At 68.5% G+C, this 221,813-nt stretch carries 233 protein-coding genes, 3 tRNA genes and 2 riboswitches (2 of these 238 only partly in view); of the genes, 145 read left to right on the forward strand and 91 right to left on the reverse strand.

Going from position 1 to position 221,813, the window contains the following annotated elements; translation table 11 throughout:
- The 3 genes from Q0833_RS00875 to pheT all read left to right on the forward strand — a co-directional run.
- On the forward strand, positions 1-30 hold the 3' end of the coding sequence (locus Q0833_RS00875; protein WP_298429226.1) for an MOSC domain-containing protein. It extends 435 nt beyond the left edge of the window; only the last 30 of its 465 coding nucleotides appear in the window; the start codon falls outside the window, past its left edge; it ends in the stop codon at positions 28-30.
- On the forward strand, positions 24-509 hold the full coding sequence (locus Q0833_RS00880; protein WP_298429229.1) for a GNAT family N-acetyltransferase: 486 nt from the start codon (positions 24-26) through the stop codon (positions 507-509). Before Q0833_RS00875 ends, Q0833_RS00880 begins: the two co-directional genes overlap by 7 nt.
- A 122-nt stretch (positions 510-631) precedes the next feature.
- Entirely contained in the window at positions 632-3,025 is a 2,394-nt protein-coding gene (gene pheT, locus Q0833_RS00885; protein WP_298429233.1) for a phenylalanine--tRNA ligase subunit beta, read from the forward strand.
- 135 nt (positions 3,026-3,160) lie between these two features.
- Here the strand turns inward: pheT and Q0833_RS17865 are convergent, their stop codons facing one another.
- Positions 3,161-3,739, reverse strand: coding sequence for a Crp/Fnr family transcriptional regulator (locus Q0833_RS17865; RefSeq protein WP_367274930.1), 579 nt, complete (start codon positions 3,737-3,739; stop codon positions 3,161-3,163).
- A gap of 78 nt (positions 3,740-3,817) precedes the next feature.
- Here Q0833_RS17865 and Q0833_RS00890 point away from each other — a divergent pair, with 78 nt between their 5' ends.
- On the forward strand, positions 3,818-4,366 hold the full coding sequence (locus Q0833_RS00890; protein ID WP_298429236.1) for a hypothetical protein: 549 nt from the start codon (positions 3,818-3,820) through the stop codon (positions 4,364-4,366).
- 36 nt (positions 4,367-4,402) lie between these two features.
- On the opposite strand, the gene Q0833_RS00895 is transcribed toward Q0833_RS00890, so the two are convergent.
- The 8 genes from Q0833_RS00895 to Q0833_RS00930 form a co-directional block, all read right to left on the reverse strand.
- Entirely contained in the window at positions 4,403-5,593 is a 1,191-nt protein-coding gene (locus Q0833_RS00895) for a phenylacetate--CoA ligase family protein (protein WP_298429239.1), read from the reverse strand.
- Positions 5,590-6,570, reverse strand: a complete 981-nt coding sequence (locus tag Q0833_RS00900; RefSeq protein ID WP_298429242.1) for a phosphatase domain-containing protein — start codon at positions 6,568-6,570, stop codon at positions 5,590-5,592. The genes Q0833_RS00895 and Q0833_RS00900 overlap by 4 nt, the downstream gene beginning before the upstream one ends.
- A gap of 55 nt (positions 6,571-6,625) precedes the next feature.
- Positions 6,626-6,907: a hypothetical protein gene (locus tag Q0833_RS00905; RefSeq protein WP_298429245.1), complete on the reverse strand. Its 282-nt coding sequence runs from the start codon at positions 6,905-6,907 to the stop codon at positions 6,626-6,628.
- A complete protein-coding gene (gene thpR, locus Q0833_RS00910) occupies positions 6,904-7,449 on the reverse strand; it encodes an RNA 2',3'-cyclic phosphodiesterase (protein WP_298429248.1) in 546 nt (181 codons plus the stop codon). The genes Q0833_RS00905 and thpR overlap by 4 nt, the downstream gene beginning before the upstream one ends.
- Complete coding sequence (locus Q0833_RS00915; protein WP_298429251.1) at positions 7,449-7,907, reverse strand: VOC family protein; 459 nt, start codon at positions 7,905-7,907, stop codon at positions 7,449-7,451. The genes thpR and Q0833_RS00915 overlap by 1 nt, the downstream gene beginning before the upstream one ends.
- Complete coding sequence (locus tag Q0833_RS00920; protein ID WP_298429254.1) at positions 7,904-8,749, reverse strand: ABC transporter ATP-binding protein; 846 nt, start codon at positions 8,747-8,749, stop codon at positions 7,904-7,906. The genes Q0833_RS00915 and Q0833_RS00920 overlap by 4 nt, the downstream gene beginning before the upstream one ends.
- 114 nt (positions 8,750-8,863) lie before the next feature.
- Positions 8,864-10,153, reverse strand: a complete 1,290-nt coding sequence (locus Q0833_RS00925) for an ABC transporter substrate-binding protein (RefSeq protein WP_298434898.1) — start codon at positions 10,151-10,153, stop codon at positions 8,864-8,866.
- Positions 10,154-10,220: 67 nt separating this feature from the next.
- Positions 10,221-11,297, reverse strand: coding sequence for a branched-chain amino acid ABC transporter permease (locus Q0833_RS00930; protein ID WP_298429257.1), 1,077 nt, complete (start codon positions 11,295-11,297; stop codon positions 10,221-10,223).
- A 77-nt stretch (positions 11,298-11,374) separates the two neighbouring features.
- On the opposite strand from Q0833_RS00930, the gene Q0833_RS00935 reads away from it, so the two are divergent.
- Complete coding sequence (locus Q0833_RS00935) at positions 11,375-11,695, forward strand: SHOCT domain-containing protein (RefSeq protein WP_298429260.1); 321 nt, start codon at positions 11,375-11,377, stop codon at positions 11,693-11,695.
- A 7-nt stretch (positions 11,696-11,702) separates the two neighbouring features.
- Here the strand turns inward: Q0833_RS00935 and Q0833_RS00940 are convergent, their stop codons facing one another.
- The 7 genes from Q0833_RS00940 to Q0833_RS00970 are packed head-to-tail and all read right to left on the reverse strand — an operon-like array spanning position 11,703 to position 17,195.
- The gene (locus tag Q0833_RS00940; RefSeq protein WP_298429263.1) at positions 11,703-12,062 is read right to left on the reverse strand and encodes a GFA family protein; all 360 of its coding nucleotides are present in this window, start codon (positions 12,060-12,062) and stop codon (positions 11,703-11,705) included.
- A gap of 4 nt (positions 12,063-12,066) precedes the next feature.
- Positions 12,067-13,056: a branched-chain amino acid ABC transporter permease gene (locus tag Q0833_RS00945; RefSeq protein WP_298429266.1), complete on the reverse strand. Its 990-nt coding sequence runs from the start codon at positions 13,054-13,056 to the stop codon at positions 12,067-12,069.
- 24 nt (positions 13,057-13,080) lie between these two features.
- Positions 13,081-13,485, reverse strand: a complete 405-nt coding sequence (locus tag Q0833_RS00950; RefSeq protein WP_298429269.1) for a hypothetical protein — start codon at positions 13,483-13,485, stop codon at positions 13,081-13,083.
- The gene (locus Q0833_RS00955) at positions 13,478-14,293 is read right to left on the reverse strand and encodes an ABC transporter ATP-binding protein (RefSeq protein WP_298429272.1); all 816 of its coding nucleotides are present in this window, start codon (positions 14,291-14,293) and stop codon (positions 13,478-13,480) included. Before Q0833_RS00955 ends, Q0833_RS00950 begins: the two co-directional genes overlap by 8 nt.
- A 39-nt stretch (positions 14,294-14,332) precedes the next feature.
- A complete protein-coding gene (locus tag Q0833_RS00960; RefSeq protein WP_298429274.1) occupies positions 14,333-15,019 on the reverse strand; it encodes a hypothetical protein in 687 nt (228 codons plus the stop codon).
- Positions 15,016-15,249: a hypothetical protein gene (locus tag Q0833_RS00965; protein ID WP_298429277.1), complete on the reverse strand. Its 234-nt coding sequence runs from the start codon at positions 15,247-15,249 to the stop codon at positions 15,016-15,018. The genes Q0833_RS00960 and Q0833_RS00965 overlap by 4 nt, the downstream gene beginning before the upstream one ends.
- A complete protein-coding gene (locus tag Q0833_RS00970; protein ID WP_298429280.1) occupies positions 15,246-17,195 on the reverse strand; it encodes an AMP-binding protein in 1,950 nt (649 codons plus the stop codon). The genes Q0833_RS00965 and Q0833_RS00970 overlap by 4 nt, the downstream gene beginning before the upstream one ends.
- A gap of 171 nt (positions 17,196-17,366) precedes the next feature.
- Between Q0833_RS00970 and Q0833_RS00975 the strand changes: the two genes are divergently transcribed.
- Together Q0833_RS00975 and Q0833_RS00980 are read left to right on the forward strand one after the other, a co-directional pair.
- Entirely contained in the window at positions 17,367-19,271 is a 1,905-nt protein-coding gene (locus tag Q0833_RS00975; protein ID WP_298429283.1) for a PAS-domain containing protein, read from the forward strand.
- Positions 19,268-19,960, forward strand: coding sequence for a response regulator transcription factor (locus tag Q0833_RS00980; RefSeq protein ID WP_298429286.1), 693 nt, complete (start codon positions 19,268-19,270; stop codon positions 19,958-19,960). Before Q0833_RS00975 ends, Q0833_RS00980 begins: the two co-directional genes overlap by 4 nt.
- Positions 19,961-19,963: 3 nt before the next feature.
- Here the strand turns inward: Q0833_RS00980 and Q0833_RS00985 are convergent, their stop codons facing one another.
- Positions 19,964-20,182: a DUF6356 family protein gene (locus Q0833_RS00985; protein WP_298429289.1), complete on the reverse strand. Its 219-nt coding sequence runs from the start codon at positions 20,180-20,182 to the stop codon at positions 19,964-19,966.
- Positions 20,183-20,279: 97 nt separating this feature from the next.
- Here Q0833_RS00985 and Q0833_RS00990 point away from each other — a divergent pair, with 97 nt between their 5' ends.
- Complete coding sequence (locus Q0833_RS00990) at positions 20,280-20,741, forward strand: Lrp/AsnC family transcriptional regulator (RefSeq protein WP_298429292.1); 462 nt, start codon at positions 20,280-20,282, stop codon at positions 20,739-20,741.
- Here Q0833_RS00990 and Q0833_RS00995 read toward each other — a convergent pair.
- The 4 genes from Q0833_RS00995 to Q0833_RS01010 form a co-directional block, all read right to left on the reverse strand.
- Positions 20,738-21,904, reverse strand: coding sequence for a hydantoinase/carbamoylase family amidase (locus Q0833_RS00995; RefSeq protein ID WP_298429295.1), 1,167 nt, complete (start codon positions 21,902-21,904; stop codon positions 20,738-20,740). The genes Q0833_RS00990 and Q0833_RS00995 overlap by 4 nt on opposite strands.
- 50 nt (positions 21,905-21,954) lie before the next feature.
- Positions 21,955-23,889: a M43 family zinc metalloprotease gene (locus tag Q0833_RS01000; protein ID WP_298429298.1), complete on the reverse strand. Its 1,935-nt coding sequence runs from the start codon at positions 23,887-23,889 to the stop codon at positions 21,955-21,957.
- Between the two features lie 123 nt (positions 23,890-24,012).
- Positions 24,013-27,534, reverse strand: coding sequence for a DNA polymerase III subunit alpha (gene dnaE / locus Q0833_RS01005; RefSeq protein WP_298429301.1), 3,522 nt, complete (start codon positions 27,532-27,534; stop codon positions 24,013-24,015).
- A gap of 77 nt (positions 27,535-27,611) precedes the next feature.
- Positions 27,612-28,022 (reverse strand): hypothetical protein, encoded by a 411-nt coding sequence (locus tag Q0833_RS01010; protein ID WP_298429304.1) that lies wholly within the window; start codon positions 28,020-28,022, stop codon positions 27,612-27,614.
- Positions 28,023-28,204: 182 nt separating this feature from the next.
- On the opposite strand from Q0833_RS01010, the gene xdhA reads away from it, so the two are divergent.
- The 8 genes from xdhA to Q0833_RS01050 are packed head-to-tail and all read left to right on the forward strand — an operon-like array spanning position 28,205 to position 37,763.
- On the forward strand, positions 28,205-29,632 hold the full coding sequence (gene xdhA, locus Q0833_RS01015) for a xanthine dehydrogenase small subunit (protein WP_298429307.1): 1,428 nt from the start codon (positions 28,205-28,207) through the stop codon (positions 29,630-29,632).
- Positions 29,629-31,959, forward strand: coding sequence for a xanthine dehydrogenase molybdopterin binding subunit (gene xdhB, locus Q0833_RS01020; protein ID WP_298429310.1), 2,331 nt, complete (start codon positions 29,629-29,631; stop codon positions 31,957-31,959). The genes xdhA and xdhB overlap by 4 nt, the downstream gene beginning before the upstream one ends.
- On the forward strand, positions 31,956-32,828 hold the full coding sequence (gene xdhC, locus Q0833_RS01025) for a xanthine dehydrogenase accessory protein XdhC (RefSeq protein WP_298429313.1): 873 nt from the start codon (positions 31,956-31,958) through the stop codon (positions 32,826-32,828). Before xdhB ends, xdhC begins: the two co-directional genes overlap by 4 nt.
- The gene (locus Q0833_RS01030) at positions 32,825-34,339 is read left to right on the forward strand and encodes an ABC transporter ATP-binding protein (RefSeq protein ID WP_298429316.1); all 1,515 of its coding nucleotides are present in this window, start codon (positions 32,825-32,827) and stop codon (positions 34,337-34,339) included. Before xdhC ends, Q0833_RS01030 begins: the two co-directional genes overlap by 4 nt.
- 12 nt (positions 34,340-34,351) lie before the next feature.
- Complete coding sequence (locus Q0833_RS01035) at positions 34,352-35,434, forward strand: ABC transporter permease (protein WP_298429319.1); 1,083 nt, start codon at positions 34,352-34,354, stop codon at positions 35,432-35,434.
- Positions 35,431-35,715: a hypothetical protein gene (locus Q0833_RS01040; protein WP_298429322.1), complete on the forward strand. Its 285-nt coding sequence runs from the start codon at positions 35,431-35,433 to the stop codon at positions 35,713-35,715. The genes Q0833_RS01035 and Q0833_RS01040 overlap by 4 nt, the downstream gene beginning before the upstream one ends.
- Positions 35,715-36,644 (forward strand): ABC transporter permease, encoded by a 930-nt coding sequence (locus tag Q0833_RS01045; protein WP_298434901.1) that lies wholly within the window; start codon positions 35,715-35,717, stop codon positions 36,642-36,644. The genes Q0833_RS01040 and Q0833_RS01045 overlap by 1 nt, the downstream gene beginning before the upstream one ends.
- Before the next feature lie 30 nt (positions 36,645-36,674).
- Positions 36,675-37,763 carry a BMP family ABC transporter substrate-binding protein gene (locus Q0833_RS01050; RefSeq protein WP_298429325.1) on the forward strand — a complete coding sequence of 363 codons (1,089 nt, stop codon included), beginning with the start codon at positions 36,675-36,677 and terminating at the stop codon, positions 37,761-37,763.
- Between the two features lie 66 nt (positions 37,764-37,829).
- Here the strand turns inward: Q0833_RS01050 and Q0833_RS01055 are convergent, their stop codons facing one another.
- Positions 37,830-38,264 (reverse strand): RidA family protein, encoded by a 435-nt coding sequence (locus Q0833_RS01055; protein ID WP_298429327.1) that lies wholly within the window; start codon positions 38,262-38,264, stop codon positions 37,830-37,832.
- 190 nt (positions 38,265-38,454) lie between these two features.
- Here Q0833_RS01055 and Q0833_RS01060 point away from each other — a divergent pair, with 190 nt between their 5' ends.
- The 3 genes from Q0833_RS01060 to Q0833_RS01070 all read left to right on the forward strand — a co-directional run bounded on the left by Q0833_RS01060 (position 38,455) and on the right by Q0833_RS01070 (position 41,183).
- Positions 38,455-39,387 (forward strand): aldo/keto reductase, encoded by a 933-nt coding sequence (locus Q0833_RS01060; RefSeq protein ID WP_298429330.1) that lies wholly within the window; start codon positions 38,455-38,457, stop codon positions 39,385-39,387.
- A 69-nt stretch (positions 39,388-39,456) separates the two neighbouring features.
- A complete protein-coding gene (locus Q0833_RS01065) occupies positions 39,457-40,533 on the forward strand; it encodes an FAD-binding oxidoreductase (RefSeq protein WP_298429332.1) in 1,077 nt (358 codons plus the stop codon).
- Entirely contained in the window at positions 40,530-41,183 is a 654-nt protein-coding gene (locus Q0833_RS01070) for a DUF938 domain-containing protein (protein ID WP_298429335.1), read from the forward strand. Before Q0833_RS01065 ends, Q0833_RS01070 begins: the two co-directional genes overlap by 4 nt.
- Positions 41,184-41,192: 9 nt before the next feature.
- Here the strand turns inward: Q0833_RS01070 and hisG are convergent, their stop codons facing one another.
- From hisG to hisS, 3 genes are read right to left on the reverse strand one after another with little or no spacing between them, the layout of a single operon-like run.
- Positions 41,193-41,882, reverse strand: coding sequence for an ATP phosphoribosyltransferase (hisG, locus tag Q0833_RS01075; protein ID WP_298429338.1), 690 nt, complete (start codon positions 41,880-41,882; stop codon positions 41,193-41,195).
- The gene (locus tag Q0833_RS01080; RefSeq protein ID WP_298429340.1) at positions 41,879-42,958 is read right to left on the reverse strand and encodes an ATP phosphoribosyltransferase regulatory subunit; all 1,080 of its coding nucleotides are present in this window, start codon (positions 42,956-42,958) and stop codon (positions 41,879-41,881) included. The genes hisG and Q0833_RS01080 overlap by 4 nt, the downstream gene beginning before the upstream one ends.
- Complete coding sequence (gene hisS, locus Q0833_RS01085) at positions 42,955-44,616, reverse strand: histidine--tRNA ligase (RefSeq protein WP_298429343.1); 1,662 nt, start codon at positions 44,614-44,616, stop codon at positions 42,955-42,957. The genes Q0833_RS01080 and hisS overlap by 4 nt, the downstream gene beginning before the upstream one ends.
- Before the next feature lie 73 nt (positions 44,617-44,689).
- On the opposite strand from hisS, the gene Q0833_RS01090 reads away from it, so the two are divergent.
- Both Q0833_RS01090 and Q0833_RS01095 read left to right on the forward strand, forming a co-directional pair.
- On the forward strand, positions 44,690-44,878 hold the full coding sequence (locus tag Q0833_RS01090; protein ID WP_298429346.1) for a SlyX family protein: 189 nt from the start codon (positions 44,690-44,692) through the stop codon (positions 44,876-44,878).
- 30 nt (positions 44,879-44,908) lie between these two features.
- Complete coding sequence (locus Q0833_RS01095) at positions 44,909-46,051, forward strand: cytochrome P450 (protein WP_298429349.1); 1,143 nt, start codon at positions 44,909-44,911, stop codon at positions 46,049-46,051.
- Between the two features lie 284 nt (positions 46,052-46,335).
- On the opposite strand, the gene denD is transcribed toward Q0833_RS01095, so the two are convergent.
- From denD to nth (Q0833_RS01110), 3 genes are all read right to left on the reverse strand, one after another.
- A complete protein-coding gene (denD, locus tag Q0833_RS01100; RefSeq protein WP_298429352.1) occupies positions 46,336-47,319 on the reverse strand; it encodes a D-erythronate dehydrogenase in 984 nt (327 codons plus the stop codon).
- Positions 47,320-47,534: 215 nt separating this feature from the next.
- Positions 47,535-48,515, reverse strand: a complete 981-nt coding sequence (locus Q0833_RS01105) for an adenosine kinase (protein ID WP_298429355.1) — start codon at positions 48,513-48,515, stop codon at positions 47,535-47,537.
- A gap of 137 nt (positions 48,516-48,652) precedes the next feature.
- Positions 48,653-49,321 carry an endonuclease III gene (gene nth / locus Q0833_RS01110; protein ID WP_298429358.1) on the reverse strand — a complete coding sequence of 223 codons (669 nt, stop codon included), beginning with the start codon at positions 49,319-49,321 and terminating at the stop codon, positions 48,653-48,655.
- A 146-nt stretch (positions 49,322-49,467) separates the two neighbouring features.
- On the opposite strand from nth (Q0833_RS01110), the gene Q0833_RS01115 reads away from it, so the two are divergent.
- From Q0833_RS01115 to Q0833_RS01125, 3 genes are all read left to right on the forward strand, one after another.
- Positions 49,468-50,319, forward strand: a complete 852-nt coding sequence (locus Q0833_RS01115) for a bifunctional helix-turn-helix domain-containing protein/methylated-DNA--[protein]-cysteine S-methyltransferase (RefSeq protein WP_298429361.1) — start codon at positions 49,468-49,470, stop codon at positions 50,317-50,319.
- Positions 50,320-50,482: 163 nt separating this feature from the next.
- The gene (locus Q0833_RS01120) at positions 50,483-51,133 is read left to right on the forward strand and encodes an OmpA family protein (RefSeq protein ID WP_298429364.1); all 651 of its coding nucleotides are present in this window, start codon (positions 50,483-50,485) and stop codon (positions 51,131-51,133) included.
- Positions 51,134-51,255: 122 nt separating this feature from the next.
- Positions 51,256-52,023, forward strand: coding sequence for a FadR/GntR family transcriptional regulator (locus Q0833_RS01125; RefSeq protein ID WP_298429367.1), 768 nt, complete (start codon positions 51,256-51,258; stop codon positions 52,021-52,023).
- A gap of 9 nt (positions 52,024-52,032) precedes the next feature.
- Here the strand turns inward: Q0833_RS01125 and Q0833_RS01130 are convergent, their stop codons facing one another.
- From Q0833_RS01130 to glmU, 6 genes are all read right to left on the reverse strand, one after another.
- Positions 52,033-53,097: a PAS domain-containing protein gene (locus Q0833_RS01130; RefSeq protein WP_298429370.1), complete on the reverse strand. Its 1,065-nt coding sequence runs from the start codon at positions 53,095-53,097 to the stop codon at positions 52,033-52,035.
- Positions 53,098-53,176: 79 nt separating this feature from the next.
- Positions 53,177-55,408 (reverse strand): phosphoenolpyruvate--protein phosphotransferase, encoded by a 2,232-nt coding sequence (gene ptsP, locus Q0833_RS01135; protein WP_298429373.1) that lies wholly within the window; start codon positions 55,406-55,408, stop codon positions 53,177-53,179.
- A 194-nt stretch (positions 55,409-55,602) separates the two neighbouring features.
- The gene (locus Q0833_RS01140) at positions 55,603-56,838 is read right to left on the reverse strand and encodes an aspartate kinase (protein ID WP_298429376.1); all 1,236 of its coding nucleotides are present in this window, start codon (positions 56,836-56,838) and stop codon (positions 55,603-55,605) included.
- 72 nt (positions 56,839-56,910) lie between these two features.
- Positions 56,911-57,558 carry a DNA alkylation repair protein gene (locus Q0833_RS01145; protein ID WP_298429379.1) on the reverse strand — a complete coding sequence of 216 codons (648 nt, stop codon included), beginning with the start codon at positions 57,556-57,558 and terminating at the stop codon, positions 56,911-56,913.
- Positions 57,555-59,360 carry a glutamine--fructose-6-phosphate transaminase (isomerizing) gene (gene glmS, locus Q0833_RS01150; protein ID WP_298429382.1) on the reverse strand — a complete coding sequence of 602 codons (1,806 nt, stop codon included), beginning with the start codon at positions 59,358-59,360 and terminating at the stop codon, positions 57,555-57,557. The genes Q0833_RS01145 and glmS overlap by 4 nt, the downstream gene beginning before the upstream one ends.
- Complete coding sequence (glmU, locus tag Q0833_RS01155; RefSeq protein ID WP_298429385.1) at positions 59,360-60,703, reverse strand: bifunctional UDP-N-acetylglucosamine diphosphorylase/glucosamine-1-phosphate N-acetyltransferase GlmU; 1,344 nt, start codon at positions 60,701-60,703, stop codon at positions 59,360-59,362. The genes glmS and glmU overlap by 1 nt, the downstream gene beginning before the upstream one ends.
- A gap of 84 nt (positions 60,704-60,787) precedes the next feature.
- Between glmU and Q0833_RS01160 the strand changes: the two genes are divergently transcribed.
- Positions 60,788-61,459, forward strand: coding sequence for an HAD-IA family hydrolase (locus Q0833_RS01160; RefSeq protein ID WP_298429388.1), 672 nt, complete (start codon positions 60,788-60,790; stop codon positions 61,457-61,459).
- Here the strand turns inward: Q0833_RS01160 and Q0833_RS01165 are convergent.
- Positions 61,456-62,721, reverse strand: coding sequence for an MmgE/PrpD family protein (locus Q0833_RS01165; protein WP_298429391.1), 1,266 nt, complete (start codon positions 62,719-62,721; stop codon positions 61,456-61,458). The genes Q0833_RS01160 and Q0833_RS01165 overlap by 4 nt on opposite strands.
- Positions 62,722-62,810: 89 nt before the next feature.
- On the opposite strand from Q0833_RS01165, the gene Q0833_RS01170 reads away from it, so the two are divergent.
- The gene (locus Q0833_RS01170; RefSeq protein WP_298429394.1) at positions 62,811-63,986 is read left to right on the forward strand and encodes a DegT/DnrJ/EryC1/StrS aminotransferase family protein; all 1,176 of its coding nucleotides are present in this window, start codon (positions 62,811-62,813) and stop codon (positions 63,984-63,986) included.
- 21 nt (positions 63,987-64,007) lie between these two features.
- Here the strand turns inward: Q0833_RS01170 and Q0833_RS01175 are convergent, their stop codons facing one another.
- The gene (locus Q0833_RS01175; protein ID WP_298429397.1) at positions 64,008-64,532 is read right to left on the reverse strand and encodes a hypothetical protein; all 525 of its coding nucleotides are present in this window, start codon (positions 64,530-64,532) and stop codon (positions 64,008-64,010) included.
- A 142-nt stretch (positions 64,533-64,674) separates the two neighbouring features.
- Here Q0833_RS01175 and Q0833_RS01180 point away from each other — a divergent pair, with 142 nt between their 5' ends.
- From Q0833_RS01180 to Q0833_RS01395, 44 genes are all read left to right on the forward strand, one after another.
- Positions 64,675-65,838 (forward strand): isovaleryl-CoA dehydrogenase, encoded by a 1,164-nt coding sequence (locus tag Q0833_RS01180; protein WP_298429399.1) that lies wholly within the window; start codon positions 64,675-64,677, stop codon positions 65,836-65,838.
- A complete protein-coding gene (locus Q0833_RS01185) occupies positions 65,835-66,326 on the forward strand; it encodes a lysozyme inhibitor LprI family protein (protein ID WP_298429402.1) in 492 nt (163 codons plus the stop codon). Before Q0833_RS01180 ends, Q0833_RS01185 begins: the two co-directional genes overlap by 4 nt.
- A complete protein-coding gene (locus Q0833_RS01190; protein ID WP_298429405.1) occupies positions 66,323-67,921 on the forward strand; it encodes a carboxyl transferase domain-containing protein in 1,599 nt (532 codons plus the stop codon). The genes Q0833_RS01185 and Q0833_RS01190 overlap by 4 nt, the downstream gene beginning before the upstream one ends.
- Positions 67,922-67,972: 51 nt before the next feature.
- Positions 67,973-68,299 (forward strand): hypothetical protein, encoded by a 327-nt coding sequence (locus Q0833_RS01195; protein ID WP_298429407.1) that lies wholly within the window; start codon positions 67,973-67,975, stop codon positions 68,297-68,299.
- Between the two features lie 19 nt (positions 68,300-68,318).
- A complete protein-coding gene (locus Q0833_RS01200) occupies positions 68,319-68,741 on the forward strand; it encodes an ASCH domain-containing protein (RefSeq protein ID WP_298429410.1) in 423 nt (140 codons plus the stop codon).
- On the forward strand, positions 68,738-69,379 hold the full coding sequence (locus Q0833_RS01205) for a hypothetical protein (RefSeq protein WP_298429413.1): 642 nt from the start codon (positions 68,738-68,740) through the stop codon (positions 69,377-69,379). The genes Q0833_RS01200 and Q0833_RS01205 overlap by 4 nt, the downstream gene beginning before the upstream one ends.
- Positions 69,361-71,298, forward strand: a complete 1,938-nt coding sequence (locus Q0833_RS01210) for an acetyl/propionyl/methylcrotonyl-CoA carboxylase subunit alpha (protein WP_298429416.1) — start codon at positions 69,361-69,363, stop codon at positions 71,296-71,298. The genes Q0833_RS01205 and Q0833_RS01210 overlap by 19 nt, the downstream gene beginning before the upstream one ends.
- Before the next feature lie 79 nt (positions 71,299-71,377).
- Positions 71,378-72,046 (forward strand): glutathione S-transferase family protein, encoded by a 669-nt coding sequence (locus Q0833_RS01215; protein WP_298429419.1) that lies wholly within the window; start codon positions 71,378-71,380, stop codon positions 72,044-72,046.
- Complete coding sequence (locus Q0833_RS01220; protein ID WP_298429422.1) at positions 72,043-72,897, forward strand: hydroxymethylglutaryl-CoA lyase; 855 nt, start codon at positions 72,043-72,045, stop codon at positions 72,895-72,897. The genes Q0833_RS01215 and Q0833_RS01220 overlap by 4 nt, the downstream gene beginning before the upstream one ends.
- Positions 72,897-73,403 carry a DUF6653 family protein gene (locus tag Q0833_RS01225; protein ID WP_298429424.1) on the forward strand — a complete coding sequence of 169 codons (507 nt, stop codon included), beginning with the start codon at positions 72,897-72,899 and terminating at the stop codon, positions 73,401-73,403. Before Q0833_RS01220 ends, Q0833_RS01225 begins: the two co-directional genes overlap by 1 nt.
- The gene (locus Q0833_RS01230; RefSeq protein WP_298429427.1) at positions 73,400-74,182 is read left to right on the forward strand and encodes a crotonase/enoyl-CoA hydratase family protein; all 783 of its coding nucleotides are present in this window, start codon (positions 73,400-73,402) and stop codon (positions 74,180-74,182) included. Before Q0833_RS01225 ends, Q0833_RS01230 begins: the two co-directional genes overlap by 4 nt.
- Positions 74,183-74,269: 87 nt before the next feature.
- Complete coding sequence (locus tag Q0833_RS01235; RefSeq protein ID WP_298429430.1) at positions 74,270-75,397, forward strand: lytic murein transglycosylase; 1,128 nt, start codon at positions 74,270-74,272, stop codon at positions 75,395-75,397.
- An 87-nt stretch (positions 75,398-75,484) separates the two neighbouring features.
- Positions 75,485-76,111, forward strand: coding sequence for an SH3 domain-containing protein (locus tag Q0833_RS01240; protein ID WP_298429433.1), 627 nt, complete (start codon positions 75,485-75,487; stop codon positions 76,109-76,111).
- 63 nt (positions 76,112-76,174) lie between these two features.
- Positions 76,175-76,540, forward strand: a complete 366-nt coding sequence (locus tag Q0833_RS01245; protein ID WP_298429436.1) for an NADH-quinone oxidoreductase subunit A — start codon at positions 76,175-76,177, stop codon at positions 76,538-76,540.
- Between the two features lie 134 nt (positions 76,541-76,674).
- Positions 76,675-77,079, forward strand: coding sequence for a CopG family transcriptional regulator (locus Q0833_RS01250; protein ID WP_298429439.1), 405 nt, complete (start codon positions 76,675-76,677; stop codon positions 77,077-77,079).
- Between the two features lie 20 nt (positions 77,080-77,099).
- The gene (locus Q0833_RS01255; protein WP_298429442.1) at positions 77,100-78,218 is read left to right on the forward strand and encodes a PHB depolymerase family esterase; all 1,119 of its coding nucleotides are present in this window, start codon (positions 77,100-77,102) and stop codon (positions 78,216-78,218) included.
- A gap of 168 nt (positions 78,219-78,386) precedes the next feature.
- On the forward strand, positions 78,387-78,920 hold the full coding sequence (locus tag Q0833_RS01260) for an NADH-quinone oxidoreductase subunit B family protein (RefSeq protein ID WP_055084349.1): 534 nt from the start codon (positions 78,387-78,389) through the stop codon (positions 78,918-78,920).
- Positions 78,917-79,522: an NADH-quinone oxidoreductase subunit C gene (locus tag Q0833_RS01265; protein WP_298429451.1), complete on the forward strand. Its 606-nt coding sequence runs from the start codon at positions 78,917-78,919 to the stop codon at positions 79,520-79,522. The genes Q0833_RS01260 and Q0833_RS01265 overlap by 4 nt, the downstream gene beginning before the upstream one ends.
- Complete coding sequence (locus Q0833_RS01270; protein ID WP_298429454.1) at positions 79,519-79,899, forward strand: nuclear transport factor 2 family protein; 381 nt, start codon at positions 79,519-79,521, stop codon at positions 79,897-79,899. Before Q0833_RS01265 ends, Q0833_RS01270 begins: the two co-directional genes overlap by 4 nt.
- Positions 79,900-79,903: 4 nt before the next feature.
- Entirely contained in the window at positions 79,904-80,335 is a 432-nt protein-coding gene (locus tag Q0833_RS01275) for a GFA family protein (protein WP_298429457.1), read from the forward strand.
- Positions 80,335-81,567 carry an NADH-quinone oxidoreductase subunit D gene (locus Q0833_RS01280; protein ID WP_298429460.1) on the forward strand — a complete coding sequence of 411 codons (1,233 nt, stop codon included), beginning with the start codon at positions 80,335-80,337 and terminating at the stop codon, positions 81,565-81,567. The genes Q0833_RS01275 and Q0833_RS01280 overlap by 1 nt, the downstream gene beginning before the upstream one ends.
- A gap of 71 nt (positions 81,568-81,638) precedes the next feature.
- Positions 81,639-82,955: an NADH-quinone oxidoreductase subunit E gene (locus tag Q0833_RS01285; RefSeq protein WP_298429463.1), complete on the forward strand. Its 1,317-nt coding sequence runs from the start codon at positions 81,639-81,641 to the stop codon at positions 82,953-82,955.
- Between the two features lie 48 nt (positions 82,956-83,003).
- Complete coding sequence (locus Q0833_RS01290) at positions 83,004-83,963, forward strand: hypothetical protein (protein ID WP_298429466.1); 960 nt, start codon at positions 83,004-83,006, stop codon at positions 83,961-83,963.
- Positions 83,964-84,022: 59 nt separating this feature from the next.
- Positions 84,023-84,250, forward strand: coding sequence for a DUF5337 family protein (locus Q0833_RS01295; protein WP_298429469.1), 228 nt, complete (start codon positions 84,023-84,025; stop codon positions 84,248-84,250).
- 3 nt (positions 84,251-84,253) lie between these two features.
- On the forward strand, positions 84,254-85,549 hold the full coding sequence (nuoF, locus tag Q0833_RS01300; RefSeq protein WP_298429473.1) for an NADH-quinone oxidoreductase subunit NuoF: 1,296 nt from the start codon (positions 84,254-84,256) through the stop codon (positions 85,547-85,549).
- A complete protein-coding gene (locus Q0833_RS01305; protein WP_298429476.1) occupies positions 85,546-86,061 on the forward strand; it encodes an MAPEG family protein in 516 nt (171 codons plus the stop codon). The genes nuoF and Q0833_RS01305 overlap by 4 nt, the downstream gene beginning before the upstream one ends.
- Positions 86,062-86,066: 5 nt before the next feature.
- On the forward strand, positions 86,067-86,453 hold the full coding sequence (locus Q0833_RS01310; protein WP_298429479.1) for a DUF5333 family protein: 387 nt from the start codon (positions 86,067-86,069) through the stop codon (positions 86,451-86,453).
- On the forward strand, positions 86,450-86,830 hold the full coding sequence (locus Q0833_RS01315) for a hypothetical protein (RefSeq protein ID WP_298429481.1): 381 nt from the start codon (positions 86,450-86,452) through the stop codon (positions 86,828-86,830). Before Q0833_RS01310 ends, Q0833_RS01315 begins: the two co-directional genes overlap by 4 nt.
- Positions 86,831-86,927: 97 nt before the next feature.
- A complete protein-coding gene (locus Q0833_RS01320; protein ID WP_298429484.1) occupies positions 86,928-87,329 on the forward strand; it encodes a DUF5333 domain-containing protein in 402 nt (133 codons plus the stop codon).
- A 71-nt stretch (positions 87,330-87,400) separates the two neighbouring features.
- Positions 87,401-89,419 (forward strand): NADH-quinone oxidoreductase subunit NuoG, encoded by a 2,019-nt coding sequence (nuoG, locus tag Q0833_RS01325; RefSeq protein ID WP_298429487.1) that lies wholly within the window; start codon positions 87,401-87,403, stop codon positions 89,417-89,419.
- 3 nt (positions 89,420-89,422) lie between these two features.
- The gene (locus tag Q0833_RS01330; protein WP_298429489.1) at positions 89,423-90,040 is read left to right on the forward strand and encodes a hypothetical protein; all 618 of its coding nucleotides are present in this window, start codon (positions 89,423-89,425) and stop codon (positions 90,038-90,040) included.
- Positions 90,040-90,420 (forward strand): hypothetical protein, encoded by a 381-nt coding sequence (locus Q0833_RS01335; protein WP_298429492.1) that lies wholly within the window; start codon positions 90,040-90,042, stop codon positions 90,418-90,420. Before Q0833_RS01330 ends, Q0833_RS01335 begins: the two co-directional genes overlap by 1 nt.
- Positions 90,421-90,431: 11 nt before the next feature.
- Positions 90,432-91,481, forward strand: a complete 1,050-nt coding sequence (nuoH, locus tag Q0833_RS01340) for an NADH-quinone oxidoreductase subunit NuoH (RefSeq protein ID WP_298429494.1) — start codon at positions 90,432-90,434, stop codon at positions 91,479-91,481.
- A gap of 31 nt (positions 91,482-91,512) precedes the next feature.
- Complete coding sequence (gene nuoI, locus Q0833_RS01345; RefSeq protein ID WP_298429496.1) at positions 91,513-92,007, forward strand: NADH-quinone oxidoreductase subunit NuoI; 495 nt, start codon at positions 91,513-91,515, stop codon at positions 92,005-92,007.
- A complete protein-coding gene (locus Q0833_RS01350) occupies positions 92,004-92,399 on the forward strand; it encodes a carboxymuconolactone decarboxylase family protein (protein WP_298429499.1) in 396 nt (131 codons plus the stop codon). Before nuoI ends, Q0833_RS01350 begins: the two co-directional genes overlap by 4 nt.
- The gene (locus Q0833_RS01355) at positions 92,396-93,010 is read left to right on the forward strand and encodes an NADH-quinone oxidoreductase subunit J (RefSeq protein ID WP_298429501.1); all 615 of its coding nucleotides are present in this window, start codon (positions 92,396-92,398) and stop codon (positions 93,008-93,010) included. The genes Q0833_RS01350 and Q0833_RS01355 overlap by 4 nt, the downstream gene beginning before the upstream one ends.
- 139 nt (positions 93,011-93,149) lie before the next feature.
- Entirely contained in the window at positions 93,150-93,455 is a 306-nt protein-coding gene (gene nuoK, locus Q0833_RS01360) for an NADH-quinone oxidoreductase subunit NuoK (RefSeq protein WP_092780793.1), read from the forward strand.
- 126 nt (positions 93,456-93,581) lie between these two features.
- Positions 93,582-95,669, forward strand: coding sequence for an NADH-quinone oxidoreductase subunit L (gene nuoL, locus Q0833_RS01365; protein WP_298429514.1), 2,088 nt, complete (start codon positions 93,582-93,584; stop codon positions 95,667-95,669).
- Positions 95,670-95,673: 4 nt separating this feature from the next.
- Positions 95,674-97,221 carry an NADH-quinone oxidoreductase subunit M gene (locus Q0833_RS01370; RefSeq protein WP_298434904.1) on the forward strand — a complete coding sequence of 516 codons (1,548 nt, stop codon included), beginning with the start codon at positions 95,674-95,676 and terminating at the stop codon, positions 97,219-97,221.
- A gap of 12 nt (positions 97,222-97,233) precedes the next feature.
- Positions 97,234-98,667: an NADH-quinone oxidoreductase subunit NuoN gene (gene nuoN / locus Q0833_RS01375; RefSeq protein ID WP_298429517.1), complete on the forward strand. Its 1,434-nt coding sequence runs from the start codon at positions 97,234-97,236 to the stop codon at positions 98,665-98,667.
- Positions 98,668-99,423 carry a biotin--[acetyl-CoA-carboxylase] ligase gene (locus Q0833_RS01380; RefSeq protein WP_298429520.1) on the forward strand — a complete coding sequence of 252 codons (756 nt, stop codon included), beginning with the start codon at positions 98,668-98,670 and terminating at the stop codon, positions 99,421-99,423. It abuts the gene before it with no gap.
- Positions 99,414-100,184, forward strand: a complete 771-nt coding sequence (locus Q0833_RS01385; protein WP_298429523.1) for a type III pantothenate kinase — start codon at positions 99,414-99,416, stop codon at positions 100,182-100,184. The genes Q0833_RS01380 and Q0833_RS01385 overlap by 10 nt, the downstream gene beginning before the upstream one ends.
- Positions 100,185-101,858 (forward strand): ribonuclease J, encoded by a 1,674-nt coding sequence (locus Q0833_RS01390; RefSeq protein ID WP_298429526.1) that lies wholly within the window; start codon positions 100,185-100,187, stop codon positions 101,856-101,858.
- Between the two features lie 90 nt (positions 101,859-101,948).
- Positions 101,949-102,443, forward strand: coding sequence for a hypothetical protein (locus tag Q0833_RS01395; protein WP_298429528.1), 495 nt, complete (start codon positions 101,949-101,951; stop codon positions 102,441-102,443).
- Between the two features lie 3 nt (positions 102,444-102,446).
- Here Q0833_RS01395 and fdhF read toward each other — a convergent pair whose 3' ends face one another.
- The 6 genes from fdhF to Q0833_RS01425 all read right to left on the reverse strand — a co-directional run bounded on the left by fdhF (position 102,447) and on the right by Q0833_RS01425 (position 109,991).
- Positions 102,447-105,206, reverse strand: coding sequence for a formate dehydrogenase subunit alpha (gene fdhF, locus Q0833_RS01400; protein ID WP_298429531.1), 2,760 nt, complete (start codon positions 105,204-105,206; stop codon positions 102,447-102,449).
- Between the two features lie 206 nt (positions 105,207-105,412).
- On the reverse strand, positions 105,413-106,153 hold the full coding sequence (locus Q0833_RS01405; RefSeq protein ID WP_298429534.1) for an SDR family oxidoreductase: 741 nt from the start codon (positions 106,151-106,153) through the stop codon (positions 105,413-105,415).
- On the reverse strand, positions 106,146-106,718 hold the full coding sequence (locus Q0833_RS01410) for a DUF3833 family protein (RefSeq protein WP_298429537.1): 573 nt from the start codon (positions 106,716-106,718) through the stop codon (positions 106,146-106,148). The genes Q0833_RS01405 and Q0833_RS01410 overlap by 8 nt, the downstream gene beginning before the upstream one ends.
- Entirely contained in the window at positions 106,715-107,938 is a 1,224-nt protein-coding gene (locus Q0833_RS01415) for an MFS transporter (protein ID WP_298429540.1), read from the reverse strand. Before Q0833_RS01415 ends, Q0833_RS01410 begins: the two co-directional genes overlap by 4 nt.
- Positions 107,935-108,699 (reverse strand): DUF1365 domain-containing protein, encoded by a 765-nt coding sequence (locus Q0833_RS01420; RefSeq protein ID WP_298429543.1) that lies wholly within the window; start codon positions 108,697-108,699, stop codon positions 107,935-107,937. Before Q0833_RS01420 ends, Q0833_RS01415 begins: the two co-directional genes overlap by 4 nt.
- Positions 108,696-109,991 carry an FAD-dependent oxidoreductase gene (locus tag Q0833_RS01425; RefSeq protein WP_298429546.1) on the reverse strand — a complete coding sequence of 432 codons (1,296 nt, stop codon included), beginning with the start codon at positions 109,989-109,991 and terminating at the stop codon, positions 108,696-108,698. Before Q0833_RS01425 ends, Q0833_RS01420 begins: the two co-directional genes overlap by 4 nt.
- A gap of 183 nt (positions 109,992-110,174) precedes the next feature.
- On the opposite strand from Q0833_RS01425, the gene Q0833_RS01430 reads away from it, so the two are divergent.
- Positions 110,175-110,777 (forward strand): LysE family transporter, encoded by a 603-nt coding sequence (locus Q0833_RS01430; RefSeq protein ID WP_298429549.1) that lies wholly within the window; start codon positions 110,175-110,177, stop codon positions 110,775-110,777.
- A gap of 7 nt (positions 110,778-110,784) precedes the next feature.
- Here the strand turns inward: Q0833_RS01430 and Q0833_RS01435 are convergent, their stop codons facing one another.
- Positions 110,785-111,246, reverse strand: coding sequence for a CreA family protein (locus Q0833_RS01435; RefSeq protein WP_298429552.1), 462 nt, complete (start codon positions 111,244-111,246; stop codon positions 110,785-110,787).
- Between the two features lie 93 nt (positions 111,247-111,339).
- Between Q0833_RS01435 and yghX the strand changes: the two genes are divergently transcribed.
- The 6 genes from yghX to Q0833_RS01465 all read left to right on the forward strand — a co-directional run bounded on the left by yghX (position 111,340) and on the right by Q0833_RS01465 (position 114,800).
- Entirely contained in the window at positions 111,340-112,233 is an 894-nt protein-coding gene (gene yghX / locus Q0833_RS01440) for a YghX family hydrolase (RefSeq protein ID WP_298429554.1), read from the forward strand.
- Positions 112,234-112,261: 28 nt separating this feature from the next.
- A complete protein-coding gene (locus Q0833_RS01445) occupies positions 112,262-112,456 on the forward strand; it encodes a hypothetical protein (protein WP_298429557.1) in 195 nt (64 codons plus the stop codon).
- Positions 112,453-112,653, forward strand: a complete 201-nt coding sequence (locus tag Q0833_RS01450) for a hypothetical protein (protein ID WP_298429559.1) — start codon at positions 112,453-112,455, stop codon at positions 112,651-112,653. The genes Q0833_RS01445 and Q0833_RS01450 overlap by 4 nt, the downstream gene beginning before the upstream one ends.
- An 11-nt stretch (positions 112,654-112,664) precedes the next feature.
- Positions 112,665-113,327 (forward strand): RluA family pseudouridine synthase, encoded by a 663-nt coding sequence (locus Q0833_RS01455; RefSeq protein ID WP_298429561.1) that lies wholly within the window; start codon positions 112,665-112,667, stop codon positions 113,325-113,327.
- A 136-nt stretch (positions 113,328-113,463) separates the two neighbouring features.
- Entirely contained in the window at positions 113,464-114,120 is a 657-nt protein-coding gene (locus tag Q0833_RS01460; protein WP_298429562.1) for a peroxiredoxin, read from the forward strand.
- A gap of 86 nt (positions 114,121-114,206) precedes the next feature.
- Positions 114,207-114,800, forward strand: a complete 594-nt coding sequence (locus Q0833_RS01465; RefSeq protein WP_298429563.1) for a class I SAM-dependent methyltransferase — start codon at positions 114,207-114,209, stop codon at positions 114,798-114,800.
- 56 nt (positions 114,801-114,856) lie between these two features.
- Here the strand turns inward: Q0833_RS01465 and ykgO are convergent, their stop codons facing one another.
- The gene (ykgO, locus tag Q0833_RS01470) at positions 114,857-114,982 is read right to left on the reverse strand and encodes a type B 50S ribosomal protein L36 (RefSeq protein ID WP_005850168.1); all 126 of its coding nucleotides are present in this window, start codon (positions 114,980-114,982) and stop codon (positions 114,857-114,859) included.
- Between the two features lie 101 nt (positions 114,983-115,083).
- A tRNA-Val gene (locus tag Q0833_RS01475) sits at positions 115,084-115,158 on the reverse strand.
- 143 nt (positions 115,159-115,301) lie between these two features.
- Here Q0833_RS01475 and Q0833_RS01480 point away from each other — a divergent pair.
- Positions 115,302-116,162, forward strand: coding sequence for an N-formylglutamate amidohydrolase (locus tag Q0833_RS01480; RefSeq protein ID WP_298429565.1), 861 nt, complete (start codon positions 115,302-115,304; stop codon positions 116,160-116,162).
- A gap of 3 nt (positions 116,163-116,165) precedes the next feature.
- Here Q0833_RS01480 and Q0833_RS01485 read toward each other — a convergent pair whose 3' ends face one another.
- The gene (locus Q0833_RS01485) at positions 116,166-117,419 is read right to left on the reverse strand and encodes a DNA polymerase IV (RefSeq protein ID WP_298429567.1); all 1,254 of its coding nucleotides are present in this window, start codon (positions 117,417-117,419) and stop codon (positions 116,166-116,168) included.
- 94 nt (positions 117,420-117,513) lie between these two features.
- Here Q0833_RS01485 and Q0833_RS01490 point away from each other — a divergent pair, with 94 nt between their 5' ends.
- The 6 genes from Q0833_RS01490 (at position 117,514) to Q0833_RS01515 (ending at position 119,954) form a co-directional block, all read left to right on the forward strand.
- Positions 117,514-117,714 (forward strand): hypothetical protein, encoded by a 201-nt coding sequence (locus Q0833_RS01490; protein WP_298429569.1) that lies wholly within the window; start codon positions 117,514-117,516, stop codon positions 117,712-117,714.
- Positions 117,711-117,953 carry a hypothetical protein gene (locus Q0833_RS01495; RefSeq protein ID WP_298429571.1) on the forward strand — a complete coding sequence of 81 codons (243 nt, stop codon included), beginning with the start codon at positions 117,711-117,713 and terminating at the stop codon, positions 117,951-117,953. Before Q0833_RS01490 ends, Q0833_RS01495 begins: the two co-directional genes overlap by 4 nt.
- Before the next feature lie 61 nt (positions 117,954-118,014).
- On the forward strand, positions 118,015-118,230 hold the full coding sequence (locus Q0833_RS01500; RefSeq protein WP_298429573.1) for a hypothetical protein: 216 nt from the start codon (positions 118,015-118,017) through the stop codon (positions 118,228-118,230).
- Between the two features lie 73 nt (positions 118,231-118,303).
- The gene (locus Q0833_RS01505) at positions 118,304-119,197 is read left to right on the forward strand and encodes an SPFH domain-containing protein (protein WP_298429575.1); all 894 of its coding nucleotides are present in this window, start codon (positions 118,304-118,306) and stop codon (positions 119,195-119,197) included.
- Complete coding sequence (locus tag Q0833_RS01510) at positions 119,197-119,487, forward strand: hypothetical protein (RefSeq protein ID WP_298429577.1); 291 nt, start codon at positions 119,197-119,199, stop codon at positions 119,485-119,487. The genes Q0833_RS01505 and Q0833_RS01510 overlap by 1 nt, the downstream gene beginning before the upstream one ends.
- A 71-nt stretch (positions 119,488-119,558) precedes the next feature.
- Positions 119,559-119,954 (forward strand): hypothetical protein, encoded by a 396-nt coding sequence (locus Q0833_RS01515; protein ID WP_298429579.1) that lies wholly within the window; start codon positions 119,559-119,561, stop codon positions 119,952-119,954.
- 2 nt (positions 119,955-119,956) lie between these two features.
- Here Q0833_RS01515 and pyrF read toward each other — a convergent pair whose 3' ends face one another.
- The 6 genes from pyrF to tsaD all read right to left on the reverse strand — a co-directional run bounded on the left by pyrF (position 119,957) and on the right by tsaD (position 123,718).
- Positions 119,957-120,640, reverse strand: coding sequence for an orotidine-5'-phosphate decarboxylase (gene pyrF / locus Q0833_RS01520; RefSeq protein ID WP_298429581.1), 684 nt, complete (start codon positions 120,638-120,640; stop codon positions 119,957-119,959).
- Between the two features lie 64 nt (positions 120,641-120,704).
- A complete protein-coding gene (locus tag Q0833_RS01525) occupies positions 120,705-120,896 on the reverse strand; it encodes a hypothetical protein (RefSeq protein WP_298429583.1) in 192 nt (63 codons plus the stop codon).
- 92 nt (positions 120,897-120,988) lie between these two features.
- The gene (locus tag Q0833_RS01530; protein WP_298429585.1) at positions 120,989-121,408 is read right to left on the reverse strand and encodes an EVE domain-containing protein; all 420 of its coding nucleotides are present in this window, start codon (positions 121,406-121,408) and stop codon (positions 120,989-120,991) included.
- Entirely contained in the window at positions 121,405-121,680 is a 276-nt protein-coding gene (locus Q0833_RS01535; protein WP_298434907.1) for a YciI family protein, read from the reverse strand. Before Q0833_RS01535 ends, Q0833_RS01530 begins: the two co-directional genes overlap by 4 nt.
- Positions 121,680-122,639 carry an NAD(P)H-dependent glycerol-3-phosphate dehydrogenase gene (locus Q0833_RS01540; RefSeq protein ID WP_298429587.1) on the reverse strand — a complete coding sequence of 320 codons (960 nt, stop codon included), beginning with the start codon at positions 122,637-122,639 and terminating at the stop codon, positions 121,680-121,682. Before Q0833_RS01540 ends, Q0833_RS01535 begins: the two co-directional genes overlap by 1 nt.
- A complete protein-coding gene (gene tsaD, locus Q0833_RS01545; RefSeq protein ID WP_298429589.1) occupies positions 122,636-123,718 on the reverse strand; it encodes a tRNA (adenosine(37)-N6)-threonylcarbamoyltransferase complex transferase subunit TsaD in 1,083 nt (360 codons plus the stop codon). Before tsaD ends, Q0833_RS01540 begins: the two co-directional genes overlap by 4 nt.
- 69 nt (positions 123,719-123,787) lie before the next feature.
- Between tsaD and Q0833_RS01550 the strand changes: the two genes are divergently transcribed.
- The 8 genes from Q0833_RS01550 (at position 123,788) to Q0833_RS01585 (ending at position 130,992) form a co-directional block, all read left to right on the forward strand.
- Entirely contained in the window at positions 123,788-124,471 is a 684-nt protein-coding gene (locus tag Q0833_RS01550; RefSeq protein WP_298429591.1) for a uroporphyrinogen-III synthase, read from the forward strand.
- Positions 124,472-124,539: 68 nt separating this feature from the next.
- The gene (locus tag Q0833_RS01555) at positions 124,540-125,940 is read left to right on the forward strand and encodes a hypothetical protein (RefSeq protein WP_298429594.1); all 1,401 of its coding nucleotides are present in this window, start codon (positions 124,540-124,542) and stop codon (positions 125,938-125,940) included.
- 11 nt (positions 125,941-125,951) lie between these two features.
- Positions 125,952-127,532 (forward strand): heme biosynthesis HemY N-terminal domain-containing protein, encoded by a 1,581-nt coding sequence (locus Q0833_RS01560; protein WP_298429596.1) that lies wholly within the window; start codon positions 125,952-125,954, stop codon positions 127,530-127,532.
- A 54-nt stretch (positions 127,533-127,586) separates the two neighbouring features.
- A tRNA-Thr gene (locus Q0833_RS01565) sits at positions 127,587-127,662 on the forward strand.
- 155 nt (positions 127,663-127,817) lie between these two features.
- Complete coding sequence (locus Q0833_RS01570) at positions 127,818-128,987, forward strand: integrase arm-type DNA-binding domain-containing protein (RefSeq protein ID WP_298429598.1); 1,170 nt, start codon at positions 127,818-127,820, stop codon at positions 128,985-128,987.
- 88 nt (positions 128,988-129,075) lie between these two features.
- On the forward strand, positions 129,076-129,273 hold the full coding sequence (locus tag Q0833_RS01575) for a hypothetical protein (RefSeq protein ID WP_298429600.1): 198 nt from the start codon (positions 129,076-129,078) through the stop codon (positions 129,271-129,273).
- The gene (locus Q0833_RS01580) at positions 129,270-129,815 is read left to right on the forward strand and encodes a hypothetical protein (protein ID WP_298429602.1); all 546 of its coding nucleotides are present in this window, start codon (positions 129,270-129,272) and stop codon (positions 129,813-129,815) included. Before Q0833_RS01575 ends, Q0833_RS01580 begins: the two co-directional genes overlap by 4 nt.
- Positions 129,808-130,992, forward strand: a complete 1,185-nt coding sequence (locus tag Q0833_RS01585; protein WP_298429604.1) for a DUF5131 family protein — start codon at positions 129,808-129,810, stop codon at positions 130,990-130,992. Before Q0833_RS01580 ends, Q0833_RS01585 begins: the two co-directional genes overlap by 8 nt.
- Before the next feature lie 157 nt (positions 130,993-131,149).
- Here the strand turns inward: Q0833_RS01585 and Q0833_RS01590 are convergent, their stop codons facing one another.
- From Q0833_RS01590 to Q0833_RS01610, 5 genes are all read right to left on the reverse strand, one after another.
- Positions 131,150-132,061: a hypothetical protein gene (locus Q0833_RS01590; protein ID WP_298429606.1), complete on the reverse strand. Its 912-nt coding sequence runs from the start codon at positions 132,059-132,061 to the stop codon at positions 131,150-131,152.
- A gap of 232 nt (positions 132,062-132,293) precedes the next feature.
- The gene (locus Q0833_RS01595; protein ID WP_298429608.1) at positions 132,294-132,521 is read right to left on the reverse strand and encodes a hypothetical protein; all 228 of its coding nucleotides are present in this window, start codon (positions 132,519-132,521) and stop codon (positions 132,294-132,296) included.
- Between the two features lie 394 nt (positions 132,522-132,915).
- Positions 132,916-133,482, reverse strand: coding sequence for a hypothetical protein (locus tag Q0833_RS01600; RefSeq protein ID WP_298429610.1), 567 nt, complete (start codon positions 133,480-133,482; stop codon positions 132,916-132,918).
- A gap of 34 nt (positions 133,483-133,516) precedes the next feature.
- Positions 133,517-133,852 carry an STAS-like domain-containing protein gene (locus Q0833_RS01605; RefSeq protein WP_298429611.1) on the reverse strand — a complete coding sequence of 112 codons (336 nt, stop codon included), beginning with the start codon at positions 133,850-133,852 and terminating at the stop codon, positions 133,517-133,519.
- Position 133,853: 1 nt separating this feature from the next.
- Complete coding sequence (locus Q0833_RS01610) at positions 133,854-134,846, reverse strand: hypothetical protein (RefSeq protein WP_298429614.1); 993 nt, start codon at positions 134,844-134,846, stop codon at positions 133,854-133,856.
- A 233-nt stretch (positions 134,847-135,079) separates the two neighbouring features.
- Here Q0833_RS01610 and Q0833_RS01615 point away from each other — a divergent pair, with 233 nt between their 5' ends.
- The 4 genes from Q0833_RS01615 to Q0833_RS01630 are packed head-to-tail and all read left to right on the forward strand — an operon-like array spanning position 135,080 to position 137,738.
- Positions 135,080-136,102 carry a PD-(D/E)XK nuclease-like domain-containing protein gene (locus Q0833_RS01615; protein ID WP_298434910.1) on the forward strand — a complete coding sequence of 341 codons (1,023 nt, stop codon included), beginning with the start codon at positions 135,080-135,082 and terminating at the stop codon, positions 136,100-136,102.
- Entirely contained in the window at positions 136,099-137,238 is a 1,140-nt protein-coding gene (locus tag Q0833_RS01620) for an AAA family ATPase (protein WP_298429615.1), read from the forward strand. The genes Q0833_RS01615 and Q0833_RS01620 overlap by 4 nt, the downstream gene beginning before the upstream one ends.
- On the forward strand, positions 137,231-137,527 hold the full coding sequence (locus Q0833_RS01625) for a hypothetical protein (protein WP_298429617.1): 297 nt from the start codon (positions 137,231-137,233) through the stop codon (positions 137,525-137,527). The genes Q0833_RS01620 and Q0833_RS01625 overlap by 8 nt, the downstream gene beginning before the upstream one ends.
- A 1-nt stretch (position 137,528) precedes the next feature.
- Positions 137,529-137,738, forward strand: coding sequence for a DNA-binding protein (locus Q0833_RS01630; RefSeq protein WP_298429619.1), 210 nt, complete (start codon positions 137,529-137,531; stop codon positions 137,736-137,738).
- A 76-nt stretch (positions 137,739-137,814) separates the two neighbouring features.
- On the opposite strand, the gene glpD is transcribed toward Q0833_RS01630, so the two are convergent.
- Positions 137,815-139,398, reverse strand: coding sequence for a glycerol-3-phosphate dehydrogenase (gene glpD / locus Q0833_RS01635; protein WP_298429621.1), 1,584 nt, complete (start codon positions 139,396-139,398; stop codon positions 137,815-137,817).
- A 253-nt stretch (positions 139,399-139,651) separates the two neighbouring features.
- Here glpD and Q0833_RS01640 point away from each other — a divergent pair, with 253 nt between their 5' ends.
- Positions 139,652-140,437: a DeoR/GlpR family DNA-binding transcription regulator gene (locus Q0833_RS01640; protein ID WP_298429623.1), complete on the forward strand. Its 786-nt coding sequence runs from the start codon at positions 139,652-139,654 to the stop codon at positions 140,435-140,437.
- Positions 140,438-140,443: 6 nt separating this feature from the next.
- On the opposite strand, the gene Q0833_RS01645 is transcribed toward Q0833_RS01640, so the two are convergent.
- The 8 genes from Q0833_RS01645 to Q0833_RS01680 form a co-directional block, all read right to left on the reverse strand.
- On the reverse strand, positions 140,444-141,229 hold the full coding sequence (locus Q0833_RS01645) for a hypothetical protein (RefSeq protein ID WP_298429625.1): 786 nt from the start codon (positions 141,227-141,229) through the stop codon (positions 140,444-140,446).
- Between the two features lie 65 nt (positions 141,230-141,294).
- On the reverse strand, positions 141,295-141,831 hold the full coding sequence (locus tag Q0833_RS01650) for a membrane integrity-associated transporter subunit PqiC (protein ID WP_298429627.1): 537 nt from the start codon (positions 141,829-141,831) through the stop codon (positions 141,295-141,297).
- A 5-nt stretch (positions 141,832-141,836) separates the two neighbouring features.
- Positions 141,837-144,275 carry an MlaD family protein gene (locus Q0833_RS01655; protein ID WP_298429628.1) on the reverse strand — a complete coding sequence of 813 codons (2,439 nt, stop codon included), beginning with the start codon at positions 144,273-144,275 and terminating at the stop codon, positions 141,837-141,839.
- Positions 144,268-144,885: a paraquat-inducible protein A gene (locus tag Q0833_RS01660; RefSeq protein WP_298429630.1), complete on the reverse strand. Its 618-nt coding sequence runs from the start codon at positions 144,883-144,885 to the stop codon at positions 144,268-144,270. Before Q0833_RS01660 ends, Q0833_RS01655 begins: the two co-directional genes overlap by 8 nt.
- Complete coding sequence (locus tag Q0833_RS01665; RefSeq protein ID WP_298429632.1) at positions 144,882-145,508, reverse strand: paraquat-inducible protein A; 627 nt, start codon at positions 145,506-145,508, stop codon at positions 144,882-144,884. Before Q0833_RS01665 ends, Q0833_RS01660 begins: the two co-directional genes overlap by 4 nt.
- Before the next feature lies 1 nt (position 145,509).
- The gene (locus Q0833_RS01670) at positions 145,510-150,057 is read right to left on the reverse strand and encodes a translocation/assembly module TamB domain-containing protein (protein ID WP_298429634.1); all 4,548 of its coding nucleotides are present in this window, start codon (positions 150,055-150,057) and stop codon (positions 145,510-145,512) included.
- A complete protein-coding gene (locus Q0833_RS01675; RefSeq protein ID WP_298429637.1) occupies positions 150,057-151,853 on the reverse strand; it encodes an autotransporter assembly complex family protein in 1,797 nt (598 codons plus the stop codon). Before Q0833_RS01675 ends, Q0833_RS01670 begins: the two co-directional genes overlap by 1 nt.
- 107 nt (positions 151,854-151,960) lie before the next feature.
- Positions 151,961-153,175 (reverse strand): DUF2254 domain-containing protein, encoded by a 1,215-nt coding sequence (locus tag Q0833_RS01680; RefSeq protein WP_298429638.1) that lies wholly within the window; start codon positions 153,173-153,175, stop codon positions 151,961-151,963.
- Between the two features lie 83 nt (positions 153,176-153,258).
- Here Q0833_RS01680 and Q0833_RS01685 point away from each other — a divergent pair, with 83 nt between their 5' ends.
- Both Q0833_RS01685 and Q0833_RS01690 read left to right on the forward strand, forming a co-directional pair.
- Positions 153,259-154,128: a formate/nitrite transporter family protein gene (locus tag Q0833_RS01685; protein ID WP_298429640.1), complete on the forward strand. Its 870-nt coding sequence runs from the start codon at positions 153,259-153,261 to the stop codon at positions 154,126-154,128.
- A gap of 63 nt (positions 154,129-154,191) precedes the next feature.
- A complete protein-coding gene (locus Q0833_RS01690) occupies positions 154,192-154,407 on the forward strand; it encodes a DUF2945 domain-containing protein (protein ID WP_298429642.1) in 216 nt (71 codons plus the stop codon).
- 15 nt (positions 154,408-154,422) lie between these two features.
- Here Q0833_RS01690 and Q0833_RS01695 read toward each other — a convergent pair whose 3' ends face one another.
- On the reverse strand, positions 154,423-155,097 hold the full coding sequence (locus tag Q0833_RS01695; protein ID WP_298429644.1) for a Crp/Fnr family transcriptional regulator: 675 nt from the start codon (positions 155,095-155,097) through the stop codon (positions 154,423-154,425).
- 71 nt (positions 155,098-155,168) lie between these two features.
- Here Q0833_RS01695 and Q0833_RS01700 point away from each other — a divergent pair, with 71 nt between their 5' ends.
- Positions 155,169-155,579 (forward strand): hypothetical protein, encoded by a 411-nt coding sequence (locus Q0833_RS01700; RefSeq protein ID WP_298429647.1) that lies wholly within the window; start codon positions 155,169-155,171, stop codon positions 155,577-155,579.
- 30 nt (positions 155,580-155,609) lie between these two features.
- On the opposite strand, the gene Q0833_RS01705 is transcribed toward Q0833_RS01700, so the two are convergent.
- The gene (locus tag Q0833_RS01705; protein WP_298429649.1) at positions 155,610-156,401 is read right to left on the reverse strand and encodes a response regulator; all 792 of its coding nucleotides are present in this window, start codon (positions 156,399-156,401) and stop codon (positions 155,610-155,612) included.
- 118 nt (positions 156,402-156,519) lie between these two features.
- Here Q0833_RS01705 and Q0833_RS01710 point away from each other — a divergent pair, with 118 nt between their 5' ends.
- From Q0833_RS01710 to Q0833_RS01725, 4 genes are read left to right on the forward strand one after another with little or no spacing between them, the layout of a single operon-like run.
- A complete protein-coding gene (locus Q0833_RS01710; RefSeq protein ID WP_298429651.1) occupies positions 156,520-156,693 on the forward strand; it encodes a NepR family anti-sigma factor in 174 nt (57 codons plus the stop codon).
- Positions 156,690-157,247, forward strand: coding sequence for an RNA polymerase sigma factor (locus Q0833_RS01715; RefSeq protein WP_298429653.1), 558 nt, complete (start codon positions 156,690-156,692; stop codon positions 157,245-157,247). Before Q0833_RS01710 ends, Q0833_RS01715 begins: the two co-directional genes overlap by 4 nt.
- Positions 157,247-158,971 carry a sensor histidine kinase gene (locus tag Q0833_RS01720; RefSeq protein WP_298429655.1) on the forward strand — a complete coding sequence of 575 codons (1,725 nt, stop codon included), beginning with the start codon at positions 157,247-157,249 and terminating at the stop codon, positions 158,969-158,971. Before Q0833_RS01715 ends, Q0833_RS01720 begins: the two co-directional genes overlap by 1 nt.
- 1 nt (position 158,972) lies before the next feature.
- Positions 158,973-160,553 (forward strand): phospholipase D family protein, encoded by a 1,581-nt coding sequence (locus Q0833_RS01725; RefSeq protein WP_298429657.1) that lies wholly within the window; start codon positions 158,973-158,975, stop codon positions 160,551-160,553.
- A gap of 78 nt (positions 160,554-160,631) precedes the next feature.
- On the opposite strand, the gene Q0833_RS01730 is transcribed toward Q0833_RS01725, so the two are convergent.
- Entirely contained in the window at positions 160,632-161,987 is a 1,356-nt protein-coding gene (locus Q0833_RS01730; protein ID WP_298429659.1) for a nitrate- and nitrite sensing domain-containing protein, read from the reverse strand.
- 120 nt (positions 161,988-162,107) lie between these two features.
- Between Q0833_RS01730 and Q0833_RS01735 the strand changes: the two genes are divergently transcribed.
- The 22 genes from Q0833_RS01735 (at position 162,108) to Q0833_RS01840 (ending at position 183,788) form a co-directional block, all read left to right on the forward strand.
- Complete coding sequence (locus Q0833_RS01735; RefSeq protein WP_298429661.1) at positions 162,108-163,535, forward strand: circularly permuted type 2 ATP-grasp protein; 1,428 nt, start codon at positions 162,108-162,110, stop codon at positions 163,533-163,535.
- Positions 163,535-164,476 carry an alpha-E domain-containing protein gene (locus Q0833_RS01740; RefSeq protein WP_298434913.1) on the forward strand — a complete coding sequence of 314 codons (942 nt, stop codon included), beginning with the start codon at positions 163,535-163,537 and terminating at the stop codon, positions 164,474-164,476. The genes Q0833_RS01735 and Q0833_RS01740 overlap by 1 nt, the downstream gene beginning before the upstream one ends.
- Complete coding sequence (locus Q0833_RS01745; RefSeq protein WP_298429663.1) at positions 164,473-165,303, forward strand: transglutaminase family protein; 831 nt, start codon at positions 164,473-164,475, stop codon at positions 165,301-165,303. Before Q0833_RS01740 ends, Q0833_RS01745 begins: the two co-directional genes overlap by 4 nt.
- Before the next feature lie 132 nt (positions 165,304-165,435).
- A complete protein-coding gene (locus Q0833_RS01750) occupies positions 165,436-166,164 on the forward strand; it encodes a proteasome-type protease (RefSeq protein ID WP_298429665.1) in 729 nt (242 codons plus the stop codon).
- 67 nt (positions 166,165-166,231) lie between these two features.
- Positions 166,232-166,885 (forward strand): ABC transporter ATP-binding protein, encoded by a 654-nt coding sequence (locus tag Q0833_RS01755; RefSeq protein ID WP_298429668.1) that lies wholly within the window; start codon positions 166,232-166,234, stop codon positions 166,883-166,885.
- Positions 166,882-169,260 carry an ABC transporter permease gene (locus Q0833_RS01760; protein WP_298429669.1) on the forward strand — a complete coding sequence of 793 codons (2,379 nt, stop codon included), beginning with the start codon at positions 166,882-166,884 and terminating at the stop codon, positions 169,258-169,260. Before Q0833_RS01755 ends, Q0833_RS01760 begins: the two co-directional genes overlap by 4 nt.
- The gene (locus Q0833_RS01765) at positions 169,250-170,266 is read left to right on the forward strand and encodes a lipocalin-like domain-containing protein (RefSeq protein ID WP_298429671.1); all 1,017 of its coding nucleotides are present in this window, start codon (positions 169,250-169,252) and stop codon (positions 170,264-170,266) included. Before Q0833_RS01760 ends, Q0833_RS01765 begins: the two co-directional genes overlap by 11 nt.
- Complete coding sequence (locus Q0833_RS01770) at positions 170,259-170,807, forward strand: pyridoxamine 5'-phosphate oxidase family protein (RefSeq protein WP_298429673.1); 549 nt, start codon at positions 170,259-170,261, stop codon at positions 170,805-170,807. Before Q0833_RS01765 ends, Q0833_RS01770 begins: the two co-directional genes overlap by 8 nt.
- Before the next feature lie 48 nt (positions 170,808-170,855).
- A complete protein-coding gene (locus tag Q0833_RS01775; protein ID WP_298429675.1) occupies positions 170,856-171,665 on the forward strand; it encodes a flagellar motor protein MotB in 810 nt (269 codons plus the stop codon).
- 104 nt (positions 171,666-171,769) lie between these two features.
- A complete protein-coding gene (locus tag Q0833_RS01780; RefSeq protein ID WP_298429677.1) occupies positions 171,770-173,068 on the forward strand; it encodes a flagellar hook protein FlgE in 1,299 nt (432 codons plus the stop codon).
- A 22-nt stretch (positions 173,069-173,090) separates the two neighbouring features.
- Positions 173,091-174,515: a flagellar hook-associated protein FlgK gene (gene flgK / locus Q0833_RS01785; RefSeq protein WP_298429678.1), complete on the forward strand. Its 1,425-nt coding sequence runs from the start codon at positions 173,091-173,093 to the stop codon at positions 174,513-174,515.
- 1 nt (position 174,516) lies between these two features.
- Entirely contained in the window at positions 174,517-175,515 is a 999-nt protein-coding gene (locus Q0833_RS01790; RefSeq protein ID WP_298429679.1) for a flagellin, read from the forward strand.
- On the forward strand, positions 175,512-176,624 hold the full coding sequence (locus Q0833_RS01795; RefSeq protein WP_298429680.1) for a flagellar basal body P-ring protein FlgI: 1,113 nt from the start codon (positions 175,512-175,514) through the stop codon (positions 176,622-176,624). Before Q0833_RS01790 ends, Q0833_RS01795 begins: the two co-directional genes overlap by 4 nt.
- Before the next feature lie 162 nt (positions 176,625-176,786).
- On the forward strand, positions 176,787-177,587 hold the full coding sequence (locus tag Q0833_RS01800; RefSeq protein ID WP_367274959.1) for a S49 family peptidase: 801 nt from the start codon (positions 176,787-176,789) through the stop codon (positions 177,585-177,587).
- A complete protein-coding gene (locus Q0833_RS01805; protein WP_298429682.1) occupies positions 177,588-177,749 on the forward strand; it encodes a hypothetical protein in 162 nt (53 codons plus the stop codon).
- 4 nt (positions 177,750-177,753) lie between these two features.
- Positions 177,754-178,680 carry a calcium/sodium antiporter gene (locus Q0833_RS01810; protein ID WP_298429683.1) on the forward strand — a complete coding sequence of 309 codons (927 nt, stop codon included), beginning with the start codon at positions 177,754-177,756 and terminating at the stop codon, positions 178,678-178,680.
- Positions 178,677-179,447 carry an SDR family oxidoreductase gene (locus Q0833_RS01815; RefSeq protein ID WP_298429684.1) on the forward strand — a complete coding sequence of 257 codons (771 nt, stop codon included), beginning with the start codon at positions 178,677-178,679 and terminating at the stop codon, positions 179,445-179,447. The genes Q0833_RS01810 and Q0833_RS01815 overlap by 4 nt, the downstream gene beginning before the upstream one ends.
- 321 nt (positions 179,448-179,768) lie before the next feature.
- Entirely contained in the window at positions 179,769-181,634 is a 1,866-nt protein-coding gene (gene uvrC, locus Q0833_RS01820) for an excinuclease ABC subunit UvrC (RefSeq protein ID WP_298429685.1), read from the forward strand.
- Positions 181,635-181,793: 159 nt separating this feature from the next.
- Positions 181,794-182,309, forward strand: coding sequence for a dihydrofolate reductase family protein (locus tag Q0833_RS01825; protein WP_298429686.1), 516 nt, complete (start codon positions 181,794-181,796; stop codon positions 182,307-182,309).
- Between the two features lie 77 nt (positions 182,310-182,386).
- Positions 182,387-183,055: a CDP-diacylglycerol--glycerol-3-phosphate 3-phosphatidyltransferase gene (pgsA, locus tag Q0833_RS01830; RefSeq protein WP_298429687.1), complete on the forward strand. Its 669-nt coding sequence runs from the start codon at positions 182,387-182,389 to the stop codon at positions 183,053-183,055.
- A 2-nt stretch (positions 183,056-183,057) separates the two neighbouring features.
- Positions 183,058-183,303: a molybdopterin converting factor subunit 1 gene (moaD, locus tag Q0833_RS01835; RefSeq protein WP_298434915.1), complete on the forward strand. Its 246-nt coding sequence runs from the start codon at positions 183,058-183,060 to the stop codon at positions 183,301-183,303.
- Positions 183,304-183,341: 38 nt separating this feature from the next.
- Entirely contained in the window at positions 183,342-183,788 is a 447-nt protein-coding gene (locus tag Q0833_RS01840) for a molybdenum cofactor biosynthesis protein MoaE (protein WP_298429688.1), read from the forward strand.
- Here the strand turns inward: Q0833_RS01840 and Q0833_RS01845 are convergent.
- Positions 183,785-184,783, reverse strand: coding sequence for a Hint domain-containing protein (locus Q0833_RS01845; RefSeq protein ID WP_298429689.1), 999 nt, complete (start codon positions 184,781-184,783; stop codon positions 183,785-183,787). The genes Q0833_RS01840 and Q0833_RS01845 overlap by 4 nt on opposite strands.
- Before the next feature lie 150 nt (positions 184,784-184,933).
- Between Q0833_RS01845 and Q0833_RS01850 the strand changes: the two genes are divergently transcribed.
- Complete coding sequence (locus tag Q0833_RS01850; RefSeq protein ID WP_298429690.1) at positions 184,934-185,713, forward strand: SDR family oxidoreductase; 780 nt, start codon at positions 184,934-184,936, stop codon at positions 185,711-185,713.
- 24 nt (positions 185,714-185,737) lie between these two features.
- On the opposite strand, the gene Q0833_RS01855 is transcribed toward Q0833_RS01850, so the two are convergent.
- The gene (locus tag Q0833_RS01855; RefSeq protein ID WP_298429691.1) at positions 185,738-186,442 is read right to left on the reverse strand and encodes a tryptophan-rich sensory protein; all 705 of its coding nucleotides are present in this window, start codon (positions 186,440-186,442) and stop codon (positions 185,738-185,740) included.
- 102 nt (positions 186,443-186,544) lie between these two features.
- On the opposite strand from Q0833_RS01855, the gene Q0833_RS01860 reads away from it, so the two are divergent.
- Positions 186,545-186,937: a VOC family protein gene (locus tag Q0833_RS01860; RefSeq protein ID WP_298429692.1), complete on the forward strand. Its 393-nt coding sequence runs from the start codon at positions 186,545-186,547 to the stop codon at positions 186,935-186,937.
- A 28-nt stretch (positions 186,938-186,965) separates the two neighbouring features.
- On the opposite strand, the gene Q0833_RS01865 is transcribed toward Q0833_RS01860, so the two are convergent.
- The 4 genes from Q0833_RS01865 to Q0833_RS01880 form a co-directional block, all read right to left on the reverse strand.
- Positions 186,966-188,423: an ABC transporter substrate-binding protein gene (locus Q0833_RS01865; RefSeq protein ID WP_298429693.1), complete on the reverse strand. Its 1,458-nt coding sequence runs from the start codon at positions 188,421-188,423 to the stop codon at positions 186,966-186,968.
- 82 nt (positions 188,424-188,505) lie between these two features.
- Positions 188,506-189,150: an endonuclease III gene (gene nth / locus Q0833_RS01870; protein WP_298429694.1), complete on the reverse strand. Its 645-nt coding sequence runs from the start codon at positions 189,148-189,150 to the stop codon at positions 188,506-188,508.
- A gap of 55 nt (positions 189,151-189,205) precedes the next feature.
- Positions 189,206-189,565 (reverse strand): YigZ family protein, encoded by a 360-nt coding sequence (locus tag Q0833_RS01875; protein ID WP_298429695.1) that lies wholly within the window; start codon positions 189,563-189,565, stop codon positions 189,206-189,208.
- Positions 189,562-190,830, reverse strand: a complete 1,269-nt coding sequence (locus Q0833_RS01880) for an acetylornithine deacetylase/succinyl-diaminopimelate desuccinylase family protein (protein ID WP_298429696.1) — start codon at positions 190,828-190,830, stop codon at positions 189,562-189,564. The genes Q0833_RS01875 and Q0833_RS01880 overlap by 4 nt, the downstream gene beginning before the upstream one ends.
- A gap of 187 nt (positions 190,831-191,017) precedes the next feature.
- Between Q0833_RS01880 and Q0833_RS01885 the strand changes: the two genes are divergently transcribed.
- From Q0833_RS01885 to Q0833_RS01895, 3 genes are all read left to right on the forward strand, one after another.
- Positions 191,018-191,323, forward strand: coding sequence for a hypothetical protein (locus tag Q0833_RS01885; RefSeq protein WP_298429697.1), 306 nt, complete (start codon positions 191,018-191,020; stop codon positions 191,321-191,323).
- 103 nt (positions 191,324-191,426) lie between these two features.
- On the forward strand, positions 191,427-191,693 hold the full coding sequence (locus Q0833_RS01890) for a hypothetical protein (protein ID WP_298429698.1): 267 nt from the start codon (positions 191,427-191,429) through the stop codon (positions 191,691-191,693).
- Positions 191,694-191,703: 10 nt separating this feature from the next.
- A complete protein-coding gene (locus tag Q0833_RS01895) occupies positions 191,704-192,351 on the forward strand; it encodes a DUF1523 family protein (protein WP_298429699.1) in 648 nt (215 codons plus the stop codon).
- On the opposite strand, the gene mnhG is transcribed toward Q0833_RS01895, so the two are convergent.
- From mnhG to Q0833_RS01930, 7 genes are read right to left on the reverse strand one after another with little or no spacing between them, the layout of a single operon-like run.
- Positions 192,348-192,695 carry a monovalent cation/H(+) antiporter subunit G gene (gene mnhG / locus Q0833_RS01900; protein WP_298429700.1) on the reverse strand — a complete coding sequence of 116 codons (348 nt, stop codon included), beginning with the start codon at positions 192,693-192,695 and terminating at the stop codon, positions 192,348-192,350. The genes Q0833_RS01895 and mnhG overlap by 4 nt on opposite strands.
- Complete coding sequence (locus Q0833_RS01905) at positions 192,692-193,030, reverse strand: cation:proton antiporter (RefSeq protein WP_298429701.1); 339 nt, start codon at positions 193,028-193,030, stop codon at positions 192,692-192,694. The genes mnhG and Q0833_RS01905 overlap by 4 nt, the downstream gene beginning before the upstream one ends.
- Positions 193,031-193,046: 16 nt before the next feature.
- On the reverse strand, positions 193,047-193,526 hold the full coding sequence (locus Q0833_RS01910; protein ID WP_298429703.1) for a Na+/H+ antiporter subunit E: 480 nt from the start codon (positions 193,524-193,526) through the stop codon (positions 193,047-193,049).
- Positions 193,523-195,025 (reverse strand): Na+/H+ antiporter subunit D, encoded by a 1,503-nt coding sequence (locus Q0833_RS01915; RefSeq protein ID WP_298429705.1) that lies wholly within the window; start codon positions 195,023-195,025, stop codon positions 193,523-193,525. Before Q0833_RS01915 ends, Q0833_RS01910 begins: the two co-directional genes overlap by 4 nt.
- On the reverse strand, positions 195,022-195,375 hold the full coding sequence (locus Q0833_RS01920; RefSeq protein WP_298429707.1) for a Na+/H+ antiporter subunit C: 354 nt from the start codon (positions 195,373-195,375) through the stop codon (positions 195,022-195,024). The genes Q0833_RS01915 and Q0833_RS01920 overlap by 4 nt, the downstream gene beginning before the upstream one ends.
- Entirely contained in the window at positions 195,375-195,797 is a 423-nt protein-coding gene (locus tag Q0833_RS01925; protein ID WP_298429709.1) for a Na+/H+ antiporter subunit B, read from the reverse strand. Before Q0833_RS01925 ends, Q0833_RS01920 begins: the two co-directional genes overlap by 1 nt.
- Complete coding sequence (locus Q0833_RS01930; protein WP_298429711.1) at positions 195,794-198,001, reverse strand: putative monovalent cation/H+ antiporter subunit A; 2,208 nt, start codon at positions 197,999-198,001, stop codon at positions 195,794-195,796. Before Q0833_RS01930 ends, Q0833_RS01925 begins: the two co-directional genes overlap by 4 nt.
- Positions 198,002-198,128: 127 nt before the next feature.
- Here Q0833_RS01930 and Q0833_RS01935 point away from each other — a divergent pair, with 127 nt between their 5' ends.
- Positions 198,129-199,049 carry a hydrogen peroxide-inducible genes activator gene (locus Q0833_RS01935; RefSeq protein ID WP_298429713.1) on the forward strand — a complete coding sequence of 307 codons (921 nt, stop codon included), beginning with the start codon at positions 198,129-198,131 and terminating at the stop codon, positions 199,047-199,049.
- A gap of 110 nt (positions 199,050-199,159) precedes the next feature.
- Positions 199,160-199,318: a hypothetical protein gene (locus tag Q0833_RS01940; protein ID WP_298429715.1), complete on the forward strand. Its 159-nt coding sequence runs from the start codon at positions 199,160-199,162 to the stop codon at positions 199,316-199,318.
- A gap of 7 nt (positions 199,319-199,325) precedes the next feature.
- Here the strand turns inward: Q0833_RS01940 and Q0833_RS01945 are convergent, their stop codons facing one another.
- Positions 199,326-201,635, reverse strand: coding sequence for an aldehyde dehydrogenase family protein (locus Q0833_RS01945; protein ID WP_298429717.1), 2,310 nt, complete (start codon positions 201,633-201,635; stop codon positions 199,326-199,328).
- A 60-nt stretch (positions 201,636-201,695) separates the two neighbouring features.
- Positions 201,696-202,646, reverse strand: a complete 951-nt coding sequence (gene deoC, locus Q0833_RS01950) for a deoxyribose-phosphate aldolase (RefSeq protein WP_298429720.1) — start codon at positions 202,644-202,646, stop codon at positions 201,696-201,698.
- 152 nt (positions 202,647-202,798) lie between these two features.
- Here deoC and Q0833_RS01955 point away from each other — a divergent pair, with 152 nt between their 5' ends.
- Positions 202,799-203,851 (forward strand): hypothetical protein, encoded by a 1,053-nt coding sequence (locus Q0833_RS01955; RefSeq protein WP_298429722.1) that lies wholly within the window; start codon positions 202,799-202,801, stop codon positions 203,849-203,851.
- A 25-nt stretch (positions 203,852-203,876) separates the two neighbouring features.
- Here Q0833_RS01955 and Q0833_RS01960 read toward each other — a convergent pair whose 3' ends face one another.
- Positions 203,877-204,671, reverse strand: a complete 795-nt coding sequence (locus Q0833_RS01960; protein WP_298429724.1) for an inositol monophosphatase family protein — start codon at positions 204,669-204,671, stop codon at positions 203,877-203,879.
- 393 nt (positions 204,672-205,064) lie between these two features.
- Here Q0833_RS01960 and radC point away from each other — a divergent pair, with 393 nt between their 5' ends.
- Positions 205,065-205,781 carry a DNA repair protein RadC gene (gene radC / locus Q0833_RS01965; RefSeq protein ID WP_298434918.1) on the forward strand — a complete coding sequence of 239 codons (717 nt, stop codon included), beginning with the start codon at positions 205,065-205,067 and terminating at the stop codon, positions 205,779-205,781.
- Positions 205,782-205,822: 41 nt separating this feature from the next.
- Here the strand turns inward: radC and Q0833_RS01970 are convergent, their stop codons facing one another.
- Complete coding sequence (locus tag Q0833_RS01970) at positions 205,823-206,740, reverse strand: LysR family transcriptional regulator (protein WP_298434921.1); 918 nt, start codon at positions 206,738-206,740, stop codon at positions 205,823-205,825.
- Positions 206,741-206,837: 97 nt separating this feature from the next.
- On the opposite strand from Q0833_RS01970, the gene Q0833_RS01975 reads away from it, so the two are divergent.
- From Q0833_RS01975 to Q0833_RS01985, 3 genes are read left to right on the forward strand one after another with little or no spacing between them, the layout of a single operon-like run.
- On the forward strand, positions 206,838-207,701 hold the full coding sequence (locus Q0833_RS01975; RefSeq protein WP_298429726.1) for a methylenetetrahydrofolate reductase: 864 nt from the start codon (positions 206,838-206,840) through the stop codon (positions 207,699-207,701).
- A gap of 55 nt (positions 207,702-207,756) precedes the next feature.
- Positions 207,757-208,233, forward strand: a complete 477-nt coding sequence (locus Q0833_RS01980) for a PaaI family thioesterase (protein ID WP_298429728.1) — start codon at positions 207,757-207,759, stop codon at positions 208,231-208,233.
- Positions 208,230-208,637 (forward strand): PaaI family thioesterase, encoded by a 408-nt coding sequence (locus Q0833_RS01985; RefSeq protein ID WP_298429730.1) that lies wholly within the window; start codon positions 208,230-208,232, stop codon positions 208,635-208,637. Before Q0833_RS01980 ends, Q0833_RS01985 begins: the two co-directional genes overlap by 4 nt.
- A gap of 18 nt (positions 208,638-208,655) precedes the next feature.
- On the opposite strand, the gene Q0833_RS01990 is transcribed toward Q0833_RS01985, so the two are convergent.
- A complete protein-coding gene (locus Q0833_RS01990) occupies positions 208,656-209,384 on the reverse strand; it encodes a DsbA family protein (RefSeq protein WP_298429732.1) in 729 nt (242 codons plus the stop codon).
- Positions 209,385-209,533: 149 nt separating this feature from the next.
- Between Q0833_RS01990 and Q0833_RS01995 the strand changes: the two genes are divergently transcribed.
- Positions 209,534-211,531, forward strand: a complete 1,998-nt coding sequence (locus Q0833_RS01995) for a protein-disulfide reductase DsbD (RefSeq protein WP_298429734.1) — start codon at positions 209,534-209,536, stop codon at positions 211,529-211,531.
- A gap of 22 nt (positions 211,532-211,553) precedes the next feature.
- Here Q0833_RS01995 and Q0833_RS02000 read toward each other — a convergent pair whose 3' ends face one another.
- Positions 211,554-212,102, reverse strand: coding sequence for a gamma-glutamylcyclotransferase (locus Q0833_RS02000; RefSeq protein ID WP_298429736.1), 549 nt, complete (start codon positions 212,100-212,102; stop codon positions 211,554-211,556).
- 74 nt (positions 212,103-212,176) lie between these two features.
- Positions 212,177-212,270, forward strand: a riboswitch (glycine riboswitch).
- Positions 212,271-212,273: 3 nt separating this feature from the next.
- Positions 212,274-212,336, forward strand: a riboswitch (glycine riboswitch).
- Between the two features lie 34 nt (positions 212,337-212,370).
- On the opposite strand from Q0833_RS02000, the gene gcvT reads away from it, so the two are divergent.
- The 3 genes from gcvT to gcvP all read left to right on the forward strand — a co-directional run bounded on the left by gcvT (position 212,371) and on the right by gcvP (position 216,855).
- Positions 212,371-213,492: a glycine cleavage system aminomethyltransferase GcvT gene (gene gcvT / locus Q0833_RS02005; RefSeq protein ID WP_298429738.1), complete on the forward strand. Its 1,122-nt coding sequence runs from the start codon at positions 212,371-212,373 to the stop codon at positions 213,490-213,492.
- A gap of 17 nt (positions 213,493-213,509) precedes the next feature.
- Complete coding sequence (gene gcvH / locus Q0833_RS02010; RefSeq protein ID WP_298429740.1) at positions 213,510-213,866, forward strand: glycine cleavage system protein GcvH; 357 nt, start codon at positions 213,510-213,512, stop codon at positions 213,864-213,866.
- A 163-nt stretch (positions 213,867-214,029) separates the two neighbouring features.
- Positions 214,030-216,855: an aminomethyl-transferring glycine dehydrogenase gene (gcvP, locus tag Q0833_RS02015; protein WP_298429741.1), complete on the forward strand. Its 2,826-nt coding sequence runs from the start codon at positions 214,030-214,032 to the stop codon at positions 216,853-216,855.
- A gap of 61 nt (positions 216,856-216,916) precedes the next feature.
- Here the strand turns inward: gcvP and Q0833_RS02020 are convergent, their stop codons facing one another.
- Entirely contained in the window at positions 216,917-217,123 is a 207-nt protein-coding gene (locus Q0833_RS02020; RefSeq protein ID WP_298429743.1) for a hypothetical protein, read from the reverse strand.
- 242 nt (positions 217,124-217,365) lie between these two features.
- On the opposite strand from Q0833_RS02020, the gene Q0833_RS02025 reads away from it, so the two are divergent.
- Positions 217,366-217,441: transfer RNA gene (locus Q0833_RS02025), tRNA-Ala, on the forward strand.
- Between the two features lie 107 nt (positions 217,442-217,548).
- Complete coding sequence (locus Q0833_RS02030) at positions 217,549-218,499, forward strand: L,D-transpeptidase (RefSeq protein WP_298429744.1); 951 nt, start codon at positions 217,549-217,551, stop codon at positions 218,497-218,499.
- A 6-nt stretch (positions 218,500-218,505) separates the two neighbouring features.
- Here the strand turns inward: Q0833_RS02030 and Q0833_RS02035 are convergent, their stop codons facing one another.
- Positions 218,506-219,144, reverse strand: coding sequence for an extensin family protein (locus tag Q0833_RS02035; protein WP_298429746.1), 639 nt, complete (start codon positions 219,142-219,144; stop codon positions 218,506-218,508).
- Between the two features lie 100 nt (positions 219,145-219,244).
- Between Q0833_RS02035 and parA the strand changes: the two genes are divergently transcribed.
- Positions 219,245-219,880 (forward strand): ParA family partition ATPase, encoded by a 636-nt coding sequence (gene parA / locus Q0833_RS02040; RefSeq protein ID WP_298429748.1) that lies wholly within the window; start codon positions 219,245-219,247, stop codon positions 219,878-219,880.
- Between the two features lie 8 nt (positions 219,881-219,888).
- Here the strand turns inward: parA and Q0833_RS02045 are convergent, their stop codons facing one another.
- A protein-coding gene (locus tag Q0833_RS02045) for a capsular polysaccharide biosynthesis protein (RefSeq protein ID WP_298429750.1) crosses the window boundary here: on the reverse strand, positions 219,889-221,813 show its 3' portion. It continues 34 nt past the right edge of the window; the window shows 1,925 of its 1,959 coding nt (coding positions 35-1,959); its start codon lies off the right edge, out of view; the stop codon is at positions 219,889-219,891.

Genomic DNA, 221,813 nt, shown 5'->3' on the forward strand with positions numbered 1-221,813 from the left:
GCGCGGGGCGACGCGGTGACCCCGTGCTGATCCGTGCGGCGACCGAAGCGGATCGCGACGCCATCGTCGCGCTGCATCTGGCCTCGTGGCAGAGCAGCTACGGCATCGTCCTGCCCGCGCGCGTCCTCAGCGACGTGCTGCCCGATTACCTTGCGGTTAAATGGGCGCCGCGCGGCTTCGGTCCCGATCAGCCAACGCTGGTCGCCGAAGCCGGGGGCGAGGTGCTGGGCTTCGTCTGTGCGCTGCGCGACGTCGCGCCGCCGCTGGTCGACAACCTCCATGTCCACCCGACGGCGCGCGGGCGCGGGACAGGCGCGCAGCTTCTGGCGGCGATCAACAAGGCGCTGGCCGCGACAGGTGCCGCGGCTTCGACGCTTACGGTCCTCGAGGCGAACACGCGCGCCATCGCCTTCTACCGCGCACAGGGCGGCCGGGATGCCGGACCCGAAGATGACATGCTGGTGGGCCACCCGGTGAAGGTGCGGCGCTTCCTCTTCGATCTCGCCTGAGGCCGGATACGGACGGGCCGCGCCTACCAGAGCCGGCCCACCCTCCGGGTCAGGCAGGCGGGCTTCAAACCGCGTGGCGATGCGGTTATGGAGCGGCGACACATTCCCGAGGCCCGCATTCCATGAAATTCACGCTCTCCTGGCTCAAGCGCCATCTCGACACCTCGGCCACCGTGCCCGAGATCGCCGACGCGCTCACCGATCTGGGTCTCGAGGTCGAGGGCATCGAGGATCGCGGTGCGGTGCTGCGCCCGTTCACCATCGGGCACGTCACCTCGGCGGAGAAGCATCCCGACGCCGACCGCCTGAGGGTCTGTCAGGTGGAGACGGACGAGGGGACGAAGCAGATCATCTGCGGCGCGCCCAATGCCCGTGCCGGCATCACCGTCGTCGTTGCCAAGCCCGGCGTCTACGTGCCCGGCATCGACACGACCATCGGCGTGGGCAAGATCCGCGGTATCGAGAGCTTCGGGATGATGGCCTCCGAGCGCGAGCTGGAACTCAGCGAGGAGCATGACGGCATCATCGAACTGCCCTCGGGCGAGGTCGGCCAGAGCTTCGCTGATTGGCTGGCCGAGCACGATCCCGCCAAGGTGGACCCCGTGATCGAGATCGCCATCACGCCCAACCGCCCCGACGCGCTGGGCGTGCGCGGCATCGCCCGCGATCTGGCGGCGCGCGGCCTCGGGACGCTGAAGCCGCTCGACCGGCCCGACGTCACCGGTACCTTCGACAGCCCCGTCGGCGTGACGATCGCCGACGACACGACCGACGGCTGCCCCGTCTTCGCGCTGCGGATGATCCGGGGTGTGACGAACGGACCCTCGCCCGACTGGCTGCAGGACCGGCTTCGCGCCATCGGGCTCAGGCCGATCAGCTTCCTCGTGGATGTGACCAACTGGTTCACCTACGACCTGAACCGGCCGCTACATGTGTTCGATGCCGATATCGTCCAGGGTGACCTGCGGGTTCACCGCGCGGCCGGCGGCGAGACGATCGAGGCGCTGGACGAAAAGACCTACACGCTGCCGCAGGGGGCGATGGTCATCTCGGATGATGCGGGCATCGAAAGCATCGCGGGCATCATGGGCGGGGCGGCTTCGGGCGTGACGGAGTCCACGACCAACGTGCTGGTCGAAAGTGCGTTCTGGGACCACGTCCAGATCGCGCTGGCGGGTCGGGCGATGAAGATCAACTCGGATGCCCGCTTCCGCTTCGAACGCGGTGTCGATCCGGCCTTCACGCCCGAGGGGTTGGACCACGCCACGGCCATGATCCTGGAGCATGCGGGCGGCGAGGCATCGCACATGGTCGTGGCGGGGGCCGTGCCGGACACCGCGCGCAGCTACCGGCTCGACACCGACCGGGTCGAGAGCCTCGTGGGCATGTCGATCCCCGCCGACACCCAGCGCGCCACGCTCACGGCGCTGGGCTTCCGGCTGGAGGGCGACCAGGCCCATGTCCCGAGCTGGCGGCCCGACGTGCAGGGCAGCGCCGATCTCGTCGAGGAGGTCGCGCGCATCGCTTCGCTGACGAAGCTGGAAGGGCGGCCCATGGCGCGCCCCGCGCAGGTGCTGCGCCCCGTGCTGACCCCCACTCAACAGCGCGAGCGGACCGCGCGGCGGACCGCCGCGGCGCTCGGCTACGACGAATGCGTAACCTACAGCTTCATCGATCGCGCATCGGCCGAGCTCTTCGGCGGCGGCACGGATGCGACGAAGCTCGAGAACCCGATCAGCCAGGACATGTCGCACATGCGCCCCGCGCTCCTGCCCGGACTGCTCCAGGCGGCGGCCCGCAACCAGGCGCGCGGCGTCGCGGACCTCGCGCTCTTCGAGGCGGGGCATGTCTTCGATGGCGGAATGCCGGGCCAGCAGCAGTTCTGCGTCTCCGGTCTCCTCGTCGGACATACTGCGCCCAAGGGCATCCACGGCGAGCGTCGCCCCGTCGACGTCTTCGATATCCGTGCCGATGCCGAAGCGATCCTCGCCGCCATCGGCGCGCCCGCGAAGATGCAGACGATGCGTGGCGTGGACGACTGGTGGCATCCGGGGCGGTCAGCGAAGCTCTGCCTCGGGCCGAAGAAGGTCATGGCGGTGTTCGGCGAGATCCATCCGAAGATCCTCAGGACGATGAACGTGAAGGGGCCCGCGGTGGGCTTCTCGATCTGGCCGGCCGAAGTGCCGTTTCCGAAATCGGCCACCGCCTCGCGAGGGGCGCTGACGCTTTCGGACCTGCAGGCGGTCGAGCGCGACTTCGCCTTCGTGCTGGATGCCGAGGTCGAGGCGCAGGCGGTCGTCAACGCCGCCCTCGGGGCGGACAAGGCGCTTATCACCGGCGCGCGCGTCTTCGACGAGTTCCGGGGCGGCAGCCTCGGCGAGGGCCGCAAATCGCTGGCCGTGACGGTGCGGTTGCAGCCGACCGAGGCCACGCTCACCGACAAGGAGATCGAGGCGGTCGCGGCAAAGGTCGTCGAGAAGGTGGTCAAGGCAACCGGCGGCGAGCTGCGCGGCTGAGGCGTCCGGGACCGTCGGGGACGACAGATCGGCACGGAATCGGCGGCTTCGAGGCTCGGATCAAGGGCTTGGGGAGGAACGGACGCCCGGTTCGCGCCTAGGGTGACCCATGCTGCAAGGCGTATGGATGTCCGCTTACGATCCGCGACTTTCACGAGCACGCAGACGGCTCAACGTAACCGGTGTGACCCCCAAGAAGGATGCAATGGACGCATGAGTAAAGATGGCCTCATAACCCGGGAATGTTTGGCGAAACCAGTTGAGCCGTTCAGCCCCTCCAAGAGCTGCTAGGCACCACTCTCTTTCCCCTTTCTCCCTCAACGAGTCGCGTAGAACCGCGTTCGCCCAATCTCGGATAGGCTGGGAAGTGATCATCAGTCCTGAAAGCTTTTTACTGTCGATTCTGGCTAGTGAAGCATCGGTCGTTGCCACAATGGATACGAGCGACACGCCATTACGCGTTCGCGCGATGTTCGGCGTAACAACGCAGGGACCGACGTAGAACCCAACGCACACTTCTTTACCCTTTTCATCGCAAATGCTGCTCACCAGGCGTCCGGCCAAAACTACATATTCATCTGTTTCGGATTGTCCTTGGTGGGAAATTTGCTCTCCCTTATTGAGGCGCGCTCGCTTCCACCGAGCCGCGAAATCCTCGGTGCAAGTCACATCTGACAGGTCAGATGATTGCGAGAGAAAGGTTATTAGATCCATCTTGGTAGGCCTTATCAAATGATAATGCGGGTGGCGTCGTCCGATGGCATGCGTTGCTCAGGCCAAGGAGGATACAGAATGGCGAACGGAAACCTGTTGAGGCATATCGGCATGATCGCGATTGTCGCCGCAATTCTTGCGGCTTCAGTCTATCTGGCAATGGTCAGCGTCACCCTCGCGCATCTGGAAATTGTCTCTGAGCTGGCGCCGTTCGATATGCGTCCCTTGGGTTACAGTCCCATAGAGGCAGCATCGCTTATTGATGGGTTGGGAATAGCTGGGCGCAAATACTATCTTACACGCCAGATACCTCTGGACATGCTCTATCCGGCCTTGCTCGCGCTGACTTTGAGCAGTACGATCATTTGGTTCGGGAAACATATGCCAAATAGAAGAATTATTCACTTCGGCGTTGCCCTCTCGGTCGGCATTGCGCTGTTCGACTATATCGAAAACTTCGGGATCGTGGCGATGATCTTGAGCTGGCCAGATGTGTCGGGCCCCTTGGTCTATGCCACAAGTACAGCGACAATTGCCAAATCCACCATTACTACCGCTGCTGTGATACTAGTGCTTCTCACAGGACTTATATGGTGCCGCCTGCCAAGAGCGGACGCTCGCGCCTAGATAGGCAATGGTCAGCTTCGTACGCCCACCAGCCCCTCACCCATACTCCCGCCGGTCTTCGATGACCTTCCCGTCGTTCGGCAACGCGTCCACCCGCGTCACCCGGCCCTTCAGTTTCAGCACCTGCGCGGCGCTCTCGGCCCAGGCGGCCTCGTCGCCGCCGGTCGCCTGCACCTGCACCTCCATAGCGTCCATTTCGCCTTCGCGGGTCACGACCACGCGTGCGGCCCGCACCTCGTCGTGGCGGGCGACGAACTCGGCTACCTGCTCGGGGCGCACGAACATGCCCTTGATCTTGGCGGTCTGGTCGGCGCGGCCCATCCAGCCCTTGATGCGCACGTTTGTCCGCCCGCAGGGGGACATGCCCTCCATCATCGCCGAGAGATCGCCCGTGGCGAAGCGGATCAGCGGGTAGTCGGGGTTGAGCGAAGTGACGACGACTTCGCCGACCTCGCCCTCGGGAACGGGATCGCCGGTGCCGGGGCGCACGATCTCGACGATGACGCCCTCGTCGACGATCATGCCCTCCATCGCGTCGCTCTCATAGGCGATGTTGCCGAGATCGGCGGTGGCATAGCATTGCAGGCACGCGATGCCGCGATCCGCATATTCCGCCCGGAGCGACGGGAACAGCGCGCCGCCCCCCACGGCGGCCCGCACGATCCCGAGGTGTTCGCCGGTCTCGTCCGCGCGGTCGAGGATCACCTTCAGATAATCCGGTGTCCCGGCATAGGCCGTCGCCCCCAGATCGGCCGCCGCCCGCACCTGCAGGTCGGTCTGGCCCGTGCCCGCGGGGATGACGACGGCGCCCACGGCCCGCGCCCCGCTCTCGAACATGTGGCCCGCAGGGGTCAGGTGGTAGCCGAAGCAGTTCTGCACGACATCCGTGGTCCCGATCCCGGCGGCATGGAGGAACCGGCCCATCCGCCACCAGTCGGACCGCGCCACGCTGCCCGGCTCGTAGATGGGGCCGGGGCTCTGGAACATATGCGTCACGTTGGAGGCGCGGAGGCCGCCGAAGGGCCGCTGCGCCGCCTGCCATTCCACCAGCTGCGACTTTCGCAGGACCGGGAGCCTGGCCAGATCGTCCAGCCCGTCGATCTCCTCGACCGGAAGGCCGGTTCCGTCCTGCCCGTGAACCTGTGCCAGTTGCGCCTTCAATGCGTCCAGTTGGTCCGCCGCGCGGGCGTCGGCGCTCCGCGTCTCGAGGTCGTCGTAATGGCTCATTCCAGTCCCCAATGTCGTCGGGCGCCCGTGAAGTCCGGGCCGTGGTAGCAGGGCACGCCGTCCGCCTCGATCTCGGCGATGGCATTGGCATCGTCGTCGCCCACGCCGGGTGCGGGTTCGCGCAGGGCCACGCCCCGGATGCGCCCGGGATGACGCCGGACCGCGTCGCGGTAGACGATGGCGTCCTTCTGTCCGCTATCGCCCATCAGGTAGGCGTCGAGATCGGGATTGGCCGCCAGGATCGCGTCGATGGCGCGCCCCTTGTGGGTGCCGTGGCTTGCGCCGACGCCTTCTTCGGTGATGCCCAGGTCGCGCAGGAACATCGGGCCGCGCGGCACGCCCTCGTGCCGGAACAGGTCCTCGAGGAAGTCGTGCAGGTTCCAGGGCGACGAAGAGACGTAGAAGATCGGATGCCGCGTGCCGTCGGTCATCGACTCGACCAGCGCGATGGCGTCGTCATGCGCCTGCCGCGTCAGCGCCGAGCCGGTGAAGGTCGTCCAGAGGTTGCGCGCCAGCGAATGGGCGCCGGTCTCGATCATCGTGTCGTCGATATCCGAGATCAGCATGTATTCGGCATCGGGTGCCGGGACGCGCGCGTGAAAGGCGACGGGGTCCTGTCCGGGGATGGCGCATTGCACGGTGGCCCAGCCGGGGTCGAAATCGCCGGCGACGGTCAAGCGGACATAGCCTTCGGCATCCGACAGACCGCTGGCCCCGCCGCCCTCGACCGTGACACCCTGCACCTCGTCGGTGATGAAGAGGTTCGCCATCTGGCGCAGGTTCATCCATTTCGACTGCTCGGCATCCGGCTCGGCGCGGCGCAGATGGGTCAGGACGCGACCGCGCAGCACCAGCCCCTCGGGCGTGGCATAGCCGAGATAGGGGTCGAGGACGGGGTCGTCGTCGGAGCGGTCGCCGATCCGCTCGAGACCGGATTCCACGAGACGGGCGGCGCGCAGGGCGAGAGGCTTCAGCATGGGGATCTCCGTTTGTGTCGGAGGGTCAACGGGCCGGGGCGGGATGGGTTTCTCGTCATGCGCGCTTCAATCGCAGCTGGCGGCCGGGCAGGCGCGCGATTTCACCGCGCACCTCCATTTCCAGTCGCACGGTTGTGACGTGCCATCCGATCTTGCCGAGCGCGTCCAGCTGCTCGTCCGTCAGCCGTTCTCCGACACGGGTCGCGACTTCGGCGGCCGGGACCGGGCCGTCGGCGAGGATGTCGAGGATGGCGGTCCGGCAGGCGTCGAACTTCCAGGTCGGCACGTTCGTGGCGCTGGTGCCGGTCGGCGTTCGGCAGGGCGTGCGATCGGTCATGCCGCCACCAGCGGGTAGGTTGCGAGCGGCTCGTAGATCGGCCCCTCGGGCGTCAGGGTCGAGGACCAGAGCGAGGCCGCCCCGGCCAATTCGGGCGGCACCACCGGCACGCCCAGCGCCGCGACCGCGCCCGACAGACGGGCCGGGTCGCCCGGTGCGGAGGCGGGGAACCGGACCAGCGTCACATGCGGGCGAAAGCGCTCGCGGGGCAGGTCGATGCCCGCGCGGCGGCAGGCCGTCCGCACCGCGTCCCGGAGCCCGGTCAGCTCCGGCGTCGCCGCGACGTCCAGTGCCATCAGACGGGCCCGTCCCGCGCCGAAGACCGCGTAGGCCAAGGGTCGGAGCGCCACGGCAGAGGCGGGACGCGCCTCTAGCAACTCGTGCAGCGCCTCGAGACGGTCCTCGGGCTGGTCATCCAGAAAGGCCAGCGTCAGGTGCAGGTCCTCCGCATCGACCTTCCGCCCGCCGAGAATGCGCGATTGCGCCCGGCAGAGCGGTCCGATCCACGCCTCGGGCACGGGGAGGCCGACGAAGGCCCGCATCAGCGATCCTCGAACGCGGCGCGCACGGCGCCGATGTCGATCTTCGTCATGGTCATCATGGCGGCGAAGGCTCGCCCGGCCGCCGCGCGGTCCGGGTCGCAGGTCATGTCCCACAGCCCCTCGGGCGCGATCTGCCACCGCACCCCGAACCGGTCGATCAACCAGCCGCATTCCAGCACTTCCCCCCCGTCGGACAGCGCATCCCAGAGGCGGTCGGTCTCGGCCTGGTCGTCGGTCGCCACGACGATCGACGTCTCTTCGCCGAGGCGATTCCGGGGGCCGCCGTTCAGGGCTTGATAGGGCGTGCCCATCAGCTCGAACGCCACGGCGAGTGGCGCGTCGCCCTCGCCGGGCATTGTCTGCACGATCCGGCTGTCCGGCAGCAGGTCGCACCAGAACGCCGCGGCCTCGTGCCCGTTGTTGTCCGCAAACCAGAGGCAGGTGCTGACCCGGCTCAAGACAGCCACCGCTTGCGGCGCCGATAGCTGCGCACGTCGCGGAAAGACTTCCGGCCCTCGTCCGACATCCCGAGGTAGAATTCCTTAACATCCGGGTTCTCGCGCAGCTCGGCGGCCGGGCCGTCCATCACGATGCGGCCCGACTCGAGGATGTAGCCGTAATGCGCGAAGCGGAGCGCGACGTTGGTGTTCTGCTCGGCCAGAAGGAAGGACACGCCCTCGTCCTCGTTGAGCGATTTCACGATGCCGAAGATCTCCTCGACGAGCTGCGGGGCGAGGCCCATCGACGGCTCGTCCAGAAGGATCATCTCGGGGCGGGCCATCATGGCGCGTCCGATGGCGCACATCTGCTGCTCGCCGCCGGAGGTGTAACCGGCCTGGCTGCCGCGGCGCTCGCGCAGGCGCGGGAAGTAGTCATAGACCATCTCGAGGTCGCGCTTGATCGCGGCGCTGCCGTCCTTGCGGGTATAGGATCCGGTCAGCAGGTTCTCCTCGACGGTGAGGTGCTCGAAGCAATGCCGCCCCTCCATCACCTGCACCACGCCGCGCTCCACGAGATCGGCGGGCGTCAGGTCCTGGATGCGGTCGCCTTTGTAGACGATCGAGCCCTTGGTCACGTCGCCCCGCTCGGAGCGGAGCAGGTTCGAGATCGACTTGAGCGTGGTCGACTTGCCCGCGCCGTTGCCGCCCAGAAGCGCGGTGATGCCGCCCTTCGGCACCGTCAGGCTGACGCCCTTCAGCACGAGGATCACGTGGTTGTAGATCACCTCGATATTGTTGACCTCAAGCAGGGCTTCGGCGGTGCCCTGCGCGGCCTGGGCGTCCGGGGTCGTGTCCAGCATGGGGATCTCCGTCGTCTCGGGGTGGCTCGTCTCGCCGCTGGCGCCCGGCACGGGGCGGCAGAGGGAAGGCGAGGGGCCCCCGGCCGCGCGTGGTGCGGCCGGGGGCGATGTCGATCAGCTCTCGGCGCAGCCCGGCGTGATGCCGGCCTCGGCGGCATAGGCAGCCGAATCTTCCTCGATCAGCGGGTCGATCACGTCGCGGTCGCTGTCGATCCAGTCCGTGATGATCTCCCACTCGCCTGCGGCGGCATCCCACTGCTGGACCTTGGCCTGGCCGGAGCCGCCATGGTTTTCGCAGGACACGCTGAAGGCGGGGCCGAAATTCGGCATCCCGAGGCTTTCCATCAGCGCCTCGTCGACGACCAGCGCCTCCATGCCGTCGCGCATCATCGCGGGCGTGATGTCCATCTCGCCGTGGATCTCCTGCGCTTTCTTGGCGGCCTCGGCGGCCAGCATCGCGGCGTAGAGGCCCCGGTTATAGAGCACCGTGCCCACCTGGTCGCCGTTGCCCGCCGCCATGCCGGCGTCGATCACGTGCTCCTGAAGGTCGGCGAAAATCGGGAAATCGGCGCCCACATTGTGCATCGCCAGCGACTTGTAGCCGTTGGCCGCCTCGCCCACGGGCAGCACGTCGTTCTCGGACCCGGCCCACCAGTTGCCGATGAAGTTCTCCATCGGGAAACGGATGTTGGCGGCCTCCTGGATGGCGACCTGGTTCATCACGCCCCAGCCCCACATCACGACATAGTCGGGCTGCTCGCGACGGATCTGGAGCCATTGCGACTTCTGCTCCTGGCCCGGGTGATCGACCGGCAGCAGGCTCAGCTCGAAGCCGTGCTTGGCGGCCAGCTCCTCCAGCGTGCGGATCGGCTCCTTGCCATAGGCGGAGTTGTGGTAGACGAGCGCGATCTTCTTGCCCTCGAGCGAGCCGTCATTGACCTCCAGCAGATGGTTCACCGCGATCGACGCGCCGTCCCAGTAGTTCGCCGGGTAGTTGAAGACGTTGTTGAAGACTTCGCCATTGGCGGCTGAGGTCCGGCCATAGCCCATCGTGTGAAGCGGGATGCCGTCGGCGGCGGTCTTGGGGATCAGCTGGTAGGTGATGCCCGTCGACAGCGGCTGATAGACCAGCGCGCCTTCGCCCTTGGTGCTCTCGTAGCACTCGACGCCCTTCTCGGTGTTGTAGCCCGTCTCGCATTCGAGGACGCGGGCGGGGATGCCGCCGATGCCGCCGTCGCGCTCGTTCAGGAGCGTGAAGTAGTCGGCATAGCCGTCCGCGAACGGAATGCCGCCCGCCGCATAGGGTCCGGTGCGGTAGCTCAGCGACGGGAACACGAGGTCCGCCATCGCCGGGGCTGCGGCGCAGATGGCCGCGATCGTAAGGGTTCCAAGTTTCATCGGTATGTCCTCCCTGGGGTATCCGATTGTCGTAGGGCGGGTTTGGTCCCGCCGCCTCCCGTGGCCGCCCGCATCAATGCGGGAAGGGCCACAATCTCAGTTTTTCCTTCGTCAGGCGCCAGAGCTGCGCCAGCCCGTGCGGCTCGACCACGAGGAAGAAGATGATCAGCGCGCCCACCACCACGAGGTTGAGATGCGCCACGATGTCCGTCGGCCAGCCCAAGAGGTCGACGCCGACCAGCTTCAGCATCACGGGCAGCAGCACGAGGAACGCGGCGCCCGCGAAACTGCCGAAGATCGACCCGAGGCCGCCGATAATAATCATGAAGAGCACGAGGAACGACTTCTGGATGCCGTAGACCTCGCCCACCTCGACCGCGCCGAGATAGACCGTGAAGAACAGCGACCCCGAGATGCCGACGAAGAAGGACGACACCGCGAAGGCCGTCAGCTTGGCCCGGAGCGGGTTCACCCCGATGATCTCGGCGGCGATGTCCATGTCCCGGATCGCCATCCACTGCCGCCCGACCGTGCCGCGCGTCAGGTTGCGCGCCACCCAGGCCAGCACCACGACGAAGAGCAGGCAGAACAGGTACTGCGCCCAGGCCTCGGTATTCGGGCCGGTGACCTCGATCCCGAAGAGCGTGCGCTCGGGGGCGTTGATCTGTCCGGAGGCCGAGTAGTTGTAGAACCAGCCGACGCGATTGAACATCCAGACGAGGAAGAACTGCGCCGCCAGCGTCGCGACCGCCAGGTAGAAGCCCTTGATCCTGAGCGACGGCAGGCCGAACGCGGCCCCCACCGCCGCCGTGATCAGCCCCGAAAGCAGCGTCACCGTGATCATGTCCATCCACGGAAAGGCCGTCATCAGCTTGTAGGACGCGTAGGCCCCGACCGCCATGAACCCGCCCGTGCCCAGCGACACCTGTCCGCAATATCCCGTCAGGATGTTCAGCCCGAGCGCCGCGATCGCGTAGATCAGGAAGGGCACGAGGAAGGCGTTGGCCCAGTAGTCGGTGACGAGAAACGGCAGGATGACGGCCGCCACGAGCAGGATCGCCCAGTACCCCCAGCGATCGAACTTGATCGGGAAGGTCTGGTTGTCCTTGGCGTAGGTCGTCTTGAAGTCGCCCGCCTCACGATAGAGCATGTGTCACTCCCCCTGCGGCCATTTTGCCGCCAAGATGTTCTGTCAGACCCGTCTCGAAGAGATGCGAGGCCCGATCGATGTCCCAACCCGCCACCGAACTGACGAAGCTTCTGTCGCTGCGCGATGCGGGCGAGCTGACCGAGGCGGAATTCGCCCGCGCGAAGGAGCGCGTGCTGAACCCTCTCCCCGAGCCGGGCAACCGGCCCCGGCGCGGCCCGCTCTCGTGGATACTGGGCGATGTCGCCGCCTCGCTGATCGCCGTGATCGTCGCCGTCGCGCTCCTGATCGGAAGCGTCGTCGCGCTGGCACTCACAGAGATCGGCTTTCTCGCCCTGACCGCAATCGTTGTCGTCGGCCTTCTGGTGCTCTGCGCGGTGCAGTTCCTGAGCTCGTGGTAGCGGCCAGTCATCGCACCGCCTCCGGCCAGTAATTTACGCCGTCGAGCCACGGCATCGGCTCCAGGTCGCGCGGGTTCACGCCCTCCAGCCCGCCCACGTTGACGCCGAACTCGGACGTCGCCGAGGACCGGCGGTGATGGGTGTAGCAGCCGCAGACCGCGCAGAAGTAATGTTCCGCCTGCATCGTGCCGAACCGGTAGAGCGTCAGCGTCTCGCCCTTCACGACCTCCAGGTCTCCGTCCTTCACGGTCACGTTCGCCGCCTGCCGCCGCCGGCAGAACGAGCAGTCGCAACGCCGCGCGTCCGAAAGGCCCGCGGCCAGCGTCACCCGCAGCTCGGCCGCGCCGCAATGGCACGTGAGGCGCATGGGGTCAGACCCGCTCAATGATCTTCTCGCCGAAGAGGCCCTGCGGGCGGAACACCAGGAAGATCAGCGCCAGCACGTAGGCGAACCAGTTTTCGGTCGCGCCGCCGAGATAGGGCGCACCGATCAGGAATTCGAAGAGCTTCTCGCCCACGCCGATGATCAGCCCGCCGATGATCGCGCCGGGGATCGAGGTGAACCCGCCCAGCATCAGGACCGGAAGCGCCTTGAGCGCGATGAGGCTCAGCGAGAACTGCACGCCCGATTTGGCGCCCCACATGATGCCCGCGACCAGCGCCACGAAGCCCGCGATCGACCAGACCAGCACCCAGATGAAATTGAGCGAGATGCCCACCGACAGCGCCGCCTGATGGTCGTCGGCCACGGCCCTGAGGGCGCGGCCCTGCTTGGTATACTGGCTGAACGCGACCAGTCCTGCGACCAGAAGGGCGGCGATGATCGTCGCCACGATGTCGAGATTGTCGATGAAGAAGCCGTATCCGAAGATCTCGAAGGTCGTCGTGTCGATCCAGTCGTTGATGCCCTGCGGCAGGCCGACATCCAGCGTCTTGATCTCGGCGCCCCACATCAGGTCGGCCACGCCCTCGAGGAAATAGGCCAGCCCGATCGTCGCCATGAAGAGGATGATCGGCTCCTGGTTGACGAGGTGGCGGAAGATGTAGCGGTTCACCAGCCATGCGAAGCCCGCCATCACGACCACCGTCAGCAGGATCGCCAGAAGCGCCGGCACCTGCCAGCCGAAATGGTGGATGTTCGTGCCGAAGGTCGCGTTGATCAGATGCGCGAAGGGTACCTGACCGTTCTGGATGCCCACAAGCGTCATCGCCGCGAACAGCGCCATGACCCCCTGCGCGTAGTTGAAGATGCCCGACGCCTTGAAGATCAGCACGAAGCCCAGCGCTACGAGCGCGTACATCACGCCCGCCATCAGGCCGTTCAGCGCGACCTCCATGCCGAAGAGAAGTTGGTTGGACATCAGGGCCTCCATCCGTTCGGTGTCTCAGCTTTCAAGGTCGGTCTCCCGCACGGTGTAGCCGGTCGCGTCGCGCAGGACCTCGATCCGCGGCTCGCGCCAGCGGTCGGACTGCCAGACGCCCGGCGCGACCTCCTCGTAGCGCTCCCGCCCCGCGAGCCGGGTGCCTAGATCGTCATCGGCACGTCCGACGGCGGTGCAGGTGTCCAGCGTCACGATCAGCGTGTGCGTGTCGTCGCGGAACAGATCCGCCCCGCCCCGGATGAGATCGCGCTTGTCCGGCGAGAGGATATGCTCGTAAGGAACGAGGCAGCGCGCTTCGAAAAAGGCCCAGAGGGCATCGCCCGCATCCTCCGCGGTCGCGGCCGTGGCAACGATGGCCAACGCACCCGCGACACCCGCGCCGCGCAGGAGGGGCGCGCCCTCAATCATGCGCGACCCCGAGATAGGCATCGATCACGTCCTGGTTCGAGCGCACTTCGTCCGGCGTGCCGTCCCCGATCTTGCGGCCGTAATCCATCACGACCACGCGGTCGCTCAGGTCCATGACCACGCCCATGTCGTGCTCGATGAGCGCGATGGTCGTGCCGAACTCGTCGTTCACGTCGAGGATGAAGCGGCTCATGTCCTCCTTCTCCTCGACATTCATGCCGGCCATCGGCTCGTCGAGCAGCAGAAGCTTGGGCTCGGCGGCCAGCGCGCGGGCCAGCTCGACCCGCTTCTTTAGGCCGTAGGGCAGGCGGCCCACGGGCGTCTTCCGGATGGCCTGGATCTCGAGGAAGTCGATGACGCGCTCGACGACGGCGCGGTTCTCGGTCTCTTCCTTCGCGGCCTTGCCCCACCAGATCGCCTGGCTCAGCAGGTTCTGGGACATGTAGCCCAACCGCCCGGTCATGACGTTGTCGAGCACCGACATGCCCTCGAAGAGCGCGATGTTCTGGAAGGTGCGGGCGATGCCCTGCTGGGCGACCTGATAGGGCTTCATCTGCGGGCGCGGCGCACCCCGGAACCAGACCTCGCCCTCCTGGGGCACGTAGAAGCCCGAGATGACGTTCAGCATCGAGGACTTGCCGGCGCCGTTGGGTCCGATGATGGCGCGGATCTCGCCCTCGCGGATGTCGAAGGAGATGTCCTTGATCGCCTCCACCCCGCCGAAGCGCAGGGTGATGTTGCGCAGGTCCAGCACGGTGCCGCCGATGGTGCGGCCGTCCTCCGTGACGTAGCTTTCAGCGTCCAGCATGTCCGTCCTCCCTGCGGTGCGCGTCGCGCGGCCGCCCGTTCACGTGTCTTCTCCGGGGATGCGTCGCGGCGTCCGCTCCAGGAGGGAGGGGCCGCCGCACCCGGGCGCCCCGGCCATCTCGCTCACCGAGGAGCGGATCTGCCCCTCTCCGGCGCGCAGGGTCATCTGCGCGATCACGGGGCAGCCGCGGGCGTTCGGCTCGGTCGTGACCATGCCCTCGCGCGTGACGGTGGCGTCCGAGCGCAGCGCGCGCGCCTCCCACCCGCCGACGGCCAGGCCAGAGGCGCGCATGTCCCGGAACGCCGCCAGCAGGGCGTCGGCCTCGGCGCGGGTCAGGGTCCGGCGCGCGGTGATCTCGCAGATGGCGCGGGTGCCGGGGCGGGTCCGGTGCTCGATCAGCCGCATGCGGAGCGCGCCGTCCGGCGCCTCGAAGATGCGCGGCACGAGGCGGCCGCCCACGGTGGCCACGCCCGGTGCGACGTAGCTGCGCGTGCCGTCGGTGACGCGGCGGTTGTAGGCGACGTCGGGCGCGCGCTCGCGCAGGCCCGACAAATCCAGCGCCGCCCCCCGCACCACCGCCGCCCCGCACCGCGCCTGCAGGTCGCGCCATTCGGTCGCGATGTCGGCGGCGGCGGGGGTGGCCAGCGCGGCCAGGAGCGGCGACAGGACCGCCAGTGTCCTCCGGGATCGCCGGCCGCGGCGCAGTCTCGGGCGAAGCACCGTCATCCCACGCTCCTGACGAAGGTCGACAGATAGCCGATCCCCGCCCCCATGAGGCCTATGGGCATGAGGAGGATCAGCCGCGGGCCGAAGACCTGAAGCGCGATGGCTGCCGCGACGAAGTAGCCCGCCACGAGCCGCGGCAGAAGGCCGTCGACGGCCACGAGGAAGATCACCGACATGACGATCCAGCCCGCCCCGATGACCAGCCTCAAGGTCGGAGAGAGATCCCTCACTCCGCCGCCTCCAGCGTCTTCGCCTCGACCGGCACGACCTTGGCGTCGCACATCTTGACCGTGGCGCGGATCTTGCCCTTGCGGCCGTCCTCGTAGGTAACCTCCGTCTCGGTGTAGACCTCGTCGGCGTCGCCGTAGAGACCTTCGATCAGGTCGGCGTATTTCTCCTCGATGATGCGGCGGCGGACCTTCTGGGTGCGGGTCAGCTCGTCGTCATCGGCGTCGAGCTGCTTGTGGAGGACGAGGAACCGCGCGACCTGGCAACCGGCGAGCATTTCATCCTCGGCGACGCTCGCGTTCACCGCGTTCACGTGGCCGCGCATGATCTCGATCACGCGAGGATGCTGGGCCAGCTCCTGGTAGCTGGCATAGGCGATGTTGTTGCGCTCGGCCCAATTGCCGACCGCCGTCAGGTCGATGTTGAGGAAGGCGACGCAGCGGGTCTTGCCGTTGCCGAACACGACCGCCTCGTAAACCTCGGGGAAGAACTTGAGCTTGTTCTCGACGAATTTGGGCGCAAACAGCGCACCGTCCGCCATCTTTCCCACGTCCTTGGCGCGGTCGATGATCCGCAGGTGACCTGTGCCCTCCTCGATGAAGCCGGCATCGCCGGTGGCGACCCAGCCCTCGGCATCCTTGGTCGAGGCAGTGCTCTCGGGGTTCTTGAAATACTCGCGGAACGAGCCGGGCGAGCGGTAGAAGACCTCGCCGCTCTCGGCGATCTTCAGCTCCACGCCCGGCGTCGGCGTGCCCACCGTATCCGAGCGGACCTCGTTGTCCTTCTGCTGGGTGATGAACACGCTGGCTTCGGTCTGGCCGTAGAGCTGTTTGAGGTTGATCCCGATGGACCGGTAGAAATCGAACAGTTCCGGCCCGATCGCCTCGCCCGCGGTGTAGCCGACGCGCACGCGGCTGAGCCCCAGCGTGTTCTTCAGCGGCCCGAACACCGTCAACTCGCTCAGCTTGTATTTCAGCCGGTCCATGAACCCCACCGGCTCGCCATCCAGAAGCTTCGGGCCAACAATCTTGGCGTGGGCCATCGCGCGGTCGAACATGCGCTTCTTCAGGGGGCTCGCGTCCTCCATCCGGATCATCACGTTGGTCAGCTGCGTCTCGAACACGCGGGGCGGGGCAAAATAGTAGGTCGGCCCGATCTCGCGCAGGTCGTGCATCACGGTGTCCGCGCTTTCGGGGCAGTTGACGCAGAAGCCCGTCACCATGGCCTGCCCGATCGAGAAGATGAAATCCCCGACCCAGGCCATCGGAAGATAGGCCAGAACCTCGTCCGTCTGCCGCAGTCCGTCGAACTCGGACGACGCCCTGGACGTGGCCACGATGTTGTCGTGGCTGAGCACGACGCCCTTGGGCTTGCCCGTCGTCCCCGAGGTATAGAGCATCACGCAGGTCGTCTCGCCTGTCTGCTGGTCGCGGCGGCGGTCCATCTCGGCGCGGTCGGCGGCGCGGCCCTTCTTGCGGAGGTCCGCCATCGAGGACATCACCGAGTGGTCGTATTTCCGCAGGCCCCGGCCGTCGAGATAGATGATGTGACGCAGGCCCTCGATCCGGTCGCGCACCTCCTCGACCTTGTCGACCTGCTCCTGATCGGCGGCGATCACGAACTTGGCCGAGCAATGCCCGAGCACGTAGGCGATCTCCTCACCAACGGCATCCTGGTAGAGCGGCACCGGAATCGCGCCCGCGCATTGGGCCGCGACCATCGCCATGTAGAGCTGGGGGCGGTTGCGTCCGATGACGGCGACATGCTCGCCGATCTCGATCCCGCGCGCGATCAGGCCCAGCGCCATCTCCTCGATCTCGGTCCGGGCATCGGTCCAGGTCCACTCCTGCCAAATCCCGAATTCCTTCTCGCGGTAGGCAGCGGACGCGCCGAACCGGTCGGCGTTCCGATCCATGAAGTCCGGAATCGTGCGAAGCGTGTCGGCCATGGCGTCCTCCCCGGGCCGCGCCCCTCCCCGGGCGGACGGCTCCGACGGCGACCCTGCCGGAGGATTCCTTCACCGATGTTTCCCAATCCCAACGAATTGTAACAGCACGGTTGCCGGGTCACTCGCCTTGCCGCCGCCCGGCCGCGTGATACCGTTCGGGCGGGGGGTGCCATGACCGACCGCAACGCGACCACCGCCCGCCTCACGCAGGCCGGGCTGAACCTGATCGGGCAGGCGCTCTCGATTTATGACGGCGAGCTGCGGCTGGCCGTGTCGAACCGGATGTATGCCGACATGTTCGACCTGCCCGACGCGCTGACACGACCCGGCACGCCCTTCGCCGACACGATCCGCTTTCTGGTGGAGCGGGGCGAGTACGGGCCGGTGGACGATGTCGACGGCTTCGTCGGCGACCGCGTGGCCCAGGCCCGCGCCTTCGAGCCGCATTACCTCGAACGGACGCGGCCTGGCGGCATGGTCATCTCGGTCGAAGGCTCGCCCCTGCCGCAAGGCGGCTGGGTTACGGTCTATACGGACATCACCGCGATCAAGTCGCAGGAACGGCTGCTCCGCTCCCGCTCGGAGGTGTTGTCCGAACAACTGCTCGTCCGCGCCGAGGAGCTGGGGCAGGCCAACCGCCAGCTCGCCGCGACCAACGCCGCCCTGACGGAAGCCCGCCGCGAGGCGACGGAGATGGCCGCGCGCATCCGCCTGACGACCGAGATGCTGCCCGCGCATATCGCTCGGCTGGACCGCGATCGGCGCTACACCTTCTCGAACCGCAGGCTTGGCGCGGTGATGCCCGGTGCCCGCTCGGACATCGTCGGCCTGACCATGGAGGAGGCGTTGGGCCCCCAGACCTACGCCCGCACCGCCCCGCATCTGGAGCGCGCGCTGGCGGGCGAGCCGTCGGTCTTCGAGATCACCCACGAGGCGTCGAGCCGTCGCATCCGCGTCAGCTTCACCCCCGAACTGGCCGATGGGTCGGTCGTCGGTGTCTACGCCCTGTCGGTCGACATCACCGAGGAGGCGCAGGCCCGCGCGGCGGTCTCCCAATCGGCGGGCCGGCAGGTGGCCGCGCAACTGACCAGTGGGATGGCCCATGATTTCGCGAACCTGCTGACCGTGATCCTGGGGCTCAAGGACAAGCTCGCGCGCATGGACCTGCCCGATGGCGCGGCCGAGGCGGTACAGGCCATCGGACTTGCCGCCACGCGGGGCGGCGTCCTGATCGACCAGATTGCGGGGCTCTCGGGCCCCCGCGACCTCGCGCCGCGCGCGACCGACCTGCGCGCCTTCCTCTCGGAAATGGCGCTGCTCGGTGGCGCGTCCCTGCCGGGCTCGGTCACGCTCGACTGGACGGTCGAGGGGCTGGACGCGCCGGTCCTCCTCGACCCGGATGCGCTGCGCGACGCGGTGCTGAACCTCATTCTGAATGCCCGCGACGCCATCGGCGCAAAGGAAGGGCGCATCACCGTGACGGCGCGCGCGGTCCAGCGTACCTGGATCGAGATCGAGGTCGCCGATACCGGCCCCGGCTTCAGCCCGCAGGCGTTGGAGCGGGGGCTCGAGCCGTTCTTCACCGAGAAGGGCGAGGATGGCACCGGCCTCGGCCTCTCGATGGTCTACGACGTGGTCAAGCTCGCGGGCGGGCGCACGCGCCTGGGTGCCGCGTCCGACGGCGGCGCGACCGTCACGCTGCGCCTGCCCCTGCGCCAGCCGCCGCCGGGCCTCGCTCCGACGATGATCCTTCTTGTCGAGGACGCGAGCCATATCCGCGAAGCCGTGCGCGATCGGCTCGTGGCCGCCGGCCATGCCGTGCTCGAGGCCTCTGGCGTGGTCGAGGCGGAAGGGCTGATGGATATCGATGGCATCGGCCTCGTGCTTTCGGACATCATGCTGAAGACCCATCTCAACGGGCTCGACCTTGCGCGATACGCCGCGCGCCGCGGCCTGCCGGTGGCGCTGATGACCTCGCTGCCGCCCGACGCGCCGCTCTACCGCGAGGCGGCGGCCGACTGGCCCGTCCTGCGCAAACCCTTCTCCGTCGAGAAGCTTTCGGCGGTGCTGGCGTGACGCCCCGCATCGCCATCCTCGACGACGACCCGCAGGTCCGCGCGCTGCTCTCGGAGGCAATCGCCGAGGCCGGAATGGAGGTGCGCAGCTATGCGCGCGCCGATGCATTCGAGGCGGCGCTCCGGCAGTCGACGCCCGATGTCTGCCTCGTCGATCTGGGCCTGCCGGATCGCGACGGGCTGGCCGTCGTCTCGCGGTTGGCGCTCGAGGGCGGGGCGGTCATCATCATCATCTCGGGCCGGGGACAGGTGCAGGACCGGATCACCGGGCTGGAACTCGGAGCCGACGATTACGTCGTCAAGCCGTTCGAACCCGCCGAGATCGTGGCCCGCATTCGTGCGCGGTTGCGCAAGGCCCCGGCCCCCACGCAGGCCCGCGTCGCCGCCTTCGGGCCCTTCACCGCCGACTTCGACCGGTTCGTGTTGACGGGCCCCGAGGGCGAGCGGCCCATCAGCCAGGCCGAGGCCGAGATCCTGCGCTTGTTCCTCGACCGTCCCCGCCGCCTCCTGACCCGCGCCGAGATGCAGGAAGCGCTGGGCGGCGCGGCGGGCGACAGCTTCGATCGGGCGATGGACGTGCGCATCTCGCGGCTGCGTGCCAAGCTGGGCGAAGATCCGAAGGATCCGGCCCTGATCAAGACGATCTACGGGGCCGGCTACATCTTCCTGGGCGAGGTGTCCTGGACCTGACGCTCAGTGCCGGTTGTCGATCCGCGCATGCATCCGCCGGATCAGGCGGCTGGCCGTCGTCTCGCAAAGCGGTGGGATGATCGCATGGATCAGTGCCGCCCCGCCCGCGAGGAAGAGCATGCCCGCAAATCCGAAGGCAAAGCGCATGTGACCGAAATAGGTCTCGTCGACCGAAGCCGGGTGATCATGGAAGGCGCGGACGAACTGGGCGATCTGGGTCATGTGGCTCTCCTGTTTGACGCAGTATGGAGCGCCGCGATGCTGAATCCGTCCCAAATGTGATTGTTCTGTCCGAGCATGTCACGATAATATCCCAACAATGGCAGATATCATAGACGAGACAGACCGCCGTATCCTGCGGCAGCTTCAGTCCGACGCCGCCCAGTCGCTCGATCTGCTGGCCGAGCGCGTCGCGCTGTCGCGCAACGCCTGCTGGCGCCGCGTCCGCAAGCTCGAGGCGGCCGGCGTCATTCGGTCGCGCGTCGCCCAGCTCGACGCCACGAAGCTCGATCTCGGGCTATCGGTTCTCGTGATGATCCGGGTCGGCGCGCACGACCCGGACTGGCTGGACCGCTTTCGCGCCGTTGTCGCCGCCATGCCCGAGATTCAGGGCGCGCACCGCATGACCGGCGAGCTCGATTACGTGCTGCGCATCAAGGTGCGGGACGTCTCGGATTACGACCGGTTCTACAAGGCGCTGATCGCGCGGGTTCCGATTGCGGACGTGTCCGCCAGTTTCGTGATGGAGGACATCAAGGACACGACCGCGCTGCCGATCTAGGTAAGTTCGCCCACCGCGCGGTCCAGCACGCGGAGCATCGTCACGAGGTCGTCGCGATCCGTGTCTTCGTCGAAGGCATGGCTGATCCCGCCGATCGACGGCGCAAAGAGCATCGCCACCGGCAGCACTCGGGCCACGTTCGTCGCATCGTGCAACGCGCCCGAGGGCATGCGGCGCCAGCGTCCCGGCGCTTCCCGTTCCGCGGCGCGGGCGAGCACGTCCTGCAGGGTGCTGTCCATCGGCGCAGGGGGCAGGGCCGTGGTATCCGAGATGTCGATCCGAAGGACCGAGGCCCGCGCCGCATCCTCCAGCGCCCGGCGGATCGCGGTCTCCATCCGCTCCAGCCGTGCCGCCGAGGCGTCGCGCCATTGCACGGTGAACCGGACGCGGCCCGGCACGATCGACGGGGCGTTCGGGTGCAGCGCGACATGGCCGATGGTCCAGACGCTGTCGGGCGTCACCACGTCTTCGAGGGCGGTGGCGATGGCGTCCTGCGCCATGCCGAACCCGCGCAGCGCATCCGCCCGCAGATGCATCGGCGTGGTGCCCGCATGGTTCTGGCGGCCCTCCATCGTGACGGTCACCTGCCGCAGCCCGACGATGGCGGTGACGATGCCGACCGCCTCGCCCGCGGCATCGAGGACCGGGCCTTGCTCGATATGCGGCTCGAGATAGGTGCGGAAGCGGGCCGGGTCGGGCGCCGATCCGGTCGAAGGTAGCGCGCAACGGGCTGCGCCGAAGGTCGTGCCGTCGAGGTCGGTCAGGGCGTCGGCGGCGTCGAGAGACAGCGCACCGGACCAGATCTCGGAGCCGGTGGTCGCGCCGAACCGCCCCTCTTCGTCCTGGAACGAGACGACCGAGACCGCACCGGGCCGCGCCCGCGCGACGGCCAGCCCGGCGATCACGCCAAGCGATCCGTCGAGCCAGCCGCCCTCCGGCTGCGTGTCGGTATGGCTGCCGATCAGGATCGGCCCACCGCATCCCCAGACGTTCCCCGCGGGGTCGATGACCGGATCGAGCCCGGCGGCGGCGAAGCGATCGGCCAGCCTTCGGCGCGCACGGATGTCGTCAGGGTCGAAGGCCCGGCGGACGACGCCGGTGCCGCGCCGACCGATCCCGCGCAGGGTGTCGAGGTCGTCAAGAAAGGCGGCCGGGTCGAGCATGGGCGCAGCCTTCCGGTCGCGGCCCGAAGGGTCAAGCGGCGGCGTGCCGGCTAGGCCAGGACGATGTCGTCGAGGATCGCGGTCAGCCCGGCATCGGTTGTCACCGACAGCGTGTGGCCCGGCGCGAAGGTGAAGGCGATGCCCTCGAGCCCGACCGTCGCCGCGGCCAGCACCTCCGCTTGCGTCAAACCGCCCAAGCCGAATGCGTCGGGCCGGATCGTGATCTCCTCGCCATCGGCCCAGTCCGCGAGGGTGTCGCGCCCACCGGTGAAGACGAACCGGTCCCGGTCGAGACCGCCCCACAGCGCGTCGTCGCCGCCGCCGCCGATCAGCACATCCGTTCCCGGTCCGCCCGCCAAGAGGCCGCCGTCGCCCCAGGCCTGAAGCGTGTCGGCCCCCGCGCCGCCCACGAGGGTATCCACCCCATTGCCACCGACCAGCAAATCGTTGCCATCGTCGCCGAGGATGTAGTCGTCACCGTCGCCGCCGCCGATCGTGTCGTTCCAGTCGCCGCCGGTCAGCGTGTCGTTGCCCCAGTCGCCGAACATCCGGTCGTTTCCCGCGCCGCCGGACAGCCAGTCGTCGCCCGCGCCGCCATGCATGACGTCGCGCGCGCCGTTGCCGTAGAGACGGTCGTCGTCGGCGCCGCCGAACATCCGGTCCTCACCTGCACCACCTACCAGGACGTCGCGCCCGCCCCAGCCCGACAGGACATCGTCGTCCTCCTCGCCGCGGAGCGTGTCTGCCCCGTCGCCGCCGTTCAGGACGTCATTGCCGCCGCCGCCCATAAGGGAATCGTCGCCTGTGCCGCCGCTGAGCGTATCCGTGCCGGCGCCGCCGAACAGCGTGTCGTCGCCTCCCCAGCCGGTCAGGAGATCGTCGAGATCGCCGCCGTCCATGATGTCGATCCCGTCGCCGCCGTTCAGCGTGTCTGCCCCGTCGCCGCCCGACAGCGTGTCGTTGCCGATGCCGCCGAACAGGAGGTCGGTGCCCGCCCCGCCGTCGAGGAGATCGTCCCCGGCCTCGCCCCGGAGGGTGTCCGCATCTTGGTCGCCGTAGAGCTCGTCGCCATCCGCGCCGCCCCAGAGGAGGTCGTTCCCCGCCCCGCCGCGCAGGGTGTCGACCCCCGCATCGCCGACCAGGCGATCTGCCCCCGCCTCACCCAGCAAGAGGTCCGCGCCCGCGCCGCCGCGCAGAACGTCCGCGCCGTCGCCGCCGCTGAGGCTGTCGCCCCGCGCGCGCCCGATCAAAAGGTCCCGTCCGTCGCCGCCTTCGAGGAGCGTCGGCGCGTCGGCCACGAGAAGCGTGTCGTCGCCCGCACCGCCCGTCACCTCGACCCGCTGGGCGTCGGCGTTCCACGTACCGGTCCAATCCCCGGCGCCGGGGCCGTAGAGATAGTCGAGCGCCGCGATATCCAGATCCCGCAGATCGCGGGGGCGGGGGCCGGTGAAGGTGTAGGTCATGACCGAATGGTCGTCGTCATCGAGATGGTCAACCAGCACATTGGGCCCATCGAACGTGTGCTGCAGACCCATCACATGCCCGAGCTCGTGGAGCAGAACCGTGAAGCCCCAGCTTCCCGGATCCCAGTCGCCCGCGACGTTCATCACGATGGCGGATTCGGCGATGTGGCTGGTCGTGACATGGGGGTAGAAGGCATAGCCGGAAACCGTGCTGCCGCCGGTGCTCAGCCCGCTGGCGGAATAGGCGGACAGCATTGCCGCGCCCTCGACCTCGACGAAAACGACGCCGGTATGGGATTCGTAGAGCGCCAGCGCATCGCGGAAATTGTCGGCCTGTGCGGCGGTGAAGGCCGACACGCCGGTCGGCCCGTAATAGACATCTGCGACGGGCGGCAGGTTCGTGTCCGAGAGGATCGAATAGGTGACGACGACACCGACGCCGGTCGGGGCGTCGGCGTTCCAGCGCGCGACCGGATCGTCCAGCGATGCGACGATGGATGTATAGTCGGTGACGATCGGCAATGTCGGACTCCGCTGCAATCCCGCGAGATTGCCGCAGCCGACTGAACGATCGGTAAATGCCCTGCGCCCAATTCGGTCCGTGGTTAAGGAAGGCCGAACAGCGATCCGGCCAAGCCGCCGTCGTCAGACCTCTTCGACCATCGCCACACCCGGAAGCGAGCTCAGCGCGCCCTTCACCTTGGGATTGACCGGGTAGAGGTCGGGCAGGCGAAGCTCGACCTCGCCCGGCAGGTCATCGCCCAGCAGGCAGAGATGCAGCGGCCCGCGTCCACGCGCGCCGCTCTCGCCCGCCAGCCGGTCGAGAAGGCCGCGCAGGGGTGGGATCGCGCCCCCATCCTCAAGGAAGATCCGCAGGCCGATCTGCGGCGCGGCATCGACCGCGTCGTCCATCGGCGTCACCGCGCGGGCAAGCAGCTTTAGCTGGTCGGCCTCTTGCGTCGCCTCGACCTGCAGGATCACGCGACAGCCGGGTTCCAGGTGGTCCCGGGCGGTGTCGAGCAGGTCCGAGAACACCATCGCCTCGTAGCCGCCCGTCGGGTCGCTGGCCTGCAGGAACGCGAAACGGTTGCCGCGCGCCGATTTCCGCTCCTGCCGGGCGGAGACGATGCCCGCGATCTTGGCAACCATGGCGCCACCGCTCGCGAGCTTCGATTGGACCGCGGCGAGGGTCATCACGTTCTGCCGCTTGAGCGCCGTCATGTAGTCGTCGAGCGGGTGGCCCGAGAGGTAGAAGCCGATGGCCTTGAATTCCTCGCCCAGCCGTTCGGCGGCGAGCCAGTCGTCGCGGAAGGGCAGGCGGGGTTCGGGCAGGTCCTCGCCCGCCTCGCCGAAGAGCGAGACCTGGTTCGAGGCGCGCTGCTCGTGGATCGCCGCCGAATAGCCGACGAGGCCGTCCAGCGCCTCGAGGACGCGCGCGCGGTTGGGGTCGAGTTCGTCGAAGGCACCGGCGCGGGCCAGCATCTCGAGGGGGCGTTTGCCGACACGCTTCAGGTCGACCCGCCGCGCCAGATCGTAAAGCGTTGTGAACGGCGTCTCGCCCCGGCCCTCGACCACGAGGCCCATCGCCTCGACGCCGACATTCTTGAGCGCCCCCAAGCCATAGACGAGCTTGCCGTCCCGCACGGTGAACCGCGCCTCGGAGCGATTGACGCAGGGCGGGATGATCTCGAGGCCCAACCCGCCGCGGTCGCGGGCCTTGCGGACCTCTTCGGCATAGACGGCCAGCTTGTCGGTCAGGTGGATGTCGCTGTTCATGATCCCGGCCATGAACTCGACCGGGTGGTTCGCCTTGAGCCAGGCCGTCTGGTAGCTGACGACGGCATAGGCGGCGGCGTGGGACTTGTTGAAGCCGTAGTTCGCGAACTTGTCGAGGAGGTTCCAGACCTCCATCGCCTTCTCGCGATCGACACCGTTCGTCTTGGCCCCCTCTAGGAAGAGTGGCCGCTGGGCGTCCATCTCGGCCTGGATCTTCTTGCCCATCGCGCGGCGCAGAAGGTCGGCGCCGCCTAGCGAGTATCCCGCCATGTCCTGCGCGATCTGCATCACCTGTTCCTGGTAGACAATGATGCCCTGCGTCTCGTCGAGGATGTGGTCGATGGACGGATGCAGAGTGTCGCGCTTCGACAGGCCGTTTTTCACCTCGCAGTATTTCGGAATGTTCTCCATCGGGCCGGGCCGGTAGAGCGCGACCAGCGCCACGATGTCCTCGATGCAGGTGGGCTTCATGCGCCGCAGCGCATCCATCATGCCCGTCGATTCCACCTGGAAGACGGCGATCGTGTTGGCCGAGGCATAGAGCTCATAGCTCGCCGCGTCATCGAGCGGGATCAGGTTGATGTCGTTCTCGGTGCCCGGCTGTGGCGCGTAGAGCGTGCGCCCGTCAGCCGCCACGTGGATGTCGCGGCCCTGCGCGCGGATCAACTCGACGGCGTTCTGCACCTGCGTCAGCGTCTTCAGGCCGAGGAAGTCGAACTTCACCAGCCCCGCCTTCTCGACCCATTTCATGTTGAACTGCGTCGCCGGCATGTCCGAGCGCGGATCCTTGTAGAGCGGCACCAGCGCGTCCAGCGGCCGGTCCCCGATCACCACGCCCGCCGCGTGGGTCGAGGCGTTCCGCAAGAGCCCCTCCAGCTTTTCGGCGTAGTCCAGCAGCCGTTTGACGGGGTTCGTCCGGCCGTCGCGGCGATCCTGCTCACTCTCGCGGGCAGCCTCGCGCAGCCGCGGCTCGTCGGCCAGCGCCTTGGTGATCGAGACGGGCTTCACGCCCTCGACCGGGATCATCTTCGAGAGCTGGTCGCATTGGCCGTAGGGCATCCCCAGCACCCGGCCCACATCGCGCACGGCGGCCTTCGACAGCAGCGCGCCGAATGTGATGATCTGACCCACGCGGTCGCGGCCGTACTTCTCCTGCACGTAGGCGATCACCTCCTCGCGGCGGTCCATGCAGAAGTCGATGTCGAAATCGGGCATCGAGACCCGCTCGGGGTTCAGGAATCGCTCGAAGAGGAGCGCGTAACGCAAGGGGTCGAGATCGGTGATCGTCAGCGCGTAGGCCACCAGCGACCCCGCGCCCGACCCGCGCCCCGGCCCCACGGGAATGCCCTGTTCCTTGGCCCACTGGATGAAGTCGGCGACGATCAGGAAATAGCCCGGAAAGCCCATGCCTTCGATGATGCCCAGCTCGTATTCGAGGCGCTTCTCGTATTCCTCGACGGATGCCGCGGGTTCGATCACGGCAAGGCGCGCGCGCAGCCCTTCCTCGGACTGGCGGCGCAGCTCCTGCACCTCGTCATCGGCGAATTTGGGCAGGATCGGATCGCGGCCATACGCCTTGAACGCGCAGCGCTTCGCGATCTCGATTGTGTTCTCCAGCGCTTCCGGAAGGTCGGCGAAGAGTGCGGCCATCTCGGCCTGCGACGCGAAGTGGTGGCGCGGCGTGACCCGCCGGCGCGGCGCCTGCTGGTCGACATAGGCGCCCTCGGCGATGCAGAGGAAGGCGTCATGCGCGTCGTGCATCCCGGGTTCGGGGAAATAGACGTCGTTGGTCGCCACCAGCGGCAGGCCGCGGGCATATGCCTGTTCGACATGGAAGCGCTCGGTCGGCTCGGGCGTGGTTTGGCGCTGCAGCTCGACATAGAGCCGGTCGCCAAAGATCGCGTGCAGCCGGCCCAGCACGGCCTCGGCCTTGGCCTCCTGCCCGTCGCGCACCAATCGGCCCACGGCGCCGTCGGGCCCGCCCGTCAGGCAGATCAGGCCGTCCGCATTGGCCGTCAGCTCGTCGAAGGTCACCTGCGGCAGCATCTCGGGGCGCTCGAGATAGAGGCAGGAGTTCAGCCGCATCAGCGCCTCGTACCCGGCCTCGTCCTGCGCCAGCAGCACGATCGGCGCGGGCTTCCGGGGCTTTTCTCCGGGGGCGGCGGGATCGTGCATCACGTCGATCTGGCAGCCCATGATCGGCTGGATCCCGCGCCCGGCCAGCGCCGTAGCGGCCTCGAGCCCCGCGAACATGTTGTTGGTGTCGGTCACCGCCACGGCTGGCATGTCCGCGCGCGCCACGAGGTCGGGCAGCTGCTTCAGGCGCACGGCTCCCTCGAGCAGCGAATACTCGGTATGGAGGCGCAGATGGATGAATCGCGGATCGGGCATGGTCCGAATATGGGGGGTGGGCCCGTCGGGGTGAAGCCGCAATCCGCGCCCTGTCGCGTGGGCGCCGCACTTGGCCCTCAGGTCACCAACGCCAGATAGACCGCGTTCACCGCCAGCCCGATCACCGCGCTCACGACGACGTAGAGGAACGCGAGGCTCCAGCCCCCGGCCTGCAGGATCACGCCCCGCTCCTCGAAGCGGAACCGCAGCGCGCGCAGGGCCACGAAGCCGCACCACATGTTCCCGAGATAGAGCGCGGCGCCGACCAGCGCGATCAATCCCCCGATCGCCTTGACCGCAAGCGCGAGCGGGTCCGACAGGACCGCCATGGGCGCGGACATCTCGGTCATCGACGGCACCATCATCTCGCCTGTCATCGACCCCGACACGTTGGCCGCCACATCGACGCCGACCGCCACGAGGGTCCCTGCAAGGAGATAGACCTTCAGGTGATCGGTCGCGTCATGGATCTGATCGACGAGGGCCATCGATGAAGACTGACCACGCGTCAGCCTCGCGATCAAGCAGGCCCGGTCTCACGATCCCTCGACGCCGGCCGCTGCGCCCCCCTTGCAATGCGGCGCGCCCGCTCGTCTAATCCGGTGGCCCGCCCTTCCTACGCCGCATCGGAAGGGGCTCCGGGCCGGACCGGTATCGCGGCGGGCATTCCATGGAGATCACCTTCCGCCTGAACGGCGAGGACGTCACGGCGACGACCGAAGACCCGACCACGATGCTGCTCGACTGGCTGCGCGCGCGCGGTTTGACCGGCACCAAGGAAGGCTGCAACGAGGGCGACTGCGGAGCCTGCTCGGTCGTCGTCACGGGGCCGGACGGCACGCCGAAGGCGCTGAACGCCTGCATCCTCTTCCTGCCGCAGCTTCATGGGCGCGCCGTGCGTACGGTCGAGGGGATCGCGGCGCCCGACGGCACCCTTCACCCGGTCCAGCAGGCGATGATCGACCGTCACGGCTCGCAATGCGGGTTCTGCACGCCGGGATTCATCACGACGATGGCCGCCGCCCACGCCCGCGGCGACACCGATCACGCCGACCAGATCGCGGGCAATCTCTGCCGCTGCACCGGCTACGCCCCGATCCTGCGCGCCGCCCGCGACGTCGAGGGCGCGCCGGTGCCCGCGCATATGGTCGAGACACCCCCCGAGGTGCCCGCGACCTCGCCGCCGCGCGCCCCCCGTCCGCTGGCCGATCACGGCACGCGCGGATCCGGCCCGGACAACGCGACCGCCTTCACGCCCGTTTCCGGCGACGATCTTGCTGGATGGTATCTCGAGAACCCGGACGCCACGCTGGTTGCCGGCGCGACGGATGTCGGGCTCTGGGTGACGAAGCAGTTCCGCGACCTCGGCACGGTGGCCTTCCTCAATCGCTGCGACGATCTGCGAGCGGTAACGCAGACGGAGGCGGGGCTCGAAGTCGGCGCGATGTGCGACATGGAGACGCTGCGCCATGCGATCGCGCCGCATCACCCGTCCTTCGCCGAGATGCTGCGCCGCTACGGCAGCGTGCAGGTCCGCAACGCGGCGACACTGGGTGGCAACATCGCCAACGGCTCGCCCATCGGAGACAGCCCGCCGCCGCTGATCGCGCTCGGGGCGGTGCTGCATCTGCGCCGGGGCGACGATCGGCGCGAGATGCCGCTCGAGGCGTATTTCCTCGACTACGGCAAGCAGGACCGCCGCCCGGGTGAGTTCGTCGAGCGCGTGACCATCCCCATCAGCGGCCCGGTGCTACATGTCCACAAGCTGTCGAAACGGTTCGACCAGGACATCTCGGCGGTTTGCGGGGCGTTCGTCCTGCCGGTCGCTGACGGCGTGATCCGGGACGCGCGGATCGCCTTCGGCGGCATGGCCGGCATCCCGAAACGTGCCACCGCGGTCGAGGCCGCCCTGGAAGGCCGCCCGCTCGACGACGCCACAATCGCCGCTGCGCAAAAATCCTTCAGGAAGGATTTTACGCCGCTCGACGACATGCGCGCCTCGGCGACCTATCGGCTGGCCGCGGCCGAGGGGATGCTCAGGCGCACGGTGCAGGCGATGGCGGGCGCACCGGCTTCGGTCTTGGAGGTGCGCCCGTGACCGTCGCCAAGCCCCTCCCGCACGAGAGTGCGCGCCTGCATGTGACGGGCGCGGCGCGCTATACCGACGACATCCCCGCGCCCGAGGGCTGCCTGCACATCGCGTTCGGCCTCTCAGAACACGCCCGCGGCACGCTCGACGCGCTGGACCTCGACGCCGTGCGGGCCGCGCCGGGTGTCGTCGCCGTCTTCTCGGCCGATGATTTCGAGACGATGCCCGACTGCTCGCCCTCGCTTCACGACGAGCCGCTGCTTTCGACCGGCGAGATCCACTATGCCGGTCAGCCGCTCTACATGGTGGTGGCCGACAGCCACCTGAACGCCCGGCGCGCCGCACGCCTGCACCGCGCCGAGGTGACCGAAGCGCCTGCACTCCTGACGATCGAGGACGCGCTCGCCGCCGAAAGCTGGTTCGACGACGGCCCGCGCATCTGGACCGATGGCGACGTGGAGGCAGCGCTTTCGGACGCGCCGCACCGCCTGACCGGCGAGATCGAGATGGGCGGGCAGGAGCATTTCTACCTCGAGGGGCAGGCCGCGCTGGCGCTGCCATCCGAGGCGGGCGAGATGCATGTCCTAACCTCGACGCAGCACCCGACCGAGATCCAGCACAAGGTGGCCGACGCGCTGGGCCTGCCGATGCACGCCGTCCGGTCCGAGGTCCGCCGCATGGGCGGCGGGTTCGGCGGCAAGGAGAGCCAGGGCAACGCGCTGGCCATCGCCTGCGCGGTCGCCGCCACGCGCACCGGCCGCGCCTGCCGGATGCGCTACGACCGCGACGACGATTTCGTCGTTACCGGCAAGCGTCACGATTTCCGCATCGCCTACGAGGTCGGGCACGATGACGCGGGCCGCGTCCTCGGGGTCCGGTTCCGGCACTGGACGCGCTGCGGCTGGGCGCAGGACCTATCCCTGCCGGTGGCTGACCGGGCGATGCTGCATGCCGACAACGCCTACGACATCCCGGCGATGGAGATCACCTCGTGGCGGCTGCGGACCAACACCCAGTCGGCGACCGCCTTCCGGGGCTTCGGCGGGCCGCAGGGAATGCTGGGCATCGAGCGGGTGATGGACCACGTGGCGCACGCCACGGGGCGCGATCCGCTCGAGGTGCGGCGGCTCAACTTCTACGACGATGCCGGTGACGCAGCCGGGGGGCCAGCCCCCCGGACCCCCCGAGGTATTTCGGGCCAGAGGAAGACGGGGCGAACCCATTACGGTCAGGAGGTCTCGGATTTCTGCCTGAACGCTCTCGTCGACCGGTTGGCCGCGCGCTGCGACTATGCTGGCCGGCGGGCGCGGGTCGCGGAGTGGAACGCGGCGGACCCGGTCCTGAAGCGGGGCCTCGCGCTCACGCCCGTGAAGTTCGGCATTTCCTTCACGCTGACGCATCTCAACCAGGCGGGCGCGCTGGTTCATGTCTATGCCGACGGCTCGATCCATCTGAACCATGGCGGCACCGAGATGGGGCAGGGGCTCCATTCCAAGGTGGCGCAGATCGCTGCCGATCGGTTCGGCTGCGACCCCGCGCGGGTGAAGGTGACCGCCACGGATACCGGCAAGGTGCCCAATACCTCGGCCACGGCGGCTTCATCGGGGGCGGACCTGAACGGGATGGCGGTCAAGGCCGCCTGCGACACGATCCGCGACCGGATGGCCGAGGCGCTGGCCGCCGAGCATCAGGCGAGGCCGGGCGACGTCGTCTTCGCGGGCGACCGGGTCACGGTGGGCGGTGCCGAGTACGGCTTCGAGGAGGCCGCGGCCAAGGTCTATGCCGCGCGTGTTTCGCTGTCGTCGACGGGCTTCTACGCCACGCCCGAGATCACCTGGGACCGGGCGGCGGGGCAGGGCCGGCCGTTCTTCTATTTTGCCTATGGCGCGGCCTGTTCGGAGGTGGTGATCGACACGCTGACGGGTGAGAACCGCATCCTCAGGACCGACATCCTGCACGACGCGGGGGCCTCGTTGAACCCGGCGCTGGACATCGGCCAGATCGAGGGTGGCTTCATCCAGGGCGCGGGCTGGCTGACGACCGAGGAGTTGGTCTGGGACGATCGCGGTCGCCTCCGGACCTATGCGCCGTCGACCTACAAGATCCCCTGCGCCTCGGACGCGCCGGAGATCTTCAACGTCGACCTCTGGGACGCGCCCAACCGCGAGGACACGATCTACCGCTCGAAGGCCGTGGGCGAGCCGCCGTTCATGCACGGGATCAGCGTGCTCATGGCGCTGTCGGACGCGGTCGGGGCCTGCGGATCGGCCTATCCCGACCTCGATGCGCCCGCGACGGCGGAGCGTGTGCTGGGCGCCGTCCGGGCCGTCTCGTGACGCTCGATCCCGCGCGGCTGCGGTGGGCGTTGGAGGCGCATGGCCCGGTTGCGCGGGTCGTTGTGGCGGACGCGCGGGGCTCGGTGCCGCGCGGTGCGGGCACGGAGATGCTGGTCTGGGCCGACGGCTTCGACGGCACGATCGGCGGCGGCGCCCTGGAATGGCGCGCACTGGCGGTGGCGCGCGGGGTGCTGGCGACGGGGGCCGCGCGGGTCGAGCGCGTGCCGCTGGGACCTGCGCTGGGACAGTGCTGCGGCGGGGCGGTGACGCTCGTGGTCGAGCGGTTGGAGACCGTGCCGGACCTCCCTTGGGCGCGCCGGATCGAGGGTGACCGCCCCGATCCGCGACGGCCGGGCTTCCATGACGGCTGGCTGCGCGAGGAGGCGCCCGCGCCGGGCCGCGCGGTCTGGGTCTGGGGCGCGGGCCATGTGGGCGCGGCGCTGGTCGCGATCCTGGCGCCGCTCCGGTCCGTGGTCTGGATCGACGACGCGTCCGAGCGTTTCCCGGCGATCCCGGATGGCGTCGACCGGCTGGTGGCCCGCGACATGCCCGCCGCCATGGCCCATGCGCCGCGGGACGCCGACCACGTCATCCTCACCTACAGCCACGAGATCGACCTCGCCCTCTGTCACGCGGCGCTCCGCCGAGGCTTCGCCAGTTGCGGTGTGATCGGTTCGGCCACCAAGCGTGCGCGGTTTCGGGCGCGGCTCATCGCGCTGGGGCACGCGGAACGGGCGATCGACCGTATCGCCTGCCCGATCGGTGACCGGCGGCTGGGCAAGCACCCGCAAGGGATTGCCGTTGGCGTCGCCGCGGCCCTACTCTCGCGCGACGCGCCCGCAGAGGTGCCGGTGGGGACGATGGATTGACGACGCTTCTGGAACTCGACGGCCTGACCAAGGCCTATCCCGGCGTGGTGGCCAATGACGACGTGTCGTTCACCATCGCCGAGGGCGGCGTCCACGCGCTTCTGGGCGAGAACGGCGCGGGCAAGTCGACGCTGGTCAAGACGATCTACGGTTTGGTCAAGCCCGATGCCGGCACGATGCGGCTGGGCGGCGCACCCTACATCCCGCCGGACCCGAAATCGGCGCGCGCCGCGGGCGTGGCGATGGTGTTCCAGCATTTCAGCCTGTTCGAGGCGCTATCGGTGGCCGAGAACGTCGCCCTCGGGATGGAGGACCCGCCGAAGCCGCGCGATCTGGCGCGCCGTATCCGCGAGGTGTCGGAGTCCTACGGCCTGCCGCTCGATCCGGGGCGGCGCGTGGGCGATCTTTCGGCGGGCGAGCGCCAGCGGGTCGAGATCGTGCGCTGCCTTCTGCAGGATCCGCGCCTTCTGATCATGGACGAGCCGACCAGCGTGCTGACCCCGCAGGAGGTCGAGATCCTGTTCTCCACGCTGCGCACCCTTTCGGCCGAGGGGACGGCGATCCTCTATATCTCCCACAAGCTCGAGGAGATCCGCGCGCTGTGCGATGCGGCGACGATCCTGCGGGGCGGCAAGGTGGTGGGTGAATGCGACCCGCGCGCCGCCTCGGCGGCCGAACTGGCCGAGCGAATGGTCGGTGCGGCGCTGACGGCCCCGAAAGCGGGCGGTGCGGCGCCGGGCGTCGACCTGTTGCAGGTTACGGGCCTGACATTGCCGCCGGCCTCGCAATTCGGAACGCCGCTCCGGGACGTGGCGGTGACCCTTCGCGCGGGCGAGGTGCTGGGCATCGGGGGCGTCGCCGGGAACGGGCAGGACGAATTGCTGGGCGCGCTCTCGGGCGAGCGGTTGACGGCGGAGAACACCGTCGTGCTGGAAGGCGTCGACCTGTCGCGCGAGGGACCGAACGCGCGGCGGGCTGCGGGCCTTCTGACCGCGCCCGAGGAGCGGCTGGGCCATGCCGCGGCACCCGACATGACCCTGACCGAGAACGCCGCCCTGACGGGTGCGGCGCGACAGGGAATGCTCAATCGCGGGTTCCTCGACTGGGGCGGCGCGCGGGATTTCGCGGCCCGCATCGTCGAGCGCTTCGACGTGCGAACGCCGGGCGTCCATGTCGCGGCGCGCGCGCTGTCGGGCGGCAATCTGCAGAAATTCGTGATCGGGCGGGAGGTCCTGCAGGACCCGCGCGTCCTTGTCGTCAACCAGCCGACCTGGGGCGTCGATGCCAGTGCGGCCGCCGCCATCCGGCAGGCGCTTCTGGACCTCGCGGCGGGCGGCGCGGGCGTCATCGTGATCTCGCAGGACCTCGAGGAACTGCTGGAGATTTCGGATCGGTTCGCCGCGCTCAACGAAGGGCGCCTCGGTGCCTCGGTCCCGACGTCGGAGCTGACGATGGAACGGATCGGCCTGATGCTGGGCGGCGCGCATGACCTCGAGGTGGCCCATGCCTGAGGGGTTCGCGCGATGATCCGGTTGGAGCGCCGGCCGACGCCCTCGCGCGTCTGGGGTGCCGCGGCCCCGATCCTTGCCGTCGCGCTGACGATGATCGCGGGCGGGCTGATGTTCGCGTTCCTCGGCGAAGACCCGATCGAGGCGATCCGAACGATCTTCTGGGACCCCGTCTTCGGCGAGTTCGCGTGGTATTTCCGCGGCCAGCTTCTGGTGAAGGCCGGGCCGCTGATCCTGATCGCGGTGGGCCTCGCCTTGGGCTTCCGGGCGGGTGTCTGGAACATCGGGGCCGAGGGGCAATACATCATCGGCGCGATCTGCGGCGCCGCCGCCGGGCTCGCGTTCTACCCGTCCGATAGCTGGCTGATCTTTCCGCTGATGGTGGTTTGCGGGGCGCTGGGCGGCCTCGCCTGGGCGATGATCCCGGCGCTGCTCAGGGTCAGGCTCGGGACGAACGAGATCCTCGTGTCGCTGATGCTGGTCTACGTAGCCGAGAACTTGCTTGCTTCGGCGGCGGTGTCGTGGCTGCGCAACCCCGACGCGGTGGGCTTTCCGGGCTCGCGCAACCTCAGCCAGTGGGCGGCGGCGGCGAACCCCGAACTGATCGCGGGGACGGGCGCGCATTGGGGCGTCGTGGCCGCTCTGATCGCGGTCATCTTCGCTTATATCATGCTGACGCGTCACCTTCTGGGCTTTCAGATCCGGCTGACCGGGGCCGCGCCCCGCGCAGCGCGCTTTGCGGGGGTCGATCCGGGACGGCTGGTCCTGATCTGCTTCGGTCTGTCGGGTCTGCTCGCGGGTCTCGCCGGGCTCTTCGAGGTGACGGGTCCCGCGGGCCAGATCTCCATCGACTTCGCCTCGGGCTACGGTTTCACGGCGATTATCGTGGCCTTCCTCGGGCGGCTGAACCCGCTGGGGATCGTGGCGGCGGGGCTGCTCATGGCGCTGACCTATGTGGGCGGCGACAACGCGGCGACTAATCTCGGGCTTCCGGCGGCGGCGATCTCGGCGTTTCAGGGGATGCTTCTGTTCTTCCTGCTGGCCGTCGACGTGCTGGCGAACTTCCGGGTGCGGATCGGGTCAGGGGTGACGACATGAACCATGCGCGGATGGCGCCCCTGATGGGGCTTGCGATGGGCGGAATGATCCCGCTGATGATCCACGGGCCCATGGCCGACGCGGGCATCGCATTCGTCGCGGCCCATGTCGCGGTGGTGGCGGGGCTGGCGTCGCTGGCATTTGTCGCGCCCCGCGTCCGAACGTGGCTCGCCGCACACCGACCAGACCGGCGGATGCTCCGGCGGATGGCGCTGGGCGTCCCCGTGGGGTTCGCGGTGGTGTGCGCCCACTGCCTCCTGACGTGGCATGGAAGCGCCTGATGGACCTCTCCTCGATCTCCCCCACGCTCCTGATCGCATCCCTGATGGTGGCCGCGACCCCGATCCTTCTGGCTGCCCTCGGCGAGATGGTCGTGGAGAAATCCGGTGTCCTGAACCTCGGGGTCGAGGGGATGATGATCATGGGCGCGGTCTGCGGGTTCATCGCGGCGATCGAGACCGGCTCGCCCTGGCTCGGGTTCATCGTGGCGGCGGTCGCGGGGGCGGTGATGGCGCTGCTCTTCGGGTTCCTGACGCAAGTGCTCCTGTCGAACCAAGTCGCCACGGGGCTTGCCCTGACACTCTTCGGCCTCGGCCTGTCGAGCCTGCTGGGACAGGGCTATGTCGGCATCAAGGCCAACTCGCTGGGCCGGATCGACCTCGGCCCCCTCAGCGATCTGCCGTTCTTCGGGCGCGTCCTCTTCGGACACGACCCGATCGTTTACCTTAGCGTGGCACTCGTCGTGGCCGTCTGGGCGTTCCTCCGCTTCACCCGCGCGGGCCTGATCCTGCGCGCGGTGGGCGAAAGCCACGAGGCGGCGCATGCTCTGGGTTATTCCGTCCACTTCGTGCGCTTGGCGGCCATCGCGTTCGGGGGCGCCTGCGCGGGCCTTGGCGGCGCATATCTGAGCCTCGTGCGCGTGCCGCAATGGACCGAGGGGATGACGGCGGGGGCGGGCTGGATCGCGCTGGCCATCGTGGTCTTCGCGTCTTGGCGGGCGCCGCGCGTTCTGATCGGTGCCTATTTGTTCGGCGGCATCACGGTGTTGCAGCTTAACCTTCAGACGGCCGGCGCGCGCATCCCGGTCGAGCTTCTGTCGGCGGCGCCCTACCTTGTCACCATCCTCGTGCTCGTGCTTATTTCGCTCCGTGCCGGGAGGGGCGGGGATGCGCCCGCCGACCTGGGCAAACCGTTCCACGCGTCCCGCTGAAGAGGACGCGCCACCACTGGGGAGATACCGATGAAATTCACCACCCTGCTTGCAGGCGCGATGAGCCTTGCGTTGACCGGCGCGGCCTTCGCCCAGGACGATCCGGTCAAGGTCGGCTTCGTCTATGTCGGCCCGATCGGCGATGGCGGCTGGACCTTCCAGCACGACCAGGGCCGCCTCGCCCTCGAAGAAGAGTTCGGCGACAAGGTCGAGACCGTCTACCAGGAGAGCGTCCCCGAGGGCGCCGATGCCGAGCGGGTCATCACCCAGATGGCGCTGGGCGGGGCGGACATCATCTTCACCACGTCCTTCGGCTATATGGATCCGACCAACAACGTCGCGGCCAAGTTCCCCGATGTGAAGTTCGAGCACGCCACCGGCTACAAGCGCGACCATCCGAACGTCTCAACCTATGACGCGCGCTTCTACGAGGGCCGCGCCGTGATCGGCACCATCGCGGGCCACATGACCGAGACGAACAAGATCGGCTACATCGCGTCCTTCCCGATCCCTGAGGTCATCCAGGGCATCAACTCGAGCTTCCTGCACGCGCAGAAGGTGAACCCCGATGTCGAGATGGTCGTGACCTGGGCCTATACCTGGTTCGATCCCGCCAAGGAGGCCGACGCCGCCCGCGCGATGATCGACCAGGGCGTCGACGTCATCCTGCAGCACACCGATTCGACCGCGCCGCAGGCCGCCGCACAGGAGGCCAACGAGAACGGGGGCCGCGTCTTCACCTTCGGCCAGGCCTCCGACATGGCGGCCTTCAAGCCGAGCCCCCGGATCGCCTCGATCATCGACGACTGGTCGCCCTACTACATCGAGCGGGTCGGCGCGCTGATGGACGGCAGCTACGAGCAGACGGCCTCCTGGGGCGGGATGCCCGAGGGCGAGGTCGTGATCGGCGAGATCACCTCCGAGGTGCCTGCCGAGGTGAAGGCCGAGGCCGAAGCCATGATCGCCGCCATCACCGACGGCAGCTACCACCCCTTCACCGGCCCGATCACCAAGCAGGACGGCTCGGTCTGGCTGGCCGACGGCGAAGTGGCCGATGACGGCGCGCTGGCGACGATGGACTTCTATGTCGAGGGCATCGAGGGCGACATCCCGAACTGATCCGGTCGCGATCCGGACAAGGCGCCCGGCGGGTTCTCCGCCGGGCGCCTTGCGTTCCGGGGGGCGTCAGCCGTCGAGGGCGCGCGCGGTGTCCGGCATCGTGAAGCGGGCGGCGGGGATTTCGGCCGTGCCGTTGATCTCGATGAGCAGGCGCGGATCGTAGAGCGCAGCCACCTCCAGTGTCGTCGTGACCGGATAGGGCGGCGAGAAGACCTGTGTCCGGATCTCGCCGCAGGCCATGAACGCGGAGATGTCGGTCGTGAACTGGTTCAGAGCGACGATATCCGACATCCGGCCACCCATCGGCGCGAGAATGTCGGCGAGGTTCCGCAGGACCTGCCGGACCTGCTGCCCCATATCGCCTTCGCCCACGATCTGCCCGGAGGCATCGAGCGCCACCTGTCCTTTCAGAAGGACCGTCTGCCCAGTCCCGACGATGACGGATTGCGAGAATGCGCCGAAGGGCGCCCAGATGTCGGGCGGGTCGAAGCTGTGGGCCATGTCGTCCTCCATCGCGGGGTAGGTCGCGGGGCGGGTTCGCGTGCCGCCCACTTCCGCGAAAGCCTAGTCAGATCGTATCGCACCGTCACGCAGGCGCTGGATCGCCAAACGCCACGATCCCGAACACCGGCGCGGGCGAAGATCTGAAATCGCGGCTCGCAAATCCGCCGGATTCGGGAAACACTCGGATATGACCGATCTCACCAGCCTCGACGGCACCCCGATTTCGTCCCTGTGCTTCGGCACCATGCAGTTCGGCGGCACGGCCGACGAGACCGCCAGCCGGGGCATGTACGACGACTGCCGCGCCGCCGGCGTCAACTTCTTCGACACCGCCCATGTCTATACCGGCGGTGCGTCCGAGACGATGCTGGGCGCCATGGTCGCCCCCGAGCGCGACCGCGTCGTCGTCGCCACCAAGGCGGCATATGGGGGCGGCGCGTCGCGGCAGAATATCCTGGATTCGCTCGACGAAAGCCGCCGCCGGCTGGACCTCGACGTGATCGACATCCTCTACATGCATCGCTGGGATGGCGGCACGCCGCTGGAGGAGACGTTCGAGACGCTGGCCCGACTGCAATCGGACGGCACCGTGCGTCATCTCGGGGTCAGCAACTACGCCGCGTGGCAGGTGATGAAGGCGCAGGGTGTCGCCGCCGCGCTGGGTACCCGAATCGCGATCATGCAACCGATGTATAACCTCGTGAAGCGACAGGCGGAGGTGGAACTCCTGCCGATGGCGCTGGATCAGGGAATCGCGGTCGCGCCCTATTCGCCGCTGGGCGGCGGGCTTCTGACTGGAAAATACGCCGATGGCGGCGAGGGGCGTATCCGCAGCGACGAACGATACGCCGCACGTTACGGTCAGGACTGGATGCACGAGACGGCGACGGCACTCGGCGCGCTGGCCCGCGAACGGGGCGTCGATCCAGCGACGCTCGCGGTGGCTTGGGCGATGCGCCAGCCGGGCGTCTCGGCGCCGATCATCAGCGCGCGGTCGCCCGAACAATTGGTTCCTTCGCTCGCAGCGGCGGCGTTCGAGATGGACGACGCGCTGCGCGACCGCATCACCGCCCTGTCGCGCGCGCCCGCCCCCGCCACGGATCGCCTCGAGGAGGCGTGAGGCGCGTCGGCGCGTCCACCTGCGCCTGGCCCTTTGCCATGCCCCGCGTCCCGTGACAGGTTCCGGACCATGTACGAATTTCTGATCATCGGCGGTGGCATTGCCGGGCTGGCCGCGGGGCAGGCGCTGGCGCCGCTGGGGCGCGTGCTCGTCCTCGAAGCGGAAGCCGCGATCGGGCATCATGCCTCGGGGCGGTCGGCAGCGCTTTTCGAGGAAAGCTACGGCAAGCCCGCCGTCATCGCGCTCAACCGGGCGTCGCGCCCCGATCACGCGACGGCCGGCCATCTCAGCGCGCGCGGGTTTCTTCTCGTGGCGGTCGAGGGCGAGGACGCCGCCTTCGAGGCCGATCTCCAGGCGATGTCCATTGCCGAGATGTCCGTCGCTGACGCCCGGACGCGGGTCCCGATCCTGTCGGACGGGGTGACCCGTGCCGCCTTCGAGCCGGATGCGATGGACCTTGATACCGACGCGATGCTGCAGGCGGGCGCGCGCGCGGTCCGTGCCGGTGGCGGCGCCGTGCTGACCGGCATGCGGGTCGATGCCATCGCGCGCGCCCCCGGCGGCTGGCAGGTGTGGGCCGGCGGCGAAACTCACGAGGCACGGACGCTCGTGAACGCGGCGGGGCCCTGGGCCGACGCGGTGGCGCGGATGGCGGGTGCCACCCCGCTCGGCCTGACGCCGCTCCGCCGGTCGATGGCGCGGCTCAAGGCGCCCGGCGGCCACGACGTCCGCGGCTGGCCGATGCTGATGGGCGCGGGCGAGAGCTGGTACGCCAAGCCCGATGCGGGCGCATGGATCGTGTCTCCCGCCGAGGAGGACCCGTCCGAGCCGCTGGACGCCTTCGCCGACGACATGGTGCTGGCCGAGGGGCTGGCCCGCTATCAGGAGGCCGTGACCGAGGAGGTGACGCGCCCCATCGCGACCTGGGCCGGTCTCAGGACCTTCACGCCCGACCGGCTGCTGGCGATCGGGCCGTCGGAGCTGGACGGCTTCTGGTGGAGCGTGGGGCAGGGCGGCTACGGCTTCCAGACCGCGCCCGCCGCCGCACGCCTCCTGGCGGATCGGATCGCGGGCCGCGGCTCGGAACTCGGGGCCGAGACCGTCGCCGCCCTCGATCCGCGCCGGTTCCTTCGGATGACGGCATGATCCGCCGCCTCGACCTGCCCGATACGGCCGGCGCGGTCGACGGATCGGGTCTTTTACACGCGCCGTCGGCGGACCGGAACCGCGAGGCGATCCTCGATGCGCTGCTGCCGCGCCTGCCCCGGCAGGGCGACGTGCTGGAGCTGGCTTCGGGCACGGGACAACACATCGCCGCGCTGGCCGCCCATCGGCCCGACCTGTCCTTTCATCCGACCGAACCCGATCCGGAACGGCGCGCCGCCATCGACGCCCGCTGCCGGGGTCTCGCCAATGTCGCACCGGCGGGCGATGTCGATGCCTGCACGGCGGGCTGGTCGCTGGAGGGGACGGCCGAGGCGGTGATGGTGGTGAACCTGTTGCATCTCATCTCGGATGCCGAGATGTCGGTGCTTCTCGACGAGGCCGTGCGCGTCCTGTCGCCCGGCGGTCTTCTGGCGATCTACGGACCGTTTCTCCGCGGCGGGGTCGCGACGTCGCCCGGCGATCTGACCTTCGACGCGAGCCTGCGCGCGCAGGACAGCGCGATCGGCTTCAAGGAGGTCGAGGTGATCGAGACCGTACTCGGGGCGATGGGGCTCGATGTCGAGCGGATCGCCATGCCGGCCAACAACCTTATGGTCATCGGGCGCGTGCCGACCCTGCCCGGGTTCTAAGGCGTTGCCCTAGCCCTGCGCGAGGATCGGACGCAGCCGGTCCAGCTCGGACCGTTCGGCCTCGGACCAGTCGGCGACGCGGGAGCGGAAGAGCGTCGCCTGGCTCGCGTGGATCGGACCGCCGTCGAGCACCTTTAGGTGGTTCGCCCGCAGCGTCTCGCCGGTCGAGGTGATGTCAGCGATGGCCTCGGCCGTGCCGTTCAGCACCGTGCCCTCGGTCGCGCCTTGGCTGTCGACGAGCGCGTAGTCGGCGACGCCGTGCTCGGTCAGGTATTCGCGCACGAGGCGGTGATACTTGGTCGCGATCCTCAGCCTGTGGCCATGGGTGGCGCGGAACTGGGCCGCGACCGCGTCGAGATCGTCGGGCGTGTCGCAATCGACCCAGACCTTCGGAACGGCGAGGATCAGGTCGGCATGGCCGAACCCCATCGTGGCCAGCGGCTCGACCCGATCGGCCCAACCGACCATCTTCTCGCGCACGAGGTCGCTGCCTGTGACGCCCAGATGGATGCGCCCGGCGGCCAGCTCGCGCGGGACCTCGCCCGCCGAAAGAAGCACCAGTGCGATCTCGGCGCCCGCGACCGCGCCCGCGTATTCCCGGTCCGATCCGGTGCGCGAGAGGGTCAGGCCGCGCGCGCCGAACCAGTCGAAGGTCTTCTCCATCAGGCGACCCTTGGACGGAATGCCGAGCCGTATCATGGCGCGTCCTCCAGAAGGCCGGGGCGGATGACGCCGCCCACCGCGGGGATCGAGCGGCCTTCGCCGAGGATCGCGGTCAGCGCGTCGTATCGACCGCCGGTGGCGACCGTGCGCCCGCCGCGCGTGAAGGTGAAGGTGAAGCCGTCGTAATATTCCATCGCCGTACGTCCCCGCGCCGGCGCGAAGGACAGGCGGGCCGGGTCGTGGCCCCGTGCGGCCAATGCGTCGGCCCGCGCCTCCAGCCGGTCGGCGGCCGGGTCCAGCGCCGGCAGGTCCACGGCGAGATCGCGGATGCGGGAGACGGCCTCGGAGAGCGGCGCGTCCAGCATCAGAAGCGCGTCGATCGCATCGGCCTCGGGGCCCGGAAGCGGCGGGGTGGCCGCATCCTCGGCCAGCGCGGCGAGGCGCGCCGCGATCTCGGGTGTCTCCCGCAGACCGATGGCGGGACCGGCCTCGGCGACGATGGCTTCGGGCGCTTCGGCGGCGAGGCGCATGAGCAGCGTGGCGCGGGCCGGGCTGGGGGCCGCGCGCCCGGTGAACCGGGCCATCAGGCGGCGGAAGCGGCGCGGCCGCCAGACATGCCGGCGGAGCGCGGCGCGGCGGCGGTCGGTCGTCGTCAGCCCCTCGACCGCCGCGATCAGCAGCCCCAGATCGCCGAGCGCGGGGGCGGGCGCCCACGGGGCGAGCGCACCGCCGATCAGGTCGAACACCTCGGCATCGGCGGCAGCGGGATCGGTGCGGTCGAACACCTCGTAGCCGACCTGAAGGTACTCGCGGGGACGACCCTCGTCGGCCTCCTGCCGCCGGAAGACCTCGCCCGCGTAGCAATAGCGCGCAGGCTCGGCGCCGTGGGCCATGTGGGCCTGAACGACGGGCACCGTGAAATCGGGGCGCAGCATCGTCTCGCCGCGCAGCGGGTCCTGCGTGACGAAGGCACGCGCGCGAATATCCTCGCCATAGAGGTCGAGCAGCGTGCCCGCCGGTTGCAGGATCGACGTCTCGACCGGCGCGGCGCCGGTGGCCGTGAACCGCTGCAACAGGGTGGCCGCGCGAGTGCGGTCGGCGGCGGTGATCATCTCGTGCCCATAGCGTCCGGCAGGGGCAGGCCATGCAGACGGTAGATGCGCTCGATCTCGTCCAAGAGGTCGGCCACGGCCACCTCTGTCTGCGAGGGATGGTCCTTCCACTCCTCGACGCTCGCATCCTCGGCCAGCTTGGCGCCCAGGATCAGGTCCTTGACCTGCACCACGCCCCGCGCGGCCTCGTCCGAGCCCTGGATGATCGCGGCGGGCGCGCCCCGCTTGTCGGCGTATTTGAGCTGATTGCCGAAGTTCTTGGGGTTCCCGAGATAGACCTCGGCCCGGATGCCGGCCTGCCGCAGCGTGGCGACGATGGACTGGTAGTCGGCCATCCGGTCGCGATCCATGACGGTGACGACGACGGGGCCGCCGGTCGCGGGCGCGGCGTCGCGCTTCATGCGGAGCGCGGCGAGCAGCCGGTCGACCCCGATGCTGACGCCCGTGGCGGGCACCTGCTGGCCGGTGAAGCGCGTCACGAGGTCGTCGTAGCGCCCGCCGCCGGCGACGGAGCCGAACTGCCGCGGGCGGCCCTTCTCGTCGGTGATCTCGAAGGTCAGCTCGGCCTCGTAGACGGGACCGGTGTAGTAGCCGAGGCCGCGCACGACGGAGGGGTCGATGGCAATGCGGTCGGGGCCGTAGCCTTGGGCGTCGAGTAGAACTCTTACTTGTTCGAGTTCTGCAACGCCCTCCAATCCGATATTTGAAGTGGAAACCAGCTCACTCAAATATTTTGTAACTTGGTCGTTTGCAAACACACCGACCATAGGATTGCGGTTTGTTGGGCCAGGGTTCTCTAGATATGAAATTTGCTGACCAAGGAGCCGAACCCCCGGCGCGTTGATCGAGTCTGATCCATCACTCAAATACCCCGAAAGCCGCGAAATCACATCTTCTTTGGCGGTAACGAATTGCATAATCACGTCGGCACTATCGTTCGAAAGCCCCGCGCCTTCGGTGAAATCCCCGCTCTCGTCCTTGCGTCCTGCGCGCAATAGCGCGCGCACGCCCTCAACCCCTAGCCGGTCCCGCTTGTCGATCGCGCGCAGCACGATGCCGCGGACGCGCGCGTCGTCCTCGGCGATGCCCGCGACCTCCATCACGCCATCCAGAACCTTGCGGTTGTTGATCCGCACCACGTAGTCGCCACGCGCGATCCCGACCGCTTCCAGCGTGTCGGCCAGCATCGCGCAGATCTCGGCATCCGCCGCGACGCTCGCCGACCCCACGGTGTCCGCATCGCATTGATAGAACTGCCGGAACCGCCCCGGACCCGGCTTCTCGTTGCGCCAGACCGGGCCCATCGCATAGCGGCGATAGGGCGTCGGCAGGTCCTGCCGGTGCTCGGCATAGACGCGGGCCAATGGTGCCGTCAGGTCGTAGCGGAGCGCCAGCCAGTCGCCGGGCTTGTCGCTCTCCTCGCCCTCCTGCCACGCGAAGACGCCCTCGTTCGGGCGGTCCACGTCGGGGAGGAACTTGCCCAACGCCTCGACCGTCTCGACCGCCGAGGATTCCAGCGGATCGAACCCGTAGCGGTGATAGACCTCGGCGATCCGGTCCAGCATCGCCTTGCGCTCGGTGACGTCCGCGCCGAAATAGTCGCGGAAGCCCTTGGGCGGGGCGGCCTTGGGGCGGGGCGTTTTCTTGATCTTGGCCATGGGTCGGGTTCCTGTCCGTCGCGCGACCGTCTACGACCCGCCCACCCGTGCCGCAACCCGCAGAGGCCGTTCCATGCAGGACCTGGAAGAACGCATCGCCCACCTGACCCGCGCGGTCGAGGATCTGTCGGACGTGGTCGCGCGTCAGGCGGGCGAGATCGACGCACTGGAGCGCAAGGTCGCACGCCTCGTCGAGCGGCAGGCGCCGGAGGGCGGCGAGGGCGGCGTCGTGCTGGGCGACGAGCGTCCGCCCCATTGGTGATGCGGGCGGCAGGGCGCTAGGGTCGCGGCCATGATCCTGACCGACCTGCCCGCAGGCTTTCACGACGACCCCTGGCCGCATTACGCCGCCCTGCGCGAGTCGGGCGCGGTGCGGCAGCCCGACGGGTCGGTGCTGGTGGGCCGGCACGCCGACCTGACCGTGATCTACAAGGACACCGCGACCTTCCGCAGCGACAAGCGCGAGGTCTTCGCGCCGAAATACGGCGACGGGCCGCTCTTCCGGCACCACACGACCTCGCTCGTCTTTAACGACCCGCCCTTGCACACGCGCGTCCGCCGCGTGTTGACCGGCGCGTTGACCCCGCGCGCGCTCGAGGGGCTGCGGCCCCGGCTCGAGGCGCTCGTCGACGGGCTCCTGGACCGGTTCGAGGGGGGCGACGCGATCGAAGGCTTCGCCGCCGCGATCCCGGTCGAGGTGATCGGCGACCTTCTCGACGTGCCGCGGGATGAACGTGGGCCGCTCCGAGCGTGGTCGCTGGCGATCCTCGGCGCGCTGGAACCGGCATTGACGGCCGAGCAGCTGCGCGCGGGAGAAGAGGCGGTCTTGGACTTCGAGGCCTATCTGCGCCAACTCGTGGCCCGACGGCGGGCGGCGCCCGGCGACCCCGACACGGATGTGCTGACCCGGTTGATCGAGGGCGGCGACCTGTCCGAGGCGGAGCTTCTGCACAATTGCATCTTCATCCTGAACGCCGGCCACGAGACGACGACGAACCTGATCGGCAACGCGCTCTGGCTCCTGGATCGGGACCGCGCGGCGCGGGCCCACCCGGTCGCAGCTCTGATCGAGGAGACGTTGCGGCTCGAAAGTCCCAACCAGTTCGGCAACCGCCAGACCACGGCGCCGGTCATGCTGCACGGGATCGAACTGCCGATCGGGACGGATGTGCATCTCTGCATCGGGGCGGCCAATCGCGACGCCGCGGTCTTTGTCGATCCCGATCGCATCGCCCCCGATCCCGGCCCGCCCCGCCACCTCGCCTTTGCCGCCGGTCCCCATGTCTGCGTCGGGCTGACGCTGGCGCGGATGGAGGGACGGATCGCAGTCGAGCGGTTCATCGCACGCCATCCCGGCTACCGCGTCACGGATTGCAGGCGCTCGTCCCGCATCCGGTTCCGGGGCTTCGACACCCTTTCTGTCGCCCTCGGCTGAGCCCGTCCATCCGCATGTTTGGAGAGCAAAACGGCGGGTCGTTAACCATTAATTGCGATTCGTCAGGTGAAGCTCGACGGGCGGTACAGGCAGGCATGCCGATGACCGCGAGCGAAGACGCCTCCGTCGCCGGGCACCCGGCTTCCCTCCCGGCGGCCGGGCGACGGAGTGCGGGTCGTCTTTGCTCCCGCAAATATGCAATCCGGCCCTCTAAGTGGCGACCCGGTTCATAATGTCGCCTGCGTCCCTTGCGGGACCGTGGATCGGTGTCTGGGTCCCGCCGCCTAGCCCTTCGCGACCGGAATATTCCCGTCCAGCTCGTCCTCGACATGCGCCCGGATGATGGTGTCCATATCGGGCTCGGCCTCGAACCCGAGGGACCGGGCGCGTCCGGGATCGAAGGCGCGGGGCCAGTTGCCGACGATGGCGGCGACGGTCTCGTCCGGCACATGGCGGATCAGCGCGGTGGCGTCCGGTCCGGCGACCCGTTCGAGCGCCGCGATCTCGTCGGCGACGGTCGCATCGACGCCCGGCAGGTTCAGCGCACGCGACTGGCCCATCGGCGCGAGATCCATTTCGGCAGCATGAAGCAGGAACCCGACCGCCGCGCGGGGCGACGCGAACCAGTGGCGCGTCGTGTCCGGCACCGGAAGCACGGCCTCCTGTCCGATCAGCGGCTCGCGCAGGATGGACGAATAGAACCCCGAGGCGGCGGCGTTGGGCTTGCCGGGACGGATGCAGATCGTCGGGAACCGCAGCGAGATGCCGTCCATCAGGCCCTTCCGGCTGAGGTCGTCGATCAGCATCTCGCCCATCAGCTTCTGCGTGCCGTAGCTCGTCAGCGGGCGGGGCTGGAACGTGTCGTCGATCACGTCGGGAAGCGGCGTTCCGAAGACGGCGATGGACGAGGTGAAGACGAAGCGCGGGCAGTAGTCGGACTGCGCCACGATGGCGTCGCACAGCGCGACCGTGCCGCCGAGATTGACCGCGTATCCCATGGACGTTTTCGCCTCCGCCTCGCCCGAGACGATCGCGGCGAGGTGGAAGATCACGTCGGGGCGCGTCTCGATCAGGGCCGGGCCGGCCGCCGGATCCGCCAGATCGACCGCCAGGGCCGCCCCCGGCGTTCCGACCGGAAGTGTCGGCGCGACCACGTCCACAAGCGTCAGCGCCGTGATCGGCTGACCCTGCAGGGTGCCGCGTGCGATCAGGGCCTCGGTCAGCTTGCGACCGATCATTCCAGCAGCGCCGGTGACGAGGATATGCATGAAGGGCCTCCCTGGGGGTTTGGGGGGGACGCTAGCCGGGTGGCGTTGCCGGGGCCAGCCCGGTTCCGTGAAAGTCGCGCCGGTCGGCCCGGTGCGGGGCGACGCACCGATCCGGGCCGTGGCCGTCCCTGCGGTAGACGAGGACGGGTTGCGGATGATGCGCCCGTGCTGTCACGTCGGATCGTGGCCGCAGCCCCGGCAGCGATCCTCCGAGGTCAGACGAGCCCTTCTGCCCGGAACAGGTCCATCACCTCGACCATGGGGCGCGGGCCGATATGGCCGATCACCTCGCGGGCGCAGACCACGCCCATACGCGCCGCCGTCTCCAGATCGCGCCCCGAGGCCAGACCGTAGAGGAACCCGGCGGCGAACTGGTCGCCCGCGCCGGTGGCGTCGACCACGGTCGCGGGCGTGACCGGCGCGGTGACGCGGGTATCGCCCGAACGGATCCAGACATCCTCGCCCGAACGGGTGCAGGCGACGATCTCGCAGACCTCGGCGGCCATGCCGACCGCGCGGTCGAGATCGTCGGTCTCGTAGAGGGTGGTCCATTCGGCGGCGTTGCCGATGGCCACGTCCATGTCCTCGGCGATCAGGCGCTGGAAGTCGGCACGGTGCCGCTCGGCACAGAACGGGTCCGAGATGGTGATCGCCGAGCGCCCGCCCGCGGCCTTCATCCTGGCGGCCGCTTCGGTGAAGGCGGTCTTCCCGTCGTCCTTGTCGAAGAGATAGCCTTCGAGGAAGAGGAGGCCGCCGCCCTCGAAGATGTCGGGCACGTCGCGCGACGAAATGTCGGCGCCGGCGCCGAGATAGGTGTTCATCGACCGCTCGCCGTCGGGGGTGACGAAGATCATCGAGCGGGTGGTGGGAAGCTCGACATCCATGGGATCGTTCGGGAAGGCTGTTCCGGAGGCCCGCAGCGCCTCGGCGTAGAAGCGGCCCAGCGCGTCGTTCTTGACCTTGCCGATGAAGGCGGTCGACAGGCCCAGCGCGCCGATGCCCGCGAGGCTGTTGGCCACGGACCCGCCGGGGGCCTGGGTCCGGTCGGTCATGGCGGCATAGAGCAGCTCGCCGCGCTCGCGCTCGATCAGCTGCATGATCCCCTTCTCGATTCCCATCTGGTCGAGGAAGCTGTCGTCGGCATGGGAGATCACGTCGACCACGGCGTTGCCGATGCCGATCACGTCATGGGTCATTCGTCGTCCTTTCGGGTGTCGCCCCGCTGGCGCGGGACGATCCGCCGGGGGGCTCCGCCCCCCGGACCCCCCGAGGTATTTCGGGCCAGAGGAGCAGGATTGAGGTTGCCGCGTCCTGCCGTGTCGGACGCGCGGGATCAAGCCCGACCGGGCGTTTCGGTCTTGTCTTCGTAGGGGCAGAGATCGGCGATGAGACAGGCCGGGCATTTCGGCTTGCGGGCGAGGCAGGTGTAGCGGCCGTGCAGGATCAGCCAGTGATGCGCATGGCGCTGGTACGGAGCCGGGACATTGTCCTCGACGGCGCGCTCGACGGCGTCGACGTCCTTTCCCGGCGCGATCCGGGTGCGGTTGCCCACCCGGAAGATATGCGTGTCGACGGCCTGGGCGGGATGACCCCACCACATGTTGAGCACGACATTCGCGGTCTTGCGGCCGACGCCGGGCAGCGACTGGAGGGCCGCGCGCGAGCAGGGCACCTCGCCGCCGTATTCGTCAACGAGGATGCGGCTGAGCTTGATGACGTTCCGGGCCTTGTTGCGAAAGAGACCGATCGTCTTGATGTGTTCGATCACGCCCGCTTCGCCGAGGGCCAGCATCTTGGCCGGCGTGTCGGCCACCGCGAAGAGGCCGCGTGTCGCCTTGTTCACCCCCGCATCGGTCGCCTGCGCCGAGAGCGCCACCGCCACGACGAGCGTGTAGGCGTTGACATGTTCGAGCTCGCCCTTGGGTTCGGGCTCGGCCGCGTGGAAGCGGGCGAAGATCTCGGACTGGATGTCATAGGGCAGGGGCGGGGGCGGTTTGGCCATGGCGCCGGGTATGACGGGGCCGGGCGGGTCGGGCAAGACGGGGCGATCGGCCTTGGTGCTGCGTGACGGCCGGACAAGGCGCAAGAAGCGGGTCGCGGCACCGGGCGCGGGACCATACGTTGGGAGAACACGAGAGGAGGTGCAGGATGCTCCAGTCAGATCCCGCGGTCGACGACCGCTATCACTACCGTCTGATCCGCCGCGCGATCGAACGGATCGACGCGGCCGAGACGCCGCCCGCGCTCGACGATCTCGCCGCGGAAATGCACATGAGCCCGGCCCATTTCCAGCGCACCTTCTCGAGCTGGGCCGGGGTCAGCCCGAAGCGCTTCGCCCAGTATCTTGCGCTGGGACACGCCAAGGCGCTGCTGCGCGATCGCACCAGCCTTCTGGAGACGGCGCTGGGCACGGGATTGTCGGGGACGGGACGTCTCCACGACCTGTTCCTGCGCTGGGAGGCGATGTCGCCCGGTGAATACGCGCGGGGCGGGGCGGGCCTGGCGATTCGGTACGGCTGGTTCGACGGGCCCTTCGGCGAGATGCTGGTGATGGCCACGGAGCGCGGCATCTGCGGGCTGGCGCTCGCCGCCGAGACCGGGCGCGCGGCGGCCTTCGCCGACATGGCGGGCCGCTGGCCCGACGCGACGTTGCAGGAGGACCCCGAGGCGATCCGTCCGATGGTCGAGGCCGTGCTCCGGCTGGAGGGCGAGGCGCGCCTCCACATGATCGGCGGCCCGTTCCAGATCAAGGTCTGGGAGGCGCTGATGCAGGTGCCCTCGGGCCATGTCACCACCTATGGTGCCATCGCGGACGCCATCGGGAGCCCGAAGGCGGTGCGCGCGGTGGGCACGGCAGTCGGACGCAACCCGGTGAGCTGGCTGATCCCCTGCCACAGGGCGCTGCGGAAATCGGGCGGGCTGGGCGGCTATCACTGGGGCCTGCCGGTCAAGCGCGCCCTTCTGGCGTGGGAGACGGCGCGCGCCGAAGCTGGGGCGTAGGCGCCGACATTCGGGTGACATTGCATAACGGAGGGCCGCGCGCGATGTCCCGGCGGAGCGTCGCGCATGGCATCCCGTTTCGCGACGGGACGTGGACCTCTTTCGCGGCGTCATGCGTTGTCTCGGCGCACACCAAAAGATCACAGACTGGAAAGTCACGGATATGACCACCATCAAGCTTCCGCTCGCCGCCGCGCTGTCCGGCATCCTCGTTCTCACCGCCTGCGTCGACGCCACGACGGGCGAGCCGAACCGCACGCGCAACGGCGCGCTGATCGGTGCGGGCATCGGCGCTGCGGCCGGGGCCATCGCGGGCGACGGCAGCCGGGCCGACGAAATCGCGGCGGGCGTCGTTGCGGGCGGTCTGATCGGCGGGGCCATCGGCTCGCGGCTCGACCGCCAGGCCGCGGATCTCCGCAACCAGCTGGGCGATGACCGCATCACCATCCGCAACACCGGCTCGCAGCTGATCGTGACGATGCCGCAGGACATCCTCTTCGCAACCGACAGCGCCTCGCTGCGCGGCGATCTGCAGGCCGACCTGCGCGCCTTGGGCCGCAACCTGCTGCAATATCCCGACACGACGGTGCAGGTCGTCGGCCATGCCGACAATTCCGGATCCGCCGCCTACAATCAGGACCTGTCCGAGCGCCGCGCGCGGTCGGTCGCCGGTGTCCTGCTGGAGCAGGGCGTTCCCGGCTTCCGCGTCCAGGCCATCGGCAGGGGCGAGAGCCAGCCCATCGCTTCGAACCTGACCCCCGAAGGGCGCCAGCAGAACCGCCGCGTCGAGATCGTCATCACCCCCTCGACCTGACGACACGGGCCATCCAACGTCCCCAGCGGCCCCCGGTGCAGTGCACCGGGGGCCGTTTTGCATCGCGGCGCTGGCATCCGGCCGCGCGCGGTCATATGATTTGACCAATTGCGGGAGTTGCCATGCCGTTCCAAAAGATCGAGGCCGAGAAGCTGGCCGCCGCGGTCACCCGACAGATCGAGGGGCTGATCTTGCGGGGCATCCTGCGGCCGGGCGACCGCCTACCGCCCGAGCGCGAACTGTCCGAGCGGCTGGGCGTGTCGCGGCCGTCGCTGCGCGAAGCGGTAGCCGAGCTTCAGGCGCGGGGTCTTCTGTCGACGCGGGCCGGGGCCGGGGTCTATGTGGCCGATGTGCTGGGCAACGCGTTCTCGCCCGCGCTGACACGGCTTTTCGCGAGCCATGAAGACGCGCTCTTCGACTACATCGCCTTTCGCCGCGACATCGAGGGGATCGCCGCCGCACGCGCCGCATGCGACGGATCGGACACGGATCTCGCGGTCGTCGAGGCCGTGTTCCGCAAGATGGAAGCCGCCCATTCGAAGCGCGATCCGTCCGAGGAGGCTGCGCTCGACGCTGATTTCCACATGGCGATCGTCGAGGCGTCGCATAACGTCGTCATGCTGCACATGATGCGTTCGATGATGGACCTGCTGCGGCAGGGCGTCTTTTACAATCGGTCGGTCATGTTCAAGCAACGCACGACGCGGGACATGCTGCTGGACCAGCACAGGGCCATCAACGTGGCCATCCAGTCGCGGGACGCCGAGGCCGCCCGCGCCGCGACCGAGGCCCACCTGACCTTCGTGCGAAGCTGTATGCGTGACCAGCGCGAGGCGGATGCCCACGAGGATATCGCGAAGCTGCGGCTGGAGCAGGAGGCCGGGCGCTAGGCCGATCCGTCAGAGCGGCATCCGCACCACCACGTCGATGCCGTCGGCGTGGAGATCAGTCTCGATCCGGCCGCCATTGGCCGCGAGGATGCGCTGGACGAGGTTCGTGCCTGTCCCGCCCCCGGCCTTCGGGTCGGCCTGCACGGTGGCGTCGTCGGGGACGCCCCGCTCGATCCAGCGCAGCTCGAGCATGTCGTCCTGCCGGGTCCACTCGACCGAGACGCGGCCGGCATGGGAGCGGAAGGCGCCGTACTTGGCCGCGTTGGTCGACAGCTCGTGCAGCGCCATCCCGAGCGGGGCGACCTGTTCGCGGCGCAGCATCACCTCTGGGCCGCCCAGCGTGATATGCGTCGCGCTGTCCGTCCGGTAGGGGCGGATAATGGCGTCGAGCATCACGGCGAGGTCCGTGCCGCCGTCGACGCTCGAGATCGACGCCTCCTGCGCGCGGGCCAGTGCGCTGAGCCGGTCGGACACCGACGCCACGAGATCGGGGATGTCGCGGGCGCCCTTGGCCGAGATGCGCAGGATGGCCGTCGTCACCGCGAAGAGATTGCGCGTCCGGTGCAGGAGTTCTTCGGCGATGTCCTCTGACCGGCGAGACCGGTCGCGTTCGTCCAGCATCTCGGTCACATCCCATTGCGACCCGAAGACATGCGTCAGCTGGCCTTCGGGCGAGAAGATCGGCCCGATATGGAGCGAGTTCCAGAACGGCGTGCCGTCGCGGCGATAGTTGAGGATCTCGACGACGCGCACCTCGCGCCGCTCGATCGCGTCGCGGATCAGGTCGACGGTGCCGCGGTCGGTGTCGGGCCCCTGCAGGAACCGGCAGTTGCGGCCGATCACCTCCTCGCGCGGATAGCCGGTCTGCTCGACGAAGGCCTGGTTGCACAGCACGATGGGCAGGTCGTCCTGCCGGGCATCCGCGATGCAGATCGACATGCGGGTCTGCTCGACCGCCTGGCGGAACAGGTGGTCGACGTCCTCGGCCATGTCTGAGAGGTTCGCGCTCGGGTTGTATCCGATCTCGTCCGGATTGATCGCGCGATCCAGCTGATCGATCTTGTCTTCCGGCATAAACTGGCTTTCTCGCACGGACGTCAGCAGGTTACCGAAGCCACGTCGAGATGCCCCCGCGACAGGGCGTCGCACACGCCTAGCGCGAGCGGAGGTACTCCATGATCGCCGGCCGGGCGGATTGCTCGCCGGCCTCGCGGGAGGCTTCGATGACGTCGCGCACCTCGGCGAGGTTGGAGCGCAGCAGGATGTGCTTCACCGGCCCGATCGAAGCCGGGCGCATCGACAGGCAGCGTAGTCCCATGGCGGCGAAGCACAGGGCCTCGACCGGGCGCCCGGCATCCTCGCCGCAGAAGCTGACGGGTGTGCCCGCCGCCTCGCAGCGCGCCACGATCTGCGCGATCAGCGACAGGAAGCTGACATTGAGCGTGTCGTAGCGCTTGCGCACGCGCTCGTTCTCGCGGTCGGCGGCGAAGAAGAACTGCTTGAGGTCGTTGCCGCCGATCGAGATGAAATCCGCCGCCTCGAAGAACCGGCCGGGCGCGAAGGCGAGGCTGGGGGTTTCCAGCATCGCGCCGATCTTGAGATCCGAGGGGACCGCGTGGCCCAGCGCCGCCTCGCGCTCGACCTGTCGGACGAGCAGGTCCCGCGCCTCGATAAACTCCTCCATCTGTGCGATGAAGGGGAACATGATGCGCGACGGGCGACCATCGGCCGCACGGAGCAGGGCCTGAAGCTGCATCCGCATCACGCCGGGCCGATCGAGCCCGACACGGATCGCGCGCCACCCGAGGGCGGGGTTCGGCTCCTCGGTGGGCTTCATGTAGGGCAGCACCTTGTCGGAGCCGATATCGAGCGTCCGGAAGGTCACGGGCAGCCCGCGCGCGGCATCGAGCACCCGCTTGTAGATCTCGACGAGCTGGCCGCGCTTGGGAACGGTGTTGCGTGTCAGGAATTGAAGCTCGGTCCGGAAAAGCCCGACGCCCTCGGCGCCCGAACCCGCCAGCGAGGGCAGGTCCGCGATCAGGCCCGCGTTCATCATCATCTCGATCCGGTGCCCGTCCGCGGTGACGCATTCGGTGTCTCGGATCGAGGCGTAGCGCTGCTGCGCCTGCTCCTGCATCGCGAGCTTCTCGCGGAAGGCGGCGGTGACCATGTCGTCGGGGCGCAGATGCACCACGCCCTGGTCGCCATCCACGAGGATCGGGTCGCCCGACAGGGCCTCGGTGGTGATCCCCTCGGCCTGCAGCACCAGCGGGATTGCCCAGGCGCGCGCGACGACGGCCGCGTGACTGCCCACCGAGCCTTCTTCCAGGACGACACCGCGCAGCTTGCGCCCGTATTCCAGAAGCTCGCCCGGCCCGATGTTGCGGGCCACCAGAACGGCATTGTCGGGCAGGGCCACGCTGTCGCGCCCCTGACCGGTCAGCATCCGGAGAAGGCGGTTCGACAGGTCGTCGAGATCGGCGAGCCGGTCGCGCAGGTAGGGATCTGCATCGCGCATCCGGGCGCGCGCGGCGGTCTGTTCCTTCTCGACGGCGGCCTCGGCGGTGAGGCCCGCGTCGATATCGTCCTCCATCCGCCTGAGCCAGGACCGCGAATAGGCGAACATGCGGAAGGCCTCGATCACCTCGGTCTGTTCGCGGTCGCCGCTGGCCTGGGTCAGCATCTTGTCGACCGAAAGGCGCAACGCATCGACCGCTTCGCGCAGGCGCACCAGCTCGCCCTCGGGGTCGTCGCTGACGGGGTTGGTGATGACGACGCGGGGGTCGTGGAGGTGAACGACGCCCTCGGCCGAGCCCTCCTGCCCGGTGACGCCCCGCAAGAGCACCTGCTGTGCATGGCGTGGGCGCAATGCCTCGCCCTCGCCGACGAAGGCGCCGAGCTCGGTCATCTCGGCCAGGACCATCGCCACGACCTCGAGCGCGTAGACCTCGTCCTCGGAGTATTCTCGGGCCTCGCGCGACTGGACCACGAGCACGCCGAGCCGCTCGCCCAGACGCTGCACGGGCACACCGAGAAAGGCGGAGAACACCTCCTCGCCGGTCTCGGGCATGTAGCGGAATCCGCGCGTCGCGGGCGCGTTGGCCGTGTTGATCGAGACCCGCCGCCGCGCGACGCGGCCGACGAGGCCCTCGCCCAGCCGCATTCGCGTGACGTGGACCGCATCCGCGTTGAGCCCGCGCGTCGCACACAGCTCCAGCGTATCGGCATCGCGGTTGAGATAGATCGAGCAGACATCGGTCCGCATCGAATCGGCCACGAGGTCAACGATCCGGTCGAGCCGCTCCTGCCCCTGCGCCTCCTCGGCCATGACGGCCTTGAGCCGCCGCAAGAGCTTGCGGCTATCTGTGTCCTTCGACTTGGGCATCTGAATTGGTCGCTCCCTCGGGTTCCCTATACGGGGCCGCGTCGCGCTTGGGGAGAGGGGGCGGCGCGGGGATGTCCGTTGCCTCAGGGTCGGCTGCGCGATCGATGTGCGATGACGTCGCCCCCGCACCCGAATTGGGCGACCGAGGAAGGCGCATGAGGGCGTCCGGGGGGACCGGGCAGGCGCCCCGACGGTCAGGCCGTCTCGAGCTCGAACGCGTCGTGGAGCGCCTGCACGGCCAGTTCCATGTATTTCCGGTCGATCAGAACCGAGATCTTGATCTCGGACGTGGTGATCACCTTGATGTTCACGCCTTCGTCCGAGAGCGCCTTGAACATGCGCGCCGCGACGCCCGCATGGCTGCGCATCCCGATGCCCACGACCGAGACCTTCGAGACGCCTTCATCGGCGATCAGGTCATGATAGTCGATCTCGCCCCGATCCTTGGCTGCCGCGACGGCCTTCTCGGCGCGCGCCACCTGATCGACGGGCAGCGAGAAGGTCATGTCGGTGCGCCCGTCCTCGGCGATGTTCTGGACGATCATGTCCACGTTCACCCCCGCTTCCGACAGCGGGCCGAAGATGGCGGCCGACACACCCGGCCGGTCGGCGACCGAGACCAGCGTCATCTTGGCCTCGTCGCGCACGAAGGCGACCCCGGCGATCACGTTCGATTCCATGATGTCCTCCTCGTCGCAGACCAGCGTGCCCGCGTCGTCCGATTGTTCCTCGAAGCTCGACAGCACGCGCAGCTTCACCTTGTAGCGCATCGCGAGTTCGACCGAGCGCGTCTGCAGCACCTTGGCCCCCAGCGAGGCCAGCTCCAGCATCTCCTCGAAGGCGATCCGGTCGAGCTTGCGGGCCTTCGACACGATCCGCGGATCGGTCGTATAGACCCCGTCCACGTCGGTGTAGATGTCGCAGCGCACCGCGTCGAAGGCGGCGGCGAAGGCGACGGCCGTCGTGTCCGACCCGCCCCGGCCCAGCGTTGTGATGCGGCCCTCGGGCGAGATGCCCTGGAAGCCCGCGACGACCGCGACCTTCATGCCTTGCGCGAACTTCGCATCGAGATTGGCCGGCGGAATGTCCTCGATCCGGGCGCTCGAATGCACCGAGGAGGTCAGGACCGGCACCTGCCAGCCTTGCCACGACCGCGCGTCGATCCCGTTCTCCTGCAACACCAGCGCCAGAAGGCCCGCGGTCACGTTCTCGCCCGAGGACACCACCGCGTCATATTCACGCGCATCGTAGAAGGGCGAGGTCTCGTTCACCCAGCCGACCAGCTCGTTGGTCTTTCCCGACATGGCCGAGACGACGACGATCACCTCGTGGCCCCGCGCAACCTCGACGCCCACGCGCTTGGCGACGCGCTTGATACGCTCGAGATTGGCGACGGAGGTGCCGCCGAATTTCATCACGAGACGGGTCATGGCCTGTCTGCCTCTGGATCCGGGTCGCGGGCGGCATAGGGGAGCCGACGGGTGGGGGCAAGGCTGCGGGCGTCAGCCCCGGAAGGCGGCGACGCGGTCAGGGTCCCTGCGGGCCAGATCGCGCAGCCAGGATTCGACCGCCTGTGCGATGACCGGCCGGGTGTCGGTGCGGAGCGCGGCGGCCCAGCCCAGCACCCGTTCGCGTGCGGCCCGCTCGGGCTCGGATGGATGGTTTGCGCGGGCCAGATGGGTCGTTCCCGCAAGCACCGTGCGACGGGTCCAGGGATTGGCGGCCGTCGCCCAGTCGTCCAACAGGTCCAACCGCTCCGGGCGCGCCGCAAGCCGCCGCGTGATCGCCGCTGCCGCCGCATCCGCAAGCGCGCGGCAATCGAGCCGGTGGACCCACCGTTCCAGAAGGGACCAGACGCCATCATCGGGACGGATGCGCGCCTGCGTCAGAAGCTTGCAGGCCAGCATCCGGGCATCGAACACGTCGGCCCGCCAGAGCGCGTCGGAGATGATGACGCGGTGATCCACCGAGAGCGTCCCCCGCAGCGCCTTGGCCATCTCGTTCAGCGTGTCGGGCGCCACGCCCCAGGTTTCGCGGTCGGTGCGGTTGGCCGCCCGGTCCCGCGCGGCGCGCGTCGCGTCCCCTGCCGCGCGCAGGTCGGCAAGGATCGCGTCCTTCCGATCCCCGAGGCTGAGGTCGCCGTCACTCATTCCACGGTCACCGATTTGGCGAGGTTGCGGGGCTGGTCCACGTCCGTGCCCTTGTGAACGGCCGTGTGGTAAGCGAGGAGCTGCGCCGGGATGGCATAGAGGATCGGCGCGAAGATCGAGTCGACCTTGGGCATCACCAGCACCTCCCAGACCCCCTCGGAGGCCTGCGCGGCGCCGTCGGCGTCGGTGACCAGCAGGACCTGTCCCTCGCGCGCCATGACCTCCTGCATGTTGCTGACGGTCTTGTCGAAGAGCGCGTCGACCGGCGCGAAGACGACGATCGGCATGCTGCGGTCGACCAGCGCGATGGGCCCGTGCTTGAGCTCGCCCGAGGCATAGGCCTCGGCGTGGATATAGCTGATTTCCTTGAGCTTCAGCGCGCCCTCATGGGCCAGCGGATACATCGGCCCGCGCCCGAGGAAGAGGATGTCGGACGCCTCGGCCAGCCGGTGGGCCAGCGCCTCGCAGCGGTCCTCGATCCCGAGCGCGGTGCTGACGAGACCGGGCAGCGCGCGGAGCCCTGCGACCAGTGCGGCCTCGCGGTGGGCGTCGATCTCGCCCCGGTCGACGCCCGCACGGATCGCCAGCGCCAGGAGCGCGGCGAGCTGGTTGACGAACGCCTTGGTCGACGCGACGCCCACCTCGACGCCCGCGAGTATGGGCAGGGCGACATCGCTTTCGCGCGCGATGCTGCTCTCGGCTACGTTGACGACCGAGACGATCGCCCGCGCCTTGCCGCGCGCGTAGCGTAGGGCCGCGAGCGTGTCCGCCGTCTCGCCCGACTGGCTGACGAAGAGCGCGGTGTTCCCGGCGCCGACGGGCCCCTCGCGGTAGCGGTATTCCGATGCGATATCGACGTCGACGGGCAGCCGCGCGAGGCTCTCGAACCAATATTTCGCCACCGTGCAGGCGATATGGGCGGTGCCGCAGGCGACCATCTGGACGCGGTCCGTCGCCGCCCAGTCGTATTCGACCGGGGGTACGACGCGGTCGCCCTCGGTATAGGCGCCGATCACCTGCGCCAGCGTCTGCGGCTGCTCGTGGATCTCCTTGGCCATGAAATGCCGGTGGCCGGCCTTCTCCATCTGCCGGGCCTCGACCGACACGCGCCGCGTCTCGCGGTGGACCTGGCGGCGCTCGGCGTCGAACACCTGCGCGCCCGCCCGCGTCACCACGGCGCGGTCGCCATCCTCGAGATAGGTCACCCGGTCGGTCAGCCCCGCGAGCGCGATCGCGTCCGAGCCTACGAACATCTCGCCCTGCCCGTGCCCGATGGCGAGCGGCGGCCCCTCGCGGCCGCAGATCAGAAGGTCCGGCTCGCCCTCGAAGAGGAAGCACAGCGCATAGGCCCCACGCAGCCGGTCGATGGTCGCGAAGGCCGCCTCGCGCGGAGACAGCCCCTCGGAAAGATGATGCTCGCAGAGCCGCACGATGGTCTCGGTGTCGGTCTGGCTCTCCCACGGGCCGCCGAGTTCGGCGCGCAGCTCCTGGAAGTTCTCGATGATGCCGTTATGGACGACCGCCACGCGCCCGGCGCGGTGGGGATGGGCGTTATCCTCGGTGACCGCGCCATGGGTGGCCCAGCGGGTGTGGCCGATGCCTGCGAAGCCCGGCAGCGGGTCGTGCACCAAGAGGTCGGCGAGGTTCACCAGCTTGCCCACGGCGCGGCGTCGGTCGAGCCTGCCCTCGTTGACGGTGGCGATCCCGGCGCTGTCATAGCCGCGATATTCCAGCCGCTTCAGGGCGTCGACCATGATCGGCGCCGCCTGGTGGTCGCCCAGTATTCCGATGATCCCGCACATCAGCGTGCCTCCTTTGCGGCACGCAGTTTGGCCATCAGCCGTCGCGCGAGCCCCGCCTTGTTGACTTGCTTGGCGCGCCCGAGCGCCAGCGCGCCCTCGGGCACGTCTTCGGTCACGACCGATCCGCTGGCGGTCAGCGCCTCGGCCCCGATCGTGACCGGCGCCACCAGCATCGTGTTCGACCCGATAAAGGCGTCGGCGCCGATCTCCGTCCGGTGCTTGAAGACGCCATCGTAATTGCAGGTGATGGTGCCCGCGCCGATATTGGCACGCGCGCCCACCTCGGCGTCGCCGACATAACTCAGGTGGTTGATCTTCGCGCCCTCGTGGATGCTGGCGGCCTTCACCTCGACGAAATTGCCGATGCGGACGTCCCGATCCAACTCGGCACCGGGTCGCAGGCGAGCATAGGGGCCGACGACACAGCCCTCCGAGACGTGACAGCCCTCCAGATGGCTGAAGGCGCGGATGGTCGCGCCGCTCTCGATCGTGACGCCGGGGCCGAAGACGACATGCGGCTCGATCACCACGTCGCGGCCCAGATGGGTGTCATGGGCGAACTGCACCGTCTCGGGCACCGTGAGGGTCGCGCCGTTCTCCATCGCGGCATGACGCGCGCGGGCCTGGAAGGCGGCTTCGGCCATAGCGAGATCCATGCGGGTGTTGACGCCCATCGTCTCGGCTTCGGGGCAGGTGACCACGCGCGCCGACATCCGCGCCGCCCGCGCGAGGCCGACGATGTCGGTGAGGTAGTACTCCCCCGCCGCGTTGTTCGAGCCGACCTGGTCGATGAGGTCGAAAAGGACCGTGGCCTGCGCGCAGAGCACGCCGGAATTGCACAGCGTGATCGCCCGTTCCTCGGGCGTCGCGTCCTTGGCTTCGACGATGCGCTCCAGCCGGTCGCCCTGGGCCACGAGGCGGCCGTAGCGCCCGGGCTCGGCGGCCTCGAAGCCCAGCACGACGACACCCGCACCGTCGCGCCGCGCGGCGATCATCGCCTGCAGCGTCTCGGGCCGGATGAAGGGCGTGTCGCCGTAGAGCACGATCGCATCACCCTCGAACCCCGCCAGCGCGGCCCGCGCCTGGGCCACGGCATGGGCGGTCCCGAGCTGCTCGCTCTGGCGCACCACGACGGCTTCGGGATCATGGGACGTCGCGGCCGCCTCGACGGCGTCGCCGCCATGGCCCGCGACGATCACGGTCCGCTCCGGATCGAGCGACGCGCCCGCCATCATCGCGTGCACGAGAAGCGGCGCGTGCGCGACCTCGTGCAGCACCTTCGGGCGGTCCGATTGCATCCGGCTGCCCTGTCCGGCGGCGAGGACGATCAACGCGATGGACATGTGAAACCTTCCCTTGGATGCGCAGCCGTTCTACCTGCGCGGTCACATGTCGCAAGTCAGGCGTCGGCGAAAGGACACCCGATCATGAAACGATCCGTCATATTCGATCTGGACGGGACGCTCTGCGACACGTCGGGCGACCTGCTGGCTGCGGCCAACGTGGCCTTCGCCGATCTGGGCCGCGACGTGCGGCTGGATGCCGACGCCGCCGAGGACCGGGCGACGGCGCTGCGCGGCGCGCGGGCGATGCTGCGCCTCGGGCTCGGGCGCCTTGGCGCGGTCGACGAGGCCGAGGTCGATGCGGGCTTCCAGCCGCTTCTCGACGCCTACGGGCGCGACATCGCGCGCCACACGGTGTTCTATCCGGGTGCGCTGGACGCGGTGGCCCGGCTGCGCGAGGGCGGCGACGCGGTGGCGATCTGCACCAACAAGCCCGAGGGGCTGGCCCGGCAGTTGATGGACGCGCTGGACGCGAGCCACCATTTCGACGCGCTCTTCGGGGCCGACACGCTGCCCGTGCGCAAGCCCGATCCTCGCCACCTGACCGAAACGGTCGCGGCCGTGGGCGGCACGCCGTCCCGCGCGGTGCTGATCGGCGACACCCAGACCGACCGCGACACGGCCAAGGCGGCGGGCGTGCCCTGTATCCTCGTGACCTTCGGGCCGGGGTCGAACAACGTCGCAGACCTCGCCCCCGAAGCGCTGCTGCACGATTACGGCCAGCTCGAGGACGCGCTCCGCCTCGTCGGTCTCTAGGGCCGGAGCGCGGCGCGCAGATCGGCCATCGTCCAATCGTCGCTGGCAAGCATCGTCTTCAACCGATTGGCGCGTGCCGGGGCGACGATCCCCGCGACGATCTGATCGAACTTCGCGGCCAGCTCGGAATCTGTCGGCGGCGCATCGGAATCCCAGCGGGGCCGGTGCCACGCGCTGACATGCTCGACCCCGCCCGCCACGATCCGGGCGCGGGCCATCCGAACCGCGGGGAAGGCGGCATTGGCGGCCGCGTCCTCGACGAAGCGAACCCGGCTCGCGATCTCCAGCACGGCCGCATCGGTCAAGGTCTCGCCCGAGACGTCGCGGGGCCCGATCCCGCCCCGCGCCAGTGCGACCGCGACAGGGAACGCCGTCGAATACTGTGCCTCCTCGGTCGTGGTTGGACGGGTGACCGCGAGCCGGATCGCCTCGTGGAAGGTCTCGATGGTGACGGTCTCGATGGGGGCCTCCAGCGCGCCGCGCAGGGACAGCACCGCCTCGACCGGCGCCTGCGCCCAGCGGCACACGGGATACGGCTTGAAGTACTGCTCGTGGATCATCCAGCGCGTCCCGAGGTCGTCCCAGGCCGGGCCGTCGCAGACGCGCGCCGGGGCGCCGGTGAAGCCGCGCGCGGCCAGCGCGGCGGCTTGCACACCCACCATCGCGCCCTGGCCCGAGCCGTCCTTGACCATGGTCGGGGCGTCGATGCAGCGCATCATCTGGCTGCGGGGGCCGTGGTATTCGGCGATGCCCATCGCCTCGCGCATCGCCCCGGCGTCCAGCCCCGCGACCCGTGCCGCCAACCCCGCAACCGCCACCGCGACCCAGGCGCCGGAGGTATGGTAGTCGGGCGACGTCGCGTGCTGCGTCACACCCGCGCGGTGCGCCACCTCGTAGCCACGCGCCAAGAGGTCCAGCACGGCCGCCCCCGGCATCGCGTCCGGCACCACCGCCAGCAGCCCCGCGATCAGGCCGCAGCCGGCGTGACCCTTGGTGGCATTCGCCCCGTCATGGCCGTCCAGCGCGTCGATGGTCATGCCCGCCGCCAGCGCCACCCCCATCGGCGCCGCGGTCCGTGCGTCGAAGGCCAGCGGGACCGTGCCCGGCAGGTCCGCGGCGGCGTGGTCTGCGACGATCTGCGCGAGCGGCAGGATCGACCCGCCCCAGCCGACGCCCACGAGGTCCAGAAGGCAGCGCCGCGCCTGCGCCGTCACCGCCACCGGTAACGCCGCCCGGTCCGTCAGGAAGTCGATCGCGTCCATCCGACCCTCTCTGGCCTTATCCGACATTGCCGTCTGGCCCGATCGCGACATTGACGCGCGCCCCGCGCGTCACCAAGGCTGGCCCGCGCATGGAACGGTTCGACAAATCCTTCACCCGGCAGGAGCCGATCCCCGAGGCGGGGATCGCCGCCGCCGTCGACGTGATGCGCTCCGGCGTGCTGCATCGCTACGGGGCCGAGCCGTCGCAGGTCGCCGCGCTCGAGGCCGAGTTCGCGGCCCAGACCGGTGCGGCCCATTGCATCGCGGTGGCGTCGGGCGGCTACGCAATGGGCTGCGCGCTCCGGGCGCTTGGCGTGGCGCCGGCCGATCCGGTGCTCACCAATGCCTTCACGCTGGCCCCCGTGCCCGGTGCGATCGCCGCCGTCGGTGCGGTGCCGGTGCTGGTCGAGACGACCGAGACCCTCGTCCTCGACCTCGACGACCTCGCGGAGCGCATCGCCGCGTCCGGCGCGCGCGTCCTGATGCTGAGCCATATGCGCGGTCATATCGTGGACATGGAGGCGCTGATGGCGATCTGCGACGCCGCCGGTGTCGCCGTGGTCGAGGATTGCGCGCATACGATGGGCGCGGCCTGGAGCGGCGTGCCGTCCGGTCGCTGGGGCACGGTGGGGTGCTATTCCTGCCAGACCTACAAGCACGTCAATTCGGGCGAGGGCGGGCTGATCGTCACCGACGACGCCGACCTCGCCGCGCGGATGATCCTGCTTTCGGGGAGCTACATGCTCTACGACCGCAACGGCACCGCCCCCGACGCAGAAATCTTCGCGCGCCACGCCGGGACCGTGCCGAATGTCTCGGGCCGGATGGACGAGTTGCGGGCCGCGATCTTGCGGCCCCAAATCGCCGACCTGCCCCGACAGGTGGAGCGCTGGAACGCGCGCTACCGCGTGCTCGAGGACGGATTCCGCGCGGCCCCCGGTCTTGCCATCATCGCGCGTCCCCAGGCCGAGGCCTATGTCGGCTCGTCGATCCAGGCGGTCGCGGGCGACCCGGCCCGCGTGCCGTCCTTCGTCGCCGGATGCGCGGCGCGGGGCGTCGAATGGAAGTGGTTCGGGGCCGAACGCGCGGTCGGCTTCACCTCGGCGCACCGGCATTGGGGCTATCTCGCGCCGCAGCGCCTGCCGCGCACCGATGCCGCGCTGGCGGGGCTTCTGGACATGCGCGTGCCGCTGACCTTCGATCTGGACGATTGCGCGCTGATCGGACGGATCGTGGCCGACGAGGCGGCGCGCCACCTCGCGTGACCGCCGACCTGCACGCGGGTCTCAGCCCATCGCGCCCATCTCGTCCTCGTCATCGATGATCCCCTGGCGGGGCGGACGCGCGACCACCTGGCTCGCGTTCCACGTCACGACGTGATCGTGGATCGCGCGCATCAGGTCGCCGGGCGACTTGGCATGGGGCATCGAGAGCCCGAGCGCGTAGGCGATGAGCTCCGAGCAGTACCACCTGTCCCTGGAATGCCGTCGGAAGTTGAAGAGCTGGCTCAGCACCATCGACCAAAGCTCGTAGGGGCGGCCCTCTTCGGCCAGGGCGCGGTCCCAGGCGTCGGGCCGGGCCCAGGGAACGGCGTAGATGTCCCACTTGCCGTCCTCGAGCGTGATCTCCTTGATGCGCACGCCCCCGTCACGGGCCGAGGCGCTGAGACAGGTGACGGTGTCGCCTCGCGCGGGGCGTGTGTCCTGCCGGATCATCTCGCAATGCGAAAACGGCGACCGGGTCGCCGCCCGCACGATCTTGTCGGCGAGCGTTCCACGACCCCGATAGAAGGCGACCCAATAGCGCGACATCTGGCAAATCCTCGTGACCGGAACAGCCCCGAGGGTGCAAGCCGACCCCTGTCGCGGTCAAGCATGGTATTCCCGACCCATGGACGCGGCGCGGACGAGGCGCTATGAACTGAACGAGCGTTCAATTCCGCGGGAGGGCACCATGTTCAACGCCACAATGCAGTTCGACCTTGGCGACGACGTGAACGCCCTGCGCGAGATGGTGCATCGCTGGGCGCAGGACCGCGTCCGCCCGCTGGCCGCCGGGATCGACGCGTCGAACGAATTCCCCTCCGACCTCTGGACCGAGATGGGCGAGCTGGGCCTTCTGGGGATCACCGTCCCCGAGGAGGATGGCGGCGCGGGCATGGGCTATCTCGCGCATGTCATCGCCGTCGAGGAAATCGCGCGCGCCTCGGCTTCGGTGTCCCTGTCCTACGGCGCGCATTCGAACCTTTGCGTCAACCAGATCGCGCTGAACGGCTCGGCGGAGCAGAAGGCGCAGTACCTCCCCGGCCTGATCTCGGGCGAGCATGTCGGCGCGCTGGCCATGTCCGAAGCCGGCAGCGGCTCGGATGTCGTGTCCATGAAGCTGCGGGCCGAGAAGCGGAACGACCGCTATGTCCTGAACGGCACGAAATACTGGATCACCAACGGGCCCGATGCCTCGACGCTGGTGGTCTATGCCAAGACCGACCCGGATGCCGGCTCGAAGGGGATCACGGCCTTCCTGATCGAGAAGGCGATGACGGGCTTCTCCACCAGCCCGCATTTCGACAAGCTCGGGATGCGCGGCTCGAACACGGCCGAGCTGATCTTCGAGGATGTCGAGGTGCCGTTCGAGAACGTGCTGGGCGAGGAGGGGCGCGGTGTGCAGGTCCTCATGTCCGGGCTCGACTACGAACGCGTCGTGCTGGCCGGGATCGGCACCGGCATCATGGCCGCCTGCCTCGACGAGGTGATGCCCTATCTGGCCGAGCGCAAGCAGTTCGGAAAGCCCATCGGGTCGTTCCAGCTCATGCAGGGCAAGATCGCCGACATGTACACGGCGATGAACTCGGCCCGCGCCTATGTCTACGAGGCCGCCAAGGCCTGCGACGCGGGCCGCGTCACGCGCCAGGACGCCGCCGCCTGCTGCCTTTACGCCTCCGAACAGGCGATGGTGCAGGCGCATCAGGCCGTGCAGGCGATGGGCGGCGCGGGCTTCATGAACGACACGCCCGTCAGCCGGATTTTCCGGGACGCCAAGCTGATGGAGATCGGCGCGGGTACGTCCGAGATTCGCCGGATGCTGGTCGGCCGCGAGATGATGGGAGCGATGGCGTGATCCGCGCCGTCGGTCTCGTCTTGATGCTTGCCGCTCCTGCCGCGGCGCAGGAACTGAGCTTTTCGCCCGCGGCGACCGAGGCGTGCCTCGCTGCCGGGGCCGGCCCCGCCTGCATCGGCGTCTCGGCCAATCTGTGCATGACCGAGACGCCGGGCGGCAGCTCGACGGTCGGGACGGGCGGCTGTCTTTGGGCCGAAGCCGACTATTGGGACGACCGGTTGAATACGGCCTATGGCGCGCTTCGCACGGATGCGCGTGCCATCGATGCCGAGATGCGCGATCTCGGAAGTGCCGCGCCGTCGCAGGCCGAGGCCTTGCGCGAGATGCAGCGGGCCTGGATGTCCTTCCGCGACGCGGCCTGCGTCTACGAAGCGTCGCTCTGGGGCGGCGGAACGGGCGCCGGACCGGCGTCGAACGGCTGCTGGATGCTCCAGACCGGGCGGCAGGCGCTGGACTTCGAAGACCGTCTCGCGGAGCGCAGCCGATGAAACTTCGATCCTCCCACATCCCCGGCTCGGACGCCGCCAAGGCCAACCGCGCCGCCCATCTCGACGCGCTGGACGAGGTGCGCGTGGCTGCCGAATGGGCGCAGGGCGGCGGGGGCGAGAAATCCCGCGCGCGTCACCTGTCCCGCGGCAAGATGCTGCCCCGCGACCGCGTGGCGAACCTGCTCGATCCGGGTTCGCCCTTTCTCGAAGTGGGCACCTTCGCGGGGCACGACATGTATGACGGCGCGGCGCCCGGCGGGGGGGCCATCGCGGGCATCGGCCTCGTGCACGGGCGGCAGGTCATGGTGGTCTGCAACGACGCGACCGTGAAGGGCGGGACCTACTACCCCGTCACCGTCAAGAAGCACCTCCGCGCCCAAGAGATCGCCGAGGAGAACCGGCTGCCCTGCGTCTATCTTGTCGATAGCGGGGGCGCGAACCTGCCCAACCAGGACGAGGTCTTTCCCGACCGCGACCATTTCGGGCGCATCTTCTACAACCAGGCGCGGATGTCCGCGAAGGGCATCGCCCAGATCGCTGTCGTCATGGGCTCCTGCACGGCGGGCGGGGCCTACGTGCCCGCCATGTCCGATGTCTCGATCATCGTGCGCGAGCAGGGGACGATCTTCCTTGCCGGGCCGCCCTTGGTGCGCGCCGCGACGGGCGAGGTCGTGACGGCCGAGGATCTGGGTGGCGGCGACGTCCACACGCGGCTTTCAGGCGTGGCGGACTACCTGGCCGAAGATGATGGCCACGCGCTGGCCATCGCCCGCGATGCCGTCCGCAGCCTCGGGGGCGGTGCGACGATCGAGATCGGGCATTTCGAGCCGCCTGCCTACGACCCCGACGAGCTGCTCGACGTTGTCCCCGCCAGCCTGACGACGCCCTATGACATCCGCGAGGTCATCATGCGCCTCGTCGACGGCTCGCGCTTCGACGAGTTCAAGGCGCGCTTCGGCGAGACGCTGGTGACCGGCTTCGCCCATGTCGAGGGCATGGCCGTGGGCATCGTCGCCAACAACGGCGTCCTCTTCTCCGAGGCCGCGCAGAAGGGCGCGCATTTCGTCGAACTCTGCTCGCAGCGGAAGATCCCGCTGGTGTTCCTGCAGAACATCACGGGCTTCATGGTCGGCCGGAAATACGAGAACGAGGGCATCGCGCGCCACGGCGCCAAGATGGTCACGGCGGTGGCGTCGACCTCCGTGCCGAAGATCACGATGCTGGTCGGCGGCAGCTTCGGGGCCGGGAATTACGGCATGGCGGGGCGCGCGTATCAGCCGCGCTTTCTCTGGACCTGGCCCAACAGCCGCATCTCGGTGATGGGCGGGGCGCAGGCGGCGGGCGTGCTGGCGACGGTCAAACGTGCCGCGATGGAGAAGGCCGGCGAGGACTGGTCCGCCGAGGCCGAGGCCGCCTTCAAGCGCCCCACCGAAGAGATGTTCGCCCGCCAGTCGCACCCGCTCTATGCCTCGGCCCGGCTCTGGGATGACGGCATCGTCGATCCGCGCAAGTCGCGCGCGGTTCTGGCGCTGTCGCTGCGCGCGGCGCTCAATGCCCCGATCGAGGACACGCAGTTCGGCGTGTTCCGCATGTGATGGCGGGGCCGGTGCCATATTTCGGCCCGACCGGGGCGCTAGCGATCGGGTATGACCGCCGCCGCCGATCAGCCCCGCGTCCCGCTGCGCACCCGCCTGGGCCGGTATCTGCTGCGGCGGCTGCGGCGCAAGCTTCCCTTCCTCGCGCTCTATGCCGTGCTGGCCGCGACAGGCACGCTGGGCGAGTTGCGCGACCGTGCGGGCGCCGAGATCGGCCCGGCCTTCGCGGAGTTCCGCGAGACGCTCGAAACCTACAGCGCCCTGAAGCGCGCGCAATTGGCGCAGGCCAAGCTGGAGACCTGTGCGTCGGCCCCTGTGCCACGCCGGACCGAGGGCGGTCATGCGTTTCAGTCGGTCGCCGCCCCGCCCGACTGCTGATGCCGCGGGGGGTCGCGCCGTGACCGGACCCGATCTCCAGACGCTGGTCGACACGCATCCCGATGCCGAGACCTTCCGCTTCGGCGACGGCCCCGCGCTCTCGGCCGAGATCCTCGCGCTGGTGCGGGCCGGTACCAAGACCGTCACGGTCGAGGCGATGCGCGTCTACGAGGCCCCGGAGGGCGATGCGCTGCCCGAGGTCGGACGCCGCGACATCGCGCTCGAATGGGACGGCTGCCCGGCGGTGATGGTCGAGACCGTCGCCGTGGACCGGATGCGGTTCGACGAGATGACCGAGGACCGCGTCGCCGCGCAGGGCGAGTTCCGCGACCTCGCGCATTGGCGCGACGGTTACCGCGCCTATTTCCAACGGACCGGCGGCTGGTCCGAGGATCTTGCGCTGATGGTCGAGACCTTCCGGGTCGTCGAGGATTACGCATGAGCACCGAATCCCCCTGGGGCCGGTCCGCCGAGGCGACCAGCGTGCCACGCGTCCGTCAACAGCGCGGCCCGGCCGTGCAGGTCTGGCTCATCCACCGCGACGGCCGGCCCGATTTCTACGAGACCATCTTCGACTTCGCGACCTTCGTGGAGGCGTCGCGCACGGCCGAGCCCTCGCTCCTCGTCTGGTCGGGTCGCGACGATGTCGACCGGACGGGTCTGCGCCAGACACTGCGCAGGATCGTCACCGCCGAGATCGACGCCGCGCGCGCCCAGCTCAACGACGGCGGTCGAGAGGCCGAGGCCGAGGCGCGGACGGGCATGGGGCTCGTGCTGACGCTCGCCGCGCAGGGCGCGCTTCTGGCGATGCGTGCGACGCCCGCGGGCCTCGCGACCTCGGCGCTGCTCGGGGTGGCGGCGCTGGTGCTCGGGCGGGACCGCCACGCGCCCGGCCCTCACGATCCGGCCCGGCTCGAGGCCGAGATCGAGCGGGTGAAGGCGGCGACCGACCGCGCGCTCGACCGGCTCGACCTCAAGATCCACCCGGAGCTGTCCGGAGGCGAGGGCGATTCCGACGCCTGGCCGCTGCCGCAAGCCGTGCGCGACGTGAAGGAGACCCCATGTTCCGCAAGATCCTGATCGCCAACCGGGGCGAGATCGCCTGCCGCGTGATCGACACCTGTCGCAGGCTCGGTGTTCGCACCGTCGCGGTCCATTCCGACGTCGACGCCCATGCGCGCCACGTCGAAATGGCCGACGAAGCGGTCTCGCTCGGCGGTGCGGCCCCGGCCGACAGCTACCTGCGCGGCGATGCGATCATCGAGGCGGCGCGCGCGACCGGCGCCGAGGCGATCCATCCCGGCTACGGCTTCCTGTCAGAGAACCCCGATTTCGTCGAGGCCGTCGAGGCGGCGGGGCTGGTCTTCATCGGGCCGTCCGCCAAGGCGATCCGGGCGATGGGCCTGAAGGACGCAGCCAAGGCGCTGATGGAGGAGGCGGGCGTGCCCGTCGTGCCGGGCTACCGGGGCGCCGATCAGGACTCGGACGCGCTGGCGCGAGAGGCGGAGGCCATCGGCTACCCGGTGCTCATCAAGGCGGTCGCCGGCGGCGGCGGGAAGGGGATGCGCAAGGTCGAGGCGCCCGAGGACTTCGCGGACGCGCTGGACGCGGCGACCTCGGAGGCGCGGAAGGCCTTCGGCAACGATCATGTGCTGATCGAGAAATGGGTCGCCACGCCGCGCCATATCGAGGTGCAGGTCTTCGGCGACGGCACGCGGGCCGTCCACCTCTTTGAGCGGGACTGCTCGCTCCAGCGGCGCCACCAGAAGGTCATCGAGGAGGCGCCCGCGCCCGGCATGACGGCCGAGATGCGGGACGCGATGGGCGAGGCCGGCGTCCGCGCCGCCGAGGCTATCGGCTATGCCGGGGCGGGCACGGTCGAGTTCATCGTGGATGCGACCGACGGTCTCCGGGCGGACCGGTTCTATTTCATGGAGATGAACACGCGCCTGCAGGTCGAGCACCCGGTGACCGAAGCGATCACCGGCGTCGACCTCGTGGAATGGCAGCTCCGCGTCGCCGCGGGCGAGGGCCTGCCCAAGCGGCAGGACGAGCTTTCGATCGACGGCCACGCCTTCGAAGCGCGGCTCTATGCCGAGGACGCGGCGAGCGGGTTCCTGCCTCAGACCGGACGGCTGACGCATCTCTCGTTTCCCGAGGGCGCGCGCGCCGAGACCGGGGTCCGGGCGGGTGATGTCATCAGCCCGTGGTACGACCCGATGATCGCCAAACTCGTGACGCATGGGCCGACGCGGGCGACGGCGCTGGGCGCGCTGGAGCGGGCACTGGCGGGCACGCAGGTCGCGGGAACCGTCACGAACCTCGCCTTCCTCCGAAAGCTCGTGCAGCACGAGGGGTTCGGCCGCGGCGAGGTCGATACAGGCCTGATCGACCGCGAAGTCGAGACGCTGGCCGCGAACCCCGTCGCCTGCATCCGGACACGGGCGCTGGCGGCGGTGTTGGCGCTGGGACTGGACGAGCCATCCGTCCATGACGGCTTCCACCTTTGGGAGCCGCTGCGCTGGACGGTCGCGATGAACCACCGTGGCGAGGCGATCGACGCCATGGTCACAGCCCACGGTGCGGGCACCTACGCGGTCGATCTGGGCGACGGTCCGGTCGAGGTGGTGCGCGCGCCCGCAGGCTGGGTGGTGGACGGGCGGGCCGTCGGCGCCGCATGGCATCGCGATCCGGGCCGTCTGACGATCTTCTGGGGAAATGCCTATCCGTTCGACCTGATCGATCCGCTGGACGTGGCCGCCGCCGCCGGGGCCGCGTCGGGCGTGGTCGAGGCGCCGATGCCCGGCCTCGTGAAAGCGGTCTTCGTCGAGGCCGGGGCCGAGGTCGCGGCGGGCGCGCGGCTGGCCATCCTCGAAGCGATGAAGATGGAGCATACGTTGGTCGCACCGCATGACGGCACTGTGGCCGAGGTCCTGGCCAAGGCGGGCGACCAGGTCGAGGCGGGTGCCGCGCTGGTCCGGATGGAGGACGAGGCATGACGCGGCCGTCGCGACCGTGGCGGGCGCCGGGGCTCTGCCCCGGACCCCGAGGTATTTCGGGCCAGAGGAGTGTCGCGGTATGACCGGCATCCTCTTGCATCACGTCCCCCAGAGCCGGTCGCAGCGCGTGCTCTGGCTTCTGCACGAGCTGGACGTGCCGTTCGAGGTCCGGACCTGGCCCTTCGACAAGACGCTGCGGTCGGACGAGTTCCTCGCGCTCAACCCGGCGGGCCGTGTCCCCGCGCTCGAGATGGACGGGCGATCCTACTGGGAGACGGGCGCGATCGTGGAGCTTCTGTGCGAGCGCTTCCCCGAGGCCGGGATGGGACGCGCGCCGGACCATCCGGAGCGGGCCGATTGGCTGATCTGGGTACATTTCAGCGAGACGATCAGCCAGCATGCCGCGGCATTGACGCAGGCCCATGTCGCGCTTCGCGAAGACTGGATGCGCTCGCCGGTTGCCATGAAGCTGGAGGCCGCGCGCGTGGGCAAATGCTTCGATGCCATCGAAGCGCGGCTGGCGGGCGATTGGCTGCTGCCGTCGGGGTTCTCGGCGGCGGATATCTGCGTGGCGCAGGCCGCCGCGATGGGCCGCCGGTTTCACGCGGTGGGTGACCGCCCGCGTATGGCAGGCTGGCTCGACCGGTGCCTCGCGCGGCCCGGCTGGGCCGCGTCGGACCAGGGCGGCGCGCTCTATGACCGGGCGTTTTACGATGCACCGCCCGTGATCGCACCGGAGGACGCATGACCGGCCCGGTCGAAATCTTCGAGGTCGGCCCCCGCGACGGGCTCCAGAACGAGGCACGCGCGATACCGGCCGCCGAGAAGATCGCGCTGATCGACCTGTTGTCGAAGGCGGGCTTCCGGCGGATCGAGGTGGCGAGCTTCGTGAGTCCCAGATGGGTGCCGCAGATGGCCGACGGCGCCGAGGTCCTGGCTGGGATCAAGCGCCACGACGGCGTGTCCTACGCGGCGCTGACGCCGAACCTGCGCGGCTATGAGAACGCGCGCGATGCGGTGGTCGACGAGGTGGCGATTTTCGCCAGCGCCTCGGAGGGGTTCTCGAAGGCCAATCTCAACGCCACCATCGCCGAGAGCCTCGCCCGGTTCGAGCCTCTGGTCGCCGCCGCCCGCGCCGACGACATGCCGGTCCGGGGCTACGTGTCCTGCGTCGTGGAATGCCCGTTCGACGGGGCCGTGCCGCCCGGTGACGTGGCGCGGGTCGTCGCGGCGCTGCGCGCATTCGGCTGCTACGAGGTCAGCCTCGGTGACACGATCGGGCGCGGACTTCCCGAGGCGGTGGATGCGATGCTGGGCGCGGTGCTGGGCGAGATGGAGGCCACGGCGCTGGCCGGGCATTTCCACGATACGGCCGGGCGCGCGCTGGACAATGTGGACGTGGCGCTCGGGCGCGGGCTGCGCGTATTCGACGCCGCGGTGGGTGGGCTCGGCGGTTGTCCCTATGCCCCGGGAGCGGCCGGGAACGTCGCGACCGAGGCCGTGCTCGCGCATCTGCACGCGGCAGGCTACGAAACCGGCCTCGACGCGGCGGTCGTGGATGCGGCGGCCGAGATGGCACGCGGCATGAGGGCCGGCTGATGGACGTCTTCCGGGGCGCCGAGCGGATGATGGCGATGGACGACGCGACATGGCGCCGACATGCCAACCCGTGGTCGGTCTGGTCGCGCTTCACGGTCCTGCCGCTTCTGGTTCTGGCGATCTGGAGCCGGGTCTGGCTGGGGTGGTGGGCGCTTCTGCCGATCGCCTTGGCGCTCGGGTGGAACTGGCTGAACCCGAGGGTCTTTCCACCGGTGGACCGGCTCGGTGGCTGGGCGGGACGCGCCGTCATGGGTGAGCGCATCTTCCTCGAGCACCGGAGCGAGATCGCGCCGCATCACCGTCGCGCCGCCACGGTCCTGACCTGGGCCTCGGCCGCGGGAGCCGTTCCGCTGGTCGTCGGGCTCTGGGCGCTTTGGTGGGAGGGTGCGGTGTTCGGAACGCTGCTGGCGGCGCTGCCGAAGGTCTGGTTCTGCGATCGGATGGTCTGGATCTACGAGGATTGGGTGGGCGCAGGTCGCGCGCTGCCGGGGGAGGACATGACATGAGCTACGAGACCCTGGACGTGACGCGCGACGGGCGTGGTGTCGTGACCGTTCGGCTGGACCGTCCGGACATGCACAACGCCCTCTCGGCGCCGATGATGGACGAGTTGACGGCCGTGGCCGCGATGCTTGCGGCCGATGGCAGCCGCGTCGTGGTGCTGACCGGGACAGGCCGATCCTTTTGCGCGGGCGGCGACCTCGGCTGGATGCGGGCGCAGTTCGATGCTCCGCCCGAGGCGCGGGCCACCGAGGGTCGACGCCTGGCGCACATGCTGCAGGCGTGGAACACGCTGCCGAAGCCGGTGATCGGCCGGGTGCAGGGCAACGCCTTCGGCGGTGGCGTGGGGCTTGCCTGCATCTGCGACGTGGCGATCGGCGCGGTGGGCGCGCTCTTCGGCCTGACCGAGACACGGCTGGGCCTGATCCCCGCGACCATCGGGCCTTATGTGATCGCGCGCATGGGCGAGGGTCGCGCGCGGCGGGTCTTCATGTCGTCGCGCCGCTTCGACGCGGCCGAGGCCGTCGATCTGGGCATCCTCGCGCGGGTGGTCGAGGCCGAGGCCCTCGATGCGGCAGTCGAGGCCGAGGTTGCGCCATATCTCGCTTGTGCGCCCGGCGCGGTGGCAGAGGCCAAGCGGCTTGCCCGTGCGCTCGGGCCGGTGATCGACGAAGCCACGATCGAGCGGACGATCGAGGCGCTGATCGCCCGCTGGGAGGGGGACGAGGCCGCAGAGGGCGTCGGTGCCTTCTTCGAGAAGCGCCCGCCGCGCTGGGCCGGCTGAGGCACGCCGAGCCGCGCACGACGGCTTGCGGGCGCGCCGCCATCGGGTAGGATTCGCGCAATCCCCTCGCCAGAAGGACCTGCAGGCATGTTCACCCGTCGCGCGATCACCCTGACCCTCGCCCTATGGCCGCTCGCGGCCTGCGCCAACGCGCCCGCCCTGTCGGGCCGCGCCGTCTCCCGGCCCTCCGACCCGGATCTCGTGCCGCGCGCGACGCCCGGCTGGTCGTCCTGGGTCGCGGCGTTCAAGCCGCGCGCCGCCGCCGCGGGGATCCGCGCCGATGTGGTCGAGCGCGCCTTTCGGGGGCAGGGCTACGTGCCCGGCGTGGTCGCCCGCGACCGCAACCAGACCGAGTTCAAGCGCAGCTTCGAGGATTACCTCAACATCGTCGCCCCCGAGCGGAAGGTGCAGGCGGGTCGCGCCGCCTTCGCGCGCCACCGCTCGACCCTTTCGGCCATCGAAAGCCGCTACGGCGTGCCCGCCGAGATCGTCGCCGCCATCTGGGGCGTCGAGAGCAATTTCGGCCAGCGGCGCGGCGACATCCCTACGATCAGCGCCGTCTCGACACTGGCCTTCGACGGGCGGCGGGGCGCGTTCTTCGAAAAGCAGCTGATCGCCGCGCTGCGCATCCTGCAATCGGGCGACATCACGCCCGAGCGGATGCTCGGGAGCTGGGCGGGGGCGATGGGGCACACGCAGTTCATCCCGACGAGCTACCTGCAATCGGCGGTCGATTTCACCGGCGACGGACGCCGCGACATCTGGAGCGATGACCCGGCGGATGCGCTGGCTTCGGCGGCGGCCTATCTGCGGGATGCGGGCTGGCAGCGGGGCCAGAGCTGGGCGGTCGAGGATCCGTCGGGGAATCTCACGCCGGATCGCGGCGGACCCAGCTTCCGGACAGGCCCGAACTTCCGGGTCATCAAGCGCTACAACAATTCGGATTCCTACGCGCTGGGCGTCGGCCACCTGGCGGATCGGATCGCCGGGGGCGGGGCGCTGCGGCAAGGGTTCGGCCCGGATGGCGACGGGTTGGTGAAGTCGCAGCGGGTCGATCTGCAACGACGCCTGACCGCCGCCGGGTTCGACACCGATGGCGATGACGGCGTGCTCGGCCCCAAGAGCCGGGCCGCGATCGCCGCCTATCAGCGGAGCGTCGGTCTCGAGGCGACGGGGCGTCCGTCGGTCGCGCTGTTGCAGCGTCTCGGAGGCTAGATCGGGCACGCGGTTCGGGGGCTGTCATTGCCTGACACGGCCGCACCGCCCACCTGTTCCGGAGACTTACACCGACCGGAGCGTCCGATGCGACTGATCCTGCCCCTTTTTTTCTGCGTGGCCTTCGCCGGGGTCGCGACGGCCCAGACCCTGCGCAACGACAGTGGCGGTGCCGTCAATCTGCGGGGCGGGCCGGGAACGCTCTTTCCGGTGCTGGGCACGCTCGGGGCGGGTGTGGCCGTCGAGCGTGGCCGCTGCGATCTCGAAGGGCGCTGGTGCCTCGTCTCGACCGACGGAGCGTTCGGGTGGGTCAATACGGCCTATCTCGCGGCGCGGTCGCCGACAGCGCCGGTCCCCGAGGTGATCGTCACACCGCTGCCGTCCACCGGCGCTGCGCCGTTCGAGCCGCCCGCCGACCTGCCGCGCGAGATCGTATCGGCGGTCCTCGGGCTGGGCGGCGGCACCGTCACGGGCGCGCGGCCGCCCACCATCCTGTCGACCACGGCCCCGATGTGGAACATCACCACCGGCGAGGTGAACCTGCGATCCGGGCCGGGCACCGGTAATCCGGTCGTCGGTCAACTGCGGCCGGGCGAGGGCGGGCGCATCGACGTCTGCTCGCCCGACGAGCAATGGTGCCGCATCGGCGCGCCTGACGGCCGGCAGGGTTGGGTGAAGGCGACGCTGATCGGCGAGCGCCGGATGGCGCCCTAACGGCCCGGCGCCCGTTGACCCCCCGCGGCGCGCCACCTAGAACCGGCTCCAGACGCGAGCGGAGTGCCAGACATGCTGATGGAATACCTGCCCATCCTGATCTTTCTCGGCGTGGCCATCGGGCTCGGCCTCGTCCTGATCCTCGCCGCTGCCCTGATCGCCGTGCGTGCTCCGGACCCCGAGAAGGTTTCGGCCTACGAATGCGGCTTCAATGCCTTCGATGATGCGCGCATGAAGTTCGACGTCCGGTTTTACCTCGTCGCCATCCTCTTCATCATCTTCGACCTCGAGATCGCATTCCTGTTTCCGTGGGCCGTGTCCTTCGCGGGCCTTTCGATGGAGGCGTTCTGGTCGATGATGGTCTTCCTCGCCGTGCTCACGGTTGGCTTCGCCTACGAGTGGAAGAAGGGCGCGCTCGACTGGGAGTGATGCGCCGGTCCAGCATCGCAATTCGAAGGGTCGCCTCGGGCGGCCCTTTCTTTTTGCTGCGGCGCAGCATCTTTCCTTGCCTCGGACCGCATTTAGGTTCATACCATCCAAGTAGATGGTAGAATGAGGCTGTCATGCCGAAGCAGGTGAAGGCGACCGAGACCGAGAAGATCACGATGAACCTGGGATATGTCGATCTTGGGCGGATCGATCTTCTGGTCGAGGAAGGCTTTTTCACCAATCGGACCGATTTCATCAGGACCGCAATCCGGGCGCAGCTTGACCGGCACGGCACCGAGGTCGGGGCGCTCGTCGAGCGTCGCGTGCTGGAGATGGGCCTGCGGGACATCACGCGGGCCGAACTCGAGGCCGCGCGCGCGGCGGGCGAACGGCTGCATGTCAAGGTCGTCGGCCTGGCCCGGCTCGCCGAGGACATTCCGCCGGATCTCGCCCGCGAGACCATCGCAGAAATCACCGTGCTGGGGGCGCTTCAGGCGTCGCCCGCACTTAAAGACGCCCTGCGCGACCGCATCAGGTAAGCGCGACGAGGAGAGACCCGATGGACGGAGACTTCATGGCGGCCATGCGCCGCACGCTCGACCTGACAAAGAGCGGCGATCTCGGCACGGCGACGCGTCAGATCCAGGCCGCACTGTCGGGCAGCGGAGACGCGCCGCACGCGGAGGCCGCGGCCGAACCGGACCCGAAGCCGAAGCGCACGGCCGCGACCGCTTCCCGGGTCGAGGACGCCGAAATCGTGGACGAGACACCGCCGCGTCGCCGCGCCCGCAAGCCGCTGGGTGCCACGCTGGACGCTCTGCGCAGGCGGCCCCGCGCGACGGGCGGTGCGATGCCCGAACTCGCCGACGGGGCGGTCTGGGACAGAAGGCGCCATGCCGGGCGGTTCGGGGCCCGCGATGTCCGGGTCCATATTCCCGCCAGCGTCGCCGCAGAGGGGGCGGCGGGGCTGATCGTGATGCTGCATGGTTGCACCCAGACGCCCGAGGATTTCGCCATCGGCACCGCGATGGGGCGCCAAGCCGAAGATCATCGCCTCGTCGTCGCCTATCCCGCACAAGACCGGTCGGCCAATGCGCAGGGCTGCTGGGCCTGGTTTCAACCTGCCGATCAGGGACGGGGCGGCGAATCCGCCCTGATCGCCGAGATGGCGGGCCAGATCGCAACGGAATTCGCGGTGCCCGACGGGCGCGTCTTTGTGGCGGGCCTGTCGGCCGGGGGCGCGATGGCGGCGGTCACGGCCGCCGCGCATCCCGAGGTCTTCGGGGCGGCGGGCGTGCATTCGGGGCTGGCGCCGGGCGCGGCCCGCGACATGGTCTCGGCCTTCGCGGCGATGCGCGGTGACGGGACGGCGGCGCAGCCGGGACCCACCATGCCGATGATCCTCTTTCACGGGGACGCGGATCGGACCGTCGCGCCGGCCGCGGCGGACTGGGGCACGCGCGATCTCGATACGCCTGCCACCGATGCTCCGGCAAACCATGGCCGCAGGGTCCGGCGCACGGTCGGGCGGACGATGGCCGGCGGCGCGGTCGAGGTCTGGCGCATCGCCGGGGCCGGGCACGCGTGGTCCGGGGGCGATCCGCGCGGCAGCTATGCCGACGCGGCCGGTCCGGACGCCTCGGCCGAGATGGTGCGGTTCTTCCTCGGACTGTCCTGACGTGCCGCACGGCTACGATCGGTCGCGGCCCGAGCGGGTGTAAGTCGCACCGTCCAAGGCCTACATTCGGGTCAGGGTCGCGTTGACCGCCCGCGGGGTGCGGGCTACACCGCGACCGACCCTGCGGGACCCGATCCCGCGGGCAGAATTCCGAAACGGAGCGATGCGATGGGCGTGCAGACCGGACTGAACACCGCGGGCGGCGACAAGGAGCATGCGACGCAGCTCCTGAACCGCGAGCTTCAGGACAAGGGCTTCCTGCTGACCTCGACCGAGGACATCATCAACTGGGCGCGCACCGGCTCGCTCCACTGGATGACGTTCGGGCTGGCTTGCTGCGCGGTCGAGATGATGCACACGGCCATGCCACGCTATGACATGGAACGCTTCGGCACCGCGCCCCGCGCGTCTCCGCGCCAGTCGGACCTGATGATCGTGGCGGGCACGCTGACCAACAAGATGGCGCCCGCACTCCGCAAGGTCTATGACCAGATGCCGGAGCCGCGATACGTCCTCTCGATGGGCAGCTGCGCCAATGGCGGCGGCTACTATCACTACAGCTATTCCGTCGTGCGCGGCTGCGACCGGATCGTGCCGGTCGACCTTTACGTGCCGGGTTGCCCGCCGACGGCAGAGGCATTGCTCTACGGGTTGCTGCAACTTCAGCGGAAGATCCGCCGGACAGGGACCCTCGTGCGATGAGCGACCAACTCGAAGAACTCGTCGCCCATATCGAGATGCGCCAACCCGAGCGCATCACGGGCCATTCCATCGCCCATGGCGAGCTGACGCTGGAAGCCATCGCGTCGGACATCCCTGCGCTCGTGGAGTTTCTCAAGACCGACGAGCAGTGCCGTTTCACGTCGCTCGTGGACATCACGGCCATCGACTATCCGGGCGACGAGCGCCGCTTCGTCGTGGTCTATCATTTCCTCTCGATGTACCGGAACCAGCGCATCCGCCTGAAGGCCGCGGTTCGCGAGGAAGAGATCGTGCCCTCGATCACCGAGGTCTATCCGGCGGCGAACTGGTTCGAACGCGAGGTGTTCGACATGTTCGGCATCCTCTTCTCGGGCCATCCGGACCTGCGCCGCATCCTCACCGATTACGGCTTCCGGGGCTATCCGCTGCGCAAGGACTTCCCGACGACCGGCTACACCGAGGTCCGCTATGACGAGGTTCAGAAGCGCGTCGTCTACGAGCCGGTCTCGCTGACGCAGGAATACCGCCAGTTCGACTTCATGTCCCCCTGGGAGGGCGCGGAATACGTGCTGCCCGGCGACGAGAAAGGCGAGGCGAAGTGACTGCCGCCGAAACCGATCTTCGCGACGTCGCGCAGCGTTACTGCGAGGGCGTCTACCACGCGCGCCCCGAGATCTTCGAGGAGATCTGCCACGACCGCTTCGCGATGACCGAGATCACGCCCGAGGGTGGCGAGAACGCATGGGACAAGGCGTCCTATCTCGAGCGGGTGCGGGGCCGGTCGGCCTTTCCGGGCGACGTATCGGCCGAGATCCTCGATGTCGACATCGCGGGTGACGAGATCGCGCGCGTCCATCTCTGGGTCGATGTGCCGCCGCGCCGCTACGAGGATCATCTCGGCTTCGTCCGCGTGGACGGGTCGTGGAAGCTTCTGACGAAGGTGTTCCGCACGATGGGCCCTTCGACGGTGGAGGCGTAGGGCGGTGGCCGACACACTCTCCGGACGCTGCCTCTGCGGGGCTTGTGCCTTCACCGCGCGCCCCGACGGGCCCGCGGGGACGGGCGCCTGTCACTGCGGCATGTGCCGGAAATGGTCGGGCGGCATCTTCATGTCCGTCGATTGCGGCGACAGCGTCGCCTTCGAAGACGGCGCGCCGCTGGGCCGCTTTCGCGGATCGGACTGGGGCGAGCGGGTGTTCTGCACGGCATGCGGCGCGTCGCTGCTCTGGCAGCTCCAGGACGGCACGCACCAGCATGTCTCGATCCAGTGTTTCGAGGACCCGGGCCAGTTCGAGATCGGCGTCGAGGTCTTCATCGACAAGAAGCCCGGCAATTACGCCCTCGCGGGCGACCGCAAGACGATGACGGAGGCCGAGGTCTTCGCGCTCTATGCTTCCGAAGGAGGAACGACCTGATGGATGGCGACCTGACCCCGGCCCGCGGATACGAGGACGCCCTCACCGGCGAGCAGAAGATCCGCAACTTCAACATCAACTTCGGGCCTCAGCACCCGGCGGCGCATGGCGTGCTGCGGCTTGTGCTGGAGCTCGACGGCGAGATCGTCGAGCGCTGCGATCCGCATATCGGCCTTCTGCATCGCGGCACCGAGAAGCTGATGGAGAGCCGGACCTACCTCCAGAACCTTCCCTATCTCGACCGCCTCGATTACGTGGCGCCGATGAACCAGGAGCATGCCTGGTGCCTCGCCATCGAGCGGCTGACCGGCACCGAGGTGCCGCGCCGCGCCCAGCTGATCCGGGTGCTCTACTGCGAGATCGGGCGCATCCTCAGCCACATCCTCAACGTCACCACGCAGGCGATGGACGTCGGCGCGCTGACCCCGCCGCTCTGGGGTTTCGAGGAGCGCGAGAAGCTGATGGTGTTCTACGAGCGGGCCTCGGGCGGCCGGCTCCACGCCGCCTATTTCCGGCCCGGCGGCGTCCATCAGGACCTGCCGCCCGACCTGATCGACGACATCGAGACCTGGATCGCGGACTTCCCGCGCGTCCTCGCCGATATCGACGGCCTGCTGACCGAGAACCGGATCTTCAAGCAGCGCAATGTCGACATCGCCATCGTCTCCGAGCAGGAGGTGATGGACTGGGGCTTCTCGGGCGTGATGGCGCGCGGGTCGGGCCTCGCCTGGGACCTGCGCCGCGCGCAGCCCTACGAGTGCTACGACGAGTTCGACTTCCTGATCCCCACGGGCAACAACGGCGATTGCTACGATCGCTACCTCGTCCGTATGGAGGAGATGCGGCAGTCGCTCCGGATCATGACGCAGGCCATCGAGAAGCTGCGCGCCCCCGAAGGGCAGGGCGACGTGCTGGCCCGCGGCAAGATGACCCCGCCGAACCGGGGCGACATGAAGACCTCGATGGAAAGCCTCATCCATCACTTCAAGCTTTATACCGAAGGCTTCCACGTCCCCGCGGGCGAGGTCTATGCCGCCGTCGAGGCGCCCAAGGGCGAGTTCGGCGTCTACATGGTCTCGGACGGGTCCAACAAACCCTACCGCGCAAAGCTGCGCGCGCCGGGCTACCTGCACCTGCAGGCGATGGATCACATCGCCCGGGGGCATCAGCTCGCCGACGTCGCCGCCATCATCGGGACGCTGGACGTGGTGTTCGGCGAGATCGACCGCTAAGGCGGGCGCAACAGGGACTGACGACACGACGCGGAACGCCGGGATCGTGTGACGACCGAAGGACAGACGACATGCTTCGCCGCCTCCACAAAGACCAACCCGAGAGCTTCGCCTTCACGCCCGCCAACCAGGCCTGGGCCGAGGCGCAGATGACGAAGTATCCCGAGGGGCGGCAGGCCTCCGCGATCATTCCGCTGCTCTGGCGCGCGCAGGAACAGGAGGGATGGCTGACACGGCCCGCCATCGAGCATGTCGCCGACATGCTGGGCCTCGCCTATATCCGGGCGCTCGAGGTCGCGACCTTCTACTTCATGTTCCAGCTTCAGCCGGTGGGCTCGGTCGCGCATATCCAGATCTGCGGCACGACGTCCTGCATGATCTGCGGGGCCGAGGATCTGGTTGCCGTCTGCCGCGACAAGATCGCCTCGCGTCCCCACGTGATCAGCGAAGACGGCAAGCTGAGCTGGGAAGAGGTCGAGTGCCTCGGGGCCTGTGCAAATGCGCCGATGGCCCAGATCGGCAAGGATTACTACGAGGATCTGACGACCGAGCGCTTCGCCGAGATGCTCGACCAGTTCCGCGCGGGCAAGGTTCCGGTGCCGGGTCCGCAGAACGGCCGCTTCACCTCCGAGCCGCTGGGCGGGGTCACTTCGCTGACCGATGCGGCAGGATCGAAGGAGGAGGCTGCGAACGGCTCGGTCGCGCTGGCCAACCGCATCGGCGACACGATCAAGCGGATCGACGGCACCGAAGTGCCGCTGGTCGCCCCCTGGGGCCGGGCGAACCAGGCCGATGACGACCCGGAGGTCGCGGCGCGCGATCCGATGATGGGGCCGTCGGGCCCCGACGGCAAACAGGCGGGTCGCGTGCGCGGTCAGGCCGATGCGCCGCGCACGCGGGGTGATGCCAGCGACGGGCGCGCCAATGTCCGCGGCTCCGACGCCACGGCCAAGGCGAAGCCCGAGGCCGGCACCGTCGCACCCGAGCCCGAGGGGCGCCCCGCCGCGGGTATCGCGAAGACACACGAGACGCCGACCGTCACCGGCACGACCGACACGGACGGGATGCCCGCGGGCACCCAGACGGCGGCCGAATCGACCGCGACCGCCGATCCGGGCACCAAGCCCGCGACGCTCGATGCGCCGAAGTCCACGGGTGCGGACGATCTCAAGCGCATCCGGGGTGTCGGACCGAAGCTCGAGAAGATGTTGAACGGCATGGGTTTTTGGCATTTCGACCAGATCGCCGCGTGGTCGGACCGCGAAATTGCTTGGGTCGACGGAAACCTCGAAGGGTTCAAGGGACGCGCAAGGCGTGACGAATGGGTGAAACAGGCTAGAGTGTTGGCTGAGGGAGGAGAAACCGAGTTCTCCTCGCGCCAGACTTAAGCGGGCATCCGAACGGTCGGTCGTCCGCGACAGCAGGGGAGCCGCACCATGGATGACAACCGGATCCGTCCCATCGGGACACTCGAGAGCGCAGCGACGTCGGCGGGGGTCGCGGCCCTCGCGGGCGCCGGGACCTTCGCGCTTCTCATGTTGATCGCGGACTGGAGCTTCCTGCAGGCCGTGTTCGGCGGGTTCGTGGTCGCGGCCGTCGTGTTCTGCATCTTGCTCCTGACCATCGCGCGACCGGTCTCTCGGCCGGTGGGCGCAGGCGGCGTGCAGCGCCCGACCGCCGATCTGGCGCAGGCCGAAGCGCCCGGCACGCCGGGCGAGCCCGCCCGCCCGCTGGCGCCGCGCGACGTGAACGCGCCCTCGCCGCACAAGGCCTCGATCGACAGCTCGATGATCTCGGACGTGCGCCGCGACGGCATCGGCGATCCGCGCGTCAACCGCGCGCTGGGCGATCCGTCCCACGCCGTCGGACTGGCGGGCACGGGCCACGCGACCCCGATGCCGGCCCCCGCGCCGGTCGATGCCGACCCGGTCGTGGCCAAGCCCGCCGCCGCGACCACCGCGCCCAAGCCGCAGGCGCAACCCGCCCCGCTGGATGGCGAGGTGGTCTCGCCCGAGCCGCCCAAGGCCGCGCCCCCGAAACCGGCCGCGCCCGCGAAACCCGCCGCGGCGACGTCGTCTGCCAGCGCGGCACCGGATGCGGGCGCCGAGGGCACGAAGCCCGAAACGCTGGACGCCCCGCGGGGCGGCGCAGCCGACGATCTCAAGCGCATTAAGGGCATCGGCCCCAAGCTCGAGACACTCTGCAATCGACTGGGCTTCTGGCATTTCGACCAGGTCGCCAGCTGGTCGGACGAGGAGATCGCATGGGTCGACGCCAATCTCGAAGGCTTCAAGGGACGCGTTCGCCGTGACGACTGGGTCGCGCAAGCGAAGCTTCTGGCCGAGGGCGGCGACACGGCCTTCTCCAAGCGCGTCGACAAGGGTGGGGTCTATTGATGCCGACCGGGCGGCACCGCTTGACGGCGGTGCGCCCGACCTGTTGAAGACGGCCTGAAATGACCGAGCCTTCGCCCTCAGACGTGTCGATCGCCAGGATGCAGCGCAACATCGCGCTGGTGATCCTCGGCACCTTCGCGATCTGGCTGCCGATGCAGGGCATCGCCTATTGGCTGGACCTGCCGACGCGCTTGATGGGACTGCTCGATCTCGTGGCGCTCGCGGCCCTGGGCTGGGCGCTATTCATGCTGTTGCGGGTGCGCAAGCTGCGCCGCAAGGAGGACTGACCCATGCTGCAAGATCAGGACCGGATCTTCACCAATATCTACGGCATGGCGGATCGTTCGCTGAAGGGCGCGCAGGCGCGCGGCCAGTGGGACGGGACCAAGGACCTGATCGCGCTGGGCCGCGACAAGATCGTCGAGATCATGAAGGCGAGTGGCCTGCGCGGGCGCGGCGGCGCGGGCTTCCCGACGGGCCTCAAGTGGTCCTTCATGCCCAAGGAGAGCGATGGGCGCCCGGCCTACCTCGTCATCAACGCCGACGAATCCGAGCCGGGCACCTGCAAGGACCGGGAGATCATGCGCCATGATCCCCACACCCTGATCGAAGGGGCGCTGATCGCGTCCTTCGCGATGGGTGCGCATGCCTGCTACATCTACATCCGAGGCGAATATATCCGCGAGAAGGAAGCCCTCCAGAACGCCATCGACGAGGCCTACGAAGCGGGTCTGCTGGGCAAGAATGCCGCCAAGTCGGGCTGGGATTTCGACCTCTACCTGCATCATGGCGCGGGGGCTTATATCTGCGGCGAGGAAACCGCCCTGATCGAGAGCCTCGAGGGCAAGAAGGGCATGCCGCGCATGAAGCCACCGTTCCCGGCGGGTGCGGGGCTTTATGGCTGCCCCACCACGGTCAACAACGTCGAGTCGATCGCAGTGGTCCCCACCATCCTGCGGCGCGGCGCCGAATGGTTCGCGGGCTTCGGGCGGCCCAATAACGCCGGCACCAAACTCTTCGCCATCTCGGGCCATGTGAACCGGCCCTGCGTCGTAGAAGAGGCCATGTCCATCAGCTTCGAGGAGCTGATCGAGACCCATTGCGGCGGTATCCGCGGCGGTTGGGACAACCTCAAGGCTGTCATTCCCGGCGGGTCGTCGGTGCCGATGATTCCGGGGAAGGACATGCGCGAGGCGATCATGGATTTCGACTACCTGCGCGAGCAGAAGTCGGGCCTGGGCACCGCGGCGGTCATCGTGATGGACAACTCCACCGACGTCATCAAGGCGATCTGGCGGCTGTCGGCCTTCTACAAGCACGAGAGCTGCGGCCAGTGCACGCCGTGCCGCGAAGGCACGGGCTGGATGATGCGGGTCATGGACCGGCTGGTGAAGGGCGAGGCGGAGGTCGAGGAGATCGACATGCTGCTCGATGTCACCAAGCAGGTCGAGGGCCATACGATCTGCGCGCTGGGCGACGCGGCGGCCTGGCCGATCCAGGGTCTGATCCGGCACTTCCGCGACGAGATCGAGGACCGCATCCGGCACAAGCGCACTCCGTCGCCCGCTTCGGTGGCCGCGGAATGATCCGTGGCCTGACGGTCATCTGCGCCCTGACCGCGATCCCGGCCGCCGCGCAGGAGGCCGCACCCGCCGTCGCCGACACCATCGCCGACGGCACCATGCTCTCGGTCATCACCGAACCCTACGCGCACGCCCTCGCGGCGATCGCCGGCTGGGTCGTCCTGACGCTGGTCCTCCTGATCCTGTCGGTTGTGGGCGCGCCCCGTGCCCGGTCCGACAGCGGCATGCCGGTCCGGGACTATTCCGATCCGTTCTACCGCCGCGACCGCGCGTTCCGGAACGCGGTCGAGACATCCGGCCCCTTCATCGCGGCCACGCTTGTCGCCATCCTCGTGGGGGCGTCGCCCTTCTGGACGAACCTTCTGGCCTCGGTCTTCCTCGTCGCGCGCATCGGTATGGCGGCCGTCCATATCCGCACCGAGATTCAGCCTGCCCGTTCGGCCTTCTGGTTCGCTGGCACGCTCTGCGTGACGGGGCTCGCGCTTCTGGCATTGGTCGGGGCCTTCACGCTGTGATCCGGGTGGGGCTGATCGTCCTCGGCTTCGCGACGCCGCTCCGGGCTGACGATCTGCGCCCTGTGCCGGACTATTTCGTCGACACCGTGTTCCTGACCTCGACCGCCCAGACCATCGCGCGGGCCTGCTCGACCCTGTCGCTCGATCCCGCGGCGACGACCCGCCTAACCGAGACCGTTCTCGCCCGGCTCGAGGCCGACGGGTACACCGCCGAGATCATCGCGACGGGAACGGATGATCCGAGTCCGGCCATCGCGGCCTTGCAGGCGGCGTTCCTCGCGAAGCATGATCTGGCCGACGGCGCGCCCGAGGCTCAGGTCTGTGCGGCCGGTCGCGCCGAAATTGCCGGGGACACACCCCTCGGACATCTGATGCTGGAGGTCGCTGAATGACCCTGAGAACCCTGACCCTGATCGCGGCCCTCGTGGGCCTCGCCGGCTGCGGCACCTTCGACAGCCTCGCCTCGGGGGCGAGCGGCCCGTTCAGCGGCGGCGGCGGGTTGCGCGGCAGCGCGACCGAAGTCGGCGGCGTGCGGTTCCGCACGCGGGTCTCGGGCGACGGCCGGGCCTTCACGACCGCCACACGCGGGGCCGACCGGTCCGTCGCGGGCGCGCTCGAAGCCGGGCGCGTCAAGGGCGTCGAATATTGCATCAAGCGCTATGGCGGCTCGGACATCACGTGGACCATCGGGCCCGACCGCCCGGTCGAAGAGGTCGTGCTGGGCGATGGCGGCGCGCTGATCCTGCAGGGGACCTGCGTCACGCGCTGAACCCCGCCGGGTCAGGGCCTTGCAGGGCCCCGCTATTGAATGACGGTCCCGTCGGGACAATTTCGGGTCGGACAGCAATGCCAACCCGGAGGCCGTCATGCCCCTTTTTCTTCGTGCCCTTGCCGCGACCCTGACCGTTGCCGCCACGCCCGTCTTCGCCGCCGGGCTGGAGGACGAGCCGCGCATCACCGAAGGGCTGATCACGGTCGGTATCGCCTACGAGATCGCCGAAGTCTGCCCGACCATCGGCCCGCGCCGCATCCGCGGCCTGCGATATCTGCTGGCGCTGAAATCTGCGGCCAGCGACCTCGGCTACAGCGACGACGAGATCGAGACCTTCATCGACGACGACGCCGCCAAGGACCGGCTTGAGGTCATCGCGCGCGAGCGTCTGGCGGGTCTGGGCGCATCCCGCGGCGACGTCGCGGCCCATTGCCGCGTCGGGGCGGCCGAAGTCGCGAATGACACGCAGGTCGGACGATTGCTCAACCCGAACTGAGCCCAAGGGTTCTGGTCACCGGCGCGCGGCAGGTTTAGAACCGCCGCGAACGGAAGACCGGAGCGTTTGACATGGCCGACCTCAAGACGATCGTGATCGATGGCACCGAGGTCGAGGTGCCCGGCGAGATGACCTTGATTCAGGCCTGCGAACAGGCCGGGATCGAGATCCCCCGCTTCTGCTACCACGAACGGCTGACGATTGCCGGAAACTGCCGGATGTGCCTCGTCGAGGTGGTCGGCGGCCCGCCCAAGCCCGCCGCGTCCTGCGCGATGCAGGTCAAGGACCTGCGCCCCGGCCCCGAAGGGCAGGCGCCCGTCGTCAAGACCAACAGCCCGATGGTCAAGAAGGCCCGCGAGGGGGTGATGGAGTTCCTCCTCATCAACCACCCGCTCGACTGTCCGATCTGCGACCAGGGCGGCGAATGCGACCTTCAGGACCAGGCGATGGCCTACGGCGTCGATTTCTCGCGCTACCGCGAGCCCAAGCGCGCCGCCGTCGATCTGGACCTCGGACCGCTGGTCGAGACGCACATGACGCGCTGCATCTCCTGCACCCGCTGCGTGCGCTTCACGACCGAGGTCGCGGGTGTCACCCAGATGGGCCAGGTCGGCCGCGGCGAGGACAGCGAGATCACGTCCTACCTCGGCGAGACGTTGAAATCGAACCTCCAGGGCAACATCATCGACCTCTGCCCGGTGGGCGCGCTGGTCTCGAAGCCCTATGCCTTCACCGCCCGGCCTTGGGAGCTGACCAAGACCGAGACGATCGACGTGATGGACGCGCTGGGCGCCTCGATCCGGGTCGACACCAAGGGCCGCGAAGTGATGCGCATCCTGCCGCGCAACCATGACGGCACGAACGAGGAATGGATCTCCGACAAGACCCGCTTCGTCTGGGACGGCCTGCGCCGCCAGCGGCTGGATCGGCCCTACATCCGCCGCGACGGCAAGCTGGTCCCGGCAACCTGGCCCGAGGCTCTGGATGCGGCGGCAAGCGCGATGAAGGGCGGGTCGGTCGCAGGGATCGTTGGCGATCTGGTACCGACCGAGGCGGTCTTCGCTCTGCGCGGCCTGATGGACGCCTTGGGCGGCGCGACCGAGTGCCGCACGGATGGCGCCAAGCTGCCCGCGGGGGACCGTGCGGGATACGCCGGGACCGCGGCCGTCGAGGACATCGACGGCGCCGAGATGATCCTGCTTATCGGGACCGACCCGTCGGTCGAGGCACCGGTCCTGAACGCGCGCATCCGCAAGGCGTGGCTGCGCGGTGCGACCGTCGCACGGATCGGTGCCAAGGCGGACCTGTCCTATGACGTGGTCGATCTGGGCACGCGCCGCGAGGCACTGTCCGAGCTTGCAGGCCAGGACCATTCCGGCGCGCGCGACAAGGCGGGCGTGGTGATCGTCGGCATGGGCGCGCTCTGCGGGCCGGACGGCGCCGAGGTGCTGGCCACGGCGCGGGCAGTGGCGGAGAGCGCGGGCTCTGGCCTTCTGGTCCTGCACACTGCCGCGGGCCGGGTCGGCGCGATGGATGCGGGCGCGGTCTGCGAGGGCGGCATCGAGGCCGCGCTTTCGGCCGATGTGATCTACAACCTCGGCGCCGACGAGATGGAGATCCCGGCGGGCAAATTCGTCATCTACCAGGGCAGCCATGGCGACCGCGGCGCGCACCGCGCCGACGTGATCCTGCCGGGCGCGGCCTGGACCGAGGAGCAGGGCCTGTTCGTGAACCTCGAGGGCCGGCCGCAGCTTGCGCTACGCGCGGGCTTCGCGCCGGGCGAGGCCAAGGAGAACTGGGCGATCCTGCGTGCGCTTTCGGCCGAACTGGGCGCGCAGCTTCCCTATGACAGCCTTGCGCAGCTGCGCCGCGCGCTGGTCGAAGCCGCCCCGCAGCTGGCCGAGATCGACGCGGTTCCGGTCAACACGCAGGCGCCCGCCGGCCCCATGCCGTCGCTGGACGGCGGCGCGTTCGAGACGGCCATCGGCGACTTCTACCTCACCAACCCGGTCGCACGGGCCAGCCAGTTGATGGCAGAGCTCTCGGCCCTCGCCGCGGGCCGTGATCCGCAAGCCATCGCGGCGGAGTAGGGCATGCGCGGACCGCTCGCCATGAGCGTCCAGCCGCCCGATCTCCGGATGGTCGCGGCCCGCGATGCCCTGGACGACATCCTGACCGCACCCGGTTTCCTGTCGCTCGAGGTCGATGCGGACGCGCCGGGACTCGGCGCGATGCGACGGGTCGAGGACGTGGCGCAGGCGGCCCGGATGGCCAGTATCGATCCCGCGCAGGCCAGCGCGCCGGTCGAGGAGGGGCTGCAATGCCTGCCCCATGTCGTCGCGGCCGCGATGCAGCGGGGCAAATCCTGGTCCGACGACCCGCTGCCCGATGGCGATGCGGCGGAGGCGGCCATGGCGCGCTGCGCGGCGACGGCAGCCGTGGCGCTGATGGCGCATGTGGCCGGCCGCCTGCGCCGCAGCGCCGCCGTCGCGGTCGGGACGGAACAAGACGTGTTTCTCGACGAGATCACGGCGCAACTCGGCTTCATGCTGCGTCACATCTTCGTCCCCGCGCCCCGCAATGGCCGGCTTTTCGAGGCTTTCACCGCGATCTATGCGGCGGGCGGCATACCCTGCGGCTGGTTCGGGCCGGACCCGGACGAGGACATCGGCAACCCCGTATCAGATCTCGCCTACCTGGCCGTGTCGTGATGCGCTGGGTTTCGCTTGTCGTCCTTCTGGCTGCGTGCCAATCCGAGGAGGCGCCGACGGTCGACGTCTTCCGGCCCGACTATCAAGGGGTCGAGACGGGGCTTCTGGAGGGCGATCTTGTTCGGTTCCGGGTCGCGATGACGGGCGCCCGCGACGGACAGGACGTGATCGACTACGCGGAATGCGCCGCGGCGCAGTATGCCCTGATCCGGGGCTTCGGATTCGCGCGTCAGGTGCGCACGAACGTGGCCGAAGAGGGTGGCATTTGGCGGGCGGATGCGGTTTACACCGTCTCGCCGGCGGTCCCTCGGGGGCTGAGAACGATTGATGCCGAAGTGACCGTGGACAATTGCGTGTCGCTGGGCATCCCGACCGTATGAGGACGACTTGAATGGCGGAATTTCTGGCATCTCCGGCAGGCATCGGGCTGACGATCCTCGCCCAGTGTCTGGCCGTCGTCGCCTTCGTGATGATTTCGCTGCTGTTTCTCGTCTATGGGGACCGCAAGATCTGGGCCGCCGTCCAGATGCGGCGCGGCCCCAATGTCGTGGGCGTGTTCGGCCTGCTGCAGACTGTGGCGGACGCCCTGAAATACGTCGTCAAGGAGATCGTGATTCCCGCGGGCGCGGATCGCACGGTCTTCATGCTGGCCCCGTTGATTTCCTTCGTCCTCGCCATGCTGGCCTGGGCGGTGATCCCGTTCTCGGACACATGGGTCCTGTCGGATATCAACGTCGCGATCCTCTTCGTCTTCGCCGTCTCGTCGCTCGAGGTTTACGGCGTGATCATGGGCGGCTGGGCTTCGAACTCGAAATACCCGTTCCTCGGCTCGCTCCGGTCGGCGGCGCAGATGATTTCCTACGAGGTCTCGATCGGCCTCATCATCATCGGGGTAATCCTGTCCACTGGGTCGCTCAACTTCGGTGATATCGTGCGCGCGCAGGACAATGGCTGGGGGTTCTTCGGCTGGTACTGGCTGCCGCATTTCCCGATGGTGTTCCTGTTCTTCATCTCGGCGCTGGCCGAGACGAACCGCCCGCCCTTCGACCTGCCGGAGGCCGAGTCCGAACTCGTGGCGGGCTATCAGGTCGAGTATTCCTCGACGCCGTTCCTACTGTTCATGGCCGGCGAATACATCGCCATCTTCCTGATGTGCGCGCTGATCTCGCTTCTGTTCTTCGGCGGCTGGCTTTCGCCCATCCCGTTCATCCCGGACAGCCCGCTCTGGATGGTCGCCAAGATGGCGTTCTTCTTCTTCCTCTTCGCGATGGTGAAGGCGATCGTGCCGCGCTACCGCTACGATCAACTCATGCGGCTCGGCTGGAAGGTGTTCCTGCCGTTCTCGCTGGGCTGGGTCGTGCTGGTGGCGTTCCTCGCGAAGTTCCAGGTCCTCGACGGCTTCTGGGCCCGCTGGCCCGACGTCGTGGCGGTGGCGAACTGATGGGCGACCTTAGCATTCCGAAGGTGATCCGATGACGCAGATCGACTGGACCCGCAGCGCCAAGTACTTCCTGCTGATGGACATGTGGACAGGCATGAAGCTGGGGCTGAAGTACTTCTTTGCGCCCAAGGCCACGCTGAACTACCCGCATGAGAAGGGCCCGCTGAGCCCCCGCTTCCGGGGCGAGCATGCCTTGCGCCGTTATCCCAATGGCGAGGAGCGGTGCATCGCGTGCAAGCTGTGCGAGGCGATCTGCCCCGCGCAGGCGATCACAATCGACGCCGAGCCGCGCGCCGACGGGTCGCGACGGACGACCCGCTACGACATCGACATGACGAAATGCATCTATTGCGGCTTCTGTCAGGAAGCCTGCCCGGTCGATGCCATCGTCGAGGGCCCGAACTTCGAATTCGCGACCGAGACCCGCGAGGAGCTGTTCTACGACAAGGAGAAGCTGCTCGCGAATGGCGAGCGCTGGGAGGCGCTGATCGCCAAGAACCTCGAGCTGGACGCACCCTACCGATGACCGATCCGAAAAACCCCTTCGCTGACTGGATGTCCCACATGCAGGACATGGCCAAGTCGATGAACCCGGCGCTCGAGACGTTCACGCCCAAGGGCTTCGAGAAGCTCTGGCCGACCATGCCGGCCGAGGTGATGGAGCAGTTCGCGGGCAAGGGCTTCAACCCCGAGGGGCTGGACGCCAAGACCAAGATGCTGCTGACGCTGGCGGGTCTGACGGTGCTGGGCGCGCAGGCCGAGGCGCAGGTGCGGATGACCGTTCGCCAAGCCGCGGCACAGGGCGCCACCAAGCAGGAGATCGCCGAGACGATCGGGCTGATGGGCCTCTTCGGCGGGCTTCCCGCGATGAACAAGGCGATGGAACTGGCGACCGAAGCGCTGGAGGACGACGCATGACGATCCTCGACCTGTCCTTCTACCTCTTCGCGATCCTGACGGTGACCGGCGGCCTGATGACGGTCGTGGCCCGCAACCCCGTGCATTCGGTGCTGTGGCTGATCCTGACCTTCCTGTCGACGGCGGGGCTCTTCGTGCTGATCGGGGCGGAGTTCGTCGCGATGCTGCTGATCATCGTCTATGTCGGCGCGGTCGCGGTGCTGTTCCTCTTCGTCGTCATGATGCTCGATGTCGATTTCGCCGAACTCAAGGCCGAGATGGCGCGCTACGTGCCGCTCGCGGGCCTGATCGGCGTGGTCCTCCTGATGCAGCTCGTGATCGCCTACGGGGTCTGGGACGTGGCCGAGGGCGTGGTCGTGGCCGACGGGCTGGCGACCATCGCGCCGATGGCCGAGCTCAACACCGCGGCGCTCGGGCTGATCCTCTATGACGATTACTTCCTCGCGTTCCAGCTATCGGGGCTGATCCTGCTGGTGGCGATGATCGGGGCGATCGCGCTCACGCTGCGCCACCGCCGCGACGTCAAGCGCCAGAACGTGCTCCATCAGATGTGGCGCGACCCCGCGACCGCGATGGACGTCCACGACGTGAAACCGGGCCAAGGCCTGTAAACCGGAGGGCATTCCATGTCCCGTACGACCATTATCATCATCATCGTCCTGCTGGTCATCCTGCTGGGCGGCTACTCGTTCTTCTGAACGGGACCGAGACGACGAACGGGGCCGCCAAGCGCCCCGGAGAGGGACGACCATGATCGGACTTGAGCATTACCTGACGGTGGCCGCGGCGCTGTTCGTCATCGGCATCTTCGGGATCTTCCTGAACCGTAAGAACGTCATCATCATCCTGATGTCGATCGAGCTGATGCTGCTGGCCGTGAACATCAACTTCGTCGCCTTCTCGGGCTTCCTCGGCGATCTCACGGGGCAGGTCTTCACGCTGTTCGTCCTGACTGTCGCGGCGGCCGAGGCGGCGATCGGCCTCGCGATCCTGGTTTGCTTCTTCCGCAATCGCGGCACCATCGACGTCGAAGACGTCAACGTCATGAAGGGCTGAGGGCCATGAGCATCGCATTCTGGGCCGCCATCCTGATCGCCGGTCTCGGCGCCGCCGCCGGCGTCCTCTATTTCGCCTGGCCCGACCTGGCCGCACGACGCGACGACAAGAAGGCGCGCTGACCCGATGGAAACGATCATCCTCTTCGCCCCGCTGGTCGGCGCCCTGATCTGCGGCTTCGGCTGGCGCTTCATCGGCGAGACGGCGGCCTGCGTCATCGCGACGGCGCTGCTGTTCCTGTCGGCCGCGCTGTCCTGGATCGTGTTCCTCGGCCATGACGGCGAGACGCATATCATCCAGCTCTTCCGCTGGATCGAAAGCGGCAGCCTGCTGACCGACTGGTCGATCCGGCTCGACCGGCTGACGGCCGTGATGCTGATCGTGGTGACGACCGTGTCGTCGCTCGTCCATCTCTACAGCTTCGGCTACATGGATCACGACCCGCAATGGCGCGAGGGCGAGACCTACAAGCCGCGCTTCTTCGCCTACCTGTCCTTCTTCACCTTCGCGATGCTGGCGCTGGTGACGGCCGACAACCTGCTGCAGCTCTTCTTCGGCTGGGAGGGTGTGGGCGTCGCCTCGTATCTCCTGATCGGGTTCTACTGGCGCAAGCCCAGCGCCGGGGCCGCGGCCATGAAGGCGTTCATCGCCAACCGCGTCGGCGATTTCGGCTTCCTGCTGGGCATCTTCGCGCTGTTCTACGTCACCGACAGCATCGACATGGGGACGATCTTCGCGCTGACTCCCGAGATCGCCGAAACGACGATCCGCTTCATGTGGACCGACTGGAACGCGGCCGAACTGATCGCCTTCCTGTTGTTCGTTGGCGCCATGGGCAAGTCGGCGCAGCTCGGCCTGCATGTCTGGCTGCCCGACGCGATGGAGGGCCCGACGCCGGTCTCGGCCCTGATCCACGCGGCGACCATGGTGACGGCGGGCGTGTTCCTCGTTTGCCGCATGTCGCCGCTGATGGAGTTCGCGCCCAACGCCATGGGCTTCGTCGTGGTTATCGGCGCGGCCTCGGCATTCGTGGCGGCGACGATCGGCCTTGTGCAGAACGACATCAAGCGCGTCATCGCCTATTCGACCATGTCGCAGCTGGGTTACATGTTCGTGGCGGCGGGCTTGGGCGCCTACTCGGTCGCGATGTTCCACCTGCTGACCCACGCCTTCTTCAAGGCGATGCTGTTTCTCGGCGCCGGGTCCGTCATCCACGCCATGCACCACGAGCAGGACATGCGGAACTACGGTGGCCTGCGCAGCAAGATCCCGCTGACGTTCTGGGCGATGATGATCGGCACGCTCGCCATCACGGGCGTCGGCATCCCGATCCCGCTTCTCTACGTGGGCTTCCCGATCGGCTTCGCGGGCTTCGTGTCAAAGGACGCGATCATCGAGGTCGCCTATGTCGGCTCGACGGGGGCGTTCTGGGTGTTGGTCGCCGCCGCCGCCATGACGAGCTTCTACTCCTGGCGCCTGATGTTCATGACCTTCTTCGGGACCCCGCGCGGCGACAAGCACACGCACGAGCATGCCCATGAAAGCCCGACGACCATGACCGCGCCGCTGGGCGTGCTGGCCGTGGGTTCGGTGCTGGCGGGGATGGTCTTCTACGGGCCGTTCTTCGGCAGCCAGGAGAAGGTCGACCACTTCTTCGGGATCACCGACACCGTTCCCGCCGCCCATGCCGCCCATGCGATCCCGGGTGCGGCCGTCGCCGCCACCGAGGGCGACGAGGCGCATGAGCGTCCGCCGCAGGTTCCGGGCGAGGGGGCGATCTTCATCGGACCCGAGAACCACGTCATCCACGAAGCGCATCTCGTGCCGCCTTGGGTCAAGTGGTCGCCCTTCGTGGCGATGCTGCTGGGCCTCGGGGCCGCATGGCTCTTCTACATCCGCCGTCCGGGCTTGGCCGGCCAGTGGGCCGAGAATCTCGGGCCGCTCTACAGGTTCCTTCTCAACAAGTGGTATTTCGACGAGATCTACGACGCGGTCTTCGTGCGCCCCGCCAAGGCGATCGGCCGCTTCTTCTGGAAGAAGGGCGATGGGTCGACCATCGACGGCTCGATCAACGGGCTCGCCATGGGGATCGTGCCGACGGCGACGCGCTGGCTGAACCGCGCGCAGTCCGGCTACGTCTTCACCTACGCCTTCGCCATGGTCATCGGGCTCGTTGCCCTGATCACCTGGATGACCATCGCGGCGGGGAACTGAGATGCTGGACAACCTCCTTTCGATCGTCACGTTCATCCCGCTGATCGCGGCGCTGATCATGGCGCCGTTCCTGCGCGGCGACGACGCCAGCGCCCAGAGCAACGCCAAGTGGCTCGCCCTCGGCGCGACATCGCTGACATTCATCGTCTCGATCTTCGTGCTCACGGGCTTCGACCCCGAGGACACCGGCTTCCAGTTCGTCGAGGAACACACTTGGATCGCCGGCCTGACCTACAAGATGGGCGTCGATGGCATCTCGGTGCTGTTCGTGATGCTGACGACCTTCCTGATGCCGCTGGTGATCCTGTCCTGCTGGGGCGTGACGCACCGGGTGAAGGAATACATGATCGCGCTTCTCGTGCTTGAGACGCTGATGCTCGGCGTGTTCTGCGCGCTCGACCTGATCCTGTTCTACCTCTTCTTCGAGGCGGGCCTGATCCCGATGTTCCTCATCATCGGCATCTGGGGTGGAGCGAACCGCATCTACGCGTCGTTCAAGTTCTTCCTCTACACGCTTCTGGGCTCGGTCCTGATGCTGGTCGCGATGATCGCGATGTATCTCGACGCGGGCACCACCGACATCCCGACGCTGCTGGCGCACGAATTCTCATATGCGCCGCTGTCGGTGCTCGGGCTGAACGTCGTCGGCGGCGCCCAGACGCTGCTCTGGCTCGCCTTCTTCGCCAGCTTCGCGGTCAAGATGCCGATGTGGCCCGTCCACACCTGGCTGCCCGACGCGCACGTCCAGGCGCCCACGGCGGGGTCGGTCGTCCTGGCGGCGATCCTGCTGAAGATGGGCGGCTACGGCTTCCTGCGCTTCTCGCTGCCGATGTTCCCCGTGGGCAGCGAGGTGATGGGGCCGCTCGTCCTGTGGCTCAGCGCGATCGCCATCGTCTACACCTCGCTCGTGGCGATGGTGCAGGACGACATGAAGAAGCTGATCGCCTATTCCTCGGTGGCGCATATGGGCTTCGTGACCATGGGCATCTTCGCCGCCAACCAGCAAGGCATCGACGGCGCGATCTTCCAGATGATCAGCCACGGCTTCATCTCGGGCGCGCTCTTTCTCTGCGTCGGCGTGATCTACGACCGGATGCATACCCGCGACATCGACGCCTATGGCGGGCTCGTGAACCGGATGCCGGCCTACGCGCTGATCTTCATGCTCTTCACGATGGCCAATGTCGGCCTGCCGGGGACATCCGGCTTCGTGGGAGAGTTCCTGACCCTGATGGGCGTGTTCCAGGTCAACACCTGGGTCGCCGTCGTCGCCTGTACCGGCGTCATCCTGTCGGCGGGCTACGCGCTCTGGCTCTACCGCCGGGTCGTGTTCGGGGATCTCATCAAGGAGAGCCTCCGAACCATCTCGGATCTGACGGGCCGCGAACGGGCGATCTTTGCGCCGCTGGTCTTCTTCACCATCCTGCTGGGCGTCTATCCCAGCCTCGTGACCGACATCATCGGCCCCACCGTGGCCGAGCTGGTCGCCAATTACGACGTCGCCACCGCCGATCTCGCGTTGCACAACGCGGTCGCCGGGGCCGATCACTGAGAGGGCCGCCCCATGAGCGCCGACCTGACCCTTCTGCTGCCCGAGATCGTGCTCGCGGTCTACGCGATGCTGGCCCTGCTGGGCGCGGTCTATACCGGCAAGGATGACCTCGCCCGCCCGCTGGTCTGGCTGACGGCCGCCGTGCTCGTCGTCGTCGCCTTCTGGATCGCGGTCTCGTCTGAGGTCGGAACCGGGTTCACCGGCATGATCGTCAAGGACGGGTTCAGCCGCTTCGCGCAGGTCACGATCCTGCTGTCGGCGGCGGTCGTCCTGGTGATGGGGCAGGATTACATGGCCCGCACGGGGCTGATGAAATTCGAATACCCGATCCTCATCACGCTCGCCTGCATCGGCATGATGGTGATGGTGTCCTCCGGCAACCTCCTGACGCTCTACATGGGGCTCGAGCTGCAATCCCTGTCGCTCTATGTCGTCGCCTCGATGCGCCGCGACAGCGTGAAGTCGACCGAGGCGGGGCTGAAGTACTTCGTCCTCGGCGCGCTCTCCTCGGGGCTTCTGCTCTACGGCATCTCGCTGACCTACGGCTATACGGGCACCACGGAGTTCGCGGGCGTCATCGCCGCCGCCGCGGATGGCGAGATCGCTCTGGGCCTGCTCTTCGGCCTCGTCTTCATGATCTGCGGTCTGGCCTTCAAGGTCTCGGCCGCGCCGTTCCACATGTGGACGCCCGACGTCTACGAAGGCTCGCCCACGCCGGTCACCGCCTTCTTCGCGACGGCCCCCAAGGTCGCCGCCATGTGCATGTTCGCCCGCGTCACCCATGACGCGTTCGGCGGCGTCGTCGGCGACTGGCAGCAGATCGTGGCACTCCTGTCGGTGCTGTCGATGTTCGTCGGTGCCATCGCCGCGATCGGCCAGCGCGACATCAAGCGGCTCATGGCCTATTCCTCGATCGCCCATATGGGTTACGCGCTCATGGGACTCGCGGCAGGCACGGCCGGCGGCGTCCAGGCGATGCTGCTCTACATGGCGATCTACGTCGTGATGAATATCGGCACCTTCGCCTTCATCCTCTCGATGTCGCGCGACGGGCTCGAGGTGACGGACATCGCCTCGCTCAACCAGCTCGCGAAGGCCCGGCCCACCGCGGCGCTGGCCCTGCTCGTCCTGATGTTCAGCCTGGCCGGTATTCCGCCGATGGTGGGCTTCTTCGCCAAGTACTACGTGCTGCAGGCGGCGGTGGGCGCGGGCCTCGTCTGGCTCGCGGTGCTGGGCGTGATCGCCTCGGTGATCGGCGCGTTCTACTACCTCCGGATCGTCTATTTCATGTATTTCGGCGAGAGCGACGCCCCCCTCGACCGCAACATGCCGACCGTCCAGATGGTCGCGCTCGTGGTGTCGGCGGCGATCATGGTGCTGGGGATCGTCAACATGTTCGGGCTCGAAGGCATCGCGGCCGCCGCCGCGGCGACGCTGGTTCTCTAGATGCACGCCGCGCCGGCGGGCTGGCCCGCGGGCGTGGACCGCGTGATCCTCGACGAGATCGACAGCACCTCCGAAGAGGCGGCGCGCCGCGCGCCCGTCGGACCGCTCTGGATCATGGCCCGGCGACAGACCGGCGCGCGGGGGCGCCGCGGGCGCGCCTGGTCGATGCCCGAAGGCAATTTCGCCGCGTCCCTTGCCTGGCGCCCCGGTGGCGACCCGGCGGCCATGGCGCTGCGCAGCTTCGTGGCTTCGCTCGCTCTCCATGACACGCTGGCGGGGATGGAGGTCGCGGGCCTCTCGCTCAAATGGCCGAACGACGTGCTTCTCGACGGCCGCAAGCTGGCTGGAATCCTGCTGGAAAGCCCGCGCCCCGGCTTCCTCGTCCTCGGGATCGGCGTAAACCTCGTGGCCGGGCCGGATCCGTCCACCCTTGAACCCGGCGCGCTGGCCCCCATCTCCCTTCGCGACGCCTCTGGCCTCCGGATCGAACCCGAGGCCTTTCTCGACGCTCTCGCCCCCGCCGTCGCGGCGCGCGAGACACAATTCACCACCCTCGGCTTCGCCCCCATCCGCAGCGCTTGGCTCGCCCATGCAGCGCGGTTGGGCGAGACCATCACCGCCCGCACCATGGCCGACGCGACGTCCGGCACCTTCGAGGATGTGGACGCCGAGGGGCATCTCGTCCTAGGGACGCCGGATGGCCCGGTCCGGATCACCGCGGGCGACGTCTTCTTCGGAGAGCCCTCATGCTCCTGACCATCGACTGCGGCAACACCAATACCGTCTTCGCCATCTGGGACGGGACGCGCTTCGTCGAGAGTTGGCGCCGCGCGACCAACCACGCCAGCACGGCGGACGAATACTACACCTGGCTCCGGACCTCGATGACGCTCCGCGACGTGGACGTCACGATCACCGACTGCATCGTGTCCTCGACCGTGCCGCGGGTCGTGTTCAACCTGCGCGTCCTCTGCGACCGCTATTTCGGCACGCGCCCGTGGGTCGTGGGCAAGCCCGACACCCGTCTTCCGATCGACGTGCGGGTCGATGCGGGCACGGCGGTCGGTCCGGACCGCCTCGTGAACTCGGTTGGCGGGTGGGACCGCCATGGCGGCGACCTGATCGTCGTCGATTTCGGCACCGCGACCACCTTCGACGTGGTCGACCATGACGGCGCCTATGTCGGCGGCGTCATCGCGCCCGGCGTGAACCTCTCGCTCGAGGCGCTGCACATGGCCGCCGCCGCGCTGCCGCATGTCGATATCACCCAGCCCGCGACCGTCGTGGGCACCAACACCGTCGCCTGCATGCAGAGCGGCATCTTCTGGGGCTATGTCGGCCTCATCCGTGAAATCTGCGCCCGTATCCGGGCGGAACGCGACCGGCCGATGAAGGTCGTCGCAACCGGGGGCCTCGCGCCCCTGTTCCAACAGGGCGACACCCTGTTCGACGCATATGACGAAGACCTGACGATGCACGGCCTGACCGTGATCCACGCATATAACAAGGACGACTGAATGGCTCGCGAACGCCTGATCTACCTCCCGCTGGGGGGCGCCGGTGAAATCGGCATGAACGCCTATGTCTACGGCTACGGCCCCGAGGGAAAGGAGCGCCTGATCCTCGTCGATCTGGGCATCGCCTTCCCCGACATGGACACCACCCCCGGCGTGGACGTGATCCTGCCGGATATCGGCTGGCTGGCCGACAAGCTCGACCGCCTCGAGGCGATCTTCATCACCCACGGGCACGAGGACCATGTCGGGGGCGTGGGCCACCTGCACAACCAACTGCGCAAGCCGGTCCATGCGCGCAAGTTCACCGCCAACCTCGCGCGGCGGAAGCTGCAGGAGAAGGGCCAGGACCCGAAGGCCGTCACTACCGCCGACCCCTATCCCGCGATGATCGAGGCCGGTCCTTTCAGCGTCGGCTTCCTGCCCGTCTCGCATTCCATCCCGGAGAGCGCGGCACTCGTGATCGACACGCCGACGGGCCGCATCATCCATACGGGCGACTTCAAGATCGACCGGGCCCCTGTCATCGGCGAGCCGTTCGATGACGATCTCTGGGCCGAGGCGGCGAAGCCCGGCGTGCGCGCGCTGGTCTGCGATTCCACCAACGTCTTCTCCAAGCATCCCGGTCGCTCGGAATCCGAGGTGAAGCCGAACCTCGTGCCGCTCGTGGCCGCCGCCAAGGGCATGTTTGTCGCGACGACCTTCGCATCCAACGTCGCCCGCCTGAAGTCGCTGGCCGACGCGGGCGAGGCGGCGGGCCGTTCGATCTGCCTCATGGGCCGCGCGATGCGCCGCATGACCGAGGCCGCGCGCGAGGAAGGGCTGCTGCCCGACTTCCCGAAGACCATCTCGCCCGAGGATGCCGCCGGCATCCCGCGCGAGAACCTCATGCTGATCGTCACCGGCAGCCAGGGCGAGCGTCGCGCGGCGTCGGCCCAGCTCAGCCGCGGCAAGTATTTCGGGATGGAACTGGCCGAAGGCGACACGTTCCTCTTCTCGTCTAAGACCATTCCCGGCAACGAGAAGGAGGTCGGTCGCATCATGAACAACCTCTCCGAACTCGGCGTCGACGTGGTGACCGACGATGACGGGCTTTACCACGTGTCGGGCCATGCCAACCGGCCGGACCTCGAACTCGTCCACACGATCACCGACCCGCAGGTCGTGATCCCCATGCATGGCGAGCACCGTCATCTGCGCGAACACGCCAAGCTGGCCGACAGCCTCGGGCGGCTGGGAGTCGTCGCGCCGAACGGCACGATGCTGGACCTCGCAGGCAACAAGCCCAAGGTGGTCGATCACGTCGAGACGGGGCGCACCTATCTCGATGGCTCGGCCCTCGTGGGCCAGTTCGACGGCGTGGTCCGCGACCGTATCCGCATGGCCCTGAACGGGCACGCCGTGGTCGCCGTGATGGTCGACGACGACGATGCGATCCTCGAGGACACCTGGGTCGACCTGCGCGGTCTGCCGGATGTCGCGGGCAACGGTGCCGCGCTGGCCGACCTGATGGAGCAGCACCTCGCCGGACAGCTCGCGCGCGTCGACACGCGGACGGCGGGCGACGACGAGAAGCTCGAGGACCTGATCGTCAAGGGCGTCCGCAAGGTCGCGCAGGACGAGGTCGGCAAGCGCCCCGAGGTGACGGTGCTCATCACCCGGCTTGCGGCGGAGTAGCATCGCTCGCCCGCAATCGGCCCGCGCCACCTTGCCGGTGGCGCGGGCGGCGGCTCATATCGGGGCGACCCCCATCCGGAGTGCCGTCCCATGTTCCGCGCCACCCTGATCGCCCTGACCCTCGCCGCGCTGCCCGCCCAAGCGGACGAGCGCTATATCGGCGTGTTCGTCGGCTCCCAGCATATCGGGAGCGATGCATATAACGACTTCAACCCCGGCCTGACCTACGGCCTCCGCCGCGAGATCGGGCAGGGGCCGGCCGAATGGCATGTCGAAGGCGGCGTCTTCTACAACTCCTACGAGGAGGTGTCCCCGATCCTCGTCACTGGCCTCTCCACCGGCGTGGGCGAAATCGGGCCGGGCGAGTTGCGCTTCGGGATCAGCGCGGGCACCGCCTATTACGGCGATCTCGTCGACATTTACGAGGCCCGCGGCGACACGATCCCCAATGTTGGGGGCTTCGTCCCGATCGGCATCCTGACCGGCGCCTACCGCGTCGGGCGCACGGAATACCGCCTTAACGTCCTGCCCTACGGCGAGGACGTGCACGGCGTCGTCAACTTCCAGTTCGCCGTCTCGTTCTGAGCGTCATTCGGCCGCGACGGGCTCCGCCGCCTCGACCTTCACCGCGCTGAACTTGAACTCAGGGATCTTGCCGTAGGGGTCCAGCGCCGGGTTCGTCAGCAGGTTCGCGGCCGCCTCGACGAAGGCGAAGGGCAGGAACACCATGTCCGGCGCCACCGCCCGGTCCGCCCGCGCCATAAGCGTCACCGAACCGCGACGCGTCGTCAGCCGCACCAGCCCGCCCGGACCCACGCCCAACTGGCGCAGCGTCGAGGGGTGCAGCGAGCAGTTGGCCTCGGGCTCGACCGCGTCCAGCACGCTCGCCCGCCGCGTCATCGACCCGGTGTGCCAGTGCTCGAGCTGCCGCCCGGTCGTCAGGATCATCGGGTACTCCGCATCCGGCGTCTCGTCGGGCGGGATGACCGAAGCGGGCGTGAACTTCGCCCGGCCGCCCTCGCGGGGGAAGGCGTCGGCGAAGACGATGGACTGCCCGGGATCGGTGGGCGAGAGCGACGGGTAGGTCACCGCGCCCTCGGCCTCGAGGCGGTCCCAGGTGATGTTGTCGAGGCTGGGCATGACCTGCTTCATCTCGGCGAAAACCTCGCGCGGATGGGTGTAGCGCCAGTCGAGGCCACAGCGTTGCGCCAACTCGGTCGTGATCCACCAGTCCTCGCGCGCCTCGCCCGGCGGGGCCACGGCGGGGCGGCCCATCTGAACCTGGCGGTTGGTGTTCGTGACCGTCCCCGACTTCTCGGCGAAGGCCGACGCGGGCAGGATGACGTCCGCGTAATTCGCCGTCTCGGTCAGGAAGATGTCCTGCACCACGAGGCAATCCAGCGCCGCGAGTGCCGCGCGCGCATGGTCCACATCGGGGTCCGACATGGCCGGGTTCTCGCCGAGGATATACATCGCCCGGATCTCGCCCGCATGAACGGCGCCCAGAATCTCGGTCACCGTCAGCCCCTTCTCGGCCAACGGCTCGTCGCCCCAGAGACCCGCGTATTTCGCGCGTACCTCGTCGGACAGCACACTGGCATAGTCCGGCAGGAACATCGGGATCAGGCCCGCGTCGCTTGCGCCCTGCACGTTGTTCTGGCCCCTGAGCGGGTGCAGCCCCGCGCCGGGCCGCCCGACCTGTCCGGTCATCAGCGCCAGCGAAATCAGGCAGCGGGAATTGTCCGTCCCGTGAATATGCTGGCTGACGCCCATCCCCCAGAAGATCATCGCCGACTTCGCCCCAGCGAAGGTCCGCGCCACGTCGCGCACCGTTTCGGCGTCGATGCCCGTCAGGTCGGCCATCTTCTCGGGCGCGAACCCCTCGAGATGCGCCGTCTCGGCGTCCCAGCCTTCGGTCATCGCTTCGATATACTGGCGGTCGACCAATCCCTCGTCCGAGATGACGTGCATGATCGAATTGAGGAGCGCCACGTCCGCGCCCGGCCGGAACTGCAGCATGTGGGACGAATGACGCTTCAGCGCCTGCCCCCGCGGATCCATCACGATCAGCTTGCCGCCACGCTTGGCGAACTGCTTGAAATAGGTCGCCGCGACGGGATGGTTCTCGACCGGGTTGGCGCCGATGACGATGGCGACGTCCGCATTCTCGATCTCGTTGAAGGTCGCCGTGACCGCGCCCGATCCGACATTCTCGAGAAGTGCCGCGACCGACGACGCATGACACAGCCGTGTGCAGTGATCGACGTTGTTGTGCCCGAAGCCCTGCCGGATGAACTTCTGGAAGAGATACGCCTCCTCGTTCGAGCACTTGGCCGACCCGAAGCCCGCGACTTCGCGTCCGCGCCCCTTCAGACCTCCGGCCGCCCGGTCCAGCGCCTCATCCCACGTCGCCTCGCGGAAGACCGCACGCCAGTCGCCCGGATCGACGTTGAGCCCCTTCGCGGGCGCGTCGTCGCGCCGGATCAGCGGCACGTCGAGGCGGTGCGGATGATGAATGTAGTCGAAACCGAACCGCCCCTTCACGCAGAGCCGCCCCTCATTCGCGGGCCCGTTGATGCCGTCGACCTTGACGATCCGGTCGCCCTTGGTCTTCAGCGAAACCTGGCAGCCGACGCCGCAAAACGGGCAAATGGACTTGGTCTCGGCGTCGAAATCGGCGCTGTCGCCCACCTGCGCCGCATCCACCATCGTCGCGGGCATCAGCGCGCCGGTGGGACAGGCCTGGACGCATTCGCCGCAGGCCACGCAGGTACTTTCGCCCATCGGGTCGTCGAAATCGAAGACCGGGTAGGCGTCGTGCCCCCGGCCCGCCATGCCGATCACGTCGTTGACCTGCACCTCGCGGCAGGCGCGCACGCAGAGCCCGCACTGGATGCACGCGTCGAGGTTGACGCGCATCGCGACATGGCTGTCGTCCAAGAGCGGGATGCGCCCGGCCTCCAGCGTCGGCAGGCGGCTTTCGGTCACGCCCTGTGCGTCGGCCTGGTCCCAGAGGCGCGAGGACCGGTCATGGGCCGCGTCGCGCTCGGGCTGGTCGGCGACGAGCATCTCGACAACCATTTTGCGGGCCGCCATGGCGCGCGCGCTGTCGGTCGTGACCACCATGCCGGCGGCGGGCTCGCGGATGCAGGAGGCGGCGAGCACGCGCTCGCCCTCGATCTCGACCATGCAGGCGCGGCAATTGCCGTCGGGGCGATAGCCGGGATCGGGCTTGTGACACAGATGCGGGATCTTCAGGCCACGCCCGTGCGCGACCTCCCAGATCGTCTCGCCGGGGGCGGCGTGGACGGTCTCGCCGTCGAGGATGAATTCGATCGTCTCGGACATGGTCGCACCCCGGTCAGTCGCGGCCAGCCTAGGCGGTCGCCCCACGGCCCGAAAGACCACCCGCGACAGGGGATACGGGGGAAGCGACCCGCGCCGTTTCCGATCGGACCGTCTCGGCGACGATCCATCAAGGTTAATGCGCGCGATCCTCTGGCCCGAAATACCTCGGGGGGCCCGCAGGGCGGGGGCAGCGCCCCCTCCGGTCCTCAGCCTTTCCGGGCGAAGATCGGATACCAGAGCGCGTCCGGCAGGAACTGGCCGCCCCGGAAGAGCCACGAGAAGACGGTCGGGAAGCTCTTCTTGAAGTCGTCGCCCGACATCAGCTCGAACATGTGCTGCGCGGCCTCCTCGGGCTCCATCAGGAAAGGCATGTCGAAATCGTTCTTGTCGGTCAGGCGCGTCTTGATGAAGCCCGGGTTCGCGATCTGGACCTGAACGCCGGTGGTGCGCAGGTCGGCGTACATCGCCTCGGCCATTCCCATGATCCCGGCCTTCGACGCGCAATATCCCGTCGCACCCGGCAAGCCGCGGAATCCGGACAGCGATCCCGTCAGCACGATATGTCCCGCATCGCGCTCGACCATGTCGCCGATCACCGCGCCGACGCAGCGCGCCGCCCCGGTCAGGTTCACGTCGATCATCGCCTCGACCTTGTCGGGATCCCATTCCTGCGCCTTCAGCGGCCAGTAGACCCCCGCAAGGAAAACCATGCCGTCGATCCGTCCGATGGCCTCGGCTGCCGCGCGGACCGACGTGCTGTCGGAGACGTCGCAGGTCCGCACCTCGGATCGGCCGGGCAATTCGGCGGCAAGCGCCGCCAGCTTGTCCTCGGACCGGGCCGAGAGCACCAGCTCGGCGCCGGCGCGGGACATGTTCTGGGCCAATGCGGCGCCGAGACCCTCGGACGCACCGACGAGCCAATATCGTTTGCCGCTCCATTCACGCATCGTCATCCTCCATGGGGGTGATGACGGCGAACAGTTCCGCGGCCTTGATCCCGAACTTCCGAAACTGGCTGCGATTGAGGATTGTTCCGTCTTCCTGGAGATAGAGCCAGTCCACCGCCGAGAGAAGATGGCCACCCATCTCCTCGGGGAGCTGGATCCGGTAGCGCAAGCCCAGCGCATTGCCCGACTGTCGGCCCTGCCCACCGCCGGGCACGTCGTTGGCCTCGGTCTCGACCCGTCCGTCCTCGTAGACGGTGATCAGCCAGACCCGCTCCTGCGTGGTGCCGTCGTCATAGACGAAGGTCTCGATCATGGATCCGACCGGCCCGTCCCAAGTCATTCGCATGATCGCGACGAAGCGACTGCTGACGCGACCGGTCGGCCCGAAGATCATGCCCTGGCAGCGCATCGTGCCGTTCAGGTGCCGCCTGATGTCCAGTTCGGGCAGCAGGTGGACGTAATCGTCATGCTCCTGCGCCTGGAACGCGAAGGTCCGCCGCACGATCCAGACGGAGGCCAGCGCCAAGACGACGCCAATCAGGACGTAGAGTATCGGGTCTGTCATCCAACCTCCGGGTCAAGGCGCGCCAGCAGCAGGAATGCCGCGGATTTCAGGACCAGCGGGACACCGGCATAGAGCAGCGTCAGCACTGTCATGGCTGCGGCGGGGCTGGCCGCACCCGGCACGAACCCCGCCGCTTCCAGCGTTGGAAATAGGGCAATCGCGGCGAAGGCCAGCGTGATCTTGTTGACGAAGGACCATAGCCCGAACCCGTCCGCCGCCGAGGGCGCGATCACGGAGAGACGCTTGGCAAAGAGCGCCGGGAGCAGCGTGAGGTCCGCGCCGACGGCGGCCCCCGAGGCGACGCAGATCGCCGCGAAGGGCAGGGCATCACCCGGCCCGAGGGTCAGCGCGAAGGCGAAGGTCGCGATCGCGAGCCCCATCGCCCAGAGGAGGGACCGGCGCGCGCCCACCCGCTCGGCCGCCCGGCCCCAGAGCGGCGCGGCCCCCGCGGCCGAAAGGAAGAACAGCAAGAGGAGCGGCCCTTCCCATCCGGGCGCCTGAAGGCGGTCGCTGACGAAGAAGAGAAACAGGGTCGAGGTGACGGCGACGGGTGTGGCGTTGACCAGCGCGAGAAGGAGGAGGCGACGTGCCCGTGCGTCGCCGAGCACGGCGCGTAGCCCGCCGGTGCCCGGCGTCTCGCCGCCGCCGCTCCACTCCCGCCGCATCAGCCAGACGACCAGGACGACGCCGACGCAGAAGATCGCCGCGTACCACGCGAAGGGCGCCCCGGTTCCCGCCAGAACCGCCGGCAATGCCGCTGCAAGGCAGACGCCCAACAGGCCGCCCGTTTCGCGCCAGGCGGCGAGGCGGACATGCCCGTCGCCCATCGCCCGCGCCTTCGCGACGCCTTGGGCGTAAAAGCAGATCGTCAGGAACGAGAAGGCCGAGAAGAGCGCCGCAAGGCTGAGCGCGAACCACCAGAGCGGGGGCAGGGCGGGCGGAACCGCGAACAGGGCCACCATCGCCACCGCCATCAGGATCGCGGCCCCGAGGACCATCGCGCCGCGCCGGTTGCGGGTCGCCTCGGCCAGCCGACCCAGCAACGGGTCCTGCACCACGTCGATCAGGCGCAGCGCGAAGAGCGCCAGCGAAAGCTGCGCCAGCGTCACGCTGTAGCTGTCGACGTAGAATTTCGGCGCGTGGATGTAGATCGGCAGGCCCGCGGCCGCGAGCAGGGCCGCGAACCCGGCATAGCGGGGCAGCCCTTCCGTCCGCGTCATCGCGACGTCTCGTGCTCGGGCGGACGGGGCCGGCTCCGCCAGGTCGCGCCCTTCCACCAGAGGCGCAGCGCCTGCCAGTGGATGAGCCCGAGAACCCGGCGCGTGCCAAAGGGCCGCCGCAGCGCCGCGCGGATTAGCCCGCGATTGGTCAGCGGCATGCGCGGTCCGGTCAGAACCGCCAGCAGCCGCCCGTCGCCGATGCGGTAGTCGATGCGGATGTCGACGCGGTCGGGGGCGATGTCGAAACGGAACGCATAATCCCCCTCGGTCGGCTGGAAAGGCGAGACATGCATCAGCTTGCGGGCCGCCAGCCGTGTGTCGGGCGTGATCGGTGCGAGGTCGTCGGTATGGCAGAGGTAAGAATGCCTGTCGCCATAGGTGTTCGTCACCTCGGCGATGGCGATCCGGAACGCGCCGGCCATGTCGTGGATGAGCCAGAAGCTCACAGGGTTGAACGCATGACCCAGCACGCGTGGTTGGGCGAGCAGGAGGATGCGACCGGGTCGGAAGGACGGATGCGCCTCGGACAGCACCTCGTGCACCCACCTCACGCCGCGTCCCGCGCCGGGCGGCCCGCCATGGTCGCGATCCCGGAGCGAGGCCAGGGCGGCGCGGTTGCGTCCGAAGAGCGATGGCATCGACCCGGTATCGGTCGGGTCGAGCAGGACGTAATCGACCCCGTAGCGGAAGGCGTTCGTCACCCCTTCGGCGCGGCGGCCATGGAAGGTCTGGCCCGGAACATGGTCCAGGACCCGGGTCACGCCGCCGCGATTCCCATCGGGGTCCGCCGCGACATCGCCTGGACGACATCGAGCGCGCTGGCGATGCCGTCCTCGTGGAAGCCGTTCCGCATCCATGCGCCGCAGAACCACGTGTTCGCGGTGCCGTTCAGGGCGCGCATGCCCTCGACCGCCTTCAGCATCGCGAGGTCGTAGACCGGGTGCCGGAAGGTGTTGTCGTCGTAGATATCCTCGTCCCGGAACGTGCTCTGGGGGTTCAGCGTCAGGAAGAGCGGATCGCTCTCGTCGATATTCTGCAACCGGTTCATCCAGTAGGTCAGGCCCAGCCGGTCGTCGCCGCCGCGCTTGGCTTCGCTGTAGTTCCACGACGCCCAGACCTTGCGGCGCCGGGGCATGGCCGACGGATCGCGATGCAGGATGCCGCGATTGTCCTGGTAGCGGATGTCGCGCAGATGGGTCGTCTCGGCCTCGGACGCGTCCGAGAGAAGCGACAGCGCGACGTCCGAATGGGTCGCGAGCACCACGTCGTCGAACCGCTCCCATTCACCGCCCCGCACCCGGATCTCGACCCCGCCGGGGAGACGACGCAGACCCTCGACCGGCGCGCCGAGGCGGATGTCGACGCCCCGTGCGCGCATCCGCGCCTCGAGTCGGGATACATACTGGATCGATCCGCCATCGACCGTGTACCAGACATGCTGGCCGGTGTGGTGCAGAAGGTTATGGTTGCGAAAGAAGCGCAGCATCGCCGCGGCCGGAAAATCCATGACGTTCTGGCTGGGCGTCGACCAGATCGCGCCAGAGATGGGGCCGATATACCAGTCCCGGAATTCCTGCCCGAGGCCCATCCGGGTCAGGAACGCGCCCAGAGACAGATCCGGCGCGATGTCCATCTCGCCCGCCCGGGCGTTGAAGCGGAACACGTCGCGCACCATCCGCAGATAGGGCGGCGAGAAGGCGAGGCTGCGCTGCGCGAAGAGCGTGTCGAGCGTCTGGAGGCTGTATTCGATCCGTCCGCCTTCGATGGATGCGGCAAAGGACATGTCGGATTCGGCGACCGGAACGCCCAGATCCTCGAACAGCTTGACGAGGTTGGGATAGTTCGGGCGGTTGTAGACTATGAAGCCGGTATCGACCGGCTGCTCGCCCGTGCGGCCCGCGAGGACCGTGCGGGCATGGCCGCCGAGACGCGGCGCGGACTCGATCAGGGTGACGGAATGGCCGGGGGCGAGCGCGTCGGCGGCCGCCATGCCGCTGATGCCCGCGCCGATCACGGCGATGCGGCGGGACGGGGAAGTCTGGATGTTCTGCAAGGGAAGGGGTGGTCCGATCGGCGGTTGGTGGCGTTGCCACTAGAAATGGGGCGTCGCGGCCACGATCAAGATGCGCATATCCGCGCAGGTCCGAACGTTTCGAGATGCCTAGCCGGTTCGGGACGCCGCGCCTAGGGTGGCGGGCCGTAAACGTCCGCACTGTTGCAAACGCCGGAGTCGTCCTTGCCTATTACCGACTGGATCGTGTTCGCGGCCTTCTGGGCGGTCTTCGTGACCTCGCCGGGACCGAACGCGGCCAATTGCATCCTGACGGCGTGGTATGCCGGGTTTCGGTCGTCGCTCTGGTGCGTGGCAGGCATCCTGACGCAGGCGACGCTGTTCCTCGGGCTGGCGGCGACGGGAGTGACGGCCCTCCTGCTGGCGGCGCCGGGAGCGTTCGACGCGATCCGGCTGATCGGAGCGGCGATCCTCGTGGCGCTTGGCATCCGGGCCTGGATCCGGGCCGGGGACGCGCCCGCCGCCGAGCCGCCCCCGGCCCATGGCATCTACCTGCGGGCGCTGGCCATCGCCACGTTCAACGCCAAGTCGCTGGCGGGCTACCTCGCGGCGTTCACGCAATTCGTCTCGCCCGACATAGCCATCGCGGCGCAGATGGGGGTGATCGTGCCCACCGCCCTGACACTCACCACCCTCAGTTACACGGGCTGGTGCGGCCTCGGCGCGTGGCTCGGGCAGCGGGCGATGGGCGTGATGGCGAGCCTCTGGCTCCGGCGGTCGCTGGCGCTGTGCTTCGTGGCCTATGGCGTGGCGCTGGCTATCCTCTAGGCGGGCGTCAGTCCGTCGCGAGCGTCGCGCCGTAGAGCGGCACGGTCGAGATCGACATCTTCGCCGAGCCCTCGGTCAGTTCCTGCGCGTGGACGAGGTAGATCAGCGTCTGATTCGCCTCGTCGAAGATACGCTTGATCCGCAGCGACTTGAGGATAATCGACCGGCTCTCGCGGAAGACCTGTTCGCCATCCTCGGACATGTCGATGTCGCCGACCCGGATCGGCCCGGTCTGGCGGCAGGCGATCGAGGCATTGGACGGGTCCTCGAACCACGCCCCCTGGCTCAGCCGGTCGATCAGCGACCTGTCGAAATAGGCGATATGGCAGGTGATGCCCTCGACCTTCGGGTCGGCGATGGCTTCGATGATGATGTCGTTGCCGACCCAGTCGACCCCGACTTCGCCCACCTGTTCGGCATGGGCGGCGGGCGCGAGAAGGAGGGCGGCGGCGAGAATGTTCGATTTCATTCGCATGAAACGCGGCGCGCGGGCGCGGGTTCCGTGTGCGGTGCCGCAAACCGTGCTACCTTCCCCTCGGTCATCTGGGACGGGAGACACGCCATGACACGCATGACAGCCAAGGATTTCGATCAGGAATTGCTCGACCTCTACGACTTCTATGCCCACGGGAAGATCTCCAAGCGCGAGTTCCTCGACCGCGCGGGCAAATGGGCCGTCGGCGGCCTGACGGCGGCGGCGATCCTGACGACGCTCTCGCCGAACTACGCGCTTGCGCAGCAGGTGGCCGAGGACGATGCCGACATCACGGGCGAGGACATCACCTATGCCAGCCCGAACGGACATGGCGACGTGAGCGCCTATCTCGTGCGCCCCGCCGAGACCGACCCCGAGCGCCCGCCCGCAGCGATCCTCGTGGTACACGAGAACCGGGGCCTCAATCCCTATATCCGCGACGTGGCACGGCGCGTGGCCAAGGCGGGCTTCATCGCGCTGGCGCCCGACGGGCTGACCTCGATGGGGGGCTATCCCGGCAACGACGACGAAGGCCGCGAGCTGCAGCGCCAGGTCGACGGGGAGAAGCTGATGAACGATTTCTTCGCGGGCTACGAATATCTCGTTGCCCTCGAAGGGACGAACGGCAAGGTCGGCGCGACGGGCTTCTGCTACGGCGGCGGCGTCGTGAACGCGCTGGCGGTGGCCTACCCGGAGCTCGACGCGGGCGTGCCCTTCTACGGGCGGCAGGCCGCCGCGGCGGACGTGCCGAAGATCGAGACGCCGCTTCTGTTCCAGTACGCCGCGCTCGACAGCCGCATCAACGCCGGCTGGCCCGAGATGCAGAAGGCGCTGGAGGCGAACGACAAGATCTACGAGGCGCTGATCTGGCCCGACGTGAACCACGGGTTCCACAACGATACGACCCCGCGCTACTATGCCGAGGCGGCCGAGGCCGCGTGGGAGAAGACGGTCGCGTGGTTCAGGGTCTATCTCGCCTGACCCCCGCGGCCCGCCACGGGAGGTCGTCATGCTGGAGCTCGCCGCCTCGATCCACCCGCTGGGCTGGCTGGCCCTGATCGCCGTGCTGGTGGCGCTGGTTTCCCTGCCGCAGGCGCTGCGCGAGATGTGGCGGCGCCCCTGGAAGGATGACGCGCGCGGACGTTCGGCGAAGACCGATACTCATGGCGGCCCTCCCATCGCGCCGGACCGCGACCGGACATGAGCAAATACGGCCCGACGCGTCGCGAGACGTGGATCTATCTGATCGTCTCGCTGGCCGGGTTGGCCCTGATGGCCGGGGCGGTCGCGTTCCGGGGCGTGGGCGGCATCGCGGCGATCGAGGTGGTCGGGATGTCGGTGCTGTTCTTCGGCGGCACCGCGATCTGGGCGGGCTTGCGCCTTTGGCGGGGGCGCGGGTAGGGCTGCCGCCCATGACCGACGCACCCGGCCCTTCCACCCCCTACGATCCGCCCGAAGGGCCGATCCCCGTGATCCACGAGGACGCGCATCTTCTGGTGGTCGATAAGCCCGCGGGCCTCCTGTCCGTGCCGGGGCGGGGCGAACACCTTTCCGATTGCCTGCTGACGCGGCTGGCCGAGACCCACCCCGAGGTGTTGCTCTGTCACCGGCTCGACCGGGATACGTCGGGCATCATGGTCTTCGCGCTGACAAAGCTGGCGCAGCGCAAGATGGGTCGGCTGTTCGAGACCAAGCGCGTCAAGAAGCGCTATATCGCGCGCGTCGCGGGCGCGGTGGCCGAGGCGAAGGGCACGATCGACCTGCCGCTGATCGTGGACTGGCCGAACCGGCCGCTGCAGCATGTGAACCACGAGACCGGCAAGCCTTCGGTCACCGATTGGGAGCGGGTCGCGGTCGAGGACGGCACCACGCGGATGAAGCTGATGCCGCGCACGGGGCGGAGCCATCAGCTTCGGGTGCACATGCGCGAGCTGGGACATCCGATCCTGGGCGATCCGTTCTATTCCGACGATTCCGAGGCGTGGCCGCGCATGATGCTCCATGCCGAGGGGCTGAAGTTCGAACATCCGGTCGAAGGCAGCATGTTGCGGCTTGAGGCGCCCTGTCCGTTCTGATCCGCGCACGAAGGGATACCGTTCCGACCGGCAAGGCGGGGGCGAACCGCTGTCCCGATCCGGTGCGAGACCCGTTTCAACACGGGTGAAGGGTGACTACATGGCACACGACGCAACCGAGCGAGGAGACGAGACCATGGGACTTCGCATCAACCAGACCGTTCCAGATTTCGAGGCCGAGACCAGCGAGGGACCGATCCGGTTCCATGACTGGATCGGTGACAGCTGGGCCATCCTCTTCAGCCATCCGAAGGACTTCACGCCGGTCTGCACGACCGAGTTCGGCGCCGTGGCCCAACTCGCCGACGAGTGGGAGAAGCGCGGCGTCAAGGTGATCGGCATCTCGGTCGACGACGCGGAAAGCCACCGCAAGTGGAAGTCCGACATCCAGACCTTCGGAAAGGCCGAGCCGACCTTCCCGATCATCGCCGACACGTCGCTCGACGTCTCGAAGGCCTATGACATGCTGCCCGCCGACGCCTACCTGCCCGACGGACGCACGCCGAACGACACCGCGACGGTGCGGTCGGTCTACGTCATCGGACCGGACAAGCAGCTTAAGCTCTCGATGACCTACCCGATGAATGTGGGCCGCAACTTCGCCGAGATCCTCCGCGCGGTCGACGCGCTCCAGACGGCGGCCAAGTACGGCGTGGCCACGCCGGCCAACTGGGACCACGGCAAAGACGTGGTGATCCCGGCGGCGGTGTCCAATGAGGATGCAAAGGCCAAGTTCGGCGACTTCACGACGCATTTCCCGTATCTGCGGATGACGAAGGACCCCTCCGCCTGACCGGCGGGGCGGGGGACGGGCGCCGGGTCTCTCCGTACCTGGCGCCCGGTTTCTACGAGGACGCGCTGGCGGCCGGGCGGCTCCGCTTGATCGTCGGCGGGCGCTGGGACGAGACCGGACGCGCGCAGATGGCGCTCCTCCAGTCCGAGGGGCTGGCGCCGCATCATCGCCTTCTGGACATCGGCGCGGGGGCGATGCGGCTCGGGTGTCGCGCGGTGCCGTTTCTCGACGCGGGGAACTACTGGGCCACGGACGCGTCGCGCGCGCTGATGCTGCGCGGTCGCAGCGAGGAGCTGGCGGAGCCGTCGCGCCTGCCCAAACACCATTTGATCGCAGATGACGGCTTTCGTTATCGCGGCATCCCGACCGGGATCGACTACGCCATTGCCTTCGCGGTTTTCACCCACCTGCCGGCGGATCGCCTCGGCGGTGCGTTGAATCGCGCGCGCATCGCCTTCCCTAGGCTGCAGGCCTTCCTCTTCACGGTGTTTCTTGGGCCGGAGGGCGAGGGCTCGGTCCGGCAGGCGGATGGCGTCGTGACCCATCCCGACCGCCCGCCTTGGCATATCTCCGAGGATGCCGTCCGGCGGATGGTCGAGGAGGCGAGCTTCGACCTTCGTCGCCGCGACGACGTGCTGCCGCGCGGGCAGGTCTGTTTCGTCGCGCGCCCGTCCCGCTGAGCACGAAAAAGGCCGCCCCCGAAGGAGCGGCCCCGATCGTCACGCGGTCGTCACGTTCAGCCCTGGCGGGCCTTGAAGCGGCGCTGCGTCTTGTTGATCACGTAGACCCGGCCCTTGCGACGCACCACGCGGCAGTCGCGGTGGCGGTTCTTCAGCGACCGGAGGGAATTGCGAACCTTCATGGCTGCTCTCCTATGCCTGCGGGGCGTGCGCCCCGGGTTTCAATTCGTGCCCCCGTCGGGGGCGGTGAGATCCCGCCGTCTTCCGTGGGGAAGATGCGGGGTGGTGGGCGATACTGGGATCGAACCAGTGACCCCTTCGATGTCAACGAAGTGCTCTACCGCTGAGCTAATCACCCCCGATCCGCCGAAATTACGGGAACTCCCGACAGCCCGGCGCATTGGTGCGGCGGGGATAGTGTCTTTCACGAGGGCGTGCAAGGGGGCTTTCTGCCGTATCGCGAACGCCCTAGGTTATCGTGCGAGGAGCCTCGATCCACCCATGCCGCGCCAGTCCTTCCGCCTGTTTCGACCCGATGCGATCGGATCGCCTGTCGTCGTGGCCAGCCCCCATTCGGGCCGCAACTACGACTGGGATTTCATGTCCGCCACCGTGCTCGACGGCGACCGAATCCGATCGTCCGAGGACGCCTTCGTCGACCTCCTTCTCGAGGACACGCCGTCGCTGGGGATGCCGCTTCTGGTGGCCGAGATGCCGCGCGCGTTTCTCGACCTCAACCGCGCCACCGAGGAGCTGGATCCGGCGGTCGTGCGCGACGTGCCGCGCGGATCGGTCGCCAACCCGCGGATCACCTCGGGGCTGGGCGTCATTCCCCGCGTCGTCGCACAGGGCCGCGCGATCTATGACGGCAAGATCAGCCGCTCCGAGGCGCGCGACCGCATCGAGCAGTTCTGGCATCCCTACCACGCGCAGCTCGCCGCATTGATGGACGAGGCGCAGGCGCGGTTCGGCGAAGCCGTCCTCGTTGACTGCCATTCGATGCCGCACGAAGCGATCGAGGCCTCGGCGCCGGCGGGTCGCACGCCCGAGATCGTGCTGGGCGACCGCTTCGGGGCCGGCGCGCGACCGGAGCTGGTGGACGCGCTCGAATCGATCTTTTCAGACCAGGGCTTCCGCGTCGCGCGCAACGCGCCCTTCGCGGGCGCCTATGTCGTCCAGAACTACGGCAAGCCCGCCCGCGGCCGCCACGCCATCCAGATCGAGATCGATCGCGCGCTCTACATGGACGAGGCCGCGATGCGTCCGACCGCCGGGTTCGACGACCTCAAGCGCGCGCTGACGGACACGTTCGCCCGCTTTGCAGACGTGGCACGGGGGAAGGATCGCGTCGCCGCCGAGTAGCCGTCAGCGCAGCGCGCGGCCCTTGCGGATCGCGTCTTCGCCGAACCGCGCGCGGATCGCATCGGTGGCCCGTTCCGCTTCGGCCCGGCGCGCGGCATCGGGATCAAGAAGGTCACCCGCCCGATCGGCCTGATCCTCGGGCACGAGATCCGAGATCCCGACCCCGATCAGCCGTGCGGGCCCGCTCCATCCCAGCGCGTCGAACAGCGCGCGTCCCTCGCGATAGATGCGATCGGCCATTTGTGTCGGCTCGGAGAGGGCATGGCGGCGGGTGACGGAGGTGAAATCGGCGCGCTTGATCTTCATCGTGACCACGCGCCCGGCCAGCCCCTTGGCCTTGGCGCGCGCGCTGACCTGTTCGGCCAACCGCCAGAGATGCCCGTCGAGGATATCCGGGTCGGCGGTGTTCTCGTGGAACGTCGTCTCCTTCGAGATCGATTTGACGGGCCGACGCGCGCTGACCCGGCGGCGGTCCTGTCCGCGCGCCAGATGCCAGAGCCGGTCGCCCATCGACCCGAAGCGCCGCCCGAGATCGGCGCGATCCCAGCGGCGCAGATCGGCGATGGTGTTGATCCCCGCCTTCTTGAGCGATTCCTGTCCCACGAGGCCGACGCCCCAGATGATGCCCACCGGCTTGTCGGCCAGAAACGTCTCGGTCTCGGCCGCGCCGATCACCGAGAACCCGCGCGGCTTGTCGAGATCGGAGGCGATCTTGGCGAGGAACTTGTTGTGGCTGAGCCCGATCGAACCGGTGATCCCCAGCTCGGCCTGCATCCGCGCGACCAGACGCGCCAGCATGACCGCGGGCGGCTGGCCATGGAGGCGCGCGGTGCCGGTCAGGTCGAGAAACGCCTCGTCGAGCGAGAGCGGTTCGATATCGGGCGTCAGCTCCTCCATCATGGCGCGGATGGCCTGGCTCACCTCGACATAGAGGGACATGCGACCCTTGATGATGACCGCGTCGGGACAGAGCGCCAACGCCTTGAACATCGGCATCGCGGAGCGCACGCCCCGGATGCGCGCCACGTAGCAGCAGGTCGAGACGACGCCCCGCCGCCCTCCGCCGATGATGACCGGCTTGTCGGCCAGTTCGGGCCGGTCCCGCTTCTCGACCGAGGCATAGAACGCATCGCAATCCATATGCGCGATCGACAGATCGAACAGCTCGGGATGGGTGGTCACGCGGGGGCTGCCGCAACGGGGACAGCGTCGCGCATCGGGAAAGGACTGGAGACAGGCGCGGCAGAGCGACGGCATGGCCGGGATGTAATCCCCGTACGCCGCCGAGGGAACCCGCGAGGGGGGCTTTGGGGTTTCCACAGGGATTGTCACAATGCCCGAGGAGGCTGCCATGACCGATCCGCACAAACCCGACGCCAATGCCCCGCCCAGCGGCTCCGCCCAATCCGCGGTCGAGGCCCCGTCCAGCCCGGCCGGGCGAAAGATGCTGCTGACGGCGGCAGCCTTCGTCCTGATTCTCTTCGTGGTCTTCCTCCTGATTCCCGGCGGCGACGAAACCGTCGAGGAGACCCCGGCGGTCGTCTCTCAATGAGCGGCGAGGGCACGCAGACCAAGCCGGGCCACGCGTCGGGTCAGGCACCGGGCGACGGTGCGCTGACACATGACGACGTTGCCCCGAATGGTGGCCGCGCGAAATTGGGCCTGTTGGCGCTGCTGGCGCTGATCGTCGTGATCCTGGCGGTGTCGTTCCTCTGGGCCGACGATGCGCCCGTCGCGGCTGATGGCGGACCCGAGGCGGTGATTGTCGATGACGGGACGCTCGGGGACTGAATGTCGCGCCTTCGGAACGGAGCGGCCACTGGCTCGTTCACTGGACCGAAGGAGAATCCCTATGGTCATCGAACCCCATGACGCCCCCGTCCCCGAGAGCAGCAAGCGCAACTACTACATCTGGCTCGCGGTCGCGATCGTGCTCGGCGGCCTGCTTGTCGTCTTCGTGATGCCGAACCTTTACTACCTGACCGCCGAAGGCCCCGCCGTCGATGGCGGCTTCAACGTCGTGGTCCCCGAGGCGGATGGCACCGGCCTCGCCAATGTCGGCGACTGACACGACTGTCCATGACCCGTTGTCCCCGCCCTGATCGCAGGGCATCGTTCGCAAAATCGCGAGGGACCGGGTCATGGATATCGAAGAGCAACTACTGACACTCGCGGGCGAGAACGCCGTGCTGATCGCCATCGCGATCTTCGTGATCGTCTGCATCATGCTCGGGGTGCGGATCGTTCCGCAGTCCGAGAAATACGTGGTCGAGCGGTTCGGGCGGCTGAAATCCGTGCTCGGGCCGGGCATCAACCTGATCGTGCCCTTCCTCGACAAGGTGGCGCACAAGGTCTCGATCCTCGAGCGGCAGCTTCCCAATGCCAGCCAGGACGCGATCACCCGCGACAACGTTCTCGTGCAGGTGGAAACGAGCGTCTTCTACCGCATCCTAGCGCCCGAAAAGACGGTCTACCGCATCCGCGACGTCGACGCGGCCATCGCAACCACGGTCGCCGGCATCGTGCGCGCCGAGATCGGGATGATGGAGTTGGACGAGGTTCAGTCGAACCGCTCCGAGGTCATCAACAAGATCAAGGCGCAGGTCGCCGATGCCGTGGATGATTGGGGGATCGAGGTGACGCGCGCCGAGATCCTCGACGTCAATCTCGACCAGCAGACCCGCGAGGCGATGATGCAGCAGCTCAACGCCGAGCGGGCCCGTCGCGCGCAGGTGACCGAGGCCGAGGGTCAGAAGCGGTCGGTCGAACTGGCCGCCGATGCCGAGCTCTACGCTGCCGAGCAGACCGCCAAGGGCCGGCGCATCGCCGCCGATGCCGAGGCCTATGCGACCGAGGTCGTGGCCCGCGCCATCGCCGATAACGGCCTCGAGGCGGCGCAGTACCAGGTCGCCTTGAAACAGGTCGAGGCGCTCACCGCGCTCGGCGGCAAGGCCGGCAGCCAGACAGTCGTCGTGCCCGCCTCGGCGCTGGACGCGTTCGGCGAGGCGTTCAAGATGCTGCGGGGTCGGGGCTGATGTGGTCGGCATGGTGGGTCTGGATGCTCGCGGCGCTGATGTTCGGCGTCATCGAGGTGCTCGCCCCCTCCTACATCATGCTCGGGTTCGCGATCGGCGCGGGGCTTATCGGACTCAGCCTGCTGACCGGCCTTCTCGGATCGCTGGTCGGTCTGGCCGGCGGCTATGGCTTCGCCAGTCTCCTCGTGGCCTTCGCGGTTCTGTCGCTGATCGCGTGGATCGCGCTCCGGGCGGTGTTCGGGCCGCCGGGCGCCGCGGCTCAGACCTTCGACGACGATGTAAACGACTGAATAATTTGGGAACCTGACCGGGTGGGGTCGTCGTTGTCTGGGTATAGACCTGCAACAGACGGAGGCCCGACATGGCCAGCATCGACCACACGACCGACCCCCGACACAACAACATCAGCCGCGCCGAGGTGGACGCCCGCGTGCCGCACGATTCCCACACCGCGCGGACGACCGACCACGACTACGCGGCCGAACCGCGCGAGGCGCACAGCTCCGGCACCAACTGGATCATGATCGCCGCGGCCGTCGTGCTCGGGTTGCTGCTGCTGGCGTGGCTCTTCGGTGCGTTCGCCGCCGACGAAACCGTCGCCGTGACCCCGACCACCGACGCCGAGATCGTTGCGACCGAGACCGCGACCGAGACGGCCCCCGTCACGGCCGTCGCCGTCGAAGAGACCGCCGGGGCCGCCGTCGCGGTCGAGGACAACGTAACGACGACCACCGTTCCGGTCGTGCCCGTCGACTGACGCTATGCCAACTCGTCGAGGATCGCCTGCGCTGCGGCGCGGGGATCCGCGGCGGCGTGGATGGGACGACCCACCACGATGTGATCCGCGCCCGCCTCGATCGCCGAGGCGGGCGTTTCCGTGCGCTTCTGGTCGCCAAGCGCCGCGCCCGCCGGTCGCACGCCGGGCGTCACGATGAGCTTGTCCCGCGCCTCGGGCAGGGCGCGGATGGCAGCCGCCTCGCGCGGCGACGCGATGACCCCATCGGCGCCTGCCTCGAAGGCCCGCGCGGCGCGGGTCGCCACCAGATCGGCGATATCGCCCGGCGCGATCAGCGATGCGTCGAGATCGGCGCGGTCGAGCGAGGTCAGGATGGTCACGGCGAGGATCTTCATGTCGCCCTTCGCCTGCGCTGCCGCCGCGACCACATGCGGGTCGCCATGGACGGTCAGGAAATCGAGATCGAACTGGGCAAGCCCGCGCACCGCGGCCTCGACCGTGGCGCCGATATCGAAGAGCTTCATGTCAAGAAAGATGCGCTTGCCGTGCTCGTCCTTGAGCTCGTTGGCCAGCGCGAGGCCGCCGCCGGTCAGCATGCCCAGCCCGATCTTATAGAAGGACACGGCATCGCCCAGCGTCTCGGCCATGGCGAGCCCGTCGAGCGCGTTGGGCACGTCGAGCGCGACGATCAGGCGGTCATCGGACATGGAAGATCTCCGGCAAAGGGGTTGCCGGGCGGGGTAGGACGCCGTGCGCGCCCTGTCCAGAGTGTCAGATGTTGTGGGCCTGCTCGGCCAGCGCGCTGACGGCGGTGTCGTGGGTCCAGGCCGGATCGCCGGGGGCCGTCAGGCGGCGGCGGTGAACGGTCCCACCCGGCGCGCGCAGGATCGCGGTGCCTGCGAATGTGCCATCGAGCGGGTCGAACCGGACGGCTTCGATGCGGATTACACGATCTGTCGGCAAGGGCGTCTCCGGTACGTCATCGGCGTCGTTCGCAAAAGGAACGCTGCTTCGTTCGAATCGGTTGCATCCGCGTTAACGAATTTTTACGCGCGTCAGGGATCGACCCCGCCCATGGCGCAGATCGCCTGCCATTCAGCTTCGGTGACGGGCTGGACCGAGAGGCGGCTGTTGCGGACGAGGACCATCTCGGACAGGTCGTCCCGCGTCTTGATCGCGTCGAGCGTCACGGGTGTCGCGAGCGCGTCGACGGCCCGGATATCGACGCAGTCCCAGCGTTCGTCATCCGTGGTGCTGTCAGGATGCGCGGCGGCCGAAATCTCGACGATGCCGACGACGGCCTTCTCGGACTGGCTGTGATAGAAGAACCCCCGGTCGCCCGGCTCCATCTCGCGCATGAAGTTGCGCGCCTGGTAGTTGCGGACGCCGTCCCACTCCTCGCCGGCCTGGCCCTTGGCCACCTGGTCGTCCCAGGACCAGACCGAAGGTTCGGATTTGAAGAGCCAGTATCTCATGCCGATACGACCCGGTTCCAGGCCTCGATCCTGACATCCTCGAACAGGCCCGCCGTCGCATAGGGATCGGCGGCGGCAAAGGCCTCGACATGGGCGCGGTCCGCGGTCTCGAAGATGATGAGGGAGCCGCACATCTCGCCGGTCGCGTTCACGAAGGGGCCCGCTTGGCGGACATGCGGATCGGCCCGCAGATGGGCCAGATGGGCCTCGCGGTTCTCCTGCCGGAGGGCGAGATGGCCGGGCTTGTCGGTGCAGATCAGGGCGTGGAGCATCATTCGGACCTCAGGTCGCGGGAGAGAAGGGCGTGCATCGCGTTTTCGACCGTCAGGTCCCCGGCGACAAGCCCGGCGGTCGCGCGTGTCACCGGCAGGTCGATGTCGTGACATGCGGCGAGGTCGAGCGCCGCGCGGGCTGTCGCGACCCCTTCGGTCGTGGCGTCGGGCCGAACCGATCCCGCGCCGATCGCGTGGCCCAAGGCGAAGTTGCGCGACTGCGGCGAGGCGCAGGTCAGCGCGAGATCGCCCAGCCCCGACAAGCCCATCAGCGTCTCGGTCCGCGCACCCATCGCGGCGGCGAGGCGCATCATCTCGGCCATGCCGCGCGTCATGAGGGCGGCACGCGCGCTGTCGCCGAGGCCGGCGCCGATGGCCGCGCCGCAGGCGATGGCGACGACGTTCTTGAGCGCGCCCCCGAGTTCGACCCCGATGGTATCGGTGCTGCGATAGACGCGCAGGACCGGCGTGGCGAGCCGGGCCTGAAGCATCGCACCCACCGCGTCGTCGGCGCATCCGAGGACCAGTGCCGTCGGCAGGCCCTGCGCGATATCGGCGGCGAAGCTGGGACCGGAGAGGATCGCGGGCACGGCGTCGGGTCGCATGTCACGCAGGGTCGCGGTCGCGCCGCGCCCGGTCGCGAGATCGACGCCCTTGCACGCCGCCACGAGATGCGCGGGCCGGAGCGGCAGATCGGCGAGCACGGCGCCGAGGGTCTGCATCGGGACCGCCATCAGAACGGTCTCGCACGCCGCCAGATCCGTGGCGTCCGCGGTGGGCATGATGGGCGCGGGCAGGGTCACGCCCGGCAGGCGCGGCATGCGGCGGGTGCGGGCCGACCCGGACAGGATGGCGCGATCCCGGCCCCAGAGGTGGACGGGCGTGTCCGCACGGGCGAGTGCCACGGCCAGCGCGGTCCCGAAGGCGCCCGCGCCGACGATGCCGACGGGCGCGCTCATGCCTTCGCCCCGCGCTTGCCCGAACCCAGCATGGGCGAAGCCGCCGCGTCGAGCGGCCAGCGCGGTCGTGCGGCAAGGGTCATGTCATCGCGGCGTCCCCCGGCAAAAAGCTCCGCGCCCGCCCATGCGATCATCGCGGCATTATCGGTGCAAAGCGCGAGCGGGGGGGCGAGGAATGGCAGGTTTGCGTCCCCCGCAAGCTCGGTCAGGGCCGCGCGCAGGCTGCGATTGGCAGCCACGCCACCCGCGACGGCAAAGGCGGTGACATCGGGATGCGCGTCGAGGGCGCGGCGCGATTTTTCGACCAGGACCTCGGTCATCGCGGCCTGAAAGCTGGCGCAGATATCGGCGCGGCGGTCGCGGGGGAGGCCGCCATGCTCGGACACGACCGCGTCGCGCGCCCGCAGCACCGCCGTCTTCAGGCCCGAAAAGGACATGTCGAGCCCCGGCCGGTCCAGAAGCGGTCGGGGCAGGGGCACCGACGCCGTGCCGTCGGCGGCCGCCGCCTCGACCGACGGGCCACCGGGCTGCGGCAGACCGAGGAGGCGGGCGGTCTTGTCGAAGGCTTCGCCGGGGGCGTCGTCGATCGTGCCGCCGAGCCGGGTGAAGGCATCGGGGCCATCGACCCGCAAGAACTGGCAATGCCCCCCCGAGACGAGCAGCATCAGATATGGGAAGGTCGCGCCATCCGTCATCCGGGGCGTCAGCGCGTGACCGGCCAGGTGGTTCACACCGATGAGCGGCAGGCCCGTCGCCGCCGACAGGCCCTTGGCGCACATGACACCCGCCAGCACGCCACCGATCAGTCCCGGCCCTGCCGTCACCGCGATGGCGTCGCAAGCCGTCAGGGCCACCCCCGCCTCGGCCAGCGCCTGTTCGACGGCGAGGTCGATTTTCTCGGCATGGGCGCGGGCGGCGATCTCGGGGACGACTCCGCCGAAGGCCGCATGAAGATCGTCCTGCCGCATCACCACGTTGGAGAGGATCTCGGCGTCGCCCGCGCCGTCGCGGCGCACCACGGCGGCCGCGGTGTCGTCGCAGGAGCTTTCCAGCCCCAATATCGTCAGACCCTGCGCCATAGGTGTTGTGCCGTCCGTGCTGCGGGTTCACCCTCGCCCTTCACCTAGGCCGCCCGATCCGGGGGAACAATGCGCCCGTTGCCCATCCTGCTGACCCGCCCGCGCGCCGCGGCGACGAGCCTCGCGGCGCGGCTGGCCGACACGGGCGCGACGGTTCTGGTTTCTCCGCTGCTCGAGCTGTCGCCGATGGGCGCTCTGCCCGCGATTTCCGGTGGCGTGCTGTTGACTTCGCCCGCCGCGGTCGATGCGTGGACGGCCATGGGCGGAACGGGCGCCTGGCCCGCCTGGGTGGTCGGGCCCGAGACGGCCCGCCGTGCGGCTGAGGCGGGGTTTGACGTCCGGGGTGTGGCGGCGGATGCGGCGGCACTGGCCACGCTCGTCCCCGAGGACGCGCCGCCGCTTGTCCACCTCCGCGGCGAGGTGCAGCGCGGCGACCTCGCCGGCGACCTCCGTGCGCGGGGCCGGGACGCGACCGATGCCGTCATTTACCGGCAGACGGCGCTGGGCCTGACCGCGCCGGCCCGCGCCCTCCTGCGGGCCGGTCCGACACTCGTGCCGCTCTATTCGCCGCGCACCGCCACGATCTTCGGCACCGAATGCCCGGCGGGCGCGTTGGGCCATGTCCGCGCGGTCTGCCTCAGCCGCGCGGTGGCCGAGGCCGCGCCGGTTCGACCCGTCGCAATGGCCGCACGCCCCGACGGGCAGGCGATGGAGAGCGCGATCCGTAAAGCCCTCGCCGCAAACGGCGGTTGAGGGCCCACGGGGGACGGTCTAGGTGTATCTATGGTCCTTTGGGCCGAAGCTGACGGGGAGACGACGTGGTGGCGCGCAAGACCGGCAAGACGACCCAGACCGACACGTCCCCTGAGGATACGAGCCCCGCGACGCCGGTCGAGGATGCGGTCGTCGTCTCCGAGGATGCCGGGACGGCCGGGTCGGACACGCTGGTCGCGACGGCGGCGGATACACCCAATGACAGCGTCGTCATGGACACGGATACGGATACGGTGACCGATGGCGCGGCGGATACGCCGGTGGCGGAAACCGCGTCGGACGAGGCGCCCTCGGACGAGATGCCGACCGACGACAGCCTCGCGGGCGAGACGGCGGCGGACGACACCGTGGAGGACACGCTCATCGCCGATATCGCGGGCGATGTGTCCGAGCCAGACCCCGAGCCCGCAACGGCCATCACAGCGCCGCCGCCCGCGGTGATCGAGAAGCGCGGACCGGGCTTTCTGCCGCTGGTCCTCGGCGGTCTGGTGGCCGGTGCGATCGGCTACGCGGTTCCGACATTCATCGCGCCCGCCCCCGAAATCGACATGACGCGCATCGAGACGCTGGAGGCGGAGCTTGCCGCGCTGGGCGAGGGGGGCGACGCGGAGCCCGTGGATCTCGCCCCGATCGAGAGTGCGCAGGCCGACCTTGCGGCCCGGCTGGACGAGGTCGAGGCACAGGTCGCGGCGCTGGCCGATGCGCCCGCCGCTGGACCGGTCGACGCCGCCTCGACGGCGAGTGTCGAAAACACGCCGGTGGATCTGGCCCCGCTCCGCGCCGATCTCGACGCCCTGGCGGCGCGTGTGGACGCGTCGGGTGAAGCGCAGGACGTGACCGGCGCTCTGGACGGTCTCCGGGCCGATCTCGGGGGGCGGATTGACGCGGTGGAAACCGGGCTGTCAGATGCGACAGGCCGGATCGACGGCCTCGCGACGCGGATCGACGAGATCGGGGCGGAAACCGCCGCCGTCGAGACCGAGGCCGAGACACTGGCGCGCGAGGCCGCGGCCAACCAGCTTCGGATCGCGCTCGAATCCGGGGCGCCCTTCGCCGAGCCGCTGGACGTCCTTGGTGACGCGCCCGATGCGCTGGCCGCTTCCGCCGCCGAGGGGGTCGCGACGCTGGGCGATCTTGTGGCCGACTTCCCGCCGCTGGCCCGCGAGGCGCTGCGCGCGGCCCGTGCCGGAACCGCGCCCGAAGGCGTGGGCGGCATGTTCGGGTCGCTCTTCAATGCCCGTTCGCTCGAGCCGCGCGAGGGCGACGACCCCGACGCCGTGCTGAGCCGGGCCGAGGCTGCGGTGCGCGCCGGGGACTTGGACACGGCGCTGGCCGAGATCGACGCGCTGCCCGAGAGCGCGCAGGACGTGTTGGCCGACTGGACCGCACGGGCGACCGCCCGCCGCGACGCCCGCGTGGCCCTCGATGACTACCTTCAGGACGGGTGAGGATTTCCTAGATGCTCTGGTCGCTTTTCAAGATCCTCCTCTTCGTCGCCCTCGTGGTGGCACTGGCCTTCGGCGCACAGTGGCTGCTCGCGGTCTCGGGCGAGGTGCTCGTCACCTTCAACGGCGCGGAATACGTGCTGCCGCCGCTGGTCGTCGTGCTGGGGCTGCTGGTCGCGATGCTCGCGCTCTGGATCCTGTTCAAGCTGGCCGGGCTGCTGGTGGCGACGCTCCGGTTCATCAATGGCGACGACACCGCCATCGGCCGCTACTTCGACCGCAACCGCGAGCGGAAGGGCTACGAGGCGCTGTCGGATTCGCTGGTAGCGCTGGCCTCGGGCGAGGCGCGCGAGGCGACGACCAAGGCCCAGAAGGCGGAAAAATACCTCAACAAGCCCGAGATCACGACGCTCGTCGTGGCGCAGGCCGCCGAAGCGGCGGGCGAGACGGACCGCGCCCGCGAGGCCATGAAGGAACTCGTGCGCCATGACCGGACCCGCTTCGTCGGCGTGCGCGGGCTGATGCGCCAGAAGCTCGAGGAGGGCGATACCGTCACGGCGATGAAGCTGGCCGAGAAGGCCTTTGCCCTGAAGCCGCGCCATGTCGAGATGCAGGACACGCTCCTGCGGATGCAGGCCAAGGACGGCAACTGGGACGGCGCGCGCAAGGTCCTAACGGCCAAGGTCAAGTCCGGCTCGCTGCCCAAGGATGTCTACAAGCGTCGCGAGGCGGTGCTGAGCATGGCTGATGCGCGCGATCAGCTGGCGCAGGGCAATACCGACAAGGCCCGCGCCGAGGCGCTCGAGGCGAACCGCCTGTCGCCCGAACTGGTCCCGGCCGCGGTGCTTGCCGCCCGGATGCATATCGAAAGCGGCGACAAGCGGCGTGCGGCCAAGGTGCTCAAGGCCGCGTGGCAGACGAAGCATCACCCCGATCTTGCCGCGGCCTTCGCCGATATCGAACCCGGCGAGACACCGGATGCCCGCATCAAGCGGTTCCAGCCGTTCCTGAAGCTCGACCCGGCGGCGCCCGAGGCGAAGATGCTCGAGGCCGAGCTGCACCTCGCGGCCGAGGATTTCCCGGCGGCCCGCCGGGCGCTGGGCACACTCTACGAGACCCATCCATCGGCCCGCAGCCTGTCGCTCATGGCGGCGATCGAACGCGGCGAGGGCGGCTCGGAAGCTGTCGTACGTGGTTGGCTGGCCAAAGCGCTGGGCGCGTCGCGCGGCCCGCAATGGGTCTGCGAGAATTGCGGCACTGTGCATGGCCAATGGCTGCCCGTCTGCACCAATTGCGAGACCTTCGACGCGCTGAGCTGGACCGAGCCGCGCGCGGGCACGGTGCCGACCACGGCGCTGGCCTCGGACATGCTGCCCTTGCTGATCGGCACGCCTGATCCGGTCGCGCCCGAGGTCGAGGCCAGGCCGGTGGCCTCTGATGAACCCGAGGTCGAGATCGTGACCGAGCGCGATGTCGATCCGGACGTGGTCGGCACGACGCGCGACGTCTCCGAGCCGGTGACCCTGCCCGCCGGAGATAGCCCGCCCGCGCCGCAGGACGAGGTTCCCACCACCGCCGGGACATCGCGGATGTGACGTGATTTCGGGGCTGGAACCAGTCCCGAACCCCTGCTAGGACGCCGCCACGGTGCCGCTGTAGCTCAGCTGGTAGAGCACGTCATTCGTAATGATGGGGTCGGGGGTTCGAGTCCCTTCAGCGGCACCAGTATCCCGTCCACAGGCGTTGCCATACGTCCCTATACGTCGCACAGTCATTCCTGAAAAACAGGGGTTTGTGCCCTGTTGCCCTCCTCGACCGTCCACATGCGACCACGCACGACGGCGCGCCGAAAGGGGGACCGGAGGGGGGACCGAGGGGCCGTGAAGCTGAACAACACGACGATCCGGGCGGCCGGGGACGGCAAGCACGGGGACGGCGACGGGCTCTGGCTCTACCGTCGCGGCGGCTCGTCGAAGTGGGTCTACCGCTACACCGTCGCGGGCAAGCGGCGGGAGATGGGGCTGGGACCGTTCCCGGCGATGTCGCTCGCGCAGGCGCGCCGCGCCCGGGATGCGGAGCGGGCAATCGTCCTGGCCGGGGGCGACCCGATCGCGGTTCGGGAGGGTCAACGCGCATCTGCCATCGCGGAGCGGGACCGGACGGACCCGACGCTCGAGGAGGCGATCGACGTCATCTTCGAGCGGATGCGGGGCGGACTGCGCGGGAACGGCGAGCGCGGGCGATGGATGTCGCCGCTCCGCGTCCACGCGATCCCCGCGCTTGGGGCGCGGCGGCTTTCCACGATCAGGGCCCACGACCTCATGGCGATGCTCAAGCCGATCTGGCACGCGAAGCACCCGACCGCGATCAAGGTCTCGCGGCGGCTGCGGAAGGTGCTGGAAGGCGGCAAGATGCTCGGCTGGCCTTGCGACCCGGAGGACATCGACCGCGCGGCCTTCCTGCTGGGCGAGGTCCGGCACCGCGAGGTCGCGCATGCGGCGCTCGATTGGCAGGACGCGCCCGCGATCTACGCGGCGCTGCGGAAGGTCGGGACCAGCTATGCCGACTGCATCCGATGGCACATGCTGACGGGCGTGCGGTCGATGGGGTGCAGGGGCGCGGCCATCGCGGAGATCGAGGGGGACGTGTGGACGGTCCCGCCAGCCCGGATCAAGGGGCGCGAGGGCAAGGTCGACGCTTTCCGATGCCCGATGGTGCCGGATGCGCTGGCGATCCGCGACAGGGCGCAGGAGTTCGGCGGCGCGCTCCTGTTCGGTGGGCGGGGCAACAAGCCGGTCAGCGACGTGACGTTGATGCTGACGCTGCGGACGCTGCACGAGACCGCGACTCTGCACGGGATGCGCTCGACGCTCCGCACGTGGGCGCAGGACAACGAGGCGGATCGCGAGGCTTGCGAGGTTCAGCTGGGCCACAAGGTCTATGGAAAGGTCGAGGCGGCCTACGCGCGCTCGGATCTGCTGGACCGACGCCACGCGCTCCTCTCCGCTTGGGCCGAGTTTCTAAACGGAGGGTCAACGCCGACCACCTGACCGCCGCCGTCATGGCCGCCGCGCTGGTGTTCCTTCTGGCCGCCATCATCGGGGGCGTGACCGTCGCCGGGTGTGCGGGGTGCGGGCTGTGAAAGACCTCGATACCTGCACCGCCCGCCTTCTCGGCGAGAACGCCTTGAGCGCGGCGCACGACTGCCTGAACGCCCACGCTATGCGGTCGATGCTGACCCGCGAGCAACTGCTGTCCGACCGCCCCGACCGCGAGAAGCTGGCCGCGATCGCGAACCTCATGGGCGTGACGCTGCCCGATGGGGGCGCCTCATGAGCGCGGAGCCTTGGCATCTGTCCTATCGGGCCGACCCGGCGGCGCGGGACTTGGCCGACCGGCACTACAACCGACAGTCGGTCGGGGCCACGCAATTCGTGCCGCCGGGCCGCTGCCTCGTGCTGCTGTCGGGCTGCGCGCGCGCCTTCTGGGTCACGTCCTGGCCGATCTACGTGCAGCACGCATGGCCGACCGCATGGATGTGCAGTGCGTTCCGGTCCGAAGGTGCGGGCCGCGCATCCGATCTAATCCGCGCAGCCGTCGCCGCGACACGCGCTCGATTCGGCCGCCCGCCGGCGCTCGGGATGGTGACGTTCATCGACCGCGCGAAGGTCCAGCCGATCATGCAACGCGGATCGCCGACGTGGGGCCGGACGTGGAAGCTAGCCGGGTTCCGTGAGGATGGTGAGACCCAAGGCGGCTTGCTCGCCCTGCGCCTCGATCCCTCCGACATGCCCGCCCCCGCGCCCGCCGCGCCGATGACGACGCATGGCCTACCCCTGTTCACCACCCCCGACCGAAAGGACGCCGCCCATGGCTGACAAGACCAAGATCGAATGGACCGACGCGACGTGGAACCCGATCACGGGCTGCGCTGTCGTCTCGCCGGGCTGCACCAACTGCTACGCGATGAAGCTGGCCGGGACGCGGCTCCAGCATCATCCCTCGCGCGCCGGGCTCACGCGGGACACGCGATCCGGCCCCGTCTGGACCAGCGAGGTCCGCTTCAACGAGCAATGGCTCGACCAGCCCCCCCGCTGGCGCAAGCCGCGCATGATCTTCGTCTGCGCGCATGGCGACCTGTTCGCCGAGGGCGTCCCCGACAAGTGGATCGACAAGGTGTTCGCCGTCATGGCGCTGGCGCCGCAGCACACCTTTCAGGTGTTGACCAAGCGGGCCGATCGGATGCGGGATTACTGCGACAGCATCACGTCGCGGAGTGGTGCAGAGCGGATTGCGACGGCCGCCGCATGGATATGGGGCGGGAAGAACCCAGATGGCATCGTCGATGGCATCATGGTCGAGATCGCCGATCAAAGCTGCCTCCCGAACGTCTGGCTGGGCGTCAGCGTCGAGGACCAGGCCCGCGCCGACGAGCGCATCCCCCTCCTGCTCGACACGCCCGCCGCCGTGCGGTGGATCTCGGCCGAGCCGCTGCTCGCCCCGATAGAACTGCGTCGGCTTTCCGGCCGCCGGGAAGGGGAAAACTTCGACGCGATGGCTGGGGCGTTCTGGGAAGCCGTTCTCCCAAATCGCTACGAACCTATCTCCCCGCCGCTCAACAGTGTGCCTAGCCCGACCCATCGGCAATGGACATCTGGAGCCGGCCCCCGCGTCGATTGGGTCGTCGCCGGCGGCGAGAGCGGGTCCGGAGCGCGCCCGATGCATCCGGACTGGGCGCGGTCCTTGCGCGATCAGTGCGCTGCGGCGGGGGTGCCGCTCTTGTTCAAACAGTGGGGAGAATGGCTACCCTTCAGCCAATGCCGAACGCCCGAACAGCGCGAGACTGTCAGCCGGACGACTCGCCGCAGCAACGAAACTGGCAACGGCGATCAGACCTATTTCGGCAAAACCATACGGCGCCACCCGGACGGCCATTTCGTAACGAGTACGACTCCGGGCCTGCGGCCGGAACAGATCAACCGCGTCGGCAAGAAGGTCGCCGGCCGCGTCCTCGATGGCGTCGTGCATGACGCCATGCCGGAGGTCGCGCGATGACCGACCGACCGATCCTATTCAGCGGGCCGATGGTTCGCGCGCTGGTGGCTGGCTTCAATATGCAGATGCGACGCGTGTCGAATACCCCCACCCGATTGCCGCTCTGATAAGCCCGTAACCGGTGTGGTGTTTCTATCGCGCAGGCAATAGCCTCCTATCACCTTATTTCTGCGCTTCCAAGCCAAGATAGCAAGGCAAGACGTTCTACAGGGATTTGACCGTCGTTTGCGTCGATCGACAAGTTCAAATCAGGCCTAATCGGGTCGACCTTAGTCAGGGGGGCGTTCATCGTGGTGACAAAAGTTTCCTCACCCTGAAACGTCCTGTAGCTAACGATTGCCGAGACGAACGGACTAAGTGGGGTGATGGAACTATTGGGGTTCTGGGTCTTCCAAAGCGCGGCTCTGCGGTCGATCTGATATTGGGGGCAGAGCAAGCCGCATTCCACGTCGACGGTCTGTTGCGGAAAGAGGATAGTACCTGTGGCTGTCAACGCGTGCGACTTCACTGCATTCGACAGTGATTTAGAATCCTCCGCATAATCCAACAATTCCCGCATGGCCAACATGCTGTCTTCCTGCGAGCAGCTAAGAGACGCCCTTATCCTGACCTGCTGTGCGGGAAGTTCGCCGTGGTTCAAAGCTCTGAAAACGAGTATCAACCGAGCGCCGTCGTGGTTAAAGTTTAGGTCACTGACGATCTCGGCATCCAATGCAACCCAAGGGCGTTGGATTCGGCCAGAAATGTTATTAGCCTCGCTCACCGCTCGAAGGTTCGCCACCAGAAACCCAATTCCGACAATCGAAGTAATCACCGTGCCAACGGTGGCCCATGCAATAATACTTGTCGACCTTGCCATATTTTCTTGAGCAATAAGGGCGTTGTATTCGCTTCTTGTCGGCGTGCTTTCGGAAAGCTCCGGTTCAGTATCAATGGTGGAATTCGGCTCCCAAGGGACGGGGAGCCAGCCCTGGCGCTTTTGTTCGCCTTGATGTGGTATCTCTTGATTATTGCAGGGAGGATTCGGGCAATATCCTATTGGAAGCGACCATAGAAAAAACAACGTCACCAAAGCCAGCCCGACGATTAATCCAGTGGCAAATCCGTTGCTCCATCTCCACCTACGCATGTGATTTCTGACGCCGCAGAGAATTGCCCGAAGGTTTTCTCAGTTCGAACGTGCGCCTTTTCCAGTGATTCCAACGAGGCCCAGTTTTTCGGCAACTGGGGAACATGTCACGCCTTTCTACTCCGGCTCTCGGTAAGGAGAACCGCCGCCCGCTCCTCCCCGGCCCGCGATCTCATCTCTCGGCCCCCCGGTACTTCTCGAAGGCCAGCTCGAGCTGGGGGCAGGCATTCATCAATTCCAGCGCGGCCCAGACATGCGGCAGGTAGATGTACGCGGTACGTCGCCCGCTCTCTGTCGATGGACCGGGCTCAATGAAGTACTGCCAGCGGGCACACGCGAGGAAGGCTGAGACCTCCCGGTTGTGGAAGTCGTCGCGGCTCCCCCGGATCGCGAGGCGCATGCGGAGTGGATACTCCTTTGGCGCCAACTCCCGGCGATTCGGTTTTCGATAGCCCATGTGTGAGAACAAGACGGGAACATAATTCAGGTCAATAGACCCCGGGATCAACCGAAGATGGACAAGGGCAAACAGAAAGATGCGCGAGGGAGAAGACCGGGAACTGACGACCAGCTGCTCGCGACCCAGGCAAGTATCTACGAAAATGCGCGCGAGACCCCCAAGGAAGGGCGGGAACAGGTCGGGAGCCGGTTCTACAGGACACGGAGCGCGGGCGAGTAGCTTGAGCTACTGTCAGAGGCCTTGTATCGAGGGCGGCAGTTGGTCCTACCCGTCTCGCCGGCGTGCCACCCTCTCTCCGACCGAAACCAAGCTGCTCTAGGAGACGAACGCCCTACTACCAGTGATATCCTGATGGGATGTACCTAATCCCCATCCACGTCACGATCCGGATAAAGAGCATTCGCGCCGCGCCGAACAAGAAACGTCCCCGCCTGACACGTTCCGACTCCAGTTCTGCAATGACATCCTGAATGGCCTCGAGAGATCCGGTCAAGCGATCAAGTCCATCGTCGGTTTGTAGCGTCGTTGATGGGCTGGCGAAGGGGCCACCTGTCGCCAGCATATACCCCTCGGCGTATCGACGCCTTGCCTTCCTGATGCGTTTTCCGGGGAGATTTCTCGTAACATCATCGTGATGACGGACGACGATGCTGTCTGCGATTGTCACCTTCCGCGCTAGCTCATTGACGGTGGCACTCCAGCGCGCATCTTTAGGATCATGATGGGCAATGTGGTATAGCCAGTAGCGTTCGATCCGACGCGCTACCCTTGCCAGATCGCGAACGTGTCGCTCGATCTCGATGTCGTCAGAACGGAGGGCCGAGACGTACCAACTTGAAAGCCACACGGTGGAGGCGGATGCAAGGAATGCGACAAGCAGCGGCTCTAGAATCTTCGCCATCTCTATCTGATCGAGACCCACGAGAGCGTGGCTACTACTGCGGCTTCGCGTCGCATATGTAGCCCTTGACCTCCGATACGAGGTCGCGGCCACCAGGCCGAGAGCCTATTAGCTGAAGGCTCTGAAGCACGTCCTGCTTGTCGAAGAGCCCCTCACGCACCAGGCCGCCGAATGCTTCCTCGAAAAATGATGATCCGGCCAGTCGGATACCGTTCATGTCGACGGTCAACGTCGTCCCCGAAGACAGCGCGTCCCTCAATTTAGGCACAAGGATGGTATCGCGATAGAGCTTGCCGCTCCTGTCCCCGTCCGCTTCCACACGTCCGGCAGGGTATCGGCTGAAGTCGGCAAGTCGTATCAGATATGTCATGTCAAGCATCATTGCCTAGAGCAAACCGCCATTCAACTAGTGTCCCGCCTATCGATGGGGGGCAGTGACTCGTGACGACCCGCCCACCTCTCTCGCGAAGCACGGACCCATAGCGACTCCAGATCCGAAGTTCGCCATCTGGAAGGGCATCTATAGTCTCTGCCATCCTTTGCAACCCAAAGCCGCGATGGGCCTCCTTGGTGCCAGAGGACCCAGGATTGAGCGATACCGCGATAAGATGACCGTCATCCTTCATACCCAAGCTGCCATATTTTGCCACCATAGTCTTGAAAGCATTCACAAATTTCTCATCGGACTGCTTGGCCGGAATGGTCTTCGGAATCGTTGCGCCCTGATCGTACAATGTGAACGATAACTCCCGCTTAGACCTGTCCGCGTGGCCCGTCATCCACCAACGCTTGAGCGGCTGCACCTCGAAGGGATGTTCCTCAGGGTATGCCCACTGGCTGACGTTGATGATGCCCTCGCTCATGTCGGTAAGAATAGCAGACAGCACGTCAGACTCTTCAGCACGTGCTTCGGTCGCAAATTCTGCAAGTTCGATCAGCGCCTTATCCAGCCGTTCAAGATCGGCCTCGTTCGCCATCTGGCCCGACAGAATCGGCAAAAATAGTGTATGGCCGTCGATCCGACCCGTGGTGTTCGGCACTTGTCCTGAGATTCCGAGAATATCGAAGATGCCGAGGACGTCGAACCAGCGGCGGACCGTCGGGTTCCACCTGTGGACATCGATTGCGAAGAGCTCATTGTCGATGCCGTTCAAACCGTGTTTCGCCCGCTGATATTGCGATGCTATCACAAGCGCTGCCGAAGCAGAGATTGCTTCGATCCGAGCGAAATCGTGGTAGGCTGGTACGTTGAGGAGGCCGTTCGCCAATTTGTTCAGGCGGGAGCTATCGGTTAGTAGCATCCGTCGCATGCTGTCCAGGAACTTGCGAGTGGCTGTCTCGTTCTGAACGAGGTCCAGCACCAACGGCGGCATCGAAGGCTGCCTATGGCATATGCCCGCTTCCGTGATCCCTTTTCGATAGACCAATACCGACGTGCTGCCGCGGTCGATGGGGCCGATTGTGGCTCGCGAAGTCGATGACCGGACGAACCCATCCCGTTCTAACCTTCGTCTTTTCTGGCGCAGACCGGCCAAAAATCGAGCGCGTCGAGCATTCTGATAGAGCGCCTGTCGTCGCCTTCGGGCGCGTGAGGGGTATGTGTCGAGCTTCACTGGAACGACGTGTATCCGCACCGACCGCGAGGACAAGAGCTACCAGTTCCTACCTCAGCATTCAGAAGGGACTTAGGTCTCTACTACCCTCCAATATCGCGCACCAGTCTGCGTTCCGTACTAATAGAGCCAAATTTTCAGCGATCAGCACGGCGCCCGCGTCCTGTCCGTCGACCTCGATCCAAGCGCAGCCGCGACTTAACCCGGACTGGGTGCCGACGGTCAGCGCGACATTTGACATCGGGCACGCCGCGCACCGCGCCGTCTTGGGTGCCGGCGTCCCTTGGGCCGTTTATCCGCCAGAGATGTTGGGCCGGAATGGCGCGGCAAGCACGTCGGCCGCAAAGGAATGGGCGGACGAGCAGCGCGCCGCGGGGCGGACGCCGATCAAAGCCGAAGTAGAGGAGCGGGTGCTCGACATGGCCGAGTCCGTGTCCGCCGTCCTCGCGTCGGCCGGGGTGGCCTTCGAGGCGAGCCGTTCCGAGATGGCGGCGTTCGGAGACGTCGACGGAGTCGCTTGCCGCTGCATGGTGGACAACGCGCCGGCCAGCGGTCCGCTCTACGACCTCAAGACCACGACGGACGCCAGCCCCGAAGCGGTCACGCGGGCGGTCATGTCCTACGGCTACGATATTCAGGTCGCCCACTACCTCGACACCTGGAAGGCCGCCACGGGAGAGGATCGCAGCATGCGGCTCGTTTTCGTGGAGAAGGAGGCGCCCTACGCCGTGACGGTCGCGGAGATCGACGGTGAAGCGCTCGAGATGGCGCGCCGGAAGGTGGCCCGCGCGCGGATGCTCTGGGCCGAATGCCTGCGGTCCGGCCAGTGGCCCAGCTACCCGCTCGCCGTGCTGCGGATCCGGCTGCCAGACTACTTCCACGCACGCGGCCTGGAGGATGAGGCGGCGCGCGAAGACTGGCGCGCGGCGGCTGGCGACAAGCCCAGCCGCGCGGCCATGGCTGCCGCCTCCGACGCCATGAACCCCCACAAGGAGATCACCCGATGAACGCCCGATATTCCGCCGTGTCCTTCACACCCGTCGAGCAGATTAACGACACGTTGCCCCTCTCCATCGGTCTGTCCGGCGGGTCGGGAACGGGCAAGACCTACACCGCCTTGTCGATGGCGCGGGGAATAGCGCGCGAGATCACGGACGATCCGTCGGCGCGGATTGGGGTGGTCGACACCGAGAACCGGCGCGCGCTCCATTACAAAAGCGTTTTCCCTGAGATGCTGCACTTCGACATGCAGGCCGTCGACGACAGCGGCGAGATGATCGGCTTTCCGCCCGAGCGGTGGATCGAAGTCATCGACGCCGCCGAGGCTGCTGAGATCACGGTTCTGGTCATCGACAGCTTTTCGCACGCCTGGGAGGGTGTGAATGGCGTTCTCGATTTGCAGTCGCAGGAGCTCGAGCGCCTGACCGGTGGCGACGAAGGGAAGAAGAACAAGCTCGGCCAGCTGGCCTGGGCATCGGTCAAGCCGCGCTATCGCCGGCTGATCGACCGGATCGTTCGTGCGAAGATGCCGGTCATCATCTGCACGCGCGCGAAGCCCGTCATGCAGGAAAAGAGCGCCAAGACAAACTGGAAGGAGCAGAACGCGCGCCCCACGAAGACTCGCCGGAAGGACGTGCCCTGGGACCCCGCTGCCGATGGCGACCTCCTGTTTGAGATGACCGCGATGGTGATCCTCGATCCGTCGGCGCCCGGGCACCCGATCCATCAGATCAAGGTTGCCGACCAGTTCAAGAACCTGCTCGATCCGGCCGCGCCGATGGGCGAGGGCACAGGGCAAGCCATGGCGAGTTGGGCGAAGGGGGTCGACGAGGGCGCCCGCCGCAAGGCGATCATGGATGAGGCGCGCGCGCAGGCCAGGAACGGGAAAGAGGCATTTGTCGCGTGGTGGAACCAGCCCGCGACGAAGGAGAGCCGCCCGATCCTCCGGGTGATCCAGACCGAGCTCGGAGAGATCGCGGCGAAGGCCGACGCCGACCGCGAGGCGATGGACTCCGACGACCCGTTCGCCACTCCACCCGTCGAAGACGGCTCGGCCCTCACCGACGAGCAGATCGCCGAGCGCGATGCCGCGTTCGCGGAGATGCAGCGCCAGCAGAACACGGAGCCCCGGACCGATGGGTGAGTATGCCGAGATCGAGATGTGGGGGACCACGACCACCGACCTCTCGCCCGAAGAATGGTCGGACGCCTACGACGACATCGACGCCGACCAGCGCGCGCGCGAGCGCGAGCGGACCCGGTGTCGCTGCCCCATCTGCGGCGCGAAGAAGAAATGCCCTGGCGGCGCCTACCGGCACGCGGTGGCTGTCCACAAGAAGGCGCAGCACGCGGCGACGATCGAGGCGTTCCGGGCAGAGCATGACCTGCCGTCCCTCGTCCCGCGTGCCGCCCAGAACCAGAGCGAGGCCTGACATGACCCAGACGACGATGCCCCTCTACATCGCCCCGTCGGACGCGCCGTCGATCCTCTCGGTGTCGAAGTCGTGGATCTACAAGCACGCGGGACCGACCTCCTTCGCCATCCATAAGCGCGGCGGGCGGAGTTTCGTGAAGGTGGCGGAAGTCGCCGCGTTCATCGAAGGCGAGAGCGCCGAGGGGGACCGAAAGGGGGACCGGACATGACCAGATTTTCCGAAGCCCTTATTTCATGGGTCCGGATGCCGCTTGAAGAGTCCCTTCAGCGGCACCAGATATCCCCTCAGGCCAAGCGATCCACCATCCACGCATCGAGAACCGCGACCTGCTCGGGCGTCATCCGCAGGCCCAGCTTGGACCGGCGCCAGATCACATCCTCGGCGGTGCGCGCGTATTCCTTCTCCATCAGCCAGGTCACCTCGGCGCCGGTGAGCGTCGCGCCGAAGTCGGGTCCGAGATCAGCAAGCGTCGCGGCGTCGCCCAGGATCGCGCGCGCCTCGGTGCCGTAGGCGCGCACGAGGCGGAGCGCATGGCGGGCGTCAAGGTACGGATAGTCGGCGCGCAGGCCGGCCACGAGCGCGGGCACGCCATCGACCGGGAAGTCGCCGCCGGGCAGGGGCACGCCCGCGGTCCACGTCTCGGCGGCTTGCGGGAAGGTGCGCGCGATGCGCTCCATCGCGCTTTCGGCCAGGCGGCGATAGGTCGTGATCTTGCCGCCGAAGACGTTGAGGACGGGCGCGGTGTCGCCACCACCATCGACCTTCAGCACGTAGTCGCGGGTCGCGGCGGTCGCACTCGACGCGCCGTCATCATAGAGCGGGCGAACGCCTGAATAGGTCCAGACCACGTCATCGGCGGTGATGTCGCGTTTGAGATAGCGGTTGGCAAAGGCGATCAGGTAATCGCGCTCCTCGTCGGTGCAGACGGGCTTGACCGATGGGTCGTGATGTTCGGCATCCGTCGTCCCGATCAGCGTGAAATCGGTCTCGTAGGGAATGGTGAAGATGATGCGGCCGTCCTCGCCCTGCAGGAAATACGCCTTGTCGTGATCGTAGAGACGCTTGGTCACGATGTGACTGCCGCGCACGAGGCGGACGCCTTCGTTTGTGGGGATGCGGACGCGCTGCTGGATGATGTCGCCGACCCACGGGCCGCCCGCGTTGACGATCATGCGGGCGCGTTCGGTCCGGCTCTCGCCGGTGGCGAGGTCGGTCAGCTCGATCGACCAGTGATCTCCGTCGCGATGCGCGGCGTCGAAGCGGGTGCGGGTGTGGATGCGCGCGCCCCGCGCCTCGGCGTCGCGGGCGTTCAGCACCACGAGGCGGCTGTCCTCGACCCAGCAGTCGGAATATTCGAACGCCTTGAGGAAGCGATCCTCCAGCGGCCCGCCTTCGGGCGCACGTGTCAGGTCGAGCGACCGGGTGCCGGGCAGGATCTTCCGACCGCCGAGATTGTCGTACATCAGCAGGCCGAGGCGGATGAGCCAGGCGGGGCGCCGGCCGCGCATCCACGGCATCACCGTGTTCAGCACCTTCGAGGTCGGCGTCTCACTCTCGAAGCGCATGTCGGGGTGGTAGGGCAGAACGAAGCGCATCGGCCACGAGATATGCGGCATGGCGCGCAGCAGCGTCTCGCGCTCGATCAGCGACTCGCGCACAAGCCGGACCTCGAAATACTCGAGATAGCGCAGCCCGCCATGAAAGAGCTTCGTGGAGGCCGAGGACGTGGCGGACGCCAGATCGTTCTGTTCGACGAGCGTCACGGACAGGCCGCGGCCCGCCGCATCGCGGGCGATGCCGCATCCATTGATCCCGCCGCCGATGACGAACAGGTCCGAAACGGCCTTAGTTATGTCGGAAGACGTCATGTGATCTCGCGCTGAAGAATGATCTGCCGTCGCACCTACCGATCCTCTGGCGAAGCGAAAAGGGTCATGCGCGACAATGTTCGCCGACGGCGAAGCGCGCATGGCCGCGGCGTTCGCATTTCGGCGTGGCGGATAGCCGCATGTGTCACAGTTCAATGCGGTCCGTCACCGCGCGACATAAACGCGGGTTCGAGACATCACGCTTTGCAAGATGTCGAGAAACTTTGGCGAATACAGGCGAACTGACCGAAGCATGGCCCAGATCTTCCGACATCCCGAGATCATCGACATCGCCCGCCGCGAAGGGCGCGTCACCGTGGACGGGCTCGCCGCTCATTTCGGCGTGACGCTCCAGACGATCCGGCGCGACCTGACCGACCTGGCCGAGGCCGGGCGACTGGAGCGGGTGCATGGCGGTGCGATCCTGCCGTCGGGCACCGCGAACGTGATTTACGAACAGCGTCGCAGCCAGCACCGGGACGCCAAGACCGCGATCGGTCGGGCCTGTGCGGCGGTCCTGCCGGGCGGGGCCTCGGTCTTTCTGGGGATCGGCACGACGACCGAGGCCGTGGCCAGCGCCATCGTCGGTCATGAAAACATGATCGCGGTCACCAACAACATCAACGTCGCGCAGATTCTGATCGAGAACCCCGAATGCGAGGTCGTGCTCTGCGGCGGTACGGTCCGGCCCGCCGATGGCGGCATGGTCGGCCCCCTGACCGAAAGCACGATCGGTCAGTTCAAGTTCGACTATGCGGTGATCGGCTGTTCCGCGGTCGAAGCGGATGGCGACATCCTCGACTTCGATCAGCGCGAGGTCAGCGTGACCCGCGCGGCGATGGCCCGCGCGCGGCAGACCATTCTCGTGGCCGATCACGGCAAGTTCCAGCGGAAGGCCCCGATCCGGGTCGGCAGCCTGGGCGATATCGACCTTCTGGTGACCGACCGCCGGCCGGGCGACGCGCTCGCGGCATCCTGCGCCGACTGGGGCACGCGGGTCGTCGTCACCCCCGTGGCCACCAGCGTCGCGACGGCCTGAGACCGGTCAACCGCCGTCTGCGGTGACGGCGACGCTCTCGTCGAAATGGCCGACATCAGGTGCCGCGCTCTTGAGCCGAAGGTAGCCGAGGACGCGGTTGTTGCGCTTCGGATCGATGATCAGGATCTCGCCCTCGTAGACGCTGAACTCCGTCAGCTCCTGGATGTTCGTGAAATGCGAGATGACGAGGAGCGGACCGTTGCCGCCGCTGCCGTCCCAGTCCGAGATGAGCTGGCGCATGTTCGTGACGTTGGGCGCGCCCTGCAGCGACAGCAGGAGGTTCAGGTCCGGCACGGTCTCGATCTCGAGCCCGGAGACCGACGAGCTGTTGGCCATGATCATGCCCTGGCGCAGCGCGTCGAGTGTTTCCTGGTTGCGGCACCATTCGCTGACGGCAATGCGACCGGGCACGATCTCGTTGGCAACAAGCAGCGCCCCGAGCTCCAGCATCTGGTGCTTGCCCGCATCGGTCATCACGCGCTGGTTGGCGCAGTCGGTCGGGGCCACGTCGGAGACGTCGCGCATCGACCAGTCCGTCGGGCCGTGCCGCATCAGCAGAACCACGTCGTCGCGGAACAGATCGCCCAGCATCTGCCACGGCTCGAACCGCAGCACCTCCTTGAACTCGGGGCCACCGGTTGCGGTGGGCATCGTCATCGACATCTCGCCCATCTGGGTGCTGATCTGCGAGATGATGCCGGCGACATCGACGTCGGTCTGGCTCTCGACCTCCTGCGCGGTGGCCGGGAGGGCGGTAAGGAGTGTGGCGGCGGTGAGGAGGGTTCGGATCATGACGCGTCCTTCATAGGTCCGTCATGTTGTAGGCGGGCGGAACGGAAAGTCCCTACACAATATAATCACAATGCCTGTGCGATTTCCTCGGCGAGCCGGAGCCATGCCGCCTCGTGCGCGGCGATGATGGTCGGATAGCTCTGATCGACGACCGGAACCGTGATCGAGAACGGGTCGATCTGGCCGCGTCCGGTCTCGGGCCCGAGGGCGAAGGTCCCGGTAAAGAGCAGTGTGCCGTTCGCCTGCACGATCATGTCCTCGACGAAGACCGAGATCTCGGTGTCCGGAAATCCCGAGAGCGGCCAAGGCTCGACCGCGACTTGCGCGTCGGTGATGACGTTGAGATGCCGCATCAGGCTGGCCGAGAGTGCGCGGTCGGGTAAATCCGCCCAGAGCCGGTCGGTATCGGTCACGAGGCTGCCATCCGCCTGCTGGATCGGGATTTCCTGGTTGATTGCGTATTCGGGGATCGACGGCTCGTTGATCATCGCGGTGTTGGCCCGAACATTCACGCGCAGGTCGGTCGTGACCGGCGGTGGCGCGAAATACTGGGTCTGTCCGCAGGCGGCGATCAGGAGGCAGAGGGCGAGGGGCAGGCGCATGTGGGTCACCGTCCGAGCAGGAGCGAGTTGGGATTGCGTTCGATCGTCCGCGAAAGCGAGCTGACATCCTCGGCCGCGCGGGTCGCGGCCCGCAGCGCGGCGAAGAGTTCGGTGCTGATCCGGCTGTCCTCGCCATAGGTCGCGAGCACGCCACCGGCCTGCGTCGTCAGCGTCTGGAGGCGATTGACCAGCGCGGGCAGGTCCTGCGACGCGGTGCGGATGCCGTCGGCGGCCGAAGCGGCAGAGCGCAGCGTCGCGTTGAGGTTGTCGATCGTGCCGCCGGTGCGGATCGTCTCGATGGTCAGGCGCAGCTCTTCGAGCGTGTCCACGAGCACGACAGGCACGTCGTCGGCTTCGTCCGAGGACAGGAAGGCGTCGGCGGTCTGCATCAGGTCCGTCGTGGAATTCACCAGCTCATCCAACGCCAGCGCGTTGGCTTTCGCGGCCAGTTCGTTGAGGCGGGTGCCGAGCGTCTCGGCCTCGGCCATCACGCGCTCCGCGCTGGCCGAAAGGGCGGGAAGGTTCTCGGTGCCGCGTGCGACAGCGTCGGCGGCGGAGGCTGCGGCGTCGAGGGCCTGCACCAGCCGCTCGCCCGCCTGCTGCGCGGCAAGCTGGTCGGTGATCGCGCGGATATCGGCACTGGTCTGGGCCAAGTCGGTGAGGATCGTCTGCACTTCCTCGGACGCGATCAGGTCGCGGCCCTCCTGTAGCGTCTCGCGCGCCAGTCCCGGCAGGGCCTGCGTGTCGGCGGAGGCCACGATGGCATCGACATTGCGCAACACCGATTGCGCGCTGGCGGCCAGCGCCTCGAGGTCCTGCGTGCCCTGCGCGATGTTCTCGGCGGCGATGGTCGTGGCGGCCAGCGTCTCGGAGATGCGTGCCGCGACCTCCTGGGCGGCGATGGTGGCCACGATCTCGCGCAGATCGCCCGAGATGGTCTCGATATCGGCCAGAACGCCCGCGACCTGGGGCGAGGAGATGATGTTGCGCCCGTCCCGCACGAGCCCCGAGCCGTCGTCCAGAAGGGCACGGATGTCGGCGGGCAGCGCCTGCGTGTCGTCGGACCCGGCGATCCGGTTGAGGTTGTCCAGAAGCCCCGTCGCCGAGGCCAGAAGCTCCTCGATCGGCAGCTCGTTGATCCGGGTCATGACGCCCTCGGCGGTGGCCGTCAGGCTGCTGGTCTCGGTGTCCACCGTCGGGATCAGCGGATTGTCGGTGATGCCGATCTCGAGCGTGCCGGGATTGCCCTCGTTCACCAGATCGACCACCAATTCGCCGCCGAGGATCGACGTCGCGACCAGTTTGGCCTTGAGCCCGTCGGCCACGAGATCGCCGATGAAATCGACGGCCTCGACGTCGTTGCCGGTGTCGCGGTCGAAGCCCATGCGCGAGGGCTGGAGATCCATCACCGCCAGAAGCTGAACCCGCGCGGTCGGATCGTCGGGCCGGATGAAGCCGGTGATCGCGCTGACGACGCCGACGCGAACGCCCTGAAGCCGGACGGCTGCGCCCTCGACCAGGCCCGAGGCCGCGGCAGGAAACAGCGCGGCGATCGCGACGGCACGGCCCTCGGTGCTCTCGAAGGTGGAGGCGCGGGCGGAATCCTCGTCGGCGAAGATCGAATAGATATGCCCGCGCCCGATGGGCCGCCCGCCCGAAATCAGCGTGTCGAAGTTCACGCCGCCCTCGATGATGGAGGCCAGCGAGCCGATGCGCAGCTCGACCCCGCCGGCGCCCAGCGTGGCGGTGACACCGGATGCGTCCCAGAACCGTGTCGCAGTCGAGAGCTGCCGGTCGTAGGGCGAGAGGACGAAGGCATCGACGCGCACCTCGGAGCCGTCGGGCGAGAGGCGCGGGGCGGCGACCTCGCCCACCTCGATGCCGCGATAAAGGATCGGCGCGCCGGGCCCCAGCCGCGCGCTGTCCTTGGCGCGCAGGACGATGGCCGTGCCGTCGACGCCGGGCGGCACGATGGGCGCACGTTCGTCGCCGACGAAGCCCAGCCGCGGCTCGCCGATCTCGGCGTCCCACGTGCCCTCGACATAGGTGCCCGACAGGATCGTGTTCAATCCCTCGACCCCGCGTGCCGTCACCTCGGGCTGGACGATCCAGAAGCTCGCATCCTCGTCGAGGAAGGGCGCAATGGCCTTGTTGACCCGGATATAGACGTTCACCTGCGTCAGGTCGGACGAGAAGCCCACATCTTCGACGACGCCGACCGTCACCTCGCGATAGCGAAGGGTCGTCTGCCCGATCTCGACGCCCGAGGCGTCGGGAAAGGCAATCGCGATCAGGACGCCGCGGTTCGACCAACTCTGATACGCGATCCCGAGTGCGATCAGGACGGCGATGATCGGCACGATCCAGACGGCCGAAAGGACCCGGCGCGGGGTGCGCGCCGGCTCGGCGATGGGGGTGGAGGGGCGGTTCGGATCGTCACTCATCGGATATCGCTTCGATCTGGTCCCAGAGGGCGCGGCTGTCGAAGCTGAGCGCCGAGAGCATGGTGAACACGACCGACAGCGCAAAGCAGACGGCGGCGATTCCCGGATTGATAGTCGCCAGGAGGTCGAATTGCACCAGCGCGACGAGGATTGCGACGACGAAGACGTCGATCATCGACCAGCGCCCGATCCATTCCACCACTTCGAAGAGATGCAGAAGCTGGCCGGGCGAATGCCCGTGGGGACGCCGGACGATCCACGCCAGGTATCCTATGGCGACGAACTTGCCCACCGGAATGATGACGCTGGCGAAAAAGACGATGGACGCCACGCCCCAGGCCCCGTGCTGGAAGAGTTCGATGACCCCGCCGACGATGGTCGACTCCTGTGCGCGCCCGACGGTCGAGGTGATGAGCATCGGGTAGATATTGGCGGGGATGTAGAACAGCACGCCGACCAGCGCCCAGGCCCAGACCCGTTGCAGGCTGGTCCGGTCGCGACTGGACAACCCGCCGCCGCAGCGCGGACAGATCTCGGTGCCGAGCGGCGAGACCTGCGTGCAATGGCGGCATCCGACGAGGCCCGCGTCGCGGGCCGTCCACGCCGTCATGCGTTCCGCGCGTCGTCGAGAGCCGACCATATCGAATGCTTGCTCATCTGGGTGTCTTGAACGGCCGTTATGACCACGATCGCCGCAAAGGACCAGAAGGCCGGCCCCATCGAAAGCGTGGCGAGGTCGGCCAATTTCACCAGCGCGACCGCCACGCCAACCATGAAGATCTCGGCCATGGCCCAGGGGCGCAGGATCTCGGCCCAGCGGAGCGCGAAGGCCGCGCCCGCCCATGGCCTGCGCTCGGCGGTCAGTGGCCCCAGCGCCCAGATCAGAAGACCGAGCCGCGTCACCGGCAGCACGATCACGGAGATCGCGACGGCGATGGACAGGGGCACCATGATGCCCTCGCTGAAACTCAGCACCGTATCGAAGACGGAGGCACGGCTGGTGAACATGCCGTTCCGAAGGCTCAGGAACGGGTAGAACACCACGATCGACATCAAGACCAGCGATGTCGCCGCGAGAACGACGATGCGCAGGATCGCCTCGGGGCGGCCCACCGCAATCACCGTGCGGCAGCGGATGCAGCGGATGCGGGTGCGGTCGGGCACATCGCCCACCTCGTGCAGCGCGTCGCAGACGGGACAGCACACGAGGTGGTCGCCGGGCGTCTCCGTCACGTCAGTAATCCTTTTCGAAGAACACGCCGAGCGACGTATCCCCGGTGGCCCCCGCGGCGCCGCGCACCGTCAGGTTCGGCGTCAGGTCGAGGTTGAGCGAGACCGACGCCTCGCCGTTCTGGTCGATCTGGACGTCGGTATAGACGTTATCGCTCAGATACTTGCCCGCGCGCAGTGCGACGTTGCCCTCGTCGTCGGCGGTGATGTCGAGATCGTCCAGACCGGCATCGCCGCGCAGCCTGTCGAGCAAACCGCCCTGGCTCCGGCCTGCGAGGACGGCGACGGAATTGGCCAGTTGCAGGGCTTGGAGCGGCGAGAGCTGGCTCAGGTCGCGGCCGAAGAAGATCTGGGCGAGGATTTCCTCCTGGGGGACGTCAGGCGTGCTTTCGAACCGGACCGAGATGTTGTCGGCGGGGCCTTCGACGATGATCGACGCGGTGATCGTGTCGGTCTCGGTCACGGCCACCAACCGGATATTGGGCACGAGGTCGCCCTGGAACGTGATCGCGCCCTCGTCGAGCTCGAAGCGCTGTTGCAGCACGTCGAGCCTGCCCCGCACCAGTTCGAACCCGCCGGTCGTGATCGGGGCGTTCGCGGTGCCGCGAAGCTGGAGCTGGCCGCCGAGTTCGGCGTCGAGGCCGCGTCCGCGCACGAAGATGCGCCCGGGCGCCGAGATCACCAGGTCGAGCCGGATCGGCGGACCCGACGGACGCTCGGCCGAGGCCAACGCTTCGCGCACGCTGGCGGCGTCCTGGCCGGCGCGCGCCAGGGTGCGCTGGACGGGGCGCGGCGTCGCGAGGTGCCGGATCGGGGGCAGGTCGCCGACGGCCGTGAGGCCGGTGGAGGGCACGGCGATCTCGGCCCCGTCGACCTCGATCCGACCGGCGATCAGCGGCCCGGCGGTCAGCGGGCCCGTCACCGTGATCTGTCCCGAGAGATCGGCGGTATAGAGGTTCGGATCGGTCAGCGTGACATCCAGACCGACGGTCAGGTTTGCGTCGAAGGGTGGCGTCAGGTCGACCGGCCCCGTCACAGTGACGCGCCCGCCAGAGGCCGGTGCGGCGGTCAGCTCGACCTGCGCGCGCGCGCCCGTCAGCGTGACGGTGGCGTCGATATTCTCGATCGTGTTGCGCAGCGTCGGCAGCGACAGCGCCGCGTCAGAGGTCTGGATCGTGCCGCGCACGCTTTCGAGGGCGGGCGGGCCGTTCACATTCAGGTCGAACCGGGCCTGCCCGGCAAGCCGTCGCGGCGCGATGGCCGCGTTGGCGAGGCCCAGTGGTGCGCTGCCCTGAACCGAGAGGTCGAGCGTGCCGCCCGACGCCACGGTGCCGTCGATCGCCGCCTGCGTGCCCGCCGGACCCGTGGCGTCGACATCGAGCCGCCAGCCATCGCCCTGCTGGTTCGCGGTGCCGTCGATCCGCAGCGGGCCTGCCAGGTCGGGCACGAGCGGCGAGATGTCGGGAACCGAGAGGTCGAACCGGGCGCTGGCCGCGCCACCCGTCAGCGTGCCATCGGCCGAGAGCCGCGCCCCCAGCGGCCCCGACGCGTCCAGGTCGACAGCCCACTCGCCGCCCTGCTGGAAAAGCCGCCCGCTGGCGTCGAGCGGCCCGCTGAGGCCCGGCAGGAAGGGCGAAACGTTGGCGGCGCGCGCCGTGAAGGACAGGTCGGCCGACGGTCCTGTCGCCAAACCCTCGACCGTTGCCGCAAGTCCTTGCGCGCCGTCCACCGCCGCATCGACGCGCCATCCGGCCTCGGTCTGCTCGGCGCGAAGGTCGTAATCGAGCGGCCCGCGCAACTGCGGCGCGATGCGAGCGGCATCGGGGATCTGGCCGGTGGCGGTGACGACCGGTGCCCCGGCAAGGTCCACAGCGCCATCCAGCGTCGCGTCGTAGGGACCGGTGCCGTCGAATTCGATCGCAAAGCCGTCCGGGCGCTGAATGGCTTGCCCGCTGACCGAAAGGCTGCCGGGAATGGCGGGGGCCACGCGACCGAGATCGGGAATGTCCGCGGTGAAATCGACCGTCAGGGGCTGGGCGGTCAGCGCGCTTCGGGCCGTAACCGTGGCGCCGTAGGGCCCGGTGGCCGTGGCGTCGACGACCCAGTCATCCTCCGCCCGGAACACCGCACCATCGAGGTCAAGGCGCCCTTCGACGGCGGGGACGAGGTCCGAGGTTTCCGGCACGGTTCCGACGAACTCGATACGTGGCGCGTCGCCGGTGACGGGGCCGCGGGCGCGCAGCGCGATGCCCGCCGGCGCGTCGAGCCGGGTGTCGAGCCGCCATTCGTCGCCTGTCCGCCCGATCGTGCCCGAAAGAGCGACCGCGCCGCGCAGCGCCTCGATCGACGCCAGCGCCGGGACGGGATCGGTGAGATCGGGCAGGGTCGCCTCGAAGGTGATCTCGGGGGTCGGGCCGGTGACCGGGCCTTGGACCTCGGCGCGCAGGCCCCAAGGGCCGCTGGCATCGGCGTCGAGCGACCAGAGCCCGTTCGTCGCCGACGCCGTGCCCGCCAGCGACAACGCGCCCGGCACGCCGTCGGCGAAGGCGGAGAGGTCCGGCACGTTGGCGGTGAAATCGACGGCGGGCGTGTCGCCGGTCAGCACGCCATTGGCCGAGACAGCGACCCCGTTTGGAGCCGCGGCGTCGAAATTGCCGCGCCACGCGCCCTCGTCGTCGCGTGTCACGTCCACGGCAAGCTGGATGGGACCGTCGAGGCGCGGATCGAGAATCGTTCCGTCGTCGAGCCGGGCCGAGAAGGTCGCCGTACTGCGCTGGCCCTGCAGCGTTTCCGGCGCGTCGGTGTCGAGCAGACGGGCGGCGCCCTGCGCCGTGAGGCGGTCGTTCCCCACCCGGAAGGCGTCGAGGAACGTGCCGTCGACCGTCCGCCGCGCCGCGGCCGTCAGGGTCGTCTCGCCCGCCAGCACCGCATCGGCCTGCGCGATCCCGAGGCCCAGATCCTGCGTTTCGGCGTCGAGGTTCAGATCGAAGGTTCCCGCAAGCGGGGCATAGACGCCCCGGATCGTCGCACGGGCCGTGCCGCTCAGGTCCTGGCCCGCGAAGGCCGCGAGGCTCTGCAACCGGTCGTGCCGGAGCGTGACGTCCATCGTGATCGGCAGCCCGTCGGCCGCGGTCGCGATTTCGACCGTGCCGCCCAGAGCGTAGGCACCGCCGGCGAGTTCGAGCCCCGAGATGCGCACGGACGTGCCCGCCGACCACGCGACGTCGCCGTCGAGGGCGACGCGCGGGCCGACTGCCTGTCCCAGCGCCGGGTCCGCGAAGACGAGGCCATCGAGCGCGGCCGTGATCGCCGCCGTCGCCCTCTCGACCGCGCCATCCGCGCGGCTGAGGATGCCATCGGCGGTGATCCGGGCGGTCGCGACGGTCAGGTCCGGCCCCTCGTAACGCGTCGCATCAAGGTCGAGCCGCCAATTGTCCGAGACCGTCGCGTCATGGGTGATCGTCAGGCGCGCCTCGGCCAGCGACGGGTCGCCGCCGATGGGCAAGACGACCGGCCCGCCATCGGCGGCGGCGATCCGCGCGTCGATATCGAGGAACGTGGGCCAGCCGTCGGGGCCAAGCTGCGCGTTGCCGGACAGGTCGAAGGCCTGCGTGGCGATCCGCAGGGTGTCCAGATCGGTTCCGCCGCCGTCGCGCTGAAGCCCGGCGGCGGCGATGCGGACGTCGTCGCCAAAAAAGGGCCGGTAGCGCGGCGCGAAGAGCGCGGTGACGTCGCCGCCGAGATCGACCTCGAAGCGGCGACCGTCGGACGTGCCCGTCAGGGTCACGTCGCCGCCGATCCGCTCGACCCCGTCCGAGGCCACGGCGATATCGGCGATGAAGGCGTCGAGCGGGCCGCTGCCTGCGACGGTCAGCTCGATCGCGGGACGTCCGGGCAGTTGCAGAAGCGTCGCGGCGATCCCGCCCTCGCCCTCGGTCAGATCGATATCGACCGTCAGGTTCTGACTTTCGCCCGTATAGGCGACCGCGATGGAGAACTGTCCCGTCACGCCGTCGAGCCGCTGCGCCTCGATGCGCGCGTCGAGCGAGCCGTCCACGAGACTGGCCGAGGCGTCGAGCGTGAGCGCCACCTCTTCGCCCAGGAACGGCGCGCCGAGCTCGATCCGCTCGGCGGTCAGGGTGTCGATCTCGACCGAGACGGGCAGATCCGGCAGCGCAAAGCCAGAGGCGCCCGCATCCGGCAGCGCCTCGACCCCTTCGGCCGGCAGCGGCGCGCGATCGACGCGGATGAGACCCGCGCTGAGCTGCGTCACCTCGAGCCGTCCGCGCAGGAGTGCGGAGCGGTTCCAGTCGAGCACCACATCCTCGAGGACGAGCCATGTCCCTTCGTCATCCGAGATCGAGAGGCGGTCCATCGTCGCCTCGGACGAGAGCGCGCCGTCGAAGCCGTCGATCCGCACGGCGAGCCCCGGCGCGGACAGGTTGTCCTCGATCAGGGCCGTCAGGAAGCCGCGGTCGCGCTCGGTCTCGTCCTGCGCGAAGACGGGCGTGGCGGCACAGGCCAGGGCGAGGGCGAGGGCGAGGCGGCGCATCAGAACGCCTGACCGATGCCGATATAGATGGCGACCCCAGACGGATCGCCGGGCCCGGACACGGGCAATCCGAGGTCCACGCGGATCGGACCGATCCCGGTGTCGTAGCGGATGCCGAGGCCCGCGCCGACATGGGTGTCGCCATCCGACCAGTCGCTGTTGGGGCTGATGAGCCCCATATCCACGAAGCCGACGACGCCGATCTTTTCGGTCACGCCCTGTCGCAGCTCGCCCGAAAAGCCGAGGAACGACTTGCCGCCGACGAGCCGCCCGCTGGGCAACGTGACGCCGAGCGATTGAAACTCCTGTCCTCGCACGGTGCCGCCGCCGCCCGAGAAGAACAGATCGGCGGCCGGCGTGTCGGCAAGGTCGGGGCCGACCACGGAGCCGAGCTGCAGCCGGGCCGCGACGACCGTCCGATCCTCGGAGCCGAAGCCCTGATAGCCGCGCAGGTCGGCGAGAAAGCGAATGCCCGCGCCCGCCGTCCGGAAGCCGTAGAACGGCTCGGCTGAGGCTTCGATGTAGAAGCCGTCGGTGGGGTTCAAATCGTCGTTGCGGCGATTGTATTCCGCTTCGAGCGGGAGCGAGAGGATCGAGAAGTCGCGACGGCCGAACGCGTCCTCGACCTTCGATTGCTCGTAGGCGATGCCGTAGGAATAGTTGAACTCCTCGTCGACGATCCGGCGCGCGCCGACCTCGAAGCCGACGCGGTCGGACTGGAAGTTCGGCTGGTCGAGGCTTTCGATGAAGGCCGAGGCATAGAGGTCGGTTTCGGGATTGAAGGTCGCGGGCCGGTTATAGGCGAAGCTCAGGCGGAAATCCTCGCCGCCGGTATCACCGCCGATGCCCTCGATCTCGCCCTCGACGCGGAAGCTGTCGGCTGCCCCGCTGAGGTTCCGGTGCAGCCAGAAGGTCGACAGGCTGAGCCCGTCCTCGCTGCTGAGTTCGGCGCCCGCCCCGAAGCGGCGGGGCAGGCGCTCGACCACTTGCACCGTCATCGGAAGGGTGTTGGCGGGCCCGATCTCGTCGGCCTCGGTGATCGAAACGGAGCGGAAGGCGCCGGTGCGGACCAGCCGGCGCGCGGCCTCGTCCACCTGCTCGGGATCAAAGACGCGTCCCTGCCGGAGGTCGGCGATCCGCGCGATGCGATCCTCGCGGACCCGCTCGGCCCCTTCGACGAAGAGCGGGCCGTATTGCAGCTTCGGGCCGGGCGCCAGCGCCAGCGCGGCGTCCAGCCGGTTGGCCGCGTGATCTGCGACAATGTCCTGTCCGGCCAGTTCCGCCTTGGCGTGGCCCAGAGCGCGCCAGCGGTCGATACCCGCCGACGTGGTTCGCCGCAGGACGTCGGTGCCCGCCGGGCGTCCCGGCGCGAAATCCTCGGGCAGTTCGGTGCCGGGGGCCACGGGCGCGATCCGCGTTTCGCGAAACAGGAAGCGCGGGCCCGACTGGACCGAGATCGTCACGGTGCCGATCGGATCCTGCCGCGAGATGACGGGGAGGGCGGCGGCTTCGACCCCGTCGATCTGGATCGAGATGACGGGCCCGAAATATCCCGCCTCGAAGAGCACGGCCACGAGGCGGCGATAGTCGGCCTGCGCCGCGGCCACGACGTCGCGGCGCACGGGTGCGCCGTCGGCGTCGCGGATCGCGCCCACCGTCAGGGAGGCGGCGGTCAGGCTTTCAGAGAGGTCTTCGTCCGCCGGCAGCGCCAGCTGCAACTGCGCGGCCGCGGCGGGCAGGGTCGAGAGCGCGACGGAAAGGAGAAGGATGGCGGCGCGGATGCGGATGGGGATCACGGGCAGGATATCCCTCGAGAAATCGGCACGAGCGGCAGCACCCGTCCGCCGTTTCTAGCATCGCAGCGATGCAAGTGTAAGCACCGTGTCGTCACGATGCGCGCGCGTCAGGCGGCGCGCAACCGCCTGAGATCGCGCAGGATCGCGCGTCGATCGAGTTCGGTTTCGAGCGCCATCAGGTCCGACAGCAGCGCCACCGCGCGCCCGCGCGCCATGTCATCGGCGATCACGTGCGGCAGGGCCGCCGGGAAGGTATGGGCGTAGAGGTCGTCGAAGGTCAGGGCGCGACCGTGGATCCGGCCCGGCGGATGCGCCACGAGGCCGCCTTCGTGGGTCAGCGCCGAGGCCAGCCCCGCCGACAGCCAGTTAAGGCAGTTTATGGCCGTGAACGGATCATTGATGCCGGGGCTGAGCGCGATCGCCGTCATCTCGACCAGTTGGTCGGCGACGAAGGTTAGCGTCTGCATCTCGGTCTGTTCCTGACCGATGGCGACGGCGTCGCGGATGTCTTCCTCGATGTCGTCGTCGATGTCGTCGCCCCAGATCTCCAGAAGCGGTTGCGCCGGGTTCACGAAATCGCCGGGCGTTCGTTCAAAGCGCATCACGAGGTCGCGATCCTCGGCGATGTCGGCGATTCGGTCGTAGTTCACCGCTTGGACGAAGCCCGCATTCGGCATGTTCAGCACACGGTCCGGGTCGCGGTCCGGCGGCGTGACCGTGCCCGCATCGGTGTCTCGCCCGTCGATCTGCGCCCGGATCATCGCGTCGAACCGCTTTCCGAGCTGCGCCGTGATGTTCGAGACATTCACCGTCTCGGGCACGTGGTGGACGAAATAGATCATCGTCCCGATGGCGAGAAAGCACAGCATCAGCGCGATCGAGACCGAAAGCCGGGCGACGTGATCCTCGCCCGTCGAGAGAAGCGCCAGCGTCGTGACTGCGAAGACCAGAACCGAGATCAGGATGCCGAGAGACCACTGGTTGCCGCGGTCCCGCATGAAGTTCCCGATCAGGCGCGGGCCGTATTGCCCGGCCGCATGTGTCACCGCCACGAGCGTCAGTGAGAACATCACACCCGTGATCGATGCGACCGACCCCGCGATGACCGACAGAAGGCTGCGCGCGCCCTCGGTCGTGATGTTCATGAGGGCGGGCGGCAGCGGGATGGTCTCGGTCACGTCAACGCCGGCGAAATGCGCGAACCACGCGGAGATGGCAGACACCGTCACGAGACAGGCGGGAATGAACCAGTAACTCGCGCGGATGTCCCGGACGAGCGTCCGGAGGCGGGCGAATTGCTTCAGGGGGGAGATATCGAGCATTGGCGTCTGCGGTTGGGCCAGAGGGAACGCAATCGCGTCGCGGGAAGTTTCATGGAACTGCACAACCGATGGGATAGCTTCGCATGACACCCCGCCAATCGCTCGGGCTGGACCCGCGCACCGCCAAGCAAGAGCATGCCGAGGAGCAGCGCGAGGAAGAGGCCATCGAGGACGCGGGGAAACTCGCGCCCAAGCTCCTCTTCGAAGTGATCCGCCGGGACGGCGAGGAGGAGTTGACGCGCCCGCTTCGGAGCCTCGTCTATTCCGGGCTCGCGGCAGGCATGATGATCTCGATGTCCGTGCTGGGCGAGGCCGTGTTCCGGACCTACCTGCCGGCGGACGCGTCCTGGTCCTACCTCGTGGAGAACCTTGGCTATTCGTTGGGGTTCCTCGTGGTCATCCTCGGGCGAATGCAGCTGTTCACGGAAAACACCATCACGACCGTCCTCCCGGTCATCGCCCGGCCCACGCGGCGCATCTTCATGGCGATGCTGCGGCTCTGGGCGCTGGTGCTCGTGGCGAATGTCGTGGGCGCCTTCGCGGTCTCCGCGCTCTATGCCCATACGCCCGCATTGCCCACCGAGCTCTATCCCGCCTTTGACAGCCTCTCGGCCCACGCGACCGGCTTCGCCCCGAGCGAGGCGTTCTTCCGGGCGATCCCGGCAGGCGTGATTGTCGCGGCACTCGTCTGGATGCTGCCGCAGCGGTCCGGCGGGGCCTTTGCGATCATCATGGTCTTCACCTGGCTGATCGCTGCGGGGGACTTCACCCATGTCGTCGCGGGTTCGGTCGAATGGGGCTGGATGGTCTGGCGCGACCAGCTCGGGTTCTTCGAGGGGTTCGTGACCTTCTTCCTGCCGGTCCTTGCAGGCAATATCGTCGGCGGAACCGTGATCTTCACCCTGCTCGCCCATGGTCAGGTGAAGGACGAGCTGCATCGCCGCCCGCTCTGAGCATCGGAACTCCGGCATCCGTGCGCGGGTTGCCGGAGCGTTCAGCACGAAAGGTGAGATGCGATGGCCGATATCAATGTAGGCGACAAGGTGAAGTGGAACTGGGGCAACGGCGAAGGCACCGGCAAGGTGACAGAGCGGTTTACCGATAAGGTGACGCGGACGATCGACGGCAACGAGGTCACGCGTAACGCGAGCAACGACGAGCCGGCATTCATGATCGAGCAGGATGACGGCGACCGCGTCCTGAAATCCGGATCCGAGCTGAGCCAGGCCTGACCGACTGGCTGGACCCTAGAGCAGCGGGCGCGTCTGGGCGGGCTCGCTGTCGGTCATCCCGATCTTCGCCAGCAATTCGAGGTCGTTGACGATCAGCACGCCCTCGCGCCAGGTCGCGAGCTGCCGCTCCCGGAACTTGGCGAGGGTCTTGTTGGTATGTACGAGCGACAGGCCCAGGCTGTCCGCCAGATCCTGCTGCCGGAACGGAAGCGGCATGCCGCCCCCCGAGATCATCTCGAGCTGTTCGGCGCGCAACCACAGGCGTACCAGCGCCCAGGCCACCGCCTGCTCGGCGGCGCGCTGGCCCACGGTGGTCAAAGCCTCACCCAAGAAATGCTCCTCGGTCGCGGCGATCCATGTCAGGTCATAAGACCGCGACGGCGAGTTCTTGAAGAACCCCCAGAGCGCCGCGCGATCGAACACGCAGAGCTTCATGCGCGTGCGCGCTTCGACCGTGTGCGACATTTCGCCCATCACGGCGGCCTGCAATCCGATGAGGTCACCGGGAAAGATGAAGGTCGTGACCTGGCGACGTCCGTTCTCGAGGACCTTGAACCGTAGGCCCATGCCGTCGAGCACGGTAAAAATCTGTGCGGAATGAGAGCCTTCGGTCAGAACAGGTGTGCCCGGTTCGACCGTCATCTCGCCGACTTTGAAGCGTTGAGTCTGGCGCACCTCGTCATCCGACATGTCGGTGAACAGGCTTCGGGTCCGTAACGGACAATTGTCGCAGCGCGTGACCATGAACACTCCCAGGAGATATGTCACAGTTTAATGCGACCTATCCCGGAATGTTCCATGCGTGGTGTTCAGACCGGAGCCTGCACGCCGTGAAATACATCATCGACGCCGAGGACGAACTCGTCGCGCTCGATCTCATCGATCTCTTGGGACGGACGGACGACCAATCCGAAGTCATACAATTGAAGACGCTCTCGACGCTCGAGCCGCTGCGGCCCGCGTGGTCCGGTGGCGTGCTCGTGACGGCGCGGCCGGTGCGTGATGTGGTGACGTCCGAAGAGGTGAACAACTTCATCGCCTCGGGCGGACGGATCGTGCTTCTGGCCGATATGGACCCGGTTCCGCCGAACCTTTCGCCGAACTGGATCGTCCTCGACCGGCCCTTCTCGGACGATGCGTTCCTGACCGCACTGATGCGCGCGCAGGTCTGAGCCGATCGGCCCGGACCCGCGCCCGTCGGCTCAGCTGGTGAGGGTTTCGGTGCTCGAGAAGAACATCGCCTGACTGACGGCTGATCGCACCTGTTCCTGCGTATAAGGCTTGGCGATCATGAAGGCCGGCTCTTTGCGCTCGCCGGAGAGCAGGCGCTCGGGGAAGGCGGTGATGAAGATCACCGGGCATTTACCAAGATCGCTCATGACTTCGTTGACGGCGTCGATGCCGCTGGAATTGTCGGCCAGCTGGATGTCGGCGAGGATGAGGTCTGGCATTTCCTTGCCCGCGAGATCGACCGCTTCGCGATGCGTGCGGGCGATACCGGTGATGCGGTGACCCATTTCGCCGACCAGCGACTCAAGATCCATCGCGATGATCGACTCGTCCTCGATGATCATGACCCGGCCCGAGATGGCGTTCGACATCTCCTGGCGGGCGATGTTCACGAGGTCGCGGGCTTCACCGCCATTGATCTGCATGATCTCGCCCACCTCGTCGAAGCTGAATTCCTCGACGGTGTGCAGCAAAAGCGCCTCGCGGGTGTTCGGCGTCAGCAGCGACAGGTGGCGCTGGGCCGCGGCCTCCAGCCCCGTCTCCTCGGTATCGACGGGGGCACCCGAACTGACCCAGATGCCGTGAAACGTGCGGAAGAGCCCGGCCTTCGTGTTGGACGCGCCATCGAGGGTGCTTGGCTCAGTCAGGATCGCCTCGAGCGTGGCGGCGGCGTAGTTGTCGCCGCTCGTCTGGGCGCCCGTCAGCGCACGCGCGTAGCGTCGCAGATAGGGCAGGGCTTTGCTGATTTCAGTCGTGCTGTCCATCGTGTCCTGTCGCCTTTTTCCCGCCGAGCGAGATTGATTTTTGTTCGGAACAAACTCGCATGCGTCGCGTTCAGTTCCAGCCCCAGAAAAAAAACCACAGTGGGCAGATGGGATACGGATGACCGACGAGAAAGACAAAGAAGCGAGCGTCGACGACCTTATCGACCAGAACCTCAAGCGCGTCTACAACTCGGTCCTGTCCGAAGAGGTCCCGGACCGGTTCGCCAAGCTCCTCAGTCAGTTGCAGGCCGGCGAAGCCGCCTCGCCGCGCAAGGAAGGGGACAACTCGTGAGTCATCCCGATCCGCGCGAGGAGTTGGTCGAACACCTCCCCGCGATGCGGGCCTTTGCCGTTTCGCTGACCCGCAATGCGGCGTTGGCCGACGACATGGTTCAGGACTCGCTGGTCAAGGCCTGGTCCAACCTCGACAAGTTTCAGCCCGGCACGAACATGCGCGCGTGGCTCTTCACGATACTCCGGAACACGTATTATTCGAACCGGCGCAAGGCCAAGCGCGAGGTGCCCGACACGGACGGCGCGATCACCGCCAGCCTGTCACGGAAGCCCGATCATGACGGCCGCCTCAACATGATGGATTTCGAGATCGCCTTCGCCAAGCTTCCCGAAGAGCAGCGCGAGGCGCTGGTCCTCGTCGGCGCCTCCGGCTTTGCCTACGAAGAGGCGGCGGTCACCTGCGGCGTCGCCGTCGGCACAATCAAGAGCCGGGTGAACCGCGGCCGCGCCAAGCTCGTCGAGTTGATGGGCATGAGCGACGACGAGGCTTTCGAACTGACCGACAGTGCCACCATGGCGGTCGTCGCATCGGCGCATAACGGCAATATGTGATGACCCCCGGCGGCTTCGGACAGCGCGGGCTGACAACGCGCGTTCTCATACTGCTGTCGGTTGCCCTGTTTCCGTTCGCCGCGACGTCGGTCTTTCTGACTTATGACAACGCGCGGCAGGCGGAACAGCGTTCGGAGCTGGCGCTTCTGCTCCTCACCGAGCGGGCGACGAACGACCTGCAGGCCGTCGTTCAGCGTGGCTATGGTGCGGCGCGCGGGTTGGGGCAGGCCATCCTGCTCGCGACCCGGCGGTCCGACGGTTGCGACGCCGAGCTCGCCGATTTCCAGAGCCGCTTTCAAGTCTATTCCGTCATCTCCTATATCGGCCTCGACGGGCAGGTCGTCTGCGCGTCGAACGGCGAACGGTTCGATCTGACGGGCACCCCGATGATGGAGGCGTTGACCGAAAATATCTCCGACCCGCGCTCCAGCGTCATGCGCAACCCCTCGGGTCAGGGCACCGGACTTCCCGTCATCGTGATCACCGAGCCGGTGCGGGACGTCGACGGCACCCTCCAGGGGTTCCTGTCGCTCTCGGTGCCCGAGGACACGCTCCTGCCGACGATGGACACACTGGCGCTCGACTCTCCGGTGACGATCGTGACCTTCAATCACCGGGGCCAGATCCTGACCGGCACCAAGGATGACGATGCGGCGCGCGCCGCCCTGCCGGCCGAGACGTCGCTGATGGATCTGACCGACCGGGGCGCACAGGTTTTCGTGGCCGACGACGCGACCGGCCAGCGTCGCACCTACGGGGTCGTCCCGCTCCTGCCGGACGTCGCCTTTGCGCTAAGCTCATGGCCCGAGGCGGCGCTCGTCACCTCGGGGCCGCAACGCCTTCTGGCGACGTCGATCCTGCCGGCGCTGATGTGGCTGGCCAGCCTCTTCGTGGCCTTCGTCGCCCTCGACCGGCTGGTGATCCGCCACATCCGGGGTCTCTCGCGGCAGATGCGGACCTTTGCGCGCACCCGCCGCCTCGTGGCGCGTCCGGTCATGCGGACCGCGGGGCACGACCTGGCCGCCATCGAGCGGGAGTTTCGCGACATGGCGCAGTCGATCCTCCAGGACGAGGCCCGGCTCGAGGACAACCTGCGCGAGAAGAACATCCTCCTCAAGGAGGTGCATCACCGGGTGAAGAACAATCTCCAGCTCATCACGTCGATCATGAACATGCAGATGCGCAAGGCGACCGACGACGAGGCCCGCAGCATGCTGCGCCGACTGCAGGAGCGGGTGCTGACGCTGGCATCGGTGCATCGCGTCCTCTACCGCTCCGAGGACATGAACCGGATCGACGCGGGCCAGCTGATCCGCGACCTTGCCGAACAGCTGGTTGCGATGTCGCCCCGCAGCAGCGAGATCCGCCTTCGGGTCGAGACCACTCCGATCGAGCTCTTTCCGGATCAGGCCGTCCCGCTCAGCATGCTCTGCAGCGAGGCGATGACCAACGCGATCCGCTATGCGGGCCCGGATGCGGATGGCACGACTCAGATCCACCTGGCGCTGGTCCGCGGCGGGAACGGGGAGGGACAGCTCACCATCACGAGCACGCTGGGCGCAGCACCGGTGCCCGACAATGAAAACGGGCTGGGCGCGCAGCTGATCCGGGCGTTCGAGAGCCAGCTGTCCGGAACGCTCCGGATGGGGACCGAGGAGGATCGTTACGCGGTGCGGCTGACCTTCCCGGTCGCCACGCAGCAGGCCGCGACGCAGGATTACTGACATGTTCGAGCGCAGCCCCCCCACGCCGCCGCCGCATGTGTCCGGCCCTGACGATCTCGACATCCTGCTGACCGCGGCCGAGGCCTATCCCGCCTTCGAGCGTGCCGTGCTCGCCGCCGAGCACGAGATCGTCGCGGGCTTCCGCATCTTCGACTTCTCGACAAAGCTGCGGACCCCCGAGGCGTTGAAGATCGGGACGGACTGGTTCGACCTGATGCTGCACACCATCCGACGGGGGGTATCGGTCCGCATGGTGCTGTCGGATTTCGACCCCGTCGTCGGGACCGAGCTGCATGGCGGCACATGGCGCAGCATGGCGATGGCGACCGCGCTGAACGAGCTTGCGGGCGAGGCGGGGCGGCTTCAGATCATGGCCTCGCTCCACCCGGCTTCGGTCGGGGCGGTCGCCAAGGTCGCCCTCCTGCCGCAGGTGCGGTCGCTTCTCGACGGTCGGCTTCGCCGCACGACGAAGCGCGGGGACCGCGCGCTGTCGCGCTTCCTTGCCCGTCATCCGCGCTTCGCGGCGTTGACCGCCCGGACCGGGGGGCGGCTCCGGCCCCGGATCTGGCCGCTGCCGTCGCTCTGGCCCGTCACCCATCACCAGAAGGTTGCGGTGATCGACGAGGCGGTGACCTATATCGGCGGGCTCGACCTCAACGAGCGGCGCTGGGACACGCTGCGCCATGAAGGTCCGTCGGACGAGACATGGCACGACGTGCAGCTTCTGGTCCGGGACGCGGACGTGGCGGCGGCGATAAAGACCCATCTCGAGGAATTCGTCGAGGGCATCGAGGGGGCGGCCACGCCTTCGGACCTGGGCGGCGTCATCCTTCGGACACTCTCGGCCAAGACAGAGGGGCGCCCGTCGCTTTTCGCCCCGCGCCCGGTCCTGGCCGAGATCGAGGCCGCGCTTCTGGACGAGATCGCGCATGCCGAGCGCTTCATCTATATCGAAACGCAGTTCCTGCGGGACCGGCGGATCGCGCGCGCGCTGGCCCGGCGGGCGCGCGAACAGCCGTCGCTCCAATTGATGGTCGTGCTGCCCGGCGCGCCCGAGGACGTCGCCTATATGGGGGCCACGCGCAGCGATGCGCGGTTCGGGGAATACCTGCAGTTCTCCTGCATCCGGAAGCTCCGGCGCGCGTTTCGCGGGCGTATCTTCGTCGGGTCCCCGGTCCAGCCGCGCACCGCGCAGGGGACCGGCCGGGACACGCTCCACGGCGCACCGCTGGTCTATGTCCATGCGAAGGTCTGCGTCATCGACGACGGGTTCGCCATGGTGGGGAGCGCGAACCTCAACGGGCGCAGCCTGCGCTGGGACACCGAACTGGCCTTGCCGATCCGGGATCGGGCGATCGCGACCCACCTGCGCGAGCGATGCCTGCGGCACTGGTGCGGCGATATGGAGGAGGTGGACGCGCTCTTGTCGCCCGAAACCGCTGTCCCGGCGTGGCAGCGGCTGGCGCTGGAAAACGCGCGCCGCAAGCCCGAGACGCGCCAAGGCTTCCTCGTGCCTTACCTGACCGGGCCCGCTAGGCGGTTCGGGCGAAGCCTGCCCGCGATGCCCGAAGAGATCGTCTGAAGTTAGGGCCGGGCGGGCCGTGGCCACCGGGCCTGCCGGTTCGACGGCGACTCCAAACGGCACTCAACGACCCGCGCATCAGGCCGTGTCCCTCTTGTCCTCGACCCGGTCGAGCAGTTGGTTGATGCCGCGCGCGAGCACCGCTGTCGGTGCGTCCATCCCGAGCACGTCGAGACGCTCGGCGGATCGGCCATTCGCCGCACCGCTGAGCATTCGCTGCATCGTCGCGTCGAAGCGGCCGCGCAGATCCTCGTTCGCCGCAAGTTCGCGGTCTCGTGCGACCTGGCTGGCGCGCAGCAATTCGAGCGCGCGGCCGACCTTGTCGAGATCCTTCTGGGGGCAATGCGGGATCGGCGCGTCCGTCGCCCCAAGCGACAGGTGGCAGATGCTGCGCACGATCTTCTGGAGCGATTGGTCCGTGGACCGCACCGAGATGATCGCGACCCCGCCGAAGAGCAGCGCCATGCCCGAGAGCAGCAGCGCCTTCGACCGGGCCGACGCCATCGCGGCGGCGGCATCCTGCCGGATGAGCTGTCCGAGATGGTCGAGATATGCGCGGCGCGCGGTCCCGAGCATCCCTATCCTCGTGTCGACATCCGCGAACCAGGTCGGGACGCCGACCCCTTCGGCGCGCTCAGAGGGGTCCGCCACCCAGGTGTCGAGGCCGCTCGGCGCCGCAGCAGATCCAAGCTGTGTCCAGGCGCCGAATGTCAGCTCGATCTCACCGAGTCCGCGTCCCGCCACTTGGCGAAACCCCGCAAGCAGGCCGTCGAACCGTCCCCGCGCGGCAGCCATGTCTGCGATCTGGTTCTGATCGGGCCGACCTGCGGCCATCGCACTGGCGCGTGCGATGACGCCTCGGTCCCGCCATTCCCCGAGCGCGTTCATCGCCCGCGAGAGGTTGATGCTGGCATGAAGGCGCTGTGCGAGGGCGGCGCTGCGCGACCGGTCCGTGGCGCTGGTCATCGCTGCGAGGACGGCGGCATTGTCGCGCGCCATGACCTCATAGAGCGCTGCGAGATCGGTCGTCCCGCCATCGATGCGGTTCCGAAGACTTCCCTGCGCTTGGCGCCAAGAGCCAAGCGAGACGGTCGCGAGCCCGGCCTGCGCCAGCAGGCGGCCATCGGCGGTGCGCATCTCGGCGTCGCGAAAGGCGCGGTCGGTGGCGACGCGCGCCTGTCCGACGGCATCCGCCCAGTCGGCGCCACCGAAGGCGAGCCACGCCGTCGAGGCCCCGCGTTCCAGCAGCATCGCCCGCGAGACGCGCGACAGCGCATCGTCCAGCGCGATGATCCCGGCCTCGGCACCATGGGCGCGGGAATCGCGGATATCGCCCAGGATGACCGAGCCGGCAAAGAGCAACGCGGTCGCGAAGCCCGACAGAAACACGAGGATCATCGACTGCCGGACGGTGAGGGATCGGATTAGGCGCATGCACGGCTCCTGGGCATTTCGGGTCCGAGATTAGGCGCGGAAAGGTTGCCGTCCGGTTACGATCCGTGCCCCGTCCCCGACCGCGTTGCGCTCCGCGGCGAAAGCGACCATCGTCGCGAGATGAACTCAGCGCCCAATTTCGACGAGATGACCGACCCCGACGGATCGGTCCGCGACGCCTATGCCGCCTTCGAGCGCTGGTTTTCGGAGGAGGAGACCGGCGACCTGCGCCAGAAGGCGCGCGAGGCCGAGGAGATCTTCCGGCTGACCGGCATCACCTTCAACGTCTACGGCGAGGCCGAGGCGGGCGAACGGCTGATCCCCTTCGACATCGTGCCGCGCATCATCGCCGCGCGTGAATGGAAGAAGCTGTCGCGCGGGATCGAGCAGCGCGTGCGCGCGCTCAATGCCTTCCTCTACGACATCCACCACCGCCAGGAGATCGTCCGTGCCGGGCGGTTGCCCTACGAGATGCTGGCCCGCAACGAGGCCTACCTGCCGCAGATGATCGGGGTCGAGCCGCCGGGCGGGGTCTACACCCATATCGTGGGCATCGACCTCGTGCGGACGGGGCCGGACGAATTCTACGTCCTCGAGGACAATGCCCGCACGCCCTCGGGCGTCAGCTACATGCTGGAAAACCGCGAAACGATGCTGGGCATGTTCCCCGAGCTCTTTACGCAGAACCGCGTCCAGCGCGTGTCCTCCTACCCGCAGAACCTCCATGCCAGCCTCGCGGCTTGCGCGCCCCCGGCCTGCGATGGCGACCCGGTCGTCGCCGTCCTGACGCCCGGCATCCATAACTCCGCCTATTACGAGCACAGCTTTCTCGCCGACGAGATGGGCGTGGAGCTGGTCGAGGGTCACGACCTGCGCGTCGTGGACGGCCGCGTCGCGATGCGCACGACCCGCGGCTACAAGCCCATCGACGTGCTCTACCGGCGGGTGGACGACGAATATATCGACCCTCTGAACTTCAGCCCGGATTCCGTGCTGGGCGTGCCGGGCATCTTCGACGTCTACCGCGCCGGCGCCATCACCATCGCCAATGCGCCGGGCACAGGCGTGGCCGACGACAAGGCGATCTACAGCTACATGCCTGAGATCGTGGAGTTCTACACCGGCGAAAAGCCCCTTCTGGAGAACGTGCCGACCTGGCGATGTTCGGATCCGGACAGCCTTGGTCACGTGCTCGACAATCTCGAGGACCTCGTCGTCAAGGAGGTGCACGGCTCGGGCGGCTACGGGATGCTGATCGGTCCGACTGCATCGAAGAAGGACATCCGGGCGTTCCGCAAGAAGCTCGAGGCGCGACCCTCGAACTACATCGCGCAGCCGACGCTGTCGCTGTCGACGGTTCCGATCTTCGCCAAGGAGGGGCTGGCGCCGCGGCACGTGGACCTGCGGCCGTTCGTTCTCGTCTCGCCCGACCGGATCGACATCACGCCCGGTGGACTGACGCGCGTGGCGCTCAAGAAGGGATCGCTCGTCGTGAACTCGTCCCAGGGCGGCGGCACCAAGGACACCTGGGTGCTGGAGGACGAATGATGCTCGGCAAAACGGCAGGCGGTCTCCTGTGGATGTTTCGATATCTGGAGCGGACTGAGAATATCGCGCGGCTGGTCGAGACCGGCCATCGCATCGCCCTGACGCGCCCCGACCGCGCGGAAACCGAATGGGCCTCGGTCCTCAGCACGGCGGGCGTGCGGCAGGCCTTCGATGCTGCCCATGACGACGTCACCGCCGAAGCGGTGATCGACTGGCTGCTGCGATCGCCGGACAACGCGTCCTCGGTCCTGGCCTGCGTGGAATCGGCGCGGATGAACGCGCGTACGGTCCGCACCGCCCTGACCCGCGAGGTCTGGGAGGCGGTCAACGAATGCTGGATGACGCTGCGCGCGGACCTGTCGCGCAAGGTCACGATGCGCAGCCTGCCCAAGGTCCTCGGCGCGATCCGACAGCGCTCGGCCTTCGTGCGGGGCACGATGCATGGCACGATGCTGCGCAACGAGATCTTCGACTTCTCGCGATTGGGGACCTTCATGGAGCGTGCGGACGCCACCGCGCGGCTTCTGGACGTGAAGTACTACGTGCTCCTGCCGACCGCCGCCGGTGTCGGCTCGCCCCTCGACAACGCGCAATGGGAGGTGATCCTGCGCTCGGTCTCGGCCGAGAACGCGTTCTTGATGGTGCACGGCCGGACCCGCCGACCGGCCGACATCGCGAGGTTCCTGATGCTCGACAAGCGGATGCCGCGCAGTCTGGCGTTCTGCTACAAGAAGATTGGCGGCAATCTCGGCTATCTCGAACGCGACCATGGCATCCGGATGCCCAGCCACGACCTCGCCGAGGAGGTCTGCCGCAAGCTCGACAGTGCCAGCATCGAGAGCGTGTTCGAAGAGGGGCTGCACGAGTTCCTGCAGGATTTCCTGCGGATGAACGCGGCACTCGGGGCGCAGATCGAAACCGATTACAGGTTCGTCAAATGACCAGACGCCTCGATATACGCCACGTCACGACCTATCGCTGGGACGGCCCCACGACATATGGCCTCCAGCAGCTGCGCCTGACGCCGAAGAACCGCCCGGACCAGAAGATCCTGTCTTGGGATACCCGGATCGAGGGCGGGCGCATCGAGGTCGAGTTCGACGATGCGAATGCCAACCGGACGCAGCTGGTATCCATCAATCCCGGCGCGGGCGAGATCCGCATCATCGCCGAGGGCCGCGTCGAGATGAGCGATGCGGGCGGCGTCATCGGAAAGCAGGGCGGCTTCGTGCCCTTGTGGATGTTCCTGCGCCCGACGGATCGCACCCGGCGCGGCAGCGGCACGCTCGCCTTCGCGCGCGAGGTCCGCGAGATGTCGGACGATCTGGGCCAGCTCCACCGTCTGTCCGAGGTGATCCGCGACGCGGTGACCTACGCGACCGGCACGACGGACGTGGACATGACCGCCGAGGAGGCGATCGATGCGGGCACCGGCGTCTGCCAGGACCACGCGCATATCTTCGTCACCTGCGCGCGCCTGCTCGACCGGCCCGCGCGCTACGTCTCGGGCTACCTGCGGATGGACGGTCAGGACGCGCAGACCGCGACCCATGCCTGGGCCGAGGCCTATGTCGACGGGATCGGCTGGGTCGGGTTCGACGTCTCGAACGGCATCTCGCCCGACGACCGCTACGTGCGGGTCGCCACGGGCCGGGACTATGCGGAGGCCGCGCCGGTGACGGGCGTGCGCCAGGGCGCCGGGATCGAGGCGATGGATGTCGAGCTGATCGTCTCCGAGGGCCAGGCCCAGAAGCAGTCGCAGCAATAGGACCGCGCGCGTCGCGCGCCGACTCTAGGAGCGCACTGGACCTGGCGCCAAACGCTCGTCCCCGGTGAGTTCCCGTTGCGCGGCCCCTGCGGGCATGGCACAGCACGGCAACCATTTTTCTGGACCTCGCCCATGACCTATTGCGTCGGCCTGCAACTCGATCGCGGCCTTGTCTTCATGTCCGACACGCGCACCAATGCCGGCGTCGACAACGTCTCGACCTATCGCAAGATGCACACCTGGGAGGTGCCGGGCGAGCGGGCGATGGTTCTGATGACCGCGGGTAATCTCGCCACCACGCAGGCCGTCGTCAGTCTTCTGGACGAGCGCAACCTCGCGCCCTCCGAACGCAGCCCCTCGCTCCTGACTGCGCCGTCGATGTTCCAGGCCGCGCGCCTGATCGGCGAAACGCTGCGGGGCGTCATCGCCGATGCGCGCGATGTGAAATCCAAGGCCAACACCTTCAACGCAACGATGGTCTTCGGCGGTCAGGTCGCGGGCTCGCCGCCCCGGCTCTACATGATCTATCCCGAGGGCAACTTCATCGAAGCGCAGCCCGATACGCCCTTCTTCCAGATCGGTGAGACGAAATACGGCCGCCCCATCCTCGTGCGCGCTTACGATCCGGCGATGACATTCGAGGTGGCCGCCAAGCTCCTGATGGTCAGCTTCGATTCAACGATCCGCGCCAACCTGTCGGTCAGCACGCCGCTGGACCTGCAACTCCTCGAGACCGATACCTGCCGCCTCGGGCTCGACCGCCGCATTCAGGACAGCGACGCCGATTTTGCGGCGATCTCGGACGGGTGGTCCGACGCGCTGCGCACCGCATTCCATAGCCTGCCCGACGTGACCCTCTGACGCGGGCGGGCGGGCAGCGGTTGAAGCGCCGCGCCCCCCGGCTATCGTCCGCAGGCTTGGAGGCCCGATGCTGCTGGACGTGCGCGAGATCGAGAAGAGTTACGAGACGGGCGACGGGTCGCAGCCGGTCCTGCGCGGCGTCTCGCTCGCCATCCCCGCCGGACGCACGCTCGCCCTCACCGGCGAGAGCGGGTCGGGAAAGTCGACGCTCCTGCATCTGATCGGTGGCCTCGACGCGCCCGACGCGGGCGTCATCGAGATCGACGGCCGCGACATCGCCGCCCTCGATGAAGCGGGTCGGGCGGACATGCGGCGCACCACCGTGGGTCTCGTCTTCCAGCAGTTCAATCTCATCCCCTCGCTCGATGTCGGCGCCAACCTGACCTTTCATGCCCGGCTGGCGGGCCATCCGCCGGACGATGTGGCGGCGCTGGCCGAACGGCTCGGGCTGGCCGGGCATCTCGACCGCTACCCCGAGCAACTTTCGGGTGGCCAGCAGCAGCGCGTCGCCATCGGGCGGACGCTTCTGGCGCGCCCGAAGCTCGTCCTCGCCGACGAGCCGACCGGCAATCTCGACGAGGCGACCGGCGACGCGATGCTCGACGTGATGCGCGACATGGTCGTCCGGGCGGGTGCCGCCCTCCTGATGGTGACCCATTCCGAACGGCTCGCTGGGCGGCTCGACGCGCGGCTGCATCTGCGCGCCGGGCGCGTGACGTGAACCGCGCGGCCCTGCAAGCGCTCCTGTCGCACTGGCTGCGGCACCCGGTGCAGCTGGTGACGCTGGTGGTGGGCCTTGCGCTCGCAACCGGCCTCTGGACCGGCGTGCAGGCGATCAACGCGCAGGCGCGGCTCAGCTACGACCAGGCCGCCGCGACCCTTGGGGCGCAGGGTGGAACCCGGCTTGAGGGGCCGCTGACCCTTGCCGATTTCGCCGCCGCACGCCGCGCGGGCTGGGCGGTGACGCCCGTGATCGAGGCGCGCCTGCCGCGCTCTACCGTGCGGCTGATCGGGCTCGACCCCTTCACCGCACCGGCCGCGGGCCCGTTGCCGGATCTGGGTGGCGATGGCGATCTCGCGGGGTTCCTGGCCGGCGAGGTGATCTTCGCTGCGCCCGACGCGATGGACCGGCTGCCCGACGGCCTGCCGACCGTCCGGCCGCTGGAGGGTCTCGCGCCCGGACATGTCCTCGCCGATATCGCCGCGGCGCAGGCGCTGCTGGGCACGGACCGGATCGACCATCTCGCCATACTCGGCGGGGGACCTGAGGTTTTAGGACTGGTCGACCTCCTGCCCGGCACACGCCTCGTCACGACCGACGGGGCCGGGGATGTCGCGCGCCTGACCGACAGCTTCCATCTCAACCTGACGGCCTTCGCGCTCCTGGCCTTCGCGGTCGGTCTCTTCATCGTGCACGCCGCCATCGGCCTCGCCTTCGAACAGCGTCGCCCGCTCTTTCGGACGCTGCGTGCGCTTGGCGTCTCGGCACGTCGGCTGACCTGGCTTCTGGCGGGCGAACTGGTCGCCTTCACACTCATCGCGGGCGCCCTCGGGATCGTGCTGGGCTATCTCGTGGCGGCGGCCCTTCTGCCGGGCGTGGCCGCGACGCTCTCGGGGCTCTATGGCGCAGGGGTCGCGGGGACGCTCGGCCTGGCGCCGATCTGGTGGCTCTCGGGCTTCGCCATGGCCGGTGCGGGTCTGGCCATCGCGGGCGGCGGCAGCCTCTGGCGGCTCGCCCAGTTGCCGGTGCTGGCGCCCGCCATGCCCCGCGCTTGGGCACGCGCGCGGGCATCGACCTTGATGCGGCAGGCCGGTGCGGGGCTGGCCCTTCTGGCCGCGTCGGCCGCGCTTGCACTGTTCGGTCATGGCCTTGTCGCGGGCTTTCTCTGTCTCGGCGCGCTCCTTCTCGGGGCGGCGCTTCTCCTGCTGCCGCTCCTGTCGCTCCTGCTCGATCTCGGGGCGCGGATGGCGCGCGGAGCGGTGGCGCAATGGCTCTGGGCCGACGCGCGCCAGCAGCTTCCGGGCCTCAGCATCGCGCTGATGGCGCTGCTCCTCGCGCTCTCGGCCAATATCGGCGTCAGCACCATGGTCGGCAGCTTCCGGGCGACCTTCACGGGCTGGCTCGATCAGCGCCTCGCCTCCGAGCTCTACGTCACCGCCGCCACCCCGGCCGAGGCCGAAGCGCTCGTGGCCTTTCTGGAGCCGCGCGTGGACGCGATCCTGCCGATCACCTCGACGGAGGCCGAGCTCCAGGGCGCGCCGGGCGAAGTCTTCGGCGTCGCCGACCACGCGACCTACCGCGATCACTGGCCGATCCTCGACGGCATCCCAGAGCTCTGGGACCAGCTGGCCGACGGGGAGGGCGCGCTCGTCAACGAACAGCTCGCCCGGCGCGAGGGGCTCTGGGCCGGCGACGGGGTCGATCTGGGCGCGGCCGGGCGGCAAACCATCCTCGGGGTCTATTCCGACTACGGCAATCCGCGCGGCCAGGCCATCCTCGGCCTCGCGCCCTTCGATGCGCTCTTTCCCGAGGCGCCGCGTCTGCGCTTCGCCCTTCGCGTGCGACCGGATGCCGTCGCCCCGCTCGTGGCCGATGTGCGCGACCGGTTCGGCCTGCCGCGCGACCGGCTGGTCGACCAGGCCGGGATCAAGCGCTTCTCGCTCGACGTGTTCGAGCAGACCTTCGCCGTCACCGCCGCGCTCAATGTCCTGACGCTGGGCGTCGCGGGGTTCGCGCTCTGGGCGTCGCTGACGACCCTCGGCACCATGCGCCTGCCGCAGGTCGCGCCGGTCTGGGCAATCGGCCTGACGCGCGGGCGGCTGGCGGCGCTCGATCTTGCCCGCGCCGTCCTTCTCGGGGCGGCGACGGCGGCGTTGGCCATTCCGGTCGGCATTGCGCTGGCCTGGGTGCTTCTGGCTGTGGTCAACGTGCAGGCCTTCGGCTGGCGCCTGCCGCTCCGCCCCGATCCCGGCGGCTGGGCGGCGCTGGCGCTCTGGGCGGTCCTTGCCGCTGCGTTGGCCGCGGCCCTGCCGGCATGGCGCATGTGGCGAATGCCGCCCGCCCGGCTCGTGAAGGTCTTCGCCCATGAACGCTAGGCTGTGTCTTCTCCTCATCCTCCTGCCGCTGCAGGCTGCCGCACAGGGCTTCGCGGGCCTTGGGCAGGGCGGCGACGGCTTCGCGGTGCCGCGCCCCGATCCGGAGTTCGCCTTCCCCGCCGATCACGGCCCGCATCCCGATTACCGCATCGAATGGTGGTATCTGACCGCGAGCCTCGAAGCCGCGGACGGCACACCCTACGGCATCCAGTGGACGCTCTTCCGCTCGGCGCTGACGCCCGACGGGCCGCAGGTCTGGATGGGCCACATGGGCATCACCACACCCGACGCGCACCACTCGGGCGAACGTCTGGCGCGGGGCGGCATCGGGCAGGCCGGGGTCGAGGCCGCGCCCTTCGACGCGTGGATCGACGAGTGGCGCATGGCGGGGCCCGATCTGGGGGACCTGACGCTGACCGCGCGCGGCCCCAATGCGGGCTACGACCTCGCCCTGACCGCAGAGGGGCCGCTCGTCTTTCACGGGGCGGACGGCTTCTCGGTGAAGTCCGCCAGCGGGCAGGCGAGCTACTACTATTCGCAGCCGTTCTACCGGGTCTCGGGCACGCTGGACCTGCCGTCGGGACCGGTCGAGGTGACGGGGCAGGGATGGCTCGATCGCGAATGGTCGTCCCAGCCGCTCGAGGACGACCAGGAGGGCTGGGACTGGTTTTCGCTGCATCTCGAGGGCGGCGCCAAGCTGATGGCGTTCCAGCTGCGCGGCGGAACGCCCTTCAAATACGCCTCGTGGATCGATCCCGACGGCACTCTGACGCCCTATTCCGGCGACGCGCTCCGCCTTGAGGCGCTCGACGTCTCGCAGGTGGCCGGGCGGGACGTGCCCACCGAATGGCGGCTGGAGCTGCCCGCCCGCGATCTCGACCTTACGGTGACCGCGGTGAACGCACTGAGTTGGCAGGCGACCCTCTTTCCCTATTGGGAGGGGCCGGTCACGGCCGCCGGAAGCCATGCCGCGACGGGCTATCTGGAGATGACCGGCTATGAGTGACCCTTGGCATCAGCTCGACACCCTTCTCGGCCATATCTGGGACCGGCTCGCCGCCGGGGTGGCGGACGCGTCCGATCCCTTCCGGTTTGTGGCGCTCGCCACCGCCGGCACGGACGGCCCCGAGGCCCGGATGGTCGGCCTGCGTGGCGCGGACCGCCGGGCCGGCACGGTCGAGGTGCATAGCGACCTCAGGACGGCCAAGATCCGTGCCCTCTGGACCGAGCCGCGCGCGGCCCTTCTGTTCTGGGACGCGGCGACGCAGGTCCAGATCCGCCTCTCGGTCGAGATGACGCTGATCCCCGCCGACCGCGACCGCTGGGCCGAGGTTCCGCCCGAGCCGAGGCTGAATTACGGCACGGACCCCGCGCCGGGCCTGCCGGTCGCATCGCCCGAGATCGTGATCCGGACCCCCGCACGCGATCGTTTCATCGCGTTGTCCGGGCAGGTCCGCGGGATCGACGCGGTCAGCCTCGCGCATCAGCCGCATCGGCGTGCCGCCTTCGACGGGCCGGACGGGCCGGGCCGCTGGGTCGCGCCCTAACCGTTTCTTCATGTCTGGCCGCTAGGCCTGCCCCCCGGAGGCCCGGACATGGCAGGCAACGACGCGCGCCCGATCATCATCAAGCGCATCAAGAAGGTCGAGGGTGGGGGGCATCACGGTGGCGCGTGGAAGGTCGCCTATGCCGATTTCGTCACCGCGATGATGGCCTTCTTCATGCTCATGTGGCTCCTCAATGCCACCACCGAGAAGCAGCGCAAGGGCCTCGCGGACTACTTCAATCCCACGATCGCAATCAGCCGTGCCTCGGGCGGCGGGGATGGCGCGATGGGCGGCGACAGCACCGCCGCCGACGCGCTTGTCGTCCAGACCGGGCGCGGCGGCATCACCCCCACCGAGGTGCATGGGACCGCGGATGCAGAGGGCGAGATGACGGCCGCGGCCGCCGCGCTGATGGGAAAGGGCGGCGACAGCCTTCTCGACACCGAGCAGCTTCGCCACGTCACCGTCCGCCTTTCCGACGAAGGCACCGTGATCGAGATCTTCGACCTGCCGGACCGGCCGCTGTTCGACGGGACCACGCCGACGCCCCTTCTCCTCGGTATCATCCAGGCGGCCAAGTCCGAGCTGACGCCGCGCCGCAACATGATCGCGATCGGCGTCTTCACCGCCGCCGCACCGATCGTGGTGCGGGACGCCGGGCTTTGGGCGCTGTCGACCGCGCGGGCCGATTCGCTCCGCGCGGCCCTGCCGACGATCGGGATCGACGACGGTCGGGTCGCCCGGATCACCGGCCATGCCGACCGCCGCCCCGCCAACGCCAACCCCTTGTCCGAGCGGAACAATCGCGTCGAACTCATCCTTCTGCGCAACACGCCGCGACCCGCGCGACCACGATAACAGCCCGCGCGCCGCGGCGGCGTTAGCCCCGCCTTAAGACCCGGCGGCCATGCTCGCCGCAGCACCATCCGACCGAAGCCCGAGTTTTTCAGCAAGGATTGCCGATGACGATCTCCTCTTCCCTCAATGCCGGCGTGACCGGTCTGAACGTGAACGCCAGCAAGCTCGCAACGATCTCCGACAACATCGCGAACTCGGCCACCTTCGGTTACAAGCGCGCCGTCGCGGATTTCCATTCGCTCGTGCTCAATCAGTCGAAGGGCAACTATTCCGCAGGCGGCGTACGCGTCACAACGGGGCGCATGATCGATCAGCGCGGCACGCTCATCACCACGAGCAACGCCACCGATCTGGCGGTCGGCGGGCGCGGCATGATCCCGGTCACGACCGCCACCAGTGCGGCCTCGGGCGAGGCGGTCGAGATGCGACTGACGACGACCGGATCGTTCCGGCCCGATGCCAGCGGGGTGCTGCGCACCGAAAGCGGGCTCGTCCTTCTTGGCTGGCCCGCGACGAATGACGGCATCATCCCCGCCTATCCGCGCGACGCATCCGGCGGTCTGCAACCCGTCCGCGTCGACACCAATACGTTCGAAGGCGATCCCACCACCGAGATCCTGATGGGCGTCAATCTTCCCGCGACGGACACCCAATTCGACGCGACGGGCGACCCACGGGAGCTGACGCTCGAGTATTTTGGCAGCCTCGGGCAAGCGGAGCGGCTCGACGTCACCTATACGCCCGTGATCCCGACCGCGGGATCCAGCAATCGCTGGACGATGGAGATCCGTGATCAGGGCCAGGGCGGCATCGTCATCGGGGAATTCGACATCCTGTTCGACGACACGCGCCAGAACGGCGGCACGATCTCGGCGGTGACGCCGCTCTCGGCCGGCGCGTACGACCCCGCGACCGGACGAATGACGATTGGCGCCTTGGGTGGCGACATCGAAGTCGAAGTCGGCCGCCCGCTCGAGGCGAAGGGCCTGTCCCAGCTTTCGGACGTGTTCGCACCCCTCTCGATCAGCAAGAACGGCTCGCCGGTCGGCAATCTCACCTCGATCGAAGTCGACGAGACCGGCATCCTCCGCGCGCTCTACGATACCGGGTTCAGCAAGGCCCTCTACCAGATCCCGATCGTGGACGTCCCGAAGCTGAATGGCCTCAAGGCACTCCCGAACCAGACCTATGCCATCTCTAGCGAGAGCGGTGCGTTCTACCTGTGGGATGCGGGCCAAGGCCCGGTCGGCGCGATGGTCGGTTTCGCCCGAGAGGAGAGTACCACCGACGTCGCGGGGGAGTTGACCCAGCTCATCCAGACCCAGCGCGCCTACAGCTCCAACGCGAAGGTCATCCAGACCGTCGACGAGATGCTGCAGGAAACGACCAACATCAAGCGCTGACGCATCCTGACCGGAGTTCGCCATGTCCCTGACCGCTTCCCTGAATTCCGCGATGTCGGGCCTGTCCCTGACGTCGCGCCGCGCCGAGGCCGTCGCCTCGAACGTGGCCAATGCCGATACGGACGGCTACCGCCGTCGCGAAATCGTGCAGGGCGAAATTCCCGGGCGCGCGGTCACCCGCCGCGTCGTCGATCCCGCACTGGCCCAATTGCGCCGTGACGCGAGTGCCGACGCGGCGCGGGCGGGGACCGCCGAAGCCTTCCATGCTCGGCTCGACGCTGCGATCGGTGATCCGGGCGATCCCGGAAGCGTGCAGGCGCGCCTCGCGGCCTTCGACGCGGCCCTCGTCGCCGCAGCCTCCGACCCCACTTCTGGGACGCTTCTCGCCGCGGTCGCGCGCGACGCGGGCGCGCTGGCCGACCGGCTGAACGATGTCGCTGATGTCGTGACGGCCGCCCGGCAGGGTGCCGATGCCGCGATCGACGCGACCGTGCGCGCGCTCAACTCGGACCTTGCCGACGTCGCGGACCTCAATGCCCGGATCATGCGCGTCGAGGCGTCGGGTCAGGACGCGTCAGACCTCCGCGATCGGCGCGGCCTTCTCGTGGACCGCATCTCCGAGGCTATACCGGTCCGCCGCCTGGCCCGGGACGGCGGCGCGGTCGCCCTGGTCTCTGCAGGTGGCACGATCCTACTCGACGGGCGCGCAGCCGCGATCGAATTCACCCCCCAAGCGGTCGTGACCGATGACATGGTGGCCCCGGGCCAGCTGTCCGAGTTGACGATCCACGGTCGCCCTGTGGCCACCGGCGGCGCAGGAGCGGTCGGCGGCGGTCGGCTGGGCGCGCTCTTCGACATTCGCGATCGCGATGCTCCGGCGGCCACGGATCAGCTTGATGCCTTCGCCGCCGATCTCATCGACCGCTTTGCCCGGGTCGGAACCGACCCGTCGCTTGGCCCCGGAAATCCCGGTCTCTTTACCGATGCGGGTGGCGCGCTCTCGGCTGCCCCGCCCGCGGGTCTGGCCGCCCGCCTTCGTGTCAACGACGTCCTCGATCCGACGGATCCGGCCACGCTCCTCCCGCTTCGCGACGGGTTCGGCGCCCTGGTGGCGGGCCCGGCCGGCGATCCGGCGCAGCTCTTGCGCTTCGGCGCCGCGCTGCACCTGCGCGACGTGCCCGTGACCGATCCGGCGCGCTCGGCCGGCAGCCTCGTGGATCTTCTGGGAACGATGCGATCCGAGATCTCTTCGAGCCGCATCCGGTCCGAAGACGAGGGCGCGGTGGCCCGTGCCCATGCCGACAATTTGACGGCTGCCCGCGACGGCGGGCCTGTCGATACCGATGCCGAGATGCGCCGCCTGATCGAGATCGAGCGCGCCTATGCGGCGAATGCACGCGTGATCCAGGCGGTCGACGCCATGATGGATCGAATTACGGAGATTTGAGATGACCATTTCCCTTGGCTCCGTTCCTGCCCGAAGCAATGATGTCGGCGCAGCGATCCGTGAGCGGATCGAGACGCTGTCGCAAGAGATGGCGTCCGGTCAGGTCGCCGACCGGGGGCGCGCCGTGCGCAGCGATTTTTCCGAACTGTCGCGCCTTCGCCATGACCTCGGAACATCCTTGGCGCGTCACACCTCGCTTGCGCGGGCCGAGCGGTGGTCGGATGGGCTCTTGTCGGCCTTGGCCGCGAACGCGGGCGATCAGGCCGTGCTGATTGAACAGCTCGCCGTGCTGTCCGGTGAGGATTCCGGTGCGGGTACGACGGCCATCGCCCTGGCCGCCGAAGACACGCTGGCGGCGATGATGGCGCGGCTGGGCGGCACACAGGACGGGCGCGCCCTCTTCGCCAACGGCGATGCCGGCGGGTCCGTTCTGCCGTCGCCGGACGCGCTTCTGGCCGATCTGCGCGCATTGGCCGCCGCGGAGACGGATCCCGACATCTTGCTCCAGACGTTCGACGACTATTTCGCGCCGGGGGGCACGTTCGAGACATCCGTCATGCGGGACTTCGCGACCGCGAACGTGCGCTTCCCGACGGGCCAGGGCCAATCCGTCGCGATCCCGGTCGATCTCGACGATCCGGCGATCCGCGCCACGTTGCGGGATACGGCCATCCTCGCCATCCTTCCGGCCAGTCCTGCCTCGACCGATCCCGGCGATCGCGCTGATCTGCACGCCGAGTTGCTGGAACGGCTCGTCCACAATTCCGGCGCGGTGGTCGCAACACAGGGCCGCATCGGCACGGTCGCCAACGGGCTCTCGGACGGGGTGGCGCGGGTGTCGGCCGAGATGCTCTCGATCGAGGCATCCATCGCCGAGATCGTCGGAAGCGATCCTTACGAGACAGCGTCCCGCCTTCAGGAGCAGATCTCGCGCCTCGAAAGCCACTATGCGGTGACGGCGCGGCTTTCGCGTCTGTCGCTGACGGACTACCTGCGATGATCCGCCTGATGCTTGTGGCCATCGCGATCTGCACCGCGTGTTTCGCGGTGGGCGGCGCGCGCGCACAGGATATTCGGTTGAAGGACCTGGTCGAGTTCGACGGCGTCCGCGGCAACGATCTGATCGGCTATGGCCTGGTCGTCGGGCTGAACGGAACGGGGGACGGGTTGCGCAACGCGCCGTATACCGAGGAAATCATGCAGAATGTCCTCGAGCGGCTGGGGGTGAACGTCACCGGCGAGCAGTTCCGCCCGCGCAACGTGGCTTCGGTCATCGTGACGGCGACGCTGCCGCCATTCGCGCGCGCCGGCGGTCGGCTGGATGTCACGGTATCGGCCATCGGCGATGCCGACAGCCTGCTGGGCGGAACGCTGGTGATGACGCCGCTGACCGCCGCCGATGGCGAGGTCTATGCGGTCGCCCAGGGAACGGTGATCGCCGGGGGCGTGGCCGCGACGGGTGCCGCGGCGACCGTCATCGAGGGGGTGCCGACGGCCGGGGTCGTGCCCGCGGGCGGTCGCGTCGAGCGGGAGGTGGATTTCGAGTTCGGTGACCTTCGACAGATCCGGCTGGCGCTTCGCGAGCCGGATTTCACCACGGCGGCGCGGATCGAACGGGTCATCAACCGGGGCCTCAACCGGTCGGTGGCGCGCATGCTGGATTCGGGAACCGTCCTGATCGACATCGCGGCGACCGGCCGTCCGTCGCCTGCGCACGCGATCAGCGCCATCGAGAACCTGACGGTCGCACCGCAGCACAAGGCTCGGGTGGTCGTCGATCAGGCATCGGGCACGATCGTGATGGGAAGCGAGGTGCGCATCAGCCAGGTTGCGGTGTCCCAAAACAACCTGACCCTGCGCATCGAGGAGGCCCCGCTCGTCGTGCAGCCAAGCCCCTTCGGCGAAGGCGAGACCGTCGTGGTGCCGCGCACCGGCGTCGCCCTCCGGGAGGAGCCGGGACCCGGTCTCGCATTGGTCGAGGGGGGGACGACGCTCTCGGACGTGATCGCCGGGCTCAACGCCCTCGGGGTGTCGGCCCGCGACATGATCGACATCCTCAAGAGCATCAAGGCCGCCGGTGCCCTGCATGCGGAATTCGTCGTCCGTTAAGCGCGCCTTTGGATGCACTCCGGTGTCGCGCGGTGCCAGCGCCGACATTGCGCCCAGACGTCCAATCTTCGGGCCCGAACCGTAGCCCGCCGGGCGCCGCCGGAGGGCCGTGCCTTGTCGGCCCCCCCGGCGTGCCATACATGCCGAACCATGCTCGATCGTCTGCGCCACCGCCTCCCGTTTCTCGACCGTCCGCCGCGCGTCGCGGTTCTCCGACTCGAGGGCGTGATCGTCTCGAACGGCACGCGTGGGGCGCTCTCCCATGCGGCGATCGCGCCGCTGATCGAACGGGCGTTTCGGAAATCCAAGCCGACGGCCGTGGCGCTGTCGATCAACTCGCCGGGCGGCTCGCCCGCGCAGTCGTCGCTGATCGGGGGCCAGATCCGTCGCCTGGCGGATGAACTCGACATCCCCGTCCATGCCTTCGTCGAGGACGTGGCGGCATCCGGCGGCTATTGGCTCGCCGCGGCGGCGGACGATATCCATGTCGACGCCAGCTCGATCACCGGCAGTATCGGCGTCATTTCGGCAGGCTTCGGCTTTCATGATCTCATCGAGCGCTACGGGATCGAACGGCGCGTCCACACGGCCGGCGAGGACAAGTCGATCCTCGATCCGTTCCGGCCCGAGCGGGACAGCGATATCGAACGTCTGAAGGCGCTCCAGACGCGCATCCATGACAGCTTCATCGCCTTCGTTCGGGCGCGGCGGGGCGACCGCCTTGATACAAGTCGCGACCTTTTCACCGGCGACATCTTCGTGGGTGCGGAGGCGGTCGATGCGGGCCTGGTGGACGGGATCGGCCATCTCGTGCCCGTGATGAAGGCGCGCTACGGCGAGAAGACATCGTTCCGCGCGCTGACCATGCGGCGGCCGCTGCTTCAGCGGCTGATCCCGAGCGTCGCGCTGGATCTGATGGCGTCGATCGAGCAGCGGGCCATCTGGTCGCGCTACGGCCTCTGAATGATCATCAAGATCGTCACCCTCTTCCTGATCGGCATGGGCGTGCTGGCGATGTTCGGCAAGCTGCGGATGCCCGGCGTCCCGAAGCTGTCGCGCGCGCGGTGCAAGGCCTGCGGCGCGCCGCGCGCAGGGCGCGGGCCCTGTCCCTGCGGGAAGGGCTGAGCGCGTGCTGTACGACCTTGCCTTGGTGGCCGTCGGCCTCGTCATTCTGATCTTCGCGGGCGACGCGCTGGTGAAGGGCGCGGTGAACCTCGCACTCCGGCTCGGGCTGCCGGCGCTGGTGGTCAGCCTGACCGTCGTGGCGTTCGGGACGTCGGCGCCGGAACTCCTCGTCAGCGTGCAGGCAATTCTCGACGGCGTGCCGGGCCTCGCCCTCGGCAACGTGGTCGGCTCGAACGTGGCCAACGTGCTGCTGGTGCTGGGCATCCCCGCCCTGATCGCGACGATGCACACCTCGGTCTGCGAGACGCGCCGCGACTATCTCTACATGCTGGCGGCGACGTTCCTCTTCATCGCGTTCTGTCTGTCGGGGACGCTGGTCTGGTGGCACGGCATCGTACTGCTGATCGTGCTCGCCGGCATTCTGGCCGCGACGTTCCTGTCCTCGCGCGGCGAGGAGGTGGAGGTCGAGGGCGCGGAGCCGGGGCTGCCCGGCTGGAAAATGTCCCTGTTTCTCGGGCTGGGCCTGATCGGTCTGCCCCTCGGTGCCAGCCTCCTGGTTGATGGCGCGACGTCCGTGGCACGCACGCTGGGGGTCAGCGAGACGGTGATCGGCCTGACGCTGGTCGCGATCGGCACGTCCCTGCCGGAGCTTGCGACGACGGTGATGGCGGCGATCCGGCGGCACGCGGACGTGGCGCTGGGCAACGTGATCGGCTCGAACCTGTTCAACCTTCTGGGCATCATGGGCGTCGCCGTCCTCGTCGGCCCGGTTCCGGTCGATCCCGACTTTCTGGCCAAGGACCTCTGGGTCATGCTGGCGGCCACGCTGCTCCTTGCGCCGTTCGTGTTCCTCAAGCTCGACATCACGCGGGGGCGTGGCGCGATCCTCGCGGCGCTCTATGCAGGCTACCTCGTCTGGGCGCTGGTATGACGGCATTGGTCACCGGGGCCGGGGGCCGTCTCGGGGCGGCGATGGCGGTCGAGCTGGCGCGGCTGGGCCACGACGTCGCGATCCATTACGCGTCGAGCGCCGAAGGGGCCGAGACCACCGCCGAGGCTGTCCGTGCCGAAGGGCGTCGGGCGGTCACCCTTCAGTCCGACCTGACCGATCTCGACGCGGCAGAGGCCCTGGTGCCCCGTGCGGCCGATGCCTTGGGCGGGCCGCTTGACCTTCTGGTGAACAATGCCTCGATCTTCGAATACGACACCCTCCGGACGGCCACCCGCGAGAGCTGGGACCGGCACATGCGGTCGAACCTGCAGGCGCCCTTCCTCCTGATTCAGGCCTTCGCCGCGCAGGCCCCCGCTCCGGGCGACGACGGCGAACCGGTCGCGCGCGCCTGCGTCGTCAACCTCATCGACCAGCGGGTTCTGAAGCTCACGCCGGAGTTCATTACCTACACGCTTGCCAAGGCCGGGCTCTGGACACTGACGCAGACGGCGGCGCAGGCGCTGGCCCCTCAGATCCGGGTCAACGCCATCGGTCCGGGCCCGACCCTGAAGGGCAGTCGCCAGAGCCAGAGCCACTTCGACGCGCAGCGCGCCGCGACGATACTGGAGCGCGGCGCGGATCCCGCTGGAATCGCTGCGGCGCTGCGCTATCTCGTCACAGCAGACGCGGTTACAGGACAGTTGATCTGCGTCGATGGGGGCCAGCATCTGGGATGGCGCACACCGGACGTTCTGGGGGTCGAATGACAGATTCATTCGCGGCCCTTACGTCACCCGGTTCGAAAATTGTCCACGCGTAAGGTCGACCCCTGTCAAGTTCGCTGGACTCGGTAGTCCGATCAATGCGTTAGGCCCGACATCGTATAAATGTCATTTGATATGAGAGGCTTGCGCCGACGAGGGAAATTTCGGAAACGGTGACAGTGATGTGACGGTGCCGTTATGATTAGGGGCGAGACGATTCCGCTCCCACCCTTATCCACAGGTGTCGACCTCTTTTGACACCCATCGGACCCCTTGATCCTCCCCTCGATCCGAAGCAGCCCGATTCCAGAATCAGACCCCGCCATGGCAGACACGAAATCCGCTCCCAAGCCGACCGGCCCGACCGTCATCAAGCGCTTTCTCAAAACGCTGGACGGGTCGCCGGGCGTGTACCGGATGCTCGACGATCAGAATCGCATTCTTTACGTCGGCAAGGCGCGCAGCCTGAAGAACCGGGTGGCGAACTACACCCGGCTTCAGGGTCATTCGCCGCGCATCCGCCGGATGATCTCCGAGACCGCGTCGATGATGGTTCTGACGACGCAGACCGAGCTTGAGGCGCTGCTGCTGGAGCAGAACCTCATCAAGCAGCTCAAGCCGCGATACAACGTGCTGCTGCGCGACGACAAATCCTTTCCGAATATCGAGGTCACGACGGGGCATGCCTTTCCGCAGATCCGCAAGCATCGCGGGCGGAAGGGGCAGGGGCTCTATTTCGGGCCATTCGCCAGCGCGGGCGCGGTCAACCGCGTGCTCAACCAGTTGCAGCGCGTGTTCCTGCTGCGGAACTGCTCGGACAGCGATTTCGAGGGGCGCACGCGGCCCTGCCTCAACTACCAGATCAAGCGATGCAGCGCGCCCTGCGTGGGGTTCATCACGCCCACGGCCTATGCCGCCAGCGTCAAGGATGCCGAGCGGTTCCTCCGGGGCGAGACGACGTCGATCCAGGCGAAGCTCGCCGAGGAGATGGAGGCGGCCGCCGCCGAGATGGAGTTCGAGCGCGCCGCCGCGATGCGCGACCGGATCAAGGCGCTGACCAACGTGCAGTCGACGCAGGGCGTGAACCCGCAAGGCGTCCCCGAGGCCGACGTGATCGGGCTGCACATGGAGGGCGGACAAGCCTGCATCCAGGTGTTCTTCATCCGCGCCAACCAGAACTGGGGCAATACGGATGTCTATCCGCGCGTCGCCGAGGACAACTCGCCCGCCGAGGTGATGGAGGCGTTCCTCGGCCAGTTCTACGACGGCAAGGAGCCGCCGCGCATGGTGCTTCTGTCTCATGGTATCGAGGAGGGCGACCTTATGGTCGAGGCGCTGTCCACGAAGGCCGGGCGCCGCGTTCAGCTTCTGGTGCCGCAACGGGGCGAGAAGCACGAGCTGGTACAGGGGGCCGTGCGCAACGCGCGCGAAAGCCTCGGCCGCAAGATGTCCGAGAGCGCCACGCAGGCGAAGCTGCTGCGCGGGGTGGCCGAGGCGTTCGACCTCGCCGCGCCGCCGCGACGGATCGAGACCTACGACAACAGCCATATCCAGGGCAGCCACGCAGTCGGAGCGATGATCGTCACCGGCCCCGACGGGTTCGAGAAATCGCAATATCGCAAGTTCAACATCCGCGGCGACGAGCTGACGCCGGGCGACGATTTCGGGATGATGAAGGAGGTGCTGACCCGCCGGTTCAAGCGCCTTCTTAAGGAAGATCCCGAGCGGACATCGGGGCTCTGGCCCGACCTTCTGCTGATCGACGGCGGCGCCGGTCAGGTCAGCGCCGTGCGCCAGATCCTGCGCGAACTGGGGGTCGAGGACGTGGCGATGGTGGGCGTCGCCAAGGGCGTCGACCGTGACCACGGCAAGGAGGAATTCCACCGCACGGGCCAACGCCCCTTCGCGCTCCGTCGCAACGATCCCGTCCTCTATTTCATTCAGCGGATGCGCGACGAGGCGCACCGTTTCGCCATCGGCACCCACCGCGCCAAGCGCGCGAAGGCGCTGGTGGCGAACCCGCTCGACGACGTGCCGGGCGTGGGGGCGACGCGCAAGCGCGCGCTGCTGACGCATTTCGGGTCAGCCAAGGCGGTGAGCCGCGCGGCGCTTGCCGACCTGAAGGCGGTCGAGGGCATCAGCGACACCATCGCTGAGACGATCCACGCCCATTTCCACGAGCGGGATTGAGCCCGAGTACGGCGGGCCGATCCGCTGCCGTTGCGCCCGCGCGGCCGGGATGCGAGACCGGAGCCACGCCGAGGAGTGCCCTGCCGATGATCCTGACCGCCTGAATCCCGATCCGCGCGCTACGACCGCGCGCCATCCCATTCAGCTCAGGATCTTTCCATGCAACCCATCATCTACGACGTCGCCGTCTCCGGCGACGGCTTCATCTGCGGCCCCGGCGCCGACATCTCCCGCTTTCCGCATCACGGCGCGGTGGTCGACGACTACCGCGACCGCCTCGCCACTTATGGCGCGGTCATCATGGGTCGCGCGACCTACGAGTTCGGTTTCGCCTACGGCCTGTCGGCGGGAGAGAACCCCTATCCGGGCATGGTGGCCTGCGTCGTCTCGACGACGCTCGACCTGCCCGGCAGCGAGATCCGCATCTGCCGCGATCTCGACGCGGTCGAGGCGTTCCGCGCCGCGGCCACCGCCCCGGTCTATCTTTGCGGTGGCGGCGCGCTGGCGACCGCGATGAAGGATCGCGGCCTCATCGACGAAGTCGTCCTGAAGCGCGCGCCGATCCTCCTCGGGGGTGGCGTGCCGCTCTGGTCGGGCGGGGCCGTCGCGTCCCGGCTTCTGGAGGCGCGGGATTACGGCGGCGGGGTCACGCTGCATCGCTACGCCCTCGACTGACGCTCAGGGGCGCCACCCGGCGCCCCGCCCATGCGGCGGGGATGGCACCCCCACCGGAACCTCGTTAAACCAAGGCCATGAACTGGAACGTGCCCAATATCCTGACCGTCCTGCGCCTCCTCGCCGCGCCCGGCGTGGCGATCATGTTCCTCTTTTTCGCGCGGCCCTGGGCGGACTGGTTCGCACTCGTCCTCTTCGTGGTCGCCGCCGTCACCGACTGGATCGATGGCTGGTGGGCGCGCGAATACAATCAGGAGAGCCGCTTCGGCGCGATGCTCGACCCGATCGCCGACAAGGCGATGGTGGTGATCGCACTCCTCGTCATCACGGGGTTCTCGGGCATGAACCCGTGGATCCTTCTGCCCGCGACGGTCATCCTCTTCCGCGAGGTGTTCGTCAGCGGCTTGCGCGAGTTCCTCGGGGCGACGGCGGGTCTTCTGAAAGTCACGAAGCTCGCCAAGTGGAAAACGACAGCGCAGATGACGGCCATTGCGGTGCTCTTCGCGGCGGGCGTGTTCGAGCACGCCTTCCTCGAGCGGACCGAGGGCATGGACCTGCCCATGGTGGACTCGATCCTGACCGGCGCGGTGCCCGACGAGATCGGGCTGACCACGATGGTGCAGGCCGAAGCGACGACCTTCCTGATCGGCGTAATCCTGCTCTGGGTCGCGGCGGCGCTGACGGCGATGACCGGCTGGGACTATTTCTCGAAGGCGAAGCCGCATCTGCGGGACACCAAGGCGTGACGGTGCAGGTGCTCTATTTCGCGTGGCTGCGCGAGCGGATCGGGCTGGGCCGCGAGATGGTCGAGACCGAGGCGGCGACGGTCGCCGATCTGGTCGAGGAGTTGCGCGGACGCGAGCCGCGCTATGCCGCCGCCTTTGCCGACATGGGAAGCGTCAAGGTGGCGCTGGACCAGGAGCTGTCCGATCTCGGCGCGCCCTTGCGGGGCGTCCGGGAGATCGCATTCTTTCCACCCATGACCGGCGGCTAGACGATGCCCTGCCCCGACCGGAAGCGGAGATGGCGGCGATGACACCGCGCATCGTCGTCGGCCCGGAGGATTTCGACCTCGGGGCCGAAGCCGCGCGTCTTGAAAATGGGGCCGAAACCGGCGCCGTAGTCACCTTCACGGGCCGCGTTCGCGACAGCGCGGATGGCCTGCGCCACATGGAAATCGAGCATTATCCCGGCATGACCGAGCGCGCCCTGACCGACATGGCAGAGCGGGCGGCGGTGCGCTGGACGCTGGCCGGCGTGACGATCATCCACCGCCATGGGCGCCTGCCGCCGGGGGCGCGGATCATGATGGTCGCGACGGCCGCGCGGCATCGTGCGGCGGCCTTCGAGGCGGCGGCGTTCCTGATGGACTACCTCAAGTCGCGGGCACCCTTCTGGAAGAAGGAGGTGACGGCCGAGGGCGAGGCGTGGGTCGCGGCAGTCGCCGCGGACGAGGCGGCGCTCGACCGCTGGAGCTAGCTGCGCCCCGGTAGGGCGCGCCCCAGAAGTGCCGTCGCATCGACCCCGTCGAGATCGGCGGCCGACGGCTCCACCCCGTGATGCGGATGCTGAATACGACCGGCCATGCGCCGCGCGATATCGAGCGCCATGTCCTCGTCCATGCCGGCCAGAACCTCGGGCGAGACCAGAAGCGACTCGGCCGGGATGCATTCGGCGTAGATGATCTCGTGCGCGTCGAAGAGCAGGTGGAAGTAATCGACATGCCCCCCGGCCATCCGCACGATGCCGTCCCCGTCGACAAGATGCCGCGCCCGGACGAGCAGTTCGGCCCGCCCGACGCCCATGGCATCGTCACGATGGTAGATGAACAGGCGATGGTCCGGCGACAGGATCAGGTCGTCGGCATTGTTGAGCGCACCCGCGGCGATTCGGACGGGGGCGTTTGAGCCCTCGGCCCGCACGGTCTGGCGGCCGATCCAGCGGATCGCCTGCGGGCCGTTATCGCGTGTCAGGACGCGGTCTCCGGTCGCCAGCGCCTCGACCGGGGTCTGGCGACCATCGGCCATGGTGATCTTGGTGCCGCGCGTGAAACTGACCTGCGCGACGTTCGACAGTTCGCCCTCGACCGTCTCGGAGGCGATCAGTGTATAATCGTCCGAGGCCGAGAGCGGGCCCAGCGGCAATGCCAGGCGTGCGCCGTCCAGCTCGAGAACGAGCACCTCGACCATCGATCCGCGCTCGCCCATGATTTGATGTCGCGCCAGTGCCGTGACGGCCTGTCCGGCAATGCCGACCGAGCTGCCGGGGCCGACCGCCATGCCGCCGCCGATCCGGGTCAGGATCAGCTCGCGCTGCGGGGCGCCCGGATCGAGGCAATAGATGTCGCCCGCCACGACCTCGTCGACGCTGCCGATCGCATCCCCCATCAGCGCGCCCGTCTCGACCGAGAGGGCGCCCGCATCGTGGACCATGCAGCGGCTGAGCGCCGCGAGGGGGGAGGACGATTCCGTCATTTCAACACGGTACCCGGCGCGCAGGGGCGAAAACAGGGCCGTGCGGTGACCGCATCATTAGAATTGAGGCGACGTTACGGAATTGTGGGCGTGAAGCCGCCGGGGCGGGCTGATAGGACGGGCCAAACGGACAAAAAGGGGAGAGTTGCGATGGATCTGGGCATCAAGGGCAAGCGGGCGCTGGTGGGCGCGTCGTCGAAGGGATTGGGACTGGGCTGTGCGACGGCGCTGGCCGAGGCGGGCGTGAACCTCGTGATGAACGCGCGCGGCTCCGAGGCGCTGGAGGCCGCAGCTGCCGATCTGCGCCAGCGCTACGGCGTCGAGGTCACGACCGTCGCCGCCGACATCACCTCCGAGGCCGGACGGGCCGAGGTGCTCGCCGCCGCGGATAGCCCCGACATCCTCGTGACGAATGCTGGCGGCCCGCCCCCGGGCCTCTGGTCGGATTGGGACCGGGACGATTTCATCGCGGCCCTGGACGCCAACATGCTGACCCCGATCGCGCTGATGAAGGCGTGCCTGCCGGCGATGATGGACCGGGGCTGGGGGCGTGCCGTCAACATCACCTCGCAATCGGTCAAGGCGCCGATCCCGCAGCTTGGGCTGTCGAACGCGGCGCGCACCGGGCTTACGGGCTACGTCGCGGGCACGGCGCGGCAGGTCGCCTCCAGTGGTGTGACGATCAACAACCTGCTGCCCGGGATCCACGCGACCGACCGGGCCGACGCGCTGGACGGGCCGGTGGCCAAGTCGAAAGGCATCTCCATCGAGGAGGCCCGTGCCGCCCGCGCCGCGACCATCCCGGCCAATCGTTACGGCACCGCGGCCGAATTCGGTCAGGCCTGCGCCTTTCTCTGCTCGGTCCATGCCGGTTTCATCGTGGGCCAGAACCTGCTGGCCGATGGCGGGGCCACGAACGCGACGATCTGAGCTGAGGGCGTGGCGCCGCGCGGCTCAGGCCCGCGCGGCGCGCAAGGCGGCCAGCGTCAGGAGCGCGACGGCCACCGCCGCGCCGGCCGCGAAGATCCCCACGAGATCGAACCCGTTGCGCACGGTCACCGCGATCAACGCCCAGACGACGGCCCCGCCATACATCAGCGAGGCCCGCGTCCGCAGCATCGCAACCGTGATGGCGAGCCCGATGGAGAGCGCCGCGATGGCCCAGCCCGTCTCGCCGAAGGGCGGCCAGCCCCAGCCCGCCGCCAGAAGTCCGATCGACACCGAGGAGGCGGCAGTCAGCCACCCGGCATAGAGCCCGATCGACGCGCGCAGCCACCAGAGATCCGTGTCGGGCGTTCGGCTCAGCGCCCAGAGCGCCCCGCCCAGCATGACCCAGATGAGGACGGTTGCCCAAATCGGCGAGGCGACGGCGACGGCCAGCCACGCCGCACCCACCACGAGGCTGAGGAGGAGCGGGACGCGCGTCGCGTCCCAAGCCGGATCGCCGCGCCGGGCCCAGACCCCGTAGCCCGCCATGGCGATCAGCCACAGGTAGATCAGCCCCCAGATCGAGAAGGCATAGCCCGCCGGCTGCACCGACGGGTCTTCGATCGGGTTGGGGAATTGCGTCGGATCGTAGCCCCCGAAGCCGGGGACGAAGAACGGGGAGACCGCGAAGGCGAGCGCGGCGAGAAGGACGAGAATGGCGCGGAGTGTCATGGGGTGCAGTTAGCCTGCCGCGGCGGCGCGGCCAGAGGCGGAACCGGATCGGGGATCATGCTAGGATCGCGCCATTCGACCCCATGCATGCAGGAGACGACCATGACCGACAGCCCGGCCATCGTGCCCTATCTCAGCTATGTCGACGCCAAGGCGGCGATGACCTTTCTCGCCGACGCCTTCGGGCTCGAGAACGTGCAGGCGCATGACGGCCCCGACGGGCGCGTGATGCATGCCGAGATGCGCCACGGCAACGGCGTCATCATGCTGGGCACCGTTGATGCCGCGCCCGATCACGGCTCGCCGGGTCTCTACCTCGTGGTCGAGGACGTGGACGCCCATCACGCGCGCGCCGTCGCCGCTGGGGCCGGGGTCGTCTACGGCCCCGAGGATACAGAGTTCGGAACACGACGCTGGCGCGGCACCGATCCCGAGGGGCACGAGTGGTCCTTCGGCACCTACGCGCCGCAGACCACCGCGCCCGATTGGGGCTGAGGCGGCCCGGAGGCCGCCCCGCCGCGCCTCATTCCGACCAGCTGACGCCGGTCAGGTCGTTGGCCTGCGTGGGCGAATTCTCCCACAGGCCCTGGATGCGGGCATCGGCCACGCCGGTCTTGGCCAGCTGGAACAGGTAGGCGTTCACGTAATCGCCCGAGATGATCTCCTGCGCCTGCCGCGAGAGCGCACTGCGCTGCTCGGGGTTGGTCTCGACCGAAAGCTCATCGATCAGGGCCTGGAACGCGGGGTTGTCGTACTGGAAGTAATAATCCGGCCGCGCGTAGATGTTGATGTCAGCAGGCTCGGTATGGCTGACGATGGTCAGGTCGAAATCCTTGCCGCGGAACACCTGCTCGAGCCATTGCGCCCATTCGAGGTTGGCGATCTCGGTCTCGATCCCGACCGCGCGCAGCTGGCTCGCGATGATCTCGCCGCCGCGCCGCGCATAGGCCGGGGGCGGCAGCATCAGGCGAAGCGTCAGGTCCGTCGCCCCGGCCTCGGCCAGCAACGCGCGCGCGCGGTCGGGGTCGAAGGCCGACCGGTCCGTCAGGTCGACGTAATCCGGGTTGTGCGGCGCGAAATGCGTGCCGATGGGCGTGCCGTAGCCGAACATCGCACCGTCGATGATCGCCTGCCGGTCGATCGCGTGGGTGATCGCCTGCCGCACGCGCGCGTCGGGAAGGGACACGTTGTTCATCGCGAGGATCGTCTCGCCCTCCGTCGAGCCGACGATGACGCTGAACCGGGGGTCGGCCTCGAAGCTCGACAGCGTCTCGGGGGCGGGGAAGGTCGGGAAGGCATCGACATCGCCCGCCATGACGGCGGCGAAGGCGGCGTTCGGGTCCGAGATGAACTTGAAGGTCGCGCGCTCCAGCGCGGGGGCGTCGCCCCAATAGGCGTCGTTGCGCGCCAGCTCGACCCGGTCGCCCTGCACCCAGTCCGCCACGGTGAACGGCCCCGTGCCCACGGGCGCCGAGGCGTTGGTCTCCGCGCTTTCCGGCGCCACGATCACCGCGTCGCCCCAAGCGAGGTTGAAGGGCAGGTTGCCGTTCGGCGCGGCCAGCGTGATGCGCACGGTCTGGGCGTCAACCGCCTCGACGCTCGCGATCCCCTCGAACAACGCCTTTTGCGCGTTCGTCGAATCTTCGGCGCGCGCGCGGTCGAGGCTGAAGACCACGTCCTCGGCATCCATCGTGGTGCCGTCGTGGAACGTCACGCCCTCGTGCAGGTCGAAGGTCCAGGTCAGACCGTCCTCGGAGACGTCCCAACTTTCGGCCAGTGCGGGCTGGATCGACCCGTCCGGCCCGAACCGCGTCAGCCCCTCGAAGACATTGGCATAGACGACCTCGTCGATGGCCGCGGCGGCCCCGCCCGTGGGATCGAGATTGGGCGGCTCGAGTTGCATGCCGATGGTGATGTCGGTCTGCTGGGCCAGCGCGGTGGACGCGGTCAGCAGCAGGATGGCGGTTGTCTGTCGAAGCATGGGTCAGGTCCTCCCCGGTACGGTGCGCCAGCGTAGCCAACCCCCCGCGTCGGGGGCAAGCCGTGTCCGTGGGGCAGTCCCGTCAGGTCCGGGCCCCGGCGACCGCCTCGCAGAGCGGCGCGACCGCGCAATCGGCGCAGCGCGGCGCGCGCGCGCGGCAGGTTCGCTTGCCATGGGTCAGAAGGATCACGTGGCCGTCGCGGCGGAACGCCTCCGGAATGCGGGCCTCCAGCGACGCGGCCGTCTGCGCCTCGGTCTTGCCGGTGGCCAGACCCATGCGGTTGCAGACCCGGTGGACATGGGTGTCGACCGCGACCACGGCCTCGCCGAAGGTGAAAGCCATGACGATATCGGCGCACTTGCGCCCCACGCCCGGCAGGGACATCAGACCGTCCCGGTCGGTCGGGACATGCCCGTCATATTCGTCGAGCAGGAACCGGCACATCCGCTTCAGGTTACGGGTCTTCACGTTGTAGAGCCCGCACGGCCGGATCGCCGCCGCGATCTCGACATCCGGCAGCGCGAGGATACCCTCGGGCGTCCGCGCGAGCGCGAAGAGCGCCTTCGACGCGGCGGCCGTGTTCCGGTCGAGGCTCTGGGCCGAGAGCATGCAACTCACGACCGACCGGAACGGATCGCGCCCGCCTTTCGTCGCCGGTTGCCGCGCGTCCGGGTAGGCGCGGCGCAACGTTTCCATCAGGGTCAGGCGATCGTCGGCATCGAGCATGGCTCGCGACCTAGCGCCGCGTCCAAACTCTTCGAAGAGTTTGCAAAGAATCCTGTCAGGGATGCTCCGCACAGGACGCGAGGTAGTCGCGTACAGCGGTCTGGACGTGCCGGAACCGATCGCCGCCCAGATGCTTGCCGCCATACCAGCGCGTCACGATGACCACGTGGTCGCGCAGCGCCGCCCGCTCGAGCATGCGCAGGATGACCATGCCCGCCCCCGCCTCGCCGTCGTCGTTCTTTACCGGCCCGTCCGCGGCGATCAGGCCCCAGCTGTGATGCGTCGCCTTGGCGAAGCGCTTGTCCCGGCAAAGCGCGGTGACGACCGCCTTGGCCGCATCCGCGTCGCGGGCCGGCGCGCCGGTCACGGCATAGCGGCTGCCGCGGTCGTTGATGTCGAGATGGAGCGTCCTCACCCCAGAAGGCGATCCAAGGACAGCGCCATGACCTTGGCGCTGTCGATCATGTCTTCCACCCCGATCCATTCGTCGGGCTGATGCGCGAGGTCCAGCACGCCGGGCCCGTAGGCGATGCAGTTCTTCAGCCGCCCGATGCGGTCGATATGCTTCTGGTCGTAGGTGCCGGGGCTGACGACATGCTCGGGCGCGCGGCCGAGCACCGCCTCGACCGCCTCGCCCACGACGCGGACGATAGGCGCGTCGGCGGGCGTCATCGTCGGCATCACCTCGAAGAGATCGCGGATCTCGTAGCGGAACTCGGGCCGTTCTGCGCGGACACGCTCCATCATCTCGGTGACCTCGCGTTTAACGACAGCGATGTCCTCCTCCATCAAGAACCGCCGGTCCAGCGTCAGGACACAGCGGTCCGGCACGCAGGCCGAGGGCAGGCCGGTGTAATCCTCCGCCTGCACCGGCTCGCCGCCATGGATCGCGTTGATGTTGAGGGTGGACTGCCGCGCGCCCTCGGGAACGACCGGCATCGCGGTGCGGCGTCCGGCGAGCAGCGGGAAGAGCGTCCGCTCCATCTCGTCGATCACCGCGCCCATGTGGCGGACGGCGCAATCGCCGAGAAACGGCATCGAGCCATGGGCGATGCGCCCCTTGGTCTCGATCTCGGCCCACCAGACGCCGCGATGCCCCAGGCAGATGCGGTCCTTGTTCAGCGGCTCGGGGATAATGACGTGCTGGACTCGAGCCGGGTCGAAGAATCCCTGCTCGGCGAGGTAGGCGACGCCGCCATAGCCGCCCGATTCCTCGTCTGCGGTCGCGGAGATCTCGATCGCGCCCCGGAAGTCGGGCCGCATCGCGGCGAAGGCCTCGGCGGCGACGATGCTGGTCGCCAGCCCGCCTTTCATGTCGCAGGCGCCGCGCCCGTAGATCCGGCCCCCGTCGAGTTCGCCCCCGAAGGGCTCGCGGGTCCAGCCCTGGCCCACCGCGACGACGTCGTGATGGCTGTTGAAGTGGACGCAATCGCCCGGCTCCGCCCCCTCGAGCCGGCAGATGACGTTCCAGCGCGGATAGGCCGTGCTGTCGCCCAGCGCGCCCTCGGCCCGCACCATCTTCACCTCCCAGCCGCGCGCGCCGAGACGTTCGCCGACGAAGGAACAGATGTCGCGGTAGTGCCGCCCCGGCGGGTTCAGCGTCGGGATGCGGATCAGCGCCTGCGTCAGCGCGACGAGGTCGCCCTCGCGCTGCTCGATCTCCTGCAACAGCCGATCCATCCGGGCCTCCCTTGGCGTGGTCCGGGCGACACACTGGGACGAAACCGGGCAGGGGGCCAGACCATTCCCGGCCTGCCGGCGGTCCTGCGCGGATAGGATGGCACCGAAGCCGGATGGAGCGCGACGTGACAGAAACGCAACCGAATGGCGGCGCGTCTCGGCGGCCGCGCGCATGGGATTGTGCGACGTGACCCTCCTCCTGCCGGTCCTCGCCCTGCTGGTCGTCGCGTGGTTCGTGCCGTGGGGTCTGGGGAAGCTCCTCCCCGAAGGGGTCGGCTGGCTCGTCGCGAACGGCCTCTTCTCGTCGGTCCTGCTGGCGGTGCTGGCGGCGCTGGGCTTCGTGCTGCTCTATGGTGAGGCGGGCGGCGTCGTATGGCGCGAGGCGCCGTGGCATTTCGCCGTGCTCAGCCTGCGCAGCGCGCTGATCTGGGGGCCGATGATGGTCCTGTCGCTGGCCAATCTGCCGCGCCACTGGACGACCGAGACGTGGTGAGGCCGGGGCGCGCACCCGCCTGTCGCAACTCGCACGCGGAGCGGCTAGGGTGCGCGGGATGGCGACGGCGGATCGGTCCGGCACACGAGATGAGGGAGCAGGCATGATCGGACTTCTCAGACTGGCTGTGATGCTGCTGATCGCGCTGACGGTGATCTACTGGGCGCTGGTCTTCTACTTCCGCGCGGGCGAGCGCGACCGCCTCGAGGAAGAATGGCAGCGCGACCAGCCGCCCCTGCCGCGCGACACCTTCGTCGAGAACGGGCTGCGCAGCTATCAGGGCAGCCTGCGCCGCAAGTTGCTTTGGGGGGTGTATATCCTGCCGATCGGGGCCATCTGCACCTTGATCTACGTCGTCAATTACGCCTGAGGGGGCCATTATGCGCGTCTTGAAATGGCTGCCGCTCCTGCTCGTTCTGGGCATCGTCGCCGCCTTCCTGCACTACACCCTGCCGCAGACCGATATCGTCCGGGTGGTCGATACCGATGTCCGCCGCGTCGATTTCGGCGAGAACTCGATCTTCTGGGCCGATGGCGATGTCGGAAGCGGGGCGACCGCGGCCAATCGCGACGTCCGCTTCATCGAAACGGTGCGCCCGTCGGGCCGCGTCTCGGTCTATCGCAACGAGGATACGGGATGGGGCTGGCCGCCCTATTTCAAGCTCGACAGCTCGAACCTCCAGACCGAGGCGACGGACCTCGTTTCCACCGCCGTCGCGCCGCGGTGGGTCGCGTTACGGCACTATGGTTGGCGCTCGGAGTTCCTCTCGATCTTCCCCAATGCCGTCAGCGTGCGCGAGGTCGAGGGGCCTGAGGTCAGCACGATCCCTTGGTTCAACATCATCTTCCTGACGATCCTGGCCGCGATCGTCTGGGCCATCACGGTCCGAATCATCCGCTTCCGCCGCAACCGGATCGACCCGGTGCTGGAGGATGCGGGCGAACGATGGGACGCGGTCGAGGACAACGTGGCCGAGCGGCGCCGCGGCGTTCGCGCATGGTGGGCCCGGCTCCGCGGCAGGGGCTAGTCGCCCGGCTCCCGCACGCCGAGCTTGGCCTTCGCGGTCGGGTCCACCTTGGTCGGCGCCCAGAGCGCCACGCCCGATCGGAAGGCCGCGCGCCCGATCATATGCGCGCCGACCGGCGCGGTCAGAAGCAGGAAGACGACGATCGCGACCGACTTGGCGATAGTCGGCGGGTCGGCGAACCCGATGGCGACCGCCAGCATGATGAGACCGGAGGCCAGCGTGCCCGCCTTGGTCGTCGCGTGCATCCGGATCAGGACGTCGGGCAGGCGCAAGATGCCGAGGCCCGCGATGAAGGCGAAGAACCCGCCGAGCAGGACGCAGATCGCGAGGATGATCTCGATCATCGCGGTGCCTCCTCGACCCGGATCGCGTCCTCGGGGCGGGCGCGGCGGACCTTCCGCTCGACGAAGCGCGCCAGGGCCACGGTCGCCAGGAACCCGATTAGCGCCAGCACCACCGCCACGTCGAGAAATGCCGCCGATCCGGTGTCCAGCGCGAAGAGCCCGCAGAACGCGACGATCAGCACGGTCATCGTGTCGAGTGCCACCACCCGGTCGGGCAGGGACGGCCCCTTGATAAGCCGGATCATCGCGAGGATGACGCCCAGCATCACGAGGACGAACCCCGTCTGAACGGCGAAGTTCAGGATCGGCATCTGTTCGGTCAGGGTCGGGGTCATCCGCGCCTCCTCCTCGTCATGCCAACGCCTCGCGCACCCAGCGCTCCATGCCGTTCTCGATATCCGAGGCGATCTTCTCGGGATCGTCGGCGAACATCGCGTGCACGAAAAGGGTGTTGCAATCCTCGGTCACGTCGAGGCTGAGCGTGCCGGGGGTCAGCGAGATGAGGTTCGTCACCAGGAGGACCTCGGCCTCGCCCTTGGCCTTGAGCGGCACCGCGACGATTCCGGGCCGGGCGCGGTGGCGCGGGGTCAGCACGTCCCACGCGACCGAGAGCGACGAGACGATCAGCTCCCAGTGGAAAAGCACGATCAGCTTGAGCCAGCGCCAGACGCGCACGAAATAGCCGCCGCCCCGGTTCTCGAAGAGCGGCTGGATGATCCAGAGCGCGAAGAACCCGACCACGAAGCCCACGGCGAGACCCGGCAGCGTGAACGTCCCCGTCAGCGCCGCCCAGGCGATCGCGAGGATCAGGTTCATCAGGAACAGGCTCATGGGCGCTCTCCCAGCACGGCTGTGATATAGGCGCTCGGGTCCAGCAGTTCACCGGCGGCGCGTGTCGCGACCTCCACGAATGGCTCGGGATAGAGGCCGATGAAGACCGTCATGGCGGCGAGCCCCGCGATCGGCAGCAGGAGGGCCGCCCGCTCGCCCAGGGCGAGATCGCGAAGGGTGGGGGTCACGCCCGAGGGATGCGGCGTCCAGAACGCGCGGCCCCAGATCTTCGTCATCGAATAGATCGTCATCAGACCCACCGCCAGCGCCGCGAAGGCGACGAACCAGAGTTCGAGGTCGAGCGACGCCTTCACGAGCACGTATTTCGCCCAGAACCCCGAGAGCGGCGGGAAGCCCGCGAGCGAGAAGGCGGGGATGAGGAACAGGAATGCGAGCAGCGGTGCGCCCTTGTAGAGCCCGCCGATGCGGTCGAGCTCGGTCCCGCCCGCGATCCGGTTCGCCACGCCCGAGACGAGGAACAGGTTCGCCTTCACGATGATGTGGTGCACGAGGTAGAAGACCGCCCCCATCACCGCCAGCGGCGTCATCAGCGCGAGGCCGAGGACCATGTAGCCGATCTGGCTGACGATGTGAAACGACAGGATGCGGCGGAAGTCGGTCTGCGCCGCCGCGCCCAGAACGCCCGTCACCATGGTCGCCACCGCGACCCAGAGCATCAGCGTGTGCGTGAACGCCACGTCCTGCGTGAAGACCAGCGTGAACATCCGCATCAGGGCATAGACGCCCACCTTGGTCAGAAGGCCCGCGAAGACCGCCGAGACCGCGAAGCTGGGCGTGTGGTACGATGCGGGCAGCCAGAAGAAGAGCGGGAAGACCGCGGCCTTCACGCCGAAGCCCACGAGGAACATCGTCGCGATCACGGTGATCAGGCCGCTATCCGCCTCCTGCACGGCGAAATGCAGGTCCGCGAGGTTCAGCGTGCCGGTCGTCCCGTAGAGCAGGCCGATGCCCGACAGGAACAGGATCGTCGAGATCAGGTTCAGCGTGACGTACTTGATGCCCGCATCCAACTGCACCCGCTTGCCGCCCATGATGAGGAGGCCGAAGGACGAGATCAGCATGACCTCGAACCAAACATAGAGATTGAAGAGGTCGCCCGTCAGGAAGGCGCCGGTGACGCCCGCGATCAGCACCTGGAAGAGGGCGTGGTATCCCAGCTCTTCCATGTCGTGGGTGACATCCGAGACGGCATAGATGCTGACCGCCAGCGCGGTGATCGCGGTGATGACCACCATGATTGCCGAGAGGGTGTCGGCCACCAGCGTGATCCCGAAGGGCGCGGGCCAGTCGCCCATCTGCGCCGCGACCGGTCCGTTGGCGAGCACATGGCTCAGGAGGAGACCTGCCGCGACCAGCGTCATGGCCGAGCCGAGGACCGAGATCCACTTCCCCTCGCTGCCACGGCGGAAGAGGAAGGCGAACACGGCCGTCACGAACGGCAGGATCAGCGGCAGGGGCAGGAGGATTTCGGGCGTCATTCGCGGGGCTCCGCGAGGCGCATCTCGTCGCTGTCGAGCGTCCCAAGGTTCTGGTAGCCGCGATAGACCAGCACGAGGGCGAAGGCGAAGAGGCCGAAGCCGATCACGATCGCCGTCAGCACCAGCGCCTGCGGCAGCGCGTTGGCCACGCCTTCGGGCGGCACGCTCTCGCCATAGGCGATCAGCGGCGGGGCCTCGGGGGTCAGGCCGCCGGAGGCGAAGATCAGGAGGTTCGCCGCGTTCGAGATCAGGATCAGCCCGAAGAGGAAGCGCAGCACGTTGCGCGCCAGCATCAGGTAGACCGCGGCCGCGACCAGCGCGCCGACCATCAGGGCGATCAGGGTCTCCATCAGACCTCCTCCTCGAGGGCGAGCACGATAGTCAGGACCGAGCCCAGCACCACGAGATAGACGCCGATGTCGAACACGAGGACCGTCGACAGGGGCAGGCCCTTTTCTGTCTCGGTTGCCCCGATAAAGAGCCATTGCCCGGTGAAGAACACGTCTCCGAAGAGATAGGCCGCCACGCCCGCGGCCAGCGCGATCCCGAGGCCCGCGACCGCGATGGTCTGGGGCTGGATGCGCAGGGCCTCGCGGGCGGCGCGGCAGCCATGGGCGATGGCGTAGAGGATGAACCCGGTCGCACCCGTCAGCCCGCCGATGAAGCCGCCACCCGGCTCGTTATGGCCGCGGATTAGCATGTAGAAGCTGAAGACCAGCAGGAGGCCCACGAGGATGCGTGTCGCGGCGCGGACGATCAGGGACGACTTCACGATCGCGCCCCCCGCGTGCCCCTGAGAAGCGCGTAGGCCCCCAGCGCCGCGATCACGACCACCGCCACTTCGCCGAAGGTATCGAGCGCGCGGAAGTCCACGAGGATGACATTCACGATGTTGCGGCCATGGGCGATCGGCACGGCGGTCGCCTCGAAGAACTCGGTCAGGCGCAGGTCCAGCGGGGCGGCCATCACGGCCAGCAGGACGAGCGTCGTCATCGCCCCGATCGCCAGCGCCAGCGCCAGGTCCCAGGCCCGTATGCGGCTGACGTGCTCGGGCAGGATATGGGGCAGCTTCAGCATCGCGACGGCGACGAGCACGACCTGGAGCACCTCGACCAGAAGCTGGGTGATCGCGACGTCCGGCGCGCCGAACATGATGAAGACGAGGGCCACGCCGATGCCGACCGTGCCCAGCGCCGCGATTGCGGTCATGCGGCTGTTGGTGAAGGCGGTCAGCAGCGCGCCGGCCAGGATGAAGATCAGCACCGACCAGTGCTTGGTGCGCAGATCCTCGAGCGGCGGGATGTCGGGCAACACGCGACCGTGCCACATCGCCGCGCCAATCGCGGCGGCGAGGGTCAGGAAGGTGACGAAGATATAGCGCCGGAGCTGCCCCGTCTGGATCACGGCGGTCAGACCGTGCGACCCCGCGGCGACGCCGTCCATCACGCGGTCGTAGCCCGGATCGAAATGCGGCTTGAACCGCGCGAGCCCATCCCGGAGCCTCGGATGCAGCGCATAGAGGATGAGGCCGAGGGCGAAGGTCGCGAGCGACAGCAGGAACGCGGCATTGACCTCCTTGAAGAGGTAGAGATCGGTATCGGCGGGTGCGCCCAGCACCGCGACCGTCGCGGGGGCCACCATCGTCTCGGCCCAGTCGGGCACGAGCCCGAAGGCGAGGCCCAGTGCGGCCAGCACGACGGGTCCCGCGAGCATCGGCCATGGCCCTTCATGCGGGGCGACTGGCGTCTCGGCGAGCGTGCCGGTGAAGGGGCGCCACGCCGCGATGCCCGCGCAGGCGAACATCAGCGCCGAGGCCACGAAGGCACAGCCGGTCACCCACCAGATCGCGGGGCCGTCGAGCGACGCCTTGTAGAGAAATTCCTTGCCGATGAACCCGAAGAGCGGCGGCAGGCCCGCCATGCTAAGCGCCGCCAGCATGCCGGCGATCATCGTCACCGGCATCTTGCGCCCGATGCCGCGCAGGACCGTGGCGTCTCGCGTGCCCGTGCCGTGATCGACCAGCCCGATCATCAGGAACAGCGCCGCCTTGTAGAGCGAATGCACCACGAGGAAGGCCATCGCGCCGAGGATCGCCGCCTCGGTCCCCAGCCCGATGAACATCACCAACGTGCCCAGCGCCATCAGCGTCGTGTAGGCGAGCACCTGCTTGATGTCGGTCTGCCGGATGGCGAGGACGCTGGCGAAGACGGCCGTGACGCCGCCGAAGATGACCAGCGTCCAGAACCAGACGTCGCTGCCCCCGAGCGAGGGGTTCATCCGTGCCAGGAGGTAGACGCCGCCCTTCACCATCGTCGCGGAATGCAGGTAGGCCGAGACCGGCGTGGGCGCGGCCATCGCATTCGGCAGCCAGAAGTGGAACGGCACCTGCGCCGACTTGGTGAAGGCCCCCGCCACGACCAGAAGGAAGATCGGCAGGTAGAGCGGGTGCTCCGTCAGCGTGCCCTCGATCTCGGAGATGTTGAACGTGCCCGCCGCCGTGCCGATCAGGACGATCCCCGCGAGAAACGCGAGCGCACCTGTCCCCGTGACGACCAGCGCCTGCAGCGCGTTCCGCCGCGACTTGGCGTCGTCGGCATTGTAACCGATCAGCAGGTAGGAGCTGATCGTCGTCACCTCCCAGAACACGAAGAGCGCCAGGAGGTTGTCCGACAGCACGAGGCCCAGCATCCCGACCATGAAGGCCATCAGGTACCAGACGAAGCGCGAATAATGCGCCTCGCCGCCCAGATAAGCCGTCGAGTAGAGCGTGATGAGCGTCCCGATCCCCGTGATCAGGAGCGCAAAGGTCAGCGAGAGACCGTCGAGCAGCAGTCCGATCTCGACCCCGAGCGACGGCACCCAGTCGAAGGTGAAGGTGACGACCTCGCCCGCGGATACGGCGGGCAGGAACTGCAGGAACCACGCAAAGAGCGCCGCCGGGATCAGCACGGAGATCCAACCGGCGGGTCCCCCCAAGATCCGTCCTTCGCGCGCCGCCATCGGGTCCTCTGCGTCAAGTTGAGGCGATACATAGCCGGAGGGTTTGATTGTTCAACCCATGGCGTTATCTGTTTTAGGATAGATACCGTCTATCGAGGTGCAAATGCCTACGCTGCAACAGTTCCGCTATCTCGTGGCCGTCGCGGACACGCTCCATTTCCGGCGCGCGGCCGAAACGGTGCATGTCACGCAGCCCACGCTGAGCGCGCAGCTCCGCGAACTGGAAGGCAAGCTCGGGGTGCAGCTGGTCGAGCGGTCGCGGGCCGGGGTCTCGCTGACGCCGGTCGGGGCGGATGTCGCCGCGCGGGCCCGGACCGTGCTGCGCGACGTGGCCGATATCGTCGACCTCGCGCGCACCGGGGCCGATCCGCTCGGGGGCACGATCCGCGTCGGCGTGGTCGGCAGCCTCGGCAGCTACTTTCTGCCGCTGGTGATCCCGGCGCTTCACGCCGCCTATCCCAAGCTGAAGTTCTATGTCCGCGAGGGGATCGCGACCGACCTGATGCGGCGGCTCAACGACGGCGCGCTCGACGCGCTCTTCTTCCCGCTGCCGCTCGAAGAGGCAGCACTCAATGTCGAACCGCTCTTTCACGAACCCCTGCAGGTCGTACTTCCGGCCGATCATCCCCTTGCCAAAAACCCCATCATCGAACGCGCGGCGCTGGCGGGCGAGACCGTGATGACGCTCGAGGCCGGGCACAGGCTGCACGACACGGTGGCCGCGCTGGCCGAGGAGGTGGGCGCGCATCTCTCGCTCGATTACGAGGGCACCTCGCTCGACACGCTCCGCCAGATGGTCGCCACGGGCCTGGGCCTTTCGGTACTCCCCGCGCTCTACGTCCGGTCCGAGGTCGCGCGCGAGGCGCTGGTCGTGGCCCGCCCGCTCTCGAACCCGGCGCCGGGGCGCGACATCGGCATGGTCTGGCGCAAGACCTCCGCCGGGCACGCAGCCTATGCGCAGATCGCCGCCCTCATCCGCGACACGCTGTCGAAGGACGCGCCCGAGGTCACGGTCATCGGCTAGGCGCGCCGATCGCCCCCCGTCCCGCTGCAATTTTGCCATGGTTGCGGCATCACGATGTCCAGATCGCGCCTTAACCCACGTCCCCACCCCCATCCGATCGGAGGCGTGCCATGAAGTGCATCGATCTACCTTATATCGGCGGCGTCTGTGCGCCCGACCTGCATGTCAGCATCGCCGGAAGCACCTACGACCTCACCAGCCCGGGCGGCTTCGCGATCCTCGCGCTGGTCGTGGCCTTCGCGCTCTTCCTCTTCCGCTCGCCCGCCTGAGGCCCGCTCAGACGCCGAAGGGCACCCAGACGGTCTGAACCTCCGTGGCCGCCGCAAGGAACGGGGCGGCGTCGGTCGCCTGCCAATCCCGCGCGCGCCCGTCATTCACCCAGGTCCGCTTCAGATCGGCCGCGGATTCGCGCTCGATGACGTCCGAGATGCCCGCGTCCGAAAAGCTCCAGACCGCGTCCACGCCCAGATGCCCCGCCATTTGCGGCGCAAGCACCGCGTGTTCGCCGGTCAGGATGTTGACGACACCGCCCGGCACGTCCGACGTGTCGAGCACCTGGTAGAGATCGGTGGCACTCAGCGGCGCCGTCTCGGGCGCCACCAGCACCAGCCTGTTGCCGGTCGCCAGAGCGGCCCCGATCACCTGCGCCATCGCGGTCAGCGGCCGGGCCTCGGACGCAAAGGCTCCGATCACCCCGACCGGCCGGTTCAGCGCCAGCGCCAGCCCGCCTATCGGCACGCCGAGCGTCCGACCATCATGCTTGTCCGCCCAGGCCGCCCAGCGGAAGAGATGCCGCGCCGCATCCTCGGCCGCATCCGTCGCACCCTGCGCCACGAGACGCGCGTCGAACTCCGCGCCCCGCGCGGCCAGGTTCTCGGCCAGGTAATAGAGGATCTGCGCGCGCAGGTGCCCGGTCGTGCGCGACCAGGACGCCGCACCCCGCGCCGCCTCGACCGCGTTCCGAAGGTCCTTGCGGTTGGCAACGCCGACCTCGCCCACGATGCCCTTCGGGCCCGCGACGGTGCGGGAGTAGCCGCCGTCGGGACGTGCCTGCTTGCCGCCGACATACATCTTCGCGGTCCGGTCGATGCCGCCCGGCCCGTCGCCCTTGGCCACGTGCCGCTTCACCGGCTTCAGCGCCGCGCCGGAGGCGGGACGCAGATAGGACGCCAGCCCAGCCATGCCGCCCTCGCGCCCGAAGCCGCTCTCCTTCATGCCGCCGAACGGGGCGGCGGCGTCCATCATGTTGGTCCCGTTGACCCAGACGATTCCCGCGTCGATCCGCGGCGCGGTGTCGAGGGCCACGTCGATATCCTGCGACCAGACGCTCGCCGCCAGGCCGTAGGTCGTGTCGTTGGCTAGCATCATCGCCTCGGCGGGCGTGCGGAAGGTGGTCATCGCGATCACCGGGCCGAACACCTCTTCCTGCATCAGCGGATCGGCGGAATGGACATCCGTCACCAGTACCGGCGGCAGGAAACACCCCTCGGGCGCCGTGCCGCGATGGATGGTGCCGCCGGTGCGCGCCAGCATGGCCTCGATCCGGGCCTTCTGCTCGGTATGGACGAGCGCGCCCATGTCGACCGCCTTGTCGAGCGGGTCGCCCACGCGCACCTTCGCCATCCGCGCCAGGAGCTTCCGCTCGAATGCCTCGGCCACGCCCTCCTGCACCAGAAGCCGCGAGCCCGCGCAGCAGACCTGCCCGCCATTGAACCAGATCGCGTCAACGACGCCCTCGACCGCGCCGTCGATATCGGCATCCTCGAAGACGACGTAGGGCGATTTGCCCCCCAGCTCCAGCGTCAGGCCCATGGCGCGTCCCGCCGTCTCGCGCCGCAGGATGCGCCCGACCTCGGTCGAGCCGGTGAAGGCCAGCTTGTCGATCTCGGCGGCGACCAGGGCCGCCCCCGTCGCGCCGTCGCCCGTGACGATATTGACCACGCCCGGCGGCACGCCCGCCATCTCGCAGACGTCGGCGAAGAGGAGCGCGGTCAGCGGCGTCCACTCGGCGGGCTTCAGGACCACGGCGTTCCCCATCGCCAGCGCCGGCGCGATCTTCCACGCCAGCATCAGGAGCGGGAAGTTCCACGGCACGATCTGGCCGCAGACGCCCCAGGGCTCCGCGCCCGGATGGGTCTCGCCCCGCAGCGCCGCGTGGCCGGCATGGTGGTAGAAATGGCGCGCCGCCAGGGCGACGTCGATGTCGCGGCTCTCCCGGATCGGCTTGCCGCTGTCGAGGGTTTCCAGCACCGCAAAGAGGCGCGAATGCTTCTGGAGGCCACGGGCGATCGCGTAGAGCACTTCCGCCCGCGCATGATCCGGCGCCGCGGCCCATCCCGCCTGCGCCTTTCGTGCAGCCTTCACCGCCGCGGCCACATCCGCCTCGCTGCCTTGCGTCACCTGCGCCAGCTCGGTCCCGTCGGCGGGATTCAGCGTCGCGAAGGTCGCGCCCGGCGATTGTCGCTTGCCGCCGATGTAATGCCCGAACGCGCGCCCGTGCCCGTCCAGCCAGGCATCCGCCTCGCCGCGTCCTTCGGGGGCGGGGCCCCAGTCCATGCTTTCGAAAATCTCAGCCACGCGGGTCATCTCTGTCCTGTCTTCCTCTGGCCATAAGTACCTCGGGGGTCCGGGGGCTGGCCCCCGGCCTCACCCCACGGCGTGCCGGTGCCCGACCGAGTACCGGCCGGTCACATGATGCTCCAGCTGGCGCTCGATATCGGCCAGCAGCGACGACGCGCCGAACCGGAAGAGATCGGGTCGCAACCAGCGGTTCCCCAACTCTTCCTTCAAGAGCGCCAGATAGGTGATCGCGTCCTTCGCCTTCGACACGCCGCCCGCGGGCTTGTAGCCGACCTTGAAGCCGCTCATCGTCTCGTAGTCGCGGATCGCGCGCATCATGATCAGGCTGACCGGCAGCGTCGCGTTGACCGATTCCTTGCCCGTCGACGTCTTGATGAAATCCGACCCGGCGGCCATGCAGACCATCGAGGCCTTCATCACGTTCTTCAGCGTGCCGAGCTCGCCCGTCGCGAGGATCGCCTTCATATGTGCGTCGCCGCAGGCCTCGCGCATGGCGCGGGTCTCGTCGTAGAGCGCTTGCCAGTTCCCCGTCAGCACGTGCCGGCGCGAAATCACGATGTCGATCTCGGACGCGCCGGCCTCGACGCTCGCCTCGATCTCCGCCAGTCGGAAGCGAAGGGGCGAGAGCCCGGCCGGAAAGCCCGTGCTCACCGCCGCGACAGGCAATCGGCCGTCCAGCGCGGCGACGGCGGCGGGCACCATCTCGTGATAGACGCAGACCGCGCCCACGGTCAGGTCGGGCAGGCCGATCGCCTCCAGCAGGTCGCCGCGCACCGGGCGCAGCGCCTTGGCGCAGAGCCGCCGGACGCGGCCCTCGGTGTCATCGCCGGCGAGCGTCGTCAGGTCGATCATGCTGATGGCGCGCGCCAGCCATGCCGCCTGCCAATCCGTCTTGACCGAGCGACGGCCCGGCAGGGTCGCCGCGCGCCGCAGCGTCGCGGGCGTGTTGACGCGAACGCCGTCGACGACCGAGCGGTCGAAGGGCAGTCCGGCGTTGCGGGGAAGGTCGTGCGTCACGGGCGGGCCTGAGGTCTGGTGGCGGATCGGGCGCCGGTGGGACGGGCCGCGGGGCCCGTGCTGACGCCTCAAAACCGTTGCATGCAGCCGAGCCGGGTGCAACCATGACGCCAAGGTGCCTGGGGGGCACCGACCGATCAGGAGCGATCCTTTTGACAGACGCGACCCCCGGCGCGCATCCCCCCGGATCCATCGGCTGGCTCAAGACCGTGACCCGCGACCTGACCGGCCGTGGCGTTCTGCGCATCACCGCGCCGGGCGGGCCCGGCCGCGCGTCGATGCGGGTCGAGCTGGAGGACGGCACGACGGTCATCGCGACCCGCCGGGCCAGCGCCGCCCGCGCCGCCGCCGAACACGCGGTGCTGGACGCGCTCGCGGCCGAAGGCGCGCCGGTGCCCGCCCCGATCGGCTTCGCGGACGGCCTGCTTTTGCAGACCGATGTCGGCGCACACCGCCTCTCGACCGAGATGGCCGGGTCCGACACCAAGCGCCGCGTCGCGCTCGCCGCGGGCGCGCTGGCCGCGCTCGACGGCTGCCGTGCGGCGATCATGCGGCGCCCCGAACTGGTCGCGCGCCTGCCCGGACTGGGCATCGAGCCGGCCTGGGCGGAGGAGTTCGTCTCGCGTCCCGTCTTCCTTTCGGGCGATCTCGGAATTGCGCAGCCGAAGATGGACTTCGAAGCCGTCGCGACCGCACTCGCCGCCACACCCAGCCGCTTCCTGCGCTGGAACGCGCCGCTCGCGAAGGCCTCCGTTCAGGACGCGGGGACCGTAATCTGGTACGATTGGTCGCTGACCGGTCGCCGCACCGGGGTGGAGGACGTCGCCTGGGCGGTTTCCGATCCAGCCTGGGGGCTCGACCGGGCGACCACCGACGGGCTGATCGAAGGGCCCTGCGACGGAGACGCCGACGCGATGGCGATGGTGCGGCGGATGGCGACGCTCCTGGCCGCGAACCGGTTGGCCCGCATGACGGCGTCGCTTCGCACGGAGGGGTGGGCGGACGCGGCCACCGCGCTCCGGCAAGGACGCGACGCGCCGGTGGCCGAGAACCTGCCCGGCTGGACTGCGCGCATGTCCGAGCTTTGTGCCGACGACGCGCATCTGGGTGGGTTCGCGCCCTGGTTCGCGGCCGTGCCCGACGCGATGGCCCGGCTCGCCGAGCCCGCGGCGGACCGCCGGGGCGATGCGGCGGGAGCCGCCTGACGCCGTGCGGATCTGGTCTGACGCGTCAGTCGCGCTCGCGCAGGGTTCCAGCGAGCTTGTCGAAGATCGACCCGGAGGCGGCGATGACATGCCCGTCCTCCAGAAGCGTCTGGTCGCTGCGGATCGGCTCGACCATGCCGCCCGCCTCGCGCACGATCAGGATGCCCGCCGCGATGTCCCACGGCTTCAGCCCCCGCTCCCAGTAGCCATCGTAGCGACCGGCGGCGACATAGGCGAGGTCGAGCGACGCGGCCCCCCAGCGACGCACGCCCGCGCAGGCCGGCAGCAGGCGTCCGAGATCCTTGAGGGTCGCCGGGAGGTAGCGGTTTGACGCGAAGGGCAGGCCCGTCGCGAAGACGCAATCGGCCATCGTGCTGCGCCCCGACACCCGCAGCCGCACCTTGCCGTCGAGCCAGGCGCCCGCGCCCTTCTCGGCCCAGAAAAGCTCGTCCTTGGCCGGGTCGTAGACGACGGCCGTGACCACCTCGCCCTTGTGCTCCAGCGCGATCGATACCGCCCAATGGGGCATCCCGTGCAGGAAGTTCGTCGTCCCGTCCAGCGGGTCCACGATCCAGCGCCGCGTCGGGTCCTTGCCCTCGACGGGATCGCTCTCCTCGCCGAGCCAGCCGTAGTTCGGCCGGGCCTCGGTCAGGTCCTCGCGGATGATCTCTTCGGCCGCGCGGTCGGCGCGGGTCACGAAATCGCCTGGGCCCTTGCGGCTGACCTGCAGGTTCTCGACCTCGCGGAAGTCTTTCACGAGGCTGCGACCCGCCTTGCGGGCGGCCTTGATCATCACGTTGAGATTGGCGCTGCCCTGCATGTCGGCCCCCGGAGTTCGGTCAGGCGCGCCGTGTAACGTCTGCCGCGCGGCGGGGCCAGCCCCGTTTCCGCGACCGTTAACGTCGCGTTCACATTTCGGTCCCTAGGCTCAACCGCAAGTGGAATCGCGGCGGGAGCAGACATGCGGAGGAGATCGGCGTTGGGATGGGACCCGCTGCGCGCGCTTCTGAGCGGACGGGGCGACGACGACGCGATCCCCGTTTACCGCGAGGCCGAGGCCCCGCCCTCGGGCGGCTTCTCGGAGGCGAGCCATCGCGGCGCGATGGAGCTGGACGCGCGATTGCCGCCGCCCGGCACGCCGACCCGCCCCGCCTGGACGCCGAAGCCCAAGCCCGGCGGCCGTCTGCATCCCAGTCAGGCGGCGGGCGGCGGCATGGTCACCGGGCCGGACGGGCGCGCACGGCCGCATTACCACGGGCACCGCGCCCGCCTGCGCGACCGCTTCCTGTCGGGTGGCCACGCGGCGATGCCGGAATACGAACTGCTCGAGTTGCTCCTCTTCAATGCTATCCCCCGGATCGACGTCAAACCCCTCGCCAAGCGTCTTCTGGCGGAGTTCGGCGATCTCAATGGCGTCGTCGCGGCCTCCGAGCGGCGCCTGCTCGGGGTCGAGGGCGCGACCGACCGGGTCTATCTGCAACTCCGCATCGCCGAAGCCTTCGCACAGCGGATGGGGCAGGCGCGCGTCCTCGACCGCTGCATCATGTCGTCCTGGTCCGATGTCGTCGCCTATTGCCGCACCACGATGGCGCATCGCGACACCGAACAGTTCCGCGTCCTGTTCCTCGACCGCAAGAACGTCGTCATCGCCGACGAAGCGCAGGGCGAGGGCACGGTGGACCACGTCCCCGTCTACCCGCGCGAGATCGCGCGTCGCGCGCTGGAGCTGAATGCCTCGGCGCTGCTGCTCATTCACAACCACCCGTCCGGCGATCCCACCCCGTCCGACGCCGATATCGAGATGACTGCCCGGATCGAGATCGCCTGCCGCGCACTCGACATCGTGATCCACGACCACATGATCGTCGGCAAGGACCGCGAAGTGTCGTTCCGTGCGCTGGGGTTGATGGAGGATCCGGCGGCCACCTGAACTATCGGGACGGGCCGTAGCCCACAATCGCGCCCCGGATGTCAGGTCAGCGCATCCATCCGCTGCAACTTCACCGGCTCCGTCCGCATCAGCCGCAGCACATGAGCCATGTAGGGCTTGGCGGCATCGTCGGAGCGGACCGCCCCGAACAGCCGCCGCGTGACGCCCGTCGCCGTCAGCGGGCGGGTGACGTAGTCGGAGTTGTAGCGGACTTCGCGCACGACCCAGTCCGGCAGCACCGACACCCCCCGGTTCGACGCCACCAGCAGCAGGATCACCGCCGTCAGTTCGACCTGCCGGATCGCCGCCGGTTCCACCCCGGCGGGCGTGAGAAGCTGGCTGAACACGTCGAGCCGCGGCCGATCCACCGGGTAGGTGATGAGCGTCTCGCCTGCGAAATCCGCCGCCTCGACGAAGGGCTTCGCCGCCAGGGGGTGCGCCGCCGAGGCGAGGAACACCGGCTCGTAATCGAAGAGCGGCGCGAACTCGACGCCGGGCAGCGCCTCGGGGTCCGAGGAGACAACGAGATCCACCTCCTCCTTCTGGAGCGCGGGAAGGGCCTGGAACTGGAGGCCGGGCCGGATGTCCACGTCCACCTCGGGCCAGGCGCGTCGGAATTGCTCGAGCACCGGGAAGAGCCATTCGAAACAGGCGTGGCACTCGATCGCGATATGCAGCCGCCCGGTGCGGCCCGATTTCAGTCCCGCGAAATCCTGCTCGACCGCCTCGATCTGCGGCAGCACCTGCTCGGCCAGCCGCAAGAGGCGTTGGCCCGCGGGCGACAGCGTCATCGGCTTCGACCGCCGCACGAACAACTCGACGCCGATCTGTCCCTCGAGGTTCTTCACCTGGTGGCTGAGCGCGCTCTGGGTGATGTTCAGCCGATCCGCCGCGCGCGCGAGGCCACCGCACTCCGCGATCGCCTTGATCGTGCGCAGATGCCGGAACTCCAGATGCAGCTTCATCTCGCGCGCCTCATGTCGAACTTGAAGATTATGAGCCTGTCTCACGAAACCGGATCGCGGCACAAGGGTTGGACCCCGAAGGAATCACGTCATGCCCACGCCCACCGTCTCGTTCGAATTCTTCCCGCCGAAGTCGTTGCAGGGCAGCTTCCGGCTCTGGGACTGCGCACGGACGCTGGCGCCGCTGGGTCCCGAATGGGTCAGCGTGACCTACGGCGCGGGCGGCACCACGCGTGAACTGACACGCGAGGCGGTCGGCGCGCTGGGCGCGGAGTTCGACCTGCGCGTCGCGGGTCACTTGACCTGCGTCGATGCCAGCCGCGCCGAGACGATGGAGACCGCGCGCGGCTTCCGGAAGGCGGGCGTGTCGGACATCGTGGCGCTGCGCGGCGATCCCCCCGCGGGGTCTGATGGCTTCGTGCCCCACCCGGACGGCTTCTCCAACTCGGTCGAGCTGATCGAGGCGCTGGCCGCGGACGGCTTCACCATCCGCGTCGGCGCCTATCCCGACCGCCACCCCGAGGCGGCGTCGGACGCGGCCGATGTCGAATGGCTCAAGCGCAAGATCGACGCCGGCGCCTCCGAGGCGATCACCCAATTCTTCTTCGTTCCCGAGACCTTCCTGCGCTTCCGCGACCGCTGCGTCGCCGCCGGCATCGACGCGCCGATCGTGCCCGGCCTCCTGCCGGTCGAGAACTGGTCGAAGACGCGCGCCTTCGCCGCCCGCTGCGGCGCGACGATCCCCGACGATCTGGCCGCGGCCTTCGACGTGGCCGAACGCGACGACCGCGCCGAGCTCTTCGCCGTGGCGCAGGCGGCCGAATTGGCCGACGCGCTGGTCACCGAAGGCTGCGACCACCTCCATTTCTACACGCTGAACCGGCCGGACCTGACGCGCGATGTCTGCACCGCGCTGGGCCGCACGTCCCGCGCCGCCCTCAGCCGGGTGGCCTGACGCTCGGCACGGGGCTAGGGTCCGCCGACGACCCCAGCCGCAGCGGAGCCACCCGATGTTCGCCGACCGCCCCGAGGATCTCGCCTCCCGCGAGACCGTCCTGTCGATGTCCGGCCTCGAATTCATGCGTGCGATCCGCGACGGCATTCTGCCGCAGCCGCCGATCGGCCGGACGCTGAACTACCGCGTGACCGAGGTCGAACCGGGGCGCGTCGTCTTTACCGGCGCTCCGACCTTCGATCACACCAACCCGCTCGGGACGGTGCATGGCGGCTGGTATGGCACGCTGCTCGACAGCTGCATGGCCTGCGCCGTCCAGACGACGGTGCCGCGCGGGCGCATCTACACGACGCTCGAATACAAGGTGAACGTGACGCGCAACCTGCCCCTCGGGACCGAGATCGTGGCCGAGGGCATCGTCAGCCATGCGGGCCGCAGCACGGGCGTGGCCGAGGGCACGATCCGGGGCATCGCCGACGGCAAGCTTTATGCGACCGGTTCGACCACCTGCATCATCATGGACGGCGCATGAGCGAGCTCGCCGACAGGATCGCCGCCAGCTTCGCGCGGCAGGGCCTGATGGGGACGCTGGGCGCGCGACTGACCCATATCGCGCAAGGCGAGGTCCGGATCGAGGCCGAGGTGCGCCCCGAGACCGCGCAGCAGCACGGGGCGGGACATGCGGGCCTGACCTTCGCGATCGCGGATTCGGCGGCGGGCTATGCCGCGCTGACGACGCTCGATCCCGGGTTGGAGGTCGTCACGTCGGAGTTCCGCATCTCGCTTCTGGCCCCGGCGACCGGGCGGCTCGTAGCGACCGGGCGGGTCGTGCGGGGCGGACGCCGCATCATCGCGGTCGCGGCGGATGTGCATGGCGACGACGGCGCGCATGTGGCCACAGCGCTCGGGACGATGGTGCCGGTCAAGGCGGGCTGAGACGCCGCGAGGCCGGGGTCAGCCCCCGTCGCGCACCGCGTCGATCATGTCCAGCATCTGCGCCGCCTCTACGAGGCCCGGCGCCGTCTGGTCGCCGATGACGAAGCTCGGCGTGCCCGAGAACCCGAGGCTCTGGGCCAGCCGCATCGACTGGTCGATATGCGCCTGTACCGCCTCGCCCTCCATGTCCGACCGCAGCCGGTCGGTGTCGAGCTCCAGTTCGGCGGCGATGCGCATCACGCTGTCCTCGTCCAGACGGCCCGGCGCGCTCATCAGCGCCTCGTGCATCCGGTCGTAGGCATCTTGCTCGCGGGCGGCGAGGGCGGCGCGGGCCGCGAAGACCGACGCTTCGCCGAGGATCGGCCATTCCCGCATCACCACGCGCACATCCTCGTCGAGCGCCAGCACCTGCTTCACCTCGTCACCCGCGCGGCGGCAATAGGGGCAGTTGTAGTCGAAGAATTCCACGACGGTGACGTCGCCATCGGGATTGCCGAGCACCGGCGCATTCGGATCGGCTTCGAGCGCGCCGCGCCCGTCGTCCAACGCCGCCTGGGCGGCGGCAGCGGCGGCCTCGGCCTCCTCGGCCTGGATCAGGCCGACGGCCTCCATCACGATCTCCGGGTTCTCGCGGATCGCCTCGAGCACGAGGGCCTTGATCTCGGCATCGCTGCGGTCGGCGGCGGCGGGAAGGGCCGTCAGAAGCGCAAGGGCGGTGGCCGTCATCGTAAGGGTCAGGGGGCGCATGGCGGGATCTCCGGGTGCAGGTCGGGCGCGAGGGTGCCGCGCGCGCCCGCCGGACACAAGGGGCGCGGGCCGGTGCGGTTCGGTCACGATCCCGTCACCATAGCGCTTCCGACCTGTCGCAGGCCCCGCCGCGCGGCCTATCTGGCAGGATGATCCGCCGCGTCGCCCTCCTCATCGCCGCCCTGTCGGCGCTCGCGTTGCCGCTCCGCGCGGCCGAGTCGGTGCCCGCGCTGGGCAACCAGGTGACGGCGACGCTTCTGACGGCGACCGACGGGGTGACGGGCGAGACGATCTCGGCGGGCCTCCGGATCGAGCTCGCCCCAGGCTGGAAGACCTATTGGCGCAGCCCCGGAGAGGTCGGCCTACCGCCGGAGCTCGACTGGTCCGGCTCGGTGAATGTCGCGGACGCGGCGCTGGCCTTTCCCGCCCCGACCCGGTTCGAGGCGTTCGACATCCAGAATTTCGGCTATGAGGGCGCGGTGACCTTCCCGCTGACCATCCGGGTCGCCGACCCGACGGCGCCGGCGCGGCTGGATGTCGCGGCGAACCTCCTCGTCTGTGCCGAGATCTGCATCCCCGAGACCCTTACCCTGACGCTCGACCTGCCGGTCGGTGGCGACATGGACGAAGGCGCTGCCGCCCAGATCTCCGAGGCCGTGGCCCGCGTGCCCGGCGGCGCGGAGACGGGTCTCTCGGTGACGAGTGCGCATCTCGATGCGACGGCACTTACCGTCATGGCCCGCGCCGAGACCCCCTTCGCGGCGCCCGACCTCTTCCCCGAGCGCGGCCCGCAGGCCAGCTTCGGCGCGCCCGATATCCGTCTCACCGACGGTGGCCGGACGCTCTGGGCCCGGCTGCCCGTCCTGTCCGCGGGCGAGGGGCCGCTCACCGTGACGCTGACCGACGGCGCGCGGGCCGCAACGCTGGACGCGCCGCTGGCCGCCACGGCGCCGCCGCCGCCGACCGGGGCGGCAAGCCTATGGTGGATGATCCTGATCGCCGCGCTGGGCGGGCTGATCCTGAACGCCATGCCCTGCGTTCTTCCGGTCCTGTCGATCAAGCTGGCCTCGGCGCTTCAGGCACAGGACCGCGCTCCCGCGCGCATCCGTGCGGGCTTCCTCGCGGCGGCAGCGGGCGTCCTTGCCTTCTTTCTTGCGCTGGCCGCGGTGGTGATCGCGCTCCGCGCGGGTGGCGTGGCGGTGGGCTGGGGCATCCAGTTCCAGCAGCCCGCCTTCCTTGCGCTGATGATCGGGCTGATGGCGGTCTTCGCGGCCAACATGTTCGGCTGGTTCGAGATCGGTCTGGGGCAGGGCGCGCAGACACGGATGGCGACCGCGGGCGGCCCCGGCCTCGGCGGCGATTTCGCCACCGGCGCCTTTGCCGCCATCATGGCGACGCCCTGTTCGGCCCCCTTCATCGGGACGGCGGTGACCTACGCACTGACCCACGGCCCCGTCGAGATCGTGGCCCTGTTCGGCGCCATGGGACTGGGCCTCGCCACCCCTTATCTCCTCGTCGCGGCCCGCCCCGATCTTGTGCGCCGCCTGCCGCGGCCGGGCCGCTGGATGGGCACGGTTCGCGCGGTGCTGGGCGGTCTGCTTCTGCTGACCGCGCTCTGGCTTCTGTCGGTGCTCTGGGCCTCGGCGGGGTTGCGCGTGGCCCTCGCGACCGCGCTCGTGGCGGCGGTCCTCCTCGGCGCGCTGGCGCTGCGTCTGCGGCCCGCACTGACCGCGACGGCCGGGATCGCGGCGCTGGTCGCGACGGCGCTCCTCCTGCCCGTCGCGCCGGCCACACCCGTCACCGACGGCCCGTGGCAGCCATTCGACCAAGCCCGCATCGCGCCCGCCATCGCCGCGGGCGAGGTGGTCTTCGTCGACGTGACCGCCGACTGGTGCCTCACCTGCAAGGCCAACAAGCGCCTTGTCCTCGACAGCGCGGACGTAGCCGAAACCCTGTCGGGCACGGTGCGGATGCGGGCCGACTGGACGCGGCCCGACCCGGCCATCGCCGCATATCTGCGCGATCACGGCCGCTTCGGCATTCCGTTCAACGCGGTCTACGGACCCCGCGCGCCCGAGGGCATTGCCCTGCCGGAGCTCCTGACCGAGGCCGCCGTCCTTGACGCCATCGCCGCCGCCGGGAACTGAGCGCGGCCTAGGGTTTCTCGAACTAGCCTAGGGCGCCTCTTCCGGACGCGTTGGCCCCGCCCAGCCACCCATCGACCAATGCCGTCACCTCCGCCGACACGGCCTGCGTGCGGGGATAGAGCGGCGCGTCCCGGTCGTCGCGGATCGGCGCGTCCCACCCGTCGGTCGTCGCGAAGAACCGCGCCACGCCCTCGGGGCCGAATTCGGCCAGGTATCCCTGCACCACGACGTCGAGATAGGATCGCAGAATCGGATGCGTGTCCGTCGCCGGACCGTGCAGCCCGTCCGGAATGTAATAGATCGCCGGGCCCTCGGGCAGCGGCACGCGCAGATAGGCCGCCTCGCGGTCGTCAAGCGCCAGCCAGTCGCCCGCCGGGACCGCCGCCGTCAGCCCGTCGATCCGCGTGCCGGGGTCCGGCACGGCCGTCAGGAACGCGACGGGCCGCAGGGGCGTATGGCGCCACGCGCGCCGCCAGCCGCCCACGGTCAGCGGGGCCGCGTCGGGATAGGCATGGGTCAGCCGGTTCACGAGGCTGCCATAGCCGAAGAAACGGGGCGGGGCGGTCTCCATGCGGTCCGTGATGCCGGGCGCCGGGCGCGCACGCCACCCCTTGCAACGCGGCGGCGAAGTTTCCTATAGGAAACGCATCACGACTCGGGAGACGCTGCCCCATGCGGGCAGGGCCGAAGGAGCAACCGCCCCGGTAAACTCTCAGGCGCAAGGGACCGGTCGTGACGAAGACTCTGGAGAGAGGCCCGAACGGGTCCGCCGAAGGGATAGCGATCTCAGGCGCACGGGACAGAGGGGGCGAGGAAACCGCATCGCGGAGGCTCGACCCATGGCCGATGACACCACACCGCCCCTGCCACTCCCGCTGGCTGACCTGCACCACGAACTCGGCGGCAAGATGGTCCCCTTCGCGGGCTATGCCATGCCGGTCCAGTATCCCATGGGCGTCATGGCCGAACATCTGCACACCCGCAACGCCGCGGGCCTCTTCGATGTCAGCCATATGGGCCAGGTCATCCTGCGCGGCGACGGCGCGGCCGAGGCGCTGGAGCGCCTGATCCCGATGAACGTCGCGGGTCTGGCCGAAGGGCGGCAGCGCTACGGCCTCCTGACGCTCCCCGATGGCGGCATCGCGGACGACCTGATGTTCGCCAATCGTGGCGATCACCTCCTGTTGGTGGTGAACGGTGCGATGAAGCATCTCGACATGGAAATCCTCACGGCGGGCCTGCCGGATCACGAGATCACGCTCTTGGACGACCGCGCGCTCCTGGCGCTGCAAGGGCCGAGGGCGGCCGAGGTGCTGACCGAATTGGTGCCCGGCGTCGCAGGGATGCGGTTCATGGATGTCGCCAGCCACGACTGGGACGGAGCAGAGCTCTGGATCAGCCGCTCAGGCTATACCGGCGAGGACGGCTTCGAGATCAGTGTGCCCTCCTCGCGCGCCGAGGCCTTCGCGCGCGCGCTTCTGGCCCATGATGCCGTCGCACCCATCGGGCTCGGGGCGCGCGACTCGCTCCGGCTTGAGGCCGGGATGCCGCTCTACGGACAGGATCTCACCGCCGAGATCACGCCCGTCGAGGCCGACCTCGCCTGGGCGATCCAGAAGGTCCGCCGCACGGGCGGCGACCGCACGGGCGGCTTTCCCGGCGCGGATCGCATCCTCGGCCAACTTGACGCGGGCGCCGACCGCCGCCGCACCGGGCTTCTGCCCGAAGGCCGCGCGCCGATGCGGATGGGCGTGATGCTCTATGACAGCGAGACCGCTACCGCGCCCGTGGGCACCGTCACATCCGGCGGGTTCGGCCCGACGATCGGCGCGCCGGTTGCGATGGGCTACGTGCCAGTGGCGTGCGCCGCTGGCACGACGCTCTATGGTGACGTCCGGGGCAAGCGATTGCCCGTGACCGTGACCGACCTTCCCTTCCACGCGCCGCGTTACGTGCGCTGATTCCGAGAGGCCCCACCATGAAGTTCACCGAAGACCACGAATGGCTCGACACCAAGGACGAGATCATCACCGTCGGCATTACCGAACACGCCGCGACCCAATTGGGCGACGTCGTGTTCATCGAACTCCCCGAGGTCGGCCGCACGGTCACGAAGGGCGAGGAGATCGTGGTCATCGAAAGCGTCAAGGCCGCCTCTGACATCACCGCGCCGCTCGACGGCGAGATCACCGAGGTGAACACCGCGCTCTCGGACACGCCCGGCCTCGTGAACGAGGACGCTGAGGCGGCGTGGTTCTTCAAGATGACGACCACCACCCCCGAGGAGATGGACGGCATGATGGACGAAGACGCCTACAAGGACATGATCGGCTAGCGACCCCGCCGGCCAGGCGGGACCGGCGGCGGCGCGTCCGCCCCGGGTCCGCCCCCGCCGCCCCCCGATAGATCGGCCGCGGCGCGCCGACGGCCCCTCGACCGACCCGACCCCCGCAGCGCGCCGTCCCCGGCGCCAATCCCGCCCAAGACCGGAGCCCACGATGCCCCTGACCGAGTACGACACCTACGATTTCGCCAATCGTCGCCATATCGGGCCCTCGCCGCAGGAGATGGCCGAGATGCTGGAGGTGGTCGGGGCCGAGAGCCTCGACGCGCTGATCGACGAGACGGTGCCGCAGAGCATTCGACAGGCCGACCCGCTGCCGTGGCCGCAGATGACCGAACACGCGATTCTCGCCCGGATGCGCGTTCTGGCGGACCGGAACCGAGTCACGACCGCGATGATCGGGCAGGGTTACCATGATACGGTCACGCCGCCCGCGATCCAGCGCAACATCCTCGAGAACCCGGCCTGGTACACGGCCTATACGCCCTACCAGCCCGAGATCGCGCAGGGCCGTCTCGAGGCGCTGCTGAACTTCCAGACGATGGTTTCGGACCTGACCGGCCTGCCCATCGCCAACGCCTCGCTGCTGGATGAGGCGACGGCCTGCGCCGAAGGCATGGTGCTGGCGCAACGGATGTCCAAGTCGAATGCGCAGGCCTTCTTCGTCGACGAGAACTGTCATCCCCAGAACATCGCCGTCATGCGCACGCGCGCCGAGCCGCTGGGGATCGAGCTGATCGTCGGCGATCCCGACGATCTGGACCCAGCCGCCGTCTTCGGCGCGATCTTCCAGTATCCCGGCACGAACGGGCACCTGCGGGACTTCTCCGACCTGATCGGGGCGCTTCATGCCGAAGGCGCGCTGGCGGTGATGGCCACCGATCTTCTCGCGCTGTGCCTCCTGAAGGAGCCGGGCGCGATGGGGGCCGATATCGCGGTCGGCAGCGCCCAGCGCTTCGGCGTGCCGCTGGGCAATGGCGGGCCGCATGCCGCGTTCTTCGCCTGTACCGATGCGCTCAAGCGTTCGATGCCCGGCCGCCTCGTGGGCGTGTCGGTCGACAGCCATGGCAACAAGGCCTACCGCCTCTCGCTCCAGACCCGCGAGCAGCATATCCGCCGCGAGAAGGCGACCTCGAATGTCTGCACCGCGCAGGCGCTGCTGGCCGTCATGGCCGGCTTCTACGCGGTGTTCCACGGGCCGAAGGGCCTTCACCACATCGCGACCCATGTCCATGCCCATGCCGTCGCGCTGCGCGACGCGCTGACCGGGGCGGGCTTCGACGTCGCGCCCGCCCATGTCTTCGACACGCTGACTGTCGAGACCGGCGCCATGCAGGGCGTCATCTGGCGCGCCGCGCGGGCCGAGGGCATCACGCTCCGCCGCGTCGGCGATACTGCGATCGGCATCGCCTGCGACGAGCTGACGGACGAGGCGATCCTGACGAAGCTCCTGCGCGCCTTCGGGGTCGAGGGACAGGTTGCCGCGACCCGCACCGATATCCCCGATGCGCTGCGGCGCCAGTCGGATTACCTGACGCACCCGATCTTTCACATGAATCGCGCCGAGGCCGAGATGATGCGCTACATGCGCCGCCTCGCCGATCGCGACTTGGCGCTCGACCGCGCGATGATCCCGCTCGGCTCTTGCACGATGAAGCTGAACGCCGCCGTCGAGATGATGCCGGTCACCTTCCCCGAATTCGGCAAAATCCATCCCTTCGCCCCCGCCGAGGACATGGAGGGCTATGCCGAGATGATCGACGAGCTGGCCGCGCGCCTCTGCGTGATCACCGGCTACGACGCCATGTCGATGCAGCCCAATTCCGGCGCGCAGGGCGAATACGCGGGGCTTCTGACCATCGCCGCCTATCACCGCGCCAACGGCGATGACCGGCGCGTCTGCCTCATCCCGACCAGTGCGCATGGCACCAACCCGGCCAGTGCGCAGATGGCGGGTATGAAGGTCGTCGTCGTCAAATCGGCCGAGAACGGCGATATCGACCTCGACGATTTCCGCGCCAAGGCCGAGACCGCGGGCGACGATCTCGCCGCCTGCATGATCACCTATCCCTCGACCCATGGCGTCTTCGAGGACACCGTCCGCGAGGTCTGCGAGATCACCCATGCCCATGGCGGGCAGGTCTATCTCGACGGGGCGAACCTGAACGCGATGGTCGGCCTGTCGAAGCCGGGCGAGATCGGCGCGGATGTCAGCCACCTGAACCTCCACAAGACGTTCTGCATCCCCCATGGCGGCGGCGGCCCGGGCATGGGGCCCATCGGCGTCCGGGCCCATCTGGCGCCCCACCTGCCGGGTCACCCCGAGCGGGGCACCGACGGCCCGGTTTCGGGTGCGCCCTACGGGTCGGCGTCGATCCTGCCGATCTCCTATGCCTACGTGATGATGATGGGCGGCGCGGGCCTGACGCAGGCCACCAAGGTCGCGATCCTCTCGGCCAACTACATCGCGCGGCGGCTCTCCGGGGCCTATTCCGTGCTCTATGGCGGGCGGCGCGGGCGGATCGCGCATGAATGCATTCTCGACACGCGCCCCTTTGCCGAGCATGGCGTCACGGTAGACGATGTGGCCAAGCGCCTGATGGATCACGGCTTCCACGCGCCGACCATGTCCTGGCCCGTGGCCGGCACCTTGATGGTCGAGCCGACCGAGAGCGAGCCGAAGCCCGAGCTCGACCGCTTCTGCACCGCGATGCTGGCCATCGCCGAGGAGGTGGCGGCCATCGCCGAGGGCAAGATGGACGCGGCCAACAATCCGCTGAAGAATGCGCCGCACACGATGGAAGATCTCGTCCGCGACTGGGACCGGCCCTACAGCCGCGAGGACGGGTGCTTCCCGCCGGGCGCGTTCCGGGTCGACAAGTACTGGCCGCCGGTCAACCGCGTCGACAATGTCGCGGGCGATCGCAACCTGATCTGCACCTGCCCGCCGGTCGAGGACTACCTCGAAGCGGCAGAGTAGGCGCTCGCCTCGTGCGGGCGGCGAACGTTCGTCGCCCGCGCGGTATCTGGGTCGCTGGCGCTTACTGCGCGGCGAGCATCTTCGCGACTTCGGCCAGCCGCTCCGGCGTGAAATGCGAGTTCGGCTCGGCCCAGAAGGGGGCTGCCGACGTCGCAGCCAGCCACAGACCACCGGCCAGCAGCGCACCAATCAGAGGTGCCGCAATGGTGCGGGTCAGGCCACCGTGATGGCCCATCGTTTTCGAGGAACATGGAGTCAGAACACTCATCGGTTCGATCCTTTTCTTGAAGGTCTCCTATATATCGCGCGCAGCACCCCGGCGCATTTGAATAATCGGTGCGAAAATGCAGAAGCGTCACGCGGAATCGCAGATCGCCACGCGTGCGCCCGCCGGTTCGTTCGGCCGGGCCGCCCGCTTTCAGCTCCGTCTGATCGCGCGCGTTCGAAGTGCCGGCGGCCCCGCGGATCGGCTTGACGCGAGCGCGTCCCGAGGCCATACGCCGCCCCGTTGGGGTCGTAGCTCAGTTGGTAGAGCGCGTCGTTCGCAATGACGAGGTCAGGGGTTCGATTCCCCTCGGCTCCACCATCCCCTCCGCCCGTCACCCCCGCCCTGTCGTCGGGTCGCGTGCGCATCGGCGGAACACCGCCCGTCCGTAGGCGTTGACTGTCGGTCAGCCACCACGGACCGGACCCATGAAAATTCTTGTACTCGCCGCCCTCTTTCTGCCCACCGCCGCCGCGGCCCAGCTCTCGATCGACGAGATCAACGGGGCGGACCCGCTCTCGGGCGAGGATCGGGCCGCGATGATCCGGCTTCAGGTGCTGCTCGATCGGAGCGGCGCGTCGGTCGGTTATGTCGACGGCTATATGGGCGAGGCGACCCGCGCCGCGCTGCGCGCCTACGAAGCCATGAACGGGATGACCGTCGACGGCGAACTCGATCCCGAACTCTGGGCCGTGCTCGAACAGGGCGGTCCCGCGTCCGAGACCTATACCCTGACCGAGGAGGACGCGGGCTTCGAGCCGACGCCCGAGATCCCCGAGGATTACGAGAAGATGGCCGAGATGGACCACCTCGGCTACCACTCCGCGGCGGAGATGCTGGCCGAGCGCTTCCAGATGGATCCCGAACTGCTGACCGAGCTGAACCCCGAGGCCGATTTCACCGCCGCCGGGACCGAGATCACCGTCGCCTCCACTCGCGTCGCGCCCGAGGGCGAGGCGATGCGGATCACCGTCAATCGCGACACCGGGCGGCTCGAGGCGTTCGATGGCACCGGCCCGGATGCCAAAATGATCTTCGCCGCCCCCGCCGCCGTCGGCTCGCAGCAGACGCCATCGCCCTCGGGCTCCATGAAGGTCACGGCCATCGCCGCCGACCCGACCTATACCTACGACCCCGAGAACCTGCCCAACGCCGATTTCGACGAGGTCGTGCAGATCGCCGCCGGACCGAACGGGCCCGTGGGTTCGATGTGGATCGACCTCGGCAAGCCGACCTACGGCATCCACGGCACGCCCTATCCGACCGAGATCACATCGATGGCATCCCATGGCTGCGTTCGCCTGACGAACTGGGATGCCGAGTATCTCGCCCAGCTCGTCAAGCCCGGTGAGACGGTGGTGGAGTTCACCGGCGGCTGAACGGCGTCACTCGCAGATCCGATACGGCTCGGCGACGCGGATCCCGTCCTTGACCGAGCGGCCCAAGTCGAAGTGGAAGTGATCGGCATGGGCCGCGTTCGAGCCCGGCCCGAGCACGGTGGTGAAGTCGTCGCAGGCCGACTTGCGGACGACATCGAAGAACGCCTCCTCGTCGGCCGTCAGATCCTCGCTCTCGGCAACGACGATCAGGCTGCCGTCAAAGCGGAAGGTCGTGATGTCTATCGCGTTGCCAAACGCGTGCTCCGAGAACTTGCCGTCCGGCGCGCCGTTGCGGCGACGGCAGACGAAGCCGTTGCCCGTCCCGATCGCGTCCAGCCGGTCCTCCATGTGCAGGGTCGCGGCCGGGACGAGGTCATCGCGGACGTAGGTGGCGACCGCCAACGCGAAATCGCACTGAAAAACCGGATCGCCCGACAAAAGGACCGGCCCCGTTTCGGTCTCGATCGCGGTCATCCGGACGGGCGTCGGAAAGGTGCAGAGCGGGTCGTCCGCCTCGGGCACCTCGGCGGCCTCGGCCTGGGCGATGTCCTGAAGCGCGGTCAGGCAGTCGGCCATCGGCCACGCCTCCTGCGCGGTCGCGGGGGCCGTGAGGCATAGGACGAGGGCAGGGGCGAGGCGGGTCATTGCAGGTCTCCGTCAGTCGATATCCCGCTGACCTAGCCGGGATTGACGCCGCGCCAAGGCGCGCGCATTGTCTTGCTGCACCGCAGCATGGGGATGTGACATGGCCACGACGATCACCTTCGCCCAGCAAAAGGGCGGCTCGGGAAAGACGACGCTCTGCGCCAACGTGGCCGTCGAGCTGATCGCGCGCGGGCACCGGGTGGCGCTTCTGGACAGCGATCCGCAGGGCTCGATGGGGCGTTGGTTCATGGCCCGGCTGGACCGGATGCAGGGCGCGCCGGACGTGGATTTCTCGACCGCGTCGGCCTGGGGCATCGGCTACGAGGTCTCGAAATACGGGCCGACCCACGATTTCGTCCTGATCGATACGCCGCCCAAGATCGACGGCGACCTGCGCCCCGCGCTCAAGGCCTCGGATCTTGTGGTCGTGCCCGTCTCGGCCAGTCAGGTCGATCTCTGGGCGACCGAGGGCGTGCTGGAACTGGCCGCGCGCGAGGGCAAGCGCCCGTTGGCCGTCCTAAACCGGGCCCGCGCGGGCACGCGGCTGACGGCCTCGATCAAGGCCGCGCTGTCCGATCTCGAGGCCGAGGCCGCCGAGGGCGTGATCGCCAATCGCGTCGCCTATGCCGAGGCGATGGGCCGGGGGCAGGGGGTCCGGGAATATCCCGGCGCCAAAGCCGCCGCCGACGAGGTGTCGGCCCTCGTGGACGAGATCCTGGCAGCCCTCGAAGGCTGACGCGCGGTTCAGCCGCGCCAGAGCCACGCCTGCGACGCCAGCACGCCCTGCGCCTTGGCCAGAAGCCGGTTGCCCGGCCCGGGTGACGGCACCGTGCCCGTGGCCAGCCGCTCCACGATGATCTCGGGGGGCGCGGCCGTGCCGGTGAAAGGATCGTGATAGCGCGGCACGACGATCAGCGCCGCATGGACCAGCGCGTCCAGTGACGGACGGGCGGCCCGGCGTCGCGCCGGGATACGGCCCTTGTCCGTCGTCAGCCCCCACCCGGCATAGAAGGGCGTTCCCAGCGTGGTGACAGGCACGTCGCGCATGAGCGCCTCGAACCCCAGAAGCGAGGTCAGCGTCCAGACCGCATCCGCTCGCGCGATCAGCGCCAGCGGGTCCGCGTCCGAGGCGACGACATCCGCATCCTCGGCCCCGATGACGCCGTCGCGCAGCCCGGCCTCGACGTCCGGATGCGGCTTATAGACGATCACCGCGTCCGGATTGGCCTGCCGCGCGGCGCGCAGGAGACCCGCATTGTCCGTCACGTTCGACGTGCCCAGCCGGATCGACGCGTCATCCGCCACCTGACCCGGCACCAAGAGGATCGGTCCGTCGGGCAGGTCTGGGAGGCCGCCGCCCTGATTGTATTTCGTCAGCCCCGCCGCGACGATCGCGGCCCGGAGCGCACGTGCCCGCTTCAGCGCTTCTGGCGGCAGGGCCGCGGCGGCGATGATCGCCTCCTCCATGTCCGAGGGCGTCGCGGGGTCGTAGTAGATCCCCTGCCCGTCGAGGATCAGCGAAAGCGGCGGGATCAGGTCGGCCCCGAGACCGCGCGACCGCAGGAACCCGTCCTCGACCCGCGTCACCGGACCGTCGGCGGCGGCTGCGCCCCAGACGAGCGGGCGACGGGCCGGATCGGCACGGTAGCTGACCCGGTTCGACAGGAACCGCCGCATCGGTGCGCGCTTCCAGAGCCGCATGTCGGGCGCGGACCAGCCCTCCCGATCCGCGCGCCACGCCCGCGCCTGCGCTTCGAGGATGCGGATCACGTCGAGCGGGTCGCAAAGGCGGTCACGATGGGGATCGTACCAGTGCGGGTAGAGCACCATCGCCCCGGCAAAGAGTTGCGTCCGCGTCAGCTTGCGGTGGCGACGGTCAAGCGGGTTGCGGTCGTCGTCGAGGCCCCAGCCGGCATAGAACGGCTGTCCGAACGTGATGGGCCGGTGGCCGTGCAGCATCGCCTCGAACCCGAGCTGGCTCGAGACAGTATAGACCTTCGCGGCCCCCGCCAGCAGCGCGGCGGGCGGCAGGGCGCGTGACTCGAGCGTGGCCCCGTGGACGGCATCGGCCTCGCCGTAATGACCCGCACGGAGGCCGCGCGCGGTCTCGGGATGGGTCTTGATGAGGATGCGCGCGCCGGGATTCTCCTCGCGCGCGATCAGCAGCACCTCGCGGAAGGTGGCTTCGGAGGCACCGCCGAGCCGGATCGATGCATCCCCGCGCGTCTGGTCGATCACCAGAACGTAGCCCGCATCCGGCGGGTCCAGGTCGCCTCGGGTGGCGGCGTATTTCGTGACGCCCGACCGGACCATTTCGTCCATCGCGGCGCGGGCGCGGGCGATCAGGTCGCCATCGTCGAACGGGTGCGTGGCCAGCAGCGTCTCGAGTTCCGACGGGGCGGTCGCGTCGTAATGGGCGCCCGCCGCGTCGATGGTCAGGCCCAGCGTCGGCTCGCCTACGCGGCCGGGATGGAGCGAGCGCAGAAACGCGTCCTCGAAGCGCAGGATCGGAGCACCGGTGCGCGCGGCGATGGCGGCGGCGCGGCGGGCCGACGGCCCGTCATGGCCCCAGGCCGCGATGCATTCGCCGTCGCGCGGCAGGCCGGGCCGCAGGTCGACCCCCGCGAGGGCCGCGATGCGGCGGATGCGGCGCGACAGGAACCCGCCCG

The sequence above is a fragment of the uncultured Jannaschia sp. genome (assembly GCF_947503795.1).
In the GTDB taxonomy this organism is placed as follows: domain Bacteria; phylum Pseudomonadota; class Alphaproteobacteria; order Rhodobacterales; family Rhodobacteraceae; genus Jannaschia.

Excerpts from the sequence above, each read along its gene's own strand:
- pheT (WP_298429233.1), top strand. The coding sequence starts at position 632 with ATGAAATTCACGCTCTCCTGGCTCAAGCGCCATCTCGACACCTCGGCC.
- Q0833_RS17865 (WP_367274930.1), bottom strand. The coding sequence starts at position 3,739 with ATGGATCTAATAACCTTTCTCTCGCAATCATCTGACCTGTCAGATGTG.
- Q0833_RS00890 (WP_298429236.1), top strand. The coding sequence starts at position 3,818 with ATGGCGAACGGAAACCTGTTGAGGCATATCGGCATGATCGCGATTGTC.
- Q0833_RS00895 (WP_298429239.1), bottom strand. The coding sequence starts at position 5,593 with ATGAGCCATTACGACGACCTCGAGACGCGGAGCGCCGACGCCCGCGCG.
- Q0833_RS00900 (WP_298429242.1), bottom strand. The coding sequence starts at position 6,570 with ATGCTGAAGCCTCTCGCCCTGCGCGCCGCCCGTCTCGTGGAATCCGGT.
- Q0833_RS00905 (WP_298429245.1), bottom strand. The coding sequence starts at position 6,907 with ATGACCGATCGCACGCCCTGCCGAACGCCGACCGGCACCAGCGCCACG.
- thpR (WP_298429248.1), bottom strand. The coding sequence starts at position 7,449 with ATGCGGGCCTTCGTCGGCCTCCCCGTGCCCGAGGCGTGGATCGGACCG.
- Q0833_RS00920 (WP_298429254.1), bottom strand. The coding sequence starts at position 8,749 with ATGCTGGACACGACCCCGGACGCCCAGGCCGCGCAGGGCACCGCCGAA.
- Q0833_RS00930 (WP_298429257.1), bottom strand. The coding sequence starts at position 11,297 with ATGCTCTATCGTGAGGCGGGCGACTTCAAGACGACCTACGCCAAGGAC.
- Q0833_RS00935 (WP_298429260.1), top strand. The coding sequence starts at position 11,375 with ATGTCCCAACCCGCCACCGAACTGACGAAGCTTCTGTCGCTGCGCGAT.
- Q0833_RS00940 (WP_298429263.1), bottom strand. The coding sequence starts at position 12,062 with ATGCGCCTCACGTGCCATTGCGGCGCGGCCGAGCTGCGGGTGACGCTG.
- Q0833_RS00945 (WP_298429266.1), bottom strand. The coding sequence starts at position 13,056 with ATGTCCAACCAACTTCTCTTCGGCATGGAGGTCGCGCTGAACGGCCTG.
- Q0833_RS00950 (WP_298429269.1), bottom strand. The coding sequence starts at position 13,485 with ATGATTGAGGGCGCGCCCCTCCTGCGCGGCGCGGGTGTCGCGGGTGCG.
- Q0833_RS00955 (WP_298429272.1), bottom strand. The coding sequence starts at position 14,293 with ATGCTGGACGCTGAAAGCTACGTCACGGAGGACGGCCGCACCATCGGC.
- Q0833_RS00960 (WP_298429274.1), bottom strand. The coding sequence starts at position 15,019 with ATGACGGTGCTTCGCCCGAGACTGCGCCGCGGCCGGCGATCCCGGAGG.
- Q0833_RS00970 (WP_298429280.1), bottom strand. The coding sequence starts at position 17,195 with ATGGCCGACACGCTTCGCACGATTCCGGACTTCATGGATCGGAACGCC.
- Q0833_RS00975 (WP_298429283.1), top strand. The coding sequence starts at position 17,367 with ATGACCGACCGCAACGCGACCACCGCCCGCCTCACGCAGGCCGGGCTG.
- Q0833_RS00985 (WP_298429289.1), bottom strand. The coding sequence starts at position 20,182 with ATGACCCAGATCGCCCAGTTCGTCCGCGCCTTCCATGATCACCCGGCT.
- Q0833_RS00990 (WP_298429292.1), top strand. The coding sequence starts at position 20,280 with ATGGCAGATATCATAGACGAGACAGACCGCCGTATCCTGCGGCAGCTT.
- Q0833_RS00995 (WP_298429295.1), bottom strand. The coding sequence starts at position 21,904 with ATGCTCGACCCGGCCGCCTTTCTTGACGACCTCGACACCCTGCGCGGG.
- dnaE (WP_298429301.1), bottom strand. The coding sequence starts at position 27,534 with ATGCCCGATCCGCGATTCATCCATCTGCGCCTCCATACCGAGTATTCG.
- Q0833_RS01010 (WP_298429304.1), bottom strand. The coding sequence starts at position 28,022 with ATGGCCCTCGTCGATCAGATCCATGACGCGACCGATCACCTGAAGGTC.
- xdhA (WP_298429307.1), top strand. The coding sequence starts at position 28,205 with ATGGAGATCACCTTCCGCCTGAACGGCGAGGACGTCACGGCGACGACC.
- Q0833_RS01035 (WP_298429319.1), top strand. The coding sequence starts at position 34,352 with ATGATCCGGTTGGAGCGCCGGCCGACGCCCTCGCGCGTCTGGGGTGCC.
- Q0833_RS01040 (WP_298429322.1), top strand. The coding sequence starts at position 35,431 with ATGAACCATGCGCGGATGGCGCCCCTGATGGGGCTTGCGATGGGCGGA.
- Q0833_RS01045 (WP_298434901.1), top strand. The coding sequence starts at position 35,715 with ATGGACCTCTCCTCGATCTCCCCCACGCTCCTGATCGCATCCCTGATG.
- Q0833_RS01050 (WP_298429325.1), top strand. The coding sequence starts at position 36,675 with ATGAAATTCACCACCCTGCTTGCAGGCGCGATGAGCCTTGCGTTGACC.
- Q0833_RS01055 (WP_298429327.1), bottom strand. The coding sequence starts at position 38,264 with ATGGCCCACAGCTTCGACCCGCCCGACATCTGGGCGCCCTTCGGCGCA.
- Q0833_RS01060 (WP_298429330.1), top strand. The coding sequence starts at position 38,455 with ATGACCGATCTCACCAGCCTCGACGGCACCCCGATTTCGTCCCTGTGC.
- Q0833_RS01065 (WP_298429332.1), top strand. The coding sequence starts at position 39,457 with ATGTACGAATTTCTGATCATCGGCGGTGGCATTGCCGGGCTGGCCGCG.
- Q0833_RS01070 (WP_298429335.1), top strand. The coding sequence starts at position 40,530 with ATGATCCGCCGCCTCGACCTGCCCGATACGGCCGGCGCGGTCGACGGA.
- hisG (WP_298429338.1), bottom strand. The coding sequence starts at position 41,882 with ATGATACGGCTCGGCATTCCGTCCAAGGGTCGCCTGATGGAGAAGACC.
- Q0833_RS01080 (WP_298429340.1), bottom strand. The coding sequence starts at position 42,958 with ATGATCACCGCCGCCGACCGCACTCGCGCGGCCACCCTGTTGCAGCGG.
- hisS (WP_298429343.1), bottom strand. The coding sequence starts at position 44,616 with ATGGCCAAGATCAAGAAAACGCCCCGCCCCAAGGCCGCCCCGCCCAAG.
- Q0833_RS01090 (WP_298429346.1), top strand. The coding sequence starts at position 44,690 with ATGCAGGACCTGGAAGAACGCATCGCCCACCTGACCCGCGCGGTCGAG.
- Q0833_RS01095 (WP_298429349.1), top strand. The coding sequence starts at position 44,909 with ATGATCCTGACCGACCTGCCCGCAGGCTTTCACGACGACCCCTGGCCG.
- denD (WP_298429352.1), bottom strand. The coding sequence starts at position 47,319 with ATGCATATCCTCGTCACCGGCGCTGCTGGAATGATCGGTCGCAAGCTG.
- Q0833_RS01105 (WP_298429355.1), bottom strand. The coding sequence starts at position 48,515 with ATGACCCATGACGTGATCGGCATCGGCAACGCCGTGGTCGACGTGATC.
- nth (WP_298429358.1), bottom strand. The coding sequence starts at position 49,321 with ATGGCCAAACCGCCCCCGCCCCTGCCCTATGACATCCAGTCCGAGATC.
- Q0833_RS01115 (WP_298429361.1), top strand. The coding sequence starts at position 49,468 with ATGCTCCAGTCAGATCCCGCGGTCGACGACCGCTATCACTACCGTCTG.
- Q0833_RS01120 (WP_298429364.1), top strand. The coding sequence starts at position 50,483 with ATGACCACCATCAAGCTTCCGCTCGCCGCCGCGCTGTCCGGCATCCTC.
- Q0833_RS01125 (WP_298429367.1), top strand. The coding sequence starts at position 51,256 with ATGCCGTTCCAAAAGATCGAGGCCGAGAAGCTGGCCGCCGCGGTCACC.
- Q0833_RS01130 (WP_298429370.1), bottom strand. The coding sequence starts at position 53,097 with ATGCCGGAAGACAAGATCGATCAGCTGGATCGCGCGATCAATCCGGAC.
- ptsP (WP_298429373.1), bottom strand. The coding sequence starts at position 55,408 with ATGCCCAAGTCGAAGGACACAGATAGCCGCAAGCTCTTGCGGCGGCTC.
- Q0833_RS01140 (WP_298429376.1), bottom strand. The coding sequence starts at position 56,838 with ATGACCCGTCTCGTGATGAAATTCGGCGGCACCTCCGTCGCCAATCTC.
- Q0833_RS01145 (WP_298429379.1), bottom strand. The coding sequence starts at position 57,558 with ATGAGTGACGGCGACCTCAGCCTCGGGGATCGGAAGGACGCGATCCTT.
- glmS (WP_298429382.1), bottom strand. The coding sequence starts at position 59,360 with ATGTGCGGGATCATCGGAATACTGGGCGACCACCAGGCGGCGCCGATC.
- glmU (WP_298429385.1), bottom strand. The coding sequence starts at position 60,703 with ATGTCCATCGCGTTGATCGTCCTCGCCGCCGGACAGGGCAGCCGGATG.
- Q0833_RS01160 (WP_298429388.1), top strand. The coding sequence starts at position 60,788 with ATGAAACGATCCGTCATATTCGATCTGGACGGGACGCTCTGCGACACG.
- Q0833_RS01165 (WP_298429391.1), bottom strand. The coding sequence starts at position 62,721 with ATGGACGCGATCGACTTCCTGACGGACCGGGCGGCGTTACCGGTGGCG.
- Q0833_RS01170 (WP_298429394.1), top strand. The coding sequence starts at position 62,811 with ATGGAACGGTTCGACAAATCCTTCACCCGGCAGGAGCCGATCCCCGAG.
- Q0833_RS01175 (WP_298429397.1), bottom strand. The coding sequence starts at position 64,532 with ATGTCGCGCTATTGGGTCGCCTTCTATCGGGGTCGTGGAACGCTCGCC.
- Q0833_RS01180 (WP_298429399.1), top strand. The coding sequence starts at position 64,675 with ATGTTCAACGCCACAATGCAGTTCGACCTTGGCGACGACGTGAACGCC.
- Q0833_RS01190 (WP_298429405.1), top strand. The coding sequence starts at position 66,323 with ATGAAACTTCGATCCTCCCACATCCCCGGCTCGGACGCCGCCAAGGCC.
- Q0833_RS01195 (WP_298429407.1), top strand. The coding sequence starts at position 67,973 with ATGACCGCCGCCGCCGATCAGCCCCGCGTCCCGCTGCGCACCCGCCTG.
- Q0833_RS01205 (WP_298429413.1), top strand. The coding sequence starts at position 68,738 with ATGAGCACCGAATCCCCCTGGGGCCGGTCCGCCGAGGCGACCAGCGTG.
- Q0833_RS01210 (WP_298429416.1), top strand. The coding sequence starts at position 69,361 with ATGTTCCGCAAGATCCTGATCGCCAACCGGGGCGAGATCGCCTGCCGC.
- Q0833_RS01215 (WP_298429419.1), top strand. The coding sequence starts at position 71,378 with ATGACCGGCATCCTCTTGCATCACGTCCCCCAGAGCCGGTCGCAGCGC.
- Q0833_RS01220 (WP_298429422.1), top strand. The coding sequence starts at position 72,043 with ATGACCGGCCCGGTCGAAATCTTCGAGGTCGGCCCCCGCGACGGGCTC.
- Q0833_RS01225 (WP_298429424.1), top strand. The coding sequence starts at position 72,897 with ATGGACGTCTTCCGGGGCGCCGAGCGGATGATGGCGATGGACGACGCG.
- Q0833_RS01230 (WP_298429427.1), top strand. The coding sequence starts at position 73,400 with ATGAGCTACGAGACCCTGGACGTGACGCGCGACGGGCGTGGTGTCGTG.
- Q0833_RS01235 (WP_298429430.1), top strand. The coding sequence starts at position 74,270 with ATGTTCACCCGTCGCGCGATCACCCTGACCCTCGCCCTATGGCCGCTC.
- Q0833_RS01240 (WP_298429433.1), top strand. The coding sequence starts at position 75,485 with ATGCGACTGATCCTGCCCCTTTTTTTCTGCGTGGCCTTCGCCGGGGTC.
- Q0833_RS01250 (WP_298429439.1), top strand. The coding sequence starts at position 76,675 with ATGCCGAAGCAGGTGAAGGCGACCGAGACCGAGAAGATCACGATGAAC.
- Q0833_RS01255 (WP_298429442.1), top strand. The coding sequence starts at position 77,100 with ATGGACGGAGACTTCATGGCGGCCATGCGCCGCACGCTCGACCTGACA.
- Q0833_RS01260 (WP_055084349.1), top strand. The coding sequence starts at position 78,387 with ATGGGCGTGCAGACCGGACTGAACACCGCGGGCGGCGACAAGGAGCAT.
- Q0833_RS01265 (WP_298429451.1), top strand. The coding sequence starts at position 78,917 with ATGAGCGACCAACTCGAAGAACTCGTCGCCCATATCGAGATGCGCCAA.
- Q0833_RS01280 (WP_298429460.1), top strand. The coding sequence starts at position 80,335 with ATGGATGGCGACCTGACCCCGGCCCGCGGATACGAGGACGCCCTCACC.
- Q0833_RS01285 (WP_298429463.1), top strand. The coding sequence starts at position 81,639 with ATGCTTCGCCGCCTCCACAAAGACCAACCCGAGAGCTTCGCCTTCACG.
- Q0833_RS01290 (WP_298429466.1), top strand. The coding sequence starts at position 83,004 with ATGGATGACAACCGGATCCGTCCCATCGGGACACTCGAGAGCGCAGCG.
- Q0833_RS01295 (WP_298429469.1), top strand. The coding sequence starts at position 84,023 with ATGACCGAGCCTTCGCCCTCAGACGTGTCGATCGCCAGGATGCAGCGC.
- nuoF (WP_298429473.1), top strand. The coding sequence starts at position 84,254 with ATGCTGCAAGATCAGGACCGGATCTTCACCAATATCTACGGCATGGCG.
- Q0833_RS01305 (WP_298429476.1), top strand. The coding sequence starts at position 85,546 with ATGATCCGTGGCCTGACGGTCATCTGCGCCCTGACCGCGATCCCGGCC.
- Q0833_RS01315 (WP_298429481.1), top strand. The coding sequence starts at position 86,450 with ATGACCCTGAGAACCCTGACCCTGATCGCGGCCCTCGTGGGCCTCGCC.
- Q0833_RS01320 (WP_298429484.1), top strand. The coding sequence starts at position 86,928 with ATGCCCCTTTTTCTTCGTGCCCTTGCCGCGACCCTGACCGTTGCCGCC.
- nuoG (WP_298429487.1), top strand. The coding sequence starts at position 87,401 with ATGGCCGACCTCAAGACGATCGTGATCGATGGCACCGAGGTCGAGGTG.
- Q0833_RS01330 (WP_298429489.1), top strand. The coding sequence starts at position 89,423 with ATGCGCGGACCGCTCGCCATGAGCGTCCAGCCGCCCGATCTCCGGATG.
- Q0833_RS01335 (WP_298429492.1), top strand. The coding sequence starts at position 90,040 with ATGCGCTGGGTTTCGCTTGTCGTCCTTCTGGCTGCGTGCCAATCCGAG.
- nuoH (WP_298429494.1), top strand. The coding sequence starts at position 90,432 with ATGGCGGAATTTCTGGCATCTCCGGCAGGCATCGGGCTGACGATCCTC.
- nuoI (WP_298429496.1), top strand. The coding sequence starts at position 91,513 with ATGACGCAGATCGACTGGACCCGCAGCGCCAAGTACTTCCTGCTGATG.
- Q0833_RS01350 (WP_298429499.1), top strand. The coding sequence starts at position 92,004 with ATGACCGATCCGAAAAACCCCTTCGCTGACTGGATGTCCCACATGCAG.
- Q0833_RS01355 (WP_298429501.1), top strand. The coding sequence starts at position 92,396 with ATGACGATCCTCGACCTGTCCTTCTACCTCTTCGCGATCCTGACGGTG.
- nuoK (WP_092780793.1), top strand. The coding sequence starts at position 93,150 with ATGATCGGACTTGAGCATTACCTGACGGTGGCCGCGGCGCTGTTCGTC.
- nuoL (WP_298429514.1), top strand. The coding sequence starts at position 93,582 with ATGGAAACGATCATCCTCTTCGCCCCGCTGGTCGGCGCCCTGATCTGC.
- nuoN (WP_298429517.1), top strand. The coding sequence starts at position 97,234 with ATGAGCGCCGACCTGACCCTTCTGCTGCCCGAGATCGTGCTCGCGGTC.
- Q0833_RS01380 (WP_298429520.1), top strand. The coding sequence starts at position 98,668 with ATGCACGCCGCGCCGGCGGGCTGGCCCGCGGGCGTGGACCGCGTGATC.
- Q0833_RS01385 (WP_298429523.1), top strand. The coding sequence starts at position 99,414 with ATGCTCCTGACCATCGACTGCGGCAACACCAATACCGTCTTCGCCATC.
- Q0833_RS01390 (WP_298429526.1), top strand. The coding sequence starts at position 100,185 with ATGGCTCGCGAACGCCTGATCTACCTCCCGCTGGGGGGCGCCGGTGAA.
- Q0833_RS01395 (WP_298429528.1), top strand. The coding sequence starts at position 101,949 with ATGTTCCGCGCCACCCTGATCGCCCTGACCCTCGCCGCGCTGCCCGCC.
- fdhF (WP_298429531.1), bottom strand. The coding sequence starts at position 105,206 with ATGTCCGAGACGATCGAATTCATCCTCGACGGCGAGACCGTCCACGCC.
- Q0833_RS01405 (WP_298429534.1), bottom strand. The coding sequence starts at position 106,153 with ATGCGTGAATGGAGCGGCAAACGATATTGGCTCGTCGGTGCGTCCGAG.
- Q0833_RS01410 (WP_298429537.1), bottom strand. The coding sequence starts at position 106,718 with ATGACAGACCCGATACTCTACGTCCTGATTGGCGTCGTCTTGGCGCTG.
- Q0833_RS01415 (WP_298429540.1), bottom strand. The coding sequence starts at position 107,938 with ATGACGCGGACGGAAGGGCTGCCCCGCTATGCCGGGTTCGCGGCCCTG.
- Q0833_RS01435 (WP_298429552.1), bottom strand. The coding sequence starts at position 111,246 with ATGAAATCGAACATTCTCGCCGCCGCCCTCCTTCTCGCGCCCGCCGCC.
- yghX (WP_298429554.1), top strand. The coding sequence starts at position 111,340 with ATGACACGCATGACAGCCAAGGATTTCGATCAGGAATTGCTCGACCTC.
- Q0833_RS01445 (WP_298429557.1), top strand. The coding sequence starts at position 112,262 with ATGCTGGAGCTCGCCGCCTCGATCCACCCGCTGGGCTGGCTGGCCCTG.
- Q0833_RS01450 (WP_298429559.1), top strand. The coding sequence starts at position 112,453 with ATGAGCAAATACGGCCCGACGCGTCGCGAGACGTGGATCTATCTGATC.
- Q0833_RS01455 (WP_298429561.1), top strand. The coding sequence starts at position 112,665 with ATGACCGACGCACCCGGCCCTTCCACCCCCTACGATCCGCCCGAAGGG.
- Q0833_RS01460 (WP_298429562.1), top strand. The coding sequence starts at position 113,464 with ATGGGACTTCGCATCAACCAGACCGTTCCAGATTTCGAGGCCGAGACC.
- ykgO (WP_005850168.1), bottom strand. The coding sequence starts at position 114,982 with ATGAAGGTTCGCAATTCCCTCCGGTCGCTGAAGAACCGCCACCGCGAC.
- Q0833_RS01480 (WP_298429565.1), top strand. The coding sequence starts at position 115,302 with ATGCCGCGCCAGTCCTTCCGCCTGTTTCGACCCGATGCGATCGGATCG.
- Q0833_RS01485 (WP_298429567.1), bottom strand. The coding sequence starts at position 117,419 with ATGCCGTCGCTCTGCCGCGCCTGTCTCCAGTCCTTTCCCGATGCGCGA.
- Q0833_RS01490 (WP_298429569.1), top strand. The coding sequence starts at position 117,514 with ATGACCGATCCGCACAAACCCGACGCCAATGCCCCGCCCAGCGGCTCC.
- Q0833_RS01495 (WP_298429571.1), top strand. The coding sequence starts at position 117,711 with ATGAGCGGCGAGGGCACGCAGACCAAGCCGGGCCACGCGTCGGGTCAG.
- Q0833_RS01500 (WP_298429573.1), top strand. The coding sequence starts at position 118,015 with ATGGTCATCGAACCCCATGACGCCCCCGTCCCCGAGAGCAGCAAGCGC.
- Q0833_RS01505 (WP_298429575.1), top strand. The coding sequence starts at position 118,304 with ATGGATATCGAAGAGCAACTACTGACACTCGCGGGCGAGAACGCCGTG.
- Q0833_RS01510 (WP_298429577.1), top strand. The coding sequence starts at position 119,197 with ATGTGGTCGGCATGGTGGGTCTGGATGCTCGCGGCGCTGATGTTCGGC.
- Q0833_RS01515 (WP_298429579.1), top strand. The coding sequence starts at position 119,559 with ATGGCCAGCATCGACCACACGACCGACCCCCGACACAACAACATCAGC.
- pyrF (WP_298429581.1), bottom strand. The coding sequence starts at position 120,640 with ATGTCCGATGACCGCCTGATCGTCGCGCTCGACGTGCCCAACGCGCTC.
- Q0833_RS01530 (WP_298429585.1), bottom strand. The coding sequence starts at position 121,408 with ATGAGATACTGGCTCTTCAAATCCGAACCTTCGGTCTGGTCCTGGGAC.
- Q0833_RS01535 (WP_298434907.1), bottom strand. The coding sequence starts at position 121,680 with ATGCTCCACGCCCTGATCTGCACCGACAAGCCCGGCCATCTCGCCCTC.
- Q0833_RS01540 (WP_298429587.1), bottom strand. The coding sequence starts at position 122,639 with ATGAGCGCGCCCGTCGGCATCGTCGGCGCGGGCGCCTTCGGGACCGCG.
- tsaD (WP_298429589.1), bottom strand. The coding sequence starts at position 123,718 with ATGGCGCAGGGTCTGACGATATTGGGGCTGGAAAGCTCCTGCGACGAC.
- Q0833_RS01550 (WP_298429591.1), top strand. The coding sequence starts at position 123,788 with ATGCGCCCGTTGCCCATCCTGCTGACCCGCCCGCGCGCCGCGGCGACG.
- Q0833_RS01560 (WP_298429596.1), top strand. The coding sequence starts at position 125,952 with ATGCTCTGGTCGCTTTTCAAGATCCTCCTCTTCGTCGCCCTCGTGGTG.
- Q0833_RS01580 (WP_298429602.1), top strand. The coding sequence starts at position 129,270 with ATGAGCGCGGAGCCTTGGCATCTGTCCTATCGGGCCGACCCGGCGGCG.
- Q0833_RS01585 (WP_298429604.1), top strand. The coding sequence starts at position 129,808 with ATGGCTGACAAGACCAAGATCGAATGGACCGACGCGACGTGGAACCCG.
- Q0833_RS01595 (WP_298429608.1), bottom strand. The coding sequence starts at position 132,521 with ATGCGCCTCGCGATCCGGGGGAGCCGCGACGACTTCCACAACCGGGAG.
- Q0833_RS01600 (WP_298429610.1), bottom strand. The coding sequence starts at position 133,482 with ATGGCGAAGATTCTAGAGCCGCTGCTTGTCGCATTCCTTGCATCCGCC.
- Q0833_RS01605 (WP_298429611.1), bottom strand. The coding sequence starts at position 133,852 with ATGACATATCTGATACGACTTGCCGACTTCAGCCGATACCCTGCCGGA.
- Q0833_RS01615 (WP_298434910.1), top strand. The coding sequence starts at position 135,080 with ATGTGTCGAGCTTCACTGGAACGACGTGTATCCGCACCGACCGCGAGG.
- Q0833_RS01620 (WP_298429615.1), top strand. The coding sequence starts at position 136,099 with ATGAACGCCCGATATTCCGCCGTGTCCTTCACACCCGTCGAGCAGATT.
- Q0833_RS01625 (WP_298429617.1), top strand. The coding sequence starts at position 137,231 with ATGGGTGAGTATGCCGAGATCGAGATGTGGGGGACCACGACCACCGAC.
- Q0833_RS01630 (WP_298429619.1), top strand. The coding sequence starts at position 137,529 with ATGACCCAGACGACGATGCCCCTCTACATCGCCCCGTCGGACGCGCCG.
- glpD (WP_298429621.1), bottom strand. The coding sequence starts at position 139,398 with ATGACGTCTTCCGACATAACTAAGGCCGTTTCGGACCTGTTCGTCATC.
- Q0833_RS01640 (WP_298429623.1), top strand. The coding sequence starts at position 139,652 with ATGGCCCAGATCTTCCGACATCCCGAGATCATCGACATCGCCCGCCGC.
- Q0833_RS01645 (WP_298429625.1), bottom strand. The coding sequence starts at position 141,229 with ATGATCCGAACCCTCCTCACCGCCGCCACACTCCTTACCGCCCTCCCG.
- Q0833_RS01650 (WP_298429627.1), bottom strand. The coding sequence starts at position 141,831 with ATGCGCCTGCCCCTCGCCCTCTGCCTCCTGATCGCCGCCTGCGGACAG.
- Q0833_RS01655 (WP_298429628.1), bottom strand. The coding sequence starts at position 144,275 with ATGAGTGACGATCCGAACCGCCCCTCCACCCCCATCGCCGAGCCGGCG.
- Q0833_RS01660 (WP_298429630.1), bottom strand. The coding sequence starts at position 144,885 with ATGACGGCGTGGACGGCCCGCGACGCGGGCCTCGTCGGATGCCGCCAT.
- Q0833_RS01670 (WP_298429634.1), bottom strand. The coding sequence starts at position 150,057 with ATGCGCCGCCTCGCCCTCGCCCTCGCCCTGGCCTGTGCCGCCACGCCC.
- Q0833_RS01680 (WP_298429638.1), bottom strand. The coding sequence starts at position 153,175 with ATGCTCGATATCTCCCCCCTGAAGCAATTCGCCCGCCTCCGGACGCTC.
- Q0833_RS01685 (WP_298429640.1), top strand. The coding sequence starts at position 153,259 with ATGACACCCCGCCAATCGCTCGGGCTGGACCCGCGCACCGCCAAGCAA.
- Q0833_RS01690 (WP_298429642.1), top strand. The coding sequence starts at position 154,192 with ATGGCCGATATCAATGTAGGCGACAAGGTGAAGTGGAACTGGGGCAAC.
- Q0833_RS01695 (WP_298429644.1), bottom strand. The coding sequence starts at position 155,097 with ATGTCGGATGACGAGGTGCGCCAGACTCAACGCTTCAAAGTCGGCGAG.
- Q0833_RS01700 (WP_298429647.1), top strand. The coding sequence starts at position 155,169 with ATGTCACAGTTTAATGCGACCTATCCCGGAATGTTCCATGCGTGGTGT.
- Q0833_RS01705 (WP_298429649.1), bottom strand. The coding sequence starts at position 156,401 with ATGGACAGCACGACTGAAATCAGCAAAGCCCTGCCCTATCTGCGACGC.
- Q0833_RS01710 (WP_298429651.1), top strand. The coding sequence starts at position 156,520 with ATGACCGACGAGAAAGACAAAGAAGCGAGCGTCGACGACCTTATCGAC.
- Q0833_RS01720 (WP_298429655.1), top strand. The coding sequence starts at position 157,247 with ATGACCCCCGGCGGCTTCGGACAGCGCGGGCTGACAACGCGCGTTCTC.
- Q0833_RS01725 (WP_298429657.1), top strand. The coding sequence starts at position 158,973 with ATGTTCGAGCGCAGCCCCCCCACGCCGCCGCCGCATGTGTCCGGCCCT.
- Q0833_RS01730 (WP_298429659.1), bottom strand. The coding sequence starts at position 161,987 with ATGCGCCTAATCCGATCCCTCACCGTCCGGCAGTCGATGATCCTCGTG.
- Q0833_RS01735 (WP_298429661.1), top strand. The coding sequence starts at position 162,108 with ATGAACTCAGCGCCCAATTTCGACGAGATGACCGACCCCGACGGATCG.
- Q0833_RS01740 (WP_298434913.1), top strand. The coding sequence starts at position 163,535 with ATGCTCGGCAAAACGGCAGGCGGTCTCCTGTGGATGTTTCGATATCTG.
- Q0833_RS01745 (WP_298429663.1), top strand. The coding sequence starts at position 164,473 with ATGACCAGACGCCTCGATATACGCCACGTCACGACCTATCGCTGGGAC.
- Q0833_RS01750 (WP_298429665.1), top strand. The coding sequence starts at position 165,436 with ATGACCTATTGCGTCGGCCTGCAACTCGATCGCGGCCTTGTCTTCATG.
- Q0833_RS01755 (WP_298429668.1), top strand. The coding sequence starts at position 166,232 with ATGCTGCTGGACGTGCGCGAGATCGAGAAGAGTTACGAGACGGGCGAC.
- Q0833_RS01765 (WP_298429671.1), top strand. The coding sequence starts at position 169,250 with ATGAACGCTAGGCTGTGTCTTCTCCTCATCCTCCTGCCGCTGCAGGCT.
- Q0833_RS01770 (WP_298429673.1), top strand. The coding sequence starts at position 170,259 with ATGAGTGACCCTTGGCATCAGCTCGACACCCTTCTCGGCCATATCTGG.
- Q0833_RS01775 (WP_298429675.1), top strand. The coding sequence starts at position 170,856 with ATGGCAGGCAACGACGCGCGCCCGATCATCATCAAGCGCATCAAGAAG.
- Q0833_RS01780 (WP_298429677.1), top strand. The coding sequence starts at position 171,770 with ATGACGATCTCCTCTTCCCTCAATGCCGGCGTGACCGGTCTGAACGTG.
- flgK (WP_298429678.1), top strand. The coding sequence starts at position 173,091 with ATGTCCCTGACCGCTTCCCTGAATTCCGCGATGTCGGGCCTGTCCCTG.
- Q0833_RS01790 (WP_298429679.1), top strand. The coding sequence starts at position 174,517 with ATGACCATTTCCCTTGGCTCCGTTCCTGCCCGAAGCAATGATGTCGGC.
- Q0833_RS01795 (WP_298429680.1), top strand. The coding sequence starts at position 175,512 with ATGATCCGCCTGATGCTTGTGGCCATCGCGATCTGCACCGCGTGTTTC.
- Q0833_RS01805 (WP_298429682.1), top strand. The coding sequence starts at position 177,588 with ATGATCATCAAGATCGTCACCCTCTTCCTGATCGGCATGGGCGTGCTG.
- Q0833_RS01815 (WP_298429684.1), top strand. The coding sequence starts at position 178,677 with ATGACGGCATTGGTCACCGGGGCCGGGGGCCGTCTCGGGGCGGCGATG.
- uvrC (WP_298429685.1), top strand. The coding sequence starts at position 179,769 with ATGGCAGACACGAAATCCGCTCCCAAGCCGACCGGCCCGACCGTCATC.
- Q0833_RS01825 (WP_298429686.1), top strand. The coding sequence starts at position 181,794 with ATGCAACCCATCATCTACGACGTCGCCGTCTCCGGCGACGGCTTCATC.
- pgsA (WP_298429687.1), top strand. The coding sequence starts at position 182,387 with ATGAACTGGAACGTGCCCAATATCCTGACCGTCCTGCGCCTCCTCGCC.
- Q0833_RS01840 (WP_298429688.1), top strand. The coding sequence starts at position 183,342 with ATGACACCGCGCATCGTCGTCGGCCCGGAGGATTTCGACCTCGGGGCC.
- Q0833_RS01845 (WP_298429689.1), bottom strand. The coding sequence starts at position 184,783 with ATGACGGAATCGTCCTCCCCCCTCGCGGCGCTCAGCCGCTGCATGGTC.
- Q0833_RS01850 (WP_298429690.1), top strand. The coding sequence starts at position 184,934 with ATGGATCTGGGCATCAAGGGCAAGCGGGCGCTGGTGGGCGCGTCGTCG.
- Q0833_RS01855 (WP_298429691.1), bottom strand. The coding sequence starts at position 186,442 with ATGACACTCCGCGCCATTCTCGTCCTTCTCGCCGCGCTCGCCTTCGCG.
- Q0833_RS01860 (WP_298429692.1), top strand. The coding sequence starts at position 186,545 with ATGACCGACAGCCCGGCCATCGTGCCCTATCTCAGCTATGTCGACGCC.
- Q0833_RS01865 (WP_298429693.1), bottom strand. The coding sequence starts at position 188,423 with ATGCTTCGACAGACAACCGCCATCCTGCTGCTGACCGCGTCCACCGCG.
- nth (WP_298429694.1), bottom strand. The coding sequence starts at position 189,150 with ATGCTCGATGCCGACGATCGCCTGACCCTGATGGAAACGTTGCGCCGC.
- Q0833_RS01880 (WP_298429696.1), bottom strand. The coding sequence starts at position 190,830 with ATGGATCGGCTGTTGCAGGAGATCGAGCAGCGCGAGGGCGACCTCGTC.
- Q0833_RS01890 (WP_298429698.1), top strand. The coding sequence starts at position 191,427 with ATGATCGGACTTCTCAGACTGGCTGTGATGCTGCTGATCGCGCTGACG.
- Q0833_RS01895 (WP_298429699.1), top strand. The coding sequence starts at position 191,704 with ATGCGCGTCTTGAAATGGCTGCCGCTCCTGCTCGTTCTGGGCATCGTC.
- mnhG (WP_298429700.1), bottom strand. The coding sequence starts at position 192,695 with ATGATCGAGATCATCCTCGCGATCTGCGTCCTGCTCGGCGGGTTCTTC.
- Q0833_RS01905 (WP_298429701.1), bottom strand. The coding sequence starts at position 193,030 with ATGACCCCGACCCTGACCGAACAGATGCCGATCCTGAACTTCGCCGTT.
- Q0833_RS01910 (WP_298429703.1), bottom strand. The coding sequence starts at position 193,526 with ATGAGCCTGTTCCTGATGAACCTGATCCTCGCGATCGCCTGGGCGGCG.
- Q0833_RS01915 (WP_298429705.1), bottom strand. The coding sequence starts at position 195,025 with ATGACGCCCGAAATCCTCCTGCCCCTGCCGCTGATCCTGCCGTTCGTG.
- Q0833_RS01920 (WP_298429707.1), bottom strand. The coding sequence starts at position 195,375 with ATGGAGACCCTGATCGCCCTGATGGTCGGCGCGCTGGTCGCGGCCGCG.
- Q0833_RS01935 (WP_298429713.1), top strand. The coding sequence starts at position 198,129 with ATGCCTACGCTGCAACAGTTCCGCTATCTCGTGGCCGTCGCGGACACG.
- Q0833_RS01940 (WP_298429715.1), top strand. The coding sequence starts at position 199,160 with ATGAAGTGCATCGATCTACCTTATATCGGCGGCGTCTGTGCGCCCGAC.
- Q0833_RS01945 (WP_298429717.1), bottom strand. The coding sequence starts at position 201,635 with ATGACCCGCGTGGCTGAGATTTTCGAAAGCATGGACTGGGGCCCCGCC.
- Q0833_RS01960 (WP_298429724.1), bottom strand. The coding sequence starts at position 204,671 with ATGCAGGGCAGCGCCAATCTCAACGTGATGATCAAGGCCGCCCGCAAG.
- radC (WP_298434918.1), top strand. The coding sequence starts at position 205,065 with ATGGTCACCGGGCCGGACGGGCGCGCACGGCCGCATTACCACGGGCAC.
- Q0833_RS01975 (WP_298429726.1), top strand. The coding sequence starts at position 206,838 with ATGCCCACGCCCACCGTCTCGTTCGAATTCTTCCCGCCGAAGTCGTTG.
- Q0833_RS01980 (WP_298429728.1), top strand. The coding sequence starts at position 207,757 with ATGTTCGCCGACCGCCCCGAGGATCTCGCCTCCCGCGAGACCGTCCTG.
- Q0833_RS01985 (WP_298429730.1), top strand. The coding sequence starts at position 208,230 with ATGAGCGAGCTCGCCGACAGGATCGCCGCCAGCTTCGCGCGGCAGGGC.
- Q0833_RS01990 (WP_298429732.1), bottom strand. The coding sequence starts at position 209,384 with ATGCGCCCCCTGACCCTTACGATGACGGCCACCGCCCTTGCGCTTCTG.
- Q0833_RS01995 (WP_298429734.1), top strand. The coding sequence starts at position 209,534 with ATGATCCGCCGCGTCGCCCTCCTCATCGCCGCCCTGTCGGCGCTCGCG.
- Q0833_RS02000 (WP_298429736.1), bottom strand. The coding sequence starts at position 212,102 with ATGGAGACCGCCCCGCCCCGTTTCTTCGGCTATGGCAGCCTCGTGAAC.
- gcvT (WP_298429738.1), top strand. The coding sequence starts at position 212,371 with ATGGCCGATGACACCACACCGCCCCTGCCACTCCCGCTGGCTGACCTG.
- gcvH (WP_298429740.1), top strand. The coding sequence starts at position 213,510 with ATGAAGTTCACCGAAGACCACGAATGGCTCGACACCAAGGACGAGATC.
- gcvP (WP_298429741.1), top strand. The coding sequence starts at position 214,030 with ATGCCCCTGACCGAGTACGACACCTACGATTTCGCCAATCGTCGCCAT.
- Q0833_RS02020 (WP_298429743.1), bottom strand. The coding sequence starts at position 217,123 with ATGAGTGTTCTGACTCCATGTTCCTCGAAAACGATGGGCCATCACGGT.
- Q0833_RS02030 (WP_298429744.1), top strand. The coding sequence starts at position 217,549 with ATGAAAATTCTTGTACTCGCCGCCCTCTTTCTGCCCACCGCCGCCGCG.
- Q0833_RS02035 (WP_298429746.1), bottom strand. The coding sequence starts at position 219,144 with ATGACCCGCCTCGCCCCTGCCCTCGTCCTATGCCTCACGGCCCCCGCG.
- parA (WP_298429748.1), top strand. The coding sequence starts at position 219,245 with ATGGCCACGACGATCACCTTCGCCCAGCAAAAGGGCGGCTCGGGAAAG.